The sequence below is a fragment of the Chromobacterium paludis genome, assembly GCF_008275125.1.
Lineage (GTDB): Bacteria > Pseudomonadota > Gammaproteobacteria > Burkholderiales > Chromobacteriaceae > Chromobacterium > Chromobacterium paludis.
The window spans coordinates 515,907-746,592 of record NZ_CP043473.1 but is presented as its reverse complement, the minus strand read 5'-3'; the positions used below and the strand labels follow the sequence as shown (position 1 = coordinate 746,592).

Sequence of the window (230,686 nt, the reverse complement as noted above, 5' to 3'; positions counted from 1 at the left end):
CTGCATATTGTTGAACTGCGAGGTGGCGGAGCCGGGGTTGGGGAAGATGTCGTGCGAATGGCCGATCAGCAGCGCGTCGATGCCGGTCTTGGTCAAATGCCAGCTGCCGTTTTCCATGGTCGGGCTATAGGCGGACGGATCCAGGCCGCCGTGCGACAAGGCCACCACCAGATCGGCGCCTTGCTGGCGCATCTGCGGAATATAGGTTTGCGCCGTTTCCTTCAGGCCGGCGGTGATCACCTGGCCCTGCAAGTTCTTCTTGTCCCAGTCCATGATGGTGGGCGGAGTGAAACCGATCACGCCGATATTGATCGGCACCTGAATGGCGCTGCCATCCGGCGCCACGCCGCTGAAGGTGCGCTTCAGCATCGTGTAGGGCTGGAAGATCGGCTTGCCGTCGGCCAGATTATTGACGTTGGCCAGCACCAGCGGATAAGACGGCGCGCCGCAGCCATTCGGCTTGGCGATATTGGCCAGGCGGAAATCGGTATTGGTGACCTGGGACAGGAAAGGCAGGCCGTAATTGAATTCATGGTTGCCTATGGTGCCGGCGTCGTACTTCAGGTAGTTCATCACCTTATGCACAGCCAGCGTGTCCGAGCATTTCACCGGATTGACCACCGCCTGGTAATCGCCCAGCGCCGTGCCTTGAATCAGATCGCCGTCATCCAGCAGCAGGTTATTCGGATACTGCGCGCGCGCCTGCTGAATCAAGGTGGCCGCACGCTCCAAACCAAACGAAGGATTGGCGGCCAGCTTGTAATAATCATAGCTGAGCACGTTTTGATGGATATCGGTGGTTTCCAGCAGCGTCACGTTTACCGTGCTGCCTTCTACCGGTTGATTGCTCGTCGTGGTGGAGCAGCCCGTCAACGCCGCCAGCACCAGGCTGGGCAGCACGAGAGTCTTCATCGTCATCACAAATGCCTTTCGATTTTTATAATGGGCATGAGGCCCAGCGGCATTCTATTCTTTTCGATCAAAAATTTCCGTCTCAAAACATTATTTTTTTATTGCACATCAAACATTAATCTCGAATATTAGAGAAATTCGCCATCGAAAAATAATAAATGTCAAACAATCCATCAAGCAATCAAACAGGCAACCCTCTGCGCGCCCCGCTACCGCCTAAAATGCTATTGGCCAAATGACACGCGCGCCGATGCTCTCGCTTCCCATCAGCCATGTTCGGCATCGGCAATCAGCAGGCTGGCGGAATCATTAAAGCTTTGCCGAATCCACGCCAAGAATGCTTGCCGACGCGCATCGCCAGAAAAAGGCTCCGCCGACAACAGAATATATTCGCTGCCATCCTCGACAAATCCGAATGGCGCGGCCAGTCGGCCATCCAGCATCTCGCTTTCCACCATATAAACTGAAGCCATGGCGACGCCGAGTCCCGAGGCCGCGGCCTGCAGGCTCAGATAAAAGTGTTCGAAGCATTTGCTCCAGGCAGGGTCCGAACCATCTGACCGTCCTGTGCAGCGGTGCCAATCCTCCCAGGCCGAGGGGCGGGACAAGGTATGCAGGCGACAGCGCGCATTCAGATCGCCCTGACTGGCCACCGCCAGGCCGGGCTGACATACCGGCGCCACCCACTCCCGGCCGACCACCTCCGCGTGGTATTCGGATCGCCAGGCGAAATCATTGCGACGCAAGGCCAAATCGACGCGGCAGGCGGAAAAATCGATTTCACCGCCGGCGGCCAGCAAGTGGATCTGTACCGCTGGATGCGCTTGGTGAAATGAAGCCAGCTTGGGAATCAGCCAGCGCATCGCAATGGTTGGCTCACAGGACACCACCAGAGGCTGCTCGTGCGCGGGCGCCTGGAATTCGCGCATGCCCTGCTCCAATCGACGCAGCACATCCGAGCTGACTTCCTGCAAACGCAGACCGGCCCGCGTCAGGAAAACGGCCCGGTTTCGCCTCTCGAATAGCGGATGGCCCAGCATCTCCTCCAGCTGGCGGATTTGCAGGCTGATGGCGCCTTGAGTCAAACAGAGCTCATCGGCGGCGCGGACGAAGCTCAAGTGGCGCGCAGCGGCATCGAAAGCCCGCAGCGCGTTGAGCGAGGGGAGTCTGATTGGACTCATCCATAAGTCTTTTTAATGAAAAACCATTAGCATAAATATGCAATTAAAAATAGTCAATATGGTAATTTTATATTGCAGCTCTCTGAAACCACGACTTTTTTCACTATCCCCATTGGAACACGTAATGAATACCCTGCAGTTGGAAAAAGAGCCATCCACGATCAAGTTCAATCCGTACTCCCGAATGATCGATGATCTCTGCAATACCATCAGCCGTGACGATTTCCTATTCATTGACGGCTTAGATGTGATGACCCTGTTGAAGCAACAAAATCCCAAGGCGCTGACGGACCAGGATGCATTCATTAAGAGCTGGTCCGAACTGGGTCAAGATCACTATATGGCGGATGGAGGCACCTACCGTTTCAGACGGCACGCAACATTCAGCGCCCAAGCAGGCGCCGACACTTTCCACATAGAACCTCATCAGCCGCATTACCAAACCTTGCATTACAACCCCTTGAATGGCGGCATCGCTAGACATTTTCTTCCCATAGCAGAAGACATCCTGCGCGGCGCGACATTGGGTTCCTTGATTCAACTGGGATGCGACCTCTTCAGCAGCCTAGCGCCCTATAACAACTGGCACATTGAAGTCCACCAATTCCGCATCTCTCCGCAGGAGGACGGCGTGGGCAAACCCACTCCCGAAGGCGTGCATCGGGATGGCGTCAGTTACGTCATGATGCTGATGGTGAATCGCGAGAACATCGTTGATGGCCAAACCACGATTTACGATTTGAACAAGACTCCGGTCTCTGGATTCACCCTCAGCCGTCCCTTTGACCTTGCCATTGTCAATGACGAGCACGTTTTCCATGGCGTAACCCCGATTCAGAAACAAGACGCAGCGCATCCTGCCAACCGCGATGTGCTGGTGGTGACATTCAAACGCCGCACCCACGCCTGATCCAGCCCATCCAGCGGCCCTGACTGGGCCGCCAATCCTTGCCAACCAAAAAAGGCCTGCCATATGAACGAAGTGCTTGCTGTCGCCATCATCACCCTGCTCGCCGTCATCAGCCCCGGCGCCGACTTTGCCATGGTCACCCGCAACAGCATCCTGCAAGGGCGCAAGGCGGGCTTGTTATCGGCGACCGGCATCGCGCTTGGGGTGCAATTGCACGTGATGTACACCATGCTGGGCGTGGGCTTGCTCATAGGCCATACGCCCTGGCTGTTCACCACGATCAAACTCTGCGGCGCGGCCTACCTGGTCTATATCGGCGTGCAGACTTTCCGTCAGGAGCCGCATGTGCGCGTCGACCTGCACGCAGGCCAGCCGGTCTCCGCCTGGGGCGCCTTCAAAACCGGCTTTCTGACCAATGCGCTGAACCCCAAGACCACGCTCTTCGTGGTCAGCACCTACACCCAGGTCGTGCATGCGGACACGCCGCTGAGTCTGCAGTTCGGCTACGGCTTGTTCATGTCCTTCGCCCACTGGGCCTGGTTCAGCCTGGTGTCGCTGTTTTTCTCCCACGACGGCCTGCGCGGCGCGATGCTGAGCATGCAACGCCTGCTGAATCGCCTGATCGGCAGCGTGCTGATCGGCCTGGGCGGCACGCTGGCCCTCTCGCCGATGATGCATTGAGGAGGACGCATGAATCTTGCCTGCATAGACATGGAAGGCGTGCTGATTCCCGAGCTGTGGCCCATCATCGCCCGCGAGACCGGCATTCCCGCCCTGGCTGCCACCACGCGGGAGTGTCCGGACTACGCCACGCTGGTCAACCAGCGCATCGCCCTGCTCAAGTCGCATCACATCGGCCTGGCGCGCGTGGTGGATATCTGCGCCGCGCAAGCCCCTTTGCCAGGCGCCATAGAATTTCTCGCCGCGCTCTCGCCCAGCTGGCGCATCCTCATCGTCTCCGACGCCTTTCAGCAAATGCTCGCGCCGCTGCTGGCCCAGCTGGGGAGACCGGACGCGGCCTGTCATGTTTTCGACTGCGACGGGCAGGGTTATATCAATGCCGCCCGCTATACGCGCAGCCAGGGCAAACAGGAGGCCATCGCCGCGGCTCGTCGCGACTACCGCCGCATAATGGCGGTCGGCGACGCGCTGAACGATCTGGCCATGCTGAGGGCGGCGGATCAGGGCTATCTCTTCCGTCCCTCGGCCACCACGCGGCAAGCCCTCCGTCCTGACGATGCATTAACCGTGGAGATTGTGGACGGCTACCCGGCGATTCTTGAACGATGCGCCAGGATATCGGCATGAAAAAAGCGCGCAGCTGAACGCTGCGCGCTTGGTTTGAGGCCGACAGGCGCCGATCAGGCTGGCTGGGTCGGCGTGGCGCCCTTCACTTCCGTCAGTCGATTGTCGCCGTCGACGAATACCAGCTTGGGCGAATGGTTCTTCAGCTCGGCGTCCTCATACTGCGCGAACGACGCGATGATCAGCAGGTCGCCCGGCGCGGCGCGGCGCGCGGCGGAACCATTCACCGAGATCACCCCGGAACCGCGCTCGGCCTTGATGGCGTACGTGGCGAAACGCTCGCCGTTGGTGACGTTCCAGATCTGCACTTCTTCGTATTCAAGAATATCCGCCGCTTCCAGCAGGTTCTCGTCGATGGCGCAGGAGCCGATGTAATGCAGCTCGGCATGCGTGGTGGTCACGCGATGGAGCTTGGACTTGAGCATATTGCGTTGCATGACAGCTTTCCTTCTCGTCCCGACTTAACGGAACACTTCGATATTGTCGATCAGGCGGGTCTTGCCCAGGCGCGCGGCGGCCAACACCACCAGGCGCTTCTCGCCGGCGTGCGCGATTTCCAGCGTATCGGCCTGGCGCACTTCCACGTAGTCCACCGTCCAGCCTGCGGCGGCCAGGTCGTCGCGCGCGGCGGTTTCCAGCGCCGCGTAATCCTGGCGGCCAGCCAGCAGGCCGTCGCGGATGGCGGTCAGATTGCGGTACAGGCGCGGCGCCTCGGCGCGTTCTTCCGGCGTCAGGTAGCCATTGCGCGAGGACAGCGCCAGGCCGTCGGCGGCGCGGCCGGTATCCACCGGCACGATGGCGATGGGGGAGTTCAAATCATCCACCATGGCCTGGATCACGTGCAGTTGCTGGTAGTCCTTCTTGCCGAAACAGGCCAGGTCCGGCTGCACGATGTTGAACAGCTTGGTGACAACCGTGGCCACGCCGCGAAAATGGCCGGGACGGAAGGCGCCGCACAGCTCGTTCTGGATGTGCGGCGGCTCCACGTTGAAGTCCTGCTTCACGCGCGGGTACAGCTCGCGCTCGGACGGGAAAAACAGCGCGTCCACGCCGGCGGCGCGCAGCTTGTCGCAATCGGCATCGAACGTGCGCGGATAGGCGTCGAAGTCCTCTCCCTGGCCAAACTGCAGCCGGTTGACGAAGATGCTGACGACGACCTTGTCCGCCTGCTCGCGCGCGGCTTTGACCAGCGCCAGATGCCCCTCGTGCAGATTGCCCATGGTGGGGACAAAGGCCAGCTTGCCGGCATGTTTGCGCCAGGCGCGCATCTCGGCCACGGTACGGATGATTTCCATCGCTTGCGTCTCTCCCTGGCTCAGTAAGTGTGTTCCGCGGCCGGGAAGGTCTTGTCCTTCACCGCCTTGACGTAGGCCTGGATAGCGCCCTGGATGCTGCCGGCCTCTTCCATGAAGTTCTTGACGAACTTGGCCTTCTTGCCCGGGTACACGCCCAGCATGTCTTGCAGCACCAAGACTTGGCCGGATGTGTCCACGCCAGCGCCTATGCCTATGGTCGGCGTATCGACGGCTTCCGTGATCGCCTTGGCCAGCTCCGCCGGCACGCACTCCATCACGATCAGGCTGGCGCCGGCTTCGGACAGCGCCTTGGCGTCGTTCATCACGCGCTGCCCGTCATCGCCGCGGCCTTGCACGCGGTAGCCGCCGAAGGCATTGACGAACTGCGGGGTCAGGCCGATGTGGGAACACACCGGGATGCCGCGCTCCACCAGGAAGCGGGTGGTCTCGGCCATATAGGCGCCGCCCTCCAGCTTCACCATGTGCGCGCCGGCCTGCAGCAGGCGGGCGGCGTGGGCGAAGGCTTGCTGCGGGCTTTCCTGGTAAGCGCCGAAAGTCATGTCGCCCAGGATCAGCGCGTTCTTGCTGCCGCGCGCCACGCAGCGGATGTGGTAAAGCATGTCCGCCTCGCTGACCGGCAGCGTGGAATCGATGCCCTGCATCACCGGGCCCAGCGAGTCGCCGACCAGCAGGATTTCCACGCCCGCCTCGTCCAGCAGGCTGGCGAAGCTGGCGTCGTAACAGGTCAGCATGGTGATCTTCTGGCCTTCCGCGGCCAGCTTGTGCAAGGTATTGACGGTTATTTTCATCTCTCGACTTCCTCGTGTTCCATCGGCGGCGCCACGCGGAGAACTCCGTATCAGGCGCTCTTGTTGAAATAACTGCGTTGACCGCGCATGTCGGCAATGCAGCGGATCAATAACTCGAAGTCCTCTTCGCCGTCCACCAGATTCAGGTGATCGGTGTTGACGATCAGCAACGGCGCGGCCTCGTATTGATGGAAAAACTCGCTATATCCGGCGTGAACGCGCTTGAGATAGCCTTCCGGGAAATTCACCTCATAATCGATGGCCCGCGCCGCCACGCGCTGCAGCAGCGTCTCTTCCGATGCCTGCAGATAGATCACCAGGTCCGGCACCGGGTATTCCGGCAGGGCCAGCCGGGCCAGGCGGCGGTACAGCGCCAGCTCGTGCTCATCCAGATTCAGCCGCGCGAACAGCTCGTCTTTCTCGAACAGAAAATCCGACACCAAGGGGGCGGCCATCAACTCGCCATGCAGCATCTCGCGCGCGATGTCCGCGCGCTGCGTCAGAAAACTGAGCTGGGTAGACAGCGCATGCGCCGGCATATTGCGGTAGAAGCGCGGCAAGAACGGATTGGCGGCAGGGTCTTCCGCCTTCAGTTGCACGCCCCAGTAGGCGGACAAGCGCTTGGCCAGCGAGGACTTGCCGGAGCCTATCGGCCCCTCCACCACCACGTATCGCAAATGACTCATGTTCTTCCTGTTCTCGAGCGGATTCAGCCAGCCTCCGGCAGCCGTTCTATGCCGTCCCCCGCCAACGCGGCGGCCAGCGCGGACACGTCGCCCACGCCAGGCAAGTCTTGCCCGGCGGCGATTTCGGCCAGCGGCACCATGACAAAGGCGCGTTCGCGCATGCGCGGGTGCGGCAACACCAGTTCCGCCTCCGACATTATGACGCCATCGTAATGCAAAAGGTCAAGATCCAGAACCCTAGGCGCGTTGCGGAAGCTGCGCTGGCGGCCGAAGCGTTGCTCGATGGCAAACAACTCCGCCAACAATGCCGCAGGCGGCAAGTCCGTTTCCAGGGCCGCCACGGCATTGATGAAATCGGGCTGATCGGCGTAGCCCACCGGCGCCGTGCGGTATAGGGATGAATGGCGCAGCAGCGCGCTGCCGGGCAAATGGCCAAGGGCCGCGAGCGCGGCCCTCACCTGCTGTTCAGGCTGCTCCAGGTTGCTGCCCAGAGCGACATAAGCCAGCGTCACTCGGCGCTCTCCCCGCCGCCCTCGGTTTTGCGGCGGCCGCCGCTGCGGCGGCGACGTCGCTTCTTGGCCGGCTCCTCGGCGCCGCCAGCCTTGGCCTCGGCGATCAGGCGCTCGCACTCGGCGCCGTCGGCGCGCTGGAAGGCCTCCCACCATGCCACCAGCTCGCGCGGCACCTCGCCCGCTTCGCTGCGCAAGGCCAGGAAGTCATAGGCGGCGCGGAAACGCGGCTGTTCCAGGAAGCGATACGGGCGCGCCCCGGTGCGGTTGTCGAAGCGCGCCTGCAGGGTCCAGATTTCGCGCATGGTCACGCTGAAGCGGCGCGGAATGGCCAGATCGTTCTCTTGCTCGGACTCGACTTCGTCGATGGCGGCCATCAGCGCCGGCAGGCTCTTCTCGCCCTCGGCGACGCGCTTTTGCCAGCCCTGGTTCACCTGGCGCCACAGCAAGGTGGCCAGCAGGAAGCCGACGGAGATCGGTTTGTCGGCGCGCAAGCGCGCGTCGGTGCTTTCCAGGCTCAGGCGCAGGAAGGCGTCGTCGCCCTGCTCGTCCATCACCGCGTCCAGCAGCGGGAACACGCCGCGCGCCAGGCCCTCGTCGCGCAGCTTTTTCAGGCAGGCGTAGGCCTGGCCGGACATCAAGAGCTTGAGCATCTCGTCGAACAAACGCGCCGCCGGCTCTTTTTTCAGCAGATGCGCGTGGGCGCGGATAGGCTTCTTGGTGTCTTCGTCGATCTCGAAGCCCAGCTTGGCCGCCAAGCGCACCGCGCGCAGCATGCGCACCGGGTCTTCCTGATAGCGGCGGGCCGGCTGGCCTATCATCACCAGCTTCTTGGCGTGCAGGTCCTTGACGCCGTGGTGGTAGTCGATGACGGTCTCGTCGGACGGATCGTAGAACAACGCGTTGACAGTGAAATCGCGTCGATGCGCGTCCTCTTCCTGGCTGCCGAAGCTGTTGTCGGCCATGATGCGGCCGGTTTCATTGGTGTCGTCGACGCTGCCGCCGCGGAAAGTGGTCACCTCTATGGTTTCCGGGCCCATCATCACATGGACGATGCGGAAACGGCGGCCAATGATGCGGGAGCGGCGGAACAGGTGATGCACCTGCTCCGGCGTGGCGTTGGTCGCCACGTCGAAGTCCTTGGGCGACACGCCCAGCATCAGGTCGCGCACGGCGCCGCCCACCACGTAGGCGGCGTAGCCGGCCTCCTGCAGGCGGCTGGTCACGCGCAGCGCGGCGGAGCTCAGTTGGTCGCGACGGACGCCATGCTGCGGCAGCGGGTAGACGCGGGGCTTGCCGCGGCGCTTGCCCATGGGCAGCTCCAGGACTTTACGGATTAGCTTGCGGATCATGTGGTGGAAGATAGTGGCTTGGAATGCTGGATTCGCAAGGTTAGGGATACAAGCGGGCGATTATAGCCCGAATCTTTACGGAAAATACACATCACGCGCTCCCGCCTCCGCAACTTGTTCCAGACTGAATGGCCTGGCCGGCCTTTTCATTATGGTTCAGCCAGATAGCGGGCCAGGCAAGTTTGCAGATGCTCGCGCAAGGCCGTTACCGCCGGCGACAGCATCAAGCGGTGCGGCGTCACCAGATAGAGCGGCGCCGCCTCCGTCTCATACCCCTCCAGCAGGGGCAGCAGCCGGCCGGCGCGCAAATCGGCCAGCACGTCCAGCCCTGACTTGTACGCTATCCCCCTGCCCTCCCCCGCCCAGCGCCGCACGATTTCGCCGTCGTCGCTCATCCAGCGGCCGCTCACCGCCACCGTCTGCCGCTCGCCGCCGCGTTCAAAGCTCCAGCGCTCGTGCACCGCCTCGCCCAACACCAGCCGCAGGCACTCGCGCTCGCGCAGGGCCGGCGGCGCGTCCGGCGCGCCGTGCCGCGCCAAGTAATCCGGCGAGGCGCACAACACCCGCTTATTGTCCGGCGCCAGCGGCAAGGCCACCAGGCTGGAATCCTCCGGCACGCCGTAACGCAGCGCCACGTCCACCGGCTGGCGGTAGAGATCCGCCACCCGGTCGCTGACGCGCAGCTGCAGGCTCAGCCCCGGGTGGCGCGCCAGGAAATCGTCCACCCAGGGCCTAAGCACGTTACGCCCCAAATCGGACGGCATGGACAGGGATAGGCTGCCGGCCAAGGCCTGGCGATCCTGCGCCAGCGCGCGGCCGCCGGCCGCCAGCGCGTCCAAGGCCGCGCGCGCATGCTCCAGATAGCGCTCGCCGGCCAGCGTCAGCCTCAGGCTGCGCGTGGAGCGGGCCAACAGTTGCGCGCCCACCTCCGCCTCCAGCCGCTTCAGCGCGGCGCTGGCCACCGCCGGGCTCAAATCGAGCAGCCGCGCCGCCGCGGACAGGCTGCCCAGGTCCGCCGCGCGGATGAAGACCTGCAAATCGTCCAATCTGATCATTTTATCAATTTAATTTTGAAATTGATTCCAATAATAGCTGGATTTTCTCTCAATCAAATAGCAATACCATGCAGGCACTGATTCACGCCACAGCCACAAAGGAAATGCCATGAAAGCCATCGCCTATTACCAGAACCTGCCGATCGATCACGCCGAAGCCTTGCTGGATGTCGAACTGCCCGAACCCATCATCGGCGAGCACGACCTGCTGGTCGAAGTCAAAGCCATCTCGGTCAATCCGGTGGATGTGAAAGTGCGCGCCAATATGGCGCCGGAAGCCGGCCAGCCCCGCGTGCTGGGCTGGGATGCCGCCGGCGTGGTGAGGGCCGTGGGCGCCAAGGCCAGCCTGTTCCAGCCGGGCGACCGCGTCTGGTACGCCGGCGCCCTGCAGCGCCCCGGCGCCAACAGCGAGCTGCACGCGGTAGACGAGCGCATCGTCGGCCGCATGCCGGACAGCCTGGATTTCGAAACCGCCGCCGCCCTGCCGCTGACCGCCATCACCGCCTGGGAGCTGTTGTTCGACCGCCTGCAAGTGCTGGCCAATAGCCAACCATCCGGCAAGACGCTGCTGGTGGTAGGCGCCGCTGGCGGCGTCGGCTCCATCCTGGTCCAGCTGGCGCGCCGGCTGACCGGCCTCACCGTGATCGGCACCGCCTCGCGTCCAGAAACCCAGGCCTGGGTGACGGCACTGGGCGCGCATCATGTGATAGACCACCGCCAGCCGCTGAGCCGGGAATTGAAGCGCATCGGCATCGAACACGTGGACTACGTGGCCAGCCTGAACCAGACCGACCAGCACTTCGCCGAGATCGTCGAGGCGCTGGCGCCGCAGGGCAAGCTGGCGCTGATCGACGACCCGGCCGCCCTGGACATTTCCCAGCTCAAGCGCAAGAGCCTGTCGCTGCACTGGGAGTTCATGTACACGCGCTCGATGTACTCGACAGACGACCAAATCGAGCAGCACAAGCTATTGAATGAACTGGCGCGACTGGTGGATGCCGGCATCGTCAAGAGCACGGCGGCCGAGCGCTTCGGCGCCATCAACGCCGCCAACCTCAAGCGCGCCCACGCGCTGCTGGAAAGCAATGCCGCCAAGGGCAAGATCGTGCTGTCGGGCTTCTAAACCGATTTTCGCGGCCGCCTGGCGGCCGCTGCCTCAAGCCTGCCTCCAAGGAGAAGACTCAATGATCGTTGAAATCGTCCGCCTGCGCGTCAAGCCGGGTCAATTGCAAGACTTCGAAACCGCCTGGCGCGCCGCATCCAGCCGTTATCTGCTGGGCAAGCCAGGTTATCAGGGCCACAAGCTGGGCCGCCAGTTGCAGACTGACCGCGATTACCTGCTGGCCGTGGAATGGGACAGCCTGGACGCGCACCGCGCCTTCATGGCTCATGCCGACTTCCAACCGTTTGCCCAGAGCTTCTGGCATCACTTCGACGGCGAGCCGGAACTGATTCACTTCCAGCCCAATTCCGCGCTATGAGCCTGCCGCCCGACCCGCTGATGCAAGCCTTCCTGGCGCGCGCCCGCGCCGCCGGAACGCTGGACATCGAACCGGACTCGCTGGAACGGGCACGGGCGGCGGCCGAGAGCCTGCGCCGCTGGCAAGCGGCGCCGGAAGCCGTGGACGCGGTCGAGACGCTGGCCATCCCGACTGCCGATGGCGCGACATTGACGGCCAGGCTGTATCGCCCGGCGAACAGCGGCGCAGGCCCGCTGCCGCTGGCGGTATTCGCCCACGGCGGCGGCTGGACGCGCGGCACGCTCGACCTGTACGACGCGCCGGCCCGCGCGCTGGCCAATGCCGGCCGCTGCCTGCTATTGGTACCGGCCTACCGGCTGGCGCCGGAGCATCGCTTCCCCACGCCGTTGCTGGATATCGTCGCAGCCGCAGAATGGGCGTCCGCCCATGCCGACGCGCAGGGCGCCGACCCGGCCCGCCTGGCGCTGGCCGGGGACAGCGCCGGCGGCAATCTCGCCGCGGCGGCCTGCCTATGGCTGCGCGACCACAGCGGCCCGGCCATACGCCGCCAGTTGCTGATCTACCCGGCCACCGATTGCCGTTTCGACACCGAATCGTACGCGCGCTACGCCGATGGTTATCTGCTGACCCGCGACGCCATGCGCGCTTGCTGGCGCATGTATCTGCCGGACGATGACTCCGCCGCCTCGCCTTACGCCTCGCCGCTGCGCGGCAAGCTGCGCGGATTGCCGGCCGCCGCCATCATCGTGGCCGGATTGGATCCGCTGCGCGACGATGGCTTGAACTACGCCGCCGCGCTCGCCGCTGCCGGCGTGCCTGCCGAAACCATTCTGCTGCCGAACCTGCCTCACGCCAGCCTGCACCTTGACGGCGCGGTGCCCGCCGCACGCGCGGTAATCGATCACGCCGGCCAGGCGCTGCGGCAGGCTCTGACCCTTTCCGACCAGGAACCATCATGACCGTCCACTTAACCCTGATCACGATAGACCTATCCTTCCACGCCGCCAGCGCCGGCGTGGTGGCCGCCGTCTTGCAAAAACACGGCGTCACCGTCAGCGAATGGCGCGTGCCGCATGAGCGCGCCTTCGAGCTGCTGGCCAGCGGCCAGGGCGACCTGCTGTGCAGCGCCTGGCTGCCCGGCAGCCACGGCGCCTACCTGGCGCCCATCGAGGAGCAAGTGGAAAAACTGACCGTGCTGTATACCCCATACGCCCTATGGGGCGTGCCCGACTACGTGCCGCCAGAGGCCGTCTCCACGCTGGCGGACCTGCGAAAACCCGAAGTCGCGGCGCGCATGGCCAAGACCATCCAGGGCATCAATCCCGGCGCCGGCATCAGCCGCTTCTCGCTGCAGATCATGGCGCGCTACCAGCTGGAACAGGCCGGCTACGCCTTCCGGCATGGCAGCCTGGACGACTGCGTCGCCGCCTTCGAACAGGCGGTCGCCCGCCGCGACTGGGCAGTGGTGCCGCTGTGGCAGCCGCAATACCTGCATTGGTCCCACCGCATCCGCGAACTGGCCGACCCGGAAGGCTTGCTGCGCGGCCGCGATGAAGCCACGCTGTTGATCCGCAAGGACGCGCTGGCCAGGCTGCCGGAAGCCGCCGCGTCTGAGCTGCGCGGCCTGCGGCTGGGCAACCAAGCGCTGACCTACCTGGATCATCTGGTCGCGCGCCAAGGGCTCGATCCTCTCGCGGCGGCCAGCCGGCTGCCGGCCTAACGCCTGCCAGGCTGGCCGCGACAGCGGTATTCAACAAAACGACATTTCGATATCCCTACCCTCAACCCAGTAGACATGCGCCGCGAATCCATAGAGCATAGCAACTTCATCCCCTGACCCGCCTCGTGCATTGCAGCAGGGGAAGACATTCAGGAGAGACGGCGCCGGCCCCGCCCGGTCGTCGGCTCTCCGCATATCCAGGAGCATGCCGTGCATTCCAAACCGCTTCCAAGTCGCGTCCCGCCGCCTTTGCGCCTGGCCGCCGCGGGGCTGGCCGTCGCGCTGGCCCTGGCCGGCTGCGCCGTCGGCCCAGACTTCAAAACACCCGTCCTACCCAAGGCCGCCGACGCGCCGTATACCGGCAGCGCCTTGCCGGAGCGCACCGTCAGCGCGCGCGGCGACCGCGTGGGGCCGTCCGGCGCCAGCCAGCGCCTGATCAACGGCCAGGACCTGCCGGCCGAGTGGTGGAAACTGTTCCGCTCCCCCGCGCTGGATCAGCTGATCCGCGCCGCGCTGGAGCACAATCCGACGCTGGAAGCGGCTCAGGCCGCGCTGCGCCAATCGGAGGAAAGCTACAACGCCGCATCAGGCAGCCTGCTCTTTCCCGCCGTCAACGGCCAGTTGGGCGGCAGCCGCCAGCGCTCGATATCCAGCGGCTCCACGCCCAGCGAGTTCAACCTTTACAACGCCTCAGTCAGCGTGTCCTACACCCTGGACCTGTTCGGCGGCTCCCGCCGCCAGCTTGAGGCCCTGATGGCGACGGTGGACTACCAGCGCTTCCAGACCGAAGGCGCCTACCAGACCCTGATTTCCAATGTGGTGACCGCCGCGGTGCAGGAAGCCGCGCTGCGCGGCCAATTGCAAGCCACGCGCGAGCTGCTGCAGGCACAGGAGGCGCAGCTGGCCATCATCCAGAAACAGGTCGAACTGGGCGCGCATCCGCGCGCCGTGGCGCTGACCCAGGGCACGCTGGTGGCGCAAACCCGCGCCCAGATCCCGCCGCTGGAAAAGGCGCTGGCGCAAACCCGGCATCAGCTGTCGGTGCTGGCCGGCCGCTTCCCCGGCGAGGGCGGTCTGCCGGAATTCCATCTCGACTCGCTCGCGCTGCCCGCCGAGCTGCCGGTATCCCTGCCGTCCGAACTGGCCCGCCAGCGTCCCGACATCCGCGCCAGCGAGGCGCTGCTGCGCCAGGCCAGCGCCAATGTCGGCGTGGCCACGGCCAACCAGTATCCGCAGATCACGCTCAGCGGCAGCTATAGCGACCAGCACAGCGTATTCAAGGACATGGACGTGGGCAACACGCTATGGAATATCGGCGCCGGCCTGACCCAGCCGCTGTTCAACGGCGGCGCGCTCAGCGCCAAGCGCCGCGCCGCAGAGGCCGCATACCAGCAAGCGGAGGCGCAATACCGCGCCACCGTGCTGAAGGCCTTCCAGAACGTGGCCGACAGCCTGCGCGCCATCGAAACCGACGCCGCCGCGCTGAAGGCGCAGGCCGAGGCCGAGACCCAGGCGCGCGAATCGCTGGCGGTCAATACCCGGCAATACAAGCTGGGCGGCATCAGCTACCTGGCCCTGCTGGACGCGCAACGCAGCTATCAGCAATCGCGCATCGGCCTGATCCAGGCGCAGGCGGCGCGCTACGCCGACACCGCCGCGCTGTTCCTGGCCCTGGGCGGCGGCTGGTGGCATCAGCCGGCGGCCCCCCAGGCCGGCGGCTGATGCCCGACACGATCACAAGCCCCGCGCCGCCGGCGCGGGAAAACGAATTACGAATCGCCATTTAGAGAAGACAAATCATGACCAAGCGAATGTTGATCATGCTGGGCTGCGTGCTGGCGCTGATAGTGGCGCTGGGCGTAGGCTTTTTCCTGCACATCCAGAAGCTGATCGCCAGCGCGCCCAAGCCGGGTCCGCAAACCGTCACCACGGCCGTCGCCAAAATGCAGGAATGGCAGCCGCAACTGAGCGCCGTCGGCACGCTGACCGCCGTGCACGGCGTGGACATCAGCAGCGAAGTGGCCGGCCAGGTGCGCAGCCTGCACTTCAAGTCCGGCCAGGACGTCAAGGCCGGCGACGTGCTGGTGCAATTGAACGCCGACGCCGACCAGGCCCAGCTGCGCTCGCTGCAGGCCGCGGCCGAACTGGCCGCCACCACGCTGAAGCGCGACCGCGCCCAGCTGGCGATAGACGGCGTCAGCCAGGCCCAGGTGGACGCCGACACGGCCGACCTGAAGAGCAAGACCGCGCTGGTGGCGCAACAAGCCGCGCAAGTGGCCAAGAAAACCATACGCGCGCCCTTCGCCGGCCGGCTGGGCATCACCGCGGTCAATCCGGGGCAGTACCTGAACCCGGGCGACAAGATCGTCACCCTGCAAACCATTGACCCGGTCTATGTGGACTTCACGCTGCCGCAGCGCCAGATCGGCCAGGTGCGCGTGGGTCAGCCGGTCAGCGTCGCCAGCGATGCCTTCGGCAAGGAAGCCTTCAAGGGCAAGATCAACGCGATCAACCCCAAGGTGGACCCCACCACGCGCAACGTGCAGGTGGAAGCCACCATCGCCAATCCCAAGCGCAAGCTGCTGCCCGGCATGTTCGCCACCGCCGCCATCGACATCGGCGCCAAGCAACGCCATCTGACCCTGCCGCAAACCGCCATCACCTACAACCCCTACGGCTCCACCGTATTCATCGTCAAGCAGGGCAAGAACGGTCCGGAGGCGCAACAGGCCTTCGTCACCACCGGCGACACCCGCGGCGACCAGGTGGCGATCACCGGCGGCCTGAAGGAAGGCCAGGAAGTGGTGACCAGCGGCCAACTGAAGCTGAAGACGGGCACCCCGGTCACCGTCAACAACTCGGTGCGTCCGGCCAACGATCCAAACCCGACGCCGCAAGAACACTGAGGCCCGTCATGAACTTTACCGACATCTTCATCAAGCGGCCGGTGCTGGCCACCACGGTCAGCCTGCTGATCGTGGTGCTGGGCCTGCGCTCGCTGTTCGGCCTGCCCATCAACCAGTATCCGCGCACGCAGAACGCGGTGGTGACCATCTCCACCGCTTACTACGGCGCCGACGCCAAGACCGTGGCCGGCTTCATCACCCAGCCGCTGGAATCGGCCATCGCCCAGGCTCAGGGCATTGATTATCTGTCGTCCTCCAGCGCCAGCGGCGTGTCCACCATCACCGCCACCCTGCGGCTGAACTACGACGCCAACCGCGCGCTGACCGAGATCAACACCCAGGTCAACTCGGTGAAAAACCAGCTGCCGCCGCAGGCGCAGCAGCCGGTGCTGACGGTGCAAACCGGCCAGACCACCGACGCCATGTATATGGGCTTCTACAGCAACGAGCTGCCCACCAACAACGTCACCGACTACCTGGTGCGCGTGGTCAAGCCCAAGCTGGACTCAATACCGGGCGTGCAGACGGCGGAAATCCTGGGCGCGCGCCAGTTCGCGCTGCGCGCCTGGCTGGATTCGGCCAAGATGGCGGCGCACGGCGTCACCGCTTCCGATGTCAGCGCCGCGCTGGCCGGCAACAACACGCTGACCGCGCTGGGCTCCAGCAAGGGCCAGATGGTGACCATCCCGCTGACCGCCGACACGGACCTGCACTCGGTGGACGAGTTCAAGCAGCTGGCGGTCAAGCGCAACGGCGACGCCATCGTGCGGCTGGAAGACGTGGCCACGGTGACGCTGGGCTCGGAAAACTATGACTTCAACGTCGCCTTCAGCGGCGTGCGCTCGGTGTTCATCGGCATCAAGGTGGCGCCGGAGGCCAATATCCTGGACGTGGCCTCGCGCGTGCGCACGGCCTTCCCGGACGTGCAGAAACAGCTGCCCACCGGTCTGACCGGCCAGATCGTCTACGACTCCACCGAGTTCATCAACACCTCCATCCATGAGGTGGTGAAGACGCTGGTGGAAGCGCTGGTGATCGTGACCGTGGTGATCTTCCTGTTCCTGGGCAGCTTCCGCGCCGTGGTGGTGCCGGTGATCGCCATGCCGCTGTCGCTGATCGGCACCTTCTTCATCATGCTGATGCTGGGCTACTCCATCAACCTGCTGACCCTGCTGGCCCTGGTGCTGGCCATCGGCCTGGTGGTGGACGACGCCATCATCGTGGTGGAAAACGTGGACCGCCACATGCGCGAGGGCAAGACGCCGTTCGAGGCGGCCATCATCGCCGCGCGCGAGCTGGGCGGCCCCATCCTGGCGATGACGGTGGTGCTGGTGGCGGTATACGTGCCCATCGGCTTCCAGGGCGGCCTGACCGGCGCGCTGTTCACCGAGTTCGCCTTCACCCTGGCGGCGGCGGTGACGGTGTCCGGCGTGGTGGCGCTGACCTTGTCGCCGATGATGTGCTCGCGCTTCTTCAACGCCGACATGGACAACAGCCCCTTCGTCCACGCCATCGACCGCACGTTCGAGCGCGTGCGCCACGGCTACCAGCGCCTCTTGCACAGCCTGCTGGAAACCTGGCCGGTGCTGATCGTGATGGGCGCCATCCTGATCGCGCTGCTGGCCGTGATGTTCAAGATGTCCAAGTCGGAGCTGGCGCCGGAAGAGGACCAGGGCATCGTGCTGTCCCAGGTGGTGGGCGCGCCCACCGCCACGGCGGACCAGATGCAGACCTACGCCAACCAAGTGTTCCAGGTGGGCAAGAGCATGCCGGAATACAAGCAGATGTTCCAGATCACCGGCGTGCCCACCACCAACGCCGGCATAGGCGGCGTGCTGTTCAAGCCCTGGGACCAGCGCTCGCGCAGCGCGCATGAAATCCAGATGGACCTGCAAGCGCGCTGGAACAAGATCGCCGGCGCGCGCGTGGCGGCCTTCCAGTTCCCGCCGCTGCCGGGCGCTTCCGGCCTGCCGGTGCAGTTCGTCATCACCACTACCGAGCCGTTTGAAAACCTGAACCAGGTGACGCAGCAGGTGCTGGACAAGGCGCGCGCCTCGCACAAGTTCTACTTCCTGGACGCGGACCTGAAGATAGACAAGCCGCAAGCCACCCTGGTGGTGGATCGCGACAAGGTCGCGGCCCTGGGCATGACCCAGCAGGAAGTGGGCAACGCGATGTCGGCGGCGCTGGGGGGCGGCTATGTCAATTACTTCTCCATCGACGGCCGCTCCTACAAGGTGATTCCGCAGGTGCAACAGGTAGACCGCCTCAATCCGTCCCAGCTCTTGGATTACTACATCAAGACACCGGGCGGCAGCATGATCCCGCTGAGCACCGTGGCCACGCTGAAGCACTCGGTGGTGCCGGAATCCATCAGCCGCTTCCAGCAGCTGAACTCCGCCACCATTTCCGGCGTGCCGGCCGTGTCGCAGGGCGAAGTGCTGCAATACCTGCGCGACACCGTGCAGGAAGTGGCGCCCACCGGCTACACCGTGGACTACGCCGGCCAGTCGCGCCAGTACATGCAGGAGTCCGGCGGCTTCCTGATGACCATGCTGTTCGCGGTCATCATCGTGTTCCTGGCGCTGTCGGCGCTGTTCGAGAGCTTCCGCGACCCGGTGGTGATCCTGGTGTCGGTGCCGCTGGCCTTGTTCGGCGCGATGATGTTCATCTTCCTGGGCTTCTCCTCGCTCAACATCTACACCGAGGTGGGCCTGGTGACGCTGATGGGCCTGATCAGCAAGCACGGGATTTTGATCGTGGAGGTGGCCAACGAGCTGCGCAAGACCGGCATAGGCAAGCGCCAGGCCATCGAGGAGGCGGCGTCCATCCGGCTGCGCCCCATCCTGATGACCACCGCGGCCATGGTGTTCGGCGTCATCCCGCTGGTGATCGCCTCCGGCGCCGGCGCGGCGGGCCGTTACGCCATGGGCCTGGTGATCTTCACCGGCCTGTCCATCGGCACGCTGTTCACGCTGTTCGTGGTGCCGGCGATGTATATGTTCATCGCCTCGCGCCGCGAGGAAAAGGCGGCCGAATCCTCAGCCGGGGAAGCGCTGCAGGCGCATTGAGCGCCGGCTTTGCGCTAGAATGCGACGGCGGCCACAGGCCGCCGTTTTTCATTCCCGCCTCCCAAGGCCGTGATCGACCACTATGGGCGTTTCGCCAACCATGAACCAGATGCGGAGCGGATGATCTGTTTCTCCGTCTTGAGCGTTCGAACACGGGAAAAGCCGGCTTCCGCCCCGCCCGTTTCAGGAGCCAACCATGCAGACCAGCCATCTCGCCAGCCCCCTCACCGCCCTGCTGCTGGCCGGCGGCCAGGGCACGCGCATGGGCGGCGCGGACAAGGGCTGGGTGGAGTTGGACGGCATCGCGCTGGCCGAACGGACCGCGGCCAGGCTGCGGCCGCAGGCGGACGCGCTGCTGATCAGCGCCAACCGCAATCTGGAACGCTACGCCGCGCTGGGTCAGGTGGTGACGGACGCGCCGGGCTATGCGGGCTGTGGCCCGCTGGCGGGACTGGAGGCCGGTTTAGCCGCCTGCCCCACCGAGTGGCTGATCACGGCGCCATGCGATCTGCCTTTGCTGCCGGACAACCTGGCCGCGCGGCTGATGGCGCCGCTGCGGCTGGGCGAGGCTCAGATCAGCGTCGCGCATTGCGCCGGCCAGCCGCAGCCCGTCTGCATGGCGTTGTCGCGCGCGCTGCTGCCCTCCTTGCGCGCCTATCTGGCAGGCGGCGGGCGCCGCGTGCGCGAATGGCAGGCCGCCAACAGCGCGCTGGCCGTGGCCTTCGACGACGCGCCGCTCGCTTTCCGCAACCTCAACTCCCCGGAAGACCTGGCCAGGCTGGAGCGCGAGTGGAAAGACCAGGCCAGCCCCCCGCGGGCCGCGCCTGATCAGGCTTGAGCTTGGGCGGTATACTCGACGAAACCGTTCTGCCGACAGAAGCTGGCCAGCGTCACCCCGGCGCGGCGCGCGATATCCACCGCCAGGGCGGTGGGCGCGGAAATGGTGGCCAGCATGGGAATATTGACCCGCGCCGCCTTGCGCACCAGCTCGTAGCTGGCGCGGCTGGACAGGAAAACGAAGCCATCGCCCGGCGCGATCTCCCGCATCGCCAGCCAGCCTATCAGCTTGTCCAGGGCATTATGCCGGCCCACGTCCTCAAACACCTTGCCCACGGTTCCATCCAAAGCGCACCAGGCGGCGGCGTGGGCGCAGCCGGTCAAGCGCGTCAAATGCTGATGCGGCGGCAAGCCAGCCGCCGCGCGAGCGATGGCCTGGCCGTCGGCGGCGACGGGGCGCGGCGGCGGCGCGATGGGCTCAGGCGCCAGATCGAGCAAGCCCAGGCTCTCGATGCCGCACACGCCGCAGCCGGTGCGGCCGGCCAGCGAGCGGCGCCTTTCCTTCATGGCCAGGAAGGCCGGCTGGGCGATTTCCAGCCTCACCTCCGCACCGCCGCAGACGCTTTCCGCCTCGACGTCGAAAATCTCCGCCCGCCGCGCGACAATGCCCTCGCTCAAGGCGAAGCCGACCGCCAGCTCGGCCAGATCGCACGGCGTCGCCATCATCACCGCATGCGAAATGCCGTTGAACACCAGCGCCACCGGCGCCTCCTCCGCCACCCAGTCGGTGGCGTCCGACGCCGCGCCGTCCCGGTGCCGCCGCACCGCCAGCCGGACCGCGCCGACGTCGTCCTTGATCGCATCCATTCTCTTCTTTCCGCGTCGCTCCGCCCGAGTACGCTAGACTAGGCCCGATTCCACTCCTAGCGCGCGCCATGACCGCAGACCTGCCTCTTAAAACCGAACAACTGGACCCTGCCATCGCCGCCCTGCTGTCCCAGCTATGGCGCGCCGAATCCGCCCGCGACGCGCCCTGGTCGCTGCCCAGGCTGTGCAAGCAGGCCGGCCTGCGCATGAGCACCCTGCGGCGCAGCCTGTCGCTGCTGGACGAACTTGGATTGACGACGATGCGCCTGGACGAGACCGGCCAGGGCGATGCCAGGCTGACCGAGCAGGGCAAGGCCCTGTGTCGCCAGCTGTTCTCGCCCGCTGGCTGACATTATCCTCCCGCCGCCTCGGCAAGACCAGCCGCCGGCATGCGCGCGCCGCCGCGGACATGACTCGCAGATAAAGCCTTGACGCGCCCCCGCCGGCCGGATTTATCCTTGGGGCCTATCCGCCCACCGCTACGGCGGCCCAAGCTTTCACCGCCTACCCATCTGGACACCCCGCCATGGACCACAAGCCCAAGGAACGCATCGAAGCCTATCGCCAGCCTGCCGGCGGCCTGGATTCGATCAAGAGCACCACCATCACGCTGTGGAAAGAGGACGTGCCCGGCAGCCGCTACAAGACGCTGCTGAGCCAGAACCAGCCGGACGGCTTCGATTGCCCGGGCTGCGCCTGGCCGGACCGAGAGCACACATCCACGTTTGAGTTCTGCGAGAACGGGGTCAAGGCCGTGGCGGCCGAGGCCACTTCACGCCGCATAGGCGCGGATTTCTTCGCCCGCCGCACCGTGGCGGAGCTGCTGCGACAAAGCGATTACGAGTTGGAGCAGCACGGCCGCCTGACCGAGCCGCTGGCCTACGACGCGGCCAGCGACCGCTACCTGCCCATCAGCTGGGACGACGCCTTCGCCCGGATCGCCGGCCATCTGCAGGCCCTGCCCGATCCGAATCAGGCCGCCTTCTACGTCTCCGGCCGCACCAGCAATGAAACCGCCTATCTGTTCCAGCTATTCGTGCGCCTGTACGGCACCAACAACTTTCCGGACTGCTCCAATCTGTGCCACGAATCGTCCAGCCGCGCGCTGCCGCAGACGGTGGGCGTGGGCAAAGCCACGGTGGTGCTGGACGACTTCGAACACGCCGACACCATCCTGGTATTCGGCCAAAACCCGGCCACCAACCACCCGCGCATGCTGAACGAGCTGCGCGCGGCGGCCAAACGCGGCGCGACCATCGTGTCGATCAACCCGCTGAAGGAAAAAGGCCTGGACCGCTTCGCCAGCCCGCAGCACCCGCTGGACCTGGTGAACGGCGGCGCGCGGATCAGCTCGCTGTTCATCCGCCCCATGCTGGGCGGGGACTTCGCCCTGATCAAGGGCGTGGCCAAGCGCGTGCTGGAGCTGGATGACGAAGCCACAGCCAAGGGCGGCGAACGCGTGCTGGATGTCGACTTCCTGGCCGAACACTGCCACGGCTTCGACGCCTTCGCCTCCGATCTGCGCGCCGAGAGCTGGGCGGAGCTGATCGCCGCCGCCGGCGTGCCGTTCGAGGACATCGCCAAGCTGGCCCAAGTCTACGCGCAAGGCAAGGCGGTAATCTGCACTTGGGGCATGGGCCTGACCCAGCACCGAGACTCCGTGGCCGCCATCCAGATGCTGTCCAACCTGATGATGATGCGCGGCAATATCGGCCGTCGCGGCGCCGGCCTATGCCCGGTGCGCGGCCACTCCAATGTGCAGGGCGACCGCACCATGGGCATAGAGGACAAACCTACGCCGGCCTTCCTGGACCGCCTGGGCCGGGTTTACGGCTTCGAGCCGCCGCGCGCGCACGGCCTGGACGCCGTGGACACCATCCACGCCATGCGCGACGGCAGGGTCAAGGTCTTTGTCGGCCTGGGCGGCAATTTCGCCATGGCCACGCCGGACACGCCGCTCACCTTCGCCGCCTTGCAAAACTGCGCGCTGACGGTGCAGATTTCCACCAAGCTGAACCGCAGCCACCTGATCCACGGCCAGGACGCGCTGATCCTGCCCACCCTGGGCCGCACCGAGATCGACCTGCAAAAAACCGGCCCGCAGGGTGTGACAGTGGAAGACTCCATGTGCATGGTGCACCTGTCCTACGGCATCAATGCGCCGGCATCGGAACAGCTGTTGTCGGAAACCGCCATCACCGCGCGCCTGGCCCACGCCACGCTGGGCAGCGACAAAATAGACTGGCTGGCTTACGTGGACGACTACGCCCGCATCCGCGACGAAATCGCCCAGGCCATTCCGGGCTTCGAGGACTTCAACGCCCGCGTGGCCCAGCCAGGCGGCTTCCACCTGACGCCGGCCTCGCGCGAGCGACGCTGGCTCACGCCCAGCGGCAAGGCGCAGTTCATCGTCCACGCGCTGGAAAAAGACACGCCCATCGCCCGCGCGCGCGCGCTGCATGGCGATAGGCTGATGGTGCTGATGACCGCCCGCTCCCACGACCAGTACAACACCACCATCTACGCCCTGGACGACCGCTACCGCGGCGTCTACGGCCAGCGCCGCATCTTGCTGATCCACCGCGAGGACATCGCCAAGCTGGGCTTCGCCGCCGGCGAGCGCGTGGATATTTTCACGGTATGGCATGACGGCGTGGAACGGCGGGCCGACGGCTTTTTGCTGGTGGAGTACGACATCCCGCGCGGCTGCCTGGGCGCTTACTTCCCGGAAACCAATCCGCTGATCCCGCTGGACAGCGTGGCAACCGTCTCCAATACGCCCACCTCGAAGTCAGTGCCGGTATTGCTCAGCCGGTCCACGCACGCCGCCTGAGCAAGCGGCTCAAGTGGGGGCCTGCAGGCGGCGGACGATCTGGGCGGCTTCGGCGAAGTCCAACTGCGCCACGCACTTTTCCAGCTCATCCAGCGTCGCCGCTGGCGCCCCCCACCCGCGCCGCCTCAGTTCGCCGACGAGATCGACCACTGCCAGATTGCAGTCCTCCAGCATGGCCATGACTTCCCCCAGCATCTGCTCCTGGCTGCCGTCTCCCGCCGCAGGCTCCATCGGAGCCGCGTCCGGCGGAGGCATGGACTGCATCAGCAGGCCGGCGCTGCGCTCCAGGCATGCGGACAGGCCTGGCAGCTCCCGCGTCCAGTCCGCCTCCTCGCCCGCCTTGATCCGTTTTTCCAACGCCGCCGCCTGCTGGCTCAAGGCCGATGCGCCCATGGTGGCGGCCAGCCCCTTCAAGGTATGCAAGGCGATGGCACGGGCTTTGCGCTGCTCGTCTTCCGCACCGCCAGCCAGCCTCGCGGCTTCCAGCAAATCCTGGCACTCCTGCTGGAAAGTATTCAGCGCCACGCGGTAAACCGACAGGCGGTTGCCGAAGCGGCGCAGGCGCGACGACAGCGGCTCCACTTCTTCCTCACCCGCGCCCACTCCCGCCGCGGGCGGGGCGGCAAGCTGGCGCTGGCCGCACAAGCTCAGCAGCTTGGGCACCAGTTCGTCAACGTCGATGGGCTTGCCGACATGGTCGTTCATGCCCGCCCCCAGGCAGGCCTCGCGGTCCGAATGCGAGGCATTAGCCGTCATCGCCAGAATGGGCAGGGACTGGCAGCGCACGTCGGCGCGAATGCGCCGCGTCGCCTCCAGGCCGTCTATGTCCGGCATCTGCACGTCCATGATCACGATATCAAACGGCGGCTCAGCCGCTGTGGCCATGGCTACGCCGGGCAGGCCGCCTTCGGCCACGGCCACTTGCGCGCCTTCCTCCTCCAGCAGCGCCGACGCCACCTGCCGGTTCAGCGCATTGTCCTCCACCAGCAGGATGCGCAAACCGGCCAGGCGGCGCCCCAAGGCCTCGTTGCCGCTGACCGCCTGGCCCTCCGGCCGGCCACGCCAATCCACCGATCGCCCCACCGCGTCCACCAGTTGCTGCGGCGTGATCGGTTTGGTCAGGAAGTCGCTGAACGGCGCATTCTGCTGGTCCACCGCCTCGGCCAGCACCTCTCGGCCAAAAGCCGTCACCATGATGATCACCGGCGGACGCTCGCCGGCCAGTTCGCGCCGCATGCGCTCGGCCACGCCCAGGCCATCCATCCCCGGCATGCGCCAGTCCATCAGCACCACGTCGTAGCGCTGGCCCAATGCCGCCAGCCGGTGCACGCTCTCCAGCGCCTCCTCGCCGCCGTCGGCGTACTCGGCGCGCCAGCCTATCTGGTTGATGGTATTGCCGAGTATCTCGCCAGCCAGCGGATTGTCGTCCACCACCAGGATGCGCATGCGGTCTTTCAGCACGGAGGGCGTCAACACCAACGGCGCATCGTCTGCGATCTCCAGCTCCAGATCGAACCAGAAGCGGCTGCCGCAGCCCAGCTGGCTCTCCACCTGCAGGCGTCCGCCCATCAGCTCCACCAGGCGCTTGCTGATCACCAGCCCCAAGCCGGTTCCGCCAAAGCGGCGGGTGGTGGAGGCCTCGGCCTGGGTGAAGCCATCGAAGATGCGCGCCATCTGCTCCGGCGCAATGCCGATGCCGGTGTCGCTGATCTCGATCCGCAGCCGCACCCGATTATCGCAACGCGCCTGCTCGCCCAGCGCCACCACCACCTGGCCCTGACTGGTGAATTTCAGCGCATTGCCGGCCAGGTTGATCAAAATCTGCAGCAGGCGCAGCCGGTCGCCGCATAGCAGGGAGGGCAGTTCCGGGTCGATGCGGAACAACACCTCGACATTGCGGTCGCCGTTGTTGGCGGACAGCACGACGGACAGGTCTCGCATCAGGCCTTCCAGCTCGAAGGGATGGATGTCCAGCTGCAGCTTGCCTGCGTCTATCTTGGAAAAGTCCAGAATGTCGTTGAGCAAACCCAGCAAGGACTTGGCAGCCGTCTGCGTCTTGCCCACGTAATCGCGCTGCCGCTCATCCAGCCGGGTGTGCAGCAACAATTGCAGCAAGCCCAGTACCGCGTTCATAGGCGTGCGGATCTCGTGGCTCATATTGGCCAGGAACTGGCTTTTCACCACACTAGCCTGCTCCGCTTGCTGCTTGGCTTGCAGCAGGTTTTCCTCAAAGACCCGCTGCGCCGTGATGTCCTGATTGATGCCAGTGACGCGCACCGCGCGCCCCTTATCGTCGCGCTCCACCGTGGCGGCGGCCTGGATGAAGCGGATGCCGCCATCAGGCAGCACCAGGCGGAAGGCCGTATCGAACTCGGCCACGCCCGCCACGGCGTCGCTCAGGCTGGCTTCCACACGCGACAGATCGTCCGGATGCACGCGTTCGCGCCAGTGCCGGTAATCCAACCCCTCTTGCGCTGGCGGCTGAGCATAAATGTCGAACATGCGGCCATTCCAGTTCAGACGGTTATCGTCCGGGGTCCAGCTCCACACGCCCAGATGGGCCACTTCGGCCGCCAGTTGCAGCTGATCCTTGGCCGCCAGCAATTCGCGCTGTTGGCGCAAGCTCTCGGTGGTGTCGATGCGCAGCGAGATATAGCGCTCTATGCTGCCGCTGGCGCCGACATGCGGCACGATGACGGTATCCAGCCAACGCAGCTGTCCATCGCGGGTCTTGTTGCAAACCTCGCCGCGCCATGCGCGTCCCGACTTCACCGCATGCCACATGGACTGCCAGAAGGCTGGCGGATGCGTGCCGGAATTCAACAGCCGGTGGTTGCGGCCCAGCAGCTCTTCGCGCGCGTAGCCATGGGTCTGGCAAAACAGCTCGTTGACCTCGCAGATGATGCCCGCCGCGTCGGACACGGAGTAAAGCAGCTGCTGGTTGATGGTATTCAGCAGCAGCTCCTTGTCCTGCAAGGCTGCGCTCAGTTGCCGGCGCCCCTCTTCCAGCTCGGTGATATCGTGCGATATCGCGTAGAACCCCAGCGTCTCGCCATCGACCCTGTCCGGCACATACTGGACCAGGGCATGGCGGGTCTTGCCGTCCGCGCAAGCCATGCGTCTCTCGAAACATTGCGGCTCGCCGCGCAAAGCCGCCTCGATCAGCGGCAGATTGTCCTGATACTGTTCTTCCCCCAGCAGCTCCCGCAGGGAAAGCCCATAGACCTGCTCGGGAGCACGCCCAAACCAGTGCTGGTAAGCATGGTTGGCCACCCGGTTTCGCTGCTGGCTGTCCCAATAGCCAATCATGGCGGGCACCGCGTCCAGCACCGCGCGCAGGATGCCGCGCGCCTTCTCCAGCTCCGCCGTGCGGCTGGCCACCAGTTCCTCCAGCCTGTCGTTCAGCTCATGCAGGGCGCTTTCCACCTGTTTTTGGACGCTGATGTCGCGCGCCACCTTGGACGCGCCTATCACCTTGCCATCCGCGCTCCGGATTGGAGAAATAGCCACCGACACGAAGATGGGCCGGCCATCCTTGCAGCGGCGAACGGTTTCGAAATGCTCCACCCTTTCGCCGCGGCGGATCCGCTCCAGGATGTCCCTCTCCTCATGCAGCCGGTCTTCCGGCACGATCAATTCGGCCACGGTGCGCCCCAACGCCTCCTCGGCTGAAAAACCGAAGATCTGTTCCGCGCTTTGATTCCAACTGGTCACCACGCCGTCCAGCGTCTTGCTGATCATGGCGTCCACCGAGCTTTCCACGATGCCGGCCAGCCGTGACTGGTCCTGGGCGAACTGCTTGTGCCGCTCATAGCCGCGCATGAACAGGTGGACCAGCAAGGCCAGCAAAAGGCTGAGAACGGCGCCGGCCCCGCCGGCCTTGAGCGGATCGGACAGATGCATGGCGTCGGCAAACGCCAGCCCGCCGCTGATAAGCCAGCCCAGCAACAGGGTCAACAGCGCCCAGCCGGCGGCAAGCCGCTCTCCCTTCTCGCCCCATTTTTTCAAGATATCGTCCTTTCCTCGGACCCCACACGGTTGCGACTGCCAGGGGCGGTTGGCGGTTGGCGTTTGCCTCGCGCTCGCGCCTGAATGCGCTCGCGACGAAGCGCGCATTCAGGCGCCGCATGGCCATGCTCCGCCCGCGCGGAACCCCGAAGCGTCGGCGGGAAAGGCCCCCGGCCCTGCGGATTGGCCGAAGCGCGGACGCGCCCTGCCCTGCAAACGTCAAGCGCCGCTAGACCCGCTCCTTTTCCATTTCCACCGCCGGCATGGGCTTGCCATAGTGATAGCCCTGCATGGTGTGGCATCCGAGTTTGAACAAGGCCACGGCCTGCTCTTCCGACTCCACGCCCTCGGCCACCAGGCTCAAACCCATGCCTTGGGCCATGCTGACGATGGCGGACACGATGGCCGCGCTGTTCTTGTCGGTCAGCATGTCGTGCACAAAGCTTTGGTCGATCTTCAAAACATCTATCGGGAACAGCCTCAAATAGGACAAGCTGGAATAGCCGGTGCCGAAGTCATCGATGGCGATGGATACGCCCAGGCTTTTGAGCGCGCTCAGCGTCTGCATGGTCCGCTCGGCATCCTGCGCCAGCATGCTCTCGGTGATTTCCAGCTGCAGCAGGCTGGCGGGCAGGCCGGTTTCCTGCAGGACGGCGCGAACATCCTCGCAGAAGCAGCCCTCCACCATTTGCAGCGCTGACACATTGACCGCCACATGCAAAGGGGCGCCGGCGTCATGCCAACGCTTGGCGTCCACGCAGGCCTGTCTCAGCACAAATTGGCCCAACTGCAGGATCAAGCCGGTTTTTTCCGCCAGCGGAATGAAATCGGCAGGCTGCTGAATCACGCCATCCTCATTGCGCCAGCGCATCAGCGCCTCCACGCCCACGACGCGCTGGCTGGCCACATCCACCTTGGGCTGGTAGTACACCATGAAGCCGCCTTGCTCGGCCCCCATGCGGATATGCCGCTCCAGGGCGCGCCGCGTCAGCAGCGCTTCCTCAATTTCGCCGGAAAAGAAGCGGCAGAGATTGCGCCCTTCCTGTTTGGCGTGATACAGCGCGGCATCGGCATGCCGATACAGATCCTCGGCGTCCCGGCTATCGTCCGGATACAGGCTGATCCCCATGCACGCCGACAGGTCATAGCGCGATTCGCCCAGCCAGAACGGCTCGGCCACGGCCTTGCGCAGCTTGTCCGCGTTCATGGCGGCTTGCTCGATGGATGTCACGCCGGGCATCAGGATGATGAATTCGTCTCCGCCCTGGCGGCTGATGGTGTCGCTGGTGCGCAGGGCGCCCTGCAGGCGTTTGGCCACCTGCTGCAACAGGAGGTCGCCCACCGAATGCCCCATGGAATCGTTGATCAACTGGAAATGATCGAGGTCCAGCATCAGCATGCAGAGGCGCTCGCCATCCTGTTCCGCTTTTTGCAAAGCCTGCAGCAGCCGGTCTTGCAACAGGATGCGATTGGGCAGATTGGTCAGCGCGTCATGCTGGGCCAGATGGGTCATCTTCACCGCCATCGCCCTGGCTTCGCTGACATCGTGGAACACGATGATGGCGCCGCTTAGCCGCCCCGCATGATCGAGGATGGGCGCGGCCGAGTCTTCCACCTCCATCAATACCCCATCGCGGCGCTGCAGGGTGCAGTTCAAGGCCATGCCCACGGTGCGGCGCTCCGCCAGCGCCAGACGGATGGGATTGCCGATGACGTGGCCGGCGCCGCTCTCTTGCAAGGGCATGATCGTTTCGATCGGCATGCCGATCGCCTCGCGCGACAGCCAGCCCGTCATCATCTCCGCGATCGGGTTGAGAAAGGTGATGCAGCCCTGGGCGTCGGTGGCGATGACCGCGTCGCCGATGGAGTTCAGCGTGATGCGGATGCGCTCCTTCTCGTCATACAGCGCCTGCTCCGCCTGCCTGCGTTCCGTGACATCGGTGATCAGCATCAGCAGGCCCGCTTCCTGGCGATCCACCAGCGCCACCTGCCCATACAGCGTGGCGCCGTTTTGCCGCAGGAAGCTCATGTCGAACGAGGCATTGTCGCCCCGTTGCGCCTGCCGCAGATAACTCTCCATGGCGGCGTAATTCAGCGCGCCCAGCACCTCCCGCGCATGCAGGCCTCGCATGGCGATAGCATTCAGGCCGAACCAACGCCCCGCGTCGTCGTTGCAGAAAACATTGCGCAGTTCCCTATCCCAATGCGCGATGAAGGCCGGCAGATTGCGCAGCACATCGGCCAGTTCCTGTTGCACCTGGACCAGTTGCTTGCTCTTGCGCCGCAAGGCCAAGTGCGTCTGGATGCGCGCGCGCGCCACCGGCACGTTCAGCGGCTTATGCAGGAAATCCACGCCGCCCAGGCTCAGCGCCCGCAACTCGTTCTCGGTCTGATCATGCGCGGTGACGAAAATCACCGGGATGTCCTGCAAACCCGGCGATGCCTTGATCTCGCGACAGACGGCATAGCCGTCCATGCCCGGCATCTCGATGTCGAGCAGGATCACATCGGGCGCGGTTCGCTGGACCATGTCCAGCGCCGCCCGGCCGCTGGTGGCGAAGCGCACTTCGCCCAGCCCGCGCACCGCCTCGCGCACGACATGCACATTGCTGGGCACGTCATCGACAATCAAGATGCGCGCCTGATCCCGCGCCAGGTCGTTGAACATTTGACTTCCTCTTGCGAAGGCCGGGAACCGCGCATGAGCCGCCGCGGATGGCCAAAAGCCAATTCATTAGACTCTATGCAGAGTGATTACACATTTAGGGATAGTTCGCCAGCGCGGCAAGAACAAGTTGCTTTAGATTAGGCATGAATCGCCGCATGGGACGAAAAAGACAGTAATACTGCCCTGTTCTAGGTAGTTTTACTGGTTGAATTTGCCACATACCCTGCCAAAAGTGACAGGGCATTCCGCGTATATGGAAGCGCTCTCGCCCAGACATGCCTGGCCCCACTCCAGACCATGCGCATGCGCCAGGCGAAGTTCGCATTGGCCATCTGCCGGCGGCGCAAATCGTCGCCCGACTTTCCTTGGGAGGAAAGCAGCCATGGACCGGCTACAAATTCCGCTGCTGATCAATTATGCGAGCAACCCCAATTGCCTGGGCGTCGCGCGCCTCGCCGCCGGCGGCATCGTCGGCCATGAGCGGCTGGGCGGTGAAACATTGTGCGCCGCCACGCTGAGCCTGCTGCTGGACATGGCCCGCATCAATGTGGGCGTGATACACGACGTGATAGGCTTGACCGTGGAGCTGAAAAAGCGCGGCTGGAATGTGATCCGAACGCCGGACACGGCGGAAGCCGGCAATGACATGCTCAGCAGCGGCGACATCGGCGTGCTGATAGGCTCCGAGTACAAGCACATCTATCTGGTGGTCAACGCCGGCAACCCGTCCAGGCCGGAGGTGGCCGACAGCCAGTCGCTGTCGCCTCACCCGCAATGGGTCAACGGCGGCAGCTCGGTGCCGCAGACTTCGTTTTTCCTGCGCGCCAGCTAGGCAGCGCCTGTCGCAGCCGCGCTTGAGATGCCGCAATGCAAAAGCCCCGAACGAGTCGGGGCTTTCAATTTGGCGGAGAGGGGGGGATTCGAACCCCCGTTAGGCTATTAACCTAAACACGCTTTCCAGGCGTGCGACTTAAACCACTCATCCACCTCTCCGGAGGTGTCTTGCTGAATTGTCAAAACCGCCAGGCGGTTTCGTGATGCATTCTGGCGGAGAGGGGGGGATTCGAACCCCCGTTAGGCTATTAACCTAAACACGCTTTCCAGGCGTGCGACTTAAACCACTCATCCACCTCTCCAGAACCCTGAATCGAAGCGCCGGGCGTTTCGATCACAGAGGCTGCGCAGTATATAAGCCCTATTCCTCCTGCGCAAGTGTTTTATAAGCGGAATGCGAAAATAAAGCGTCCTGATAATCCGCCACGCCCTCGCTTTCGCGCCGCAGCCAATCGGCAATCGCGGCGCGGAAACGCCCGTCGGCGATGTAGTGGGCGGAAACGGTGCGCACCGGCTCAAAACCGCGCGCCAGTTTGTGCTCGCCCTGCGCCCCGCCCTCGAAGCACTTCAGCCCGTGGCGAATGGCGTAGTCCAGCCCTTGGTAGTAGCACAGCTCGAAGTGCAGGCAAGACACCTCTTCCAGCGCGCCCCAATAACGTCCATACAGCGTGCCGTCCTGGCGTATGCACAGACTGGCGGCGATATCCCGCCCGCCACGGCTGGCGATGAACATCACGCAATGCCTGGCCAGCCGCTCGCCGATCAGGCGGAAAAAGGCCAGATTGAGGTAAGGTGCCGAGTGATGGTCCAGATAGGTCTGGCGATAGCACTGGAAAAACAGCTGCCAGTCGGCCTCGGCTATTTGCTCGCCCTCCAGCGCTCTCACCGCCACGCCGGCCTCCGCCACCCTGCGCCTCTCCTGCCGGATCTTCTTGCGCTTGTCGCGGCTCAGGGCGGCCAGAAACGTCTCGAAATCGACATAGCCCGGATTGGTCCAGTGAAACTGCACGCCGTCGCGCAGCAGCCAGCCGGCATCCGCCAACAGAGCCGCCTCCTCCGGCGTCGGGAACAACACATGCGCCGACGACAGGCCGTTTTCCTCAACCGCCTGACGGAGCCCGGCTATCAACGCCAGCCGGTCATCCGCCACGCCCAGCAAGCGGCTGCCCGTGACCGGCGTGAACGGCGAAGCCACCACCAGCTTGGGATAGTAAGACAGGCCGGCGCGGGCATAGGCCTCGGCCCAAGCCCAATCGAACACATACTCGCCGCGGTTGTGCCGCTTCAGATACGCCGGCGCCAGCGCCTCCGTCCGTCCATCGCGCTCCAGCGCCAGCGGCAAGGGCTGCCAGCCGGTGGCGCCGCCCACGCAGCCGGCCTCCTCCAGCGCCGCCAGCCACTCGCGGCCGACGAACACGCCGCCGCTCTCGCCCGCTGGCCAGGCCGGATGCGGGATGGCGCCCACGGCGTCATACAGTTGCAAACGCAATGCTTTTCCTTTCTGAGAGCCTGTTCAGGTAAAATCGGCCGATCAAGAATCATCGGTGCTCTCTCAAGATGCGTATCGCACTCGCCCAGTTCAACCCCGTGGTCGGCGACATCGCCGGCAATGCCCAGAAAATCGTCGCGCTCGCCAAGCAAGCCCTGGCCCAGGGCGCGGACATTCTCTTGACGCCGGAGCTGGCGCTGACCGGCTACAGCCCGGAAGACCTGCTGCTGCGCGACAGCTTCTACCGCGAAGTGGCCAAGGGCCTGGACATCATCGAGCAGCTGGACGGCATCACCGTCATCGTCGGCCATCCGGCGCGCATCGGCGCCGAACGCTTCAACGCCGCCACCGTGCTGCGCGACGGCCACCGCCTGGGCCAGTATCACAAGATGCTGCTGCCCAATTATGAAGTGTTCGACGAATGCCGCTACTTCACGCCCGGCGCAGCGCCCTTGGTATTCGAACAAAACGGCGTCAAGGTGGGCGTGCTGATCTGCGAGGACGCGTGGCAGCTGGAGCCGGCGTCCGAGGCCGCCGACGCGGGCGCGGCCCTGCTGCTGAGCCTGAACGCCTCGCCCTTCCACCGCGACAAGATCGAAACCCGGCACGCGGTGATGCGTTACCGCGTCGAGGAAACCGGCCTGCCGCTGGCCTATGTCAACCTCGTCGGCTGCCAGGACGAGCTGGTGTTCGACGGCGGCTCTTTCGCCCTGAACAAGACGGGCGAAGTCATCGCCCAGGCCGCGGCTTACGACGACGAACTGCTGCTGGTGGATTACGCCGACGGCGATTTCCAAGCCGGCCGCCAAGCCGCCCTGCCCGGCCCGCTGGAAAGCGTGTACCGCACCCTGGTGGTGGGCGTGCGCGACTACATCGTCAAAAACGGCTTTCCCGGCGCGCTGCTTGGCCTGTCCGGCGGCATAGACTCGGCGCTGACGCTGGCGGTGGCGGTGGACGCGCTGGGCGCGGACAAGGTGCACGCGGTGATGATGCCGTCGCGCTACACCGCCGACATTTCCGTGACCGACAGCCGCGACATGATCGCCCGCCTGGGCGTCAAGTACGACGAAATCGAGATCTGGCCGATGTACGAAAGCTTCATGGCCGCGCTGGCGCCGTCGTTCGATGGCCTGGAGATGGACACCACCGAGGAAAACCTGCAGGCGCGCATCCGCGGCACCCTGCTGATGGCGCTGTCCAACAAGAGCGGCAAGCTGGTGCTGACCACCGGCAACAAGTCAGAAATGACCACCGGCTACTGCACGCTGTACGGCGACATGGCCGGCGGCTTCGCCGTGCTGAAGGACGTGGCCAAGACCCTGGTGTTCGAGCTGTGCCGCTGGCGCAACAGCGTGTCCGACGTGATCCCGGAGCGCATCATCACCCGCCCGCCCTCGGCCGAGCTGCGCCCGGATCAAAAAGACCAGGACAGCCTGCCGCCGTATGAAGTCCTGGACGCCATCATGGCGCGCTACGTGGAAGGCAACCAATCCGCCGAGGACATCATCGCCGCCGGCTACGCCGAAACCGACGTCAAGCGCGTGGTGCGCCTCTTGAAAATCAACGAGTACAAGCGCCGCCAGGCGCCGGTGGGGCCGCGCGTCACCCAGCGCGGCTTCGGCAAGGATTGGCGCTACCCGATCACCAACAAGTTCAGTTAAGCCATCCGCCGCGGGCTTGCAACATTCCGCAACGCTTTTCATCCGCTGCGCGGGGCCGGCGCCGAACCCGCCCGCCTCCCGCGCAGTCACAGCATTTTCACGGCAACTCGCTGCCCCAAGGATAAAGATACGATGAAACCCACTACCACCCTGCTGGGCGCGGCCACGCTGGCCTGCTGCCTGTCCCTGCCCGCCCAGGCCTCCGCCGTGGCGCAGCTGAAAGCCTTCGTCGCCGGCAGCAAGACGCTGAGCGCGGACTTCAGCCAGATCGTCACCAACAAGGGCAAGCGCGAAGAAGCCAGCGGCACGCTGGAAATCGCACGTCCCGGCAAGTTCCGCTGGGAATACAGCAAGCCCTACTCGCAGTTGATCGTCGGCGACGGCAAAACTTTGTGGATCTACGACCCGGATCTGGCCCAGGTCACGCGCAAGGCGCAAGGAGCGGCGCTGGGCTCCAGCCCGGCCGCGCTGTTGGCCGGCAGCAACGAAATCGAACGCAGCTACAAGCTCAACGAAGCCGGCAAGCAAGGCGACGTGGAATGGCTGGCCGCCAGCCCCAAGAAACAGGACAACACCTTCAGCGCCATCCGCATGGGGTTCCGCAACAATATGCTGGTGGAAATGGAGTTGACCGACAGCTTCGGCAACGACACGCGCATCCGCTTCCTGCAGCCGCAGCAAAACGTCAAACTGCCGGCCGCCCGCTTCGCCTTCACCGCGCCCAAGGGCGTGGATGTGGTCAGCGGAGACTGACCCCATCCCGGCCCCGTCGGGCCGGCCGCCCCGCCGCCGTTTCCGCGTTGCAATCCCGCCAGCCCGCCGCTACAAATAGGGAATATCTGGCACGAGACAATCGAAGTCGGGATGCGGAACATGAGAAACGGCAAGACAGGCACCAGGTCCCTGGCCGGCCGCCTGGTCTTGGCCACGCTGCTATTCTGCTTGGCGTTCACACTCGCCACCGTCATCGTCAAAACCTGGCTGACCTGGAACAGCAATCTGCAGGCCATGCAGCAGCAGCTGAACCTGATAGGCGACATCTACCAGCAAACGCTGAAGAAGGCCATCTGGGACCTGGACCGCAGCGCGATTGAAGAACACCTGCACAGCAGCTTCCACGTGCAGTCGGTGGGCCAGGTCAGCATCAAGCTGATCAATCTGAACGCCGAATCGCAAAAGCCCTATGAGTCCGAAGCCTTCAAACTGGCCAAGCCCGGCTGGCACGATACCAGCTGGACGCCTAAGATCTTCTTCCTGCTCAAGCACCACGACACCACCACCAATACCACGGAAACCATAGGCAGCCTGGAAATCGAGGGCGACAGCCGGCTGCTTATCGCCGAACTCAAACGCGAGATCGTCAACATCATTCTCACCCAAACCATCTACTCCCTGATGCTGGCTGGCTTCCTGATGCTGATCTTCAACCGCTACGTCACCTCGCATATCCGCCAGATCGCCCAACACCTGGACCAGTTCTCGCCCGAAAGCTTGCATCGCCTGATCCGCCTGGACCGCAAGCACACCTATCACGACGAACTGGACAAGCTGGCCAGCGGCATCAACACCATGCAGCAGAATCTTTCCGATTATCTGCAGCAGAAAAACAAGTACGAAGAGGAGCTGGCGGCCCACCGCGACCACCTGAGCGAGCTGGTGCACCAACGCACCGCCGACCTGCACCAGGCCAATATCGCGTTGCAGCACTCGGCCGACACCCTGCGCCAGCTGGGCGACATCGGCAAGGCCCTGACGGCCAGCCTGGACAGCAAGGCAATCTGCCTGGCGCTTTACCAGCACCTGCGCGAGCTGATAGCCATCAGCGGTTTTTCCGTCGCCCTGCTCCAGGCCGACGCCCGCCGGTTGGAGTGGATCTATTGCATATACGATGGCCAGGAAGCGGACGCGCCGCCGCTGCCGCTGGACTGCCCCGATGACTTTCTGGCGCAATCCTTCCTCGGCGATTGCGAAATGCGCCTGCTCGATGCGGAAGACCTGGCGCGGCTGCACCTGCCGGGCTGCACCCCTCAGCCCGGCAGCCTGAAGCAGGGCGTGGTGCATCAGTTGATTGCCGGGCGCAAGCGCATCGGCATCGCCATGGGGCTCAGCCATCAGGACCATTCATTCCAGCAACGGGAGCTGGAGATTTTCCGCTCCATCGCGGCCTATGCCGCCATCGCGCTCAGCAATGCGCAGTCCTACGACCTGGTCAAGGCCGCGCGCCAACACGCCGACCAAGCCCTGCAAGATCTGCGGCAGACCCAAGGGCAATTGATACAGTCGGAAAAGATGGCGGTGCTGGGCCAGCTGGTCGCCGGCGTCGCTCATGAAATCAACACCCCCATCGGCGCCATCAAGTCCAGCGGCAACAACATCCTGGAGGCGCTGGAGCACGCCATGGACGAACTGCCGGACCTGCTGCTGCGGCTGGACGAGCCGCATCGGGCGCTGTTCAAGCGCTTGCTGGAAGGGGGCCGCGCGGCCAATACGGCCTTCAACAGCCGGGAAGAGCGCAGCCTGACCCGCCAGCTGGCCGAGCAGCTGGGGGAAATCGGCATCGACGACGCGCGCGGCAAGGCCGCCATGCTGGTCCAGCTGCGCGCGCAGGAGCGCTACCAAGACTTCCTGCCCCTGCTGCGCCATGCCGACAGCAATGCCATTTTGAACGCCGCATACAATATTTACTCGGTCACCATGAATGCCGCCAACATCAATATGGCCGTGGACCGCGTCGGGAAAATCATTTTTGCGCTAAAGAGCTTCTCCCGTTTCGACAATGAAGGGGAAATGGTGGAGGTTCCCCTCGCCGACGGCATTGAAACCGTATTGACTATTTATCAAAATAAAATCAAGCAAAACATCGAGCTGATCCGGGAATATCAGGACATCCCCCACATAAAATGCCAACCCGATCAGCTGAATCAAGTCTGGACCAATCTGATATCCAATGCCTTGCAAGCGATGAATTGCCAGGGAACGCTGCGCCTTGGCATTCAAAGCGATGGAAACTATGCCGTAGTATCGGTTTCAGACTCTGGCTGCGGCATTCCAGAAACCATAAAAGACCGCATATTCGATCCTTTTTTCACAACCAAGCCCAGAGGCGAAGGCACGGGACTGGGACTGGATATTGTCAAAAAAATCATTGAGCGCCACCAGGGGAAAATAGAATTCTCCAGCGACGTGGGGCAAGGCACGACTTTCAGGGTTTTCTTGCCTTATCGGCAGGAGGCAATATGAAAAAAGGCGTTATTTTGTGCGTGGACGACGAACCCAGCGTCCTCATCGCCCTGCGCGACCAGCTAAAAAAGCAATACCCGGCCTATCTGGTGGAAATCGCCGAAAGCGCGGAGGAGGGGCTGGATATTCTGGAGGAGATTTCCTCCGACGGCTGGATTCCACTGGTGATCATTTCCGACTTCATCATGCCCGGCATGAATGGCGATGCCTTCCTGACCCAAGCCAAGAAACTGTTTCCCCACATCATCACCGTCATCTTGTCGGGGCAAGGCAATGAGGCCACCATCCAGTCCGCGCTGGCCTCAGGCTCGGCCAATCACTTTTTCTCCAAGCCCTGGGATGCGGCGGACCTGATACGCTGCATAGACATCGAGCTGGAGACATTTTGGCAAAGGATGGGGAACAACGATGTCGAATGATCGACAAGACACCCGCTCATCCAAGCCGAAGGTCGTGCTCTGCGTCGATGACGACATCGCCGTGCTCAGCGCCCTGCGCAACACCCTGTCCCACCACTTCCACAACGAACTCGTGGTCGAGATCGCCGAAAGCGGCCAAGAAGCACTGGACCTGATCGAGGAGCTGCGCCGGGAAGACCTGCCGCTGACCATCATCCTGGCCGACTACATCATGCCCGGCATGAAAGGCGACGAGCTGCTGGTGCGCGTGCACGCCAACCAGCCTGCCGCCATCAAGATCATGCTGACCGGGCAAAGCGATATGCAGGGCGTCAAGCGCGCCATCAACGACGCCAACCTGTTCCGCTTCATGGAAAAGCCATGGCAGAACGAAGACCTGATCCTGACCCTGCAATCCGCGATCCGCGCCTATGCGCTGGACCAGGAGCTGCGCTCCTATATCGATAAGCTGCAAAAAATGAATGACGAGCTGGAAGAAATCGTCAGGGCGCGCACCCGGGAGCTGGAACAGAAAAATGAAGAGCTGAACCGGCTGGCCACCACGGATCGCCTGACCGGCCTGTACAACCGCCTGTTTCTGGAAAAAATGCTGCCGCACGAGTTTGCGGTGGCCAAGCGCTTCTCCAGCCCCTTCTCCTTCATCTTGCTGGACATCGACCACTTCAAGCAGGTCAATGACCGCCATGGCCACCAAACCGGCGACGAGGTGCTCAAGGCCATGGCCGAGATCATCCGCAACACCATACGCGCCTGCGACATCACCGTGCGCTGGGGCGGAGAAGAATTCCTCATCATTTGCAGCGACACCCATTTGCGCGGCGCGCGCGTGCTGGCGGAAAAACTGCGGCAAGCAGTGGAAAGCTACGACTTTCCCATCGTGGAGCGCTGCACCGCCAGTTTCGGCGTGGCGGCCTACCAGCAGCAGGACGACATCCACAGCATGATGGAGCGCGCCGATCAGGCGCTTTACGCGGCCAAGCATGCCGGTCGGAACCGGGTGGAGGGATGACGGCGCCGCGCGACCGGCAGCCGCGCCTGGCGCCGCCCTGGGCGGGCAATAGCGGAAAGGAGACGAGTCGGCATGGAGAACTGCCAGACAGGCGCCCGGCAAAAAAGCCGGCACGCTGCGCCGGCAATCAGGCGTCCGCGCGCGGTGGCGCCCAGCGCCGCCCCAGGGCAAAGCCCCAGATCGAGAGACGCATGATGAGAAGCTTCGCCCTATTGCTGCTTGTCATGCCGCTGTTTGCCGCGGCGGCCACCAGGGTGGACATCGCGCTGGAGGATGCCGACAACCGCCCGTTTGAATATCGGGACGATCTCGGCCGGCTAACCGGTTTCCACATTGAACTGATCCGGGCCGCCGCGCAGCGGCTGGATTGGGACCTCACATTCCTGGCCGTGCCCTGGGCGCGCGCCGAGGCCATGCTGGCCGACGGCAGGGTCAATGCGGTCAGCTATATGGCCGCGGCGGAAAAGCGCAAGGGCTACGCCATGTTCCTGCCCGGCAATCAGCTGCACTTGCAACAGATCGGCCTGTTCGGCATGGCGGAGCGGATCAAGCGCATGGCCATGCCCTCGGCTTTGCCCGACATCGCCAGGCAGTACCGCGTCGGCGCGGCCAAAAATTATTTCTACGGCGCGGAAATCAATACGCTGATCGACAAGGACAATGTGATCGACCATCACGCGCAGAACATCACGCAACTGATGCAGATGATGGCGGCCGGCCGTTACGACCTGGCGCTGGCCACCGCCGGCGCGCTGCAACAGCTGGAACATGAAAACGCCAAGCTGGCGACGCAAATCCGCAGGCTGCCGGGCATCGCCTTCGAACAGACCCCGATCTACCTCGCCTTCAGCAACAAGGGAAACAGCCCCAAACTGGCCGCCGATTTTGCCCGCGCCTACGCCGAACTGCGGCAGGGCGCGTATTACCGCCAGCTGGTGGCGAAATATCAGGTGGCCGACATGCTGCCCAACTTCCGCTGAACCCGATCAGGAAACGCCGCGGCGCTCATACACCGCCTGCGCCAGCGTGCCCAGGTCCACGTACTCCAGCTCGCCGCCGGCAGGCATGCCGCGCGCGATGCGGGTGAGCGTCAAACCGCGGCCCTTGAACAACTCGCTCAGCATATGGGCGGTGACCTCGCCCTCGGCGGTGAAATTGGTGGCGATCACGATCTCGCTCACTTGGCCATCCAGGGCGCGCGGCAGCAGCTTGTCCAGGTTCAGGTCCTTGGGACCGATATTGTCCAGCGGCGAAACCCGCCCCATCAGCACGAAATACAGGCCCTCGAAACATTTGGCCTGCTCCAGCATCATCAAGTCCGCCGGCATCTCCACGATGCACAGCTGATCCTGGCGGCGGCTGTCGTCGGCGCAGATGGCGCACAGTTCGGCCTCGCTGAAGGTGTTGCAGCGCTGGCAGTGCGTCAGCTGGTTCAGCGCCACGTCCAGCGCGCGCGCCAGTTTGTCGGCGCCCTTCTTGTCCCGCTGCAGCAGGTGGAAGGCCATGCGCTGGGCGGTTTTCGGCCCCACGCCAGGCAAGACTTTCAGGGCGGAGATCAATTGCTCCAGCGCGGGAGGATTTTTCATCCCAAAACCTCATACACCACGAAATCGTACGGATAAGAAATAGCTAGATCTCCGCCACGCCATCCACAAAGCCTCACGCAAAACAACAGGCACCGACCGTCCGATCGACGGCAGCCCACTCCGGCCCGGCCTTCATGTTCGTGTTTTGCGTGGATTTCGTGGCGGAAATGGCTTCAGCTTCTCAAGCGTTCGCGCGTCCCGCCTATTACGGGAGGCGCAGCCAGCGCCTGGATGTCGCGCCGAAGAAAAAGGCCCGTCGCCGGGCCCTGGGATCAGAACGGGAATTTCATCCCGGCCGGCAGATTCAGGCCGTTGGTGAAGCCGGACATGCGCTCCTGCGTGGTGGCCTCCACCTTGCGCACGGCGTCGTTGAAGGCCGCGGCGATCAGGTCTTCCAGCATTTCCTTGTCGTCCTTGGCGTCTTCCAGCACGCTGTCGTCGATGGCGACGCGCTTGACGTCGTGGGAGCAGGTCATCGTCACCTTGACCATGCCGGCGCCGGATTGGCCTTCCACTTCCACCTTGGCCAGTTCGTCCTGGGCCTTCTTCATGTTTTCCTGCATTTGCTGGGCCTGCTTCATCAGGCCGGCAATACCTGCTTTGCCGAACATCGCGGTCACTCCTGTACGGGTTGAATGGTCTCGATGAGCAGCGTGGCGCCGAACTCGCGCACCATCTGCTGCACCACCGGATCGTTTTGCAAACACTCGCGGGCGGCGGCCAACTGCTCCTGGCGCAAGCGGGCGCCGGTCATGGCCGGGGTTTCTATCCCCAGCTCCTCCACCGTCACCGCGAGTTCCACCGCGTGGCCGAAACGGTCGGCCAGCGCGGCTTTGAGTTTTTCCTGGTAGTCGCGTCCGCTCATGTGGCGGAAGCTCTCGGGCACCGCCAGCTCCAGCCGGCTCTGGCTCCAGTTCTTCAATACCGCATTATGCGCCAGCATGCGCGCCGCGCCGAGCTTGGCGCCCAACTCCGCCACCAGCCGCGGCCAGTCGCCGTCAAAGCAGTAGCTGACAGGCTCGTCTTCCAGCGGCGGTTGCATGGCGTAATCGGGCAAGCCATCCTCGTCCTGCTGCCAGGGCGTATCGACGATCTCCTCGTCGTCGCGCTCGTCGGCCTCCTCTACCGGCGAAGGCACGGCTGCGCGGGGCGAGGACGGCGCGGTTCCGGGCTGGGGAGCCGCCGGCGCGGGCGCGGGCTGAACCTGAGCGACGGCTTGCGGCCTAGGGGCGGGCTCGGGCTCGGGCTCTGCCGGGGCCGCGGCCTCATCCGGCTCGGCGCGCGGCGCGGTCTTGGCCTGATTGCCAAGACCGGCGGCCTGCAAGGCGCGCGCTGCCGGAGACAGGCCCCGCTCCGCCGGCAGCGACACGCTGGCCGCGGCCATGGCGGAAGCCGCCGCCGGACGCGGCTGGCTGGGCGCGGCCGGGCGCGTAGGCGCGGCGCTTTCCGCCGGCGCGTTGACCGGATGGAAGGCCAGCATGCGCAGCAAGGTCATATTGAAGCCGGCGTGCTCATCCGGCGCCAGGGCCAAGTCCTTGCGGCCGTGGATGGCGATTTGATAGTAAAGCTGCACGTCCTGCGGCGCGATGGCGTCGGCCAGCGCAAAGATGGCCTCGCGCTCCGGCTCGTCGTCGGCCAGCGCCGCAGGCACGGTCTGCGCCAGCGCCAGTTGCTGCAGCAGCACGGCCAGTTCCGCCAAGGCGGCGTCGAAGCTGATGCCGCGTTCAGCCAGCTTGTCGGCCTCGGCCATCAGCAAGGGGCCGTCGGCCGCGGCCAGGGCCTGCAGCAGAGAAAACAGGTAGCGGCGGTCCACCGCGCCCAGCATGGCGCGCACGCCGTCTTCCTTGACTTCGCCCATGCCGTAGGCGATAGCCTGATCCAGCAAGGACTGCGCGTCCCGCATCGAACCCGAGGCGGCGCGGCCCAGCAGCGCCAGCGCCGGCGCCTCGTAATGGATGCCTTCCACGTCCAGCATGTGGGCCAGATGGCTGGACACCTGCTGCGGCGTCATATTGCGCAGGGAAAACTGCAGGCAGCGGCTCAGCACCGTCACCGGCACTTTCTGCGGATCGGTGGTGGCCAGGATGAACTTGACGTGGCCGGGCGGCTCCTCCAGCGTCTTCAGCATCGCATTGAAGGCGCTCTTGGACAGCATGTGCACTTCGTCGATGATGTAGACCTTGAAGCGGCCCATGGTCGGCGCGTACTGCGCGTTTTCCAGCACTTCGCGGATATTGTCGATGCCGGTGTTGGACGCGGCGTCGATCTCCAGCAGGTCCACATAGCGGCCGGCGTCGATCTGGCGGCAGGCCTGGCATTCGCCGCAAGGCTCCGCCGTGGTGCCGGTTTCGCAGTTCAGGCTCTTGGCCAGAATGCGGGCGATAGTGGTCTTGCCCACCCCCCGGGTGCCGGTCAGCAGGTAGGCGTGATGGAGCCGCTGCTCTTTGAGGGCGTTGGACAGGGCGCGGACCACATGCTCCTGGCCGACCAGGTCGGCGAAGCGCTTGGGACGCCACTTGCGGGCAAGGACTTGATAGCTCATGGGGGCGGATTTTAATGGCAATTGCCGCGCAAGGCGACAGGTTTCGCCGGCGCGGCCACGGAGGCGGCGCCGGCTGGCATCGGAAACGCAGCGGGCTTATCGGGCTGCGGAGGCCGGCCCGGCCTGCTGGGCCAGTTGGGCGTAATAGCGCGAGCGCAGCTGGTCGGCGATTTCCTGCACCGCCTTGGCGTACAAGGCGCTGCGGTTATAGCGGGTGATGGCGTAGAAATTGTTCAGGCCCAGCCAGTACTCAGTGACGCCGGGCGCGCTCTCCAGCGAAAACAGCACCGCCGGCACGTCGTCCGCCAGCGGCGCCTGCGGCGCCACGCCCATCTGGCGCAGCTCGCCCACCGTGTAATGCAGCTTGAATTTATCGGCCAGTAGCTGGTCGATCTGCGGCCCCGCCACCACGCTGGCCGGCACCACCACGTCATCGCCGTGCCGCCAGCCGTGCAGCTGGAAGTAATTGGCCACGCTGCCGATGGCGTCATGCGGATTGTTCCAGATGTCGCGATGGCCGTTGCCGTCGAAATCCACCGCCCACTTGCGGTAGCTGGACGGCATGAACTGCGGCAGCCCCATGGCGCCGGCGTAGGAGCCCTTCAGCGTCAGCGGGTCTTTGCCTTCCTCCTTGGCCAAGAGCAGGAACTGGGTCAGCTCCCCGCGGAAGTACTGGGCGCGGCGCGGGTAGTCGAAGCCTATGGTGGACAGCGAATCCACCAGGCGGAAGCTGCCGGTGTTGCGGCCGTAATGTGTTTCCACGCCCAGGATGGCGACGATCAGCTCAGGCGCCACGCCATACTGGCGCTCAGCGCGCGCCAGCGCGTCGGCATTGGCCTGCCAGAAGGCCACGCCGTCGGCGATCAGCCTGTCGTTGACGGTGGAGGCGCGGAACTGGTACCACGGCCTCGAGGTGGACGGCCGATCCAGGATGCGGATGATATTGGGCTTGATTTCGACATGGGCGAACACCGCCTCCAGCTCCGGCCGGTTGAATTGGCCGCTGGCCACTTGCTCGTCTATGTAGCGCTGCACGTCGGGACGGGCCAGGAAGGCGGAGTCCGCCCAGGCCGGGAGAGAGACGAAGGCGGCGGCGGCCAGGGCGGCCAGTTTGTGCATGGTTTTCATTATTCTGCTCTTTATCGGATTCGAGTCTGTCGTGTTTAGGGCGAAGGCGCGCATCAGTCACGGAAGGACAAGGCATTGCTGACCAGGCGCGCGGTGATGTCGACGATGGAAATCACGCGCTCGTAGGCCATGCGCGTGGGACCGACCACGCCCAGCGTGCCCACTACCTGGCCGTTGATGCAATACGGCGCCGTCACCACCGAGCATTCGTCCAGCGTCACCACGCCAGACTCCTCGCCGATGAAAATGTTCACGCCGCTCGCGTCACGGCCCTGGGCCAGCAGCTTCAACAGTTCGGTCTTGCGCTCGAACACGCCGAACAACTCCCTCAGACGCGACAGGTCGTCCGACAAATCATTCACCTGCAACAGCCGCGAGCGGCCGCTGACCACCACATCCTCGCTGCTTTGGCTCAAGGTCTGCTGCCCCAGCTTCACCGCCGCGGCCATCAGCTCCGCGATATCGCCCTGCAGCTGCGCAAGCTCGCCCTCCACCCGCTGGGCGACGGCGCCGAGGCCCTGCCCGGCGTAGTGCTGATTGATGAAATTGCCGGCTTCGATCAGCTCGCTCTGGGTGTAGTCGCGCTCGGTCAGCAGCAGGTGATTCTGCACATCGCCGTCCAGCGTCACCAGGATCATCAGCACCCGCCGCTCGGACAGGCGCAGGAATTCGATCTGGCGGAAGGCGACGTCGCTGCGCTGCGGCGTCAGCACCACCCCGGCAAAGCTGGTCAACTCCGACAACAGCGACGACGCCGCCTGCACGATGCGCTGCGGGCTATCCGGCTGCAGGCTGTGCTCCAGCTCGTGGAGGGACACGTCATCCAGCGGGCGTATGGTCAGCAGTCGGTCGACGAACAGCCGATAGCCGCGCGCGGTGGGCACGCGGCCGGCCGAGGTGTGCGGCGAGGCGATCAGCCCCATGTCTTCCAGATCGGCAAGCACATTGCGCACGGAGGCCGAAGACAACTCCACGCCCGGCAGCAGCGACAGGGTCTTGGAGGCGACCGGCTGACCATCCGCGATATAGCGCTCGATCAGGATCTTGAGCAGATGTTGGGCGCGTTCGTTCATCATGCCTCCATTGTACACATCCTGCACCGCGCCAAAAGAGGCGCGGCGCGGCTTTGCGCGTCCGGCATGAAAACGGCGGGCAGCAAGCTGCTGTTCGCCCACTGGTTTTCTGCGATAATCGCCCCATTATTGGTCCGACCAACCCCATTTGGAGACAGCATGGCTTCCGAAGACAAGAGCAAGGCCTTGGCCGCCGCCCTCGCCCAGATTGAAAAGCAGTTCGGCAAGGGCTCGATCATGCGCATGAGCGACAACCAGATCACCGAAAACCTGCAAGTGATCTCCACCGGTTCGCTGACCCTGGACCTGGCGCTGGGCGTCGGCGGCCTGCCGCGCGGCCGCGTGGTCGAAATCTACGGCCCGGAATCGTCCGGTAAAACCACCCTGTGTCTGCAGGCCGTGGCTGAAGCGCAAAAACTGGGCGGCACCTGCGCCTACATCGACGCCGAAAACGCGCTGGACCCGGTCTACGCGCAAAAGCTGGGCGTCAACGTCGAAGACTTGCTGATCTCGCAGCCGGACACCGGCGAGCAGGCGCTGGAAATCTGTGACATGCTGGTGCGCTCCAGCGGCGTGGACGTGATCGTGGTGGACTCCGTCGCCGCCCTGGTGCCCAAGGCGGAAATCGAAGGCGAGATGGGCGACAGCCACGTCGGCCTGCAGGCCCGTTTGATGAGCCAGGCGCTGCGCAAGCTGACCGGCAACATCAAGCGCACCAACACCCTGGTGATCTTCATCAACCAGATCCGCATGAAGATCGGCGTGATGTTCGGCAACCCGGAAACCACCACCGGCGGCAATGCGCTGAAGTTCTACGCCTCCGTGCGCCTGGACATCCGCCGCACCGGCGGCATCAAGAAGGGCGAGGAAGTGATCGGCAACGACACCCGCGTCAAAGTGGTGAAGAACAAGGTCTCCCCGCCGTTCCGCCAAGCCGATTTCGAAATCCTGTACGGCGAGGGCATCTCGCGCCAGGGCGAAATCATCGAGCTGGGCGTCAAGCACGGCTTCATCGACAAGTCCGGCGCCTGGTACGCCTACAACGGCCAGAAGATCGGCCAGGGCAAGGACAACACCCGCGAATGGCTGAAGGCCAACCCGGCCATCGCCGACGAAATCGAGCGCAAGATCCGCGAAGCGGTGGGCGTGAAGATCGAAATCAATGAAAACCAGGGCGACGAAGAGTTCGCCGACGACGCCTTCGACGCCTGATGGCGGAACAGGGCAAAAGCCTGAAGGCGCGAGCCGTCGAACTATTGTCCCGCCGGGAATACTCTCGGCGGGAGCTGGTTCGGCGGCTCGCGCCTTTTGCCGACAGCGCCGAGCAGCTGGAAAGCGTGCTGGACGAGCTGGCCGCCGCCAACTGGCAGTCCGACGACCGCTTCGCCCAGCAATACGCGGCGAGCAAGGGCGCCAAATTCGGCAGCCGGCGGCTATCTCAGGAAATGCGCCAACGCGGCGTGGACGATGACACCATACGCCAGGCCCTGGCCGGCCGGGACGATCTGGCCAGCGCGCGCGAACAGTGGCGCAAGAAATTCGGCCGCCCGCCCGCCGACGCGGCGGAGAAGGCCAAGCAATACCGCTTCCTGGCGCAGCGCGGCTTTCCCGCCGACGTGATCCGCCAGGTGATAACCGGCGGCGCCGACGACGACATCTACGAGGACTGAAGCCATGGCCACGCGCAGCATCGCCACCGCGATCGACATCGCCGCCGGACCCGAACAGGTCTGGCAAGTGCTGACCGACTGGCCGCGCTACCCGGAATGGAATCCCTTCATCGTCGGCCTGCATGGCCGCCGCGAGACGGGCGCCAGCCTCGTGGCCACTCTCCATCCGCCCGGCGGGCGACGCCTGACTTTCCGCCCGCGGCTGACTGCGTTCAACACCGGCCAACAGCTGCGCTGGCGAGGCAAGCTATTGCTGCCGGGGCTGTTCGACGGCGAGCACCACTTCCGCTTGGAAGCGCTGGAAAACGGCCATACCCGCCTTCATCACGGCGAGGATTTTTCCGGTCTGCTGTTGCCGCTTTTCGGCCAAAAACTGCAAACAGCCACCCGTCAGGGTTTCCTGGCCATGAATGAGGCGCTGAAACAGCGCTGCGAAGCGCTTGCCAGCCAGGCCCCGGCTTGACACAATCGTCGGATTCGTCCCGGCATGGCGCCCGGACCAGATTTGGAAAATTGACCCAAAATCATGAAAACTTCTGAAATTCGCAAGAAATTCCTGGATTTCTTCGCCTCCAAAGGCCACCAGGTCGTACCCTCCAGCAGCCTGATTCCGGGCAATGACCCGACGCTGATGTTCACCGTCGCCGGCATGGTGCAGTTCAAGGACGTGTTCCTGGGCTTCGAGAAGCGCGACTACACCCGCGCCACCACCAGCCAGAAATGCCTGCGCGCGGGCGGCAAGCACAACGATCTGGAAAACGTCGGCTATACCGCGCGCCACCATACCTTCTTTGAAATGCTGGGCAACTTCAGCTTCGGCGACTACTTCAAGCGCGACGCCATCACCTTCGCCTGGGAATTCCTGACCGGCGAGCAATGGCTGGCCTTGCCCAAAGACAAGCTGATGGTGACGGTGTACGCCTCCGACGACGAAGCCTACGACATCTGGCACAAGACCGTCGGCGTGCCGGCCGACAAGATCGTCCGCATCGGCGACAACAAGGGCGCGCCCTACGCGTCCGACAACTTCTGGACCATGGGCGACACCGGCCCCTGCGGCCCGTGCACCGAGATCTTCTACGACCACGGCCCGTCCGTCGCCGGCGGCCCTCCGGGCAGCCCGGACGAAGACGGCGACCGCTTCATGGAGATCTGGAACAACGTCTTCATGCAGTTCAACCGCGACGAAGCCGGCGTGCTGCACCCGCTGCCCAAGCCCTCGGTCGACACCGGCATGGGCCTGGAGCGCCTGTCCACCGTGCTGCAGCACGTGAAGTCCAACTACGAAACCGACGCGCTGGCCTGCCTGGTGCGCGCCGCCGCCCGCGAAACCGGCGTGGAATACAGCCAGGACGTGCCGTCGCTGAAAGTGATCGCCGACCACATCCGCGCCTGTTCCTTCATGATCGCCGACGGCATCCTGCCGTCCAACGAAGGCCGCGGCTATGTATTGCGCCGCATCGCCCGCCGCGCCATCCGCCACGGCTACAAGCTGGGCCAGAAGGGTCTGTTCTTCCACAAGATCGTGGCCGACCTGGCCGCCGAGATGGGCGAAGCCTATCCGGACCTGCTGGAAAAACAGGCCCAGATCGAAGACGCCATCCGCGCCGAGGAAATCAAGTTCGCCGAAACGCTGGAAAACGGCATGGCCCTGGTGGACGCCGCGCTGGAAGGCGGCAAGACCGCGCTGGACGGCGACACCATCTTCAAGCTGTACGACACCTTCGGCTTCCCGGTGGACCTGACCGCCGACATCTGCCGCGAGCGCGGCATCCACGCCGACCTGGAAGGCTTCGAGCGTGCGATGGAGGCCCAGCGCGAGCGCGGCCGCGCCGGCTCCAACTTCAAGATGAGCGGCAAGCTCAGCTACAGCGGCGACGACACCCGCTTCCACGGCTACGACAAGTCCAGCGTGGAAGCCAAGGTGCTGGCGCTGTACAAGGGTACCGAGCCGGTTGAATCGCTGGCGGCCGGCGACGAAGGCATCGTGGTGCTGGACAACACCGCCTTCTACGCCGAGGGCGGCGGCCAGGTGGGCGACGTGGGCGAAATCTCCGCCACCGGCGGCCTGGACGCGCTGTTCGACGTGGCCGACACCCAGAAAATCCAGGGCGCGGTCTTCGGCCACAAGGGCCGGCTTGCCCGCGGCGCGCTGAAGGTGGGCGACGCGGTCACCGCCACCATCGACCTGCATCAACGCCTGGCCAGCGCCCGCAACCACTCCGCCACCCACCTGCTGCACGCGGCGCTGCGCCATGTGCTGGGCAGCCATGTGGCGCAGAAGGGTTCGCTGGTCAACCCGGAACGCACCCGCTTCGACTTCGCCCACGGCGAAGCCGTGACGGCTGAGCAGATCGCCGAGCTGGAACGCGTGGTCAACCACGTCATCGCCGCCAACTACGAGGTCAAGGCCGAGCTGATGAGCATGGCCGACGCGCAGAAGTCCGGCGCCATGATGCTGTTCGGCGAAAAATACGGCGAAGAAGTGCGCGTGCTGACCATGGGCGACTTCTCCGCCGAGCTGTGCGGCGGCACCCACGTCAAGCGCACCGGCGACATCGGCCTGTTCAAGATCGTGGCCGAAGGCGGCGTGGCCGCCGGCGTGCGCCGCATCGAAGCCGTGACCGGCGAAGGCGCGCTGGCTTATATCCAGGCCCAGGACGCGCTGATCAAGGAAGCCGCCGGCGCGCTGAAGGCGCAGACCAGCGAGGAAGTGCTGGCCAAGATCGCCGCGCTGCAGGACAACGCCAAAGCGCTGGAAAAAGAGCTGGCCAAGCTGAAGGGCCAGCTGGCCGCCTCCGCCGGCGACAGCCTGGCCGACAGCGCCGCCGTCATCAACGGCGTCAAAGTGCTGGCCGCCGAACTGCCGGGCGCCGACAACACCGCGCTGCGCGAAACGCTGGACAAGCTGAAGGACAAACTGGGTTCCGCCGCCATCGTGCTGGCCGCCAAGGGCGACGGCAAGGTGGCGCTGGTGGCCGGCGTCACCGCCGACCTGACCGGCAAGGTCAAGGCCGGCGAGCTGGTCAACTTCGTCGCCCAGCAAGTGGGCGGCAAGGGCGGCGGCCGGCCGGACATGGCCCAGGCCGGCGGCACCCAGCCGGAAAACCTGGACGCCGCGCTCGCGGGCGTGGAAGCCTGGGTAGCCGGCAAGCTGTAAGCCGCGTCGCCCAGTCCTGATCAAAACGGCCGCATGACTATCATGCGGCCGTTTTTCATTCGGTAATAATCGCGGACCAGAATAAGCCGGTCCAAACTTGGGAGCTCGCCATGGATGCCACGGAATTCCGCCTCGCCGACTGGGACGACCTGCCGGCTGTCTGCCAACTGATCCAGCAGGCCTTCGGCCCGCTGGCCGAGTCCCTGCCCAGCCGCCCCACCGCCCTGGACGAAACCGTCGCCAGCCTGACCGGCCACCTGGCCAGCGGCAGCCAGCTCTTCCTGGCCTCACAGGCGCGACGGCTGGATGCCTGCCTGCTGGTCCTGCCGCCCGACGACGGCTGCGCCGAGATCAAGCGGGTCTGCACCCATCCGGACCGCCAGGGCCTGGGCCTGGGCTCTGCCCTGCTCCGCCATGCCGAAGCGCAGCTGCGCGCGCAAGGCGTGATAGATCTGCGCCTGGCCACGCGCCGCCGTCTGCCCGACAACCTGGCCTTCTATCAGCGCCTGGGTTACGTGGAGCTTGAACGCCAGCCCTATGCCGATGCCGTCGACGACGAGCGCGTGCTGATGGGCAAGCGCATCGCCGCCATGTAAGCATTGCGCCTTTTTTGAAACTCACGGCTGTAAGTTTGTTTCACATCAAGCCATAAGAAATCAGGGTTCAGTAATATACCCCTGCTTCTTATGGCTTCTCCTTTGTTGTTTGCTTTGACGTCCCCGGGCTTCTCCCGGGGCTTTTTTTTTGCTTGCGCGCCGGCAGCACGCTTATATTGGAACCATAAATCCATGCCGGGAGACGCCATGCGCCTGCCTCTGCTTGCCATGCTCGCCTGCTGCTGCCAGTTGCTGACAGCCCAGGCCGACCAGCCCATGCCGGAACTCAATGCGCTGACAGAAAACCTCCCGCCCCTCAGCTATGAGCAAAATGGCGACTACAAGGGGTTTTCCAACGAGCTGCTGCAGATGATGCTGCGCGAGAGCGGACTGCGCGCCACCATTCAAATCAAGCCCTGGAGCCGAGCGCTGCACGAGGCGCAGCAGACGCCCAATTCCGTGCTCTACCTGACGGTGCGCACGCCGGAGCGGGAGGGCTTGTTCAAATGGGTGGGACCGGCGCTGCCGCTGCCCATCGAGATGTTCCGGCTCAGCGGCTCGCGCAGCGCGCCCTTCACGTCCATAGATCAGGCCAGGCATGCGCTGATCGCCGTGCCGCGCGATACGCCGGGACAGAAAATGATGGAAAACCGGGGCTTCTCGGACAACCGCAATCTGGTGCTGACCAACGACGAGGCTTTGTCCGTCAAGCTGCTGTACGCGCATCGGGTCCAATACACGGTTGGCGTGGCCATGTTCCAACGCTACGCCGCGCATCTGCAGGGGCTGGACCCAGAGCGGCTGGAGTCGGTGTTGACGCTGGACGACAGCACGCAGTTCTACTTTGCCCTGCAAAAAGACAGCAACCCCGAATACATCGCCCGCCTGCAGGCGGCTTTGGACAAGCTGAAACAGGATGGGCGCTACGCCGCGCTGCTGAAGCGCTACACCCACCCCACCAGCCAGAACTAGAACACCAGCTTGCCGCCCACCAAGGCCAGCATCACGGCCAGCGCCGGGCGCAACCAGTGCTCCGCCAGCTTGCCCGTCAGCTTGCTGCCCAGCCAGATGCCAGGCAGGGAGCCGCTTAGCAGCTTCAGCAGCAGCACCCAGTCCAGATGGCCCATGCTGGCGTGGCCCAAGCCTGCCACCAGCGTCAAGGGCACGGCATGGGCGATCTCGGTGCCCACCAGGCGGGAAGTAGACAAGGCCGGATACAGCATGAACAAGGCCAGCGTGCCCAAGGCGCCGGCGCCGATGGAGCTCAGGGTGACCAGCACGCCAAGGAGCGCGCCCACCAAGATGGTGGGCCAGCTGCGGCCGTCTGCGCCCAGTTTGGCCACATGCCGTCCGCCCACCTTCAGCAGCCAGGGCTTGCACAGGATGGCTGCAGCCGTCAGCAACAAGGCCAGGCCCAGCACGGAACGAAAGACTTCATCCATGACTTTGGGCGGAACCTGCAGCCAGGACAGCAAGCCCAGAGTCAGCAAGGCGGCCGGCACGCTGCCAAACGCCAGGCGCAGCGTGATGCGCCAGTCGATGTGGTTTTGCTTGTGGTGCGCCACCACGCCGCCTGCCTTGGTCAGGGCGGCATACATCAGGTCGGTGCCGACCGCGGTGGCCGGCGAAACGCCAAACCACAGCAGGATGGGCGTCATCAGCGATCCGCCGCCCACGCCGGTCAGCCCGACGATGAAGCCGACCGCCAAGCCAGCCACCGTATATCCCAAATCCATAGCCATCCCCATTTATCCTGCTAGATCACCCAGATGCTACGCGCTTTGCTTATAACAATTTAGATCCTTTTGATACAACAATATATCACTGAAACATAAGCCATTTTTACCGGAGAAGTTTCACCACACCATCACGGCAACGTAACAAGCCTGGCCTATGTTTGAACCGGAACCAACGACAAAGGACGCCACAATCGCCCTCTGATTTACATCCAAGTGCTTTACAAATCGAACAAATCGCGTCAACTTGATACCGTCAGGGCGCAGCCCGACCCGTTAGCGGCCCATCCGCCCGCTGTCGCCAGGATCGCCCTGAGAAGTCCACGTTTCGAGATCGAAAGGTGCAGGATGATTTCTCGTATCCCCCTGAGCGTTCGCAGAAAACAAGCCCGTGACCAACACGAAAGTTTCCTCTACGCGGTTGCCAAACCGCAGCTGAGCGAAGGCGAGAAGTCTCGCCAGCAAAAAGTGCGGCAGCGCGCGCATGACCGTGATGATGCCCGCTTCCTGGCAGATCGCTGCGACGATTTGTTCTGAATCCCGATAGGGGGCTCTGCCCCCTGCTCCTCCCACGCTCGGCATCCCGCCTGAGCGCAGCCCCGCATCGACATTCTCTTTTCCCCGCCAGCGGCGACAGCCAAGCATGGCTCGCTCCGCGCCTATCTTGTAAATAAAAATCCAAAATCGTCTTCCCATGCGTACTTTCCAAAGAAAAAGCGCTACGGCAGATCATTTTTATACCTTCTTTACATCCCTCCCTCCGCTTTTATCAGGTTTTTGACGTCCGATTGCGTACCTTCCACATCGCACATTACGCATGGAGATTTTCACTATGGACTGGCTTTATCTGGGCTTGGTCGCGCTGTTCGGCGCATTGACCTGGCTGTTGATCGCAGCCTGTGACCGACTGGGAGGCAAACAATGAGTGTTTGGTACCTGATCAGCGCCGCGCTGGCGCTCGGACTGTTCGTCTATCTGATCTACGCATTGGTCAAACCGGAGAATTTCTAATCATGTCTACACCCGCCATGCTCCAACTGGGGCTGTTCCTGGTCGTGCTGATCGCGCTGGCCTGGCCTCTAGGCGCGTACATGACGCGCATCATGCAGGGGGACAACGTCGGTCCGGCGCGTTTCTTCGCGCCGCTGGAGCGCGCCTTCTACCGCCTGGCCGGCATCAAGCAAGATGAGGAAATGGGCTGGCGCGGCTATACCGTCGCGCTGATTCTGTTCAACGTGCTCGGCGTCATCGCCGTCTACGCGCTGCAACGCCTGCAAGGGGCGCTGCCGTTCAACCCGCAGGCCATGGCCGCGGTGAGCTCGGACTCCTCATTTAATACCGCCATTTCCTTCGTCACCAACACCAACTGGCAAGGCTACGGCGGCGAAACCACGATGAGCTACCTGACCCAGATGCTGGGTCTGACCGTGCAGAACTTCCTGTCCGCCGCCACCGGCGCCGCCGTGGTCATCGCGCTGATCCGCGGCTTCGCCCGCCACAGCAGCGCCAAGATCGGCAACTTCTGGGTGGACGTCACCCGCTTGACCTTGTACGTGCTGCTGCCGCTGGCCGTGGTGTTCGCGCTGGCATTCACCCAGCAAGGCGCCATCCAGAACCTGTCCTCCTACCAAGACGTGCACACGCTGGAAGCGACCAAGTATCAGCAGCCCAAGGTGGATGCCAAGGGCAATCCGGTGACCGGCAAGGACGGCAAGCCGGTGATGGAAGACAAGACCACCCAGACGCAAACCCTGCCCATGGGCCCGGTGGCCTCGCAGGAAGCCATCAAGATGCTGGGCACCAACGGCGGCGGCTTCTTCAACGCCAACTCCGCCCATCCGTATGAGAACCCGACACCGCTGTCCAACTTCCTGCAGGAGATCGCGATCTTCCTGATCCCGGCCGCGCTGTGCTTCCTGTTTGGCCGCATGGTGGGCGACCGCCGCCAGGGCTGGGCCATTCTCGCCGCGATGACCATCCTGTTCGCCACCGCGGTAACCGTGGTGACCCGCGCCGAGCAAGCCGGCGTGCCGCAATACAAGGCCCTGCACCTGGACCAGAAAGCCAGCAGCCTGCAATCCGGCGGCAATATGGAAGGCAAGGAAGTGCGCTTCGGCATCATCGACACCTCGCTGTTCATCGCCGTGACCACTTCCGCCTCCTGCGGCGCGGTCAACGCCATGCACGACTCGCTGACCCCGATCGGCGGCATGGTGCCGATCTTCCTGATGCAGCTGGGCGAAGTGGTGTTCGGCGGCGTCGGCTCCGGCCTGTACGGCATGCTGATCTTCGCCATCCTGGCGGTGTTCATCGCCGGTCTGATGGTGGGCCGCACCCCGGAATACCTGGGCAAGAAGATTGAAACCTACGAGATGAAGATGACCGCGATCACCATCCTGGTGACCCCGACCCTGGTGCTGGCGCTGACCGCCATCGCCGTGAGCGTAGGCGCGGGCAAGGCCGGCATCCTCAATCCGGGCGCGCACGGCTTCAGCGAAATCCTGTACGCCTTCACCTCGGCCGCCAACAACAACGGCAGCGCCTTCGCCGGCCTGTCCGCCAACACGCCGTTCTACAACATCATGACCGGCCTGGCCATGTTCTTCGGCCGCTTCTTCATGATCGTGCCCATTCTGGCTATCGCCGGTTCGCTGGCCGCCAAGAAACGCCTGGCCGTCACCGGCGGCACCCTGCCCACCCATGGCCCGCTGTTCGTGGTGTTGCTGATCGGCACCGTGCTGCTGGTGGGCGCGCTGAATTATGTTCCGGCCCTGGCACTGGGTCCGGTGGTTGAGCATCTGCAGATGATCGCCGCCCGCTAAGCGCCCGTCAGTCAAGGAAACTCGATATGAACGACAAGAATCATTCCAATATGCTGGCAGCCGACCCGACGGTCGGCGGCCACAAGAGCGCGAGCAAGTCCATGCTGGACCCGACGCTGGTGAAGCCGGCCATCGTCGACTCGTTCAAGAAGCTGTCGCCGCGCACCCAGTGGCGCAACCCGGTGATGTTCGTGGTTTACGTGGGCAGCATCCTGACCACCGGCCTGTGGCTGCAGTCGCTGAGCGGACACGGCGAAGCCTCCTCCGGCTTTATCCTGGCGGTGGCGCTGTGGCTGTGGTTCACCGTGCTGTTCGCCAACTTCGCCGAGGCGCTGGCCGAAGGCCGCAGCAAGGCCCAGGCCGCCAGCCTGCGCTCCGCCAAGAAGAACGTGGTGGCCAAGAAACTGGCCGGCGGCAATCACGGCGCGGCCAAGAGCATCGTCGACGGCACCAGCCTGCGCAAGGGCGACTTCGTGCTGGTGGAAGCCGGCGACGTGATCCCGGTGGACGGCGAAGTGGTGGAAGGCGTGGCCTCGGTCGACGAATCCGCCATCACTGGCGAATCCGCGCCGGTGATACGCGAGTCCGGCGGCGACTTCTCCTCCGTCACCGGCGGCACCCGCGTGCTGTCCGACTGGATCGTGGTGAAAATCACCGTCAATCCGGGCGAAACCTTCCTCGACCGCATGATCGCGATGGTGGAAGGCGCCAAGCGCCAGAAGACGCCGAACGAGATCGCGTTGACCATCTTGCTGGTGGCGCTGACCATCGTGTTCCTGATTGTGACCGTCACCCTGCTGCCCTTCTCCTTGTTCAGTGTGGAAGCGGCCAAGGCCGGCAGCCCGATCAGCATCACCACCCTAGTGGCCCTGCTGGTCTGCCTGATCCCCACCACCATCGGCGGCCTGTTGTCCGCCATCGGCGTGGCCGGCATGAGCCGCATGATGGGCGCCAATGTGATCGCCACCTCTGGCCGCGCGGTGGAAGCCGCCGGCGACGTGGACGTGCTGTTGCTGGACAAGACCGGCACCATCACCCTGGGCAACCGCCAAGCGTCGGCCTTCATTCCGGCGCCGGGCGTGTCGGAGAAAGACCTGGCCGACGCCGCCCAGCTCGCCTCCCTGGCCGATGAAACGCCGGAAGGCCGCAGCGTGGTGGTGCTGGCCAAGCAGAAATTCAATCTGCGCGAGCGCCAACTGGCCAGCCATGAAGCCGCGTTCATCCCGTTCACCGCGCAAACGCGCATGTCCGGCATAGACTACGACGGCCGCCAGATCCGCAAGGGCGCCATCGACGCCATCCGCCGCCACATCGCCGAACAGGGCGGCCAGTTCCCGGACGCGCTGGCGAAAAGCGCCGAGGAAGTGGCCCGTCGCGGCTCCACCCCGCTGCTGGTGGCCGAAGGCAAGCGCGCCCTGGGCGTGATCGAGCTGAAGGACATCGTCAAGGGCGGCATCAAGGAACGCTTCGCCGAGCTGCGCCAAATGGGCATCAAGACAGTGATGATCACCGGCGACAACCCGCTGACTGCGGCCGCCATCGCCGCGGAAGCCGGCGTGGACGACTTCCTGGCCGAAGCGACGCCGGAAGCCAAGCTCAAGCTGATCCGCAGCCATCAGGCGGAAGGCAAGCTGGTGGCGATGACCGGCGACGGCACCAACGACGCCCCCGCGCTGGCCCAAGCCGACGTGGCGGTGGCGATGAACACCGGCACCCAGGCGGCCAAGGAAGCCGGCAATATGGTGGACTTGGACTCCAACCCCACCAAGCTGATCGAAATCGTGGAGATCGGCAAGCAGATGCTGATGACGCGCGGCTCGCTGACCACCTTCTCCATCGCCAACGACGTGGCCAAGTACTTCGCCATCATCCCGGCGGCGTTCGCCAGCACTTACCCGCAGCTGAACGCGCTGAACGTGATGGGCCTGAACAGCCCGGCCTCCGCCATCCTGTCCGCTGTGATCTTCAACGCCGTCATCATCGTGTTCCTGATCCCGCTGGCGCTGAAGGGCGTGAAGTACCACGCCAAGAGCGCGGCCGAACTGCTGCGCGGCAATCTGCTGGTCTACGGCCTGGGCGGCCTCTTGGTTCCGTTCGCCGGCATCAAGGTAATTGACCTGACGCTGGGCGCGCTGGGTCTGGTGTAACAGGCTAACCAGGTTCCCGGACCGGTTCCGGGGCATCCCCCCGGCATGCCGGGAACCGGGCGAAGGCGGGCCCGCCGCGCAAGCAAGCGGCGCGGGCCCCTCGCCAAGAGAATGGAAAGGATTATCGTGAAAGTCATACGTCCCCTGCTGGTGATCTTCGGCGGCCTGTCGCTGCTCACCGGCCTGGCCTACCCGCTGGCCACCACCGGCATCGCCCAGGCGGTGTTCCCAGCGCAAGCCAACGGCAGCCTGATCACCCAAGACGGCAAAGTGGTGGGTTCGCGCCTGATCGGCCAGAACTTCAGCGGCGAACGGTACTTCTGGGGCCGTCCGTCGGCCACCAGCCCGATGCCGTACAATGCCGGCAGCTCCGGCGGCTCCAATCTGGGTCCGACCAACAAGGCCCAGCTGGACGCAGTCAAGGGCAATGTCGACAATCTGCGCAAGGCGCACCCGACCCAGACCGGCCTGGTGCCGGTGGATCTGGCCACCGCCTCCGCCAGCGGCCTGGACCCCGACATTTCCGTGGCCGCCGCCTACTACCAAGTTGACCGCGTGGCCGCCGCGCGTAAACTGCCGGCAAGCACGGTGCGCCAGCTGGTGGACAGCCATATCACAGGCGAAACCTTCGGCCTGCTCGGCGAGCCGCGCATCAATGTGCTGGAACTGAATCTGGCGCTGGACCAACTCTCCAAGAAGGCCTAAGCCCCCATGACCGATCAGCGCCCCGACCCGGATGCCCTGCTTGACGAGCTGAAACGCGAAGCGCTGGAAGCGCAGCGCGGCAGGCTGAAGATTTTCTTCGGCGCCTGCGCCGGCGTGGGCAAGACCTTCGCCATGCTGGCCGCCGCGCGCGTCAAGCAGCAAGAAGGCGTCAGGGTGCTGATCGGCGTGGTGGAGACCCACGGCCGCAAGGAAACCGAGGCGCAGCTGGAAGGCCTGGAAGTGCTGCCGCCCAGCCGCATCGAATACAAGGGCCACGCCTTGTCGGAATTCGACATCGACCAGGCGCTGGCGCGGAAGCCGCAGTTGATCCTGATGGACGAGTTCGCCCACTCCAACGTGCCCGGCTCGCGCCATCCCAAGCGCTGGCAGGATGTGGAGGAGTTGCTCGCCGCGGGCATCGACGTCTACACCACTCTCAACGTGCAGCACCTTGAGAGCCTTAACGATGTTGTCGGCCAGATCACCGGCATCATCGTCAGGGAAACGCTGCCCGATCATGTGTTCGACATGGCCGATGAAGTCTCTCTGGTGGATTTGCCGCCGGACGAGCTGCAGTCCCGCCTCGCCGCCGGCAAGGTCTACGTGCCGCACCAGGCGGAACGCGCGGTCAAGAACTTCTTCCGCAAGGGCAATCTCTTGGCCTTGCGCGAGTTGGCGCTGCGCCGCACCGCAGACCGGGTGGACGCGCAGATGCGCGCCTACCGCGCCGACCAGTCCATCACCCCGGTCTGGCACGCCCGCGAGCGGCTGCTGGTCTGCGTCGGACCGGGGCCAGGCACGGAAAAGCTGGTCCGCAGCACCAAGCGGCTGGCCGCCAATCTGGACGCGGACTGGATCGCCGTTTACGTGGAAACGCCGCATCTGCAAAGACTGCCCGAAGAACAACGCGCGCGCATTCTGAAAGGCCTGAAACTGGCGCAGGAGCTGGGCGCCGAAACCACGGTGCTGGGCGGCAGCGAGCTGGCCGCCACCCTGCTGGCCTACGCCCGCACCCGCAACGTGTCCAAGCTGGTAGTGGGAAAATCCGCGCGCAGCGCGCTGGCGCGGCTATGGCAGGGCTCGCTGGTCAATGAGCTGACCCGGCAGTCCGGCGATGTCGACGTTTACGTGGTGGCGCATGATCTGGAGGACGAAACCGAGCGCCGCGGCAAGCGCGTGCGCAGCCTGCTGTTCGGCGAGGACGAGGACGGCAAGGCGCGGCGCGGCTATCTGGCCGCCACCGCCATCTGCTTCGCCACCACCGAGCTCAACCACCTGCTGGTGCCCTACTTCGCGTTGTCCAACGTCATCATGGTGCATCTGCTGGCGGTGGTGCTGATCGCCACCCGCTACGGCCGCGGCCCCGGCGTGCTGGCGTCCTTCCTGTCCGTCGCCGCCTTCGATTTTTTCTTCGTGCCGCCCCAGCTGTCGTTTGCGGTATCGGACACCCAGTATCTGCTAACCTTCATCGTCATGCTCGTGGTGGCGCTGGTCATCAGCCAGCTGACCGCCCGCTTCCGCTTCGAAGCCACCATCGCCACCTATCGCGAACGGCGCACCCGCGCGCTGTACGACCTGGGCCGCGAGCTGGCCAGCGCGCTGACGGCCTCGCAAATCATAGAAACCGCCATCGGCCAGCTGGAACCGCTGTTCCGCGCCAAGGTGATGCTGTTCATCCCCAATAGCGAAGACCAGCTGCGCGCGGCCACCGAAAACGGCAATGATGCCGATACCGGCGTGGCGCAATGGGTCTTCGACAATCTGCAGCCCGCCGGGCTCGGCACCAACACGCTGCCCTCCAACGCCGCGCTCTACGTGCCGCTGAAGGCGCCAATGCGCGTGCGCGGCGTCATCGCCCTGCTGCCCGAGGAAACCATCCACGCCTTCCTGCCGGAACAGCAGCGCTTGCTGGAAACCTGCGCCGCCCAGATCGCGCTGGCGTTGGAGCGCGTGCATTACGTGGAGGTGGCGCAGGACGCCATCGTGGCGATGGAGTCGGAACGACTGCGCAACAGCGTATTGTCCGTCGTATCCCACGATCTGCGCACGCCGCTGACCACCATGCTGGGCCTGGCCAATATGCTGAATTCGCCGCATCTGCCGCCGGAGCAGCAGGCCGACATCGCGCAGTCCATCCAGGACGAGGCGCTGCGCATGAACAAGTTGGTGACCAATCTATTGGACATGGCCAGGCTGCAATCCGGCGTCAAGCTGAACAAGGAGTGGCAGTTGCTGGACGAGGTGGTGGGCAGCGCCGTGCGCGCCTGCGAGCGCAGCCTGCGCCATCACCGGCTGGAGCTGAGGCTGAGCCATGACCTGCCGGTGCTGGAGTACGACGCGGTGCTGATAGAACGCGTGCTGGTCAATCTGCTGGAAAACGCCGGCAAGTACACGCCGGCCGGCTCGCGCATCGAGCTGGCCGCCAGCCACGACGGCGACAAGGTCCGCATCACCGTGAGCGACGACGGCCCCGGCCTGCCGGCCAATATGGAGCAGCGGGCCTTCGACAAATTCACGCGCGGCGCGCCCGAATCCACCACCCCCGGCGTGGGGCTGGGGCTGGCCATCTGCCGCGCCATCATAGAAAACCACGGCGGAACGATAGAGGCCGGCAACGCGCAGCCGCACGGCGCCCGCTTCTCCTTCACGCTGCCGGCCGGCGCGCCGCCCGAGCTGCCGCCGGAAGACGCCTGAAACCACAAGAGCGATACGCCATGAACGACGCACCGATTTCCGTAGTGATCATCGAGGACGAGAAGCCTATCCGCCGCTTCCTGTCCGCCGCGCTGGAAGAAGAAAACCTCACGGTTTACGAGGCCGAAACCGGCAAGCAAGGCCAGATAGAAGTCGCCACCCGCAAGCCGGACCTGGCCATCCTGGACTTGGGCCTGCCGGACATGAACGGCATAGACGTGATCCAGAGCCTGCGCGAATGGACCGACATTCCCATTCTGGTGCTGTCGGCGCGCACCCAGGAAACCGAGAAAGTGGCGGCGCTGGACGCCGGCGCCGACGACTACCTGACCAAGCCCTTCGGCGTGGCCGAATGCCTGGCGCGCATCCGCGTCTTGCTGCGCCGCCGCATCCACGGCAGCTCCGCGCCGCAGCAAACCTTCCAGTTCGGCGACATCAAGATCGACCTGGTCAACCGCCTGGTGAGCAAGGGCGAGGCGCCGGTGCATCTGACGCCCATCGAATACCGGCTGCTCTCCACGCTGATCCGCAACGCCGGCAAGGTCATCACCCACCGCGAGCTGCTGCTGGCGGTGTGGGGGCCATCCTTCTCCGAGCACAACCAGTACCTGCGCGTGTACATGGGCCACTTGCGGCAAAAGCTGGAAGAGCACCCCGCCATGCCGCGCCACATCGTCACCGAAACCGGCGTCGGCTACCGCCTGGTGGAAAACGCCCCGCCCCTGGCCGAGGAATGACCGGCGGGCTTGACAGCCCTCTGCCAGCGGCATATTCTGGCCCACATGCGCCGATTTGACACAGCTTGCGGGCGCTTGATAAATGCCAGCTAAAGCGTATACGGATCAACCCGCTTGCGCTTTTAACGGCCAGCGGGTTTTTTCATGGCTGGCCGGCATCGCTCTCCCGCATGCCGCTTCAAATTGGTTCGCCCCGTCGGGGCAGGCGCCGAGTTAATGACAACTTGCAGGGCGCCGAAAAATCCTGCTAAAGCGTCGCCGGCCGCCAGGCTCGGCACGCGCAGCGCGACCGAACCTGGAGAGCCAAAATGTACGACTGCCTGCAAGACAGCTATACCGATTTCTCTTTTGCGATTTTTGATGCCGTGGGAAGACCTCGCCCCCTCTGTGGCAGCCTGAGCGCCACCCCCCTGCCCGCCGGCGACGAGCATGCCCTGCATGCGCTCGCCGACTTCGCCCGTGACCAAGGTTATGACGTGGAGCAAGCCGACCAGCACGTGACCGTGCAGGACATCAGCCTGGCCGACGCGCTGGCGATCAACGCCCGCTATGGCGACGCGCTGATCATCAGCTGCGATCTGCGCCGCGACCCGCCGGTCAGGATCTGACCCGGCGCGACAGCATGGCGGCGCGGCGGCTATAATCAAGCTTTTCCGCCGCACGCTCCGCAACAACATGCTGTTCGAACTCAATCGCGCCCCGCGCCATGAAATCCTGGCCGAGGCGCGCCAGATCGCGCGCCTCGCGCTGCCGATGATGGTGGCCCAGATCGCCCAGGTGGCCACCGGCTTCGTCGATACCGTCATGGCCGGCCGCGTCGGCACCGACGACCTGGCCGCCGTGTCCTTGGGCGCCAGCGTGTTCATCACCGTCTATGTCACGCTGATGGGCGTGGTGACGGCGCTCAATCCCATCCTGTCCCACCACCTTGGCGCCGGCGAAACGCGCGAATTCGGCCGCGATGCCGCGCAGGGCATGTGGTTCGGCCTGCTGCTGGGCGCGCTGGGCGCGCTGCTGATGCTGCTGCTGGAGGCGCCGCTGCGCCATGTGCTGAGCCTGCCGCCGCCCGTGGTGGACAAGGTGATGCTGTTTGTCACCGGCGCCGCCATCGGCATGCCGGCGGCCATGGTCCACCGCGCGCTGCACGCCTACGCCTCCAGCCTGGGCCATCCCAAGCCCATCATGGTAGTCAGCCTGTTGGCGCTGGCCTTGAACATTCCGCTCAACTACATCCTGATCCACGGCCTGTTCGGCCTGCCCAAGATGGGCGGCGCCGGCTGCGGCTGGGCCACCGGCATCGTGTTCTGGTTCAATTGCCTGGCCCTGCTGGCCTATGTCAGCTGGCACCGCCATTTCCGCGACAGCCGCATCCTGGCTGGCCTCGCCGCGCCGGACTGGGGCCGCTTCGCCGCCTTCTTCAAGCTGGGCGCGCCGATAGGCCTGTCCTTCTTCGTCGAAGTGAGCCTGTTTTCCTTCATCGCGCTGCTGATCGCCGAATTGGGCACCGTGGTGGTGGCCACCCACCAGTCGGTGCTGAACTTCTCCAGCCTGATCTACATGCTGCCGCAGAGCGTGGCCACCGCGCTGTCGGTGCGCGTGGGCCACCACGCCGGCGCCGGCGACTACAAGTCCGCGCGCTTCATTTCCGGCGTCGGCCTGGCCATCGGCCTGGCCATGGCGGGCAGCGCCATGATCCTGGTGCTACTGCTGCGCGAGCCCATCATGCGCATGTATAGCCAAGACCCGCGCGTGATCGCCATGGGCATGACGCTGCTGCTGTTCGCCGCCGTCTACCAGTTGACCGACGCCGCCCAGACCATCGCCTCCGGCGCCTTGCGCGGCTACAAGCTCACCGCCATTCCGATGGCCATTCACATCGTCTCGTTCTGGGTGGCCGGGCTGGGCCTGGGCATCGTGCTGGGCCTGACCGACTGGATCGTGCCGCGCATGGGCATCTACGGCTTCTGGACCGCGCTGGTGATCAGCCTCAGCCTGGCCGGCCTGCTGCTGACTTATTATCTGGCCCGCGCCAGCAGAAAACGGCTGCGCCGCGACCAAGGAATCCTGCTATGACTCTGCAGTTTCAAGAAAACGTCGACCTGCGTCCCTTCAATACTTTTGGACTGGCGGCCCGCGCCGCCCACTTCTGCCGCCTGAGCGACCTGTCCGACCTTCCCGCCCTGCTGGCCCATCCGCGCTATCGACTAGGGCCCGTGCTATGGCTGGGCGGCGGCAGCAATCTGCTGTTGACGCAAGACTATCCGGGCCTGGTGATCAAAATGGAACTGTCCGGCATCCGGCTGCTGGCGGAGGATGGCGACGCCGTCATCGTCGAGGCCGCCGCCGGCGAAAACTGGCACGGCTTCGTTCAATATGCGCTGGCGCAAGGCTGGTACGGCCTGGAAAACCTGAGCCTGATCCCCGGCACGGTGGGCGCCAGCCCGGTGCAAAACATCGGCGCTTACGGCGTGGAGGTGAAGGACCATCTGCATGAGGTAGTCTGCGCGCGGCTGGACCGGCAGGGCGAAGCGCTGGTCCTGTCCAACGCGGACTGCCGCTTCGGCTACCGCGACAGCGTGTTCAAGCATGAGGCGGCCGGCACGCTGCTGGTGACGGCGGTGCGCTTCCGCCTGTCCCGCCGCCCAGACCTACGCACCGGCTACGGCGACATCGCCAAGCAGCTGGCCGCCGACGGCATAACGGAGCCGACGCCGCTGGATGTCAGCCGCGCCGTGATCGCCATCCGCCAAAGCAAGCTGCCGGACCCGGCCGTGCTGGGCAATGCGGGCAGCTTCTTCAAGAACCCGGTCATTCCCGCCGCGCAAGCCCAGGCTCTGCTGGCCGCTCATCCCAATCTGCCGCACTACCCGGCCGCCGGCGGCCAGGTCAAGCTGGCGGCCGGCTGGCTGATAGACCAATGCGGCCTGAAGGGCTACCGCGACGGCGACGCCGGCGTGCACGACAGGCAGGCGCTGGTGCTGGTCAACCACGGCCAGGCCAGCGGCCGGCAACTGCGCGCCCTGGCGCAAAAGGTGCAGGATGCGGTGCGGGAGCGCTTCGGCGTGGCGCTGGAGCCGGAGCCGCTGATTTTGTAACCCCGGCCGGGAACTGACGCCGCGCGCGCGGATCCAGTCATAGAACCTGGCGCAAATTCTTGGAACCGATGCATCAGAAGAAGGAAACGCAATGAGCAGCAAACCGGAAGTCTTGGTGTTCGACCTGGGCGGCGTCTTGATCAATTGGAATGGCATCGATCCGCTGATCCGCCTGTCCGCCGGCCGGCTGGACCGCGAAGCAGCCCGCCAGTTCTGGATGCACACGCCGTGGGCGGCCAGGCTGGATCTGGGCGAATGCACGCCGCTTGAATTCGCCGCCGCCATGGCGGACGAGCTGCAGCTGCAGATAGCGCCGGAAGCCATGCTGGCCCAGTTGCGCAGCTGGAACGCCGGCGCCTTTCGCGGCGCCCGCCCGCTGCTGCAAGCGCTGTCCGCAAATTGGCAACTGGCCGCGCTCAGCAACATCAACAGCTGCCACTGGCAGCAGGTCAGCGAGGAATTCCATCTGGTCGATCTGTTCGACCAGGTCTTCGCCTCTTACCAAATCCGCCTGCGCAAACCGGACCCGGCCATTTATCGCCACGTCGAGCAGGCCTTGGGCCTGCAAGGCGCGCAAATCGCCTTCTTCGACGACAATATCGAATGCGTGGAAACCGCCCGCGCCGCCGGCTGGCAGGCCTTCCACACCGTAGGATTCGAACCGTTGCAGGCTACGCTGCGCGCGCAGGGCTGGCTGTAAATACCCGCCTCAGCCCTGCACCCCGCCCGCCTGGAGGAAGAGATAGATCACAGCCAGCAGGCCGATCAGCCAGGACAGCGAGCGCAGCGCCGCCTGATCCGCCATGTAAAGCAGGCCGTGGGCGAGGCGGGCTGCGATGAACACGCCGGCGGCGGTGTTCATGTCGGCGGCCGGCACCTTCATCAGCCAGGCCGCCATGACGGCGGCCACCCAGGTAGGCAAGGCCTCCCAGGCGTTCTGCTGGGCCCAGCCGGCGCGCTGCCGATAGCCTTCGGCCCTCGCCGCAAACTCGCGCGGCCGGTGGTTATCCACCCGGGCACCGGCCTTGGCCACGCCGGCCCAGATCAACGGCAGCAAGGCCGCCAGCAGCAAGCTCCACAACACGAATGGCATCGAGACTCCTCCTCAAGATTTGCCCGGCCTGTCGCCGAGATAACGCGCGTCGTCGAAGGTGGCCACCCAGCCAGGGCGATACACCACCAGCACCGCCAGCAAGAGACCGGTGGTAAAGGCCTCGGACCACGACAACAAAAAGTAATATGGCAAGGCTTCCGTCAATAAATCATCCCAGGCATACGCCCCGGCCAGCCCCAAAGCCAGCAAGCCGCACAGGGCGGCGCCAATCAGGCTGGCGCCGCCGGCCAGGAAGCCGTTGACGAAGATATAGACGAAGAAATGCGCCGGCAAGAAACGCCGCGCCAGCGCCAGCGCGCCGCCGGTCACCGCCACCGCCGGCAGCGCCGTCAGCAGCCAGTTCAAGCCCAAGCCCTGCCAATCCGCATGGCCGCCTGCGGCCAGGCCCAGTTGCACCGCGGCCAGCGCCAGCAAGGCCAGCCACGGCCCCATCAGCAGGGTGAACAGCGCGGCGCCCAGCAAATGGAAAGACAAGCCCGCGTGCAAGCCCGCTCGCAGCAGCCAGAGCATGACATCCAGCACGCAGGCGCCCATCCAGGCATTCAGCGCGGCGGCGTCCAGCCGGCGCCAAGGCACGCGCCAGCCCGCCAAGCCCAGGCCGGCCAGCGCCAGTCCATTGGCCAGCCAGGGAAACCATGAACCAAACAGGGAAGCCGGCAAATCCATGACATAAAGTTTAAGGTGCTGAGGCTGACAGCATACCAGAGCCGGCGCGCCATTTTCAGCGCGCAGCCGCTACAATACGCTTTTTACGGAGACCTGCATGACCGCCCTACCCGCCCCGCACCTGATTGCCCAGCAAGTCAGCCTGGCCCTGGCCGAAGACATCGGCCAATGCGACTGGACTGCCCGCCTGATTCCGGCCGACAAGTCCGGCACCGCCCGCGTCATCGCGCGCGAAGACGCCGTGATCTGCGGCCAGGCCTGGTTCGACGAGTGCCTCCGCCAGGTGGACGCGCGCTGCGCGGTGGAATGGCGGGTCGCCGAAGGCGAGTGCGCGGCCGCCGGCGGCGAGCTGTGCCGCATCACCGGCCCGGCGCGCGCGCTGCTCACCGCGGAGCGCAGCGCGCTGAACTTCCTGCAGCTCTTGTCCGGCGTGGCCAGCGAGACCCGCCGCTACGTCGACGCCGCCGCCGGCCATCGCGCCCGCATTCTGGACACCCGCAAGACCGTGCCCGGCCTGCGCCTGGCGCAGAAATACGCCGTCACCGTGGGCGGCGGCGCCAATCAGCGCATCGGCCTGTTCGACGGCATCCTGATCAAGGAAAACCACATCATGGCCGCTGGCGGCATTGCCCAAGCGATGGCGCAAGCGCAGGCCGACCTGCCGCCCGGCGTCACGCTGCAGATCGAAGTGGAAACGCTGGCGCAGCTGGAAGAAGCGCTGCGCCACGGCGCCAAGCTCGTCCTGCTGGACAATATGAGCCTCGAACACATGCGCCAAGCCGTGACGATGACGGCCGGCCGCGCCGAGCTGGAAGCCTCCGGCGGCGTCGATCTGGACCGCGTGCGCGCCATCGCCGCCACCGGCGTGGATCGCATCTCGGTGGGCAAGCTGACCAAGGACGTGCGCGCCATCGATCTATCCATGCGCTTTGCCCTGTGAGCGACTACGCAGCAAGGGCCTAAGCTGTCATACTGAAGGCTTTCGAACAATAAGCAGCATTGCATAAGCTGGCCTCGAACATGGATCTGACCCACCGCAAGCAGGTATTACGCTCCGCGCGCCACGCCAAGTGGGGGGCGGCGCTATTGCTGCTGGTCACGCTGGGACTGGTGGCGCTGGATCTGGGCATCAGCTACCGCCAGGTGGAACACGAGGCCAGCCACCAGGCCAATGGCTTGAGCCAGCTGCTGTCAGAACGACTGAGCTCAGGCATCCATGAGGCCGGCCTGATCCTGCAAAGCAGCAACCAGATTCCCGAGGTGCAGAAGCTGCTGCGCAGCGGCAACCTGCCGCCCGACGCCCAGCAAAGCCTGAAGCAGAAGCTGCAGCAGCAGTTGCAGCTGGCGCCGTATCTGAGCCAGATCGAAATCGTCGACACCGCCTGCCAGACCATATTCAGCACGGGCCGCGGCGCGAACGCCCATGCCCATCACAATGAATTCTGCCGCTGGCTGCATCGGGTGGACCCGCAGGAAAGCAAATACACGGCGGTCATGCACAGCCCTACCGCCGGCGGCATCCTGCTGGCCAACAAGCTGCACGACGCGGACGGCAACCTGATTGGCATGGCCACCGGCCTGATCAACCATGATTTCTTTCAGGACGAGGTCAGCCGCCTGACCGTGGGCGAACATGGCGAGATCCTGGTGCTGGACCAGCGCCAGTTGCCGGTGGCGCGCTGGCCCAAGGTAAAAGACGCGGACGCGCAAAGCTATCGGCCGCTGCAAGCCCACGTCATGCTGTCGCGCGACGCCAACCAGATGCTGTTCAGCGCGCCGTCCAGTTTCGACGGCTCCATGCGGCTGTATAGCGTGCGTCAAACCGGCAGCTACCCGTTCCAGGTGGCGGTGGGCATTTCACGCCAGGATTTCACTCGCTATGTCTGGGACAAGGCCTGGCTGGCGCTGCCCGGCTGGCTGTTCGTGGCGGCGCTGACGCTACTGGCGCTGCGCAAGCACCTGTCCAATCTGAAGCAGCATCAGCAATTGCTGCGCGGCAATGAAAGAATCCGCGAGAGCGAGGAGCAGGCGCGCCGCATTCTCGACATCGCCCCGCTGGGCCTGCTGCTGGTCAATCCGCAAACGCTGCGCATCCGCCATGCCAACGCGCCGGCGCGCGAAATGCTGCACCTGCCGCCGCCGCAGCCGGAAAAGGCCGGCCAAGAGCTGAACCTGCCGCTGAAACTGCAACCGGTGGAGCAATGGCTGCTGGATGGGGAGGACGCGCTGCAGCGCGAGATCGAACTGGAACTGGAAGACAAGAGCAAGCTGTGGGCCATCGTCTCGCTGCAAAGCCTCAGCCGGGAGAGCGAACCGTCGTCGCTGATCGCGCTGTACGATATTTCGGGACGCAAGCAGCTGGAGCAACAGCTGCACCAAAGCAATCTGCAGCTGGCGGAAATGGCGATCACCGACCCGCTGACCCGGCTCTACAACCGCCGCCATGCCGACATGGTGCTAAGGGATGAAATCAGCCGCTGCGAACGCTACGGCCAGACCATGGCGATATCGGTATTCGATATCGACTACTTCAAGAAATTCAACGATCTGTACGGCCACCAGGCCGGCGACGACGTGCTGGTGGCCGTGGGCAACGCGCTGCGCGACACCACGCGCAACACCGACATCAATGCCCGCATCGGCGGGGAAGAGTTCATGGTGATCTTCCCCTACACGCGGCTGCGCGACGCGCACAAGGTGATGCTGCGCATGCAGACGGCGCTGACCCATACTTCCTTCCCTTACGTGGAGCAGCGCATCACCTTCAGCGGCGGCATCACCGACTGGCGGCCGGGCGACACGCCGGCCACCATGGTCTCGCGCGCGGACAAGCTGCTGTACGAGGCCAAGCTGGCCGGCCGCAACATCATACTGTGCGATCAGGACACGCCGTAAGCGCCGGCTAAGCCAGCGCGTCCGCCAACATCCACATCATCGCCGCCGTGGCGCCCCAGATGGTATGGCGCTGCCATTCAAAAGCCAGGTAGCGGCCGACCACGCCGTCGCGCACATAGTCATGCCGGCTGTAAGCCGTCTTGTCCAGCAAACGCCGCAGCGGCACCTCAAACACCTCCGCCACCTCGCCCGGGGCCGGCGCCAGCGCCAACGGCGGCCGCAACAAGCCCACCACCGGCGTCACCACGAAATCCGTTATCGTGACGTAATCCGGCAGACGGCCCAGCACATGCACGCCGGACTCCGCCAAACCGGTCTCCTCGCGCGCCTCGCGCAGCGCCGCGGCCTCCGCGGAACCATCGCCCGCCTCCAGCTTGCCGCCCGGAAAACTGACCTGGCCGGGATGACTGGGCAAGTGGTCGGCGCGGCGGGTAAACAGCACCGTAGGCTCACCCGCATGCCAGATCAACGGCACCAACACCGCCGCTGGACGCAGCCCCTCGCGCGCCGCCCGCCACGGCAGGTCGCCCGACTTGCCGGTAAAATCATAGGCGCGCAACCGCTGTGCTATCCATTGCGCGGCGCCGCCAGCCTCCATCGCCTCCATAACCCTCATCCTTATTGTGCGCGCCTGCCTATCTTGGGCAGATTGATCTCGCGCGCGTGCGCCAGCAGGCGCAGGGCCAAGCCCAGCCAGAACAGCAACTGCAAGGACCAGGTGCCCACCCAGCCCAGCCAGTCGAACAGCCATAGCCCGCCCGCCACTACGATGGCCACCGTGCCGTAGAAATCCTTATGCAAAATGAATGGCACATCATTGACCATCATGTCGCGCACCACGCCGCCGCCCACTGCGGTAATGAAGCCCAGCGCCACCACGCCGAAGGCATTCAGATCAAACATCAGGCCCACCTGGGCGCCGGTCAGGCTGAACGCGACCAGGCCCAGCGAATCCGCCAGCACGAACAGGCCCTCCAGCGCGCGGCTGCGCCGCCGGTGCAAGCCCGCCAGCCAGGCCAGCAGCACCGTGCCGGCAATAATGACCAGATTGGTGTAATCGAAGAACACCAGCGGCACCCGATTGACCAGCACGTCACGGATGATGCCGCCGCCAATCGCGGTCAGCAGCGCGACGATGGCGATGCCCAACAGGTCCAGCCGCTTGCGCACGCCCACCAGGTAGCCGGAAAAGGCAAAGGCGGCAGTGCCGATGGCGGAGAACCACTCCATTTGAAAAATGCGGTTTGGCAAATCCATGTTCCAATGTACCAAAAAAAATGCCAGACCGGCATGGTCTGGCATGGTTGGCGACGTCGTCCGCTTAGCGGCGCATCGAGTCGAAGAAAGCCTGATTCGACTTGGTCGCCTTGATCTTGTCCTGCAGGAACTCCATCGCCTCCAGATCATCCATCGGATACAGCAGCTTGCGCAGCACCCAGATGCGCTGCAGCTGGTCCTGCGGCACCAAGAGCTCTTCGCGGCGCGTGCCGGAGCGGTTGATGTTCAGCGCCGGGAAAATGCGCTTTTCCGCCATTTTGCGGTCCAGATGGATTTCGCAATTGCCGGTGCCCTTGAATTCCTCGTAGATCACGTCATCCATGCGGCTGCCGGTATCAATCAGCGCGGTGGCGATGATGGTCAGGCTGCCGCCCTCTTCCACATTGCGCGCGGCGCCGAAGAAGCGCTTCGGGCGTTGCAGCGCGTTGGCGTCCACGCCGCCGGTCAGCACCTTGCCGGATGCCGGCACCACGGTGTTGTAGGCGCGGGCCAGACGGGTGATGGAGTCCAGCAGGATCACCACGTCCTTCTTGTGCTCGACCAGGCGCTTGGCCTTCTCGATCACCATCTCGGCGACCTGCACGTGGCGGGTGGCCGGCTCGTCGAAGGTGGACGACACCACTTCGCCGCGCACCGAGCGCTGCATTTCGGTCACTTCTTCCGGGCGCTCGTCGATCAAGAGCACAATCAGCGTCGCATCGGGATGGTTGGCGGTGATGGCGTGCGCGATATGCTGCAGCATCACGGTCTTGCCCGACTTCGGCGGCGCCACCAGCAGAGCGCGCTGGCCGCGACCGATCGGCGAGATCAGGTCGATGATGCGGCCGGTGATGTTCTCTTCGGCGCGGATGTCGCGCTCCAGCTTGAACTGCTCGGTCGGGAACAGCGGCGTCAGGTTCTCAAACAGAATCTTGTGCTTGGAATTCTCCGGCGCCTCGCCGTTGACCTTGTCCACCTTCACCAGCGCAAAATAGCGCTCGCCGTCCTTAGGCGTGCGGATCTCGCCCTCGATCGAATCGCCGGTATGCAGGTTGAAGCGGCGGATCTGCGAGGGGCTGACGTAGATGTCGTCCGGGCCGGCCAGATACGAGGTATCCGGGCTGCGCAGAAAGCCGAAGCCGTCCGGCAGCACTTCCAGCGTGCCCTCGCCGAAGATGCTCTCGCCTTTTTTGGCCTGGTTTTTCAGAAGCGCGAAGATCAGATCCTGCTTGCGCAGCCGGTTGGCGCCTTCGATCTCGTTGGAAATCGCCATTTCCACGAGTTCGGAAACATGAAGATGTTTGAGGTCAGATAAGTGCATAGCGGTCGTGAGGTCGACTCGGTAGTATCAGGCGGAACGCCGTCGGGGGTGTGGAAGCGTAAACGGAGCGGGCGGCATTTATGCCACCCGCTTTGAAGATTGTGCGTGGAGAATAGACGCTTTACAGATAGCTGTCAATGAAGGCGGTCAGCTGGCTCTTGGACAGCGCGCCCACCTTGGTGCCGGCCACTTGGCCGTCCTTGAACAGCATCAGCGTCGGGATGCCGCGGATGCCGAACTTGGGCGGCGTCTGCTCATTTTGGTCGATGTTCAGCTTCATCACCTGCAGGCGGCCGTCGTATTCCTTGGCGATTTCGTCCAGGATGGGGGCAATCATCTTGCACGGACCGCACCATTCAGCCCAGTAGTCTACCAGCACCGGGAGGCCGGCCTTCAGCACGTCTTGCTCGAAAGAATCATCGGTAATGTGGCGGATCTCGCTCATGGCTTCCTCGTCATTAAATTGCTTGCCTAATCTGAGATGGTAGCAAGCGGCGGCGCGAGGGGCAACCGCCCGCCGCATGCCCAACGCCCCGTTTTGCTCAACGCACGCCTATCCAGCCAAGGCGAGGCCTGCTGCAAATGGCCGGCATTCGGTATAATGACGCGCTGTTTACACGAGAAGGACACCCAATGGGCTTTCTGCAAGGCAAGAAAATCCTGATCACCGGCATGATCTCCAACCGCTCCATCGCCTATGGCATCGCGCAAGCCTGTCACCGCGAGGGCGCCGAATTGGCCTTCACCTACGTGGTGGACAAGCTGGAAAACCGCGTCCGCGAGATGGCGGCCGACTTCGGCTCCCAGCGGGTCTTCCGCTGCGACGTGCAGAGCGACGACGAGATCAACCAGCTGTTCGTCGAGCTGGGCAAGGAATGGGACGGTCTGGACGGCCTGGTGCACTCGATAGGCTTCGCCCCGCGCGAAGCGCTGGAAGGAGACTTCCTGGACTCCCTGAGCCGCGAAGCGTTCCAGATCGCCCACGATGTGTCGTCCTACAGTTTCCCGGCGCTGGCCAAAGCCGCGCGCCCGATGATGCAGGGCCGCAAGGCCTCGCTGCTGACCCTGTCCTACCTGGGCGCGGTGCGCGCGATCCCGAACTACAACGTGATGGGCCTGGCCAAGGCCAGCCTGGAGGCCTCGGTGCGCTTCATGGCCGCCAGCCTGGGCAAGGAAGGCATACGCGTCAACGGCATTTCCGCCGGCCCGATCAAGACCCTGGCCGCCTCCGGCATCTCCGGCTTCTCCAAGCTGCTGAACATGGCGTCCAGCCAAGCCTGCCTGCGCCGCAACGTGACGACCGAAGAGGTGGGCAACGCCGCCGCCTTCATGCTGTCCGACCTGTCCTCCGGCATTACCGGCGAGATCACCTATGTCGACGCCGGCTACAGCATCAATGCGCTGAACGTGCCGGAGTAAGCCCGGCGCAACGGATGGAAGCCAAGACGGCGCGGCATGCGCGCCGTCTTGCCTTTTCCGCCCGCGATCACGGATGCCGCTCGACGGCGCGCGCGCCCTGGCCATCATCCAGCCACACCCGCTCCCCGCCGCGCAACTTGGCGTGATACATCGCCTGATCCGCCCGCGCCAGCAATTCCTCTCCGGCAGCGCTTCCGCAAGCCGCCCCGACGCTGGCGCTGACCCGCAACGTCGTCCCGGCCAGAAAACGCTCCACCTTGACGGCCTCACGCAAGCGCTCCAGCCGCCCATCCAGCCGCGGCCCATCGTCGGCGCCGGGCAGCAGCACGGCGAACTCGTCTCCGCCCCAGCGCGCCGCCAATTCACCCGGCGCGCAGTCTGCCTGCAAACGCTGGCCGATCTCGCACAACACTTGGTCGCCGGCATCATGCCCCAGCTCATCGTTGATGCGTTTGAAGCCGTTCAGATCCAGAAAAGCCACCGCCAGGCCGCCCCCGGCGCGCTCGGCTTGCTGCAGCCGCTCGTTGAACAAGGTGCGGTTGGCCAGGCCAGTGAGACCATCGAACAAAGCCAGCGCGCGCAATCTGTGCTCCGTCTCCTTCATGCGGCTGATATTGGTGAGCACCCATACCGAAACCGGGCCACCATCCTCATCGCGCGCCTTGGTCGCCGACACCAGCACCGGCAAGGCGCCCCCGCCGCGCGCCAGCCGCAGCTCGCCCTGCCAGACCGCGCGCCCGTCCAGCAAGGCGGACAGCTCGGCCGCTGTCAGACAGGCGTCTCGGTCCGGCTGCAGGAAAACAGGCGCGGCTCCGCCGCACATCTCGCCCAGCGCGGGATTGACGCTCAGCCAGGCCATGTCCGCATCGGCGATGCCTATGCCCTCCGAGCAATGCCGCACCGCCAGTTGCGACAGCTGCAGCTGATTCTTCAGCCGCTTGTGCTCGGTCATGTCGATGACCGTGCCCCATAAGTGGTCGATGCGGCCAGACGGCAGCCGGTGGATGTGATTACGCTCGAGCAAGTGCCTGACTTCGCCGCCGGGCCTCACGATGCGGTATTCGACATCGAAAGGCCGCGCGCCCCGCATCGACTGATCCAGCTCGCGCCTCACCCGCTCGCGGTCATCCGGATGCACGCAAGCGAAATAGGCGTCCTCGGTGGCGCCGAAGCTATCCGGCCGCGTGCCGAAGATATCATGCACCGCCTGGCTCCATTCCAGCTTGCCGCTGCCCATGTGCAGCACCCAGGAGCCAATGCCCGCGTCGCTCTCTGCCGTCTGCAACAGCTTCTGCGCCAGGTATTGGCTGGGTTGATCCGGCAGCGGCTCCTCCAGCGGGCGCAACACCAACAGCACCACATCATCGCCCGGCATGGCTTGCGCCAACAGCAGCAGCGTCCGGACCTGCCCGCCGCCGGCGCGCCACACGTGCCGTCCCAGGCTGCCGCCTGCCAGCGTCCGCCCGGAGGCGAACAAGGCCATCCAGGCCGGCGAGCCCTCCAGCCCGCCGCCGTCCAGCCAGTTTGCCAGGCGGCTGCCGCGCAGGCGGCCCGCAGGCCGCTCAGCCAAGGCCGCGGCTTGCGCATTGGCATAGCGGATGCGGCCGGCACGGTCCACCAGCAAAATGGGTTCTGGATGCCAATGCAGCCAGCGACGGCTGCGGCGCGCATGCCAGGCCGCCATCAGCGCGCACAGCGCCATCAAGCCGGCCAGCCCCCACCCCATAAAGCCAAACAATTCCGCTTACTCCGCCCAAAAAGGCCAGTTTAACCAAACATGATGAATTTCCCTATGCCAAAGAAATTACATAAGCATTCCATTGGCAATAGGCAAAACATTGAGAAGCGAAGGGCTGATTCATGCAGGTTTGCCCTGGCGTGGCACACGGCCGCCGCGCCGGGCGCGCGGGGAAAATCGGCAAAAAGGGCTAGACTGGAGCAAGCGTGGCATGGCCTTCGGAGGGCCTGCATGGAAGATTCCGGCGACATTTTGGTGGCAGATGCCGGCGATAGCGCCTTGACGCTGCTTGCCCTGCTGTCTACCCAAGGTTATCAGGTCGGCTCCGCCGCAAGCGGAGCCGAGGCGCTGCTGTCCATCACCCGGCATCCGCCCGATCTCATCCTGCTGGACTATGCCCTGCCCGACATGGATGGCGCGACGATGTGCCGCGAACTGAAGCTCAACCCGCGCACGCGCGATATCCCCATCCTCCTGCTAAGCGCCGACGCCGATCCCCAGCAGAGGGTGGACGGCTTCGCGGCCGGGGCGGTGGACTTCATCGCCAAACCGTTCGAGCGCGGCGAGCTGCTGGCGCGCATCCATACCCACCTGGAACTGTTCCGCCAGAGAAAGCGGCTCAGCCGGCTGGTGGAGGAAAAAACCGAGTCCCTGCGGCTGAGCGAACAGCGCTTTCACGCCCTGATCGAACAGGCGCCCGAAGCGATCATGGTATACAACCTGGACAGCGGCCTGTTCGTCGACGCCAATCGCCAAGCCGAAATCCTGACCGGCTATCCGCAAGACAGCCTGACCGGCATGCGCCCCGCCGCGCTTTACGCGGAAGAGCAGCCGGACGGCCTGCCCATCACCGAAACCGTGCGCATGCATGCCAACCGCGCGCAACGCGGCGAAGTCCAGGTCTTTCAGCGCATCATTCTACGCGCCGACGGTGTGCGGGTGCCCTGCGAAGTCAGGCTGAGCCGCCTGCCCAGTGAAACCGGCCATCTGCTGCGCGTCAGTTATATCGACATCTCGCAAGGCATCGCCGCCCAGGAGAGGATCCACCGCCTCGCCTACTTCGACCCCTTGACCGGGCTATTCAATCAAAGCGGGCTGGAGGAAAGATTGGATGCCTTGCTGCGACACAGCGGCGCGACGCCAGACATCGCGCTGCTGCTGCTAGACCTGGGCGACTTCAAAACCATCAATGACGTCTACGGCAGCCGCATCGGCGACTTGCTGCTCAAGAGCGTAGCCGAGCGGCTGCGCCAGCTGATCGAGCCGCGCGGCCTGGCCGCCAGGCTGGGCGGAGTGGAGTTTGCCCTGCTGCTGGATGTGGGCGCCGACGCGCAAGCGGCGCGCGCAGTGGCCGCCAAGACAAAAGCGGCTTTGCTGGCGCCGTTCTGCATCGAGGAGATGACGCTGCACCTGTCGATCAGCATAGGCGTGAGCTTGCTTGCGCCAGGCGACGCCGATGGCCAGGCCCTGCTGCGCAGCGCAGACATGGCGCTATACGAGGCCAAGCGCACAGGCGGCGGCATCCAGCTCTACGACGCGACCCTGGGACAACAGCTGCGGGAGCGGGTGGAGCTGGAAAAAGCCTTGCGCCACGCCATAGACCAAGGGCAACTGGTGCTGCACTACCAGCCGCAGATCGAGCTGGCAAGCGGTCAGGTAGCCGGCGTGGAAGCGCTGGTGCGCTGGCGCCACCCGCAAAAAGGCCTCATCCCGCCAGCCCTGTTCATTCCGCTGGCGGAGCAATGCGGGCTGATTCTGCCCCTGGGGCGCTGGGTGCTGAAGGAAGCCTGTCGTCAATTGCGGGAATGGCTGGATAAGAGAATCATGCTGCGCATGGCGATCAACCTGAGCATGGCCCAGTTTACCGATCAGGAGCTGCCGGACTTCATCGCCGGCCTGTTGCAGGAAACCGGCGTGCCCGCGCGCTGCCTGGAGCTGGAAATCACCGAATCCTGCACCATGCTGTCGCCGCAGCAATCCATCTCCATGCTGCGGCAATTCCGCGACATGGGCATCCACACCTCCATCGACGATTTCGGCACCGGCCACTCCGCCCTGGCCTACCTGACCCGCCTGCCGCTGGACACGCTGAAAATCGACCAGTCCTTCATCCGCAACATCTCCGGCGACGACCGCGACACGGTGTTGTGCGACACCATCGCCTATCTGGCTCACCGCATGGGCCTGCGGGTCGTAGCCGAAGGCGTCGAAACCCAGCAGCAGCTGACCTTCCTGACCAGCATCAACGTGGACATGGTGCAAGGCTACCTGCTGTGCCGTCCGGTCCCCGCCGACGAGGCGGAGGCCTTCATCCGCCAGCGCGCCGGCCCGCCCGCGCCGCCGGACATCGAATATTTCTAAGCGATATTGTCAGCCCCAGGCCCTGGTGGCACACTTTGCCATCCCCGGGAGCGACACCAGCCATGCCAGACGATCACCGGCTATCCGCCATCACCGCCAGCCATGCCGCCGAACTGCTGATCCAGCTGCGCCGCGGCCATCATGGCAGCGGCAGCCAATTGGGCAAAATTGGCGACGCCCATGCCAATGAGCTGATCCTGGACCTATTGCGGGCGGCGCGCCCGGAAGACGGCTTTCTGTCGGAAGAGTCGGCGCCGGACCCGTCCCGCCTGAGCAAGCGCCGCGTCTGGATCATCGACCCGCTGGATGGCACGCGCGAATACGCCGAGCGCGAGCGCGATGACTGGGCCGTGCACATCGCGCTGACCGAGTGCGGCCTTCCCAGCGCATGCGCGGTCGCCCTGCCGGCTCTGGGCCTGGTCTACAGCACGGCCAGCCCTGTCGCGCTGCCGCCGCTGCCGGCCGGCCCGCTGAAAATCCTGGTCAGCCGCAGCCGTCCGCCGGCGCTGGCCGAGCGTGTGGCGGCCAAGCTGGGCGCCGAGCTGGTGCCGATGGGATCGGCCGGCGCCAAGGCCATGGCCGTGCTGCGCGGCGAGGCCCATGCCTACCTGCACGCTGGGGGCTTGAGCGAATGGGACAGCTGCGCGCCGGTGGGCGTGGCGCTGGCCTCAGGCCTGCACGCCTCCCGCATAGATGGCAGCCCCTGCCTCTACAATCAACCCGATATCAGCATGCCGGACCTGCTGATCTGCCGCCCCGAGTGCGCGCCCGCGCTGCTGGCGGCGATCGCGGCGGCAATCGAGCCGGGCAATTAAGGCAGCCAGCGCCGGATAGGCGTCAGGTTCAAATACGCTTCCAACATGTCCGCCAATTTGTCGATATTGGCCTCGCGCAGCGCCGGGTAGTCCAGCGCCGCCGGCTCCGCCAATCCCGCCCAGCGCAGGATGGCCTGGCAGGCGGCCGGTTCGTCGAACACGCCGTGCAGGTAGGTGGCGAAGATCTGGTCGTCTGCCGAGCGCGCGCCGTCGGCCGAGCCATCGTCGAATCTCACCGCAGGCTTATCCAACGCTGGCCCGGCGCTGACCCCCATGTGGATTTCGTAGCCGGCGGCCTCGGCGTCGCCCAATGTCAGCCGGCCGCGCCTCCGCGTCAGCCGCTTCTCCGGCGCCAGCGTGGTTTCCATGTCCAGCCATCCCAGGCCGTCGCCGCTGCCCGGCTCGCCTTCCAACCCATCCGGATCATGCAGCTTTCTGCCCAGCATTTGCAGGCCGCCGCAAATGCCCAGCACCTTGCCGCCGTAGCGCAGATGGCGGCGTATCGCCTCCTCCCAGCCTTGGGCGCGCAGCCAGGCCAGGTCCGCCAGCACGTTCTTGCTGCCCGGCAGCACGATCAGGTCGGCCGGCGGAATGGTTTCGCCTGCGCGCACCAGGGTGAACTCCACCTGCGGGTGCAGGCGCAACGGGTCGAAATCGGTGTGGTTGCTGACGCGCGGCGCGGCCGGCGCGGCCACGCGCAGCTTGTCGCCGCCACCCGATGCGCCGCCCGATTCGCCGCCCGGCTTGTCCAGGCCCATGCTGTCCTCGGCCTCCAGGTGCAGGTCGTGCAGATAGGGCAGTACGCCCAGCACCGGCTTGCCGGTGTGTTGCTCCAGCCAGTCGACGCCGGTCTTGAGCAGGCTCGGATCGCCGCGGAAGCGGTTGATCACCAGGCCGACGACGCGGGCGCGCTCGGATTCTGACAATAGCGCCAGCGTGCCGGCCAGATGGGCGAACACGCCGCCGCGCTCGATGTCGGCCACCAGGATCACCGGGCAGTCCACCGCCTCGGCGAAGCCCATATTGGCGATGTCGCCGTCGCGCAGATTGATCTCGGCCGGGCTGCCCGCGCCCTCGGCGACGATGCATTGATACTGTTCCGCCAGCCTGGCGTGCGACGCCAGCACCGCCTGCATCGCGACCGGCTTGTAGCCGTGATAGCCGCGCGCCTCCATATTGCCGATGGCGCGGCCCTGGATGATCACCTGCGAGCCGGTGTGGCTGTTGGGCTTGAGCAGCACCGGGTTCATGTCGGTGTGCGGCTCCACGCGGCAGGCCAGCGCCTGCACCGCCTGCGAGCGGCCGATCTCGCCGCCGTCCGCCGTCACCGCGCTGTTCAGCGCCATATTCTGCGGCTTGAACGGCGCCACCCGCACGCCGCGCCGGACCAGCAGCCGGCACAGGCCGGTGGCCAGCGCGCTCTTGCCGGCGTCGGACGTGGCGCCCTGGATCATGATGGTTTTGGCGGTCATGGCGATCTCCCTGCGCATGGATGGCTGACAACGCTTAGAATGGCGGCTTGATTCATTCCGGCCGCCCAAAGCGCGACAGAATTGCGCATTGGATAATTTCTAGCGGCGGCCGGCCATTATATAGGGCCGCTTGTTGAATTCCGCACTGTTTCTGCCGATCGCGCTGCTGCTGGACCGTCTGCTGGGCGAGCCGCCGCGTTGGCACCCCTTGGTCGGCTTCGGCCGGCGGGTCAAGGCCATGGAGCGGCTGGCCTACCCGGCCGCGCCGGAGACCGAGCCGGTCTGGCGTATGCGGCTGCGCGGCGCGGCCGCCATCGCGCTGCTGATCCTGCCTTTCACCCTGCTGGCCTGGGCGCTGGCGAAACTGCCGTGGCTGGGCGCCATCGTTCCCATCGTCCTGCTGTATCTGGCCGTCGGCGCTCGGAGCCTGGCCCAGCACGCCGAGGTGGTGCGAAAAGCCCTGGCCGACGGCGACTTGGCCCTGGCCCGCGAACGGGTGGGTTGGATCGTCAGCCGCGACACCAGCGAGCTGGATGAAGCCGGCGTGGCCCGCGCGACGATCGAGTCGGTGCTGGAAAACGGCAGCGACGCCGTCTTCGCCGCGCTGTTCTGGTTTCTGGTTCTGGGCGCGCCGGGCGCGGTGCTGTACCGGCTGTCCAACACGCTGGACGCGATGTGGGGCTACAAGAATGAACGCTATCTGCACTTTGGCTGGGCCGCCGCCCGCTTCGACGACGTGCTGAACTATCTCCCGGCGCGGCTAACCGCCCTCACCTACCTGCTGCTGGGCCATACCGCCAAGGGCTGGCGCTGCTGGCGCGCCCAGGCCCCCACCTGGTACAGCCCCAACGCCGGCCCGGTGATGGCGGCCGGCGCCGGCGCGCTGGGCGTCCGCCTGGGCGGCGGCGCGCGCTATCACGGCCAGTGGAAGGAGCGTCCGCCGCTCGGTTGCGGTCCCACGCCCACGCATGAAGACATAGCCCGCGCGGTGCGGCTGGTCAACCGGGGCATGTGGCTGTGGGCGGCGTTGTCGCTGGCGGCCGCCATCTTGATCGGAGCGATCCATGCTTGAACACGGAGGCGGCCTGCTGCGCGCCGCGGCCGAATACGGCATTCCGGCCGGAGACTGGCTGGACCTGTCCACCGGCGTCAATCCCCATAGCTGGCCGGTGCCGCCGCTGTCTGCCGACAGCTGGCTGCGGCTGCCGCAAAACCATGACGGGCTGGAGGCGGCGGCGGCGGACTATTATGGCAGCGACCAACTGCTGGCCGTCGCCGGCTCGCAACCGGCCATCCAGATGTTGCCCAGGCTGCGCGCGCCCTGCCGCGTCGGCATGCTGGCGCTGTGCTACGCCGAGCACCCGCACCACTGGCAGAAGCGCGGACACCAGCTGTTCCGCCTGTCGCCGGATGAGCTGGCCGCCGGCATCGACCAGTTGGACGTGGTATTGCTGTGCAACCCCAACAACCCCACCGGCGACCGCTTCGACCCGGCCCTGCTGGAAAGCTGGCGGCAGCGGCTGGCCGCGCGCGGCGGCTGGCTGGTGGTGGACGAGGCGTTTCTGGACGCCGCGCCGCAAGACAGCATGCTGCCGCGCATCGGCAAGCCGGGACTGATCGTGCTGCGCTCCATCGGTAAGTTCTTCGGCCTGGCCGGCGCGCGCGCCGGCTTCGTCTTCGGCTGGCCGGAACTGCTGAGGGCGCTGGCCGAAGAGCTGGGGCCGTGGGCGGTGGCTGGTCCGGCGCGCGAGGCGGTAAAGCTGGCGCTGCGCGACACGGCCTGGCAACAGGCGATGCGAACCAGGCTGCGGCGCGACAGCTCCAGGCTGCAACGCTGCCTGGAGCGGCACGGCCTGCCGCCTACCGGCGGCTGCGAGCTGTTCCAGTGGAGCCCCCATGAAAATAGCCTGTCGACGCATCGCTACCTGGCCGGCCGCGGCATCCTGACCCGCTACTTCGAGGCCATCCCCAGCCTGCGCTTCGGCCTGCCCAAAACCGATCAGGACTGGGTGCGGCTGGAACAGGCGCTGACCGACTGGCGACGCTTGTAATCAAAACCATTACTGTTCACAGCCCACCGCTAGTCGCGTATCATCCGCTCCATCATGACGGTGCCCCTCGAGGGTGAAACGGGAACGCGGTGAAACACCGCGGCTGCCCCCGCAACTGTAAGCGCAGAGCCCACGCCAGACGCCACTGATCCATAGCGGTCGGGAAGGCGGCGCCCGGGCGATGACGCGCGAGCCAGGAGACCGGCCGTCATACGTGTCGACGCAAGCAGAAGCCGGACGGGGTGTGCCGGGGGATACGCACAAGCTCCGTCCATGGATACAAGACGGAAGGAAGTGCCCTCGCCTGCGCGACGAGTATCGTCTCCGAGGGCACCATGCAACCATCCACCACTTTGTCTGCGGGCCGCCGCTTGGCGCGCCACGCGCCCATACTCGCCGGACTGATCCTGGCCAATCTTCTGGCCTGGGCCTGGGCGTTCGCCGCTTTCACCGATCACCCGGCCCAGCTCGCCACCGCCCTGCTCGCCTATCTGTTCGGCCTGCGCCACGCGGTGGACGCCGATCACATCGCCGCCATCGACAACACCGTGCGCAAGCTGATGCAGGAAGGCCGCCGACCGTCGGCGGTGGGCCTGTTCTTCTCCGTCGGCCACTCCGCGGTGGTGGTCATCGCCGTCGCCCTGATCGTGTTCGCCGCCACCGCGCTGCAAAGCCGCGTCGCCGGATTCAAGGAGATAGGCGGCGTCATCGGCACCAGCGTGTCGGCTTTCTTTTTGCTGGCCTTGGCGCTGATCAATCTGTCTTCCTTGCGCGCGGTATGGGGCGCTTTCCGCCGCGCCCGCGCCGGCGAAGCCATCTGCGACGAGCAACTGGACCTGCTGCTGAACAACCAGGGCCTGCTCGCTCGCCTGCTGCGCCCCTTGTTCAAGATGGTGACCAAGAGCTGGCATATGTTACCCATCGGTTTCCTGTTCGGCCTGGGCTTCGACACCGCCACCGAGATCGGCCTGTTCGCCATCGCCACCACCCAAAGCGCGCATGGCGTGGCGCTGTGGCACATCATGGTGTTCCCGGTGCTGTTCGCCGCCGGCATGGCGCTGGTGGACACGCTGGACAGCATGATGATGGTGGAAGTGTACGGCTGGGCCTTCATCAAGCCGGTGCGCAAGCTCTGGTACAACCTGACCATCACCTTCGTCTCCGTGGTCGTCGCCGTCGGCATCGGCGGGCTGGAAGCGCTGGGCCTGCTGGTCAACAAGATGCAGCTGTCCGGCGGCGCATGGGACGTGGTGGCGGAGATGAACGAGAACCTGGCCCACTTCGGCTACTTCGTGGTCGGCGTATTCCTGTTCACCTGGCTCGCTTCCGCCGCCATCTACAAATGGAAGCGCTTCGACCAACTGGCCCCGGAGATTCAATGAGAACGCACGACAAACACGTGCTGATGTGCACCGGCCCGCGCTGCACCCCTGACGGCGAGGGCTCGGAGGCGATGTTCCTGCACCTGGGCCGCACCATAGACGCCTGCGAGGGCCTGCGCGCCAAGCGCACCCGCAGCCACTGCTTCGCCGTGTGCAAGGAAGGCCCCGTGATGGTGGTGTACCCGGACGGCGTCTGGTACCGCAAGGTCAACGAAGCCGATGTCGAACGCATCGTCTGTCAGCATCTGCGCGATGGCTCGCCCGTTGAAGAGCTGGTGTTCCATAAAACCGGCATCGGCGACATCGACCCGGAGACCCAGGCATGAGCGCCGAAATCGCGCTATTGAGCCACGCCGGCACCGACCTCGCCGCGCTGTCGCGCGCGCGCTGGCCGGAAGATTTTCCCATTGTCGCCGGCATTTCGCTGCAAGGCATCGCCGACGAAGCCGCGATGCGGGCGCTGCTGGACGGCCAGCTGGCCGATGTCCGCGCCATCGTGCTGCGCGTGCTGGGCCGCGCCGACGCGATACCGGGACTGGAGCAGCTGCTGGCCCACGCCCGCCGGCTGCAGGCTGCGGTCATCGTGGTCAGCGGCACCGGCGAGCCGGACCCGGAGCTGCAGGCCCTGTGCAGCGCGCCGGTGTCGCTGCAGCAGGATGTCCACGCTTACCTGCAGGCCGGCGGCAGCGCCAACCTGGGCGAGATGATGCGCTGCCTGGCGGATAGACTGCTGCTGACCGGCTTCGGCTACCAAAGCCCGCAGCCGCTGCCCGAGCACGGCATCTACCACCCGGAGCTGGCCGCGCCCTGCTCGCTGGACGACTGGCTGGGCATCCGCCATCCGGATTGGCCCACCGTCGGCCTGTGCCTCTACCGCGCCCACTGGCTGTCCGGCAACACCCGCTTCATCGACCTGCTGGTGGATTGCCTGGCCGAGCGCGGCGTCAACGCGCTGCCGGTGTTCACCTCGTCCTTGCGGACCATCGCTCAAGATGGCCTGCCGGCGGCATTGGCGCTGCTGGCCGACCCGCGCGCCCAGGTGTCCCTGCTGATCAACACCACCTCGTTCGCGATGGGCGACATCAACAACGACGGCCCCACCCAGCCCGGCTGGGCGGTGGAGGCGTCGGACCGGCTGGACCTGCCGGTGCTGCAGGCGATCACCAGCAGCATGACCCGCGAGCAATGGGAAGCGTCCGACCGCGGCTTCAACCCGCTGGACACCGCGATGAACGTGGCGCTGCCTGAGTTCGACGGCCGCATCATCGGCGTGCCGCTGAGCTTCAAGCAGCCTGCCGAGGCCGGCCAAACCGAACAATACGCGCCGCTGCCGGACCGCGCCCGCCGCGTGGCCGGCATCGCCGCCCGGCTGGCGCGGCTGCGCCATGTGGAGAATGCCGACAAGCGCATCGCCTTCATTTTCACCAACTCCAACAGCAAGGCCTCGCAGATAGGCAACGCGGTGGGGCTGGACTCTCCCGCCTCGCTATACGCGATGCTGCGCGGCATGCAAGGTCGCGGTTACCGGATGGATACACTGCCGCCGGACAGCGACGCGCTGATGCACGAGCTGATAGACCGCGGCGCTTACGACCAGGACTACCTGAGCGCCGAGCAAATGAAAAACGCCGCCGCCCGCGTGCCGGCCAAGCGCTACCAGGCCTGGTTCGACGAGCTGCCTGACGCGCTGCGCGACAAGATGCTGCAGCGCTGGGGCCAGCCGCCGGGCGGCGCCTACGTCGACGGCGACGAGCTGGTGTTTTCCGGCCTCGATTACGGCAATGTCTTCGTCGCGCTGCAGCCGCCGCGCGGCTACGGCATGGACCCGGACGCCATCTACCACACGCCGGACCTGCCGCCCACCCACCACTACTACGCGCTGTACCGCTGGCTGCGCGACGACTGGCGGGCCGACGCCATCGTCCACGTCGGCAAGCACGGCACGCTGGAATGGCTGCCGGGCAAGGGCGTGGGCCTGTCGCAGAACTGCTTCCCGGACGCGCTCTTGGGCGACATGCCGCTGTTCTACCCCTTCATCGTCAACGATCCGGGCGAAGGCTCGCAGGCCAAGCGCCGCGGCCACGCGGTGATCATCGACCACCTGACGCCGACGATGACCACCGCCGACAGCTACGGCCCGCTGGCGCAACTGACCCAACTGGTGGACGAGTACTACCAGGTGGAACTGCTGGACCCGAACAAGCTGCCGCTGCTGCAGCAGCAGATCTGGGACCTGATCAAGGAGGCCAAGCTCGACACCGACCTGGCGGCGATGCTGAAGCACGACCATGACCACGATCACGACCATGGCCATGATCACCACGGCCACGACCATCACGACCATGATCACCCGCATGGCGGACACCGGCACGCGCCCGCCGCCGTCCACGGCAAGTACCGGACTCAAGCGGCCAAGCCGGCGGCGATGATGAAGCCGGCGACGGCTGCGGCGGCGAAATACCGCCCGGCCAAGGCCGCGCACAGCCACGATCATGGACACCATCACCACCACGACCATGGCCACCATCATCATCACGGCCACGACCACCACGACCATGACCACGACTGGGACGACACGCTGAACGAAGACGGCGTGCCCTTGAGCCTGGCCAAGATGGACGGCGTCGACGTCGCCCACCTGATCGAGGACATAGACGGCTATCTGTGCGAGCTGGGCGCGGCGCAAATCCGCGACGGCCTGCACGTGCTCGGCAACGCGCCGCAGGGCGAGGCGCTGGTCGACATGCTGCTGGCGCTGACCCGGCTGCCCAACCTCGGCATCCCCGGCCTGCCCGCCAGCGTGGCGGCGGCCTGCGGCGGCGACTGGCCGCTGTGGCAGCAGGACCAGGGCAAGCGGCTGAGCGACACGCCGATTGAATTGGCCCGTCTGACTGGCCAGGCGCTGGTCACCCGCGCCGACGCGCACGACGCGGTGATGAAGCTGTCGCGCGCGCTGATCGCCGATCTGGCCGCGCGCGGCTACGCCGCCGCCGCCATTCCGGCCGCGACGGCTGCCATCCTGCCCGGCATCGAACCGAACGCCGATCTGGAGCGGGTGCTGAACTTCGTCTGCGCCGAACTGTGCCTGAAGCTCGCCCGCACCGCCGAGGAGATAGACAATCTGCTGCGCGGCCTGGAAGGCGGCTACGTGCCGGCAGGCCCCAGCGGCGCGCCGACGCGCGGCATGGCCCACATCCTGCCCACCGGCCGCAATTTCTACTCAGTGGACCCGCGCAGCCTGCCCTCGCAAGCCGCCTGGCGCATCGGCGACGGCCTGGCGCGCGAGATGCTGGCCCGCCATCTGAAGGAAACCGGCCAATATCCGGAATCAGTGGCCATCAGCGTGTGGGGCACCAGCGCGATGCGCACCCACGGCGACGACATCGCCGAAATCCTGTCGCTGCTCGGCGTCAAGCCGCGCTGGCAGCAGGAAAGCCGCCGCGTGCAGGGCCTGGAAGTCATTCCCCTGGCCGAGCTGGGCCGGCCGCGCATCGACGTCACCGTGCGTATCAGTGGCTTTTTCCGCGATGCCTTCCCCCACCTGATTGCGCTGGTGGACGAGGCGGTGCACGCCGTGGCGCGGCTGGACGAGCCGGCGGAGCAGAACTTCCTGCGCAAGCACTACCTGGCAGACCTGAAGAACGAACTGCTGGGTGCTCTGCCCGACGCCGACGCGCAATCGCTGTACCGCGTGTTCGGCGCCAAGCCTGGCAGCTACGGCGCCGGCATCCTGCCGCTGATCAACGAGCAGAACTGGCAGAACGACGCCGACTTCGCCACCGCCTACGTCAACTGGGGCGGCTACGCCTACGGCCGCGAGGCTAACGGCGCCGACGCCCGCGACGCGCTGCGCCACCGGCTGGCGGGCGTGGAAGTGGCGCTGCACAACCAGGACAACCGCGAGCACGACATCTTCGACAGCGACGACTACCTGCAATACCACGGCGGGATGATCGCGACGATACGCAGCCTCAGCGGCCGCCAGCCGCGCGCCTTCTTCGGCGACAGCCACAATCCGGAAGCGCCCGCCGTGCGCGGGCTGAAGGAGGAAGTGCTGCGGGTGTTCCGCTCGCGGGTGGCCAACCCCAAGTGGATAGCCGGCATCCAGAAGCACGGCTACAAGGGCGCGCTGGAGCTGACCGCCACCGTCGATTACCTGTTCGGCTACGACGCCACCGCCCAGGTGGTGGACGACTGGGTCTATGAACAACTGGCGCAAAGCTACGCGCTGGACCCGTCTATGCAGCAGTTCTTCGCCGACAGCAACCCGTGGGCGCTGAACGCCATCACCGACCGCCTGCTGGAAGCCGCGCAGCGCCAGCTGTGGGCGGAGCCGGACCCGGACACGCTGGCCGCCTTGCGCCAGCTGCATCTGGATAGCGAAGCGCTGCTGGAAGCGCGCGGAGAAAACCAAGCATGACGCCGATCTACCCGTTCGCCGCCATCGTCGGCCAGGAACAACTGAAACAGGCATTGCTGATCTGCGCGGTGGACCCGACGGTCGGCGGCGTGCTGGTGCGCGGCGACAAAGGCAGCGCCAAGAGCACCGCCGCGCGCGGCCTGGCCGCCGTGCTGCCGCCCATCCGCCGGGCGGCCGGCTGCGGCTACAACTGCGAGCCGGACCATCCGCTGCCGCTGTGCCCGGTGTGTTCCGGCGGCGCGCGCGCGCTGCATGACGGCCCGGTGCCCTTCATCAACCTGCCTCTGGGCGCCACCGAGGACCGCGTGCTGGGCAGCCTGGACTTCGAAAAGGCGCTGCAGGGCGGCAAGCAGGCGTTCAAGCCCGGCCTCTTGGCCGCCGCCCACCGCGGCATGCTCTACATCGACGAAGTGAACCTGCTGGCCGACCATCTGGTGGACGTGCTGCTGGACGCCGCCGCGATGGGCGTCAACACCGTCGAGCGCGAGGGTCTGGCGGTCAGCCACCCGGCGCGGGTGACGCTGCTGGGTACCATGAACCAGGAGGAAGGCGATTTGCGGCCGCAGCTGCTAGACCGCTTCGGCCTGATGGTGGACGTGGCCGCGCCGCGCGAGCCTGCCCTGCGCGCCGAGGTGGTGCGCCGGCGCCTGGCCTTCGAGGCCGACCCGGCCGGCTTCGCCGCGCAATGGCAGACCGACAGCGAGGCGCTGCGCGAAAACATCGCCGCCGCGCGCGCGCTGCTGCCGCAAACCCGGCTCAGCGACAGCCTGTTCCACTTCGTCAGCGAGCTGTGCTGCGAATTCGACGTCAGCAGCCTGCGCGCCGACATCGTGCTGAACAAGGCCGCGCGCGCGCTGGCCGCGCTGGATGGCCGCGCCGACGCCACCGCCGAAGACATCCGCGACGCCGCCCGGCTGGTGCTGCCGCACCGCCGCCGCCGCAAACCGTTCGAGCAAAGCGGGCTGGACCAGGACAAGCTGGAGCAGATGACGCAGCAGGCGTCCAACCCGCCGCCGCCTCCTTCTCCGCAGGAACAGGATCACAACCAGCCGCCGCCGGACGCCGACGGCGAGCAGGAGCCGAATCCTGCCAGCCATGGTTCGGAACAAATCTTCGCCGCCGCGCCGGCCGGCGACATCGCCCGTATCCGCGTCCAGGCGCCCTCGTCCGGCGACGCGGCCGGCCGCCGCAGCGACGGCGCCAGCCGCCAGCGAGGCCATTACGTGCGCGCCGAGGCCAATCCGCAGCCGGCCCAGCTGGCGGTGGACGCCACGCTGCGCCACGCGATCTTGCGCGATCCGGATCACTTCGCCGTCACCCGCGCCGACCTGCACGACAAGGTGCGCGTCGCCAAACAGGGCAATCTGATCCTGCTGGTCGTCGACGCCTCCGGATCGATGGCCGCCCGCCAGCGGATGGAGCAGGTCAAGGGCACGGTGCTGAGCCTGCTGGAAGACGCCTACCGCCGCCGCGACCAGGTGGCGCTGATCGCCTTCCGCGGCCAGCAGGCCGAACTGCTGCTGCCGCCGTGCAACCGCGTCGAACAGGCCGAGCTGGCATTGCGCGAGCTGCCCACCGGAGGCCGCACGCCGCTGGCCCACGCGCTGGCGCTGGCCGCCGACACCCTGTCCCGCCAACTGGACGGCCCGGCGCCGCTGCTGGTCATCCTCAGCGACGGCCGCGCCAATGTGGCGCTGGATGGCGACGGCGACCCGTGGCGGCAGGCGCTGGACCTGGCCGGCCAGCTGGCCGGCGCGCCGGCGCTGGTGCTGGACACCGAGCAGGACTTCGTCCGCCTGGGCCGCGCCCGCGAACTGGCCGAGGCGCTGGGCGCCGAATACCTGGCTTGCGACGCCCTCACCGGCGAGCAGCTGACATTGACGATACAACAAAGATTGGGCCGCCACTGAACCGGCGCGCCAACGCAATCGTAGGGTGGGCAAATCTTGCCCACGCACATCAAGCTTCCCGCGCGGGCAAGCCCTGAAGCTTGCCCGCCCTACACGTGGCCTCCCTGCCAGACAGGGGTCTCGCAACCTTTAATTGCCAAGTGAATGAAGATGACGGGCAAGGTTTACCTGATAGGCGCCGGCCCCGGCGACCTGGAATTATTGACGCTTAAGGCCGCGCGCTGCCTAAAGCTGGCCGACGTGGCCTTGGTGGACGATCTGGTGCATCCGGACATCCACACCCTGCTGCGGCCGGGCGCCGAAATCGTGCCGGTCGGCAAGCGCGGCGGCTGCCCGTCTACGCCGCAGGCGGCCATCGAGCAGCGGATGATAGACGAGGCCCGCGCCGGCAAGACGGTGGCGCGCCTCAAGGGCGGCGACCCCTTCGTCTTCGGCCGCGGCGGCGAGGAAATGCTGACGCTGCAAGCGGCCGGCGTCGAGGTGGAAATCGTCAACGGCCTCAGCGCCGGCCTGGCGGTGCCGGCCACGCTGGGCATCCCGCTGACCCACCGCCATTTCGTCCACGGCGTGACCTTCGTCTCCGGCCACCCGCACCAGGACGGCGACGAGCCCAACTGGCAGGCGCTGGCGCAAAGCGGCATGACGCTGGTGATCTATATGGGCGTCAAGCGGCTGCCCTTGATCCGCGCCGAACTGCTGCGCCACGGCCTGAAACCCGACACCCCGGCGGCGGCGATAGAAAACGGCACGCTGCCGCAGCAGCGCCAGGTGCTGAGCACGCTGGGCGCGCTGGAACAAGACATGCGCGCGGCCGGCATCCACAGCCCGGCGCTGATCGTCATCGGACCGACGGTGGCGCTGGCGTCCTGTAGACCCTCAGCGCTCGAGCGCAGCGAGGCTCCCTTGCAGGGCAAGGGCGGCATGCGTGCGAGCCTTGAAGCTCGCTCAGCGGAAGGATGGGAGCGGATCAAGATGGCTGCCGACTGAACTCGCACAGTGAAGAGGCCCGGCTTTGCCGGGTCCTGTAGAACAGAATCGAATGACTACATTGCAGCCAAAGGAATACGCATGATCATCTGCATAGGCGCCGGCCCCGGCGACATCGGCTACCTGCCGCAGCGCTCGGCCCAACTGCTACGCGAGGCAGACGTGGTGGCCGGCTTCAACGCGGTGGTGGATGTGGTCCGCCCGCTGATCCCGGACAGCGCCGAAGTGATCCAGATGGGCTACCGCGACCAGGTGGCCCAGCTGGACATCGTCGCCGAGCGCCACCGCGCCGGCAAGAAATGCGTGGTGGTGTTCATGGGCGACATCCACTTCAGCGGCTTCCAGTACCTGGAACGGGTGGAGCGCGCCTGCGGCCACCCGGTGGAAACGATACCCGGCATCTCGTCGGCGCAGATCCTGGCCTCGCGCGGCAAGGTGTGCTTCGACGAGACCAGCTTCATCACCTTCCACCGCCGCGGCGACCTGACCCCGTTCAAGCGCCACCTGGTGCACGTGCTGCAGGACGGCCGCAACGCCATCGTGATCCCCTGCCCGTGGGACGAGGCGCGCTCCTTCATGCCCTGGCACATCGCCGCCTACCTGCTGGAAAACGGCATCCCGGCCGGCCAGCCGGTGGAGGTGTGGGAAAACCTGACCCGCAACGAGGCGGAATGGCGCGGCACGCTGGCCGAGTGCGCCGAGCAGCGCTTTTCCGACATGAGCATCATGCTGATCCGCACGCTCGCGCCTATGGACAGCCAGATCGAGCCGACCCACAAATGAGCCAGCAAGATTACGCCATCGTGCTCGCCGGCCACGGCAGCCGTGACCCGGACGGGGTCAACGAGTTCATGCAGCTGGTGGACGCGCTGAAGGCGCGCGCCGGCGAGCGCCGCATCGCCCACGGCTTTCTGGAATTCGCCCGCCCGACCATAGACGAGGCGGTGGACCAGGTGCTGGCCGCCGGCGCCAAAACCGTGGTGATGGTGCCCGGCGTGCTGTTGGCCGCCACCCACGCCAAGAACGACATGCCCAGCGAGCTGTTGGCGCTGCAGCAGGCGCATCCGGGCGTAGCCTTTCACTTCGGCGCGGCGCTGGACCTGCATCCGCGGCTGTTGGCGCTGTGCCGCCAGCGCATCGTCGAGGCCGAGGCCGCGTCGCCGCACACAGTGTCGCGCAACGACGCCTGTCTGGTCGTCGTCGGCCGCGGCACCTCGGATCCGGACGCCAATTCCGAAATCTCCAAGCTCGCGCGCATGCTGGAGGAAGGCCTGGGCTTCGCCGCGTCCTTCGTCTGCTACTCCGGCACCGCCAAGCCGCTGGTGGCCGACGGCCTGCGCGCCGCCGCGCTGCTGGGCTACCGCCGCATCGTGGTGCTGCCCTACTTCCTGTTCGACGGCGTGCTGGTCAAGCGCATCTACGGCGCGGCGGCGGACTTGGCGGCGCGCCATCCGGAAATCGAGGTGCTGAGCGCCGGCTATCTGGGTCCAGACCCGCAAGTGGCCGAGGTGTTTCTGGAGCGGGCGCAGGAAGGCGTGGAAGGCCGCGCCGCGATGAACTGCGCGTTGTGCAAGTACCGGGTGCAGATCGTCGGCTTCGAGCAGCAGGTGGGCGAGCCGCAGCGCGGCCACCACGGCAAGGTGCGCGGCCTGCTGGAGCGCGAGCCTGCCGCCAATCAGCCGCCGGCCTGGAAACGCTACGCGCCGCATCCGATAGAAGCGGAAAGCATGCGCATCATAGACGAGGGCCGCGACTGGTCGGCCTTCCCGGCCGAGCAGCGCACCGCGCTGATGCGGCTGGTGCACACCACCGGCGACTTCAACAGCGTGGACGACCTGTTCTTCTCGGCCGGTGCTTGCGAAACCGGCATGCGCGCGCTGCTGCGCTGCCGCCGCGTGGTCACCGACGTCACCATGGTGGAAACCGGCCTCAAACGCGAAGTGCTGCGCCAGCTGGAAGTGGAAACCTGGTGCGGCGTGCACGACGAGGAAACCCGGCTGCTGGCCGAAGCCAGCGGCCTCACCCGCTCCGCGGCCGGCATCCGCCGTGCCTGGCAGAAGTTCGGCAACGACTGCGTGGTGGCGATAGGCGACGCGCCGACCGCCATCCGCGAAGTGGTGCGGCTGGTGCGCGACCACGGCTGGCGGCCGCAGCTGGTGGTGGGCCTGCCGGTGGGCTTCGTCGGCACCCGCGAATGCAAGGAAGAGCTGCGCGCGCTGCTGCAAGTGCCGCGCATCACCAACCGCGGCACCCGCGGCGGCTCGCCGTGGGCGGCCACCGTGGTCAACGCGCTGATGATAGACGCGATCGAACACGTCCATCAGCAGCAGCAACGGGAAGAATGAGCCCGGTGCGCCAGCCCTACGACCTCGCCGCCCCCGCGCCCAACGGCATGCGCCGCGGCCGCACCACCGGCAGCTGCGCCACCGCCGCCGTCAAGGCGGCGCTGATGCTGTTGCTGGACGGCGTCGACGCCGACGAGGTCTTCATCAGCCTGCCGGACCCGGATTTCTACCTGGCGGTGCCGGTAGAGCGCGTGGTCTGGCTGGACCAAGACACCGTGCGCGCCGAAGTGCTGAAGTACGCCGGCGACGACCCGGACAACACCGACGGCGCGACGATCTTCGCCGAGGTGAGGATAAACGGCAGCGGCGCGCTGCGCTTCCTGGCCGCGCCCGGCGTCGGCATGGTCACCCAGCCCGGCCTGCGCATCCCGCCCGGCGAGCCGGCGATCAACCCGGTGCCGCGGCAGATGATGCGGATGGCGGTGGATGAAGTACTGGCCGGCCGGCCCGACCCCGGCATCGACCTGGCGATAGGCTGCGTCGACGGCGACAAGATCGCCAAGCGCACCTTCAACCCTATGCTGGGCATCGTCGGCGGCATCTCGATCCTGGGCACCAGCGGCATCGTCGAGCCGATGTCGCAGGCGGCGTGGACCGCATCGATCGAGGTCTATGTGCGGGTGGCGCTGGGCGAGCTGCCGACTGCCATCGCCTTCACCCCCGGCAAGATAGGCCGCGGCTACGCCGCCGACACGCTGGGGTTGGAAAAAAAGCAGGTGGTGCAGATCGCCAACTTCGTCGGCGACTCGCTGGACTTCGCCGAATCGGTGCTGATCGAACAGGGCCGCATCCTCGACACGCTGTGGGTGCTGGGCCACCCCGGCAAGATCGCCAAGCTGCTGGACGGAGTGTGGGACACCCACTCCGGCAAGAGCGGCATGGCGATGGACGCTGTCGCCGGCGTCGCCGCCGACCTGGGCCATGCGCCCGAGCTGGTGGCGCAAATCAAACAAGCGAATACCGTGGAGAACGTAGTGCAGATCATGAGCAGCCAGCCGGACGCGCGCGGCTACTGGATGGAGATAGAACGCCGCACCGCCGCGCGGATGGCGAGCAAGGTGCCCAGCGTGCGGCAAGTGGCGGTGCGGCTGTTCAGCATGGACGGCACACCGCTGGGAGAAGCCGCATGAAGCTGGGCACGCTCATAGGCATAGGCGTGGGCCCCGGCCCGGCCGGGCTGATTCCGGTGGCGGCGCTGGCCGCGCTGCGCGAGGCCGACATCGTCTATCTGCCGCGCGCCACCTCCAGCGAAGTATCCGTCGCCCGGCAATGCCTGGCCGGGCTGGCGCTGGACGAAAGCCGCTTTCGCGAAATCGAGTTCGAGATGAATCCGGACCGCGGCGCGCTGTCGCGCCATTACGGCGCGCTGGCCGAGCGGCTGGTCGCCGAATTGAAAACCGGCCGCAACATCGCCTACCTGACCATAGGCGATTCGATGACCTACTCCACCTACGGCTACCTGCTGGCGGCGCTACGCGAAATGCTGCCGACGCTGGAGACGCAAACCTTCCCCGGCGTCACCAGCTTCGCCGCCACCGCGTCGGCCTTGTCCTGGCCGCTGGGCGAAGGCAAGGAACGCATCCTGATCCTGCCCTGCCCCGACGACATGGCCGAGCTGCGAGCCGATATCGACAGCCACGACGTCGTGGTGCTGATGAAGATAGGCAAGCGGCTGCCGGACGTGCTGGCGCTATTGAGCGAGATGGGCATCGCCCAGCTGTGCGCCTTCGCCCGCCGCATCGGCCTGCCCGGCGAGGTGCTGTGCGCCGACGCCTCGCAATTGACGGCCGAGGCCAGCGGCTACCTCGCCACCATGCTGATCCGCAAGACAGCCAGAGAAAGACGCCACTCATGAACGCGCCGTCTTGCACCGTAGGGCGGAAGCCCGATGACATCGGGCGTTCCGCCGCGCTGGCAGTAGCGAGTCGGCAAGCGGGTCGCCGGGAAGGCGGATCGCCCCGCTGGGGCATCCGCCCTACGCTATCCACTGCCGGCCTCATATGCGATCAAAGCCAACGCCGCGCCCCCCCTCTCCCCTCGCGGGAGAGGGCCGGGAAGAGGGGGCGATGCCAATTTTCCACCGAGGTTTCGAAATGAAAGTGTATTTCATCGGCGCCGGCCCCGGTGCCGCCGACCTGATCACCTTGCGCGGCAGCCGCCTGTTGGGCGCGGCGCCCATGGTGCTGTACGCCGGCTCGCTGGTGCCGGCCGAGATGCTGAGCCACTGCCGCCCGGACGCGGAGATCCACGACACCGCCGAACTGAACCTGGACCAGCAGGAAGCGCTGTACCGCCGCGCCCAGGCCGAAGACAAGGACGTGGCGCGGCTGCACTCCGGCGACCCGGCGATCTACGGCGCCACCAACGAGCAGATGCGCCGGCTGGAAGCGCTTGGTATCAAATATGAGGTCGTCCCCGGCGTGTCCTCGTTCACCGCCGCTGCCGCCGCATTGTCTAGCGAACTGACCCGGCCCGAGGTGTCGCAGTCCATCATCCTCACCCGCACCAGCGGCCGCGCCAGCGCGGTGCCGGAAACGGAATCCATCGCCAGTTTCGCCGCCCACCGCGCGACGATGTGCATCTTCCTGTCCGGCCAGCGTCTGAAGCAGACCGTCGCCGACCTGGCGCTGCACTACCCGCCCACCACCCCGGTGGCGCTGGTGCGCCGCGCCAGCTGGCCGGACCAATCCGTCCACCGCAGCACGCTGGGCAAGATGCTGTCCGAGGTGAAGCAGAAGGACTGGCTGCTGACCACGCTGCTGTTGGTGGGCGAGGCGCTGTCGCGCGAAGGCGGCGTCGAATCCAGCCTGTACGCGGCCGGTTTCACCCACATCTTCCGCGACGGCGACGAGCGCAAGACCAAGCGGGCCAGCCTGCAGAAAGAAAACCAGGCATGAGTCGCGCCGTGTGGCTGGTGCGTGCCGAAGCGCTGCCCTTGGGACAGAGGCTGGCATCGGCGCTGGACGCCCGGCTGTACCAGCCGTGGCTGGAACCCAGCATCAGCGGCCGCGAGCAATTCCGCGCCGCCTTCCACGCGCACAGCCACTGGGTGCTGGTGATGGCCAGCGGCATCGCCGTCCGCTATCTGGACGGCCTGCTGCAAAGCAAGTACAGCGACCCGGCGGTGGTGGTGATGGACGAAGCCGCCCGCTTCGCCATCCCGCTATTGTCTGGCCACGAAGGCGGAGCGAATGACCTTGCCTATGAAGCGGCGCGGCTAACCGGCGCCATCCCGGCCATCACCACCGCGACAGAAGCGATCAAGCCGCTGACGCTAGGCATCGGCTGCCGCCGCGGCAAAAGCGCCGAGGCCATAGCACAAGCAGTGCTGCAAGCCTTGGCCGGCCGGCCGCTATCCGACGTGCGCGAAGCGGCGACGATAGACCTGAAGGCCGACGAAGAAGGCCTATTGGCCTTCTGCGCCCGCCACGCGCTGCCGTTGCGCGTCATCGCCCGCGAAGACGTCGCTGCCCGCGGCTGGACCGGCGCGCCGTCGGACTGGGTGCGGCGGAACGTCGGCGTCGACGGCGTGTGCGAGCCATGCGCGCTGATCGCCAGCCCGCGGGGGAGGTTGATCGTGCCCAAGACCGCGGTGGATGGGGTGACGGTGGCGGTGGTAGAGGACAAAGCAGCATGGCTTGCGTAAACGCAACGCTGGCCACCAATGCCATCACAGCCGCCATTGCGAAAGATAAAACGCTGGCGACGCGCCCCTACTCCCCTTTGTCGCGCGCCGGTAAAAATCAGGCTGGCAAGGTTTTAAGCCGTCGCCTGTTTGAGTCCCGCGACGCTAGCGCGGGACGAGTTCGACGGCGCCTTGCCAGCCTGATTTTTACCGGGAATTCGCGCGGCGTAGGGGCGGCCTGGGGTTGTAAGGGGGCTGGCCGCGCAGCCCCCTTACCCGCCCGCTGGGCGGAACCCCACGTAAGCAACGCAAAATACGGTCACAGTTATAGCGTCAGCAAGCGACGAGCTTGCTCTGAATTCAAAAAACAAGATGAGCCTGCTACGCAGGCAATGTTTAGGAGCGGTGCCACCGCCAGGGGCACGGGGAGCTGCGCGGCCAGCCCCTATGCTGAGCGAATCAAAGATTCGCACGCTCGCATCCCCCAGGCCGCCCCTACGTGCCGCGAAACCCCGGACAAAACACAGTCGGCAAGGCGCTGCCGAACTCGCCGCGCGCTAACGTCGCGCGACTCAAACAGACGGCAGCTTAAAACCTTGCCGACCGCATTTTGTCCGGCGCGTCCCGAAGGGGACTATTCGGTACGTCGCCAACATTTTGGCAAACAGTTATTAGTGGGCGCAGCCCAAAGCAAGAACGGAAAAAAATGACCGGCAAACTCTACCTCGTCTCGGTCGGCCCCGGCCGCGCCGAACTGATCCCCGACCTCGCCCGCCAGGCGCTGGCCGCGAGCGACGTGATCGTGTCCTACGATCTCTACCTGACCTGGGTGCAACCGTGGATAGCCGGCAAGGACATCCGCACGCTGCCGCTGACCCAGGAACGCGAGCGCGCCCAGCTGGCGCTGGAGGAGGCCCGCGCCGGCAAGACCGTGGCCCTGCTGTCCAGCGGCGACATCGGCGTTTACGCGATGGCTACGCTGGCTTACGAGGACATGCGCGAGGACGATGGCTTCGACGTGCAGCTGATCCCCGGCATCACTTCGGCCAACTCCTGCGCGTCGCTGCTCGGCGCGCCGCTGTCGCACGATTTCGCCACGCTGAGCCTGTCGGACCTGCTGTGCCCGTGGGAATGGATCGAAACCCGCGCCCGCCACATCGCCCAGGCAGACCTGGCGGTGGTGTTCTACAACGTGCAAAGCCGCCAGCGCCAGGAAGGCGTCTACCGCATCCTGGACATCATGCTGGAGCACAAGAAGCCAGAAACGCTGTGCGGCATCGTCCGCAACGCCTACCGCGAAGACCAAGCGGTGGAGATCGTCACGCTGGCCGAGCTGCGCACGCGCCGCTTCGACATGCTGACCAGCATCGTCATCGGCAACCGCTTCACCCGCCGCAAGCGCGAGTGGATGTTCACCCCGCGCGGCTACTTCAACTGGGACAACACCAGCGACACGGTGAAGGCCGACGCGCTGCCCGCCGGCGCGGCCTGGGTGTTTTCCGGCACCAGCGACGGCAACGCGCTGTCGCGCGCCATCGCCGACGCCGGCCGCGCGGTGGTGATCAGCAGCGCCAGCGATTACGGCAACGAGCAGGCGCAGCAAGCCGTGCCCGGCGTCGCCACCGTCAGCGGCCGGCTGGGCGTGGAACGCCGCCGCGAGCTGCTGTCCGGCAGCCGGGCCAGCGCCATCGTCGACGCCACCCACCCTTACGCCAGCGAGATGTCGCAGCAGCTGATGGCGCTGGCCGAGGAGCTGGCCCTGCCCTATCTGCGCTACGAACGGCCGGCCAGCGGCAGCGAGCATCCGGTGATCCGTTGCGCCGACAGCGACGCGGCCGCCAAGCTGGCGATGACGAAAGGAAAACGCGTTTTCCTCGCCACCGGCAGCAAGGAGCTGCACCGCTTCCTCGCCGCCGACTCGGAGCAAAAGCATCAATGGTTCGTCCGTCTGGCGCCGGACCCGCAGCATTTGCAGCGGGCGTTGGACTTAGGTCTCCCGCGTTCGCGCATCTGCGCGATGCAAGGCCCGTTTTCGCAGGCCGCCAACGAGGCGCTGTGGCGCGATTGGGGAGTCGACTGCGTGATCAGCAAGGACGGCGGCGAGGCCGGCGGCTTCGACGCCAAGGCGGCTGCCGCGGCGGCGCTGGGCATCCCGTTCATCGTCATCGACCGGCCGCGACTGGACTATCCGCAAACATTCAGCGACTTTGACGCCGTGCTGGCAGCCCTGCCGCAGGGAGGCCAGGCATGAGCGCGCCACGCCTTCCCGTCACCGTGCTGACCGGCTTCCTCGGCGCCGGCAAGACCACGCTGCTGTCCAAGCTGCTGGAGAACAACAAGCAGCGCCGGCTGGCCATCCTGGTCAACGAGTTCGGCGAGGTGCCGATAGACGGCGGCCTGCTGCGCGACGCCGACGCCGGCGGCGTGGAAATCCACGACCTGGCCAACGGCCTGGTCGCCTATGACGACGACGCCGACTTCCTGCCCACCATGCTGGCGCTGTGGCAACGCCGCCAGCAGATCGACCACGTGCTGATCGAAACCTCGGGCCTGGCGCTGCCCAGCGCGGTGATGGCGCAGCTGCAAAGCGAGGCGCTGGCGCCGTACTTCGTGCTGGACGCGACGCTGGCGGTGGTCGACACCCCGCTGCTGCTGGCCGGCCATTTCGCGCCGGCCGGAGACGGCGGCAAGACCGACGCGGTGGCGGAGCTGTTCGACCAGCAGCTGGGCCACGCCGACATCGTGGTGCTGAACAAGATTGACGCGCTGTCGGCAGATGAACTGCTGGCGGCGGAAGAAGCCGTGCGCCGGCAGGCGCCGTCGATACGCTTCATCGAACTGGCCTATCAAGCCAAGCTGGACACCCGGCTGACGCTGGGCCTGCATCTGCACGAGGCCTCGCCGGCCGCGCACCGCCACTACGGCCCGGTGGCCAGCATGCCGGGGCTCGCGATGCGGCCGCTGGCCAACCAGGCCTTGCTGGACGGCCACAGCCACGGCGGCCAGGCCGCTCACAGCCACGGCCTGTCCACCCACAAGCATTTCCACGATCAGGACCCAGGCTGGCAATCGTTCATGATCCGCAGCAAGGAAGCCCAGCATGCCGACAAGCTGGCGGCGGCGCTGGAGGCCATCGCCCGCGAGGAGCCGCTGCTGCGCATCAAGGGCTTCGCCGCCTGCGCCGAAGGCCCCGGCCGGCTGCTGGCCCAGGGCGTGCGCAACCGCATCGAGTTGAGCCGCGACCAGGCGCTGGCCGCGCCGCGCCAGGCGCAGCTGGTGTTCATCGGCTACCACCCCAGCCGCCCGCGCGTGGTGGCCTTGCTGCGCGACATCACCGGCGCGCACTGGAGCTAGGCGGTGAGCGCATTGGAGCTATGCGGCCTGGACTGGTCGCCCGACGCCGCGACCGCGCCTGAAGAAAGATTGCTGCGCGACATCGCGCTGACCGTGCGGCCCGGCGAGTTCGTCGGCGTCATCGGCCCCAACGGCAGCGGCAAGACCAGCACGCTGCGTTGCGCCTTCCGCTTCAACAGGCCGCTGGCCGGCGAAGCCAGACTCGACGGCGCCGACATCTGGGGCCAATCCGCCGCCGCCTTCGCCCGCCGCGTGGCGGTGGTACTGCAGGAATTCCCCGAGGACTTCGGCCTGACCGTGCGCGAGGTGGCCGACATGGGCCGCATCCCGCACCAGTCGCTGCTGCGCGGCGGCAGCGCCGCCGACCACGCCATCGTCGACGAGGCGCTGGCCCTGGTGGGCCTGGCGTCGCAGCAACACCAGCCTTTCGCCACCCTGTCCGGCGGCGAGAAGCAGCGCGCGCTGCTGGCGCGGGCGCTGGCCCAGAAGCCGGAGCTGCTGATCCTGGACGAGCCAACCAACCACCTGGACCTGCGCCACCAATTGTCGCTGCTGCGCCTGGTGCGCCGGCTGGGCATCGCCGCCGTTGCCACGCTGCACGACCTGAACCTGGCCGCCGCCTTCTGCCACCGGCTGTACGCGCTGAAGGCCGGCCGCGTCGTCGCCAGCGGCGCGCCGGAAGCGGTGCTGACGCCGTCCTTGCTGGCCGAGGTGTTCGGCGTGCGCGCGCTGGTGGATCGCCACCCGCAGGCTGGCCACCCCCGCATCACCCTATTAGAAGAAGAAATCCAATGAAACGCATCCGCCCCTCGCTCATCGCCTGCGGCCTGGCCGCGCTGCTGTCCGCCCAAGTCCACGCCACCCGCTACCCGCTCACCGTGGACAGCTGCAACCGCAAGGTCACCTTCCAGCGCGCCCCGCAGCGCGCCGTCAGCCACGACATCAACCTGACCGAGATGATGGTGGCGCTGGGCCTGCAGAACCGCATGGTCGGCTACACCGGCATCAGCGCCTGGAACAAGCTGAACGCGCCGCTGAAGCAGGCGCTGGGCCCGCTGCCGGAACTGGCCGGCGACTATCCGTCGTCGGAAGCGCTGCTGGCCCGCAACGCCGACTTCTTCTTCGCCGGCTGGAACTACGGCCTGCGCGTCGGCGGTCCGGTGACGCCGGCCTCGCTGGCGCCATTGGGCATCCATGTCTACGAGCTCAGCGAATCCTGCGCCCACGTGATGAAGCGCCCGGCGGCGAGCCTGGACGACGTCTACCGCGACATCGGCAACCTCGGCCGCATCTTCGACGTGGAGCCGCGCGCGCAGAAAGTGGTAGCCGAGATGCGCGCCAAGGTGGACGGCGTCGCCGCCCGCGTCGCCAAGCGCAAGGCCACGCCGTCGGTCTTCGTCTACGACAGCGGCGAGGACCGCCCCTTCAGCGCCGGCCGGCTGGCGATGCCCGACGCGCTGATCCGCGCCGCCGGCGGCCGCAATATCCTCTCCGACGTCAACGCCAGCTGGACCCGCGTCGACTGGGAAACCGTGCTGGCGCGCAATCCGCAGGCCATCGTGATCATCGATTACGGCAAGGTCACCGCGCAGCAGAAGATCGCCTTCCTGCAAAACCATCCGGCGCTGAACAAGATCGCGGCGGTGCGCGACAAGCGCTTCATCGTGCTGCCCTATGACAGCGCGACGCCGGGCATCGCCAATGCCGACGCGATCAGCGCGCTGGCGCGCGGCCTGCACCCGGAAGTCTTCGCCAAGTGATCCGCGCCGCCGCCAACCGTCCGCCGGCCTGGCCGCTGCTTGGCCTCTTGCTGGCCCTGCTCGCGCTGTCGCTGCCGCTGGCTTCCGGCCTGGGCGCCGCGCCGGTCGAGTTCGCCGTCAGCTCCAATGTGCTGCTGCACCAGCTGGGCCTGCCGGTGGCGCCAGCCTGGCAGCCGGGCCAGGACCTGATCATCTGGCAGCTGCGGCTGCCGCGCGTGCTGCTGGGCGGCATGGTCGGCGCCGGCCTGGCGCTGGTGGGCGCGGCGCTGCAAGCCGCCACCCGCAACCAGCTGGCAGACCCGCACCTCTTGGGCGTCAGCTCCGGCGCCACGCTGGGCGCGGTGACGGTGCTGCTGTTCAGCGGCAATGTGCTGGGCGGCGCCACCCTGCCGCTGGCCGCCTTCACCGGCGCCTTGCTGGCCACCCTGCTGGTCACCGGCATCGCCGTGCGCCAGCGCCGGCTGCAAGCCGAGCGGTTGCTGCTGGCCGGCGTGGCCGTGTCCTTCCTGCTGATGGCTTTGGCCAATCTGATGCTGTATCTGGGCGACCACCGCTCGGCCTCGGCGGTGCTGTTCTGGATGCTGGGCGGCCTGGGCCAGGCGCGCTGGGAGCTGCTGCCGGCGCCGCTGGCCGCGCTGTGCCTGGGCCTGATCGCGCTGCTGGCGGTGGCGCGGCCGCTGAACGCGCTGATGGCCGGCGAGCAGACCGCGGTCACGCTGGGCATCCGCGTGACCCGGCTGCGGCTGGCGGTGTTCGCCGCGTCGTCGCTGCTGACCGGCACCATGGTGGCAGTCAGCGGCGCGATAGGCTTCGTCGGCCTGATGATTCCGCACATCGCCCGCCGCTGCGTCGGCGCCGACCACCGCCGCTTGCTACCGGCCTGCGCGCTGTTGGGCGCGCTGTTCCTGATCTGGGTGGACGCCGCCGCGCGCACGCTGATCGCGCCGGAAGACATCCCGGTGGGCGTCGGCACCGCCGCCGTCGGCGGCGCCTTCTTCATCTGGCTGCTGCGCCGCTGACGGCGCCGGCCTCACACAAGGACGACATAATGAAAACCGATCCGGCCTCCCACCAGCGCATGACCGAGAAGCGCAAGGCGGGCTTCGAGAAGAAAAAGGCCGCCGCCACCGGCGAAAAAGGCCTGCTCATCGTCAACACCGGCACCGGCAAGGGCAAGAGCAGCGCCGCCTTCGGCATGGGCTTGCGCGCCGTCGGCCACGGCATGCGCCTGGGCGTGGTGCAATTCATCAAGGGCGCGCTGCACACCGCCGAGCGCGACCTGCTGGGCGGCTTCGACAACTGCGACTTCCACACCATGGGCGAAGGCTATACCTGGAACACCCAGGACCGCGAGGCCGACATCGCCACCGCGCGCAAGGGCTGGGAGCAGGCGCTGGCGATGCTGGCAAGCGACGATTACGAGATGGTGATCCTGGACGAATTGAACGTGGTGCTGAAGTACGAATACCTGCCGCTGGACGAGGTGCTGGCCGCCTTCGCCGCCCGGCCGTCGATGCAGCATGTGGTGGTCACCGGCCGCCACGCGCCGGAGGCTTTGCTGGAAGCCGCCGATCTGGTCACCGAGATGCGGCTGGTCAAACACCCCTACCGCGAGCAGGGCATCAAGGCGCAACGCGGGGTGGAGTTTTAATGAATGCGCCGCTTTGTCCGGCGCTGTTCCTGACCGCGCCCGCCTCGCACCAGGGCAAGACCACGGTCACGGCGGCGCTGGCCCGCCATCACCGCAATCAAGGCCGCAAAGTGCGGGTGTTCAAGACCGGGCCGGACTTCCTCGATCCTTATATCCTGGAGCGGGCCAGCGGCCACACCGTCTACGGCCTGGATTTGTGGATGAACGGTGAGGCCGATTGCCGCGCGCGCTTGCATCAGGCCGCCGCCGACGCCGACCTGATCCTGATCGAGGGCAGCATGGGCCTGTTCGACGGCACGCCGAGCAGCGCCGATCTGGCCGAGCGGCTGAACGTGCCGCTGGCCGCGGTGATAGACGCCACCGGCATGGCGCAGACTTTCGCCGCCGTCGCCCACGGCCTGGCCAGTTTCCGCCCCGGCCTAGCCTTTCACGGCTTCATCGCCAACCATGTCGCCAGCGAGCGCCACGCCGAGATGCTGGCCCAGCAACTGCCTGAGCGCCTGCCGCTGCTCGCCGCGCTGCGCAGGGACGATGCCGTTCGGCTGCCGGAACGCCATCTGGGCCTGGTGCAGGCGCAGGAAATCGCCGATCTGGACGAACGCCTCGACCGCGCGGCGGCGCAGATCGCCGCCACCGCACTGGCTAAACTGCCGCCGGCTGTCGAGTTTCCCGGCCTTGATCTGCCTGAGATGCCGCGACTGCTGGCCGGCAAGCGCATCGCCATCGCCCGCGACGCGGCCTTCGCCTTCGTCTACCCGGCTAACCTTGAGATGCTGACCCAGTTGGGCGCGGAACTGGCCTTCTTCTCGCCGCTGGCCGACGCCGCGCTGCCCGACTGCGATGCGGTCTACCTGCCCGGCGGCTACCCGGAGCTGCATCTTGAAACGCTTTCCGCCAACACGGCGCTGAAAGCGGATCTACATTGGCACGCGCAAGCTGGCAAGCCGCTGTACGCCGAGTGCGGCGGCATGCTCTATCTGTTGGACAAGCTGACCAACCGCCAGGGCGACAGCGCGGCCATGCTGGAACTGCTGCCCGGCCAGGCGGTCCTGCAAGACAGGCTGTGCGGGTTGGGCCTGCAGCAAATGGACTTTCCCGGCGGCGCGCTGCGCGGTCATACTTTCCACTACACCCGGCTGGAAACGCCGCTATCGCCCATGTCGCACGCCCGCAGGGCCAGCGGCGCAGGCCGGGGGGAAGCGCTATACCGACAGGGCAGCCTGTCGGCCAGCTATTTCCACGCCTACTTCCCCTCCAACCCCTTAGCCACAGCGAGCCTGTTCCTGCCATGAACCGCTATCCGCAATCCGACATCGACGCCGTCTACCGCGCCATCCGCGAACGCCGCGACATGCGCCACTTCAAACCGGACCCGGTGGACCCGGCCCTTTTGCAGCGGCTGCTGGAAGCCGCGCATTGCGCGCCCAGCGTCGGCTTCATGCAACCCTGGCGCTTCATCCGCATCCGCAACGCCGAGCTGCGCCAACAACTGCACGCGCTGGTGGAGGAAGAACGCGTGCAGACCGCCCGCGCTCTGGGCGAACGCGAGGACGCGTTCATGAAGCTCAAAGTGGAAGGCGTGCTCGATTGCGGCGAGGTGCTGGTGGCCGCGCTGATGGATGGCCGCGAGCGCCACGTGTTTGGCCGCCGCACGCTGCCGGAGATGGACCTGGCTTCGGTGGCCTGCGCCATCCAGAACATGTGGCTGGCGGCGCGCGCCGAAGGGCTGGGCCTGGGCTGGGTCTCCATCTTCGACCCGGGCAAGCTCGCCGCCCTGCTGGCCATGCCGGAAGGCGCGCGGCCGGTGGCCATACTGTGCCTGGGCCATGTCGAAGCGTTCTACCCCAAGCCTATGCTGGAACTGGAGCATTGGGCCAGCCGGCGCCAGTTGAACGATCTGGTTTCCGATGATCGCTGGCCTGAAGGCAGCTGAGTCCGAGCGGCTCCATCGCCCAGACGCCGTTTTGCCAACCGGCAGAAAACGGCCGCGGCACCAACCCAGAGCCAATGCTTAGCCGCGCCGCGTGAATACAATCGCTCCTTCCTTCATGAAAATGTCAATTGAATTTATTTAAGCCAATACGATAATTCAATGACATTTCACAGGAGAGGCCGTAATGATAAATGCCAATCAATGCCTGGTTTTGCTATTGGCACTGAGCGCCGCGCCGGCGATCGCAACGGAAACCCCGGCGCCGCGCTGGGCGGTGCAAACTGGAGGCCGGCAGGTTTTGGGGACGGACGGCTGGCAGGCCACCTGGCCCGGCGTCAACTGGAGCTTGCGCTTCGCCGGCAAGGGGGTGGGCGTCCGCCTCAACGACGCGGTCAATTACTACAGCCTGGAGCTGGACGGCAAGGCCGCGCAAAAAATCGCGCCGGCAACCGGCGAGCGCACCATCTGGCTGGACGCGCCGGACGGCAAGCCGCATACCGCGCGCCTGTTCAAGCTGACTCAGTCCCCTGACCAATCCGGCCTGTTCCGCGGTTTTCTGTTGCGCGATGCTCATCCGCTGGCGCCGCCGTCCAAGCCCCGCCGGCAAATCGAATTCATAGGAGATTCCTGGACCGTGGCCTACGGCAATCTGTCCGCCACGCGCGATTGCACCGATCAGCAAATCGTCGAGCGCAGCGATGCCAGCCAGAGCTTCGCGGCCTACCTGGGCAAGCGATACGGCGCGCAAATCCAAAACAACGGCATGTCGGGCATGGGCATGGTGCGCAACTGGGGCGGCAATATGCCGCAGGTGGATTACCGCAGCTATCACCCGCGCCTGCTGCAGAATCAGCCGGAAACCGCGCCGGGCAACAACGCCTATCGCCGCTACGACTGGCGCCCGCAGCTGGTGGTGATCGCGCTGGGCATCAATGACTTCGGCACCGCGGTCGGTCCTAACGAACCGCGCAGCCAACAACAGTTGGCCGACGACTATGTCAAGGCATACCACGGCTTGATCGCACGCTTGAAACAGCGCTATGACCAGCCTGCCTTCCTGCTGGCCGCCACCTATCTCTGGCCGGACGACAGGATGCGCCCGCTGGTCAGCCGGATCGCGGAGGAGGAACGAAACCTAGGCACCACGGTGGCGTATGTGGATTGGCAGAATATCGAGCTGACCGGCTGCAACTGGCACCCCAATCTGTCCGATCACGCCAAGATGGCCGCGCAAATGGAGGCTGCCATCGGCACCCTGGGCAATATCTGGGACAAATAAATAAACAAAAGCCGCGCCTCACGGCGCGGCTTTCTCTCAACGACAACGGGCGTATTCCGGATTGTCTGGTCCGCGCAGCGCTCAGTCCACGCGTTCAAAACGGGAGCGATCAGGCTTAAACCGTGCCATGGGAGAGCCAGGCCCCGCCGACACAGACTGTACAAATACGGCAAAGAGACGCGACACAGGACCAGGGCTTTCGCGCCCAGCAAAATTCAAACGGCCAGGCCAAGCTTAGGCGCGTGCAGGACTGAGCGCTTTTAATGGCCGCGAAGCAAACCACGCAGAGAAACTGGGCCAAGGCGCGCCGACTGAGGCAGTACACGCCCTAGCACAAGGAGACACAACGCTGGATCTGGGCTTGGGTCAGCGGGTCTAAATGCCAAGCCCGTCTCGTCGCCGCGCCGCCGCCCGCAAGGCCTGGCGGCTGGATGCGATCAATTCCTCGTCTCCGGCCGCCTCGCGTAAAAGCAGGGCCTCGCGCAACGCGCTTTCGGCCTCAGCCAAATACCCCGCGCCGAGTCTGGCCTTGCCCAGGTGTTGCAGCGCAAACCCCAATAAGGCAAGAGGAGCGGCATGCTGGCGAATGCGAGCTTCTTGCTCCTCCAAGGCGTTTATCGATGCCTGCCACAAGCCGCGCGCCTCCAGCGCCTGGGTCCAGCGAATCACCGCCGCGCAATGGCCGCCCGCATCCGCCAGCCGCGCCAAATCCTCCATGGCGCGGCGCAGCCATGCCTCGGCGCGATCGATATCGCCGGCATACAGCAGCATCAAGCCTGCCTGGCTTTGCGCGCGGGCCTGAGCGGCAGCGTCTTTCCCTTCCCGCGCCAATAGCGCTTCAGCCTGTTTGCGCATGGCTGCTGGATTGAGCGCGCGGCGAGCCAGGGTATCGTCGTCGATCACATGCTCGGTACCCGGCAAGCCATTGAAGTCCATCACTCGCGGCGCCTTGCCCGTCATTTAATTTCCAGTCCGGTCCATGCTTTTTTTCTGCAGGCAACTGGGGCAAAGGCAATCCCCAGCCGCCCCCCGCACTGGCAGCGCATGCGGCAAGTCCATGCACCAGCAAGCCCCCTCTTCGCCGCCCGCGCCGCAGGTAAAGCCGCTGCCGCAGCTTGCGCAGGTCTTGCGCTGAACGGGCAGCGGCAAGGCCAATAACCGCTGCCAGACCTGCTCCTTGCGTTCCCCGCTATAGCGGGACCAGCCGGCGATCTCGTCCAGCGTGCGCCGGCAGCCCACGCAGACCTGCCCGCCCTCGTCCAGCCGGCACACGCCTATGCAAGGCGATGGCGGCGTCTTGACCGATGTTTCCAAACCACACCTCTAAGTTCAATCGCTATCGGCGGGATGGTAACGCGATGGCGGCGCTCAAGCTAGCTGCCGCCAGCGCTGCCCCAGCCCCACGGCATGAAACAGGCCGTAGCCCAGACAGATCAAGGAACTCCAGAGCGCGAATGCATTGAGCGCCTCCGGCCGCCACAGCCAGATGGGGAACAAAACCAGGCCGCGCAGCAAGTAGATGGCCGTGATGATCAACAGAGCGGGCTTCAGCAAGGGCAGACGGCGCAGCCAGCCCGCGGCGGAGAACGCGTAGAGCGCCCAGAGCGCCAAAACGGCGGCGATGCCCAGCGTCACCAGCGCCGGCCACCATTCGCCTCTTCCGGCCGCAGCGGCCAAATCCGGCGGCGCGCCGAAAAAGCGATACCAAGCCGGTCCGCCGACAATGCAGGCGAGATGCAACAGGCTGGCCAGCAGGCTCAAACCGCCGGCGATCAATAGATTGCGATTCATGGCGCGCCTCTGTCTTGAATTTGAAGATCAAAACAATAACATTGTCATTTATTGGGCGCATGAAAAACGGCGCGATGATTCGCGCCGTTGCGTTCCGCTCGCCCGCTGCTTACTTTGCTGCGGAAGCGTCCTTGGCAGCCGCGCCACCGCCTATGGTTTCCATCACCTTCCACTGGCCGTTTTCGACCTTGTACACGGTGATGCCGCCATCCTTCAGGTCGCCCTTGTCGTCATAGGTCCAGTTGCTGGAGGTCACGCCCTGGTGGGTGATCTTGGCCAGCACTGGCAGGTAGACCTTGGGATCGGCCGAGTTGGCCTGTTCCATCGCCTGGATCAGCGTGCGCGTGGCGTCGTAGCCGTACGGCGAGTAAGTGGCCACGTCGGCCTTGAAGCGCGCCTTGTAGCGGGTTTCGTAGTCCTTGCCGCCCGGCATCTGCTCCAGCGGCAGGCCAGCCAGCGAGGCGATGGTGCCTTCGGCTTCCTTGCCCGCCAGTTGCAGGAAGGTGGGGGTGCGCGTCATTTCGCCCGAAATCAGCGGAGCCTTGATGCCCAGGCGCTTCATCTGCTTGACCATGGGCGCGGACTGCGCGTCGGCGCCGCCGTAGAACACCACATCCGGATTCACGCCCTTGATGCTGGTCAGGATGGCGGTGAAGTCGGTGGCCTTGTCATTGGTGAACTCGCGCTTCACCACGTCGCCGCCGGCGGCGCGGGCGGACTTCTCGAACTCGTCGGCCAGGCCCTGGCCGTAGGCGGTGCGGTCGTCGACGATCACGATGCGCTTGGCATGCAGCTTGTCAACCGCGAACTTGCCCATCACGCCGCCCTGCTGGGTGTCGGAGGTCATGGAACGGAAAGTGTTCTTGAAGCCCTGGGCGGTGAACACCGGCGAGGTGGCCATGGCGATCATCGGAATGCCGGCGTCGGAATAGATCTTGGAGGCCGGGATGGCGGTGCCGGAGTTGAAGTGGCCGATGATGCCGGCGACTTTCTCGTCCACGAACTTCTGCGCCAATTGGGTGGCGGTCTTCGGGTCGGCCTGGTCGTCCTGCGCGTCCAGCACGAAGGTCACCGGCTTGCCGCCCAGGGTCGGCTTCTCGGCGTTGGCGTCTTCGATGGCCAGGGTCACGCCGTTTTTGTACTCTTCGCCGTAGTGCGATTGCGGGCCAGTCAGCGGCGCGGCAAAACCGATCTTGACCTCGGTGGCGCCAGCGGCTTGGGCAGGCGCGGACGCCGCGCCGGATTGGGCGGTGTCGTCCTTCTTGCCGCAAGCGGACAGGGCGACGGCGGCGGCGACCGCCAGAGTCAGGGTGGACAGTTTGGATACTTGCATCTCTTCGTTCCTCTTCTCTTGCTTCAACTTCTAACGTCGATGTAATCGGCCGGAGCCGGGTCCAGACTTGCTCTTAAAGTAAAAACTCTGGCCGCATTATTTCAATGCGGCCAGAAGCTGGCAAGTTCTTATTCTGTCATGCTCATCAGGCTGGCATTTCCACCCGCCGCCGTAGTGTTGACGCTGAGCGCGCGCTCCACCACCAGCCGGTGGATATTGTAGCCGTGCTCGCCGCGCAGGATCAGCGGCACCAGGGCGCCGTCGCGCGCCGCCAGCTTGCGGCGGGCCTCCTCCGCGCCGGCGCCGGCGAACAACACCGCCGACACATCCGCCGCCAACACATCGGCCGAGACCTCGGCGTGGCCGCCCAGCGCGGCGGCGAGCTTGCGCCCGGCCTCGCTGTCCGGCAGCACGGCGCGGTTGCCGGCGGCGAAAGCGGCGGCCAATTGTTCGGCCAGCGCTTGCGCGTCGCCCGCCACGCAGCCGACTCGGCCGCGGCCAGCGAAGGACAAGACGTTATTTTCGCCGGTAGGGCCGGGCAGGGCCACGCTATGCGACAGCGGGCTTTCCTGGCGCGCGGCGGCGATGACGCCGTCCAGCGCCAGGCCCTGCGCCTTGGCGGCTGCGGCCAGCGCGTCCAAGGCGGACAGGTCAGCCGGCTGCGGCGAGGCGGCCAGCTTGGGTTGCCACGCGGCGCGGCTCAGACGGTACAGATAGTACGGCCCGCCGGCCTTGGGGCCGGTGCCGGACTTGCCTTCGCCGCCGAAGGGCTGCACGCCCACCACCGCGCCGACGATGTTGCGGTTGACATAGATATTGCCCACCTTGATCTTGCCGCAGATGTCGGCGATGGTCTCGTCGATGCGGCTGTGGATGCCGTGGGTCAGGCCATAGCCGGTGGCGTTGATCTCGGCCACCACCTTGTCCAGATCGGACGCGGCGAAGCGCAGCACGTGCAGCACCGGACCGAACACCTCGCGCTTCAGCTCGGACAGATTGTCGATCTCGAACAGCGTCGGCGCCACATAAGTGCCATGCTCGCAATCGGCGCTCAACTTGGTTTGATGCATGGCGCGCGCCGAATGCTTCAGCTTGTCGATATGAGCCAGCAGGCCGGCTTGCGCCTCGGCGTCTATCACCGGGCCAACATCGGTGGTGAGCTTGGCCGGGTTGCCCACCGTCAGCTCGTCCATCGCGCCCTTGATCATCTTGATGACCTTATCGGCGATATCGTTCTGCAGATACAACACGCGCAGCGCCGAGCAGCGCTGGCCGGCGGAGTCAAAGGCTGAGCTCAGCACGTCGGTCACCACCTGCTCCGGCAGCGCCGAGCTGTCGACTATCATCGCGTTCATGCCGCCGGTTTCCGCCACCAGCACCGGGTCGTCGCCGCGCTTGGCCAGCGTGCGGTTGATGATTTGCGCCACTTCGGTGGAGCCGGTGAAGATCACGCCCTGGATGCGCGCGTCGCCGGTCAGCGCCGCGCCCACCACCTCGCCGCGCCCCGGCAGGAACTGCAGCGCCGCGCGCGGCACGCCGGCCTCATGCAGCAGGCGCACGGCGTAAGCGGCGATCAGGCTGGTCTGCTCGGCCGGTTTGGCCAGCACGGTGTTGCCGGCGGCCAGCGAGGCGACCACTTCGCCGATGAAGATGGCCAGCGGGAAATTCCACGGGCTGATGCACACCACCGGACCCAGCGGCTTGTGCGTGGCATTGTCGAATTCGGACGCGATCTGCGCCGCGTAATAGCGGCAGAAGTCCACCGCCTCGCGCACTTCGGCGATGGCGTTGTTCAGGGTCTTGCCCGCCTCGCGCACTGCCAAGCCCATCAAGGCCGGCATATTGTCTTCCATCAGGTCGGCCATGCGGTTCAGGCAGGCGGCGCGCTCAGCCACCGGCGTGGCGGCCCACTCGGCTGCGAAGGCGGTGGACAGGCCCAGCGCCCGCTCGACATCGTCCGCCGTCGCTTCCCGCACCTTGCCGACCACGTCGTCGCGCAGCGCCGGATTTCGCACCTCCAGCCATTCGCCTTCGCGCACATCGCCGTCGCCCAGCAGCGGCGCGGCAGTCCAGCTTTGTTGCTCCGACGCCTGCAGGCCCAGTTGCAGCGTGGCCAGCACATGCTCGTTGGACAGATCGAGGCCGGCGGAATTGCGGCGGCCGTTGCCGTACACGTCGGCCGGCAGCGGAATCTTGCCGTGCGGCTGGCCGGCGTGGGCGGCGGCCTCGGCCACCGGATCGGTCACCAGTTCGTCTATGGATACGGCCTCGTCGACGATGCGGTTGACGAAGGAGGAGTTGGCGCCGTTTTCCAGCAGGCGGCGCACCAGATAGGCCAGCAGCGTCTCGTGCGAGCCCACCGGCGCGTAGATGCGGCAGGCCTTGCCCAGCTTGTCCTTGCCGACGACCTGGTCGTACAAGGTCTCGCCCATGCCGTGCAGGCATTGGAATTCATAATCCAGGCCGGTGGCCAGGTTATAGATGGCGGACAGGCTGTAGGCGTTATGGGTGGCGAACTGCGGGTAGATGGCGTCCTGCGCGGCCAGCAGCTTCTTGGCGCAAGCCAGGTAGGACACGTCGGTATACACCTTGCGGGTGTAAACCGGGTAGCCCGGCAAGCCGTCCACCTGGGCGCGCTTGATCTCGGCATCCCAATAGGCGCCCTTGACCAGACGCACCATGAAACGGTGGCCGGTGCGGCGTGCCAGGTCGATCAGGAAGTCGATCACGAAGGGGCAGCGCTTCTGGTAGGCCTGCACCACGATGCCTATGCCTTCGAAACCTTTCAGGTCCGCGTCGTGGGCCAGCGCCTCCACCAGGTCCATGGAGATTTCCAGGCGGTCGGCTTCTTCGGCGTCGATGTTCAGGCCGATATTGTACTGTTTGGCCAGCAGGAACAGTTCCTTCAGCCGCGGCAGCAGTTCAGCCATCATGCGCTCATGCTTCAGGCGGGCGTAACGCGGGTGGATGGCGGACAGCTTGACCGAGATGCCGGGGCCGTCGTAAATGCCGCGGCCGTTCGATTCCTTGCCTATGGCATGGATGGCGGTGACGTAGTCTTTCAGATAACGCTGCGCGTCGGCCTCGGTCATCGCCGCCTCGCCCAGCATGTCGTAGCTGAAACGGTAGCCGCGCGCTTCGCGCTCGCGGCCGTTGGCCAGCGCTTCTTCAATCGTTTCGCCAGTGACAAACTGCTTGCCCAGCATGCGCATGGCCATGTCCACGCCCTTGCGGATCAGCGGTTCGCCGCCCTTGGCGATCAGACGCGTCATCGCGGCCGACAGGCCGGAGGCGCTATGCGAGGCGACCAGCTTGCCGGTGACCAGCAGGCCCCAGGCGGCGGCGTTGACGAACAGCGAGGCGCTGTTGCCCAAGTGGGCCTTCCAATCGCCGCGGGAAATCTTGTCGCGGATCAGCTTGTCGGCCGTCTCGCGGTCGGGGATGCGCAGCAGCGCCTCCGCCAGGCACATCAGGGCGATGCCTTCGCTGCTGTCCAGCGAGAACTCGTGCATCAGCGCGTCCACGCCGCTGGCACGGGTGCGCTCGCGGCGCACCTCGGTCACCAAACGGCGCGCCAATTGCTGCACCGAGGCGACCTGCTCGGGACTCATCGCCGCTTGCGCGAGCAAGGCTTGCACGCACTCGCGTTCGTCACGCCGATAAGCGGCCGTGATCGCGTCGCGCAGAGCGGACTGCTGATGAGCAAAGGATTCGAATTGCATGGGGTTTCTCCGATATTGTTTGCAGCCCCGGCCTCGCGTCCGGGTAAGCCGTCTATTGTATACAAGAGACGTTGGAACTGTTGGACAATATATAATATTCTTTAGCGCCTAAGCGCTATCAAACTCATACAGAGCAAGGCTCTGCATCGAATTAACCTCCTCGCCAAACCAATACAAAGTCATGGCAATACCACCCGATAGCCGCAAATCGACGTTTCCACAGCATTGCCTCAGTGTGAATGCTTCGTTTCAAAACACATCGATAGTAAACAAATGCTGTCTTGAACAGACAAATCAGCCTAGTACAAGCGCAATCCCCACAGCAAACCCAGCTGCCAGATATTCATCAAAATGACACACTTCAGCATGTCGGAAATGCAAAAAGCCCCAGGCAGGGCCTGGGGCTTTTATTGGGAATCTGGCGATGTCCTACTTTCACATGGCGAATGCCACACTATCATCGGCGCTAAGATGTTTCACGGTCCTGTTCGGGATGGGAAGGCGTGGGACCATCTCGCTATGGTCGCCAGAAAAAACGTGAACGCTGTCGCGTAATTCTGGATTTCGCTTGCTTTGAAGCGAAACACCGAGCCATCGGCTCGGTGTCATCGTATAGGGCGTCTGGCGGTGTCCTACTTTCACATGGCGAATGCCACACTATCATCGGCGCTAAGATGTTTCACGGTCCTGTTCGGGATGGGAAGGCGTGGGACCATCTCGCTAAGGCCACCAGACATAAACTTGTACAAACTCAAGAAGCCTGAGTTAGAGAGATTCTCTAACTCTGAATATTCGGTATCTGATCGTGTCGCACACACTCTATCTCGCGTCTTGGTCTCCCAAGCCACTCAAATGATAGGATCAAGCCTCACGAGCAATTAGTATCGGTTAGCTTCACGCCTCACAGCGCTTCCACACCCGACCTATCAACGTCCTGGTCTCGAACGACTCTTCAGGGAGGTCAAGCCTCCAGGGAAGTCTCATCTTCAGGCAAGTTTCCCGCTTAGATGCTTTCAGCGGTTATCTCTTCCGAACTTAGCTACCCGGCAATGCCACTGGCGTGACAACCGGTACACCAGAGGTTCGTCCACTCCGGTCCTCTCGTACTAGGAGCAGCCCCCGTCAAACTTCCAACGCCCACTGCAGATAGGGACCAAACTGTCTCACGACGTTTTGAACCCAGCTCACGTACCACTTTAAATGGCGAACAGCCATACCCTTGGGACCGGCTACAGCCCCAGGATGTGATGAGCCGACATCGAGGTGCCAAACACCGCCGTCGATGTGAACTCTTGGGCGGTATCAGCCTGTTATCCCCGGAGTACCTTTTATCCGTTGAGCGATGGCCCTTCCATTCAGAACCACCGGATCACTATGTCCTGCTTTCGCACCTGCTCGACTTGTCGGTCTCGCAGTTAAGCTACCTTTTGCCATTGCACTATCAGCACGATTTCCGACCGTACCTAGGTAACCTTCGAACTCCTCCGTTACACTTTGGGAGGAGACCGCCCCAGTCAAACTGCCTACCATGCACTGTCCCCAATCCGGATCACGGACCAAGGTTAGAACCTCAAACACACCAGGGTGGTATTTCAAGGACGGCTCCATCAGAACTAGCGTCCTGACTTCAAAGCCTCCCACCTATCCTACACAAGTCTGTTCAAAGTCCAATGCAAAGCTACAGTAAAGGTTCACGGGGTCTTTCCGTCTAGCAGCGGGGAGATTGCATCTTCACAAACACTTCAACTTCGCTGAGTCTCAGGAGGAGACAGTGTGGCCATCGTTACGCCATTCGTGCGGGTCGGAACTTACCCGACAAGGAATTTCGCTACCTTAGGACCGTTATAGTTACGGCCGCCGTTTACCGGGGCTTCGATCAAGAGCTTGCACCCCATCACTTAACCTTCCGGCACCGGGCAGGCGTCACACCGTATACGTCCACTTTCGTGTTGGCACAGTGCTGTGTTTTTGTTAAACAGTCGCAGCCACCGATTCTCTGCGACCTGTCAAAGCTTCGTGAGCAAGTCACTACACCTCAACAGGCATACCTTCTCCCGAAGTTACGGTATCAATTTGCCGAGTTCCTTCTCCTGAGTTCTCTCAAGCGCCTTAGAATTCTCATCCTGCCCACCTGTGTCGGTTTGCGGTACGGTTCTTATGTAGCTGAAGCTTAGTGGCTTTTCCTGGAAGCGTGGTATCAGTCACTTCAGGTCCGTAGACCCTCGTTATCACTTCTCGGCCTTAAGGGGCGGCGGATTTGCCTACCACCCCAGCCTACCGGCTTGAACAGACTATTCCAACAGTCTGCTGACCTAACCTTCTCCGTCCCCACATCGCACTACATAAAAGTACGGGAATTTTAACCCGTTTCCCATCGACTACGCTTTTCAGCCTCGCCTTAGGGGCCGACTCACCCTACGCCGATGAACGTTGCGTAGGAAACCTTGGGCTTTCGGCGAGCGGGCTTTTCACCCGCTTTATCGCTACTCATGTCAGCATTCGCACTTCTGATATCTCCAGCATCCCTTACGAGACACCTTCACAGACCTACAGAACGCTCCCCTACCACGCACAGTAAACTGTGCATCCGCAGCTTCGGTTATCAGTTTGAGCCCCGTTACATCTTCCGCGCAGGACGACTCGACCAGTGAGCTATTACGCTTTCTTTAAATGATGGCTGCTTCTAAGCCAACATCCTGGCTGTCTAGGCCTTCCCACTTCGTTTACCACTTAACTGATCATTTGGGACCTTAGCTGGCGGTCTGGGTTGTTTCCCTCTTGACGATGGACGTTAGCACCCACCGTCTGTCTCCCATGCTTGCACTTTCCGGTATTCAGAGTTTGCCATGGTTTGGTAAATCGCAATGACCCCCTAGCCATAACAGTGCTTTACCCCCGGAAGTGATACATGAGGCACTACCTAAATAGTTTTCGGGGAGAACCAGCTATCTCCGAGTTTGTTTAGCCTTTCACCCCTATCCACAGCTCATCCCCTAGTTTTGCAACACTAGTGGGTTCGGACCTCCAGTGCGTGTTACCGCACCTTCATCCTGGCCATGGATAGATCACTCGGTTTCGGGTCTACGCCCAGCAACTCAATCGCCCTATTCGGACTCGGTTTCCCTACGCCTCCCCTATTCGGTTAAGCTTGCTACTGAACGTAAGTCGCTGACCCATTATACAAAAGGTACGCAGTCACGGAACAAGTCCGCTCCCACTGTTTGTATGCATCCGGTTTCAGGTTCTATTTCACTCCCCTCCCGGGGTTCTTTTCGCCTTTCCCTCACGGTACTGGTTCACTATCGGTCGATCATGAGTATTTAGCCTTGGAGGATGGTCCCCCCATCTTCAGACAGGATTTCTCGTGTCCCGCCCTACTTCTCGACTGCTTAGTTCTTGCGATGCGTTTTCGTGTACGGGGCTATCACCCACTACGGCTGGACTTTCCATTCCATTCCACTAACGCAACTCATAACACAGTCAGGCTGTTCCGCGTTCGCTCGCCACTACTTACGGAATCTCGGTTGATTTCTTTTCCTCGAGTTACTTAGATGTTTCAGTTCACTCGGTTCGCCTCCTCTGACCTATGGATTCAGTCAGGGATCTCCTTGCGGAGGGGTTTCCCCATTCGGACATCGCGGGATCAAAGCTCTATTGCCAGCTCCCCCGCGCTTTTCGCAGGCTTACACGTCCTTCATCGCCTATGATCGCCAAGGCATCCACCAGATGCACTTAGTCGCTTGACCCTATCATTTCAGTAACCTAAATTACCGCAACAACAGAGAGTGTTTGTGCGACGACTGCACCGCCCCTTTTGATATCGCGACGCAGCCTTAGATACAATCAAATACCCAAGATGACGATTTGTTGATGCACAGAATTAACTCTGCATCTTCATCTCGCCGTCTTTATATATTCGGCTTCTTCAGTTTGTTAAAGATCGGGCGTTTATACAACGCAAACAGAATCCAACTCTTCCGAATTCGATTTTGTTTGCGATGGTGGAGGATGACGGGATCGAACCGACGACCCCCTGCTTGCAAAGCAGGTGCTCTCCCAACTGAGCTAATCCCCCTCTTTTTGGGTGATGCTGCGTTGCTCAGTCGCTCATGTGCATAAGCACATGTCGCTCCTTCGCGCCTTGCCTGACCCAAAAAATACTGGTGGGTCTGGTAGGACTCGAACCTACGACCCCTGCGTTATCAACACAGTGCTCTAACCAGCTGAGCTACAAACCCAGTAGTCGTTTGATACCACATCCTTTTCGATCAAAATCAAGCAGATCCAGGCGAAAGCTGACGACGTGTACATCGAGTACACGAGGAAGCTTTCAACGCAGAGCTGCGCCGATTTTCATCGAAAATGCCCTTAACTTGAATAACCGATAGGCTGTAAGTACTTGGCGATCGCCTTCTCTAGAAAGGAGGTGATCCAGCCGCAGGTTCCCCTACGGCTACCTTGTTACGACTTCACCCCAGTCATGAATCCCACCGTGGTAAGCGGCCTCCTTGCGGTTAGCCTACCCACTTCTGGTGAAACTCACTCCCATGGTGTGACGGGCGGTGTGTACAAGACCCGGGAACGTATTCACCGCAGCATGCTGATCTGCGATTACTAGCGATTCCGACTTCACGCACTCGAGTTGCAGAGTGCGATCCGGACTACGATCGGTTTTCTGAGATTAGCTCCACCTCGCGGCTTGGCAACCCTCTGTACCGACCATTGTATGACGTGTGAAGCCCTGCCCATAAGGGCCATGAGGACTTGACGTCATCCCCACCTTCCTCCGGTTTGTCACCGGCAGTCTCATTAGAGTGCCCAACTGAATGATGGCAACTAATGACAAGGGTTGCGCTCGTTGCGGGACTTAACCCAACATCTCACGACACGAGCTGACGACAGCCATGCAGCACCTGTGTTACGGCTCCCTTTCGGGCACCAAGATATCTCTACCAAGTTCCGTACATGTCAAGAGCAGGTAAGGTTTTTCGCGTTGCATCGAATTAATCCACATCATCCACCGCTTGTGCGGGTCCCCGTCAATTCCTTTGAGTTTTAACCTTGCGGCCGTACTCCCCAGGCGGTCAACTTCACGCGTTAGCTACGCTACCAAGGATTCAAACCCCCAACAGCTAGTTGACATCGTTTAGGGCGTGGACTACCAGGGTATCTAATCCTGTTTGCTCCCCACGCTTTCGTGCATGAGCGTCAGTGTCATCCCAGGGGGCTGCCTTCGCCATCGGTATTCCTCCACATCTCTACGCATTTCACTGCTACACGTGGAATTCTACCCCCCTCTGACGCACTCTAGTCGTGCAGTCTCCAATGCCGTTCCCAGGTTAAGCCCGGGGCTTTCACATCAGACTTGCACAACCGCCTGCGCACGCTTTACGCCCAGTAATTCCGATTAACGCTTGCACCCTACGTATTACCGCGGCTGCTGGCACGTAGTTAGCCGGTGCTTATTCTTCAGGTACTGTCATCCCCCAGCGGTATTAGCGCTAGGGATTTCCTCCCTGACAAAAGTCCTTTACAACCCGAAGGCCTTCTTCAGACACGCGGCATGGCTGGATCAGGCTTGCGCCCATTGTCCAAAATTCCCCACTGCTGCCTCCCGTAGGAGTCTGGGCCGTGTCTCAGTCCCAGTGTGGCGGATCATCCTCTCAGACCCGCTACTGATCGTCGCCTTGGTGAGCTCTTACCTCACCAACTAGCTAATCAGACATCGGCTGCTCGTATAACGCGAGGTCTTTCGATCCCCCGCTTTCCCCCTCAGGGCGTATGCGGTATTAATCCGGCTTTCGCCGAGCTATCCCCCATTACACGGTACATTCCGATGCATTACTCACCCGTTCGCCACTCGCCACCAGGAGCAAGCTCCCGTGCTGCCGTTCGACTTGCATGTGTAAAGCATGCCGCCAGCGTTCAATCTGAGCCAGGATCAAACTCTTCAGTTCAATCTCATAGCAATTTTCTGGCACGCAAGTTCAAAGAAATAAACAAGTATCTCTTGTCTCTTGCAGTGCAAGTATTTGGCTTTCACCAAGCACTTACACCTATCGGTTATTCGTTCTGTTAAAGAGCAGTGCCGGACGCTGTTTTCGTCACACCGGAAACCGTTTCGTTTCCACCGTTTCGTTCGCTGCGTCAGCTGAGGAGGCGAACTATACGCCCGGGCCTAAACCTCGTCAACACCTTTTGCGAGAAAAATTGAACTTTTCACCCATCGCCCACGCAAGATGATGATTTTTAAAGAAATAGCAATCCAAGAAATTTCAAGCTCCTGCGCCGCAACGCTCACCACCCTCGCAGAATACCCAAAAACAAGCAGGCCGGCGTTGCCGCCGGCCTGTTTCAGACACTTCTATATAGACAAATCAGCCCTTGCGCAGCTTGGCGAAGGCGGCCGCCATCGCGGTATCGCCCTGCGGCGCCGATTGCTGGCCGCGAGACTGGCGCGGACGATTGTCGGAACGGCTGTCGCTGCGGCTGCCACGGCTACTGCCGGAGCCGACCTCGTCATCCAGCCGCATCGTCAGCGCGATGCGCTTGCGCGCCACGTCCACTTCCAGCACCTTGACCTTGACTACGTCGCCGGCTTTGACCACCTTGCGCGGATCGTCGATGAACTTGTTGGACAGCGCCGAGATATGGACCAGGCCATCCTGGTGCACGCCGATGTCGACGAAGGCGCCGAAGTTGGCCACATTGGTCACTACGCCCTCCAGCACCATGCCCGGCTGCAAATGCTTGATGTCCTCTATTCCATCCTGGAAGGTGGCAGTCTTGAATTCCGGACGCGGATCGCGGCCCGGCTTGTCCAGTTCCTTCAGGATATCCATCACCGTCGGCAGGCCGAAACGCTCGTCGGTGTAATCAGTGGCGCGCACCGACTTAAGGAAAGAAGAATCGCCGATCAGGGTCTTCACGTCGCGGCCGGCCTTGGCCACGATCTTCTCCACCACCGGATAAGCCTCCGGGTGCACCGATGACGCGTCCAGCGGGTTGTCGCCGCCGGCGATGCGCAGGAAGCCGGCTGCCTGCTCGAAGGTCTTGTCGCCCAGGCGCGGCACTTTCAGCAGTTCCTTGCGGGTGCGGAAGGCGCCGTTCTGGTCGCGGTAGGAGACGATATTGGATGCCAAAGTCGCGTTGAGGCCGGAGATGCGGGTCAGCAGCGGCACCGATGCGGTGTTGACGTCCACGCCCACCGCGTTCACGCAGTCCTCCACCACGCCGTCCAGCGCGCGCGCCAGTTGGCTCTGATTGACGTCATGCTGGTACTGGCCGACGCCGATGGACTTGGGGTCGATCTTCACCAGCTCGGCCAGCGGGTCTTGCAGGCGGCGGGCAATGGACACCGCGCCGCGCAGGCTGACGTCCATGTCCGGGAATTCCTTGGCCGCCAGCTCGGAGGCGGAATAGACCGACGCGCCGGCTTCCGACACCACAATCTTGGTCATGCCCAATTGCGGGAAGGCCTTGATCAGGTCCTGGGCCAGCTTGTCGGTCTCGCGGCTGGCGGTACCGTTGCCGATGGCGATCAGGTCCACCTTGTGGCGCGTGCACAACGCGCCAAGGATGGCGATGGACTTGTCCCATTCGCGGCGCGGCTCGTGCGGATAGATGGCGGTGGTGTCCAGCACCTTGCCGGTATCGTCGACTACCGCCACCTTGCAGCCGGTGCGCAGGCCCGGGTCCAGGCCCAGCGTCGCGCGGCGGCCGGCCGGCGCGGCCAGCAGCAGATCATGCAGGTTGGCGGCGAAGACTTTGATCGCTTCGGCGTCGGCGGCGTCCTTCAAGCGCGACACCAGCTCCAGTTCCAACGACAGGAAAATCTTGGCGCGCCAGCACAGGCGCACGCCGTCCAGCAGCCATTTATCGGCCGCGCGGCCGGCATCCTGGATGCCGAAGCGAGCGGCGATCAACCTTTCATAGGCCGAACGCTCGGTGATCGGCGTTTCGTCCGGCTGGTATTTCAGCGCGACGCTCAGCACGCCCTCGTTGCGGCCGCGCAAGAGCGCCAGCGCGCGGTGCGACGGAATGGCCTTGATAGGTTCGCGGTGGTCGAAATAATCGGAGAACTTGGCGCCTTCGGTTTCCTTGCCCGCCACCACAGCGGCGGCCAATTCGCCTTCGCTCCACAGTTTTTCGCGCAATTGGCCCAGCAACTCCGCGTCTTCGGCGAAGCGCTCGATCAGGATGGCGCGCGCGCCATCCAATGCCGCCTTGGCATCGGCGATGCCGGCTTCTGCATTCAGGAAGGTTTCGGCCAGCGCGTTCGGATCTTGCGACGGATCGGCCAGCAGGCTATCGGCCAGCGGCTCCAGGCCGGCTTCGCGGGCGATCTGCGCCTTGGTCCGGCGCTTGGGCTTGTAAGGGAGGTAAAGGTCTTCCAGCGTGGTCTTGTTGTCGCTGGCGTAAATGGCGGCTTCCAGCTCGGGGGTGAGCTTGCCTTGCTCGGCGATGCTCTTGAGGATGCTGTCGCGGCGGTCGTCCATCTCGCGCAGATACACCAGGCGCTCGGCCAGCGTGCGCAACTGGGTGTCGTCCAGACCGCCGGTGACTTCCTTGCGGTAACGGGCGATGAAGGGAACGGTGGCGCCGCCGTCGATCAGCTCGATGGTGGCCGCCACTTGGGATTCGCGGACGGCAAGCTCAGCCGCCAGGCGGCTGGAAAGGCTTTTCAGCATCGGTTTTTATTCTTTCGCGTCGAACAAAAACCGCTACTGTACCGCCATCCGCCGCAAAATCAAGCCGCGACCGGGCGCACCAGCCAAGCCTGAGCTTCTTCCACCAGATCGAAATACTGCACATGGCTATGCGACAACAAGCCCGCGATATGGGTAGCCAGCTTGATCCAGACGTCGCCGACGACGATGGCGACGCGCCCCATTTTTTCCTCGTGCGCGCGCATGAACTTGACCTCTTCCAGCGCCATGTCCAGCGTGAAGTCCTTCAGCTCGGACAGGTCCAGCAGCATGTCCGGTTTCTCGCGTTCGTCCAGGCGCTTGAGCACCGCCTGCTCCAGCAGCTGGAAATCGGCCAGCGTGAATTCATTGAACAAGGCCACATCCAGGCCGTAATCCTGCTCTCGAATCGAAATCATGTGCTTCTCCCTCTCTGTGATTGTTGTAAAAACCTTGACTGTATTCTAGCGCCGACCTGCCAACATGCCGCTGATCACAATCAACACCATCGCCAGCAGCGAATCCGCCGTCAGCGCATCGCCCCATACCAGCGCGCCCAGCAGGCAGGAAAACACCACCGTCAAATAGGACAAGTTGGCCGCGGTCAGCTTGCGCCCCACTTTATAGGCCCGAGTCATCGCCAACTGCGCCACCGTGGCCGCGCCGCCAACGCCCAGCAGCAACCAGGCGTTTTCCAGGGTCACCGGATGCCAAGGCTCCAGACTCATCAACAACAGGCCGCCGATGGTTGAGATCAGCGCGAAATAAAACACCACCCGCCACTCGGCTTCGCCCCGCTTGCCCAGCTCCCGCACATGCAGATAGGACCAGCCGGCCAGAAAGCCGGAGACCAGCCCCAACAGACCAGCAAACCAGACATCGCCGGACAGCGTGGGCTTGAGCAGCAGCACCACGCCGACGAAGCCCAAGCCCAGACCGGCCAGCGCCTGACGCGGCAGTTTCTCCTTCAGCAATACCACCGACAGCACGGCCAGGAACATCGGCGAGGTGTAAGTCAGCGTGGAGGCCGTCGCCAAGGGGAGGTGGGCGATGGCGTAGAAAGACATCAATAGCGAGACATAGCCGATCACGCCGCGTTGCAAGTGATAGCGCAGCCAGGGCGTGGCGAAGCGCTCCCGCCGCCACAAGGCCGCGCCGCCCAGTGTCAGCACGCCGATCAGCGTGCGCCAGAACACCAGCTCGGTGGAGGAGAAATGCTTGGCCCCCAGCTTGACGAACAAACCCATCAGCGCGAAAAACGCCGCCGCCACCACCATCCAGCCCGAACCGAGCCGCCACTGCCTGTCCTGCATCCTGCCACCTTCTGTTGAATCACCGATTGCGCGCCGCCAGCACCCCGGCAAACACGATCAAAACCATCGCCAGCACGCCGGCAAGACTCAAGGCCTCACCCCAGACCGCCATGCCCAGCAAGGCGGAAAACACCACGGTCAAATAGGCGAAGCTGGCCACCAGATAGCGCCGCCCTTCTTTATAAGCTCGCGTCATCGCCAGCTGTCCCAGCATGCCGAACACGCCCACGCCCAGCAACGGCCAGACATTGGACGGCGTGATGGAGGAAAAGCCCGGCCCCAGACATAAGTAAACCAGACCCATCACGCTGGCCAGGCTAAAAAACCAGAATACGACCCGCCAAGGCGGCTCTCCCATCTGCCCCAGCTCTCTCACCTGAAATACGGCGAAGCCGGCGCTAACCCCTGACAACAGGCCGATCAAGCCTGGCAGCCATTGCTGAGACGTCAAGGTAGGCCGCAGCAACAGCATCACGCCGCAAAAGCCCATGAGCAGGGCCAGCCCCACAGGCCAGCCCGGGCGGTCCCTCAGCTTGACGATGCATAGCACGGAGAAAAACAGCGAGGAGGTGTAATTCAGGGTCACCGCCGTAGACAAGGGCAAGCGGGTCAGGGCATAAAACAAGGCCGCCATCGACGCATAGCCGACGAAGCCGCGATGGATATGGGCCCGCCAATGCGGAGTGGCGGGAGAATGGCCGCGCAGCATCATGGGCGTGCCCAGCAAGACCGCCCCGATGGCAGTACGCCAGAACAACAACTCCACCGACTGGAAATCGGCCGCGCCCAATTTGGCGCAGGCGCTCATCAGGGCGAAACACGCCGCCGCCAGCACCATCCAGCCGGCGCCCAGCCGGTTCAGCGCCGCGGCCATTGCGCAGACAGGCAGATGGACTCCATCTGTCGCCTATAGGTGCGGAATTCCGAGGCGTTGGCGGTACAACGCGCCTCCAGCACATGACTGCGATCCAGCAGCTGGATCACATGCAGATTATGCCGCACGATCCACAGCCGGTTGGACACAAAGCGGCCATCGCGATACTCCGTCACCAGCCGCCCGGCTTTCGAATTGATGCGCACGAAGTTAGCCGCCTCGCGGTCGCCGCTCTCCTGGCGGAAAGCCGCCGCCATGCGGGGCAAGGTCTCGCCGCGCTTGGGCTTGCGCAGCCCTATCCTGACCAAGATCGCCGCCCTCTCGCGCTGATCCGGCTTGGGCGGGATTACCCGCAGCACGCGCCCGCCCTCCTCTATCGCCGGGCGCACCTTCCATCCCGGCGGCAGATTGAAGCGTATCTTGCTCACCGGATCGGTGTAGTTGGCAGCCAGGGCCAGCGGACTGAGCAGCAATAGCGCGCCAAGCGCCGCCATGCGAAGGATGGGAGACATGATCTAGCCCGGAATCTCAATAAAAAAAGGCGCGGACCTCCGCGCCTTCGCATTATGGCATTGCACTTGCCTTTTTAACCAGCCAAGGCCGCGCCCATCTTGCGGCGGTAATACTCATGGAAGTGCTGCATGCCTTCCTCGGTCGGAGACTGATACGGGCCCACCTCGCTGACGCAGGCCAGCCACAGCGCCTTGCGGCCTTCGTGCATGCGGATGCAGATCTCGTCGTCTTCTTTGGCGGTTTCAAAGTACGCAGCCTGTTCGGCCTCGATGAATTCCGGCTCGAACCACACCACGTCTTCCGGGTAGTAGAACTCGGTGATCACCGTGCACTTCTCCGGACCGCGCGGCATCACCACGCTGACCACCAGCACATGCGGATACCACTCCACCATGATGTTGGGGTAGTAGGTCAGCCAGATGGCGCCGAATTCCGGCTGCTGCTCGGCGTAACGGCGGCGCACTTCCTCGTGCCATTTGCCGTACACCTTGGAGCCGGCGCGCGCCAGGCGGTTCTTCACGCCCACGGTCTGCACGTGGTAGCTGTCGCCCCACTCCCATTTCAGATCATCGCAGTTGACGAAATTGCCCAAACCGGGGTGGAAGGGATCGACGTGGTAGTCTTCCGAATAGACTTCGATGAAGGTCTTCCAGTTGAAGTCGTATTCGGTGGTATGCGTGGAGTGGAAGGCATAACCATCGAAAGTCATGTGCTTGGCGACGCCCAAACGGGCCAGGTCGGCCGCCACATTGCGGCGGGCGTCGAACAACAGGCCGTTCCAGCGCGTCAGCTCGGTCTGCCCCAGGTTCAGGCACGGCGTTTCCGGAAAATGCGGCGCGCCCACCAGTTTGCCTGCGGCGTCATAAGTCCAGCCGTGCAGATTGCATACGATGTGGTTGCCGTTGCCGCGGCCCTTGTAGATCACGGCTTGGCGATGGCGGCAGACGTTGGAGATCAGCTTGACCTCGCCGTCCACGTTCTTGAGCATCTTGCCGTGCCCCAACCACTCCAGCGTGTGATAGTCGCCGGAATTGGGCGTCATCAGCTCATGGCCATAGTACTGAGGGGCGTCTGCGAACAGCAGCTCCTGTTCCCTGGCGTAGAACGCGGGATCGAAATAGGTATAAACGGGTAGCTGGGCTGCGGATGCTTGAAGCAGTTGAGCAGAAGCCAGATCAGACATTATTCCCACACCTCCGTGGTAGAAGATATAAGACCAGCCGAATCTCGCTCGGGACGAGTTTGCGGGACTATCAAAAAGAATCAATCAAAACAAGGATCAACCTTGCGACACAAGGGCGGAATTATGCCCTCGCCCCACCCCCGGGGCAAGCGTTAATTCTTTGTGACAATCCGTCGCCAAGCCCCAGCCATGGCAAGATATGCGCGGCTCCCCCTTCCGCGGCAAACAATGTGCGTGTCGATTAATTAAAATCAAAGACTTGTTAACTTTCGTGCAGCGCAACATTAGAAGTTGATGATCTATAGTGTTATACTACGGTCAACTTTGTTGCTACATCGTCTGTCCTGATTCACGCGCCACGCACGCCAGCCATCGCAGCGAGCGGACGAAAATGGGCCTAAGCCTTGATGGGACTTGGCCAGCCACGCTTGGCGCGGACGGCAGGCGATCGCAACAGCAGGTGGCCAAACCGGCCGCCATGCGCTACCACACGGTTAGCATCATGCCGCTGTCTGCGCCCGCCTGGCGCGACGGCGACGAGACGGCAAATCCGTAAATAGCGCATCGCAATGGATTTTTTCACCGATTTATTCATTTTTTTCAAATTTACATGCTCAAGCCTATGAATTCCACCATCCTCGTCATCAATTGCGGCAGCTCTTCCCTGAAATTCGCGCTGATCGACAGCCTCAGCCACGACGCCATCATGACCGGCCTGGCGGAGAAGCTGGGCCTGGCCGACGCCTGCATCACCTTCAAGCACGACGGCGGCAAAGAAACCGCCCTGCTGTCCGCGCCGGACCACGCCGCGGCCATGCACGCCATCATCGAAAAACTGCAGCAAGTGTCGCTGCTGGACAGCGTGAAGGCCATCGGCCACCGCGTGGTGCACGGCGGCGAGCACTTCAAGCAATCCGCGCTGCTGGACGAAGCCGCCATCAACGAAATCGAGCGCTGCATCAAGCTGGCGCCGTTGCACAACCCGGCTCACATCCTGGGCATCCGCACCGCGATCCAGGAATTCCCCAGCCTGCCGCAAGTGGCCGTGTTCGACACCTCCTTCCATCAGACCATGCCGGAAAAGGCCTATCTGTACGCCGTGCCGATGAAGCTGTACCGCGAGAACAGCCTGCGCCGCTACGGCATGCACGGCACCAGCTACCGCTTCGTGGCCGAAGAAGCCGCCAAGATGCTGGGCAAGCCGGCTGAAGAGACCAGCCTGGTGATCGCCCACTTGGGCAACGGCGCCTCCATCGCCGCCATCCGCGACGGCAAGGGCGTGGACACCTCCATGGGCCTGACCCCGCTGGAAGGCCTGGTCATGGGCACCCGCTCCGGCGACATCGACCCCAGCGTGTTCGGCTACCTGGCCACCGAGCGCGGCATGGACATCGCGTCCATCACCAATATGTTGAACAAGGAATCCGGCCTCTTGGGCCTGTCCGAGCTGTCCAACGACTGCCGCGAGCTGGAAGAAGCCGCCGCCAAGGGCCATGAAGGCGCCAAGCGCGCGCTGGAAGTGTTCGCCTACCGCCTGGCCAAATACGTGGCCTCCATGACCGTGGCCGCCGGCCGCCTGGACGCCGTGGTGTTCACCGGCGGCATCGGCGAGAACTCGTCCTTCCTGCGCGGCGAAGTCATCAAGCAGCTGGGCTTCCTGGGCCTGACCCTGGACGAAGCCGCCAACCATGACTGCATCCGCGGCAAGGCCGGCCGCATCACCGCCGCCGGCTCCGTGCCGGCCCTGGTGATCAACACCAACGAAGAACTGATGATCGCCATGGACACCGCCGAACTGGCGGGCCTGGCCCACTAAGCCGGACGGGGACAGCATCATGCAAACGTTTTTCCTTGCCCCCACCGGCTTCAACGCCGGCCTGACCTCGGTATCGCTGGGCGCGGTGCGCTCGCTGGAACAGGCCGGCCTGCGCGTCGGCTTCCTGAAACCCATCGCCCAAGGCGTGGACGACAACGGCGTGGAGCGCTCCATGCACTTCGCCCAGGCCATCTGCCGCCTGGACGCGCCGCAACCCATCAGCATGGAGCGCGTCGAGCACCTGCTGTCGCAAGGTCAGATCGACCAGCTGATGGAAGAAGTGGTCAGCCTCTACCAGCAAGTGGCCCAGAATGTGGACGCCGTGATCGTGGAAGGCCTGGTGCCGGACCAGAAGCAGGTGTTCTCCACCTTCCTCAACACCAAGATCGCGCGCAACCTGCAGGCGCAGACCGTGCTGGTCTGCTCCGCCAAAGGGCTGGGCGTGGACGAAATCGCCGAACAGCTGGAAATGAACATCCAGGCCTTCGGTGGCCAGCATATCGCCGGTTATATCCTGAACCACGTTCTGCCGGACGTGGACTGCGCCAAGCTGGCCGATGAAGTCCAGGATGCGCGCACGCTGAAGAAAGCCGGCCTGCCGCTCTTGGGCGTGATTCCGTATCAGCCGGAACTGCTGGCGCCGCGCACCCAGGACGTGGCGCGCCACCTGAACGCCAGCGTGGTGCACGCGGGCCAGCAGGCCAGCCGCCGCGTGCGCAGCATGGTGGTGGCCGCCCGCACCGCCCCCAATATCGTCAACCTGCTGAAGCCGGGCGCGCTGATCGTGACGCCGGGCGAGCGCGAGGACGTGGTGATGGCCGCTTCCATGGCCGCCATGAACGGCGTGCCGTTGGCCGGCCTGCTGTTGACCTGCGACTCCGAGCCCGATCCGCGCATCCAGCAACTGTGCCAGCAAGCCTTCACCGGCGGCCTGCCGGTGCTGGCCACCACCTTGAACTCCATGGAAACCGCCAGCGCGCTGAACGCGATGAGCCGCCAGGTGCCGGCCGACGACCTGGAGCGCATGGAAAAGGTGATCGACTTCATCGCCGAACACCTGGACGCCAGCCCGCTGAAGCAGCGCGTGGGCGAGCCGCGCGAACTGCGCCTGCCGCCGCCGGCCTTCCGCTTCCAGCTGATGGAAAAAGCGCGCAAGGCCAACAAGCGCATCGTGCTGCCGGAAGGCAACGAGCCGCGCACCATCCAGGCCGCCGCCATCTGCCAGGAAAAAGGCATCGCCCGCTGCGTGCTGCTGGGCAACCGCGCCGAAATCCTGCAAGTGGCCGAGACCCAGGGCGTGACCCTGCCGGCCTCGGTGGAAATCCTGGACCCGAATGAGATCCGCGGCCAGTACGTGGCGCCGATGGTGGAGCTGCGCAAGGGCAAGGGTTTGAACGAGCCGATGGCGCTGGCCCAGCTGGAAGACACCGTGGTGCTGGGCACCATGATGCTGGCGATGAACGAAGTGGACGGCCTGGTATCCGGCGCCGTGCACACCACCGCCAACACCATCCGTCCGGCGCTGCAGCTGATCAAGACCGCGCCGGGCTCCAGCATCGTGTCCTCGGTGTTCTTCATGCTGATGCCGGAGCAGGTCTATGTCTACGGCGACTGCGCGGTGAACCCGGACCCGAGCGCCGAGCAGCTGGCCGACATCGCCATCCAGTCCGCCGACTCCGCCGTCGCCTTCGGCATCACGCCGCGCGTGGCCATGATCTCCTACTCCACCGGCTCCTCCGGCAGCGGCAGCGACGTGGAGAAAGTGCGCGAAGCCACCCGCATCGCGCGTGAAAAGCGCCCGGATCTGCTGATCGACGGCCCGATGCAGTACGACGCCGCCTCGGTGGAGTCCGTCGGCCGCCAGAAGGCCCCGGACAGCCAGGTCGCCGGCCGCGCCACCGTGTTCGTGTTCCCGGACCTGAACACCGGCAACACCACCTACAAGGCGGTGCAGCGCTCCGCCAACGTGGTGTCGGTGGGCCCGATGCTGCAAGGCCTGCGCAAGCCGGTCAACGACCTGTCGCGCGGCGCGCTGGTGGACGACATCGTCTACACCATCGCCCTGACCGCGCTGCAGGCGGAGCAGACCCAGGCCAAATAAGCCAAGTCTGAGCAAGCAAATGGAAACGGCCCTTCACGGGCCGTTTTTCTTTACCTCATTGCCGCCATCGCGGCTCAAGCCAGCATCTCCAGCAGCCGCTTGGCCACGCCGCCAGCGGCGTGATGGCCGATCACCGGCACGTCCGGCAGCCGCCGCTTCAGCTCGGGATGGGCATTGGCCATCACATGCGGCAGGCCCGCCAGCTGCAGCATCTCCGCGTCGTTGAGGTTGTCGCCGAAGGCGGCGCAATCGTCGGCCTTTACGCCCAGATGCTTCAGCAGCAAGGCCAGCGCGCTGCCTTTGTTGACACCCGGCGCCATCACTTCCAGGTAGCAGACGTGGGAATAAGTCATGGACACTTCGTCGCCGAAATCGCGCGCGATGTCGAGCTCCACTGGCTTGAGCTGCTCGGGCGTGCCGCAGTAAATCACCTTGGAGACATCGTCGGCGGCGAAACCGGCCAGATCGGCGATTTCCGCCACCTGTCCGGTGTAATGGCTATATTCGCGCTTGCTGTGGTAGGCCATGATGCAATCGTCGCGGTAGACGCCCAGCTCGGTGTCCCGCACCAGCTCCGGCCGCAGCAAACGGCTGATCAAATCCTGGGACAAACGCGATTGAAACAACAGGCTGCCGTCGGCCAGATGCACGCGCGCGCCGTTGGCGCTGATCACCGGCACTGCCGGCAAATCATCCGGCCACAACAGCCGCGCCTGACGCTCATGCCGACCGGTTGCCACCGCCATGGCGATCCCCCTGGCCGCCACTTGCCGCAAGGCGGCGTGCGTTTCCGGCGCCAATTGCGAGTTCTCGTTCAACAGCGTGCCATCCAGATCGGAAACCATCAGTTTCATTGCGTCTACTCCCATTGCGGAACAAGCATCATTATGCACAATCGTGCAGAATCAAGCAATAAATCGCGCACAACCATGCAATGAGTCTTTGACCAAACCGGCATAATCATGCAACATCCGCGCATTTCCGCAGAGAGTCCACAGCATGCGCAAAGAACGCCCACTCGCCTCCGGCCTGCCCTCGGACCGGCATCAATACATCCGCCAGCAACTGCAGCAGCATGGCCGAGTGCTGGCCGGCGAACTGGCCGCCACGCTAGGCGTATCCGAAGACTCGATCCGCCGCGACCTGCGCGAGCTGGCGGCCAACGGCGTATGCCAGCGGGTATACGGCGGCGCCATCGCGCTGCGCCCCAGCGACACCAGCTTTGAGCAGCGCCGCCGCGAACATCCCGGCCGCAAGGCCCGCCTGGCCGCCACCGCGGTGCGCCAGTTGCGTCCCGGCCAATTCGTATTCCTGGATGGCGGCACCACCAATCTGGAAATCGCCCGCGCCCTGCCGCCCGACTTGCCACTCACCATAGCCACCAACGCCATTCCCATCGCGGCGGAGCTGTTCGGCAAAAAACAACTGGAAGTGCTGGTGCTGGGCGGCAGCCTTAACCACAAAAGCGGCGACACCGCCGGCACCATCGCCACCCGCATGCTGCAAGCCATGCATCCGGACATCTGCTTTCTAGGCACTTGCTCAGTGGATCGCGAACTGGGCGTCGGCACGGTGATGGCTGAAGAAGCGGCCTTCAAGCGCATGCTGGTGGAGCAGTGCGGCCAGACCATCCTGGCCGTCACCAATGAAAAGCTGGATACCGCCTCGCCCTTCGCGGTGGCGCCGCTGGCCGACATCGGCCTGCTGATTCTGGAGCCGGACGCCGACCCGTCGCGCCTGGCGCATCTGCAGGCCAGCGGCGTGCCGCTGCGCATGGCCGATTGAGACCAAGCATGCCGGGCAAAGCGATCGGTATATTGCAGGGAGTCAAACATTTGTTTTAAAGTCGCAGTCCGGGCGTGAGAAGAAATCCTTAAAAATCAGCGCGCTTACACCTGGAACATCCTTGGAGGGGAGACCTATGTCGATACAAGCCATCACCGAATGGTTTATCCCGGACAGCATACGCCAGTCTCCGGAGCAGGCCATCCGCGCCCGCACCGTGGTCGGCGTCGGCCTGCTGGCCGGCCTGATGGCGCCGTTATTCGCCATCGAATACCTGAACCTGGGGCACTACCCCATGGCCGAGGGCATCGCCCTGGGCGGCCTGGGACTGCTGTGCGGCCCCTTATTGCTGCGCCTCAGCGGCGCGGTGCGCTTCACCGCGGAATTCATCACCAGCTGCATGTACGCCATGGTGTGCTGGATGGTCTACGTCAACGGGGGCATCCTGTCCACCAGCCTGATGTGGTTCGCCGCCATCCCCTTCACCGCCGTGTTCATCGGCACCCGCCGCTCCGGGATGTTCTGGCTGGCCATGTCGCTGGCCGCGGTGGGGGTCATCATGTGGCTGTCCAGCGTGGACGCCATCCCGGCCAATCCCTTGCCGCACGAAGTGCTGCCCAAGCTGCAGGCCAAATCGCTGGCCGGCCTGTCGCTGGTGGTGCTGGTGCTGGCGCTGGCCTTCGACAAGGCCAAGAGCAAGAGCTTCGAGAAACTGGAAACGGCGCGCAAGGAAGCCGAACAGGCCAGCCAGGCCTTGGCCCTGATGATGGAGCAGATCAGCCACTCCATCCGCGACGCCTCCGGCGCCAGCCGGCAAATCGCCGCCAGCACCGGCAGCATGGCCAAGACCATGGCCGACCAGCGCGAACGCTCGGAAGACATGGTGGTGGTGGCGCAACAGATGGCGGTAGTGACCAGCCAGAACGCCGAGCAATCGACCACCGCCACCCAATTGGCCCGCACCGCGGGCGATGCCGCGCTGCAAGGCGGCTCCGCCATGGACCAGGCCGTATCGCAACTGGGCCGCGCCGGCGAAGTCATCAGCCACGCCGCCGGCAAGCTGGAGGAGCTGGGCCAGCGCAGCGCCGAAGTCAGCGGCATCGTGCAGTTGATCCGCGACATCGCGGACCAGACCAATCTATTGGCGCTGAACGCCGCCATCGAAGCGGCGCGCGCCGGGGAAATGGGCCGCGGCTTCGCCGTGGTGGCGGACGAGGTGCGCAAGCTGGCCGAACGCACCCAGAACGCCACCCAGGACATCGAGAGCAAGATCCAGCTGATCGTGGACGGCACCAATCTGGCCATCGTGGCCATGCGCGACGGCAGCCAGCAGATGCAGGCCGGCCGCGACCACGCGCAGAACGCGCAGCAAAGACTGTCCGGCATCATCCGCGAAACCGGCGAGCTGGCCGGCTTGCTGGGCCAGGTGTCGCAGGCCGAGGCTAGCCAGAACCAGGGCTTCGCCCAGTTCGCCGGCGACATCGTCGCCGTCGGCGAAGCCACCCGCAGCCTGTCCGGCGAAACCAAGAACATCGCCGAGGCCATCCGCCAGCTGGACGAGCAAATGGAGAAACTGCACCAGGCGGTGAGCCAGCAACAGCCCATGGACAAGCCGTCCCACCGCCGCCGCGAGCCGCAGCTGGCCTGAGCCAGGCGGGCCGGCGCTCAGATATAGCCGAGCTCCAGCCCGCGCAACACCGCGCGCACCCGGTCGCGCACGCCGAGCTTGGACAGGATGCTGGACACGTGATTCTTGATCGTGCCCTCGCTCGGCCCCAGGGCCTCCGCGATCTCGCGGTTATTGAAGCCGCCTGCCATCAAGGCCAGCACCTCCACCTCACGGCTTGTCAGGCGCTCCGGCAGGTCCAGCGCCGGAAAGCCGGCTCCGCCGCGCAAGCCGTCCAGCACCCGCTCGGTCAGCCCAGGCCGGAACAAGGTCTCGCCCGCCGCCACGCGGCGTATCGCGTCAGCCAGCCGCTCCAGCGAGATGTCCTTCAACAAAAAACCGCGCGCGCCCAGCCCCATGCCGGCCAACAGCGCCTCGTCGTCGTCGAAGGTGGTCAACAACAAGGTCGGCGGCAAAATGCCGCCCTCCCTCAGCGCGCGCAACACATCCATGCCGCTCATGCCCGGCATGCGCACATCCAGCAGCAGCACATCGGGCCGCGCCTCCCGCAGCAGGGCCAGCGCCTCTGCGCCGTCGGCCGCCTCCAGCGCCACCCGGATGTCGCCGGTCAACTCCAGCAAACCGCGGATGCCGCTGCGCACCAGGGTCTGATCGTCCACCAGGCCAACCCGTATCATCACGCCGCCTCCCGCCATATCGTCACCCACGTCTCCGCCCCCGCCTGGGACAGCCGCAATTCCGCGCCGCCGTCGTCCGCCTGCGCCAGCCACAGCCGGCAGGGCTGGCCGCCCCTGTCCGCCAAGGCTTCTCGCGCCGCGCGTAAGGCGCGCCATGCGGCCGCGTCGGACAGGCCGGGCAGCGGCTCCAGTTGCAGCCCGACAGCAGGCACCATGCCCTCGCACAGCAAGCGCAGCGCCTGGTTCAACGGCGCCTCGCACGCCTGCCTTTCCTTGCCCACCAAGGCGCGCACCTCGGCCAACATGCTGCGCGCCGACTGCTGCGCCGCGCGCAAGGGCGGGTCCGCTCCGCCCGCGCCCCGCCGCAACAGCAGCTCCAGTTGCAGGTTCAGCGCCGACAAATGGTGACCGATGCCGTCATGCAACTCGCGCGCCAGCCGCAGCCGTTCGCCATTGCCGGCCGCGCCGGCCAGCAACTGCCCGGCCGCCAACAGACTGGCGCGCGTCGCCTCCAGTTCGGCGCGGCGGCGGCGTTCGGCCCCGCCCAGGCAACCAATGCCGAAGGTCAGCAACTGAAAGCCGCCGCCCAGGGCGGCATCCAGCCCCAGTTGCCAACGGCGCTGCGCTAAGTCCGGCAAGGCGACCTGGGAACCGCTGACATTGCAGATCAATTCATTCGCCGGCAAATATTGCGCCTGCCAAGCATTGGCCAGCAGCGTCAGCAGCAATTGCGCGCCCAGACAGCAGGCGGCAAGCCGCCAGCCCAGCAACAGCGCCGCCTCAGCCGCGGTCAGCAATAGCAATTTATCGTGGAGCAGCAAGGCCAGCGCGATTTGTACCGCCAGCAGGACCAATTTCGCCGCATGATCCGGCGCGCGCGGGCCGTTGGCCGTGGCCCGCCACAAGGCCCAGGCGAACAAGGCGAAGCCCAGGGCATAGGCCGTCAGCAGGCCGTCGCGGCCCAGCGCCGCGCCAGCCAGCAAGGCCAGCCTGTCGCGCAGATGCGCCGGACCGGCCTCGCCAGCCGGCCATAGCAAGATCCATCGCTGCGCCGCCAGGACCAGGCAAGCCAGCAGGGAAACGCAGCGGAAGCCGGCCAGCGGCGATGGCGTCGATGGGATGCTCATGTGCGCTCTCCTGCCAGCGGCAGCCAGATGCGCAGGCAGCAGCCGCCGCCGGCCGGCGACAGGATGTCCAGCGAGCCGCCCTGCGCCGCCACTCGTTCGCGCATGCCGGTCAAACCATGGCCCTCGCGCCGCTCGCCGGATGCATCCAGCCCCTTGCCGTTATCGCTGATGGTCAACGTCAGCCCGCCGCCGGCCCGCTCCAGCCTCACCACCGCGCGCGCGGCGCCGGAATGACGCAAGGCATTGCTCAAGGCTTCCTGCGCGCTGCGAAAAAGGACGTGCGCCAGCGCCGGCTGCGCCACGATCAGGCCTGGCGCCATGTCCAGCCGGGTCCGCGGCTGGGGAAGCCCGCGGCACAAGGTTTCCAGCGCCTGACGCAAATCCATGGGCAGCGCGGACTCGCCAGCCACTCCATGCAGCTCCTCGCCAAGCAAGCGCGCGGCTTCGCGCGCGGCGGCCATGTCCGGCGCCGGGGCGCCTTGCGCCTCTGCCAGGCGCAGCTGCAGTTGCAGCCCGGCCATTCGCTCTGCCGCCAGCCGTCCCACGCCGTCGGCAATGCGCGCGCGCTCGGCATTGCGCACGGCTTCGGTCAGCAGCAACTGGGTTGCCTGCAACGCCGCATTGGCCTGCGCCTGGCATAGCCGGCCGCGCAGCGCTTCGGCCCAGCCATAGCCCACGCTGAAGGCAAAGGCTTGAAAAACCAAACCCTGCAGCCAGTCCACGGCAGCCACCATCCAGAACGCGGGCGGCGAAGCGCCGGCGATATTGCAAGCCGGATGGCCATCGCCCACCGCGACCAGATAAGGCAGCAAAGCCAGATCGATCAGAACCGCCTGGAACAGCGCGCCGGCCAGGGCCGCCCGCCACGGCAGCAGAAACGCCAGCTCCGCCGCCACCAGATACCCCAGTCCCGGCTCGGTCCAAGGCTCCAGCGCGGCCGCGATCAGCATCTGGGCAGCCAGCCAGGGCCAACGCGCGCGCGCGTCAACCAGCAGGCACATCCGCAACGCCAGCATGAACAGCAGCATCAGCGCGGCGTACACCGCCATGGCCGCCTTGTCCAAATTCAGCCAACCACCCAAGCCATGCGCCAGCCAGGCCGGCCACAGCCAGTCCTGCGCCTGCTCGCGCAAGACTGGCGCGGGAATGTCCGCCAAGTCCGCCAGACCCAGCGCCAGCATCAGCGCGCAGGCCAGCAGCAGGGCGCGGCGGAACAAGGCCGGTCCGGAGCCTAGAGCCTTCAGATATGTCTTCATCGTGCGCGGAGTCAATCGTCCCATCAAAAACGGCGCGGCCAAGGCCGCGCACAGCAGGCAAGCGTAACACAACGCATATGTCATGCCGCCGCGCCATTGATCGAGCCAGCTGAAATCAAACTGGCCGTGCGCCCTCGCGGCGGTTCTCAAACTTTGCAGCATCGTCCCCTCCCTCCCCGATAAGCGCGCCAGTCTGCCGCCGCGGCCTCCGCGCCGGCAGTGCCGTTAGTCATGCGCGCCGTCTCTATCTTCCGGCACATGCGCGCGCCCTCCCCAAGCGGAACAATGCGCTCACCGGCCGAACAGCGGCCTTCACTCACCGAAGGGAAATACGCATGCAATGGAAAATTTCGATGGCGGCCTGCGCCATGCTGGCCGCGCTGAGCCTCAACGCCGCGCGGGCCGAAGACGGTTTCGGCTACGCCAAGCTGGGCACCGGCACGGAACTGGGCGTCGGCAAAACGTTGGACAACGGCCTGGCGCTGCGGCTGGGCGTGCAGAACACCTTCCGCTACAAACAGGACAGGACGCAGGAAGGCACGCCCTATCAGCAAAAATCCAAGTCCAACGCCGGCCTGGCCGCCAGCCTGGACTGGCATCCCATCCCCGACAGCGGTTTCCGCCTGAGCGGCGGCCTGACGCTGTCCGGCAAGCCGCGCGACGACCTGGCTTTCTCCGCCGACAGCGCGGGCAATTACACGCTGAACGGCAACCGCTACGCCGCCTCCGCCGTCGGCCCGCTGAACGGCAAGGTGGAATACAGCCCGTTGGGGTCTTATCTTGGCGTGGGCTGGGACTTCGCCTTGCCGAATGCGTCCGCCTGGCGCGTCACCACCGATCTGGGCGCGCAGCTGCAGTTTGGCGGCAAGGCCACGCTGAGCCCGGCCAATGGCGTCAGCGCCCAGGACCTGGCCGCCGCGCAGCAGAAGCTGAACCATGACCTGGGCGGCGCGCGCTTCCGGCTCAGCGCCGGGGTGGGCCTGTCTTACTCGTTCTGAGTCCAAGGGGCGCGCCGCCGCGGCCGCGGCGCGCTCTGCTATAATCGGCGCTTTGCGCAATCCTCCGATCTTTAAGCCGATGACTCCTGCCGCCCGCCTCGCCGACCTGAAATCCGCCCTGTCCTCCTGCCTGATCCGCGACCGCCACCTCCTGCGCCGCAAACTGGCCGACGCCGCCGACCGGCTGAAGAAGAACCAGCCGGCCGACAAGCTCTTGGCGGACATCGCCGGCCAGGTGGAACGCTCGCGCAGCCGCGCCGACGCGCGCCGCGCGCATCTGCCCAAGCCCAGCTTCGACGACGCGCTGCCGGTCAACCAGAAGCTGGCCGACATCAAGACGGCGATAGACAAGCACCAGGTGGTGATCATCTGCGGCGAGACCGGCTCCGGCAAAACCACCCAGCTTCCCAAGATCTGCCTGGAGCTGGGCCGCGGCGTATTCGGCCTGATCGGCCACACCCAGCCGCGCCGGCTGGCCGCGCGCTCGGTGGCGACGCGCATCGCGCAGGAGCTGGGTTCGCAATTGGGCGAGCATGTCGGCTTCAAAGTGCGCTTTACCGATAAATTGTCGGAAAAATCGGTGATCAAGCTGATGACGGACGGCATCATGCTGGCGGAAACGCAGACCGACCGCCACCTAGAAGCGTACGACACCATCATCATCGACGAGGCGCACGAGCGCAGCCTGAACATCGACTTCCTGCTCGGTTACCTGAAGCAGTTGCTGCCGCGCCGGCCGGACCTGAAAGTCATCATCACCTCCGCCACCATCGACGCCGACCGCTTCTCCAGGCACTTCGACGGCGCGCCGGTGATCGAGGTGTCCGGCCGCACCTACCCGGTGGAAGTGCGTTACCGGCCGCTGAAGCAGCGCGACGAAGACGAGCGCGAGATGGAGATGGAAGACGCCATCGTCGACGCGGCCGACGAGTTGTCGCGCCAGGGCCCTGGCGACATGCTGGTCTTCCTGCCCGGCGAGCGCGAAATCCGCGAAACCGCGGAGAAGCTGCGCAAGTCCGGCATCCGCGGCTACGAGATCCTGCCGCTGTTCGCGCGCTTGTCCAACGAGGACCAGCAGAAAATCTTCAAACCGTCCGGCGGCCGCCGCATCGTGCTGGCCACCAATGTGGCGGAAACCTCGCTGACGGTGCCCGGCATCAAATACGTGATCGACACCGGCCTGGCCCGCATCAACCGCTACAGCCCGCGCGCCAAAGTGGAGCAATTGCAGGTGGAGAAGGTGTCGCAGGCGGCCGCCCGCCAGCGCGCCGGCCGTTGCGGCCGCGTCGAGTCCGGCATCTGCGTGCGCCTATACGCCGAGGACGACTTCAACGCGCGCCCGGCCTTCACCGATCCGGAAATCGTCCGCTCCAACCTGGCGGCGGTGATCCTGCGCATGGCCGCGCTGCGCCTGGGCAAGGTGGACGCCTTCCCCTTCCTGGAAGCACCGTCCAGCCGTCTGATCGCCGACGGCTACCAGGTGCTGACCGAGCTGGGCGCGGTGAACGAGCAGGGCGAGCTGACCCCGGTCGGCAAGGAACTGGCGCGCATCCCGGTGGACCCGAAAGTGGGCCGCCTGCTGCTGGCCGGCCGCGACTACCACTGCGCGCGCGAAGTGCTGATCATCGCGGCGGCCTTGAGCATACAAGACCCGCGCGAGCGGCCGTTCGAGGCGCGCGACGCAGCGGAAAAGGCCCAGGCCCGTTTCAACGACGAGAAGTCGGACTTCCTGTCCTTCCTGCATCTGTGGGACTTCTTCGCCGACGCGCTGAAGCACAAGAAATCCAACCGCCAGCTGGTCAACGCCTGCCACGACCACTTCCTGTCCTATATGCGCATGCGCGAGTGGCGCGAGCTGCACGCGCAACTGGCCGAAATCGCCAGCGAACTGGGCCTGATCACCCGCGACCAAGCCCATGCCGACGCCGAGCAGCCGGACGCGCAGATGACGCAGAAAAAGCGCCAGCAAGTGGACGCGGTGGCCTATGAAAACCTGCACAAAGCGCTGGTGACCGGCCTGATCGGCAATATCGGCATGAAGAACCAGGAAGGAGACGACTACCAAGGCGCGCGCGGCGTCAACTTCCACGTCTTTCCTGGCTCCGGCTTGAAGAAAGCCAAGCCGAAATGGCTGGTGGCGGCCGAGCTGGTGGAAACCACCCGCCTCTACGCGCGCTGCGTGGCCAAGATCGAGCCGGAGTGGGTGGAGAAGCTGGCGCCGCACCTGGTGAAGTACCACTACTTCGAGCCGCACTGGGAAAAGAGCCGCGGCGAAGTCGTCGCCAGCGAACGCGTCACGCTGTACGGCCTGACGCTGATCCCGCGCCGCGCCGTCAGCTACGGCCGCATCGCGCCGGAAGAGGCGCGCGAGCTGTTCATCCGCGGCGCGCTGGTGAATATGGAATACGTCAGCAACGCGCCCTTCTTCCAACGCAACCAGCAACTGATCCGCGAGGTGGAGCAGCTGGAGCACAAGGCGCGCCGCCAGGACGTGCTGGTGGACGAAGAGGCGCTGTACGCCTTCTATAGCGAACGCATCCCGGCGGAAGTGGTGGACGCCGCCAGCTTCGAAGCCTGGCGCAAGGAGGCGGAAAAAACCGAACCCAAGCTGCTGCACCTGACCCGCGAAGAGCTGATGCGCCACGCCGCCCAGCATGTGACCGAAAACCAGTTCCCGGAATGGCTGGAGCTGGAGGACGGCAAGCTGAAGCTGCGCTACCGCTTTGAACCCAAACACCCGCTGGACGGCGTCACCATCGACGTGCCGCTGGCCATCCTGAACCGCCTGACGCCGGCCCCGTTCGAATGGCTGGTGCCGGGCATGATCCGCGACAAGCTGCAGCAGCTGATCAAGGGCCTGCCCAAGCAAATCCGCCGCTGCTGCGTGCCGGTGCCGGACTTCATCACCCGCTTCCTGCTGACCGTCCCGGACCTGCAGCAGCCCATCGCGCCGCAACTGGCGCGCTTCATCCTGCGCGAGACCGGCGGCGTGAAGGTGGACATCGACGCGTTCAACACGCAGGAATTGCCGGAACACATGCTGTTCAACTTCCGCGTGATAGACGACGGCAAGCAGGAAATCGGCATGGGCCGCGATCTGGCCGCGCTGCAGAAGCAGTTCGGCCAGGCGGCGCAGCTGACCTTCCGCGACACCAGCGCCGAATTCGAGCGCGACGACGTCAAGGCCTGGGACTTCGGCGAGCTGCCGGAAAGCATACAGTTCGCCCGCGGCCGCCAGCAGCTCACCGGCTATCCGGCGCTGACGCTGGAGGAAGACCGCGTCGCCATCCGCCTGTTCGACACCCAGGCCGTGGCGGAAAAGCATCACCGCCAGGGCGTGATCCGCTTGCTGCAATTACAACTGAAAGAACAGATGAAGCAGCTGGGCAAGGGCCTGCCCGGCATGACGCAAATCGCGCTGCAGCTGCGCGCGGTGGCCAATGCCGACGACCTGCTGGCCGATGCCATCGCCGCCATCTGCGACCGCGCCTTCATCGGCGAGGACGCGCTGCCGCGCAACGAAAAAGCCTTCAACGAGCAGAAAACCCGCGCCCGCACCCGCCTGCCGGCGGTGATCCAGGCCGTGGCGCAGTACCTGCAGCAAATCGCCGCCGAATACACGCCGCTGGTCACCAAGATGCAGAAGCACAAGCTGGGGCATGAGCTGAAGGGCCAGCTGGAGCGGCTGGTATACAAGGGTTTTCTCAGCGACACGCCCTGGAGCCACCTGCCGCAATTGCCGCGCTACATGAAGGCGATGAGCCTGCGCATGGACAAACAGCCGGCCAATCCGCAGCGCGACGGCCAGCGCGCCGCCGAAATCCGCGATTTGTGGCAGCAATGGGAGCAACGCGTGGCGGCGCAAAAAGAACAAGGCGAACCGGCGCCGGCGGTGCTGGATTTCCGCTGGATGCTGGAGGAACTGCGCGTCAGCCTGTTTGCCCAGGAATTAAAAACACCTTACCCAGTCTCTGTTAAGCGCCTATTGAAAGTATGGAGCGAACTGCCGCGTTGAACGTGAAAATTACCAGCTTGCGATGGCATTGGATTATCATTCCATAGACATTAAACATCGCAAGCGGTGACACGGGCAATGACTGTGGAATCCACCAAGAAACCGGCCAAAGTCTTCTCCTCCATGGTGGAGATTGGCAAGGAGCTGCCGGTCAACGTCTACTCAAGCAACGGATTTCTGCTGTTAAAGCGCGGACATTACGTGCTGACGCCGGAATTGAAGGAAAAGCTCGTTCACATGGGCTTTGCCGAGGCCAAGGGGGACGCGCGCGCGCTGGACAAGCCCAACCTCAACGACCATAAAAAGCACTCCTTGTTCGAGGACATCGCCTTTCTGCAAGTACGGGTGCGCAATGTGCTGTACCGGGCGCTGGCCACCCCGGACTTGCAGGGCAAGGTGATGCAGCTGGCCAAGACGCTGATCCGTCTGGCGGAAACCCATCATGACGCCTTGATCGCCTCCATCTTCCTGGTGCCGTTCACCGAATACAGCGTCGCCCATCCCTTGCATACCGCCTCGCTGCTGGCCATCCTGACCCGCAGCGTCAAACTGCCGCCCAGCCACCGCGAAATCCTGATCTGCGCCGCGCTGACCATGAACATCTCCCAGGTGGAGCTGCAGAACGAGCTGTATAGCCAGCAGGGCCAGCTCAGCGAGCAGCAGCGCCAAGCCATACTCGACCATCCGCTGATGAGCTCCGCCATCCTGCGCGAGGCCGGCGTCGAGGACCAGCTGTGGCACACCCTGGTGCAGACCCATCACGAGTCCTGGTCCGGCCAGGGCTACCCGCAAGGCCTGGGCAAGGAGCAGATCCTGCCGCCGGCCCATATGCTGCATCTGGCCGACATCACCTGCGCCAAACTGCTGCCGCGCCGCTACCGCTCCGCCCTGCTGCCCGCCACCGCCCTGGGCCAGATATTCCAGCGCAAGGACAGCGAATTCGACCAAGGCTTCATCACTCTGCTGATCCGCGAGCTGGGCATCTACCCCCCCGGCAGCTTCGTGCGCATCGCCAGCGAGGAGATTTGCGTGGTCACCGCCGCCGGCGCCAAGCCCAGCGAACCCATGGTCGCCGCCATCCGGCGCGGCGACGGGCCGCCTTACGGCGAACCGCTGCCGCGCGACACCAGCAAGCCTGGCTTGAGAATTCTCGCACCCTGTCACGCGGCAGAAGCCAAGGTGCGCGTCTCCTTCCTCGCCCGGCTGTGGAAATGTTAAAAATTTGCAACATGTCTACATAATTGCTAACAATTTATTTGGGTGAAACATTCCAAACATAATCTTTGTGCGCGTTTTTTTCATAACAAAGGTAGATTGAATGCGCACTCTCACCCTCAGCGCCAGCGTCCTGCTGGCCCTCACGCTTGCCGCCTGCAATAGCGACGGCGGCGCCACCAGCAGCCGCACCCAGGACAATGCCCAGACCACGCCCTCCGCCAGCGCCAAGAACGTGATCTTCTTCCTTGGCGACGGCATGGGCATCACCACGACGACGGCTGCCCGCATTTACGCCGTGGGCGAAGACGGCCAGCTGACCATGGACACGCTGCCGGAATCCGGCTTCGTCAAAACCTTCTCCCAAGACGCCCAGGTCACCGACAGCGCGCCATCCATGGCCGCCTACATGACCGGCGTGAAGATGAACAACGAAGTCATCTCCATGTCGTCCGATACCCGCGCCATCGAACCGACCAAGGACGCCACCGGCAATTGCGGCGCCGCCAACGGCAAGCCGGTCACCACCTTGCTGGAGCTGGCCAAGGCCAAAAACTGGGCCACCGGCGTGGTCACCACCACCCGCGTCACCCATGCCACCCCGGCCGCCACTTATGCCCACGTCTGCCACCGCGACGCCGAAGCCGACATCGCCGCCCAGCTGGTGCCGGGCGGCGCGCTGTACAACGCGGCGCTGAAAGACGGCGTGGACGTGGTGTTCGGCGGCGGCCGCCAGTTCTTCCTGCCCAAAACCGCCGGCGGCAAGCGCGCCGACGGCCGCGACCTGGTGGCGGAGCTGAAGGCCAAAGGCTATGGCTACGCCGCGGACAAGGCCGCGTTCAGCGCCATCGATCCGGCCAAGACCTCGCGCGCCGTCGGCCTGTTCACCTCCAGCCACATGAGCTACGACCTGGACCGTGATGCCAGCAAGGAACCCAGCCTGGCCGAGATGACATCCAAGGCCATCGCCATGCTGGCCGGCCGCAGCGGCAAACAGGGCATGTTCCTGATGGTGGAAGGCGGCCGCATCGACCACGCCCTGCACGAAACCACCGCCAAGAAAGCGCTGCAAGACACCGTCGCCTTCGACCAGGCCATCAAGGCCGCCATCGATGCGATGCAGCAAAAAGACCCGGGCCTGAAGAACACGCTGATCGTCGTCACCGCCGACCATGACCACACCCTGGTGCTGAACGGCTACGCCAAGCGCACCGGCAAGACCGCGCCGGGCAATCCGGGCGTGCTGGGCCTGGCCAAGGACTACGTCAGCGGCGCGCCCCTGAAGGACAAGGACGGCATGCCCTACTCCATCATCGGCTTCGGCAACGGCGAAAACCGCGTCGCCGGCGACCGCAACGCGGCCGCCGCGCTGACCGACGACACCGTGTCCGCCGACAGCTACCACCAGGAAGCGGCCGTGCGCATGCCGGCCGGCGGCGAAACCCACGGCGGCACCGACGTTTATATCGCCGCCACCGGCCAGGGCGCGGACAGCATCCATGGCTTCCTGGAAAACATCGAAGTATTCGGCTTGGTCAAGAAGGCCGCCGGCCTGTAAGGCATAGGAGAACAAAAACATGCAAACCGTGATGAAAACCGTGCTGGCCGCCGCCGTGCTGGCCGCCCTGCCCGCTTCCCAGGCCTTGGCCGCTGGCGAAGCCAAAAACGTGATCTTCTTCCTGGGCGATGGCATGGGCCCCGCCACCGTCACTGCCGCCCGCATCTACCAGTACGGCGAGAGCGGCAAGCTGAATATGGAAAAACTGGATCGCACCGCGCGGATCAAGACTTATTCCAACGATGCCCAAACCACCGACAGCGCGCCGTCGATGGCGGCTTACATGACCGGCGTGAAGATGAACAACGAAGTCATCTCCATGACGTCCGACACCCGCGCCATCGAGCCCAATAGCGATGGCACCGGCAACTGCGGCGCCAACAACGGCAAGCCGGCGGACACGCTGCTGGAGCTGGCCAAGGCCAAGGGCAAGGCCATAGGCGCGGTCACCACCACCCGCGTCACCCACGCCACGCCGGCCGCCACCTATGCCCACGTCTGCCACCGCGACGCCGAATCCGACATCATCGCCCAGGCCGTGCCGGGCGGCGCCGGCTACAACGCCAAGCTGGGAGGCGGCCTCGACGTGCTGATGGGCGGCGGCAGCAAATTCCTGCTGCCCAAGGCCAACGGCGGCAAGCGCAGCGACGGCCGCGATCTGCTGAAGGAATTCGCCGCCAAGGGCTATCCGGTGCTGCAGACCGGCGCCCAGCTAGCCGCCTTCGACGCCAAGTCGGCCACCAAACTGGTGGGCATCTTCGGCAAGGACCACCTGGAGTACGAGCTGGACCGCGTCAAGAACAAGGTAGACCAGCCCAGCCTGGCGCAGATGACCGCGGCGGCGATAGACGTGCTGTCCAAGAACGGCAACGGCTACGTGCTGATGGTGGAGGGCGGCCGCATCGACCACGCGCTGCACGGCACCAACGCCAAGCGCGCCCTGGTGGACGCCATCGCCTTCGACGACGCGATCAAGACCGCCCTGGCCAAGGTCGATCTGAAAAACACCCTGATCGTCGTCACCGCCGACCATGACCACACCATGACCATCAACGGGTATTCCAAGCGCGGCAACCCCATCCACGATATCTCGCGCCATTACTCCGACGGTCAACCGGCCAAGGACGCCGATGGCGCGGTCTACACCACGCTGGTGTTCGGCAACGGCCCGAATCGCAAGCCCACCCGCGTATCAGTGGATTCGGCCACCGCCACCGGTGACGACTACCAGCAGGAAACCGGCATCCGCCTGTCCAGCGAAACCCACGGCGGCGGCGACGTGATGCTGATGTCCGGCGGCGCCGGCAGCCCGGGTTTCAAAGGCGTGATGGACAACACCAAGGTGTTCGGCCTGGTGAAATCCGCCCTCGGCCTGTAATCTCCTCCCGCGCGCGGCCGCATGGCCGCGCGCTTCGCTTTGGAAGGCATGCATGAAAGTCTTGTCTCTCGCCGCGCTGGCGCTGCTCGCCCAGCCGGCCGCCGCCGCCCTGCCCGATCTGCAGGCCGTCGTCCATTACGAAACCGTCAGCCTGGGCGCGGACGGTGTCGAGAAAACCCTTCGCTACCGCGAGCGCTGGGTGCGTCAAAACGACCACATCTGGCGCGAACGGCTGAACGCGGCCGCGCCCCACCGCCACGACGACGACGGCCACCAGCATTTGGACTTCGCCGCCGCGCCGCGCCATGTCTGGCAAGACGGCAAAGGCCAGTTGAAAGTGGAATTCATCCACGCCGCCAAGCGGGAAAGAATCGTCGTGGAAAAGCGGGAGTGGAGCGACGCCGGCTTCGACGGCTCCTGGGCGCGCGCCAGCCAGCTGGTGGATCTCTCGCAGATGCGCGGCTTCGCCCAAAAGCGGGAGAGCGAAGATGTCGCCGTCTACAGCAAGGCCGGCAAGACGCTGCGCTGGAGCGCACGCTGGCAGATGCCGCTGCGGGTGTCGCTACGTTCGGCCGATGGCCGCCAGCGCGAAACCATCACTGTGGCGCCGCAGCCGCTGCCCGCCGGCTTCATCCCGCCCTGGAAAAATAGCGCGGCGTGGCCGGCGCGCGACTACCTGGACACGCTGGACTGATCCCGGTCCCTGGCGTAGCGCGCCGGCGTTTCGCCGGTGTGCTGGCGGAAAATTGCGATGAAGGCGCTGTCGCTGGCGAAGGCCGGCCGCTGCGCCGCCGCCAACCGCTCAACCCTCGCCGCGGGCGCGATAGAATAATTGGCCCAGGTATTCGCGCAGCAGGCTATGGCACTCTTGCATGGAACGGCCGCTTGGTATCCACCAGAACACGCCGCCGCCTGCATAGCGGGTAAACGCCGTTGGCGCTGGCGCCACGGCTAGGCCCTGCCGCACGAAGAAGGGCACGGCCCGGGCCAAATGCCAGCCCTGGCTGACCAGCGCGATGCGCGTGACGCCGTCCCGCTTCAGGATTTCAGCGGAAAACTGGGCGTTTTCCAACGTGGTATTGGACCGACTCTCCACCCAGCGCGGCGTCAGGCCGTAGTCATCGCGCAAGGTGCGCGCCATCACCTCCGCCTCCGGCTCCCCGCCCAGCGGCGCGCCGCCGCTCACCAGCAAAGGCTTGCCTGACTGCCGGGCCAGGTAGGCGCCATAACGCAGCCTGGCAAGGGTATCGCCGTTAGGCTCGTCGCGGCCGTACTCCGGCGCGGGTTTCTTGCCGCCGCCCAGCACCACGATGGCCTGGGCCTGGCGCACCTGATCCATCGCAATGACCGGATAACGCTCCAGCCTGTTCGCCAACCAGATCGCGGTTTGCGGTATGGACAATAGATAACCCAGCGCCAAGCCGGCCAGCAGCAGCGCCCCGCTCAAACGCGGCCGCCGTTTGCCCAATAGCGCGCCCAGCGCGATCGGCAACAGGTAGATCAGCGGCGGCAACATCAGGGCGCCCAACAACTGGTGCCACAACACGGTCAGACTGTACATACTCTCGCCTCCTGTGACGGATCTTGTCTATTTTCCGCCTCTCTGCGGCGACAGCAGCTTACGTCATGGTCACCATTCCGGCAATCCGGCCATGCCATGCGGCTGCCTCGACAGTTCGCCACCCTGCGGAAACCGCTTAATCCAAATATTTCCAGCCACGCAATTGCAAGCCACTAAAAATTGTCAGACAATCCGATCGAGTTTCATTGAGAAGTCCGCATGAGAATTATTTATCTTGCCGCCCTGTTCGTCTTGTGCGGCCACTGGGCACAGGCCGACACGGTCTCCATGTCCTTCGGCGAAAAAATTCCCCCCTTCGTCTTTCCGGAAACCAATAGCGGCATCGAACTCGAAGTCATCGGGGAGGCGCTCGCCTTCCGCGGCCATCACTTGCAGCCCCACTATTATGCTTTCGCCCGCGTGCCGCTCGCCTTCAAAGCGCACCAAGTGGATGCCAGCATGACGGACCTGGGTGAAGACCTGACGCCCTATGGCGGATACTATGGGGACCCAGCCGTGATTTACGACAATGTGCTGATCACGCTGAAAGAAAGACATCTTGTCATCCATCGCCCCGAGGATTTGCACGGTCTGTCAGTCATTGCCTTCCAGGGCGCGGCCAAGCGCTATCCCGAGTGGCTGACCGCCGCGCGCGACGAGGGCATGTATTTCGAGCAGAACAATCAAGCGCTGCAGGTGCTGACGCTGGATGCGGGCCACTACGATGTCGTTTTATGTGATCGCAACATCTACCGTTATTTCGCGCTGCAAGCGCAAAAAGAGCTGCATCGCCCGCTCAAGCCGGTGGAGTTTCACAGCTTCATCAAGCTGAACCCGCTCAATTACCGCCCGGTGTTCCGCAGCGAAAAAATCCGCGACGACTTCAACGCCGGCCTGCGGCATCTCAAAGACACCGGGCGCTACCAGGCCATCTACGATCATTACCTGAAAGAGTAAGCGCGGCCGTGCCCTATGGGCGGTTTTTTAAAAATCAGCAAGCATTCATGTTGACTCAAAAGCATGCCAACCTCGCGCGCCAGAGCCCGGAGGCCGCCGGATCCGTGACGCGCAAGCGTTGACAATGCCGACAGACAGACCAAGAGCTTACGCTTGGAAGCGGCAAGCAGGGTCAATACCCAGGAATTGACAAACAAAAACCCCCTGCCGGATCGAATCCGACAGGGGGTCGCACGCGATAGGCTCGGCGCTTATTCGCCCAGATAGGCGTTGCGCACGCGCGGATCGTCCAGCAATTCCTTGGCGTTGCCGCTCATGGTGATGCGGCCGCTTTCCATCACGTAGCCGCGCTGCGACACTTCCAGCGCCAGCTTGGCGTTCTGCTCCACCAGCAGCATGGTCACGCCCTGCTTGGAAATCATCTGGATGATCTCGAAGATCTTCTCCACGATGATGGGCGCGAGGCCCATGGACGGTTCGTCCAGCAACAGCAGCTTGGGCTTGGACAGCATGGCGCGGCCCATGGCCACCATCTGCTGCTCGCCGCCGGACAGGGTGCCGGCCAATTGCAGGCGGCGCTCCTTCAGGCGCGGAAACAGCTCGTAGACATGCTCGATCTCGCTCTGGATGGCCGCTTTGTCATTGCGATAGTAGGCCCCCATCTGCAGGTTCTCTTCCACCGTCAGCTTGGCGAACACGCCGCGGCCTTCCGGCACCATGGCCAGGCCATGGCGGACAAAGTCATGCGAAGGGATGGTCGCCGCGTTCTTTCCGTCGAACACGATGTCGCCGCCGGACTTCTTGACCATGCCCACCAAGGTCTTCAGCGTGGTGGTCTTGCCGGCGCCGTTGGCGCCGATCAGCGTCACCAGCTCGCCCTGGTTGATGTGGAAATCCACGCCCCTGACCGCCTGAATGCCGCCATAGGCCACTTGCAGGTTTTTAACTTCCAGAATGCTCATGCGTGGGCCGCTCCCAAATACGCTTCGATGACCTTAGGATTGCGGCGCACTTCTTCCGGCACGCCTTCCGCGATCTTCTTGCCATAGTCCAACACCGCGATGCGGTCGCACAGACCCATCATCAGCTTGACGTCGTGCTCGATCAGCAGCACGGTGACACCGCCATCGCGCACCTTGCTCATCAAGGCCTTCAGTTCCTCGGTTTCCTTCGGATTCATGCCGGCCGCCGGCTCGTCCAGCGCCAGCAGCTTGGGCTCGGTGGCCAGGGCGCGGGCGATTTCCAGGCGGCGCTGGTGGCCGTAGGACAGGTTGCGCGCGCGCTCATGGGCCACATTGGCGATGCCGACGTATTCCAGCAGCTCCCAGGCCTTGGCCTCGATGGCGCGCTCCTCGGCCATGGTGCCCTTGTCGCGCAGCACAGCGCCCAGCGCGCCGGCCTTGGAGCGGATGTGACGGCCCACCATCACGTTTTCCAGCGCCGTCATTTCGGCAAACAGGCGAATATTCTGGAAAGTCCGGGCAATGCCGGCCTCCACCACCACGTGCGGTTTCTTCTGGAACAGGTCGTGGCCGTTAAACGAGAACTTGCCCTCGTCCGGCACATAGAGACCGGTCAACACATTGAACAGCGTGGTCTTGCCGGCGCCGTTGGGACCGATCAGACCATAGATTTCGCCTTTGTTGATGGTCAGGGCCACATCGTTGAGCGCGTGCAGACCGCCAAATCGTTTATGAATGCCTTCGATTTTCAGCAAAACTTCAGCCATGATTAACCTTTCTGCACTGCAGCGTCTTCACGGTCGTCGCGGAACTCCGCCTTGCGACGCTTGGACGGCCACATCCCTTCCGGACGGACCAGCATCATCACCACCATCGCCAGGCCGAACAGCAGCATGCGCGCGTTCTCCGGATCGATGAGCATGCGGCCGAAGACGCTCATCTGCAGCGGGCCGATGGTGGAGCGCAGGATTTCCGGCGCGATGGTCAGCACGACGGCGCCCAGAATCACGCCCGGGATATGGCCCATGCCCCCCAGCACGATCATGGCCAGGATCATGATGGATTCGATCAGGCTGAACGATTCCGGCGATACAAAACCCTGGAACGACGCGAACAGGCCGCCAGCCACGCCGCCGGACAAGGCGCCCAGCGCAAAAGCCAACAGCTTGATGTTGCGGATATTGATGCCCATGGCCGCGGCGGCGATGTCGTCCTCGCGCAGCGCCACCCAGGCGCGGCCGATGCGGGAGTGCTGCAGGCGCCAAGCCATGATCACCACCAGCACCGTCAGCACCAAGAACAGGTAGTAATACAGATAGACGTTGTGGAAGCTCAGGCCGAACAGCTCGATGCTCTCGCCCAGGGACACGTTGCCGATGTGGATGGGGTCGATCAGGTTCACGCCTTGCGGGCCGTTGGTGATGTTGATCGGCGCATTCAGGTTGTTCATGAAAATGCGCACGATCTCGCCGAAACCCAGGGTCACGATGGCCAAGTAGTCGCCCTTCAGCTTCAGCACCGGCGTGCCCAGCATCACCCCGCCCAGCGAGGCCAGCGCCGCGCCAAGCGGAATGGTGATGAGGAACAGCCAGTGGATGTCGAAGTGCGGCGAGCTCAGCAGCGCGTAGGTATAGGCGCCGATGGCGTAAAAGGCGATGAAGCCCAAGTCCAGCAGGCCGGCGAAGCCCACCACGATGTTCAGGCCCAGGGCCAGCATTACGTACAACAGGGCGAAGTCGATGATGCGCACCCAGGAATTGCCCAGCACGCCGCCCACCAGGAAGGGCAGCGCGGCCAGCAGGGCGGCGCAGACGGCGAACAGCGCCACTTTCTTGCCGGTGCTCAGATGATTCAGATCCATATGTCTCTCCTTCCGATCAGGCGCGGTCGGCCATTTTTTCGCCCAGCAAGCCGGACGGACGGAAGATCAGCACCGCGATCAGCACCATGAAGGCGATGATGTCCTGGTAGTTGGAACCCAGGAAACCGCCGGTCAGCGTGCCGATATAACCGGCGCCCAGGCTCTCGATGATGCCGAGCAGAATGCCGCCGGCCACCGCGCCGCCCAGGTTGCCGATGCCGCCCAGCACCGCGGCGGTGAAGGCTTTCAGACCAATCATGAAGCCCATGTAGTAGTGGGCCTGCTCATAGTTGGTGGCCACCATCACGCCGGCGATGGCGCCCAGGCCGGAACCGATGACGAAGGTGGCGGAGATGATGGTATTGACGTTGACGCCCATCAGGCCGGCCACGGCCGGGTTCTGGCTGGTGGCGCGCATCGCGCGGCCCAGCTTGGTCCGTTCCACCATCAACAACAGGCCGGCCATGATGACCAGGCACAATACGATGATGACGATCTGCAGCTTGGTGATGCTGGCGCCGAAGATGGTCACCACGTCATGGTTCAGGATTTCCGGGAAGGGGATGTAGTTGCGGCCCCAGATCAGGATGGCAAGCTGCTGCAGCACGATGGACACGCCGATGGCGGTGATCAGCGGCGCCAGGCGCTGCTTGCCGCGCAAGGGCCGGTAAGCCACGCGTTCGATGACGAAGCCGAGCAGCATGCAGGCCGGCACAGCCACCAAGAGGCCGATCAGCACCAGCAAGGGGCCAGGCAGATTGATGCCGGAATTCATCAGGGTGGTAATGACGGTGATGGTGACCATGGCGCCGAACATCACCACTTCGCCGTGGGCGAAGTTGATCAGTCCCATGATCCCGTACACCATGGTGTAGCCCAGCGCGATCAGCGCGTAGATGCTACCCAGAACGAGGCCGTTCAGGATTTGTTGCAGAAAAATGTCCACGTTTGGAGATCTCCTCTGTTTGTCTGCCGACAGCTTGCGGGGGATTTCCCTCTTCTTGACTGCTGCCTGTTTTGTCCACCTGCCGCGGGCCTAGACTTTGGCTTCTGTCCGACAGGCGAACCGATTATCACCATGTATCCAATCGACTGTCAATTGCGAACATCCGCAAAATCCACACTCTCCAAAATTCAAAAAAAATCAAACAAGTCATTGTTTTTATTAAATTTATAGAAGAATCCTTCAAATGGAAATTTTACAAGCAGCCACATTGTCGAATTCTTTGCTCTCACCCGCCGCTTTTACATTTCGGTCATAATTAGCATTCTATTTATTCACATCCGAACACGTGTCAGGCAGCATATAAGCGGTTTATGAACATAGAAGCATGAGCATTGTTCACTTGCATACAATCTACAATAGCAAACACTTTCCACAAATCTCGCGCCAATCCATGCAAAAAAATCTGTTGTGAGATGTTTTTGCCGCATGTGACATCGCTTCCACAGCAAGCAAGCCGCATGCCTATTCTCAACCTAGCCCATCGCTGCCGCTCCAGCCCAAGCGAATGCATGCATCACCGCCGCGCCCAGCAAAAAGCCCGCCCCGGCCTAGGCCGGAGCGGGCTTGGCGGACGCGCCGCGCATCATCAGCCCAGCTGGAAGGGGTAGACGCTGCCCAGGCCCAGAATCCGGGTCAATTCATCCAACGCCGATCGGCACTCCATCAACAGCTGAGGATCGGCCAGATCGGCCGGCGCCAGCCGGTCGCGATAATGGCGATCCACCCAGGCGTTCAGCTCGCCGAACAAACCATCGCTCATCAGCACGCGTGGATTCACCGCCGCCAGTTCCGCCTCGTTCAGCGCCACCCGCAGGCGCAGGCAGGCGGGGCCGCCGCCGTTCTGCATGCTTTGCTTGAGGTCGAATACCTTGATTTCGTCTATCGGTCCGCCGCTGGCGACCAGCTTTTGCAGATAGCCCCAAACCCTTTCGTTGTTGCGGCACTCTTCCGGCACCACGATCAGCATCTTGCCGCCCGGCTTGGACAGCAGCTGGCTGTTGAACAGATAGCTCTTTACCGCCTCTTCCACCGTCACCTCGGCGCGCGGCACCTCGATGGCGGTGAAGCGTCCGCCGCGAGCCGCCAGTTTGCGCGCCAGCTCGTCCAGCACCTCAGCCTGGTTGAGGAAGGCCTGCTGATGATGGAACAGCACCTCGCCGTTGCCGACCGAGATCACGTCGTTGTGGAACACGCCGGCGTCTATGGTGTCCGGGTCTTGCTGGGCGTAGACCACGCCGGCTTCCGACAAACCGTGCAGCCGCGCCACCGCCTGGCTGGCTTCCAGCGTCTGCCGCGCCGGGAACTTGGCCGGTTTGGGGTAGCGGCTGTCGAAAGCCGCCGCGCCAAACACGAAGAACTCCACGCCGGGCTGGCCGTAGCCGGCGCAGAAGCGGGTATGGTTGGCCGCGCCCTCGTCGCCGAAGTGCATCTGCGCCGGCAGCGCCTCGTGCACGGCGAAGCGGGCTTCGTCGGCGAACATGGCCTGCAACACGCGGCGCGTGGTGGGATGCTCGATCGAGCGGTGGAACTTGTTGTTCAGATTGGCCGGCGTGAAATGCACGCGGCCATCGGCGGTGTCGGCCGACGGGCTGACCGTGGCCGCGTTGGCGGTCCACATGCTGGACGCCGACGTGGCCGCCGCCAGGATGGTGGGCGCCTCCTTGGCGGCGCGCGCGATCACATCGGCGTCGCTGCCGCTGAAGCCCAGCTTGCGCAAGGACGCCACGTCGGGTCGTTCCTGCGGCGCCAGGACGCCCTGCTGGAAGCCCAGGTCATGCAGGGCCTTCATCTTCTGCAGGCCCTGCTTGGCCGCCAGCTTGGGATTGGAGGCCGCGCTGACATTGCTGGTGGACGCGACGTTGCCGAAGGACAGGCCGCTGTAATTGTGGGTGGGGCCCACCAGGCCGTCGAAATTCACTTCATAGGCGTTCATCGTCTTCCCCTCACAGCACAATGCCCGGCGACAGCTGCGCCGGCAGCGCCAAGCTGTCGCACTCCAGCGAGGCCACCGGATAGGCGCAATAATCGGCCGCGTAATAGGCGCTGGGGCGATGGTTGCCGGACGCGCCGATGCCGCCGAACGGCGCGGCGCTGGACGCGCCGGTCAAGGGCTTGTTCCAGTTGACCACGCCGGCGCGGGACTCCAGCCAATAGCGGTCGTACAGTTCGCGGCTGTCGGACAGCACGCCGCCGGCCAGGCCGAAGCGGGTGTCGTTGGCGATGGCGATGGCCTGGTCGAAGTCGGCGTAGCGAATCACCTGCAGCAGCGGGCCGAAGAATTCCTCGTCCGGGCGGACAACGGCCGTGGTGTCGATGATGCCCGGCGTCAGCATCGCCGCGCCCGCCTCCACGCGGCGCATCGTCAGCAGCGGCTTGCCGCCGGCGGCGACCAGCGCGTCTTGCGCCTTGAGCAGCGCGTCTGCGGCGGCGTTGGAAATCACCGCGCCCAGGAACGGCGCCGGTTCGGCATCGTATTTGCCTACGCGCAGCTTGCCGGCCACCTCCACCAGGCGGGCGACGAAGGCATCCCCCCACTCGCCTTGCGGCGCCAGCAGGCGGCGCGCGCAGGTGCAGCGCTGGCCGGCGGAGACGAAAGCGGACTGGATCACGTGATGCACGGCGCCGTCCACATCGGCCACCGGCCCGACGATCAGCGGGTTATTGCCGCCCATTTCCAACGCCAGAATCTTGTCCGGTCGGCCGGAAAACTGCTTGTGCAGCAGCGCGCCGGTGGCGGAGCTGCCGGTGAAGAACAGGCCGTCTATGCCGTCATGGCCGGCCAGGGCCACGCCGGTGTCCTTGGCCCCTTGCAGCAGGCCGATCACGCCGGCCGGCAAGCCGGCTTCGCTCCACAGCTTGACGGTCTCTTCGGCGGTCCAAGGCGTCAGCTCGGACGGCTTGAACACCACCGCGTTGCCGGCCAGCAACGCCGGTACGATATGGCCGTTGGGCAGATGGCCGGGAAAGTTATAGGGGCCGAACACCGCCACCACGCCGTGCGGCTTGTGGCGCAGCACTGCCTGGGCGTCGCCCATCGCCGCGGCGCGCTCGCCGGTGCGCTCGGCCAGCGCCTTCAGCGAAATGTCGATCTTGCCGACCATTGTGGTCACTTCCGTCGTCGCTTCCCACAGCGGCTTGCCGGTTTCCTGAGCGATGACGCGGGCCAGCTCGGCCTTGCGCTCGGTCAGCAACTCGCCGAAACGGCGCACCACGGCGGCGCGGGCGTCCACCCCCATCCTGGCCCAGGCCGGAAAGGCCGCGCGCGCGGCGCGCACCGCGTCGTCCACCTGGTCGGCGCTGGCGGCGCGGCCTTGCCACAGCGGCGCGTTGTCGGCCGGATTGGTCTTGGCCATGGCTTCGCCCTCGCCGGCCAGCCACTTGCCATCCATGAACAAGCTCGTCATTACGCAGCCTCCTTCGGCGTCAGCGTCACACAGCGGACGTGATCGCCATCCTGAACATTGAGCGCCTGCGCCAACTCCGGCGTCAGACAGAATTCGCCGCGCGGGGCCGCGCACTCCACCAGTACCGCGCGGTAGCCCTCCAGCGCGTCGTTGCATACCAGATAGCATTCCTTGTCGCCATCCGGCAGCGGATCGACGATGCGCGCCGGCAGGCGCTGGCTTTCCTTCACCGCTCGGATATCGCTGGTATAGGCCTGCACGGTGGGACCAGCGTCGAAAATATCAACATAGCCCTCGTAGCGGAAGCCTTCCGACTCCAGCATCGCCACCGCCGGCCGCGTGGCCTCGTGGGTCAGGCCGATCACCGCCTGCGCCTCCGGCGGCAGGAAGTCCACGTATACCGGGTGCTTGGGCATCAGCTCCGCGACAAAAGCCTTTTGGCCGATGCCTGTCAGGTAGTCGGCCTCGGCGAAATCTATGGAGAAGAAGTGGCGGCCCAGCGCCTCCCAGAACGGCGAGCGGCCATTCTCGTCGGATACGCCGCGCATTTCCGCCACCACCATCTTGCCGAACAGCTGCGGGAACTGCGCCAGGAACAGGAAGCGGCTCTTGGACAGCAGGCCGCCGTTGCGCTTGACGCGGTAATCCGGGTGCAGATACAGCGTGCACAGCTCGGAGTAACCGGTATGGTCGTTGGAGAGGAACAGCGTCTCATGGCGCGAATACACGCCCAGCTCTTCCGAGGCGTGGACGATGGTGCCGATGCGGTAGTTGTACCAGGGCTCCTTCAGGCCGACGGCGGCCTCCACGGCGCAGATGCCGGCCACGCGGCCGGTTTCGCCATCTTCCAGCACAAAGACGTAGCCATGATCGGCGCGATCCAGCTCGCCGCCGAAGGACAGCACCGAACGGGCGATGCGCTTCTGCAGCCGGTCTTCGTTGATGGGCAGGGAAGTGAGGCCTACGCCGCCGCTGGCGGCGCTCTTGGCCAGATCCATCAGGCCCGGCAAATCCTTGTGCGCTACGGGACGGATAAACATCATGGTCCGCTCTCCTTATGCTTGCTGCAAACCGGCCACGCGCACCGCGTCGCCGCTGGCGACGTTCAGCGCTTTGGCCGCGTCCGGATTGATGAAGGCCACGCCGTCGATGACGGCGACGCGGGCGGCAGTGGCGGCAAAACCAAGCAGGCGGTCATTGCTGACCAGCTGCAGGCTGGCCTGGGCCGGCAGCGAAGCCTGGATTTCCACCGGATAGGCGCGGCTGTGCTCCACCGTCCTCAGGCGGTCGATCTCCGCGGTCAGCACCGCGCCGCCGTCGAAGATGTCGAGGTAGTTGTCGGCCTCAAAACCCTCGTTGCACAACAGACGGCACACGCGCTCGAAATTGGGATGGATCTGGCTGATGGCCTGCTGCGCCTCATCCGGCAGCAAGGGCACGTAGATCGGGTAGCTAGGCATCAGCTCCGCGATAAAGGTCTTGCTGTGGCTGACGAAAGCCTGCTCCACCTGCACGAAGTCCAGATTGAAGAAGCGGCGGCCGATGGCGTTCCAGAACGGCGACTGGCCGGCGTCGTCATGGATGCCCTGCATCTCGGCGATGATGCGGCGGCCGAAGCGCTCGCGCTCGCCGGCGACGAACAGCAGCCGCGCGCGCGACATCAGTTCGGCGGCGATGGCTTCCAGGCCGCTGTCCACATAGAAGCCGCACAGCTGGGCCGTGCCGGTCAGGTCATGACAGATGTTCAGCACGTGGATGCGGTTGTGCACGTCCAGCGCGCGCGAAGCATGCACCGCGGTCTCGCTGCGGTAGCTGTAAAAAGGCTCGTCGAAACCGGCCGAGGCGCAGATGGACGCGGTGCCCACCACCGCGCCGCCATGCTCCAGCGCGAACATATAATATTCGCAGCCGGCGTCGCCGGTGGCTTCGTGCTCGAAAGCGTTGACCGACTGCTGAATGCGCTCGAACAGCTTCTCGCGGTTATTGGGCAGGCTGGTGACGCCGATGCCGCTGGCCAAGGCCAGCCGCTCTATCGCCGGCAGGTCCGAGGTGCGGACGGGACGCACAGTAAACATGGGAAATCCTCCCTGGTTGAGGCGGCCTTGCCGTATTTGGGGCGCAGCCGCGACCCGGCCAGATGCGGGGTCGTGGCTATGAAATCGTGGTCTGTGACAAACCGCGCGCCGACGGCGCGCGCTGGCCTTACTGGGCGGACAGCAGGTCGGCGATGGCGGCGTCGAGGCGCTGGAGGCCCTCGTCGATGTCCGCTTCGCTGATCACCAGCGACGGCGCCAGGCGCAGCACGCTGAGGCCGGCCACCAGAATCATCAATTGCCGCTTTTCGGCGGCCTTCAGGAAGTCGCGGGCGCGGCCGTTGTATTCATCCGTCAGCACGCAGCCGATCAACAGGCCCTTGCCGCGCACCAGCTTGAACACTTTGTGCTTGGCGTTGATCGCCTCCAGACCGGCCACCAGGCGGTGATGGCGCGCCTCCACGCCGGCCAGCAAGGCCGGATCGCTGACCAAGGACACCACCTTGTGCGCCACCGCGCAGGCCAGCGGGTTGCCGCCGTAAGTGGAGCCGTGGGTGCCGATGCCGAAGCTCTTGGCCACCTTGTCGGTGGTCAGCATCGCGCCGATGGGGAAACCGCCGCCTATGCCCTTGGCCGAGGTCAGGATGTCCGGGGTCACGCCGTATTGCTGATAGGCGTACAGTGCGCCGGTGCGGCCCATGCCGCTTTGTACTTCGTCAAAGATCAGCAGCGCGTTGTGCGCGTCGCACAGTTCGCGCGCGGCCTTGAGGAACTCCGGATCGGCCGGCAGCACGCCGCTCTCGCCCTGGATGGGCTCGATCACCACCGCGCAGGTCTTGTCGGAAATGGCCGCCTTCAGCGATTCGATATCGTTGAACTCGAAATGGCCGATGCCGGCCGGCACCGGGCCGAAGCCTTCGGTGTACTTGGGCTGGCCGCCCACGCTGACGGTGAACAGGGTGCGGCCGTGGAAGGAATTGACGCAGGACAGAATCTGATGCTTGTGCACGCCGTAGTTGTCGTGCGCGTATTTGCGCGCCAGCTTGAACGCGGCCTCATTGGCCTCGGCGCCGGAGTTGCAGAAGAACACGCGCTCGGCGAAGGTCTTTTCCACCAAAAGGCTGGCCAGCTTCAGCGCCGGCTCGTTGGTGAACACATTGGACACGTGCCACAGCTTGTTGGCTTGCTCGGTCAACGCGGCCACCAGCTCCGGATGGCAATGGCCCAGCGAGTTGACGGCGATGCCGCCGGCCAGGTCCAGAAATTCGCGGCCATCCTGATCCCATACGCGGGAGCCTTCGCCGCGCACCGGGATGAAACCGGCGGGGCCGTAGTTCTGCACCATGACTTGGTCGAAATCAGCGCGGGTTACCGAATTGCTCATTGATGGTTTTCCTTCCTTGTTCTGTCGTGTGCCGACGCCTGCTTGGGGCCGGTTTTTATAGATGCTCGGTCGATTCTATAGGATGGCGGCGCCAAATCACTATCCTGTTTGCGACACCGCTGTATAGAAAGCGCCCGAAAAATCGCAAACAGTGTTCGACAATCAGCAATAAACACACCATCAAGCAAGCCGCCATCGGAGCTTTCCGAAAGACCCGCCAGCCAAGACGACTCCCCGCAAGCCGACGGCATCCCAAAATCTCCCCGCCACGACAAGACCATACTCATGACGGACATCGCAGGCCGCGGCAAGATGAAAACGGCGGGCCTGCCGGCCCGCCATTTCCCTTCAAACACGCATTCATGCATGCCTCATGCTTTCAAAACGCAGGCAAGCGTCTTGCCCGCGCCGATGCCGCTCACTGCCCGGACACCATTTCCACCCGGCCCACGCGGCGTCCATCCTGGGTCACGCCGCGCCAGAACTTGGCCTGCGCCTGCTGGCCGGGCTGCAAGGTATGCCAGCCATGGCCGTCGGTGGAGTACTGCAGCCTGGCGCCCGGCCATTCCGTGGCGACGGCGTAGGCGCCGCTGCCCGGCTGCACCGCCGGCATGGGCAGACGGTAGGCGATGCCGGCACGCTCCAGCTTGGGCGCTTCGCGCCAGCCCAGCACGGCGGCGAACTGCTGCCAGTCCGCATTCAGCGCGGCCTTGTCCACCAGATGGGTCACGCCCAGCTGGTAGGTTTCGCCGGCCTTGTACGGCCGCTCCCACGACGCCTGATGCCAGGCGCGCTCGGCCAGGGCCAGCATGCGCGGGTAGACTCGCTGCTCGAATTCGGCGTCGGTACGGACGATTTCGCTCCAGGCCTGGCCCTGAATGCCGGCGAAGCGCGCCGGCGCGGCCGGGCTGGTGACGGAGAAGGGCTTGCCCTGGCGGTCCGGCATCACTTCGGCGTTTTGCGCCAGATTGTCCGGCGCGAAGCTGAACACCTTGTAGCTGTCGGTATCGCGCGAGGCCCAGTAGTAGCCGTGCTCGTGCGGGTTCAGCTCATACGGAAAGTCGAAGTACAGGTAATCCGGCGAGGCCAGCACCGTCTTGAAGCCCTTGTTGGCGAAGTCATTGGCCGCCTGCGCGGCGCCCCAGTACAAGGTGTCCCATTCGGTGACCAGGGTGTTGCGGGTGGCGAAATCGCCCGCGCCGGCCGCGCCGTGCACGCCGTCCTGCCAGGCGGCCATGGTCGAGATGTCCAGGGCGGCGACGATGCGGCTGGCCATCTGCGCGAACTTCAGCGGCAGCTCGTCCACGCTCTTGATCCGGCCCTGGGCGATCTGCGCCTGGCAGGCCGGCGATCGGCCCCAGGGCTTGTCCTGCTTGGCCAGGTCCACCTTGCCCTTGCCCGGGTCCGTGCCCTTGAGGTCCTGGAAGCCGCCGCCCAGCAGGATGTTCTTGGCCTCGTCGCCGCCGAAATGCCAGGTTTGCAAAGGCTGGCCGGCCTCGCGGTGCATCTGCGCCACTTCCGACACCAGCTTGGAGACGAAGCGCTGGCTGCCCGGCACGCAGGGGTTCAAATAGGTGTGGCGGTCATAAAACTGCACCGACAAGGTATGGGACTGGTCCTGCGGGTCCAGCAGACGGTATTCATTGGCCGCCTGCGGCTGGCCCGCCGCCATCAGCCTGCGGTAGCGCGCCTCCATGGACACCACCGCGGCGCGCGCGTGGGCCGGCATGTCGAACTCGGGAATCACCTCGATGAAGCGGGACTTGGCGTAACGCACCAGGTCTATGTATTGCTCGCGGCTCAAATAGCCGCCGCCGGACTGGTTGGCCGGGCCGGAGCCCAGCTGCGGCAGCAGGCAGCGGGTTTCCGTCAAGTCATGGCAGCGGCGCGCGCCGACATCGGTCAGCTCCGGCAGGCCCGGAATTTGCAAGCGCCAGCCCTCGTCGTCGGACAGGTGCAGGTGCAGCTTGTTGAGCTTGTAGGCCGCCATCTGGTCTATCAGGCGGCGCACGGTGTCGGGCTGCTTGAAATTGCGCGCCAGGTCCACCATCATGCCGCGGTATTCATAGCGCGGCGCGTCTTCCACCGTCATGGCGGGGATGGTGCCGCCGTTTTGCGGCGTCAGGCCCAGCAGCGTTTGCACGCCGTAGAACACGCCGGCCGCGTCAAAGCCCTCCACCGTCGCGCCCCTCGCGTCTATGCGCAGGCGGTAGCCGCCCGGCACCGCGATATCGGCCGGCAATTTGGCGCCCGCCACCTTGCCCGTCACCCGCGCGCCGCCGCTCTTCAGGCCCAGCTCTCTGACCCGCTCTGCCAAGGCTCGTTCGCCGTCCGCCCCCACGCCCGCCAAGCGCAGGCTCAGTCCGTCGACTCGCAATTGCCCGCTCGCCAGCTGCTGGCGCTTGACCGCCGGGATGACGCGGCCCGCCACCTGGGCGGCGCTCAGTTGCGGTCCGCGCTGGCTAAACGTTTGATAGCGCTGCTGCGACGTGGCCAGCGGCCGCAGCTCGCCGGCCGGGTTCTTCCAGTTGTCCCCGGTCAAAGGCAGCAGATAGCTGGCCTCATCGCTGCTGTCATGCCGCAGCAGGGCCGGCGCCTGGCCGTCCACCACCACATAGGGGCGCGGCAGCACGTCGCTTTCCTGCAGCATCCAGTATTCGTCTATCAGCGGCAGCTCCAGCTTCTGCCCCGGCGCCAGCCCCGCGAAGGCGGCGGTGGGCGTGATCTGGTACAGGTCGCCGGTAATGTGGCGGATGGCGAACTGCGGCGTATCCAATTTCAGAATGCGGCGGATGCTGTGCAGATAGAGGTTCCAGCCGCCGGCCGGCACCGCTTGCTCGCCGCGGTTTTCCAGTATCAGCCGGCCCTTCAGGCACAAGGCCCAGTCCGCGCCCAGGTCGGCGCAAGGCGCGCCGGATGCCGCGCCCTGGTTGCTGTCCACCGCCACCTTCAGCGCCAGGCTATGCCCCAGCGCCGCCGCGTCCGGCGCGGCCCAGGCTCCTGCCGAAAAAGCGGCCAGCACGGCCGCGCCCAGCAAATGTTTCATCCTCATTTTCTACTCCTTGCTCGTCCATCACGATGAAGCCGGCTTACCGCCCGGCACGTGGATCTCTGGTCGCAAAGAATCGCTCCTTCGCACCATTGGTATTTAATTGGTATTGACACTGGTATGCAATAGGTATTAACCGTGGCGCTTGATGCAAAGCAAATGACGCGCGCAACCATGCGGCAAGACCGCCACAAGAATGAAATTAACGATATTGATTCTCATTATCTATCAGTGCTAGCATGCGCCCCATTCCGCATGCGGCTGCGCGCCCATGCTTTCCCATCCGCAAGCCGCATCAAGCCACTCATGAAAAAAAACGCATTCCTCGTCGATTTCAGCCTGCTCCAACACAATCCGCATTTCCGCTGCATCTTCATCGCCCGCCTGATCTCGGTGTTCGCCTTCGGCCTGCTGATGGTGGCGGTGCCGGTGCAAATCCATCAACTGACCGGCTCGCCCCTGCAAGTGGGCGCGGCCATGGCGCTGGACGGCCTGGGCATGTTCGCCGGCTTGATGTGCGGCGGCGTGCTGGCGGACCGGCTGGACAGGCGCAAGCTGATCCTGCTGGGGCGCGCGTCCTGCGGCCTGGGTTTCCTCGCGCTGGCCGCCAATGGCTTTCTGACGCAGCCTTCGCTGCTGGCCTTGTACGCGGTTTCCGCCTGGGACGGCTTCTTCAGCGGCATCGGCATCACCTCCTTGATGGCCGCGATTCCGGCCATCGTCGGGCGTGAAAACCTGCCGGCCGCCGGCGCGCTGGCCATGCTGACCATGCGTCTGGGGGCCGTGCTGTCGCCGCTGCTGGGCGGCGCGGTGATCGCCGCCGCCAGCGTCAACTGCAACTACCTGCTGGCCGGCCTGGGCACATTGCTGACGCTGATTCCGCTGACGCGGCTGCCCGCCCTGCCGCCGCAAGGCGGCGAGCCTTCCCATCCCCTGCGCGCGCTGGGCGAGGGCTTTGCTTTCCTGTGGACCGACAAGGTGGTGGGCGCGGCCGTGGCCGCGGGCACCTTGCAAGCGCTGCTCGCTTCGGTGCGCGTGCTGTATCCGGCGCTGGCCGAGAACGGCTTTGGCGGCGGCGGCTTCGCCGTCGGGCTGATGTATTCCGCCGCGCCGCTGGGCGCCATGCTGGGCGCCTTCGCCAGCGGCTGGGTGGGTGGGCTGCGCCGCCCCGGCCTGGTCATGCTGACCGCCTTGCTGGCCTCTTCGCTCGCGCTCGCGTGGCTGGGCGTCGCCCGCCATCTGGCCTTTGCGCTGCTGGCCTTGGCGCTGCTTGGCTATTTCGGATCCATCGTTTCCTTGCTGCAATTCACCCTGGTGCAGGGCCGCACGCCAGACCGGCTGCTGGGCCGCGTCAACGGCCTGTGGAGCGCGCAAGACGTGGTGGGCGACAGCCTGGGCGCCTTGACCATGGGCATGTTGGCGCGCCTGCTGGCGCCGCTGCTAGCTGGCGCCGCGCTGGGCTTGGCCGTCGGCACCGCCGCGCTGGCCATGCTGGCCGGCTGCCGCCAGCTGCGCGGCTTGGACAATGGCCGACAGCAGGCCTCCCCCCAAAGCGCGGCGCAGCAAGATTAATCCTTGCGCATCAAGGCCCTGCCTTGTCGATGCCCCGGCGGCGCTGCGCAATAAACGATAATGAAAATAATTCCTATTTACAAAGCGCAATCTTGGTGCGACAATAAGTCAACCATTTGACATTAATTGCGCAGATATACCAAAAGCAGCAAGTCGTTGCCGAGCGCCTGCCAAGTGGACATTCGTTCCGTGATGAACTCTGGGTTTAGACCATGAAAAACAAACGCCTTCCTCGCCAGGGCTTCCGCTTGGCGCTGCTCTCGGCTGCCGTCTGCAGCCTGCACCTTCCCTCCGCCCATGCCGACGAAGCCGCGGCCGAGCTGCCGTCCGTCGTCGTCACCGCCTCCGGCTATGAGCAAAAGATCAAGCAGGCCCCGGCCAGCATCTCCGTCATCACCCGCGCCGAGCTGGAAAAAATGCCGGTCAACAATCTGGCTGACGCGGTGCGCAAACTGGAAGGCGTCAGCATCATAGGCGGCGACCCCAGCGACACCGACATCGCCGTGCGCGGCCTGCCGGGCGAATACACGCTGATCCTGGTGGACGGCAAGCGCCAGAACACCCGCGAAACCATGAACCGCGGCACCGGCGGCGTGCAGCCCTACCAGATGCCGCCGCTGGAAGCGATTGAGCGCATCGAAGTGGTGCGCGGCCCGATGTCCTCGCTGTACGGCGCGGACGCCATGGGCGGCGTGGTCAACATCATCACCCGCAAATCGCCCAAGGAATGGCACGGCTCGATGACGCTGGGCGGCTCCATCCCGTCCGACGCCAAATACGGCAATGCCGGCGAGACCAGCTTCTGGGCCGGCGGCCCGCTGAAGGAAGGCCTGCTGGCGCTGCAGGTATACGGCAGCAGCTATCACCGTTCCGAAAGCAGCGTGAGCTACCCTAACGTCGGCGCCGTCGGCGTGCCCGACACCCAGAACGGCAATTTCAACGCCAAGCTGTCCATCACTCCCACCGCCAATCAAGACATCGTGCTGGAAGCCGGCCACAATTCGCTCAGCTACACCAACACCCCGGGCAAGAGCGCGGCCGCCGATGACGACAAGAGCAAGGTCAGCTATCCGCGCGACAACTGGGGCATCAGCCACAACGGCCGTTGGGGCTGGGGCAAGAGCAGCCTGTCGCTGTACCAGGAATCTTCCAAGGAAGTCCGCTCCACCAACAACGTGGAAAGCCCGGTCCAGCCCAAGATCGTCAACACCACGCTGGATGGCCAGCTGACCCTGCCGTTTGAACGCAACACCCTCAAGCTGGGCATGCAGTGGCAACAGCAAAAGCTGAGCGGCGTGTCGCTGAACAATAATGTGCCGAACCAGAACTTCGCGCCCAACCCGGACCGCATCCGCGCCGACAGCTCCGCGCTGTACGCCGAGAACGAGTTCGCCGCCACCGAAAACCTGACGCTAACCGGCGGCCTGCGCCTGGATCACCAAAGCCAGTACGGCAGCCACGTCAGCCCGCGCCTGTACGCCGTCTACAACCTGACGCCCGCCGTCACCCTGCGCGGCGGCGTGGCCCAGGGCTTCAAGGCGCCCAAGCTGCGCCAGACCGCGCCTGGCTATTGCATGACTTCCGGCGGCCCGCGCGAAGTGGGTGGCGTGCTGTGCGGCAATCCCGATCTGAAGCCGGAGGAGAGCACCAGCGGCGAAATCGGCATCCGCTACGACGGCGCCGACGGCCTCAGCGGCAGCTTCACCGTGTTCCACAGCCAGTTCAAGAACAAGGTGGTCAGCTTCGATACCGGCGTCGTCTCGCCGCAAGCCGCGCCGCGCACCATCTACGTCTACGACAACGTAGACAAGGTGGACATCCAAGGCGTGGAAATGTCCGGTGCCTGGGAAGTCAACAAGCAATGGAAGCTGTCCGGCAACTACACCTACACCGACTCCCGCCGTCAGGGCGGCAAGGAAACCAGCCTGGACAAAACCTCGCTGGACGGCAAGCCGCTGGACAAGACACCGGAGCATGTGGCCAACCTGAAGCTGGACTGGACGCCGTTTGAAAAGCTGAACGCCTACGCCAACGCCACCTACACCGGCAAGTCCTACTGGGCGGCGTTCCGCAATTACGCCATGAGCGTGCGCGAGCGTCCGGCCGCCACCACCGTGGACCTGGGCCTGAGCTACCAGATCAACAAGACCTTCAGCGTCAACGCCGCCGTGCTGAACGTCAGCGACAAGATCGTGGCGGTAGACCAGTCCGCCAGCCCGGCCACGCGCAGCGGCAACTGGATGGTCGACGAAGGCCGCCGCTATTGGCTGACCCTGACCGGCAAGTTCTAAACCCCGCGCTCCCCGTCCACTCCACAACAGCGGACGGGAAGCTACGCACGGCAGTTGCCGGACCCGCCAGGTCCGCCAACTGCCTGCTCCCGTTTTAAAAGAATGGAGAAATCATCATGCTGAGCAGCCACGCCACCCTCACCACCGCCCACGCCGACAAGGTGCTGTACAAGCTGTGCAAGCACTACGCGCTGAAAGTGCCGGTGGATTTCGACGCCCATCGCGCCCATGTGCGGTTCCCCATCGGCACCTGCGACATCCAGCGCCAAGGCGACACCCTGGACATGGTGTGCCAGTCCGACGCCGCCGACAAACTGGCCAAGATCGAATTCATCATGGACGAGCACCTGGGCCTGATGGCCAAGCAGCCGGAACTTAAGCTCGATTGGAAAAAGTAAGGGACGCGCGATGAAAACCGTACTCTCCCGCCTGCTGGCCGCCGCGCTGCTGGCCGCCTCGTTCTGCGCCCAGGCCGCCGTGGTCACCGACATCGCCGGCCGCAAGGTGGACACGCCGGCCAAGGTCAACCGCATCCTATTGGGCGAAGGCCGCCTGTTCTACGCGCTGGCCTTGCTGGAAGGCAAACAGCCGCTGGCGCGCGTCGCCGGCTGGCAGGGCGATTTCCACCAGCTGGACCCGCAGACCTATGCCCAATACCAGAAACGCTTCCCCCAGATAGACCGCATCCCGCTGATAGGCAACACCAGCGAGAACTCGGTCAGCGCCGAAAAAGTGCTGGCGCTGAAGCCCGACATCGCCATCTTCAGCGTCTCCGGCCACGGCCCCGGCCTGAACAACCCCATCGTCAAGCAACTGCAGGCGGCCAAGGTGCCGGTGGTGTTCGTCGATTTCCGCAACGCGCCGCTGGAGCACACCGTGCCCAGCCTGCGCATCATGGGCCAGGCGCTGCAGCGCGAGGCGGAGGCGGAACGCTTCATCCGCTTCTACCAGGGCAAGCTGGACGCCATCCGCAAAACCGTCGCCGCCATCCCGGCGCAGCAGAAGCCCAAGGTGTTCCTGGACCTGCGCGCCGGCGCCTTCGCCAACGTCACCAGCGCCGGCAAGGGCAGCTTGGGCGAGCTGGTGGACGCGGCCGGCGGCGTCAATATCGGCGACAAGCTCATCCCCGGTGCCACCGGCGAAATCAATATGGAGCATGTGATCGCCGCCAAGCCCGACTGGTACATCGGCACCGGCAGCGCCGCGCCGGCCGACAAGACCGGCATCCAGTTCGGCGCCAACGTGACGCCCGCCCAGGCCCGGGCCTCGCTGGCGCGCGCCGCAAGCCGCAAGCCAGTGGGCGCGCTGGCCGCCGTGCGCGAGGGCCGCGTCTTCGGCGCCTGGCACCACTTCTACAACACGCCCTACCACATCGTCTTGCTGGAAGCCTTCGCCAAGACGCTGCAGCCGCAGCGCTTCGCCAAGCTGGACCCGGACGCCAGCTGGCAGCAGCTGCACCGCGATTTCCTGGCGATAGAACCGCAAGGCGTGTACTGGACCGGAGGCGGCAAATGACGGAGCACGCCCTGGCCGCGCCCGCCGCGGCCGTTTCCGCCGACTACCGGCGCAGCCTGCTGCGCCGCTCGCTGCTGATCGTCGTCCTGACCGCGCTGATCCTCGCCTCCCTGGCGCTGGACGTCACCACCGGCGCCAGCGGCCTGTCGCTGGCCGAGTTCTGGCAAACCCTGCTGCATCCGGCCGCCGCCGATCCGTCCACCGCCGTCATCGTCTGGGACATCCGCCTGCCCTACGCGCTGATCGCCGTGGCCGCCGGCCTGGCGCTGGGCCTGGCCGGCGCGGAGATGCAGACCGTGCTGCACAATCCGCTGGCCGATCCGTTCACCCTGGGTCTGCAGCCGGCCGCCGCCTTCGGCGCGGCGCTGGCCATCCTGCTCAACCTCAGCCTGCCCGGCGTGCCGGCCGCCTGGATGCTGCCGGCCAACGCCTTCGTCTTCGCCCTGGGCGCAGCCTTGCTGCTGGACGGCGTGGCGCGGCTCACCCGCATGGCGGCCAGCGGCGTGCTGCTGTTTGGCATCGCGCTGTTTTTCAGCTTCAACGCGCTGGTCTCCCTGCTGCAGTTCGTCTCCACCGCCGACGCGCTGCAAGACCTGGTGTTCTGGCTGATGGGCAGCCTGTCCCGCGCCGACTGGCCCAAGCTGGGCCTATTGTTCGCCGCCTTCGCGCTGATTCTGCCGTGGTCGCTGGCCAATGCCTGGCGGCTCACCGCGCTGCGCCTGGGCGAGGACCGCGCCGCCAGCTTCGGCATAGACGTGCGCCGGCTGCGCCTGGCGTCCCTGCTGCGCGCCAGCCTGCTCACCGCGTTGGCCGTGGCCTTCGTCGGCACCGTGGGCTTCATCGGCCTGATCGCGCCGCATATCGCGCGCCGCCTGACGGGCGAGGACCATCGCTTCTACCTGCCGGTCAGCGCGCTGACCGGCGCGGCCATCCTGTCCCTGGCCTCGGTGGCCACCAAGAACCTGATCCCCGGCGTCATCGTACCGGTGGGCATCGTCACCTCGCTGGTGGGCATTCCCTTCTTCATCGCCATCGTCTTGCGCAACGGAGGCCGGACATGACGCATCTATCGATAGCCAAGCTGTCCGTGCGCTACGGCAAGCGCCAAGTCATACACAACCTGGACGCGCCCTGTCTGGCGGCCGGGGAGGTCACCGCCCTGCTCGGCCCCAACGGCAGCGGCAAGTCCACCTTGCTGCGCGCGCTGGCAGGGCTGCAGCCCTGCGAAGGCCAAATCGCCCTGGCCGGCCGGCCGCTGGACCGCCGCCGCGGCGAGGCCGCCTATCTGCCGCAAACGCTGCCGCCATGCGTGCACCTGACGGTGTTCGAATCCTTGATGGTGGCCGGCCAGGCCACCGCCTCCGGCCTGTTCCGCCGCCATGGCGACGGCGAGGTGGTGGCGCTGCTGGAGTCGCTGGGCATAGGCCACCTGGCGCGCAGCCATCTGGACCAGCTGTCCGGCGGCCAGCGCCAATTGGTGGGCATCGCCCAGGCGCTGATCCGCGAACCGGTCCTGCTCTTGCTGGACGAGCCGCTATCCGCGCTGGACCTGAACCACCAGTTCCACGTCATGGACCTGCTGCGCCGCGAAACCCGCCGCCGCCAGATGGTAACGCTGATCGTGCTGCACGACCTGAACGCCGCGCTGCGCCATACCGACCGGGTACTCATGCTGAAGCAGGGACGCCTGGCGGCCAACGGGCGACCGGAGCAGGTGATAGACGCCGCCGCCCTGCAGGCGGTTTACGGGGTGCGCGGCCGGGTGGAGCGCTGCCCGCAAGGCGTGCCGCATATTCTGGTGGATGGCTTGGCGGCAGGCTGAGCCTTCGCCTCTAGACTGGCAAGGCCCGAGCCAAGCGCGCTTGGCTCGGGCAGAAGTCCCATCGATGCGATTTTTATTGCAATCAATACTCATTCGCATTTATGATGCGCATCATCTTCATCTACGCGGCATCAGGCCGCTCCGCAGCGCCGCCATATGACATCCTCTCCCGCCCGCTTTCGCGTCAGCGCCGCCCAGCACGGCATCTGGATGGGCCAGCAACTGGTGCCCGACCTTCCCTGCTACTGGACGGCTGAAGCCATAGAACTGGACGGCCCGCTCGACGCGACGGCCTTGCTCGCCGCCGCCCAGGAAACGCTGGCCCATTGCCCGGCGCTCAACATGCTGTTCGAATTCGACGGCGAAACGCTGTGGCAGCGCCGCGCGCCCTCATGCGTCGCGCCTCTCCAGCTGGACCTCAGCGCCGAGCCCGATCCGCGCGCGGCGGCCGAGGCCTGGATGCGGCAATCGCTGGCCCTGCCCTGGTCCGCCGGCGAGCTGCCCTGCCGCGCCGCCCTGTTGCGGCTGGACGAGGCTCGCCACCTGTGGTTCCTGCAAGTCCACCACATCGCCTTGGATGGCTACGGCTACGGCCTGCTGGCCAAAACCGTGGCCGCGCGCTATAACGCCCGCGCGGCCGGCCTGCCGCCGCCCGCCCTGCCCGACTGGTCTCTGGACGCCGTATTGGCGGAAGACGCCGCCTATGCCGACGCCGAGGCGCGCGCCATCGACCAGGCTTTCTGGCAGGCGCGCCAGCAGGGCTTCCGCCCCGCCGTCGCGCTAGAGCCGACGCAAGCGCTGGCCGCGCATGTCGCCAAGGCCGGCGGCATGCTGGAAACCGGGCGCGTCGCCGCCTGGCAGGACGCGGCGCGCGCCTGCCGCGTCAGCTGGGCCGCCTGGCTGCTGGCGGCGGTCTCCGCTTGGCTGGCCGGCCACACCGGCCGCCGCGACATCACCCTGGGCCTGCCGGTGATGAACCGGATTGGCTCCGCCGCGCTGGACGTCCCGTGCATGGCGATGAACATCGTTCCATTCAGCCTGCGCCTGGCGCCGGACGACAGCTTAGGCCAACTGGCGCGCCAGGCGGCAGACGGCCTGCGCGCCATCCGTCCCCATCAGCGCTACCGCTACGAGTGGCTGCGCGGCGACCTGGGCCGCCTGGGCGGCGCGGACAAGCTGTTCGGCCCGGTGCTCAACCTGATGCCGTTCGACCGCCGCGCGCCGTTTGCCGGACTGCAAAGCCGCATCCTGCCGCTCAGCGCCGGCCCGGTGGAAGACCTGTCCATCAATCTGAGCCTGCTCGACACGGAATGGCGCTTCAGCCTGGAGGCCAACCCGCATGCCTATCCGGCCGAGCGGCTTGGCGCCTTGCGCCAATCGCTGCTGGCGTGGCTGGACCAACTGGCCCGCGCGCCGGCGGACGAAGCGCTGCAGGCGCGGCTGCCCGGACTGCCGCCGCTGTCGCTGCTGAACGGCCCTGCCCTGCGCCACCCCGCGCGCGGCGTCATGGCGATGCTGGCCGAACAAACCGCCCGCCAACCGGATGCGCCGGCGCTGCAATGCGGCGAGCAGACATTCAGCTACAGCCATCTGCTGGCCCGGGTGCAGGCGCTGGCCGGCCTGCTGCGCGCCGCAGGCCTGCAGGACGGAGAGCGCGTGGCCATCCTGCTGCCGCGCGGCGCGGACGCCATCGTCGCCATTCTGGCCACGCTGTGGGCGGGCGGCTGCTATGTGCCGCTGGACCCGGAAGGCCCGCCAGCCAGGCTGCGCCTGGTGCTGGACGATGCCGCGCCGCGCATCGCGCTGACCCGGCAGCCCTGGACCGGCCTGAGCCACGCCGCCGTCACGCTATGCCTGGACGCGGCGCAGCCGTTTGCCCCGTCGCAAACCGCGCCGGCCGAATGCGCGCCGCGGCTGCCGGCCTACCTGCTCTACACCTCCGGTTCCACCGGCCAGCCCAACGGCGTGGAAGTGGGCCGCGGCGCGCTGGCCCATTTCGTCGCCAGCGCCGGCCAGTTCTACCGATTTGCCCAAGGCGAGCGCATGCTGCAGTTCGCGCCGCTGCATTTTGACGCCAGCGTGGAAGAAATCTTCCTGGCGCTGTGCCACGGCGGCACGCTCGTGCTGCGCGACGACGCCATGCTGGAGTCAATGGGCGGCTTCTGCCGCGCGGTGGCGCGGCTGAAAATCGACGTGCTGGATCTGCCTACCGCCTTCTGGCACGAGCTGGCCTTCGCGCTGACGCCTCAGTTGGCCGAACAGCTGTCCGGCGTGCGCCTAGCCATCATCGGCGGCGAGGCCGCCCTGCCGGAACGGGCGCGCCGCTGGGGCGAGAGGATGCCTCACTGCGCGCTGCTGAACAGCTACGGCCCAACCGAGGCGTCCATCATCGCCGCCGGCGCCGTGCTGTTCGGCCCCGGCGCGGTCTGGAACGGCACCGGGGCGCCGCCCATCGGCCTGCCGCGCCCCGGCGTGACGGCCGTCATCGTCGATGCCGCGCTGCAGCCGGTGATGCAGGGCGAGGAAGGCGAGCTGTGCCTGCTGGGCGACGCGCTGGCGCTGGGCTACCTGCATCGGCCGGAGCTGACCGCGCGCCGCTTCGTGGCCCTGGAGGCGCTGCCGGACGCGCCGCGCGCCTACCGCACCGGCGACCGCGCGGTATGGCGCGATGGCCAATTGCATTTCCTGGGGCGGCTGGACCAGGAGCTGAAAATCAGCGGCCTGCGCGTCGACCCGGCCGAAATCGAAAACGCCTTGCTGGCCATTCCCGGCGTGCGCGAAGCCGCCGTGATTGGCCAGCCGCTGGCCGGCGGCGGCTACGCGCTGGCCGCGTTCCTGAGCGGCGACGCCGCGCTGGAACCCGCCGCGCTGCGCCGCGCGCTGAGCCATGCGCTGCCCGCCGCCGCCGTGCCGGACCGCTGGCACTGGCTGCCGCAGCTGCCGCGCAACGTCAACGGCAAAGTAGACCGCAAACGCCTGGCCGCGCAGGCCCAGGCCGCGCCGGCGCCCTCCGCTGCGGTCCAGGCCACGCCGCTGGAAACGCGCATCATGGCGGTATGGCAGGCGGTGCTGGGCAGCGCGCCGGACAGCCCGCGCGCCAACTTTTTCGACATGGGCGGCAAGTCGCTGCAGGCCATCCAGGCCGCCAACCGTCTAAGCCGCGAACTCAGCCGCGAGGTGCCGGTGTCGGCGCTGTTCAGCCACCGTACCGTCGCCGCCCTGGCCCAGGCCCTGTCCGCGCCGGCCGCGCACCGGCCGCCCGTCCAGGAAAGCGATCCCTTCGGCCCGGTGCTGCCCATCCAGTCCGGCGCGCAGCCCGCCCTGTTCTGCCTGCATCCGGCCGAAGGCTTGTCCTGGTGCTATCTGGGCCTGGCGCGCCATCTGCCCGGCGTCGCCATCTACGGCTTGCAGGCAGAGGGCATGCGCGGCGACGCGCCGGCCAGTTTCGACGCCATGGTGGACGGCCATCTGGCGCGCATCCGCGCCATCCAGCCGCGCGGCCCCTACCGGCTGTTGGGCTGGTCGCTGGGTGGCGCGCTGGCCCAGGCCATGGCCGCCAAACTCAGGCAGGCCGGCGAGACCGTCTCGCTGCTGGCGCTGATGGACAGCTATCCGGCCGCATGCTGGACCCATCGTCCGCGCCCGACGCTGCACGACGCGCTGGTGACGGCGCTCAGCGTCAACGGCGAAGTGGATGCCGACGCGGACGGACGGCCGCTGGACAACGACACCATCTACCAGCGTCTCTTGCGCGCCGGCAGCCCGCTGGCGCCCTTGGGCCGCGCCGGGCTGGAAAAGCTGGCGCACGCCGCCTGGCAGGGCATGAGCCTGTTCCGCGACAGCGCCACGCCTGCCTACGCCGGCGACGCGCTGCTGTTCCGCGCGGGCCGCCATCCGGCCGACGCGCCCTCGCCGGAAGCCTGGGCGCCGTACCTGCGCGGCCGGCTGGAGGTGATCGCGCTCGATTGCGACCACTTCGGCATGAGCGACCCGGAACCCTTGCGGCGCATCGGCGAGACGCTGGCGCAGCGGCTGCTGCCGGCGCGCTAGGCGCCATTCCTCCCGGCGCGGCGCCCGCAACAGGCGGCTTGCGCGATGCGGGCCGACGAGCTGGGCCAGGGCGCGCAACATAGTTTTTCGGTTCACGAGAAACACGCACCGATCAAGCCCACAGACGCATCACGCGGCACTTTTATGGTTGACGCCGCGCGATTTTGAATATAATTTGTAACGATAACTATTATCATTATCATTTGGAGCCTGCCATGCGCACGCCATCTGCGATGAACGCCCCGCAAGACGAGGTGTATTACTTCCTCTCTGCCCACCGCAGCCTGAAAGCGGCCGGCATCCATGCCCGCCTGGCGCTGCCCGCGAACCACGCCGGCTTCCATTCCGCGTTGCGCCGCGCGTTCGCCGATGCGCGCGCCAGCGGCATAGACCAGCCGCTGGTGATGGGCGCCATCCCCTTCGACATGGACCAGCCCTCCGAGCTGTTCATCCCGTCCTGCCACGGCTTCTTCGACCGCGATGAGCGGCTGGCGAGCGCGGCAAAACGCGCCGCGCCGCTGGGTCCGGCCATCGCCGCGCGCAGCCTGCCCGACGCCAGCGGCTTCCAGGCCGCAGTCAGCCAGGCCGTTTCCCGCTTCCAGGCGGGCGCGCTGCGCAAGGCGGTGCTGTCGCGCATCTGCGAGCTGGACTTTGCCGACACGCTGGCGCCGGATCGCGTGTTCGATGCGCTGTGCGCGCAAAACCCGCAGGGCTACCAGTTCCAGCTGCCCTTGTCCGGCGGCGGCCATTTGGTCGGCGTCAGCCCGGAGCTGCTGCTGCAAAAGCGCGGCGCGTGCGTGCGCACTTTTCCGCTGGCCGGTTCGGCCAAGCGCCGGCCCGACGCGGCCGCGGACGAGGCCGCCGCGGCCGGCCTGCTGGCTTCGGCCAAGGACCACTATGAGCACAGCCTGGTGGTGGAGGACATCCGCGATGCGCTGGCGCCGCACTGCGCCGAGCTCGCCATCCCCGAGACGCCGTCCCTGCTGGGCACGCGCGCCATGTGGCATTTGGGCACGCCGATCGAGGGCCGGCTTAAGGATCCGGCGATGACCGCGCTGCGTCTCGCCTGCCTGTTGCACCCGACGCCTGCGATCTGCGGCTTCCCCACCGCGGCGGCGCGCGAACTGATCCGCGAGATCGAACCGTTCCCGCGCGGCGTATTCAGCGGCATGGTGGGCTGGTGCGACGAGGAAGGCAATGGGGAATGGGCGGTCACCATACGCTGCGCCACGCTGTTTGGCCGCCAGGCGCGGCTGTTTGCCGGCGCCGGCATCGTCGCCGCGTCCACGCCGGAAGCAGAATGGGCGGAAACCGAAGCCAAGCTCGGCACCATGCTGGCCGCCTTCGGCCTTGGCGCAAGGGAGGCGGCATGAGCATCGCCTTTACCCGCTGGCCCGCCGAGCTGGCCGCGCGCTACCGCGCCGCCGGCTACTGGAACGACCAGCCGATGACCGAAATGCTGGCCCGGCAGTGCCGCGAGCGCCCCCACGCGCCGGCCATCCTGTGCGGCGAGCGCGAGATCAGCTACGCCGAGCTGGACCGCCGCTCAAGCAATCTGGCCGCCTGGCTGCTGGCGCGCGGCGTGGCCCGGCACGACACCGCGCTGGTGCAGTTGCCCAATGTCGCCGAGTTCTACATCGCGCTGTTCGCGCTGTTCAAGATCGGCGCCGCGCCGGTCAATGCGCTGTTCAGCCACCAGAAGCTGGAACTGTCGGCCTACGCACGGCAGATCCAGCCCAGGCTGCTGATCGCCGACCGCCGCCACCCGCTGTTCTGCGACGACGCGATGGCGGACGAGCTGGCCGCCATCTCCCCGGCGCTGAGCGTGCGCCTGTTCGCCCACGATGGCCTGGAAACCGTGCTGGAACAGGACTGCGGCGGCCTGCCGGAGCAAGCCGGCCCCAGCGCCGCCGACGAAGTGGCGTTCTTCCAGCTGTCCGGCGGCAGCACCGGCACGCCCAAGCTGATTCCGCGCACCCACAACGATTACTTCTACAGCGTGCGCCGCAGCGCCGAGATCTGCGCGCTCGGCCCGCACACCCGCTTCTTGTGCGCGCTGCCGGCGCCGCACAACTTCCCGCTCAGTTCGCCGGGCGCGCTGGGCGTGTTCCACGCCGGCGGCGCGGTAGTGCTGGCGCCCAATCCGGAAGCGCTGGCCTGCTTCGCGCTGGTGGAGCGCCACCAGGTGGACATCGCCGCGCTGGTGCCGCCGGCCGTCGCACTGTGGCTGCAAGCCGCCCCCGGCCGGGAATCCCAGCTGAAAAGCCTGAAGCTGCTGCAAGTCGGCGGCGCCAGCTTCGCCGAAGCCACCGCCCGCCAGGTGCCGGAAGTGCTGGGCTGCCAGCTGCAACAGGTGTTCGGCATGGCCGAGGGCCTGGTCAACTACACCCGCCTGGACGACGGCGACGACATCGTCTACGGCTGCCAGGGCCGGCCGATGAGCGACGGCGACGAGGTGAAGGTGGTGGGCGAAGCCGGCCACCCCGTGCCGACGGGCGCGCCGGGCATGCTGGCCACCCGCGGCCCCTACACCTTCCGCGGCTACTACCTGGCGCCGGAGCACAACGCCCGCGTATTCGACAACGAAGGCTTCTATTACTCGGGCGACGTGGTGGTGGCCGACGAGCGCGGCTACCTGCGCGTGGTCGGCCGGGTGAAAGACCAGATCAACCGCGGCGGCGAGAAGATCGCCGCCGAGGAAATCGAACACCTGCTGCTGCAACACCCGCAAGTGGCCCAGGCCGCGCTGGTGGCGATGCCCGACGCGATGCTGGGCGAGAAGAGCTGCGCCTTCATCGTGCCGCGTGGCGATGGCCTGAAGTCGGTGGCGCTGCGACGCTTCCTGCGCGAGCAAGGCGTGGCCGACTACAAACTGCCCGACCGTTTCGAACTGGCAAGCGCCCTGCCGCTGACCCACGTCGGCAAAATAGACAAACAAGCGCTGCGCGGCATGCTGGCCGCCGCGGCCGGAGCCTGAACGCCATGAGCATTCCCAAACTGAACGCCTACCCGCTGCCGCAGGCGGCCGACTTCCCCGCCAACAAGACCGCCTGGCGCGTGGAGCCGCAGCGCGCCGCGCTGCTGATCCACGACATGCAGCGCTATTTCCTGGCCTTCTACGGCGAGGACAGCGCGCTGGTGAACGAACTGGTTTCCAAGGTGGAGGCGCTGCGCCGCTGGGCCGACAGCCACGGCGTGCCGGTGATCTACACCGCGCAGCCGACCGAACAGAAGCCGGAAGACCGCGCGCTGCTAAACGATATGTGGGGCCCGGGCCTGACCACCGCCGATCCGGCTGTGCAAGTGGTGACCCCGCGGCTGGCCCCACGCGAGCAGGACACCGTGCTGGTCAAATGGCGCTACAGCGCCTTCCAGCGCAGCGACCTGCAGGAAAAAATGCAAGCCTGGGGCCGCGACCAGCTGGTGATCTGCGGCGTCTACGCCCACATCGGCTGCCTGATGACCGCCTGCGACGCCTTCATGCGCGACATCCAGGCCTTCATGGTCGGCGACGCGGTGGCGGACTTCAGCGAGGAAGAGCACAAGATGGCGCTGCGCTACGTGGCCATCCGCTGCGGCACGGTGATCGCGCAGTCCGACCTGGCGGTTGCCGGCGGCGACGCCGCGCTGACCCGCGAATGGCTGAAGGCCCAGGTGCTGACCGTGCTGGAAGACGGCGACGACAGCCTGGCCGGCGGCGACAACCTGCTGGACTACGGCCTGGACTCCATCCGCGTGATGGAGCTGGTGGCGCAATGGCAGAAGCTGGGCCTGGAAATCGGCTTCGAAGACCTGGCGCGCGACACCACGCTGAACGGCTGGTGGGCCGCCATCCAGGCCAAGCTGTCGCAGGAGGCCTGATCATGATCGGACTGGATTTCACCGGCCAATGCGTGTGGGTGACCGGCGCGGCCCAGGGCATAGGCCAGGAAGTGGCTCAGCGCTTCGTCGAAGCCGGCGCGCGCGTCGTGGCGCTGGACCTGCAGTTCGAACAAGCGGCCGCGCATTGCGGCGTGCTGCGCGAGCTGCCGCTGGACATCCGCGACGCCGAGGCCGTGGCCGCGCTATGCCGCCGCCTGGCCGAAGAGGACACGCTGCCCGATGTGCTGGTCAACGCCGCCGGCGTGCTGCGCCTGGGCGCGTTCGACGCGCTGTCGATTGACGACTGGCAACAATGCCTGGCCGTCAACGTCAGCGGCCCGTTCTACCTGCTGCGCGCGCTGCTGCCGCACTTCAAGGCGCGCCGCGCCGGGGCCATTGTCAACGTCGCCTCCAACGCCGCCCACGTGCCGCGCATAGCCATGGCCGCCTACGGCGCGTCCAAGGCGGCGATGGCCAGCCTCAGCCACAACGCCGCGCTGGAGCTGGCGCCGTACGGCGTGCGCTGCAACGTGGTGTCGCCCGGCTCCACCGACACGCCGATGCTGCGCGCCATGTGGCAGGACGAGCACGGCGCCGCCCGCACCATCGCCGGCAAGCCGGAAGCGTTCCGCCTGGGCATTCCGCTGGGCAAGCTGGCCACCCCGGCCGACGTCGCCGGCGCGGTGCTGTACCTGGCTTCCGACCTGGCCGGCCACGTCACGATGCAGGACATCGTGGTGGACGGCGGCGCCACCCTGGCTGCCTGAACATGCGGACCGCGCGGCCGGGGGAGGCTGGACGCGCCGTCGGCGCGCGGCCGCCCTGTCGCCGACACCGGGGCCGCGCGCCGGCCCTGCCGCAAACGACGGGCTGAATCCGCGGCTCGCTTGCGGATCATCCTGTGGAGAACATCATGACAACGCTTGCCAGGCCACAACCCGGCCTACTCGCGCTCGAACACGGCCACGCGCCGCCATCCAGCCAGGCCGACTACCGCGCCATGGCCAGCCCGGCGGAACTGCTGCGCAGCCTGCCGGCCAGCGCGCGCGCCAGCGCCTCGGTCCACGCCGGCCGCGACGCGGTGAAAAAAGTGCTGAGCGGGAACGATCCGCGCTGGCTGGTGGTGGTGGGCCCCTGCTCCATCCACGACCCTCGCGCCGGACTCGATTACGCCGCCCGGCTGGCTGATCTGGCCGCCGAACTGGACGACACGCTGCTGATCGTGATGCGCGCCTACTTCGAAAAGCCGCGCACCAGCGTGGGCTGGAAGGGCCTGATCAATGACCCCTACATGGACGACAGCTACTGCGTGGACGAGGGCATGCACATCGCCCGCCGCTTCCTCTTGGCCGCCGCCGAGCTGGGCCTGCCGCTGGCCGGAGAGGCGCTGGACCCGATGTCGCCGCACTATCTGGCCGACCTCTATAGCTGGATGGCGATAGGCGCGCGCACCACCGAATCGCAAATCCACCGCGAGCTGGCATCAGCGCTGGACAGCGCAGTGGGCTTCAAAAACAGCACCGATGGCACCCTGGACGCGGCGCTCAACGCCATCGTCTCCGCCAGCGCGCCGCACGCCTACCTGGGCATGGGCAAGGATGGCCGGGTGGCGGTGGTGAACAGCCGTGGCAACCCGCACTGCCACCTGGTGCTGCGCGGCGGCGGCGGCCGGCCCAACTATGATTCGGTGAGCATTGCGCTGGCCGAACAGGCGATGAAGAAGCACGACATCCCGCCGGCCATCATGGTGGACTGCGCGCACGCCAACTCGTGGAAGCAGCACACGCTGCAGCCGCGCGTGCTGGTCGATACGGTGTCCCAGATACACCACGGCAACCGCAGCATCCGCGCCTTCATGCTGGAAAGTTTCCTCGAAGCCGGCAACCAGCCGATACCGGCCGATCTTGCCCAGTTGCGCTATGGCTGCTCGGTGACCGACCCCTGCGTGGACTGGCGCACCACCGCCGACATCCTGCGCGACGCCCGCGCCAAGTTGCGGCCGCTGTTGGAACATTGAAGTCACCCGTAGCGCGGGTTGGCCAATTAGGCCATACCCGCGATCCATCAGCCAAGCTCGCTTCCCAATACCCGTTCCATCCGCGCTCGTCCAACAGCGCGCCATCGCCGGCATGCATCTTGCGCGCGGGCAAGGCCAAAGGCCTGCCCGCCCAACAGGGCTGATGGGTTTGCGGCAGCTGGGAATCAAGATCCTGCAAGTGGAGGCATAGCCGCGACAATCAGGCGCGATTGCTCCTGGAGCCTGCGGCAAGCCGTGAGGGCTTGCCGGCTTTGCCTGACTACCGGCGTGGGCGGTCGACCTCCTCAAGCTGCACCTTCTCCTTATCCGGCCCCGCTGGCAAATAAGAGTTAATCCGTTGCAGGCTGTAAGTTCCTACTACCAGTAACAGTAGCGCGGTCAAACTCCACTTCAACCACTTGAAGCGCCACGTGATCAACCAAGCCATAAAGCTGGCTGCACTGATCAAAAAAGGCAGAAACTGCATAGGCAAGGAGATCGCTCCATAGTATTGAGGCAACCTCGGGTTCATGAACCCAATGCCGATCACGAAAAAACAAAACCGCAAAAACAGCAAGCAAGAGCCAGACCCGGCAAGAAAATGATGATGCGAAAAGCCAAGGATCGCCCTTCGACGCAGGCCCTTTCCAGATACTCTGCTGACACACATCCTCCATGACATCCATGACGCACGGATCGCCACATCATTAACATTTCCACATCCCACGGAAATGCCATTAAAATTCATAGTGACAGCTAGTCAAAACAATTCGAAAAATCTCTGACTCAGCAAAAAACAAATCTGCCACAACTCACAAATCATCACCAAACAGGTAGTCAGTTCAAACTTGAAGTTGCCATACGTTTTTCATAAGCTGCTCTCTCCTCATCAATCTTATTGATAACCTGCTGCATGAGACTATCTCGGCTAAGTTCTCCACTCAAATCATCTCGAAAGGGCATTCCTGCATGCTTTCTCAACCTATTGGCAACTGCTGAAACATGAAGTCCTAATTCCGCATAATCACGCTGTCTTGCCCAAAAAAACTCACCATAACCCGGTGGATCATCAAACTCCCATATTCCGGCAAGCCTATTTTCGATACTTGCATGTTTATCTGGGATTTGAAGGATATCGAACATCAAACTTTCCGGCAGAACTTTCCATTCAACCTCTATTTCGAGAGGAAGAAAAGTTGGCGCCCTCACAGTGACTTCATGGAAACCATCAGCACCTGCAGGTCGACCATATTCAGTGCCATCATCCAAAGCCACGCTCAAACATCCATTCGCAAAACGATCCAAATGTGAAACCACTAATATCGACAAATATGATCTCTCTCGTTTTTCCTTCCTGCGATTGCTCCACCCCTCCTTAACTGCGATACAGATATTATTAAGCAACACGCCTAAAATACCCGTCCCTCCACCAATAAGGGCTGCAATATGCGCATCGTTCACCAGAATGCCTCCTTTGGAAAAACTTTCACCCGCCCATAGCGTAGTCTGTCTCAATCAGCATAAGCAAGCTTCGCACGTGAGTTGACCAAGAAAATCATACTTGGCCATATAGCCAAGCTAATGGCGCAAAAAAACCCCGCTGAAGCGGGGTTGTTTTCTTGCATGTCACCCCGCGAACGAGATGGCGGCAAGCGGATTACTGCGCCTTCAAGCCGAAGGATTCAGCGGTCGCCTGGGCGGTTTTCGCTTCTTCTTCCAGCAGGGCCTTGATGGACAGGCGGATGCGGCCGCGGTCGTCCATTTCGATGGCCTTGACCTTCACCACTTGGCCTTCCTTCAGGTGGTCGGACACATTCTTGATGCGCTCGTTGGCGATCTGCGAGATGTGAACCAGACCATCCTTGCCCGGCAGGATGGAGACGATAGCGCCGACGTTGTTGTCGAGGATCTTGACCACGGTGCCTTCGTACACCTTGCCCACTTCCACTTCAACCGTGATCTCTTCGATGCGCTTCTTGGCCGCTTCCGCGCCCTCGCTGCTCACCGAAGCGATGGTGATGGTGCCGTCTTCTTCGATGTTGATCTCGCAGCCGGTGTCTTTGGTGATGGCGCGGATGGTTTCGCCGCCCTTGCCGATCACGTCGCGGATCTTCTCCGGGTTGATCTTCATCACGTGCAGACGCGGCGCATGGGCGGACAGCTCTTGCGGGCCGTCCACGGCTTCCTTCATCAGGCCCAGGATGTGCAGACGGCCTTCCTTGGCCTGCTCCAGCGCAACCTGCATGATCTCCTTGGTGATGCCCTGGATCTTGATGTCCATCTGCAGGGCGGTCACGCCGGCGGCGGTGCCGGCCACCTTGAAGTCCATGTCGCCCAGGTGATCTTCATCGCCCAGGATGTCGGTCAGCACGGCGAAGCGGTTGCCTTCCAGGATCAGACCCATGGCGATGCCGGCCACGTGGGCCTTCAGCGGCACGCCGGCCGACAGCAGCGACAGGCAGCCGCCGCACACGGAAGCCATCGACGAGGAGCCGTTGGATTCGGTGATCTCGGACACCACGCGCATGGAGTAGCCGAACTCGTCTTCCGGCGGCAGCACGGCTACCAGCGCGCGCTTGGCCAGGCGGCCGTGGCCGATTTCGCGGCGCTTCGGCGGGCCCATGCGGCCGGCTTCGCCGGTGGAGTACGGCGGGAAGTTGTAGTGCAGCATGAAGCGCTCGGTGTATTCGCCGGCCAGCGCGTCGATGATCTGCTCGTCTTGCTTGGTGCCCAGCGTGGCCACCACCAGCGCCTGGGTTTCGCCGCGGGTGAACAGGGCGGAACCGTGGGTGCGCGGCAGCACGTTGCTGCGGATGCTGATCGGACGCACGGTGCGGGTGTCGCGGCCGTCGATGCGCGCTTCGCCGGCCAGGATTTGGCCGCGCACGATTTCAGCTTCCAGACCCTTGAAGATGCCCTTGATCTCGTTGGCCTTCAGGGTGTCGGTGTCTTCGTTGATCAGGCCGGCCTTGACCGCGTCCCAAGCTTCGTTGATGGCGACGGTGCGGGCTTGCTTCTGGCGCAGGCGGAAGGCTTCGGCCAGCTTCTCGCCGGCGATGCCGCGGATTTGAGCGATCAGCGCTTCGTCCTTGGCCGGAGCGGCCCAGTCGAACATCACCGGGTTCACTTCGTCGGCCAGTTCGTTGATGGCCTGGATAGCGGCTTGCATCTGCTCGTGGCCGAATACCACGGCGCCCAGCATCACGGCTTCCGACAGTTCCTTGGCTTCCGATTCCACCATCAGCACGGCGCGCGAGGTGCCGGCGACAACCAAGTCCATCTGCGAGGTTTGCAGTTCGGTCTTGGTCGGGTTCAGGATGTATTCGCCGTTGGCGTAGCCGACGCGCGCGGCGCCGATCGGGCCGGCGAACGGCAGACCGGAGATGGCCAGGGCGGCGGAGGCGCCGATCATCGCCGGGATGTCCGAATCCACTTCCGGATTCAGCGACAGCACGGTGGCGACGATTTGCACGTCATGGTAGAAGCCTTCCGGGAACAGCGGGCGGATCGGGCGGTCGATCAGGCGGCTGGTCAGCACTTCCTTCTCGGACTGCTTGCCTTCGCGCTTGAAGAAGCCGCCCGGGATCTTGCCGGCGGCGTAGGTGCGCTCCAGATAGTCCACGGTCAGCGGGAAGAAGTCTTGGCCCGGCTTGACGGACTTGCCGCCCACCACGCTAACCATGACGACGGTGTCGTCCACGGACACGACTACGGAACCGGACGCCTGGCGGGCGATCTCACCGGTTTCGATGGTGACGGTTTGACGGCCGAACTGGAAGGTTTTGGTGATCTTGTTGAACACTTGGGTTTTCCTATTCTTGGTTCGATTGCTAAAAATGCGAGTCGAAAAAACAACGGGAACCCCTATAAATTCTGACCTGGAATGTTAGATCGGAATTTGTAGAGGCTCCCCCCGTTGTGACAATAAAAACTCGCAAACTGCCGGTGTGAAAAAGTCGCAGCAAGCTGCGACTTTTTCAGAACCGTATACCGATTACTTGCGCAGGCCCAGACGGGTGATCAGCGCGCGGTAGCTATCAGCGTCGGTGCGCTTCAGGTAGTCCAGCAGACGGCGGCGACGGCTAACCAGCTTCAGCAGACCACGACGGCTGTGGTGGTCCTTGGTGTTGGCCTTGAAGTGGGGGGTCAGGTCGTTGATGCGTGCGGTCAGCAGGGCCACTTGAACTTCGGACGAGCCAGTGTCGCCTTCAGCGCGTTGGAAGCCTTTAACGATTTCTGCTTTTTGAGCGGCGGTCATTGCCATTTGGATTACTCCATTTCAGTAGGGGGTTTGAAAACCCGACAAGTGCGGCGAGCCGGAAAGCCCAACCCATTCCACACTCCGGTAGTTCGCGAATCAGGCCGAGGCCTGGTTCGCCAGGAGCCGGATCGGATGCAGGCGGCCATCGCCGCGCGCCTCTCCCAGCCCCAGAAATTTCCGGGACGATTGCTCGTAAACCCGGAAACGCTGCATTTTCTCACACTTTTGTTCAAAACGCACGGGTTGGCCGTGCAGAAACTTGCCCGCTTCCCCATCCGCCAGTTCCTGCTGCGGGAATTGCGCCACCAATACATCAGCCGGCAGCAGCAGCGCCTCGCGCGCGGGCATCTCCAACTGCTCCAGCTCGGCCAGGCCATGCGCTTGCTCCAGGCTGAAGCCGCCGGTGGCGGTGCGGCGCAGCGCGGTCAGGTGCGCGCCGCAGCCCAAGGCTTCGCCGATGTCGCAGCCCAAGGTGCGGATATAAGTACCCTTGGTGCACAACACGTCGATCTCGGCCGACACGCCATCAAAGGACAACAGCTCCAGCTGGCGGATGGTGACCTGGCGCGCCTCGCGCGGCACCTCGATGCCGGCGCGCGCGTATTCGTACAACGGCTTGCCCTGATGCTTCAGCGCCGAATACATCGGCGGCACCTGGCTGATCTCGCCGCGGAAACGCTCCAGCACCGCTTCCAGCTGTTCGCGGTTGAAGCTGACGGGCCGCTCGGATACCACCTCGCCCTCCACATCGCCCGTCGTCGTCACCACGCCGAACTTCACCGTGGCGCGGTAGCCCTTGTCCGCGTCCAGGAGATAGGACGAAAACTTGGTGGCTTCGCCCAGACACACCGGCAGCAAGCCGGTGGCCAGCGGGTCCAGCACGCCGGTATGGCCGGCCTTGGCGGCATTCAGCAACCAGCGGGCTTTCTGCAGCGCGTTGTTGCTGGAGATGTCGTAGGGTTTGTCGATCAGCAGCACGCCATCAATGGGGCGGCGGTTGCTGCGCGGCTTGCTCATTCGGCCTTGCCCTCGTCCTCGGCGGGCTCGCCCTCGGCCTGGGAGCCGAACTTCTCGGCATCCTCGCGCGCCACCTGGTTGATCAGGCTGGTCAGATGCATGCCGCGCTCGACCGAGTCGTCATAGACGAAGTGCAGCTGCGGCATGCTGAACATCTTGATGGCGCGGCCCAGTTCGTTGCGCAGATAGCCGGCGGAGCTGTCCAGCGCCTCCTGGGTGGCTTCGCGAGTGGAGTCCACCATCACCGTGTAGTACACCTTGGCGTGCGAGTAATCGCGCGTCACTTCCACCGAGGTGATGGTGATCCAACCCGCACGCGGGTCTTTCAGGCCCTTGCGGGTCAGTTCGGCCAGCTCGCGCTGGATCTGCTCGGACACGCGGTCCGAGCGGGAAAAACCTTTTTTGGCTTTAGCCATGATCATTCCAATCGTTACCTTGCGATTCACAAAACCGCTTTAGCCACGAAAACCACGGAAAACACGAAACACAATCACAAGACCGATACTCAGAACGATGCGCAAGCGCGCTCGCTTCAAGCCAGTCTAGTCACCGCAGCCTCCCGGGCGGTCTGGTTCGTGTTTTTCGTGGGTTTCGTGGCACAAACATAAAAAAAGCGAGCGCCCGCCGACCTTTCGGTCAGACCGGCACCCGCCCTTGGCGTCTCAATTACAGAGAGCGCGCAACTTCGACGATTTCGAACGCTTCCAGTTGGTCGCCTTCCTGGATGTCGTTGAAGTTCTTCAGCATCAGGCCGCATTCGTAGCCTTGCTTCACTTCCTTCACGTCGTCCTTGAAGCGCTTCAGCGATTCCAGTTCGCCGGTGTGGATCACCACGTGGTTGCGGATCAGACGGACCGAAGCGCTGCGCTTGATCATGCCGTCGGTCACCATGCAACCCGCGATATTGCCCACCTTGGAAACCGTGATCACCTGACGGATCTCGACGGTGCCCAGCACCTGTTCCTTCTTCTCCGGCGCCAGCATGCCGGACAGCGCGGCCTTCACCTCGTCCACCGCATCGTAAATGATGTTGTAGTAACGGATGTCGACACCTTCGTTTTCCGCCAGCTTGCGCGCCGCCGCGTCGGCTCGGGTGTTGAAGCCGATCACGATGGCCTTGGAGGCGATCGCCAGGTTGACGTCGGATTCGCTGATGCCGCCCACGCCGGAGTGCAGGATGGCCACGCGAACTTCTTCGGTGGACAGCTTCTGCAGGCTGCCGGCCAGCGCCTCGTACGAACCTTGCACGTCGGCCTTGATGATGATGGACAGGGTTTGCACCTCGCCTTCGGACATCTGGGCGAACATGTTCTCCAGCTTGGCGGCCTGCTGCTTGGCCAGACGCACGTCGCGGAACTTGCCGGCGCGGAACAAGGCGATTTCGCGCGCCTTCTTCTCGTCGGCCAGCGCCATCGCGTCTTCACCGGCTTGCGGCACGTCGGACAGACCCAGGATTTCCACCGGGATGGCCGGACCGGCCGACTCGATGGCCTTGCCGTTCTCGTCCATCATGGCGCGGACGCGGCCGAAGGCGGTGCCTGCCAATACCACGTCGCCCTTCTTCAGCGTGCCGGATTGAACCAGCAGCGTGGCGACCGGACCGCGGCCCTTGTCGAGGCGGGCCTCGACGATGATGCCCTTGGCCAGGCTGTCCACCGGAGCCTTCAGCTCCAGCACTTCGGCTTGCAGCAGGATGGCTTCCAGCAGCGCGTCGATGTTCAGGCCCATCTTGGCCGACACTTCGACGAACTGGGTGTCGCCGCCCCAATCTTCCGGCACCACTTCATGCGCCACCAGTTCCTGGCGGATGCGCTCGACGTTGGCGCCCTGCTTGTCGATCTTGTTGACCGCCACCACCATCGGCACCTTGGCCGCCTTGGCGTGGTGGATCGCTTCGATCGTCTGCGGCATCACGCCGTCGTCGGCCGCCACCACCAGCACCACGATGTCGGTAGCCTTGGCGCCGCGGGCACGCATCGCGGTAAACGCTTCGTGACCCGGGGTATCCAGGAAGGTGATCATGCCGCGCGGGGTTTCCACGTGGTAGGCGCCGATGTGCTGGGTAATGCCGCCGGCTTCGCCCGCCGCCACCTTGGCGCGACGGATGTAGTCCAGCAGCGAGGTCTTGCCATGGTCGACGTGGCCCATCACGGTCACCACCGGGGAACGCGGACGCTCGACCACTTCCACGGTCTCGCCGCCGGTCACTTCCAGGTAGGCTTCCGGATCGTCCGCCTGAGCGGCCTTGCCGACGTGGCCCATTTCTTCCACCACGATCAACGCGGTTTCCTGGTCCAGCACCTGGTTGATGGTGACCATCATGCCCATCTTCATCAGGGTCTTGATCACTTCAACCGCCTTAACCGCCATCTTGTGGGCCAGTTCGGCCACGGTGATGGTTTCCGGCACCAGAACCTCATGCACGATGGGTTCGGTCGGCGCCTGGAAGGCATGCTGGTTATTGCCTTGCTTGTTCTTGCCCTTGCCGCCTCGCGACTTCCAGTCGCCGCCGGCGTCGCCGCCGCGGGTCTTCAGACCACGGCCGCCCTTCTTGTTGTCGTCCCAGCGGTCGCCGCCCTTCTTATTGCCGCCGCCTTTCTTGGCATCCGGACGACCGGCCACGGTAGCCGGAATCACCGGCGCGCCGGGCACGGCTGCAGGAGCCGGACGCGGACCGCGGTCGCCGGCGCCTGCCGGGCGCGGGCCACGGTTGTCTCCGCCCGGACGCGGGCCACGATCGCCAGCCGGACGCGGACCACGGTCGCCGGCGCCTGCCGGACGCGGACCGCGGTTGTCGCCAGCCGGACGCGGGCCGCGATCGCCCGCCGGACGCGGACCACGATCGCCGGCGCCTGCCGGACGCGGGCCACGGTCATCGCGACGGTCGTCACGGCGTTCCTCGCGACGCTCTTCGCGCTGCGGTTCGGCAACCGGGGCCGGCGCGGGAGCCGGCTGCGAGGCGGCCAGCTTGGCGGCCTGGCGGCGCTCTTCGCGCTCGATCTTTTCGCGCATCAGCGCTTCCTGACGGGCGCGGAAGGCGGCCTGGCGCTTTTCCTCGGCCTCGCGCGCGGCGATTTCTTCCGGCGACAGGATGGAGGCGACGGTGCGCGGCGCCGGCGCGGCGGCCGGCTTAGGCTCGGGCTTGGCCTCAACCTTGGGTTGGGGCTTGGCCTCGACCTTAGGCTCCGGCTTAGGCTCGGGCTTCGGCTCCGCCTTGACCTCAACCTTAGGCTCCGGCTTGGGCTCGGGCTTGGCTTCCACCGGTTTGGGCGCTGCCGGGGCCGGCTCAGCCGCCTTCGGCGCCTGCGCCTCTTCCGGACGCGCCACCACGCGCTTCTTGCGCGTTTCCACGGTCACGGTGCTGCCGTCAGCCTTCCTCACCTCGGAGGTGGACTTGCGAGTCAGCGTGATGCCGCTGTCCTCGCGCGCGCCATGCGAGCGCTTCAGGTAGTCCAGGAGCTGGGACTTGTCTTGCGCCGACAGGGTGTCTTCCGGCGAGCGCTTGCTCACACCCGCGGCGCGCAGCTGTTCCAGCAGGCGTTCCGGCGTGAGATTCATCTCGCTGGCAAATTGTTTTACATTCGTCAAAACCATTCGTCTTCCCAAATTCCGTAAATACTTCCCGAGAAAGCCTTACTGGTTGAACCAGTGTTCGCGCGCCTTCATGATGATGGCGCGTGCAGCTTCCGCTTCCATGCCGGTCATGTCCACCAGGTCGTCCACGGCCAGGTCGGCCAGGTCGTCGCGGGTGGTCACGCCGCCTGCGGCCAGCTTGCGAACCAGCTCGGCGTCCAGGCCTTCCATGTCCTTCAGGTCTTCCGATACGTTTTCGACCTGCTCTTCGGACGCGATGGCCTGAGTCAGGAGCGCATCACGGGCGCGGCTGCGCAGCTCGCCCACCAGCTCCTCGTTGAAGCCTTCGATTTCCAGCATTTCTTCCAGCGGCACATAGGCCACTTCTTCCAGCGCGGCAAAGCCTTCATTCACCAGCTTGGCTGCGATGTCTTCTTCCACGCCCAGCGCGCTGACAAACAGCTGGCGCAGCGCGGCGTCCTCGGCCTGGTGCTTCTCTTCGGCCTCGGTCACGGTCATGATGTTGAGGTACCAGCCGGTCAGCTCGGCAGCAAGCTTGACGTTCTGCCCGCTGCGACCGATGGCCAGCGCCAGCTGTTCTTCCTCGACGATCACGTCCATGCTGTGATTGTCTTCGTCCACCATGATGCGGCTCACTTCGGCCGGCGACAGGGCGTTGATGACGAACTGGGCCGGTTCCGGCGCCCACAGCACGATGTCGACGCGCTCGCCCGCCAGTTCCTGGGTCACGGCCTGGACGCGGGAGCCGCGCATGCCGATGCAGGTGCCTTGCGGGTCGATGCGGGCGTCGTTGGCCTTGACCGCGATCTTGGCGCGCATGCCCGGGTCGCGCACGGCGGCGCGGATTTCCAGCATGCCTTCTTCGATTTCCGGCACTTCCAGCTCGAACAGCTTGGTCAGAAACTCCGGCGCGGTGCGCGACAGAATCAGCTGCGGGCCGCGGCCCTGGCGATCAATGCGCAACAGGTAGGACTTCACGCGGTCGCCCACGCGCAGGTTTTCCTTCGGGATCATCTGGTCGCGCGGCAGCACGGCTTCCAGCTTGCCGCACTCCACGATCGCGTTGCCGCGCTCGATGCGCTTGATGGTGCCGATCACCAGATGCTCGCGGCGCTGCAAAAACTCGTTCAGCAGCTGTTCGCGCTCGGCGTCGCGGATGCGTTGCAGGATCACCTGCTTGGCGGTCTGCGCGCCGATGCGGCCGAACTCGACGGCTTCCATCGGCTCTTCGATGACTGCGCCCACCTCGATGCGGGGATCGCGGTCGCGCGCGTCGATCAGGCCAATTTCCTTGCTATCGCTCTCTACAAGCTCGTCCTCCACCACCGTCCAGCGGCGGAAGGTCTGGTACTGACCGGTATGGCGGTCGATCTCGACGCGCACATCCATCTCATCATCGGTAAACTTCTTTTTGGTTGCCGAGGCAAGCGCCATCTCAAGGGCGGAGAACACCACATCCTTGCTGACATTCTTCTCGCTCGCCAGGGCATCCACCAGCAACAAAATCTCGCGACTCATGCATTCCTCTCCGAATTTTGTCCTTTAGCGCGGGCTATCGTCGTTCAGGCATCAGAACTCAGGCTCGAGGCGAGCCTTGTCGATGTTGGCGAACGGAATCACCACGATGCGGCCATCCACATCCAGCTTCACGGAGCCGTCCTCGACCCCGGCAAGACGACCGGTAAATTTCTTCTGCTGCTCGATCGGCATGCGCGTCTTGATCTTGGCGAGCTGACCGGCGAAACGGACGAAATCGGCTTCCTTCTTCAAAGGACGATCCAGGCCCGGCGAAGACACCTCCAACCGCTCGTAGTCCACGTTTTCCACCATGAACAGCCGGGTCAGGTGATTGCTCACCAGCACGCAGTCTTCCACGGTAATGCCACCGGGCTTGTCGAGAAACACGCGAAAACCGCCACCCGGGGTCATTTCAAAGTCGACCAACTCGTAGCCAAGACCCTGCAGGGTGTTTTCCAGCAGCAAACGAACATCCATTGCTTTTTCCACAAATAAAAAATGGGCGAAACGCCCATCCCTAACCGCTGCGATTGTAACCTATTTCCCAAAAAAAGGAAACCTGCCCGAGACTTGCGCAACCAGTGCCCTCCCCCGGCCATGCCAGACAATTTTTGCGAGAGTTTTTCAGTTACGGTACATTACCGCGATCAAACCATAGTTTGACCGCAGCGGCCGTTCGCAGGCCGCCAAGACAACGATAGAAAAAAACAGCGACTCGACACATGAAATCGCCTCCGGCGCGCGCCGGGACGAAGCTCGCTATATACGCACGACGGAGAAACGCGGATTTATGGATAAGGTGTGGCTTAAAAACTACCAGGCGGGCGTCGCCCACGAGATCGACATCAACCAGTTCCAATCGGTCATCGAGGTGTTCGACCGCAGCGTCAAGAAGTTCGGCGACCGTCCGGCCATGGCCTGCATGGACAAGGTGCTGAGCTATGCGGAGCTGGACGCATTGTGCGGCCGCTTCGCCTCCTTCCTGCAACACAAGCTGGGCCTCAAGAAAGGCGACCGCGTCGCCATCATGATGCCCAACCTGCTGCAGTATCCCATTTCGGTATTCGGCACGCTGCGCGCCGGCGGCGTGGTGGTCAACGTCAATCCGCTGTATACCCCGCGCGAGCTGGAACACCAGCTGAAGGACGCCGGCGCCGAGACCATCGTCATCCTGGAAAACTTCGCCGGCGTGCTGGAGCAGGTGCTACCCCGCACCCAGGTCAAGAACGTGGTGATCGCCTCCATCGGTGACATGTTCGGCTTCCCCAAGCGCCAGCTGGCCAATTTCGTGGTGCGCAAGGTCAAGAAGATGGTGCCGCCGTGGCATATTCCCGGCCACATCCGCTTCAACGACGCGCTGGCCGCCGGCGCGGCCAAACCGTATGACAAGGTGGCGCTGGGCCACGACGACATCGCCTTCCTGCAGTACACCGGCGGCACCACCGGCGTGGCCAAGGGCGCCGAACTGCTGCATCGCAATATCGTCGCCAACATGCTGCAGGCCGGCAGCTGGGTGAATACGCTGGTGCGCGAAGGCCAGGAGGTCATCGTCACCGCCCTGCCGCTCTATCACATCTTCTCGCTGACCGCGAACCTGATGGTGTTCACCGAGCTGGGCGCGCTGAACGTGCTGATCCCGAATCCGCGCGACATTCCCGGCTTCATCAAGGAAATGCGCAAGTACCCGATCACCTGCATCACCGGCGTCAACACCCTGTTCAACGCGCTGCTGAACAACCCCGAGTTCTCCAAACTGGACTTCTCCACCTGGCGGCTGACGCTGGGCGGCGGCATGGCGGTGCAGAAGGCCGTGGCCGATAAATGGAAGGCCGTTACCGGCGTGACGCTGGCCGAAGCCTACGGCCTGACCGAAACCAGTCCGGCCGCCTGCATCAATCCCATGGATCTGAAGGAATACAACGGCACCATCGGCCTGCCGATTCCCTCCACCGAAATCGAGATCCGCGACGCCGAAGGCAAGCCGGTCGCCCAGGGCGAACAAGGCGAGCTGTGCATCCGCGGCCCGCAGGTGATGCGCGGCTACTGGAAGCGCCCGGACGAAACCGCCAAGGTGTTGGGCGCCGACGGCTTCCTCGCCACCGGCGACATGGCCATGATCACGCCGGAAGGCTTCGTCAAGCTGGTGGACCGCAAGAAGGACATGATTCTGGTGTCCGGCTTCAATGTGTATCCGAACGAGATCGAAGACGTCGTCGCCAGTCATCCGGGCGTGCTGGAAGTGGCCTGCATCGGCGTGCCGGACGACAAGTCAGGCGAAGTGGTGAAGGTGTTCGTGGTCAAGAAGGATCCGGCGCTGACCGATAAGGACATCATCCGCCATTGCCGCGAAAATCTGACCGGCTACAAGGTGCCCAAACTGGTGGAATTCCGCAGCGAACTGCCCAAGACCAACGTGGGCAAAATCCTGCGCCGCGCCCTGCGCGATCAGGAAACCGCCAAGCAGGCCTGACGCGGCGCTGCCTGCCCACGCCAACCGCCCTTCACGGGCGGTTTTTGTTTTGTCACGAACAAACACAAGACCAGGGACGGCGGCTAGACTATAGTGGCCTACCCGAAAACGCCGTACAGGACCCGATGCATGTTGATGTTGCCGTTTTTCAAGGTGATGGCCGAAAAAAAGGCCAGCGACCTGTTCATGACCAGTTCGGCCCCGCCCATGCTGAAGCTGTCCGGCGAGCTGCACCCCATCAATGACAAGCCGTTGACGGCGGAGATGGTCAAGCAGCTGGCGTACAGCCTGATGAACGAGGCGGAGATCGCCGAATTCGAACAAGAACGCGAGATGAATCTGGGCCATCCCATTCCCGGCCTGGGCAGCTTCCGCATCAATATCTTCTGGCAGCGCGGCTCGGTCAGCATGGTGGTGCGCTACATCGTGCCCAACATCCCCTCGCTGGAAAACCTGCAGCTGCCGGCCACGCTGGGCGGGCAGATCATGCAGAAGCGCGGGCTGATCCTGGTGGTGGGTTCCACCGGCTCAGGCAAGAGTTCCACCGTGGCCGCCATGCTGCAGATGCGCAACCAGAAAATGCGCGGCCACATCCTCACCGTCGAGGACCCGATCGAGTTCCTGCATCGCCACGACCAATCCATCGTCAACCAGCGCGAAGTGGGCTTCGACACCCTGTCCTACTCCCGCGCGCTGAAAAACGCCATGCGAGAGGCACCGGACGTGCTGATGATAGGCGAAATCCGCGACGCGGAAACGCTGATCCACGCCGTCAACTATGCCCAGTCCGGCCATCTGTGCATCTCCACCCTGCATGCCAACAACAGCTATCACATGCTGAACCGCGTGATCAACTTCTTCCCCCCGGAAAGCCGCAACTCGCTGCTGCTGGACCTGTCGGCCTCGCTGCGCGCCGTGGTGTCGCAACGGCTGGTGCCCACCGTGGACGGCGGGCGCGTGCCGGCAGTGGAACTGCTGATCAATACCCCACACATCGCAGAGTTGATTCGCAGCGGCGAGATAGACAAAATCAAGGACGCCATCGAGGGCAGCATGAGCGATGGCGCGCAAACCTTCGAGCAGGCGCTGTTCCAGCTCTATCGCGATGGACGCATCTCGCTGGAAGAGGCGCTCAGAAACGCCGATTCGCCGACCAACCTGTACTGGCTGGTCAATCAATCGAAAGAAAGCGGCAAAGACCCGTCTGGCCCGGACAACGCGGCCAGCTTCGACAGCATACAACTGGACTTGTAAAACCCACCCCATGATTACCCTGTACGGCATACCCAACTGCAACACCGTGAAGAAGGCCCGCCAATGGCTGGCCGACAATGGCATCGACTACCACTTCCACGACTTCAAAAAACAGGGCATAGACGCCGAACGCCTGCAGGCCTGGGCCGCTCAGGTGCCGCTGGCCAAGCTGGTGAACCGCCAGGGCACCACCTGGCGCGCGCTGCCGGACGAGGTCAAAACCGCCGCCGACAGCCTGGAAGGCGCCGTCGCGCTGATGCTGGACAAGCCGTCCGTGATCAAGCGCCCGGTGTTGGAATGGGACGGCAAGGTGGGCGTCGGCTTTGCCGAAGCCGACTGGGCGGAGCGATTCGGCAAATGAGCGCGACGCTGGATCTGACCCGCGAGCTGATCCGCCGCGATTCCGTCACCCCGCGCGACGAAGGCTGCCAGGCCCTGATGATCTCCCGGCTGGAAGCCATAGGCTTCAAGGTGGAGAGGATGCGCCACGGCGAGGTGGACAATTTCTGGGCGCGCAAGGGCGACGCCGGCCCGCTGTTCTGCTTCGCCGGCCACACCGACGTGGTGCCCACCGGTCCGCTGGACAAATGGGACAGCCCGCCGTTCGAGCCCACCGTGCGCAACGGCCTGCTCTACGGCCGCGGCGCGGCGGACATGAAGGCGTCCCTGGCCGCCTTCGTCACCGCCTGCGAACGCTTCGTCGCCGAGCATCCAGACCACCAAGGCTCGCTGGCGCTGCTGATTACTTCCGATGAGGAAGGCGTGGCCGTGGACGGCACCGTCAAGGTGGTGGATGCGCTGGAGGCGCGCGGCGAGAGCATAGATTACTGCATCGTCGGCGAGCCGACCTCGGAGCAGCGCCTGGGCGACACCATCAAGAACGGCCGCCGCGGCTCGCTGTCCGGCCGGCTGATCATCCACGGCATCCAAGGCCACATCGCCTACCCGCAACTGGCGAAGAACCCCATCCACCTGATGGCGCCGGCGCTGGCCGAGCTGGCCGCGACGCGTTGGGACGAGGGCAACGCCTTCTTCCCGCCCACCAGCTGGCAGGTGTCCAACATCCAGGCCGGCACCGGCGCCACCAATATCATCCCTGGCCATTGCGAAATCCTGTTCAACTTCCGCTTCTCGCCGGAAAGCACGGCGGAAAGTCTGAAAGAGCGCGTCTATCAGATACTGGACCAGCACGGCCTGGGCTATGAGTTGCACTGGCAGCTGTCCGGCCAGCCCTTCATCACGCCGCCGGGCGCCCTGACCGAGGCCCTGGGCCGCGCCATCGCCGACGTGGCGGGCGCCCAGGCCGAGCTGTCCACCACCGGCGGCACCTCGGACGGACGCTTCATCAAGCGCATCGCGCGCGAACTGGTGGAGTTCGGCCCCATCAACGCCACCATACACAAGCTCAACGAGTGCGTGGCGGTGGACGACGTGGAGCCGCTGGCCGACATCTACCGCCGCACGCTGGAAGGCCTGCTGCTGGATTGACGCGCCCTTGCGCCGGCCGCGCCGCCGGCGTCGCGGGATGCCTTGCCAAGCCAAGTTCAGTATGATGATGTCAGGGGACGCCCCCTGCACCTTGAACAACAGGCTGCCCGCCATGCTTATGACGGCAAGACAAATCATCATGACCCGCCATTTCGCGCCGCTTCGTCATCCCGTTTTCGCCGCCCGTCCAAGCAGGCCGCGAGCATGAATCCGCCCGCGCCCGCCGCGCCGCCGACGGTCCCCGATCCGCGGGAACGCCAGTTCCGCGCCCACGCCTGCCTGGCCGCGCTGGCAGCCCTCTTCTGCCTGCTCGCCGGCTGGCTGCCCGAACCCACGCTCGCCTCGACCATCTGACTGAGCCATGCCGCCGCGCTCACGCTGCTGGCCGCCGCCCTGCACGCCTCGGCGGCGCTGGCGCGTTGGCGCCGCCGCCGCCAAGCCATGGCGGCCCAACCCTTGTTTAGCGAAGCGCAGCGCCGGCTGGGCCAAGCGCTGGCCCAAGCCTTGCTCAAGCCGCCATCGGCCAAGCGCTCGCGCGGAAACCTGCCATGGCTGCGGGCTCGGCGCTGGGTCGGCCGGCATCTGGGCTGGAGCCTGGTCCGGCTAGCGGCCGGCAGCGCGCTGGCCGGCTTTCCAGCCTGGCTCAGCCTGAGCCAGGCCTTGTCGACGCCTCCCGCTGCCAACCATCCCTGGCAAGCCCTGGCTGCCACCTGCGGCCTGCTTGCCGTCTTCTGCTGCCTGCTGCTGGAACGCAAGCTGAGCCAAACCGCCCGGGACGAATGGCCGGAGGCGCGCCCCCTCGCCGACTTGCTGCGCGGCATCCTGCCCGCGCTGCTATTGCCCTCCTTGATCGCGCTGGCCGCGCTGGCCGGCTACGGCTGGACAGCCGCCGCGCTGCCGCTGGCCGGCGCCTGGATCGCGCTGCTGTGCGCCGAACAACTGCTGCGCAGTCTGCTCCGCGCCTTCCAGCCCCACCAACGCGAACTGCCGCAACGCCCCGTCTTCGGCTGCCTGGCCGCCGCGGTTCTGCGCGGCGGATGGCGCGCGGCGCCGTCCCTGCCCGACGTCCAGCTGCGGCAAAGCTGGGCCTTGCGCTATATGGCCGGGACCGCGCCCCAGCTGCTCGCCGCGCTGGCCGGCCTCGCGTGGCTGCTGAGCAGCCTCAATGTGATAGCCGTGGACCAACGCGGCATTTACGAGCGCTTCGGCCAGGCGGCCGCCGTCTGGCAACCCGGCTTGCACCTGGGCCTGCCCTGGCCTCTGGGCGCGGTCAGGCTGATAGAAAACGGCGCCGTCCACCAGATGGGCGTAGGCCTGTCGACCCCGGCCACAGCCGACCAGGACCGGCTATGGGACGGCAGCCACGGCGCGGAAACCATGCAATTGATCGCCAGCGGCCAGGGCGAGCGCCAAACCACGCAGTTGATGGCGCTGGACGTCAGGCTGGTCTACCGGCTAGGCCTAAGCGACCGCGCCGCGCTGGACAGCTACCGCCAGGCCGACGCGCCCGGCCTGCTGCGCGACATCGCCGGCCAGGCCATTCTGCACGCCTTCGCTTCGCAACAGCTGGACGCGCTGCTGGGCGCCGAGCTGGCCGGCGTGTCCCGACAATTGCGCCTGCAAATCCAGTCCCGTTTGGACGCGGCCGACAGCGGGCTGGAGCTGCTGGCGGTGGTGATTCAGTCCATCCATCCGCCGGCTGCGGCCGCCAACGCCTACCACAATGTGCAGGCGGCGCAGATCCAGGCGCAAGCCAATGTGGCGCGCGAGCGCGGCCAGGCCGTGCGCGCCCTCAGCGCGGCCCGGCAGCAAGCACGCCTGGCGCGCGACGAAGCCAGCGCCGCCGCGGCCGAGAAACTGGCCGCCGGCCAAGCCGCGTCCATCGCCTTTTCCGCAGACCGCCAGGCCGCGCAGGCGGGCGGACAGGCCTTCCTGCTGGAGCGCTATCTGCACCGGCTGCGCCAGGGCCTGGCCGGCGCCAGCCCCATCATCATCGACCATCGCATAGACCCGTCCGGCATGCCCATGCTGGACCTGCGTTCCAACGCCAATCCCGCCGGCCCGCCCCTGGCCGCGCCTGACGGCCGCCATTGAGGAGAGCGTCTTGACACCTCACGCCCACGAACATCATGAAGCGCGCGACGCCCGGCCGCCGCGCCGTTGGCCGCGCCTGGCCGGCGCCCTGGCCCTGATCCTCGCCCTGCTGTCCTGCTGCATGCTGCAGGTGCGCTCCGGCGAGGCGGTGGTGATCACCCGCTTCGGCGATCCCGCGCGCGTTCTGCTGCGGCCCGGCCTGGCCTGGCGCCTGCCCCAGCCCTTCGAGAGCGCGGTGCCGGTGGACCTGCGGCTGCGCGCCACCTCCAGCGGCCTGCAGGACGTGGGCACCCGCGACGGCCTGCGCGTAATCATGCAGGCCTATGTCGCCTGGCAGGTGCCGGCCGACCCCGCGCACATCGCCCGCTTTCTGCGCGCGGCGCGCAACCAGCCGGACGAAGCGGCGCGGCAGATACGCACCTTCGTCGGCTCCGCCCTGGAAACCAGCAGCAGCGGCTTCGCGCTGGGCAGCCTGGTCAATACCGACCCCTCGCAACTGCGCCTGGCCCAGTTCGAACAACAGCTGCGGCGCCAATTGTCCCAGCAACTGCTGGACAGCTACGGCGTGCGCGTGGTCGATGTGGGCCTGGAGCGGCTGACCCTGCCGGCCGTCACGCTGGACGCCACCGTGGCGCGCATGCGCGCCGAGCGCGACACCTTGGCCGCCGAACGCACCGCGGCCGGCAACGAACAGGCCGCGGCCATCCGCGCCGACGCCGCGCGCGACGCGCGCGTGCTGCGCGCTAACGCCAGCGTGGAGGCCGCGCGCATCGAGGCCCAGGCGCAAGCGGAGGCCGCCCGCGTCTACGGCGCGGCCTATCAGAGCGACCCTGCCCTCTATCGCACGCTGCGCTCGCTGGACACCCTGGACCACATCGTCAACGCCAATACCCGGCTGATCCTGCGCACCGACGCCGCGCCCTTCCGCGCCTTGGTGGAAGGCCCTCCAGGACTGGAGGCCAAGCCGGCCAAGGCGGGCAAACGATGAAACCCTCCCCCGCCGACGCGCCGCTGGCCCAATCGCTGCGCCTGGCCTACCTCCTGCTGATGGCCGCGGCCGCCTTGAGCGGCCTGGCCTGGCTGCTGGCCCACGTCCGCTCCATCCCGGCCGACAGCCAGGCCGTGGTTTGGCGCTTCGGCGCCATAGACCGCGTGCGGCATGCCGGACTGCTGCTGGCCTGGCCCAGCCCGCTGGAGGAAGTGACGATGCTGCCCTCGCCGGAAACGGTGCTGCAGCGCCGGGTCGCCCTGCTCGCGCGCGACGGCGACGCCGCCCAACTGGACGACGAGGACATGCCGCTGGCCCAGATGGGCGACCGCCTGGCCGGCTCCGGCTATCTGCTGACCGGCGACCTGGCCGTGGTCCAGCTCAGCGCCACCGTCTATTACCGCATCGTCGATCCGTCCGCCTACGTCCTGCAGGGCGGGCAGGCGTTGCCGCTGCTGGACCGGGTGGTCGCCGCCAGCGCCCTGAAGCTGTGCGCCGGACGCGGCCTGGAATCCATCCTGGCCACGCGCGAGGCCAGGCTATCCTCCGCCAACGCGGCAGAGCGTGAACGGCTGCGCGCCGAACTGGCCCAGGCCAGCAACCAGGCGCTGGATGCCCTGCAAAGCCGCGGCGCCGGCTTGGGCCTGCAGGTGGCGCGCATAGACTTGCAGTCCGCGCTGCCGCGGTCCGCGCAAGCCGCCTTCGACGACGTGCTCACCGCCGACCAGACCGTGCAGCGCCAGCTGGCCCAGGCCAGCACCGCCGCCGCGCTGGGGAAACAGCAAGCCCGCGCGGCCGTTGACAGCCAGTTGGCCAATGCCCGCGCCCAGGCCGGCGAGCGGCTGTCGCTCGCCCGCGCCGAAACCAGCGAAATCGCCGCGCTGGCTCCCGGCATGCGCGCGCCGGCGGGCGCGGAACGGCTGCGCCAGCTCTACCTGGAGCGTATGCAGGCCGTGCTGGCAAAGGCCGGCAAGGTCACCACGGTGGACCCGGCCGGCAGCGGCCGGCTCATCCTGCCCGGGGAGAAGCCATGAGCGGCTGCGCCCATCACGCCTCCCCCTTGCTGGACGCGGCCGAGCAGCGCCGGACTGGCCGCCGCCTGCTGCTGACCATGCTGGCCGGCGGCCTGCTGCTGCTGGCCGGCTGCTGGCATTTGTTCGTCGCCAATGGCGACGCGCTGGCCCGCTTGTTGGCCGGCGCGGCCTCCCTGCTGCTGGCCGCGCCCACGCTGCGCGCCGCCTGGCATGGCCTGCGCCAGCCCGATCTGCACGGCCTGGCCGACCTGCTGGTGGCCCTGGCCATCGTCGGCGCCTGGGCGGCCGGCGACCTCGCCAGCGCCGCCCTGCTGCCCATTCTGATGGAACTGGGCCATGTATTGGAAGAACGCAGCCTGCTGGGCTCGCGCGAGGCGATACGCGCGCTGGCGGAACTGGGCCGGGGCCGCTGCCGCCGCCTGCTGCCGGACGGCGTCGTCGAAGACGCGGACAACGACAGCCTGGCGCCGGGCGACCGGCTGGACATCCGCGCCGGCGACCGCATCCCGGCCGACGGCCTGGTGCTGGAAGGCCATGCCAGCCTGGACGCCTCCCCCGTCACCGGCGAGGCCTTGCCGCAGGACGTCGCGCCCGGCAGCCTGGTCTACGCCGGCGCGCTCAGCCTGGACGGCGCGCTGCGCATCGAGGTCAGCCGCGTCGGCTCCCAGTCGGCGCTGGGACGGGTCATCGCGCTGATGCAGGCGGCCGAATCGTCCAAACCGGCCATCACCCGCTTCATCGAACGCCACGCCTCGGCCTATCTGACGGTGGCGCTGGCCGTGGCGGCGATCGCCTGGTTCGCCGGCGGCGGCAGTCAGGCCGCGTTGGCCGCGCTGGTGGCCGCCTGCCCCTGCGCGCTGGTGATCGCCGCGCCGTCTACGGCGGTGGCCGGCGTGGCGGCGGCGGCGCGCCACGGCATCCTGATCCGCGGCCCGGCGTTTCTGGAAGAGCTGGCCGACGTCGACACCCTGGTGATAGACAAGACCGGCACGCTGACCGATGGCCGGCTGGCCGTGCAGCGGACGGACATCGCGGCGGATGCCGGCGAGCCGGCGCCGGAACGGCTGGCCGCCAGTTTGGCCGCCGCCAGCAGCCACCCGGTCAGCCGCGCGCTGGCCGCGCTGGGCGGCGACGCTCCGCCGCTGCCGCTAAGCGGCATCCGCGAGACGCCGGGCATGGGCCTGCAAGCCGACAGCGCCTGGGGACAGCTGGTGCTGGGTCGGCCGGAATGGCTGAGCCGCCGCGGCTGCCCGGCGGAGCCGCCGCAGGCCGCCGGCAGCCTGGCCGGACTGGCGCGGGACGGCCGCTTGCTGGCCTGGTTCCACCTGGCGGATAGCCCGCGGCCGGAGGCGGCCCAAGCCCTGGGCCAATTGCGCGCGCTGGGCCTGGAGCATCAGTTGCTGCTCAGCGGCGACCGCGCCGACGCCGCCCTGCCCCTGGCGCGGCAACTGGGCATGGACCAGGCCGAGGCGCAGGCGCTGCCCGAGGACAAACTGGCCCGCGTGCGGGCAGAAATCGCCGCCGGCCGCCGCCCCTTGGTGGTGGGCGACGGCATCAACGACACGCTGGCGCTGAAGGCCGGCGCGGTGGGCGTGGCCCTGGGCGCGCGCGGCGCCGACGTCGCCGTGGCGGCAGCCGACGTGGTGTTGACCGGCAACAACCTGCTGCGGCTGGCCACCGCGATCCGCCTGAGCCGGCGCTGCCGCGCCATCCTCCAAGCCAATGTGCTGTTCGGCCTGGGCTGGTCCGCCGGACTGACCGCGCTGGCCGCCGCGGGCTGGCTGGGGCCGGCCGGCGCGCTGAGCGCGGCTCTGCTGCATAATGTCGGCACCGTGCTGGTGATGGCCAACTCGGGACGCATCCTGCGCTACCGCGAGGACTGAGCGACGCCCCCGCCGCCGGACTATGCTGAAAGCCTGCGCGCGGACCGCGGCGCATGCGCGCAGCTTCATGTCCCGGCCGTGAACGCCAACTCCGTCAAGACACGCTAGCATAGCCCGACCATGGAAATCGAAATCGCAAAAATCTTTGTCGCCCTGCTGGTTCTGGTGAATCCGCTAGGCGCCATCCCCATCTTCATCAGCCTGACGCCCAACGCCAGCCAGGAAGAAAGGCAGAAAGTCGCCAAGACCACCGCCATCGCGGTAGCCGTGGTGATGTGTTTGTTCGCCGTCGTCGGCCAGACGCTGCTGCGCTTTCTCGGCATCAGCATAGGCTCGTTCCAGGTGGGCGGCGGCATCTTGCTGATGCTGATCGCCATCGCGCTGATGAACGCCAAGCCCGGCCCCACCAAAACCACCAAGCAGGAGCGCGAGGAAGCCGGCCACAAGACCAATATCGCCGTGGTGCCGATGGCCATCCCGCTGATGACCGGCCCCGGCACCATCTCCACCGTCATCATCTACGCCACCACCGCCGCTTCCTGGGTGCAAGTGGTCTATCTCTTGGTCAGCAGCCTCCTGGTGGCGCTGACCTGCTACGGCGCGCTGACCCTGGCCACGCCGTTGACCCGCCTGCTGGGCCAGACCGGCATCAATATCGTCAACCGCGTGATGGGCATGCTGCTGGCCGCGGTATCGGTGGAAATCATCGTGGACGGCCTGTACCGGCTGTTCCCGCAGCTGACCCGCTAAGCCCTTACTCCCGGCCTGCCTTGCGCAGGCCGTATGATTACGTCGACTGCGACGAAGTCATCAGCATCCGGACCCCGGCCCAGCCAAACGCCGCCGCCAGCATGGCTTGGAAAGGGCGGCGCAGCTTGAGATAGCCTTGGCGCGCGGCCTCGGTGGAAAACACCAGCGCATAGCCGCAGAACACCAGCACCGCCACCGCGCCGCAGGCCCAGACCACATGAAAAGCCTGCTGCGCGCCGCCATCCTTAGGCAATGCCAGCGTGACAATGGACAGCCACACCAAAATGGCCTTGGGATTGGCGATGTGCATGGCGGCGCCTTGCGCCAGCCAACGCCAGATGCCATCCTGAGCGGGCGGCACCGCGGCGGCAGGCGCCCACTCGATGGCAGCCGCCTGCCTGGCGGACGATAGTGCCAGATAGAGCAGATAGAACCCACCAGCCAGCTTCATCGCCGTCATCAGCCACAACGCCTCCCGCATCACGCCAGCCAGCCCGCAGGCGGCCAGCCAGCCCCAACATTGCGAACCCAGCGCCACGCCCGCCGCCATCGCCAGCGCGCGCAGCCGTCCATGGCACATCGCCGCGTCCATGATGGCTAGGTTGCTTGGCCCGGGAGTGGCCGCGCCTATCGCATACAAGGACACCGCGGCAATCAAGCCGCCATGCGTCAGATAGTTTTCCATATACAGTCCAAACCATGAAATGCCAAAAGCATCGCCTGCTTGGCGCCTCTAGGCAAGAGCGCAAACCACATATAACGCGGCGGCCGCCCAGACAGCCGGCATCTGTATACATTTTCCCGATGGATTCTGTTCATTGTTTGTACTGATCCCCAGCAGTACAACATGGCCATTCTTCCTAGCCTGGTGGCAGCCATGTCCAAGTCCCTCATCCCGCCCGTTCCGATCAAGATTCACCCGCGCCTGACCCGCGGCCGCTTCAACAACGCGCGCGTCGGCATGGTGCTGTTGACGCAGCTGGTCTTCCTTGGCCTGCCCTGGCTGCAATGGAATGGCCGCCAGGCCGTGCATTTCAATCTGGCCGAACATCACTTCCTGATCTTCGGCCTCAGCCTGTGGCCGCAGGATTTCATCTATCTGGCGGCGCTGCTGGTGGTGTCGGCGCTGGGCCTGTTCCTGTGGACCGCGCTGGCCGGCCGCCTATGGTGCGGCTACAGCTGTCCGCAAACTGTGTACACCCAGATCATGATCTGGATAGAGCGGCTGACCCAGGGTGATCACCTGGCGCGCCGCAAGCTGGACGCCGCGCCGTGGAGCGTGGACAAGCTGGCCAAAAAAGGCGCCGCCCAGCTGCTGATGGGCGCGTTCTCCTTGTGGACCGGCCTGACCTTTGTCGGCTACTTCACCCCCATGCGCGAATTGGCAGTGCTTAACATGGGACCTTGGGACGCGTTCTGGACGTTGTTCTACGCCGGCTTCACCTGGCTGCTGGCTGGCGCGCTGCGCGAAAAAGTCTGCCTGCACATGTGCCCTTACGCGCGCTTCCAGGGCGCGATGTTCGACGATCACACCCTGATCATTTCCTATGACGAAAAACGCGGCGAGCCGCGCGGCAAGGCCCAGGCCAAGAGCGCGAATCCGGCCAAGGGCTGCGTGGACTGCGGCATCTGCGTGCAAGTCTGTCCCACTGGCATCGACATCCGCGCCGGCCTGCAATACGAATGCATAGGCTGCGCCGCCTGCATAGACGCCTGCGACCAGGTGATGGACAAGCTGCAGTCGCCGCGCGGGCTGATCCGCTATACCAGCGCCCACGCGCTGCAGGGCAAGCCGGCAGCCGCGCGCTCGCTGCACCGGCCGCGCGTGGCGGTGTATTCCTGTCTGCTGGCCGGCATCGTCGCCTTGTCGGCCACCGGCATGGCCTTGAAAAAACCATTCAAGGTGGATGTATTGCGCGACCGCGCCAGCCTGGTGGAGCAAGGCGAGGACGGCCTGCTGCAAAACCGCTACAACCTCCGGCTGATCAACACCACGGAGCAGCCGCAGCGCTACGCTTTGGCGGTGGAGGGCCTGCCCGGCATCCGGCTGGAACACGCCGGCCAGGTGGTGACGGTGCGCCCGGCGCAGACGGAAACCGTGCCGGTGCGCGTGCTGGCCGCGCCCGAACACGCCCCGCGCGGCGCGCATCCGATACGCTTCGTGGTACGCTCCCTATCCGACGACGCCATCGTCCGCGAAAAATCCAGCTTCATCGGCGAATGAGCCGGCAAGGACCGCGCATGAACAAAACCGGCCAACTCAGCCAACGCTTCCGCCACGCCATCGAACAGGGCCAGCTGCGCGCCGGCGACCGCATGCCTTCGCTGCGCAAGGTATGCCAGGACCACAAGATCAGCATCACCACCGCCCAGCGCGCCTATGCCGAGCTGGAGCGGCTGGGGCTGATCGAGTCCCTGCCGCGCTCAGGTTTCCGCGTGCTGGCGCGCGCCGCCGCCCTGCCCGCCTTGCCGCCGGCCGCAGACGGCGCCGCCATCCGCATCGAGCACCTGACGGCCGCCCTGGCCATGCCCTGGGGCTGCCCCTACATCAATCCGGCGCTGATCAACACCACGCCGCTGAACCGCGCCCTCACCCGTGCCTTGCGCGACTACCGCTACGCGCTGGCCGGCAACTCCAGCATCGGCTACGAAGGCCTGCGCCGCGAACTGGCCTTGCGCTATCTGGCCCAGGGCGTGGAGCTGGACGGCGAGGAACTGGTAATCACCTGCGGCGCGATGGAGGCGCTGAACCTGGCGATACGCGCCGTGGCCAAGCTGGCCGGCAACGCCGCCATGCTGGCGCTGACGCCGGCCTTCCCCGCCCTGTTCGACCAATTGGACCAGCTAGGCATTGCCGTCCATACCCTGGCTACGCCGCCCGGCCAGCCGCTGGACCTGGAGCGGCTGGAGCGGCTCATCGTCCAGCACCGGCCGGCCGCCATCCTGGCCATGGCCAATTTCCAGCACGGCACCGGCCTCTGCCTCAGCGAGACCGACAAGCAGGCGCTGCTGCAACTGGCCGAGCACCACCGCATCCCCATCATCGAGGACGACACCTACCGCGAGCTGTACTTCGGCGAAAGCGCGCCCCTGCCGCTGAAGGCCTATGACCGCAGCGGCAGCGTGCTGTACTGCGCCTCGTTCAGCAAATCGCTGGCGCCGGGCTACCGCGTGGGCTGGATCGCCGCCGGCCGCTACCGCGACAGCATCGTCGGCCTCAAGCTTTACAGCTCGCTGTCCACCCCCCTGCCCAGCCAGCTGGCCCTGGCCCGCCTGCTGGCCGGCGGCCAGCACGAGGATATGCTGAGCCTGCTGCGCGGCCGCCTCCAGGCCAACTGGCTGGCCATGAGCCAACAGCTGGCCGCCCATCTGCCCGCCGCCCGCCAAATCCTGCCGCAAGGCGGCTATTTCCTGTGGCTGGAATTGCCGGACGGCGTCGACTGCCGCAGCCGTCTGCCGCAGGCCATGCAGATGGGGATGCACTATGCGCCGGCCGGGCTATTCTTCCGCGACGACGCGCCCGGCCCCAACGCGCTGCGGCTCAATTTCAGCTATTACGATCCCTTGCATCACCGCGACGGCGCGGCCGCGCTGGCGGCGCTGCTGAGCGCCTGAGCCGGCTCAGGCCTCTTCCGCCTGCCGCGCCAGCCAGGCGTATACCTCAGCGACAATGGCGGCGCGCGGCTGGCCCTGGATGCGCGCCAGCCAATACTGCGCGCCGTCCACGGCCGGATAACCCGCCACCGCCTGCAGGCGGCCATCGGACAAGGCCTCCGCCGCCAGCAGCTTGGGCAGGCAGGCCAGGCCTTCGCCGCGCAGCGCGGCGTCCAACAACAGCCTGGCATCGTCATACATGCCCACGCGGCGAAAACCGGCCAGATGCGCGCGGAACAGTTCGCCGGCGCGCGGATCGGTAAAGCCATCCTCCAGACACAACAGTCCCGCCTCGCTCGGCTGCCGCTCCAGCGGCAGCGCGGCCAGCCGATGCGCCAAATCCGGCGCGGCGGCCATCAGCCAACCGTCGCGCAGCCAACGCCGCTCCATCACATCCGGCTGCTGCAAGGGCCGGTCCGCGATCACGATGTCCACGTCTATTTCATCGACAAAACGCGCGCTCTCGTCGGTGGACAGCAGCAGGCTCAGCTGCGGCAATGCGCGCCTCAGCTCGGCCAACCTAGGCTGCAGCCAGCCCTGGGCCAACGCGGCCGGACACACCAGCACCACCAGCCCCGGGTCCATATAGCCGGCGATGCGCCCCAGCCCGCCCTGTAAATTGTCCAGCGCCCGCCGCACGCTCTGCTGCAGCACCTCGCCCGCCACCGTCAGCTCCACTCCGCGGCCCACGCGGCGGAACAGCGGCTGGCCCAATTGCTGCTCCAACTGCTGCACCTGATGGCTGATAGCCGATTGCGACAGGCACAGCTCGTCCGCCGCGCGGGAGAAATTGCCGTGGCGGGCGGCGGCCTCAAAGCCCAGCAATAGTTTCAGGGAAGGAATGCGCATGTCTAACCATGATGAAAGTTGATTAATTGAGCCAATTATTATCAATTTTCAAAACAGCGGCCACACCGCACAATGCCGCCGACTATGCCTAAACCAAGCAAGCATGAGGAGCCGATGATGAACCGACGCCATTTCCTGCGAAACGCCACCCTGCTGTCCGGCAGCGCCCTGCTGGGCGGCTGCCTGGCCGGCGGCTCCAGCCAGGCTGAAGCCCAAAACGCCGCCGCGCCGAAAGACCGGCTGCAGACCTCCGGCTGGCGCATGCCGGACGAAGCCGAGCCGCACGCCGCCACCTGGATGGCTTTCGGCCCGCGCGCGGAAATCTGGGGCGACAAGTTGCTGGGGCCGGCCCGCAGCCATCTGGCCGGCATCGCCCGCGCCATCTCCCAGTTCGAGCCGGTGCGCATGCTGGCGCCGCAAGAAAACCTGGAACTGGCGCGCCGCCTATGCGGCGACAGCGTGCAATTGATCGCCCAGCCGCTAGACGACTTGTGGATACGCGACACCGGGCCGGTGTTCGTGCGCGACGCGCAAGGCCAATGGGCCGGCGCCGGCTTCAACTTCAACGGCTGGGGCGGCAAGCAATCCCATGCGAAGGACGCCAAGGTGGCGGCGGCGGTCTGCGGCCAAGCCGGCGTCAAGCGGCTGGCCAGCTCGCTCACCTTGGAAGGCGGCGGCCTGGAAGTGGATGGCGACGGCACCGCCATCATCACGGAAAGCTGCGTGCTGAACCGCAACCGCAACCCCGGCGTCAGCAAGGCGGCCTGCGAGGCCGAATTGAAACGTCTGCTGGGCGTGGACAAGGTGATCTGGCTGCCCGGCATCGCCGGCCGCGACATCACCGACGGCCACACGGACTTCTACGCGCGCTTCGTCCGCCCCGGCGTGGTGATCGCCGGCTTGGACAGCGATACCTCATCCTTCGACTACGCCGTGACGCAAAAGCATCTGCAAATCCTGCGCCAGGCCAGCGACGCCAAGGGACGCCGGCTGCAGGTCATCACCCTGCGCGGACCGGACAAGATCCGCCCCGCGTTCGAGAACCGGGAATTCGCCGCCGGCTACGTCAATTTCTACGTCTGCAACGGCGCGGTGATCGCGCCGCAATTCGGCGACGCCGACGCCGACGCCAACTGCCGCGACATCCTGCGCGAGCAATTCCCAAACCGCGAGATCGTGCAGCTGAACATAGACGCGATAGCGGCCGGCGGCGGCGGCATCCACTGCGCGACGCAGCAGCAGCCGGCGTGAAGCAGGCCAATCCGCATTGTTATGGATAGGTTGCTGCGCGCTCATATGGGACGAAGCTGTTCATCCAGAGAGCGCGTTTTCTCAATGACTACATCGCCGGTATGCAGCATCACTTTGCGCTCGACCAGCATCAGCAAGCATTCTTGCTCGGCTAGGCATCCGCAGGAATGGGACTGTAGGGCTGAATAAAATGAAGCCCAACGTTTACCTAAAGAATAGAGCCATGAAATATGATTTCACCCTTCGCGGTAAACGTTGGGCTTCGCAAGCCTATCCCAACCTACGGCTCTGAATTAGCTTGAATGTATTGTTATGCAGCAAGTTCAAGAGACCAGCTTGTCAATCTCAGGGCGAGCTTTGATGTTGAGGGATACAGGGCCAGCAGCAGACTCTCGGAGAACAAGTCCCTGTTGAACCAATTTATCCAAAGCTGCATCAAGATTTTTAACGTCTTTGCAAAAGTGATTTCGCAATGTATCTTGAGCTACTGTCTTTTGCCCCCAAAAGTGTTTGGTATAGAGTTTGAGCAGAATTTGGCGACCAGAAACGTCTATTGCGCCAATTTTTTCAAAGCCCTGAATTGATTCATCTAGGCTTTCTAATATCTTGTCGTAGTCTTCGATACCGAAGTAGTGGCTGTGAGTTCGCCTAACTGTTGCAACGCGCGAAGAACCGATGAGTACAACCTCAAAATTTCTTTCAACAGGAAATTGGTTCTCATAGCGGACATATGCTTCGATTGCTTCATCTGGTGTCTTGCCAACAATGTCCCAACTCACAAACTGTCCAGTATTCCAGTCAAATACAATAATCCAATTATTTATTGGACTGGCACTTCGTCTTTCTTTCTCCGATAGAGTAAGGATGATATCATCATTAACATGGCTATCTATTGCATTAGATGAATCTACATTTCGAATTATTCTTTCCGCATCCTTCTTTGCTACGTCAATTTCGAGTCTTAAACGAGCTGATGGTGTTCTACCCGATTCAATCTCAAAGAAAGCATCAGATAGTTTTTGAAAGTACGAAATTACGATTGAATCACCCTCTCCTTCTTTAAGATGATGCCCATAGATGACGGATGTGCGTTCAATACTCTCAGCCCAATAATGCTGAATCCGACTGCGAATTTGCAACTCTAGCTTTCTGTCGTTGCGTTCAAGAAGAAAATGGACAGAACGATACCCTGTTATATCGCGGCCTTTCTCTCTATAATCCGTTACTCTTTTAAGTTTCAAGTCAACGGTTTTTGAAATTTTATCTTTTAAGAACTGAACAAGTTGGTCCACAAGTTCGTTCTTTTCTACAATTATTCTGCAACCTCCAATATCTTGGAGCTGAGTAAGGCGTACGCTGAGGCGGTTAAGCTTACGGACTATTTGAGGTTTGCGCTTTAGGCGCTGCGCAATGTAATAGTCGTGTCCGTATTCATTGAGCCAGGCTTGAAGTTCCAGAGTGGTCTCTGAAAGCGGTTCCAAATGTGATTTTCTATACTCATCGAAGGCCTCCTCGAGGTCGATCATGTCCTCCACATCGTGAAAGCTGTCCTTCGCAAGCGCATCCCCCGCCTTGTCAATTTTGCTTTTCGTGAGTACCAATGCAATATCCTCCTAGTAGCTAACTTATAATTAGCCACCCGACATGACGGGTGAAAACTCCCATATTTTGGTTTGCAAAAAATATGCCGTCAAGATTTCTCATTAAAATCATCACGACACCAATCGTCTTGCTTCTTGCAGAGACCTAAACTAAACGAAACACGCCACTCACCAGAGGCTGCTGGAAAGCTGTGTTTGCAGGAACAGATTCATGTCCATACTGGGTAAAACACTACCGTTTGCGCGCCGAGCATGGAGATGTGGACAGGATTCGCCGCTTCATTCTATTTCATGGCAAGCGTCCCCCGCGCGGCAGAACAAGTGCTTGCCAATGGCACGAACCGCGGAGGTGCCACGCGCTTGCACCTCCCGCCCCCATTCCAACGTCTAGCACAAAAACGCCCTCCAACCCACAGGGCGGGAAGGCGTGGGCGCCAGGTCGGTACGGCTAGACGTGCAATAGCAGGAAGCGCCGCTCCCAGGGGCTGATCACGTCGAAGTACTCTCGGTACTCCGCCTCCTTGATCGCCGCGTAAGTCTCGACGAAGTGCTCGCCGAACAGCTCCGCCAGCGGCTGGCAACGCAGCAGCATGTCGATGGCGTCGTCCAGGTGGCGCGGCAGCTGGTGCGGCTGTTCGTAGGCGCTGCCGGTCAGCGGCTCAGACGGCTCCAGCTGCTCGCGCATGCCCAGATAGCCGCAGGCCAGGCTGGCGGCCATCGCCAGATAGGGATTGACGTCCACGCCGGCCAGGCGGTTTTCCACCCGCCGCGCTTCCGGCCCGGAGTGCGGCACGCGCAGGCCGCAGGTGCGGTTGTCGTAGCCCCAGCTCAGGTTGATGGGCGCCGAGGTGTAGCGGCTGAGCCGGCGGTAGGAGTTCACGTACGGCGCGAAGAAGGGCATGGCTGCCGGCAGGTACTTTTGCAGGCCGCCGATGAAATGCAGGAAGGCCGGCGACGGTTCGCCATTGTCCTGGCTGAAGATGTTGCTCCCGCTGGCGATGTCCACCACGCTCTGGTGCATGTGCATGGCGCTGCCGGGCTGCCCCTGCATGGGCTTGGCCATGAAGGTGGCGTACATATTGTTGCGGATGGCCACCTCGCGCACCGTGCGCTTGAACAGGAAAACCTGGTCGGCCAGCTGCAGCGGGTCGCCGTGGTCCAGGTTGATCTCCATCTGCGCCGTGCCCATTTCATGGATCAGCGTGTCCAGCGCCAGGCCTTGGGCCTCGCACCAGTCGTACATCACGTCGAAGATGTCGTCGTATTCGTTGACCGCGTCGATGGAAAAGCTCTGCATGCCGGCTTCGGTGCGGCGGGTGCGGCCCACTGGCGGCCGCAGCGGCAAGTCCTCGTCCGGCTGGATTTCCACCAGGTAGAACTCCATCTCTGGCGCGATCACGGCTTTCCAGCCTTTTTCCTCGTACAGTTTCAAGATGCGCTTGAGCACATTGCGCGGCGCCAGGTCCACCGCCTGGCCGTCAAAGCTGTAGCAATCATGGATGATCTGCGCCGTCGGCTCCTTGTTCCACGGCACCGGCCGCAGGGTGCTGGCGTCCGGGATCAGCTTCATGTCCGGGTCCGCCACCGAGGTGAAGTCGCGCTCCGGATAGTCGCCGGTCACTGTCATGGACAGCACGGCCTCCGGCAGGCGCAGGCCTTCGGCGGGGTTATACTTGTGGCGCGGCACGATCTTGCCGCGGGCGAGGCCGGTCATGTCCGGGATCAGACACTCCACCTCGGTGATATGGTTCTGGTCTAGCCATTGATTGATGGTATGGGCACTGTCCATAAAGCCTCTGTTACGTGTGGGCGCCGGAGCTGCCTAGCAGCCGGGCGGGGTTGGCCAGCGTGTTGCGCCGACTGGCCTGGAGCAGGAACAGGCAGCGGTCCGCCAGCAGCGGCAAGCTGGCCGCCGTTGAAAATATGGTGAATGACCGGCGCGGCCGGTGGCGATGCTGCAAAATTTTCGTCCTTTCGTGATCAAGATTGGATTCATTCGGCGTTCAAGATTTTGAACACCATTCCATCCTAGCCAGCTCTCGCGCCGCCAGGCAACGGTCGATGCGGTTTCGATGGTCACACCCGGTCAACATTAGGACAAACAACGCAACAGGACGGCGGCCTGAAACTGCATTAGAATTAAACGATATGAATACCCACGCCCAGGCCGAACCGGCCGCTCCCTCCCCCGCTCCTCGAAAACCGCGCCGCTGGCTACGCTGGCTGGCCCTCGCGCTCGCTTTGCTGCTGGCGTTCTGGGCCTTTCTTGGCCTGGCCGCGCCCAAGCTGCTGCAACAAGGCGCCGTCGACTGGGCGCGCAAGCATGGTCGGCAGCTGAGCATAGACAAGGCAAGCATCGTGCCCTGGAGCATGGAGCTGACGCTGAGCGGCGTGGCGCTGCGCGAAGGCGACGGCCGCCCGCTGTTCCAGGCTCGGCGGCTGTATCTGAACGCGGATCTGTATGCCCTGTTGTTTGGCCGCTGGCAGGCCAGCGAGTTCTCGCTGGACAGCCCGCAGCTGTGGCTGGAGCGCGATGCCGCCGGCCGCTGGAACTGGGAAAAGTTCGCGTCGGACATTTCCGGTCCGGCCCGCCTGGACGCCGGCTCCACGCCGGAAAAACTACCGCGGCTCAAGATAGACGCCATCTATCTGCGCAACGGCCAAATCCGCCTCAGCGACCATGAAGTGGGCCAAGCCGAGCATTTCCGGCTGATGCCGATCAACCTGAGCCTGAGCAATCTGTCCACGCTGGCAGAAAATGGCCGCTACGCGCTGCACGCCGAGCTGGAAGGCGGCGGCCGCTTCGACTGGCGCGGCAGCATGCAGCTGCAGCCCTTGCAGTCCAGCGGCGAGGCCCATGTGCAAAACCTGCCGCTGGCCACCGCCTGGGATTATGTGAAACCCTTCCTCGCCGTGGACAAGCCGCAAGGCGCGCTGAGCGCGGACGCCCGCTACCAACTGGACCTCAGCGGCAAAAAGCCGGAGCTGACCATCTCCTCGCTGCGCGCCGGGCTGAGCCAGCTGAAGCTGAAGGGGCCGGACGGCGCCGAGCTGGAGTTGCCGGAAATGAAACTAGAAGGCGGCGCGCTGGACCTGTCGCACGCCTTGCTGACCATCTCCAGCGTAGAGCTGAACGGCGGCCGCCTCAGCGCCGGCCGCGACGCGCAAGGCCGGCTGAACTGGCTGCGCGCCCTGCCGCCCACGCCGCCCGCCCCAGCCGGCGCGCCCGCCGCCGGCAAACCGTCGCCCTGGATCGTCAAGATAGACAATCTGCGCTTTCAGGACTGGCGCGCCGCTTGGCGCGATCAAACCTTCCAGCGCCCGCTGCTGCTGGAAACCCAGCTGCCCTTGCTGCAGGCCAAGCTGACGCAAGACCCGGAGCGCGGCCTGCGGCTGGAGGGCGCCGGACTCAAACTGGCCGGATTCAGTCTGGCCAGCGGGGGCGGCGCGCCCTGGCTGAGCCTGGCCGGCGCGGAGCTGGCGCCCACGCGGATAGACCTGAGGCAACGCCGCATCCAGCCCGGCGATATTTCCGCCTCCGGCCTGAAGCTCTCGCTGCAGCGCGAACGCAACGGCCAGTTGCAGCTGCAAAAACTGCTGGCGCAACGCAAGCTGCCCGCCGCCGCGCGCGAGTCCGGCCCCGGCTGGCGGCTGTCCTACCCTACGATGCAGTTGCGGGACGGCGCCGTGCATTGGCGCGATCTGGCCCTGCCCCACCCCCTGGACTATCGGCTGGACAATATCGACGCGCGCCTGCAAGCCAGCGGCGACGCCGGACTGGCGCTGGCGCTTTCCGCCCGCGCTGGCAGCGGCGGATTCAACGCCAAGCTCGACATCGACCCCGCCGCGCCGTCCGCGCGCGGCGACATCCAGCTGCGCGCGCTGCCGCTGGCGCCGTTGGCGCCGTACGCCTTGTCCGGCACGCCGCTGAAGCTCACGGGCGGCGCGGCCAGCGCGGACCTGAAGCTGGATGCGGCCTCCGCCGGCAAATGGCGGCTGGACGGCCAGCTCAAACTGGCCAAAATGGCGCTGCAAGAGCCGGGCGAAGCCCTGCCCCTGCTGGGCTGGCACGCGCTGAGCCTGAGCCAGCTGCAGGCCCAGGGCATGCCGCTGAAGGTGAGCATCAACGACGTGCGGCTGGATCAGCCGCGCGCCCGGCTGATCCTGGACCCGCAGCGCCGGCTGAACTGGCAGCGCATTTTCTCCGCCCAGTCCGGCAAGCCCGCCTCCGGCAAATCCTCGCCCTTGCCGCAGGTGGACGTGCGCAGCATCCATGTGCGCAACGGCGCGGTGGAGTTCGCCGATCACGGCATGAATCCGGACTTCGCCACCCGCATGCATCACCTGCGCGGCAGCATTCAGAACCTGTCCACTCACGCCGGCAGCCGCGGCCGCATCACGCTGGACGGCGCGGTGGACCAGTACGGCGAGGTCAAGGTGCGCGGCGCGCTGGCGCCCCTGTCGCCCACCGACAGCACCGACATCTCGCTCAACTTCCATAATCTGGCGTTGAACAGCCTCAATCCGTACTCGATGAACTTCGCCGGCTGGCAGGTCAAGGACGGACGGTTGTCGCTGGAGCTGCGCTACCTGCTGGACAAGCGCCAGCTCAAGGGCGAAAACCGCATCGTGATCGACTCCATCCAGCTGGGCGATGAGCTGAAGGGCGACAAAGGCCCCCACCTGCCGTTGCGCCTGGCCGTGGCCTTGCTGGAAGACAGCAACGGCCGCATCGACCTGGACCTGCCGGTGGCCGGCAGCCTGGATGATCCGCAATTCAGCTACGGCCAGATCGTGTGGAAGGCCATCGTCAACGTCGTCACCAAGGTGGTCACCGCGCCCTTCCGCGCGCTGAGCGCCCTGCTGGGCGGCGAAGGCTTCGACGACATCCGCTTCGTCGCCGGCGAGGCCCACGTCAGCCCACCCGAGCGCGAGAAGCTGGACAAGGTGGCGGAACTGATGGCCAAACGGCCCGGCATGCAGATCGCCATCTCCGGCGGCTACGCGCCGGACGCGGACAGCGCGCAGCTGGCGCGCGCGCGCATAGACGCGGCCGTGCTGGCCGCCGCCGGCCATGCGCCGCAAAACGACGAGCCGCTGCCGGCGCTGGATTTGAAAGACCAGCAGACCCAGGCAGCGATCAAGACCGTCTACGCGCGCAAGATAGGCCGGCTGAAGCTGATCGGCCACCTGTTGAAGCCGGGCGGCCCGTCCGGCGAGGCGCTGGCCACGCTGTTGCGCGACGAAATGCTGGCCGACGAAAAAGTCAGCCAGACCGACCTGCTCAAACTGGCACAGTTGCGTGGAGACAACGCCCGCAAGGTGATGCTGAAACGCCAGCCAGAACTGGCCGATCGCCTCACGCTGGCCGCGCCGCAGAAGACTTCGGCCAACCGCGACGGGGTGGAGCTGGCGGTGAAGATCACTGCGAAATGAGCCCGGAATAGGCTGGCTGCGCTACAATCTCAGCCCGCACCCGACACAACAGCTTGCGTTTCAAACCCGGACGGCGTAACAACATATAGTGTGCTACGCCGTTTTCTCATGCCACGCAACCATGCCGTCGTCGTTGATCACCGATACAGAAGGATGAGCGTTCCATGCAGCAGGAAAACATCGCCGCCATGGCGGAACAGGACATCTCGCGCGAGGTATTGCTGGAAAAATACGCCAAGAACGGCGAACAAAGCGTCAGCGAAGTGCGCCGCCGCGTCGCCCGCGCGCTGGCGGCGCTGGAAACCGACCCGGCCCGCTTCGAGCCGCTGTTTTTCGAGGCGCTGGATCATGGCTTCATCCCTGGCGGCCGCATCAATTCCGCCGCCGGCACCGAACTGTCCGCCACCCTGATCAACTGCTTCGTGCAGCCGGTGGGCGACTCCGTTTCCGAAACTGAACACGGCAAGGTAGGCATCTACCAAGCGCTGCTGCAAGCGGCGGAAACCATGCGCCGCGGCGGCGGCGTGGGCTACAACTTTTCGCGCATCCGCCCCAAGGGCGCGCATGTCAAAGGCACCAATAGCCGCGCTTCCGGCCCCGTTTCCTACATGCGCGTGTTCGACCGCAGCTGCGAGACGGTGGAATCGGCCGGCGCGCGCCGCGGCGCGCAGATGGGCGTGCTGGACATCAGCCACCCGGACGTGGAGGACTTCATCCACGCCAAGGACCAGGGCGACCTGCGCAACTTCAATATCTCCGTGGGCGTGTCCGACGACTTCATGCGCGCGGTGGAAGCCGACGGCGACTGGCAGCTGACCCACGCAGTGCCCCCCAACTCCAGCGCCTTCCCGGACAGCTTCCAGCGCGAGGACGGCCTGTGGGTGTACCGCACCGTGCGCGCCCGCGAGCTGTGGAAGCAGATCATGGCGTCGACTTACGACCACGCCGAGCCGGGCGTGCTGTTCATGACCCGCATCAACCAGGACAACAACCTGTCCTATTGCGAGGTCATCGAATCCACCAACCCGTGCGGCGAGCAGCCGCTGCCGGACTACGGCTGCTGCGACCTGGGCTCGATCAACCTCACCCGCCACGTGCGCGCGCCATTTGGCGACAAGGCCAGCTTCGATTTCAAATCGTTTGAAAAAGTGGTGCGCATGGCCATCCGCATGCTGGACAACGTGCTGGACCTGACCGTGTGGCCGCTGCAGGAACAGGCGCGCGAGGCGCAGAACAAGCGCCGCGTCGGCCTGGGCTTCACCGGCCTGGGCGACGCGCTGATCATGCTGAAGATACGCTACGACAGCGAGGAAGGCCGCCGCTTCGCCGCCCGCATCGCCGAAAGCATGCGCGACGCCGCCTATGACGCGTCGGTGGACCTGGCCGTCGAAAAAGGCGCCTTCCCGCTGTTCGACGCCGATCAGTACCTGGCCGCGCCGCACTGCGCCAGCCGCCTGCCGGAGAAGATCCAGGCGCGCATCCGCAAGCACGGCATCCGCAACTCCCACCTGTTGTCCATCGCCCCTACCGGCACCATCTCGCTGGCCTTCGCCGACAACGCGTCCAACGGCATCGAGCCGCCGTTCTCCTGGTTCTACACCCGCAAGAAGCGGATGGCGGACAACAGCCAGCAAGAATACCTGGTGGAAGACCACGCCTACCGCGTGTGGCGCATGCAGGGCGGCGACACCGCCCGCTTGCCGGATTACTTCGTCTCCGCGCTGGAAATGAGCGCGCTGGACCATATGCGCATGGTGGCCGCCGTCGCGCCCTATGTCGACACCGCCATCTCCAAGACCGTCAACGTGCCGGCCGATTACCCGTTCGCGGATTTCGAAAGCCTGTACCTGGAAGCCTGGCGCAACGGCCTGAAGGGCATCACCACCTACCGTCCCAACAATGTGCTGGGCTCGGTCTTGTCCGTGGAGCCGACGCCCAGCGCCGCCGCCGCGCCGCAAGACCTGTCCGGCGCCGCCAGCGACCCGGACCGCCGCGTCACGCTGAATACCGCGCCCACGCCAGCCCTGTCCAGCCTGAAGTGGCCCAACAGACCCAAGCTGAAGGAAGGCAACCCGTCCTGGACCTTCATGGTGGAAGGCGACGCCGGGGACTTCGCCGTGGTGGTGGGCCATATGGAAAACGGCCGCGCCCAGCCGTTTGAATGCTGGGTCAACGCCACGGACGAGCAACGCGGCCTGTCCGCCATCGCCAAGACGCTGTCCATGGACATGCGCTGCCGCGACCGCGCCTGGCTGGCCGCCAAGCTGGACGCGCTGTCGCGCGCCAACGGCGATAAGCGTTACCGCTTCACGCTGGGCGACAAGACCATCCACGCCACGTCCGCCGCCGCCGCGCTGGGCCAGGTGGTGCGCCACCGCGTGGAACAACTGGGCGCATTGCAACTGGAAGCAGGCGAAGCCACCCCGGTGATGGACGCGCTGTTCGCGCGCAAGGAGCCTAAGTCCGGCAGCGACGGCACCATGAGCTGGTCCGTCGACGTGGTGAACCCGCAAACCGGCGACGACTTCGTGCTGTTCGTCAAGGAACTGGTGCTGCCCAACGGCCAACGCCGGCCGTACTCAGCCTGGCTGGCCGGCGCCTACCCGCGCGAGCTGGACGGCCTGTGCAAGATGCTGTCGCTCGACATGCGCGTCATCGACCCGGCCTGGATAGGCCTGAAGCTGCGCAAACTCTTAAACTACGCCGAGCCGCAAGGCGACTTCTTCGCCCGCATCCCCGGCATGGACAAGTCGCAAAGCTGGCCGTCCACCGTAGCCTACTTGGCGCGGCTGATCATCCACCGCTACGCCATGCTGGGCGTGCTGACCGAGGAAGGCGTGCCAGTGGAGGAAATGGGCGTGATGGCGCCGGAGCAAAGCGACTTGTTCGCCCTGGAAGCCCCTACCCTGCTCAAACCGCTGGCCGGCAAGCCCTGCCCGGAATGCGGCAACCACGCGCTGATCAAGAAGGACGGCTGCGAATTCTGCACCGCCTGCGGCCATGTGGGGGCATGCGGCTAAAACCGCCTTGTGGCGGTCCGGCCCATGCTGAAACTTATGGCGGATCGCCCCGACGGGGCATCCGCCCTACGCGCTAAAGCAAATGCCCAATCGTAGCGAGGGTTGGCCAACGGCCAACCCTCGCCACATGGCTCCCTATCACCATTAAGCCGGCGCGCTATGCGCGGCGCTCTCCACCACGCCGCGCAGCCACTCCAGCGCCGGATCCCTGTCCTTGACCGCATGCCAGAACATCGATAGCTCGATTTCAGGCGACGGCAGCGGCAAGGGATGGGCGCGCAGATTCTGGCAATAGGACCAATGCCGGGCCAGGGCGGAAGGCACGCTGGCCAGCGCCGCCACCTCGCGCAGCAAGCTGGGCAGCGCGCTGAATTGCTGTGTGGTGTACTGCACCTGCCGCCGTAAACCACGCTCCTCCAGCAACCGGTCTATGCCGCTCTGGAAAGCGCCGCGATACGTCACCAGCACATGGGGATGGGCGATGTAATCCTGCAGGGTGAGCGGGCCGGCCAGCTTCAGCCCCGCCTCGTGCGAGATGCAGCTGAAGCCCATCCTGGCCAGCGGCATGCTGCGCATCCAGCCCGGCCGCTCCGGCAGCGTCGCCACGCCCAGCTCCATCTCGTGCCTCTCCAGCATGGCCGCGCCTTGGAAGGGATCGGTCGCCTTGACCGCGACGCGGATGCGCGGCGCTAGGCGGCGCAGTTCGGCGAACACCCGCGGCATCAGCCACACCTCCACCCAATCCGGCATGGCCAAGGTGAATGTGCGCTCGGCGTTGGCGGCGTCGAAACGCTCTGGCTGGAACAGCGCAGCCTGCACGTTCTGCAACGCCGGCAGCAGCTCCGCCTCCAGCGTCAAGGCACGCGATGTCGGCTCCATGCCTGCCGCTGTGCGCACCAGCAGTTCATCGTCGAACAAGGCGCGCAGCCTCCCCAGCGCGCCGCTCACCGCCGGCTGGCCAATGAACAGCCGCTCCGCCGCGCGCGATACGCTGCGCTCGCGCATCAGCACCAAAAAGGTCACCAGCAGATTCAGATCCACCGCACGAAAATCTCTTTCGCTGATAGTCATTATCTTTTTAATCGATTTGAATGATGTGACTGCGTATTGGAACATGGCTGCATTCCCGCAAGCAAACTGCTGCGGCACATCATCAGGAGCCAGCATGACTTTCCAACGCCTTCGCGCCCTCTCCGCCCTCGTCGCCAGCCTGGGCATGGCCCTCCCCGCCGCCGCGCTGTTGCCGGCCAGTCCCGCCTACGCCGCCGCGCCGCAGTTGCGCGTCCAGGCGCCCGGTTATTACCGGATGATGCTGGGCCAGTTCGAAATCACCGCCCTGTCCGACGGCACGGTGAAGGTCCCGCTGGACAAGCTGCTGACCAGCGAGCATCCGGAACAGGTGCAGCGCTTGCTGACCGAAGACTTCCAGAAACCCTCGCAGGCGGAAACCTCGATCAATGCTTTCCTGATCAATACCGGCTCCAAGCTGCTGCTGGTGGACACCGGCGCCGGTCATCTATTCGGGCCTAAGGTAGCGGGACAGTTGCCGGCCAATATCCGCGCCGCCGGTTACAAGCCGGAAGACATAGACGCGGTATTGCTGACCCATGTGCATCTAGATCATTCCGGCGGCCTCACCGAGGCCGGCAAGGCGGTCTTCCCCAACGCAGACGTCTATCTCAGCGAGAAAGAGGCGGATTTCTGGCTGCATCCGGCCAATAAGGCCGGGATGAAAGCCGATGGCCAATCGGGCTTCGACCAGCGCAAGGGCTTCGACCAGGCTCAGGCCTCGCTTGCCCCTTACCTGGCGGCCGGCCGAGTCAAAACCTTCGCTTACGGCGCCGAGCTCTTCCCCGGCATCCGCGCCATCGCCGCGCCGGGCCATACGCCAGGCCACGCCTTTTATGAGGCGCAAAGCGAAGGCCAGCGCATGCAGTTTTGGGGAGACGTGATCCACGCCCAGGCCGCGCAGTTTGCCCACCCCGAAGTGGCCATCCGCTTCGACGTGGACTCGCCGGCCGCCATCCAGCTGCGGCGCAAGGCGCTGGCCGATGCCGCCCGGCAAGGCTATTGGGTCGCCCCCGCCCACGTCTCCTTCCCCGGCTTCGGCCATGTCCGCCGCGCCGGCAAGGCATACACCTGGGTCCCCGCCAATTACAGCCTGGACGGACTGAACTAAAACATTATCGAAAACCGCGGCGGCTTGCCTGCAGGACTGGCTATCGTGTAGATATCCCAGGTACGCGATACAGCAGCATCCAAACCACTCAGCAAGCGCCGCCACACCGCCATCATAGACATGACCCGCAGGGAGGAATCCCGGCAAAGCCGGGAGTTCCGCCACGATGCAGCCAACTCGTCACAAATAAAACATCAATCAGTTATCCGGGGTACGCGGTAAAAAACTCTAAAACCCACAGACCATATGATTCTTGATAAATTTTCCCCACACTCCCAAACACCATAGCATCTATTTTAAAAATTCATTCCATTATTACAATTTTTCAGCCCAAAATAAATCATGTAAAACACCACAACTTCTTATGACAAACATTGGACTAAGAAAATCAGAATAGGCCATACTTTATAAGCCATGCCCAAGTTAAAATTCCTTATGGAATGGCTACCATTCTCTCACCACACACATACACATCCAGCTGTCTCACCTCAACCAACGCACTAGAGAACGCATCATTAGCCTTGGCAATCAATACCCCTTCAATCACAGCTTCATTACAATAGCTATACAGACCACCACCAAATGCAGGAACTTTAGCTAAAAGTATTTTCTTTAACTCCGGCACATCCAGATAGATTGCCTTACCCCTTGTTTCAATATCATCTTTACTAGAAACCACGTATCCAACATCTCCTTTCATTACAAAGATGGCTTCAATTGTCACCAACTTTCCAGAAAGGTCTGACATTGCATTAAGTGCTTCATAAACGTTCATACCAAACTCCTATCATGGCTTCTTCCCAGTAAACACAACCTGCCCTGAAAATAAGGGACAGACCACAATTTCCATCAACTCCACCAGATGAAATTATACGAGGTCCGCCCCCCTATTTCTCGGCACGCAGGCGAGTGAGCCCCATCTGTTCGTGCGTGATCGGCTTACCCGTGCCGCCGGTCAACTTGCCGGCCTTGTGGGCTCTGCGCCAGTTGGCGAGCGTCTACTTGGAAATACCCGGGCCATGCGTGAGCTGGACCAGTGGCTTGCTCTCGGACTTAATTTGTCTGGAAACTTCTTGTTGGAATTCTGGCAATGTAACTCTGCCGTGGAATCTTCGCATGCCAGCTTACCGGGCAACGCTTGGCATTCGAAATCTGCGCCCGACCTCAATGCGCCGTTGAGTCCGACTCGCCGCGAGTCAACCATGCGTGGCAATGCAATGGATGTAAGAGCCGCCTTGCAGCATATTGATCAAGCCCACGCTGTATTGCGGGTCTATCGCCAGGCTGCCGTCTGAACACCCCAAGACGCCGTTCTGACGAAGATAATCTTGCGACGCGTAATCCGCGCCATGCATGGACAGGTTGCGCGCCCGCATGCCGGCGTTGTCCTTGCCCATGCCGTCCAGCCGCAAGGACAGGCCATGCGGGCCGAAAAAGGTATCCGAAGCGCGGCATACGCCCAGGCAGGATGCGAGCGAGCCCGCCTCATCGGAAAAACGCCGGCTCCAACGCAGTTCATCGTCCACGACGGATCCGCGGCCATGCGCTACCAGAAAACGCTGGACCGAGCCCTCCAGCGTGTCGAACACGAACAGCCTGGGTTCGGTGGACGGCAGGCTGAAATCCGCTACCGCCCAATACATCAGGCTGGCGCGGGGATGACGTTGCCTTTGAACTTGCAGCATGTCCAACACGGCGATATCAGGCAGATCCTCCTGCCGGCACAGCCGCAACAGCGTTTCTTCCAATGCGCTCATTCGGTCCCCCAGCCTGTCCACCCGGCCTCCTCAAGCCGGCTTTTCATTCTAGTCGCTCCGTCTCATTCCACCGTCCATCTCCACGCAACCATGCCGCAAGTTGCCGGTCCAAGCTCGACGCGGCCAGCGCGCTTATTTACAGTGTTCGACATCAGCCGCCCGGCGGCGATATCCATGAAAAGGAAAGCGATGAAGGCACTTGGCAAGAAAGCGGCCGGCGCGCGGCTGGACAGGATGCGCGCCTCCCCGATGTGGGCGGGCGACGGTTTCCGCAATGTTTATCCCATCGCGCCCGGCCTGCGCGACCCCAATGTGAAAATGCCGTCGCTGAAGGATTTTTTGTGCGGCGGCGAGCGGCGCGTGCCCAGCGGCCATTTGCCGGCGCTGGACCCGCGCCATGCCTGGCGCAAACCGGCAGAATCCGGCCTGCGCGCCACCTGGCTGGGCCACTCCAGCGTCTTGATAGAAATCAACGGCCTCAGGCTGCTGACCGACCCGGTATGGGGGCCGCGCGCCTCGCCGACGCGGCTGGCCGGCCCCAAGCGTTTCCAGCCGGCGCCGGTGAAGCTGAAAGAGCTGCCGCCGCTGGACCTGGTGCTGGTCTCGCATGACCACTACGACCACCTGGACTATCCCACGATACGCGAGCTGGCCAAGACAACCGTGCCCTTCGTCACCTCGCTGGGCGTGGGCGCGCATTTGGAAGCCTTCGGCGTGGCGCCGGAGCGCATCGTCGAGCTGGACTGGTGGGAAAGCTACCAGCATCCCGGCTCCGAACTCACCGTCACCGCCACGCCGTCGCAGCATTTCTCCGGCCGCGGCCTGAAAGACCGCAACGCCACGCTGTGGTCCTCGTTGTCCATCCGCACGCCCAAGCATTCCGTGTTTTTCAGCGGAGATACCGGCCTGACCGGCCAGTTTGCGGAAATCCGCGAGCGCATGGGCGCGTTCGATCTGGTGATGCTGGAAGTGGGCGCCCACCATCCGGCCTGGGGCGACATCCACCTGGGGCCGGACAATGCGCTGAAGGCGCTGGAGCTGCTGGGCGGCGGCGCCTTCCTGCCGGTGCACTGGGGCACCTTCAACCTGGCCATGCACGCCTGGGACGCGCCGGCGGAAGCGCTGCTGGCCCACGCCGAGCGCCACGACACCCGCCTGTTGATGCCGCGGCTGGGCGAGGCCATGGAGCCGGCCCATGCCGAACGCGCCCATGCCTGGTGGCGGACGGTGGATACCGAAGCCGCGCCGGCGCCCGCGCCGCAAACGGAAGAGGCCTTGCCCAAATCCATGCCCTGGCCTTTGGACTAGCCCGCCGCATTCCTCGCCCCAAACGCGCCTCGCATGAGGCGCGTTTTGTCATTAAAGCCGTTGAGGTTTCACCACAAACGAGTACATTAAGCAAAGCTGAAAAATATCAGCGTTTTTTATAAATCAAATAAACATAACGCTGCCGCGGCGGCGCATTGCTTAAGGTATCGACCCAATGAAACCCTCCATCGCCCTCCCCGCGCTGGCCGCCGCCCTGGCCGGCCTCGCCAGCCCCATGGTCCAAGCCGGCGTGTTCGCTCCCTATGTGGATGTCACGCTGTGGCCGACGCCGCAAATCGACAAAATCGGCGTCACCCAGGGCATCCAGCAATTCACGCTCGCCTTCGTCACCGCCCAGAATGGCTGCAACCCGTCCTGGGGCGGCGTGATGCCGATTCCCGGCAACGCCGCCGACACGCAAATGGCGGCCATCGCCTCCGGCATCGCCAACTTCCGCGCCAAGGGCGGCGAGGTGATGCTGTCCTTTGGCGGCGCCAACGGCTTGCCGCTGCAGCAAGCCTGCGCCACGCCCGCCGCGCTGCAAGCCGCTTATCAAAAGGCGCTGGACGCTTACCAGCTCAACCGCATCGATTTCGACATTGAAGGCACCGCCCAGACCGACGCCGCGGCCAACCAGCGCAATTTCGCCGCCGTGGCCGCGCTGCAGAAAAGCTACCAAGCCAAGGGCAAGACGCTGCATGTGTCGCTGACCCTGCCGGTGATGCCCTATGGCCTGACCCAGGACGGGCTCAATGTGCTGAACGCGGCGCTGAAGAGCGGAACCGCGCTCGACACCGTCAATGTGATGGCGATGGACTATGGCCAGCGCAACAGCGATATGGGCGCGGCGGCCAAACAGGCGGCCCAGGCTCTGTACGGCCAGCTGGACGCGGCATACCAGGCCCGCGGCCAGACGCTCTCCGCCCCCCAGCTGTGGGCCAAGATAGGCGTCACGCCCATGGTCGGCCTCAACGACACCCGGCCGGAAACCTTCACCCTGGCCAATGCCGCCAGTCTGGCGGCTTTTGCCTCCGGCAACGGCATCGGCACGCTGGCCATGTGGTCCGTCAGCCGCGATCAGGCCTGCCCCGGCAACGCCGCCAACGTCGGCCCCGCGTGCTCTGGCATCAGCCAAACCGCCTACGCCTTCAGCAATGTGTTCAAAACCGCCGCCCAAAACCACTGGGGCAGCGGCGTGACGCAAGACCCGAGCTACGGCGGCGGCAGTTCCGGCAACGGCGGCCCGGTCAACGGCCAGGCATGGTCGGCCACCCAGATCTACCAGTCCGGCAACCTGGTCAGCTACGCCGGCGCCACCTGGAAGGCGCAATGGTGGACCCAGGGCGACACGCCGGGCCAGGCCGCCGTCTGGCAGCAGCAAGGCGGCAATCTGCAGAACTGGTCTGCCGGAGCCATCTATAACGGCGGCGCCTGCGCGCTGTATCAGGGCAAGAAATACTGCGCCAAGTGGTGGACACAGGGCAGCGTGCCCACCGCCGGCGATCCGTGGGTGCCAGCCAACTAAAACGATGCTTGTAAAAAAAGGCCGGCGTTTCCCGGCCTTTTGCTTTGCATCACACCTTAGCGTCGCTAACAAAAATCCTGACGCGGCGTTGCGCCGACTTGCCACAGACGCAAAACTGATTTTTGTTGGCCACGCTTAGACGATGCCTCCTTTTTGGCTGACGCTTGCAAACAACCGCTCAAGCGCCGGTATCGGTCTCCACCAGCTGGGCCAATTGATTCAACGACTGCTGCCAGCCCAGGTAGCAGTTTTCCGGCGGAATCGCGTCGGGAATGCCCTCCTGGACGATAGACAGGTCGGCGCCGCAGTCCAACGCCTGCAAGACGATGGTGGTAACCATCTCGCCCGGCAAGCCGGCGTCGTCGAAGCGGTCGCTGTAACGGATGCGCTCGCCCTCGGCCAGCTCCAGATAACGGCCGCCGAAGGCATGCTTCCGCCCGCTGGAGAAGGCGGTGAACTCCATCTTGTAAGCGCCGCCGACGCGGGCATCGTGCTCCAACACCTGGCAGACGAATCCCTCCGGCGGCAGCCACTTGGCCAGGGCCAGCGGATCGAGGAAGGCGCGGTAGACGCGCGCCGGCGGCGCGCTCAGCACGCGGTGCAGACGTATCGTGTTCGGCATGGCGGCTCCTGGCTCATGACATTGGGAATGTCAGCATAGCGCATGCGCGGTAAACCGCCCCTCTCCCCCGGCCCCGCTCCCGCAAGGAGAGAGGGCGGAATGCCGGCAGGGTTGCCCTCCGGTCCGGAACCGACTCATCGCCCCAGCCATATCCCAGCACACGCTAGGCCATGACCCGGATTACGCCAACCGCCTGTGAGCCCCTCTCCCCCCGTGGGAGAGGGGTTGGGGAGAGGGGGAAAGCCTACGCCAGGCTACAAGCTGGGAAACGCGAACTGCGAGGCCTCGTGGCTGGCGCGCTGCGGCCAACGCTGGGTGATTGCCTTGCGCCGGGTGTAAAAGCGCACGCCGTCCGGGCCATAAGCGTGCAAGTCGCCGAACAGCGACCGCTTCCAGCCGCCGAAGCTGTGGTAAGCCACCGGCACCGGCAACGGCACGTTGATGCCCACCATGCCCACTTCCACCGTATCGGCGAACAAGCGCGCCGCCTCGCCGTCGCGGGTGAAGATGCAGGTGCCATTGCCGTATTCGTGGGCGTTGATCAGCGCGATGGCCTCTTCCAAGCTGTTCACGCGCACCACGCACAGCACCGGGCCGAAGATTTCTTCCCGATAGATGCGCATGTCCGGCGTCACGCGGTCAAACAGGCAGCCGCCAAGGAAGAAGCCGCCCTCATGTCCCGGCACCGCGATGCCCCGCCCGTCCACCACCAGCTCCGCTCCGGCCGCCACGCCGTCGGCGATGTAGCCGCTGACCTTGTCCAGATGGGCGCGCGTCACCAGCGGGCCCATGTCCAGGCCCGGCGAGGTGCCCGGCCCCACTTTCAAGGCCTGGATCTGCGGCGTCAGCTTGGCGATCAGCGCGTCGGCCGCCTGATCGCCGACGCAGACGGCCACGGAGATGGCCATGCAGCGCTCGCCGCAGGAGCCATAGGCCGCGCCCATCAAGGCGCTGGCGGCGTTGTCGAGATCTGCGTCCGGCAACACCACCGCGTGGTTCTTGGCGCCGCCCAAGGCCTGCACCCGCTTCCCGCGGCGGCTGCCCTCGGCGTAGATGTATTCGGCGATGGGCGTGGAGCCGACGAAGCTGACGGCCTTGACCTCCGGCGCGGCCAGCAGCGCGTCCACCGCCTCCTTGTCGCCGTGCACCACGTTGAGCACGCCAGGGGGCAGGCCGGCTTCATGCAGCAAACGGGCGATCAGCAGCGTGGAGCTGGGGTCGCGCTCAGATGGCTTCAGCACAAAGGTATTGCCGCAGGCGATGGCCAGCGGATACATCCACAGCGGCACCATGGCCGGGAAGTTGAACGGGGTGATGCCGGCCACCACGCCCAGCGGCTGGAAATCGCTCCAGGCGTCGATGCCGGGGCCGGCGTTGCGGCTGTATTCGCCCTTCAGCAGCTCCGGGGCGGCGCAGGCGTATTCCACATTCTCGATGCCGCGCTTCAGCTCGCCGGCGGCGTCTTCCAGGGTCTTGCCGTGCTCGCGGCTGATCAACGGCACGATGTCGGCCTCATGCCGCTCCAGCAGCTGCTTGAAGCGAAACAGCACTTGCGCGCGCTTGGCCGGCGGGGTGTCGCGCCAGGCCGGGAACGCCGCCTGCGCGGCCGCCACCGCCTGCGCCACGGCGGCGGCGTCGGCCAATGGCACGTCGGCGACGGCTTCGCCGGTGGACGGGTTGAAGACCGGCGCGCGGCGGCTGCCGCCGTCGCAGGCCTCGCCGTGGATCAGGTGTTGCACAGTCGTCATGTCAGCTTCTCTTTTATTGAATGGGACATCGGTTCAGGCCAGCTTGGCCAGCGTCTCGCCGACGGCGTCGAACAGGCTGTCCAGCTCTTGCGGCGTGGTGGTGAACGGCGGGCCGAACTGCAGCGCGTCGCCGCCGTAACGGACGTAGAAACCCTTGCGCCACAGCGCCATCGCCGCCTCGTACGGCCGCACGATGGCGTCGCCGCCACGCGGCGCCAGCTGCACCGCGCCGGCCAGGCCGCAGTTGCGGATATCCGCCACGTGCGGCAGGCCTTTCAGGCCGTGGATGCCACGCTCGAAGTGCGGCGCCAGCTCAGCCACCCTCGCCACCAGGTTTTCGTTCTCCAGCACGTCCAGCGCCGCCAGCGCCGCCGCGCAGGCCACCGGATGCGCGGAATAGGTGTAGCCATGAGCAAACTCCACCGCGTATTCCGGCGTGCCCTGCGCCATGAAGGCCTCGTAGATTTCGCTGCTGGCGATGACCGCGCCCATAGGCACCGCGCCGTTGGTCAGCTGCTTGGCCACATTCATGATGTCCGGCGTCACGCCGAAATAGTCCGCGCCGAACAGCTTGCCGGTGCGGCCAAAACCGGTGATCACCTCGTCGAAAATCAGCAGGATGCCGTGCTGGGTGCAAATCTCCCGCAGGCGTTGCAGATAGCCCAGCGGCGGCACGATGACGCCGGCGGAACCGGCCATCGGCTCCACGATCACCGCGGCGATATTGGACGCGTCGTGCAGCTCGATCAGCCGCAGCAAGTCATCGGCCAGCTCCGCGCCCTGCGCCGGCAGGCCGAGGCTGAAGGCGTTGGCCGGCAGCAAGGTATGCGGCAGGTGGTCCGCGTCCATCAAGGGGCCGAACAGCTTGCGGTTGCCGTTGATGCCGCCCAGGCTGGTGCCGGCGATATTGACGCCGTGGTAGCCGCGGGCGCGGCCGATCAGCTTGGTCTTGGAGGCCTGGCCCTTCAGCCGCCAGTAGGCGCGCGCCATCTTCACCGTGGTGTCGGCGCATTCGGAGCCGGAGTTGGTGAAGAACACGTGGTTCAGATCGCCCGGCGCCATCGCCGCCATGCGCTCGGCCAGCTTGAACGACAGCGGGTGGCCAAACTGGAAGCCGGGCGAATAGTCCAGCGTGGACAGCTGGCGATACACTGCCTCGGCGATCTCCTTGCGGCTGTGCCCGGCGCCGCAGCACCACAGGCCGGACAGGCTGTCGAAGATGCGGCGGCCGTCGGCGTCGGTCAGATAGTTGCCCTCGCCGGCCACGATCAGCCGCGGATCACGCTGGAAGTTGCGGTTGGCGCTGAACGGCATCCAGTGCGCGCGCAGGTCGAGAGAGGGGAATTCGGAACGGGTGGTGAGCGGGGTCATGTCGGGCACCTTTGGCATCGATATCCCACAGCATGCCGCGGACATTGCGTGAGTTAAATGCTATCTTTCTTACGTTCAGATAAATATAAACTCAACTTATGAAACGCACGCTCGGGCAAGTCAGCGACTTTGAAATCCGTCTGCTGCGGCTGTTCCGCACCGTGGCCGAGTGCGGCGGCTTTTCCGCCGCCGAAGGCGTGTTGGGCATCAGCCGCTCCGCCATCAGCCTGCAAATGGGAGACCTGGAAAAACGTCTCGGCATCCGGCTGTGCCAGCGCGGACGCGCCGGCTTCGCGCTGACAGACGAGGGCCGCGAGGTGCTGCGCGCCAGCCAGACCCTGCTGGCGGCGCTGGAGGACTTTCGCAGCGAGGTCAACCTGCTGCACCGCCAGCTGCGCGGCGAGCTGAACATCGGCATCGTCAACAATCTGGTGACGATGCCCAAGATGCGCGTCACGGGCGCGCTGAAAGCGCTGAGCGAACAGGGTCCGGAAGTGAAAATCTCCATCGGCATGATGACGCCCAACGACATCGAAACCGGGCTGCTGGACGGCCAGCTGCACGCCGGCGTGGTGCCGCTGATTCAGCCGCTGTCAGGCCTGGACTACCTGCCGCTGTACGAGGAGCGCTCGCAGCTGTACTGCAGCCGCGAGCATCCGCTGTTCAGCCGGCCGGACCACGCCTTGACCGAGGCGGCTCTCGCCGCCGCCGACGCCGTCGCGCCGGCCTACCGGCTGCCGCCGCAGGGCCAAACGCTGCAACAGCGGCTCAGCCCGGCCGCCACCGCGTCCGACCGCGAAGGCATCGCGTTTTTGATCCTCAGCGGCCGCTACATCGGCTACCTGCCGGACCATTTCGCCGCCGGCTGGGTGGCCCAGGGCATGATGCGGCCGCTGCTGCCGGACATCTGCCATTACGACGCGCCGCTGGCGCTGGCAGTGCGCAGGGGGCGGCGCGCCAATCTGGTGCTGGAGAGGTTTTTGCAAGAACTGGAGAAACATCCGGCATAAACGGTATGACGGCTTGACCTTGACAGCGCGTCAGGGCACATCATTCCATAATCATAAATCTTCGCCCGCACTCGATATGCGCTTCCACGCCCCAGCCCTGCCAGAAACTGTCTCAACCAAACTGCGTCCAGAACTCGACGCCGTCATCGACCAGGCCGTCGCCAGCGGCCGCATCGTCGGCGCCAACGTGGCCATCGCCCTGGATGGCAAGCTGATTTATGAGCGCCACGCCGGCATGGCGGATCGCGAGCGGGGCGTCGCCGTAAGCCCGGACACGCTGTTCCGCCTGGCCAGCATGACCAAGCCCTTGGTATCGGCCGCCGCGCTGGCCTTGATCGAGCAAGGCGCGCTGGCGCTAGACTTGCCGGTGCGCGAGCTGCTGCCCTATTTCCGGCCGCGCCAGCCGGACGGCGCCGAGGCCGATATCCGCATCCGCCACCTGCTGAGCCACACGGCCGGCCTGCGCTATGGCTTCGGCCTGCCGGACAACCAGCCTTATCGCGCCGCCGGCGTGTCTGACGGCTTGGATCTGTCCGTGCTCAGCCTGGAGGAGAATCTGTGCCGACTGTCGTCGCAGGCGCTGCTATTCGAACCCGGCGCGTCCTGGGCCTACTCCTTGGCCGCAGACGTATTGGGCGGCGCGCTGGAAGCCTTGTGCGGAGAAAACTTGGAATGCATCGTCTCGCGCCACGTCACCGGCCCGCTGGGCATGCTCGACACCCGCTTCCGGATCGACGAGCCGGCCCGGCTGGCCAAACCCTATGCCGACAACGAACAAACGGGAGAGCCGGCGCGACCGATGCGCGACAGCGAATGGCTGTCCCTGCCCGGCGCCGGCGCCGGCGCCATCCATTACCAGCCGGCGCGGGCTTTCCATCCCGACGCCTACCTGTCCGGCGGTTGCGGCATGTTGGGCAACGCCCGCGATTACCTGCGTTTTCTGGAAGCGGTGCGCCAGGGCGGCGCGCCCATCTTGTCAGCCGAGTCCGCCGGCCTGATGACGCGCGACGCCGTCGCCCATCTGGCGGAAACCGATGTCGGACCGGGCATGGGATTCGGCCTGGGCTTCAGCGTGCTGCGCGATCCCGAGGCCGCCAGCGCGCCGCAAGCGGTGGGCACCTTCGGCTGGGGCGGCGTCTACGGCAACAGTTTCTTCGTCGATCCCGCCGCCCGGCTCTCCGTGGTCATGCTCAGCAATACCGCGCTGGAAGGCCTGTTCGGCGACTATCCGCGCCAATTGGCCGCAGCCATCTATCGCCAACTGGCCTGAGCCTGGCTTATCGCCCCAGCAGCAGCAAAACCAGCCCCGCCGCCGCCGGCAGCCCCTGCACGAACAAGATGCGCCGGTTGACGGTGGCGGCGCCGAACACGCCGGCCGCCAGCACGCAGGCCAGGAAGAACAGTTTGATCTGGAAGCCGGCCGCGCCCAGCGACAAGCCCCACAGCAGGCCGGCGGCCAGGAAACCGTTGTACAGACCCTGGTTGGCGGCCAGAACCTTGGTGTCGCGCGCCCGTTCCGGCGTCAGCCGGAAAGTCTTCATGCCCAGCGGCTTGTCCCACAGAAACATTTCCAGCACCAGGAAATAAACGTGCAACAGCGCCACCAGCGCGACGATGCCATCCGCGATTACATGCATTGTGTCCCCTTGCCGCGGCTGGCGCGGCCGTCAATCGGCCAGCCCATGCCGAGCGGCATGGGCGTCCTGCCAGGAAATGCTAGGCGGAAGCGGCCGCGCCGGCAAGACAAGCGTCTAGCGCGCGCCTCCTTGCGCGCGGCGTCCCGCGGCGGCGTTCGTCGGGGCCCGCCAAGCGCTCAGCGCAATAGCCAAGGCCAAGGCGATCAAGCCTGCCGCGACGGCGAAGGCCGCGTGCATGCCATGGGCGACGGCGTCCGGCGCGGCCGTCGCCAGCTTGTCCGTTCCGGCCGCGGCGGCGAATACCGCGCCCATCGCCCCGGCCCCGCTCAGCAGGCCCAGATTGCGCGCGAGATTGAGCAGGCCGGAAACCAGGCCGCGCTTGTCCGCTCCGCTGCCGGCCATCACCTGGGTATTATTGGCCGCCTGGAACTGGGCGTAGCCGACAGTCAGCAACAACAGCGCGGCGATATAACCGGGCACGCCCCTGGCCGCCGGCGTCAGACTCAAGGCCACAGCGCCGCCCAACATTGCCAGCAAACCTGTCAAAGCCATCCCGCGCGCGCCGAAACGGTCCACCGCCGCGCCGGCCGGCAACCCAGACAGCGCGGAC

General features: G+C 65.0%; 182 protein-coding genes, 4 tRNA genes, 4 rRNA genes and 1 riboswitch (2 of these 191 only partly in view). Of the genes, 106 read left to right on the top strand and 84 right to left on the bottom strand.

The window, feature by feature from the left end; all coding sequences use genetic code 11:
- A protein-coding gene (locus tag FYK34_RS03370; RefSeq protein WP_149295052.1) for a bifunctional 2',3'-cyclic-nucleotide 2'-phosphodiesterase/3'-nucleotidase crosses the window boundary here: on the bottom strand, positions 1–918 show its 5' portion. Its footprint begins 1,077 nt before the window's first position; only the first 918 of its 1,995 coding nucleotides appear in the window; it begins with the start codon at positions 916–918; its stop codon lies off the left edge, out of view.
- Between the two features lie 260 nt (positions 919–1,178).
- Positions 1,179–2,093: a LysR substrate-binding domain-containing protein gene (locus FYK34_RS03365; RefSeq protein WP_149295051.1), complete on the bottom strand. Its 915-nt coding sequence runs from the start codon at positions 2,091–2,093 to the stop codon at positions 1,179–1,181.
- A gap of 124 nt (positions 2,094–2,217) precedes the next feature.
- Here FYK34_RS03365 and FYK34_RS03360 point away from each other — a divergent pair, with 124 nt between their 5' ends.
- From FYK34_RS03360 to thrH, 3 genes are all read left to right on the top strand, one after another.
- Positions 2,218–3,003, top strand: a complete 786-nt coding sequence (locus tag FYK34_RS03360) for a 2OG-Fe dioxygenase family protein (protein WP_196782600.1) — start codon at positions 2,218–2,220, stop codon at positions 3,001–3,003.
- Between the two features lie 63 nt (positions 3,004–3,066).
- Positions 3,067–3,684 (top strand): LysE family translocator, encoded by a 618-nt coding sequence (locus FYK34_RS03355; RefSeq protein ID WP_149295050.1) that lies wholly within the window; start codon positions 3,067–3,069, stop codon positions 3,682–3,684.
- A 9-nt stretch (positions 3,685–3,693) separates the two neighbouring features.
- The gene (gene thrH / locus FYK34_RS03350; RefSeq protein ID WP_149295049.1) at positions 3,694–4,311 is read left to right on the top strand and encodes a bifunctional phosphoserine phosphatase/homoserine phosphotransferase ThrH; all 618 of its coding nucleotides are present in this window, start codon (positions 3,694–3,696) and stop codon (positions 4,309–4,311) included.
- A 53-nt stretch (positions 4,312–4,364) separates the two neighbouring features.
- Here thrH and panD read toward each other — a convergent pair whose 3' ends face one another.
- From panD to FYK34_RS03315, 7 genes are all read right to left on the bottom strand, one after another.
- Positions 4,365–4,745, bottom strand: coding sequence for an aspartate 1-decarboxylase (panD, locus tag FYK34_RS03345; protein ID WP_043573938.1), 381 nt, complete (start codon positions 4,743–4,745; stop codon positions 4,365–4,367).
- 24 nt (positions 4,746–4,769) lie between these two features.
- On the bottom strand, positions 4,770–5,603 hold the full coding sequence (gene panC / locus FYK34_RS03340) for a pantoate--beta-alanine ligase (RefSeq protein WP_149295048.1): 834 nt from the start codon (positions 5,601–5,603) through the stop codon (positions 4,770–4,772).
- 20 nt (positions 5,604–5,623) lie between these two features.
- Complete coding sequence (gene panB / locus FYK34_RS03335) at positions 5,624–6,412, bottom strand: 3-methyl-2-oxobutanoate hydroxymethyltransferase (protein ID WP_149295047.1); 789 nt, start codon at positions 6,410–6,412, stop codon at positions 5,624–5,626.
- A 50-nt stretch (positions 6,413–6,462) separates the two neighbouring features.
- A complete protein-coding gene (locus FYK34_RS03330; protein WP_149295046.1) occupies positions 6,463–7,098 on the bottom strand; it encodes a deoxynucleoside kinase in 636 nt (211 codons plus the stop codon).
- 23 nt (positions 7,099–7,121) lie between these two features.
- On the bottom strand, positions 7,122–7,610 hold the full coding sequence (gene folK / locus FYK34_RS03325; protein WP_149295045.1) for a 2-amino-4-hydroxy-6-hydroxymethyldihydropteridine diphosphokinase: 489 nt from the start codon (positions 7,608–7,610) through the stop codon (positions 7,122–7,124).
- Positions 7,607–8,959: a polynucleotide adenylyltransferase PcnB gene (gene pcnB, locus FYK34_RS03320; protein WP_149295044.1), complete on the bottom strand. Its 1,353-nt coding sequence runs from the start codon at positions 8,957–8,959 to the stop codon at positions 7,607–7,609. The genes folK and pcnB overlap by 4 nt, the downstream gene beginning before the upstream one ends.
- A gap of 149 nt (positions 8,960–9,108) precedes the next feature.
- Entirely contained in the window at positions 9,109–10,014 is a 906-nt protein-coding gene (locus FYK34_RS03315) for a LysR family transcriptional regulator (RefSeq protein WP_149295043.1), read from the bottom strand.
- Positions 10,015–10,123: 109 nt separating this feature from the next.
- Here FYK34_RS03315 and FYK34_RS03310 point away from each other — a divergent pair, with 109 nt between their 5' ends.
- The 8 genes from FYK34_RS03310 (at position 10,124) to mobA (ending at position 20,030) form a co-directional block, all read left to right on the top strand.
- A complete protein-coding gene (locus FYK34_RS03310; RefSeq protein ID WP_149295042.1) occupies positions 10,124–11,137 on the top strand; it encodes a zinc-binding alcohol dehydrogenase family protein in 1,014 nt (337 codons plus the stop codon).
- A gap of 61 nt (positions 11,138–11,198) precedes the next feature.
- A complete protein-coding gene (locus FYK34_RS03305; protein WP_168209634.1) occupies positions 11,199–11,495 on the top strand; it encodes an antibiotic biosynthesis monooxygenase family protein in 297 nt (98 codons plus the stop codon).
- Positions 11,492–12,454 carry an alpha/beta hydrolase gene (locus FYK34_RS03300; RefSeq protein WP_149295040.1) on the top strand — a complete coding sequence of 321 codons (963 nt, stop codon included), beginning with the start codon at positions 11,492–11,494 and terminating at the stop codon, positions 12,452–12,454. Before FYK34_RS03305 ends, FYK34_RS03300 begins: the two co-directional genes overlap by 4 nt.
- Positions 12,451–13,215: a glycine betaine ABC transporter substrate-binding protein gene (locus FYK34_RS03295; RefSeq protein WP_149295039.1), complete on the top strand. Its 765-nt coding sequence runs from the start codon at positions 12,451–12,453 to the stop codon at positions 13,213–13,215. The genes FYK34_RS03300 and FYK34_RS03295 overlap by 4 nt, the downstream gene beginning before the upstream one ends.
- Before the next feature lie 249 nt (positions 13,216–13,464).
- Positions 13,465–14,937: an efflux transporter outer membrane subunit gene (locus FYK34_RS03290; RefSeq protein WP_231137361.1), complete on the top strand. Its 1,473-nt coding sequence runs from the start codon at positions 13,465–13,467 to the stop codon at positions 14,935–14,937.
- Positions 14,938–15,014: 77 nt separating this feature from the next.
- Complete coding sequence (locus tag FYK34_RS03285) at positions 15,015–16,121, top strand: efflux RND transporter periplasmic adaptor subunit (protein ID WP_149295037.1); 1,107 nt, start codon at positions 15,015–15,017, stop codon at positions 16,119–16,121.
- A gap of 8 nt (positions 16,122–16,129) precedes the next feature.
- Entirely contained in the window at positions 16,130–19,192 is a 3,063-nt protein-coding gene (locus tag FYK34_RS03280; RefSeq protein ID WP_149295036.1) for an efflux RND transporter permease subunit, read from the top strand.
- 196 nt (positions 19,193–19,388) lie between these two features.
- Positions 19,389–20,030 (top strand): molybdenum cofactor guanylyltransferase MobA, encoded by a 642-nt coding sequence (gene mobA, locus FYK34_RS03275; RefSeq protein ID WP_149295035.1) that lies wholly within the window; start codon positions 19,389–19,391, stop codon positions 20,028–20,030.
- On the opposite strand, the gene fdhD is transcribed toward mobA, so the two are convergent.
- The gene (gene fdhD, locus FYK34_RS03270) at positions 20,021–20,836 is read right to left on the bottom strand and encodes a formate dehydrogenase accessory sulfurtransferase FdhD (protein WP_149295034.1); all 816 of its coding nucleotides are present in this window, start codon (positions 20,834–20,836) and stop codon (positions 20,021–20,023) included. The genes mobA and fdhD overlap by 10 nt on opposite strands.
- 68 nt (positions 20,837–20,904) lie before the next feature.
- On the opposite strand from fdhD, the gene FYK34_RS03265 reads away from it, so the two are divergent.
- Both FYK34_RS03265 and FYK34_RS03260 read left to right on the top strand, forming a co-directional pair.
- Positions 20,905–21,186 carry an ArsR family transcriptional regulator gene (locus FYK34_RS03265; protein ID WP_149295033.1) on the top strand — a complete coding sequence of 94 codons (282 nt, stop codon included), beginning with the start codon at positions 20,905–20,907 and terminating at the stop codon, positions 21,184–21,186.
- A gap of 176 nt (positions 21,187–21,362) precedes the next feature.
- Complete coding sequence (locus tag FYK34_RS03260) at positions 21,363–23,669, top strand: FdhF/YdeP family oxidoreductase (protein WP_149295032.1); 2,307 nt, start codon at positions 21,363–21,365, stop codon at positions 23,667–23,669.
- A 9-nt stretch (positions 23,670–23,678) separates the two neighbouring features.
- Here the strand turns inward: FYK34_RS03260 and FYK34_RS03255 are convergent, their stop codons facing one another.
- Positions 23,679–27,677: a PAS domain S-box protein gene (locus FYK34_RS03255; protein ID WP_168209633.1), complete on the bottom strand. Its 3,999-nt coding sequence runs from the start codon at positions 27,675–27,677 to the stop codon at positions 23,679–23,681.
- A gap of 229 nt (positions 27,678–27,906) precedes the next feature.
- Positions 27,907–30,345, bottom strand: a complete 2,439-nt coding sequence (locus FYK34_RS03250; protein ID WP_149295030.1) for a GGDEF/EAL domain-containing response regulator — start codon at positions 30,343–30,345, stop codon at positions 27,907–27,909.
- Positions 30,346–30,727: 382 nt separating this feature from the next.
- Between FYK34_RS03250 and FYK34_RS03245 the strand changes: the two genes are divergently transcribed.
- Positions 30,728–31,177, top strand: coding sequence for a hypothetical protein (locus FYK34_RS03245; protein WP_149295029.1), 450 nt, complete (start codon positions 30,728–30,730; stop codon positions 31,175–31,177).
- Between the two features lie 70 nt (positions 31,178–31,247).
- Here FYK34_RS03245 and FYK34_RS03240 read toward each other — a convergent pair.
- The 3 genes from FYK34_RS03240 to FYK34_RS03230 all read right to left on the bottom strand — a co-directional run bounded on the left by FYK34_RS03240 (position 31,248) and on the right by FYK34_RS03230 (position 32,668).
- Positions 31,248–31,338, bottom strand: a tRNA-Ser gene (locus FYK34_RS03240).
- A 52-nt stretch (positions 31,339–31,390) separates the two neighbouring features.
- Positions 31,391–31,481, bottom strand: a tRNA-Ser gene (locus FYK34_RS03235).
- 59 nt (positions 31,482–31,540) lie between these two features.
- A complete protein-coding gene (locus tag FYK34_RS03230) occupies positions 31,541–32,668 on the bottom strand; it encodes a GNAT family N-acetyltransferase (protein WP_149295028.1) in 1,128 nt (375 codons plus the stop codon).
- 68 nt (positions 32,669–32,736) lie between these two features.
- Here FYK34_RS03230 and FYK34_RS03225 point away from each other — a divergent pair, with 68 nt between their 5' ends.
- The 6 genes from FYK34_RS03225 (at position 32,737) to FYK34_RS03200 (ending at position 39,977) form a co-directional block, all read left to right on the top strand.
- Positions 32,737–34,329, top strand: a complete 1,593-nt coding sequence (locus FYK34_RS03225; RefSeq protein WP_149295027.1) for an NAD+ synthase — start codon at positions 32,737–32,739, stop codon at positions 34,327–34,329.
- Between the two features lie 132 nt (positions 34,330–34,461).
- Positions 34,462–35,082 (top strand): outer membrane lipoprotein chaperone LolA, encoded by a 621-nt coding sequence (lolA, locus tag FYK34_RS03220; protein ID WP_149295026.1) that lies wholly within the window; start codon positions 34,462–34,464, stop codon positions 35,080–35,082.
- Between the two features lie 120 nt (positions 35,083–35,202).
- On the top strand, positions 35,203–37,569 hold the full coding sequence (locus FYK34_RS03215) for a GAF domain-containing sensor histidine kinase (RefSeq protein WP_168209632.1): 2,367 nt from the start codon (positions 35,203–35,205) through the stop codon (positions 37,567–37,569).
- A complete protein-coding gene (locus FYK34_RS03210) occupies positions 37,566–37,988 on the top strand; it encodes a response regulator (protein ID WP_149295024.1) in 423 nt (140 codons plus the stop codon). The genes FYK34_RS03215 and FYK34_RS03210 overlap by 4 nt, the downstream gene beginning before the upstream one ends.
- Positions 37,978–38,997 carry a GGDEF domain-containing response regulator gene (locus FYK34_RS03205; RefSeq protein WP_149295023.1) on the top strand — a complete coding sequence of 340 codons (1,020 nt, stop codon included), beginning with the start codon at positions 37,978–37,980 and terminating at the stop codon, positions 38,995–38,997. Before FYK34_RS03210 ends, FYK34_RS03205 begins: the two co-directional genes overlap by 11 nt.
- Before the next feature lie 191 nt (positions 38,998–39,188).
- On the top strand, positions 39,189–39,977 hold the full coding sequence (locus FYK34_RS03200; protein WP_168209631.1) for a substrate-binding periplasmic protein: 789 nt from the start codon (positions 39,189–39,191) through the stop codon (positions 39,975–39,977).
- 6 nt (positions 39,978–39,983) lie between these two features.
- Here the strand turns inward: FYK34_RS03200 and recR are convergent, their stop codons facing one another.
- The 5 genes from recR to hrcA form a co-directional block, all read right to left on the bottom strand.
- On the bottom strand, positions 39,984–40,583 hold the full coding sequence (gene recR / locus FYK34_RS03195) for a recombination mediator RecR (RefSeq protein ID WP_149295021.1): 600 nt from the start codon (positions 40,581–40,583) through the stop codon (positions 39,984–39,986).
- A gap of 272 nt (positions 40,584–40,855) precedes the next feature.
- Positions 40,856–41,194: a YbaB/EbfC family nucleoid-associated protein gene (locus FYK34_RS03190; RefSeq protein ID WP_231137360.1), complete on the bottom strand. Its 339-nt coding sequence runs from the start codon at positions 41,192–41,194 to the stop codon at positions 40,856–40,858.
- 5 nt (positions 41,195–41,199) lie between these two features.
- A complete protein-coding gene (gene dnaX / locus FYK34_RS03185) occupies positions 41,200–43,125 on the bottom strand; it encodes a DNA polymerase III subunit gamma/tau (RefSeq protein ID WP_149295019.1) in 1,926 nt (641 codons plus the stop codon).
- A 96-nt stretch (positions 43,126–43,221) separates the two neighbouring features.
- Entirely contained in the window at positions 43,222–44,253 is a 1,032-nt protein-coding gene (gene mltB / locus FYK34_RS03180; protein ID WP_174774495.1) for a lytic murein transglycosylase B, read from the bottom strand.
- A gap of 53 nt (positions 44,254–44,306) precedes the next feature.
- A complete protein-coding gene (hrcA, locus tag FYK34_RS03175) occupies positions 44,307–45,329 on the bottom strand; it encodes a heat-inducible transcriptional repressor HrcA (protein ID WP_149295018.1) in 1,023 nt (340 codons plus the stop codon).
- 156 nt (positions 45,330–45,485) lie between these two features.
- On the opposite strand from hrcA, the gene recA reads away from it, so the two are divergent.
- From recA to FYK34_RS03145, 6 genes are all read left to right on the top strand, one after another.
- A complete protein-coding gene (recA, locus tag FYK34_RS03170) occupies positions 45,486–46,538 on the top strand; it encodes a recombinase RecA (protein WP_043611947.1) in 1,053 nt (350 codons plus the stop codon).
- Entirely contained in the window at positions 46,538–46,996 is a 459-nt protein-coding gene (gene recX / locus FYK34_RS03165) for a recombination regulator RecX (RefSeq protein WP_149295017.1), read from the top strand. Before recA ends, recX begins: the two co-directional genes overlap by 1 nt.
- A 4-nt stretch (positions 46,997–47,000) precedes the next feature.
- Positions 47,001–47,459 carry an SRPBCC domain-containing protein gene (locus FYK34_RS03160; protein ID WP_149295016.1) on the top strand — a complete coding sequence of 153 codons (459 nt, stop codon included), beginning with the start codon at positions 47,001–47,003 and terminating at the stop codon, positions 47,457–47,459.
- Between the two features lie 63 nt (positions 47,460–47,522).
- On the top strand, positions 47,523–50,156 hold the full coding sequence (gene alaS, locus FYK34_RS03155) for an alanine--tRNA ligase (RefSeq protein WP_149295015.1): 2,634 nt from the start codon (positions 47,523–47,525) through the stop codon (positions 50,154–50,156).
- 110 nt (positions 50,157–50,266) lie between these two features.
- Positions 50,267–50,752: a GNAT family N-acetyltransferase gene (locus FYK34_RS03150; RefSeq protein WP_149295014.1), complete on the top strand. Its 486-nt coding sequence runs from the start codon at positions 50,267–50,269 to the stop codon at positions 50,750–50,752.
- Positions 50,753–50,959: 207 nt separating this feature from the next.
- Positions 50,960–51,724, top strand: a complete 765-nt coding sequence (locus FYK34_RS03145; protein WP_168209630.1) for a substrate-binding periplasmic protein — start codon at positions 50,960–50,962, stop codon at positions 51,722–51,724.
- On the opposite strand, the gene FYK34_RS03140 is transcribed toward FYK34_RS03145, so the two are convergent.
- Complete coding sequence (locus tag FYK34_RS03140; protein WP_231137359.1) at positions 51,721–52,494, bottom strand: sulfite exporter TauE/SafE family protein; 774 nt, start codon at positions 52,492–52,494, stop codon at positions 51,721–51,723. The genes FYK34_RS03145 and FYK34_RS03140 overlap by 4 nt on opposite strands.
- A 270-nt stretch (positions 52,495–52,764) precedes the next feature.
- Complete coding sequence (locus FYK34_RS03135; RefSeq protein ID WP_149295012.1) at positions 52,765–53,184, bottom strand: hypothetical protein; 420 nt, start codon at positions 53,182–53,184, stop codon at positions 52,765–52,767.
- Positions 53,185–53,409: 225 nt separating this feature from the next.
- Here FYK34_RS03135 and kdpF point away from each other — a divergent pair, with 225 nt between their 5' ends.
- From kdpF to FYK34_RS03080, 10 genes are all read left to right on the top strand, one after another.
- Complete coding sequence (gene kdpF, locus FYK34_RS03125; protein WP_103903184.1) at positions 53,410–53,499, top strand: K(+)-transporting ATPase subunit F; 90 nt, start codon at positions 53,410–53,412, stop codon at positions 53,497–53,499.
- A gap of 2 nt (positions 53,500–53,501) precedes the next feature.
- The gene (gene kdpA / locus FYK34_RS03120) at positions 53,502–55,310 is read left to right on the top strand and encodes a potassium-transporting ATPase subunit KdpA (RefSeq protein WP_149295011.1); all 1,809 of its coding nucleotides are present in this window, start codon (positions 53,502–53,504) and stop codon (positions 55,308–55,310) included.
- Positions 55,311–55,336: 26 nt separating this feature from the next.
- Positions 55,337–57,457: a potassium-transporting ATPase subunit KdpB gene (kdpB, locus tag FYK34_RS03115; RefSeq protein WP_331252019.1), complete on the top strand. Its 2,121-nt coding sequence runs from the start codon at positions 55,337–55,339 to the stop codon at positions 57,455–57,457.
- 126 nt (positions 57,458–57,583) lie between these two features.
- Complete coding sequence (kdpC, locus tag FYK34_RS03110) at positions 57,584–58,162, top strand: potassium-transporting ATPase subunit KdpC (protein WP_269203860.1); 579 nt, start codon at positions 57,584–57,586, stop codon at positions 58,160–58,162.
- Between the two features lie 6 nt (positions 58,163–58,168).
- Complete coding sequence (locus FYK34_RS03105) at positions 58,169–60,856, top strand: DUF4118 domain-containing protein (RefSeq protein ID WP_149295009.1); 2,688 nt, start codon at positions 58,169–58,171, stop codon at positions 60,854–60,856.
- A 20-nt stretch (positions 60,857–60,876) separates the two neighbouring features.
- Positions 60,877–61,593, top strand: a complete 717-nt coding sequence (gene kdpE, locus FYK34_RS03100) for a two-component system response regulator KdpE (protein ID WP_149295008.1) — start codon at positions 60,877–60,879, stop codon at positions 61,591–61,593.
- 308 nt (positions 61,594–61,901) lie between these two features.
- A complete protein-coding gene (locus tag FYK34_RS03095; protein ID WP_149295007.1) occupies positions 61,902–62,201 on the top strand; it encodes a hypothetical protein in 300 nt (99 codons plus the stop codon).
- 67 nt (positions 62,202–62,268) lie between these two features.
- On the top strand, positions 62,269–63,666 hold the full coding sequence (locus FYK34_RS03090) for an MATE family efflux transporter (RefSeq protein ID WP_149295006.1): 1,398 nt from the start codon (positions 62,269–62,271) through the stop codon (positions 63,664–63,666).
- Positions 63,663–64,688, top strand: coding sequence for a UDP-N-acetylmuramate dehydrogenase (gene murB, locus FYK34_RS03085; protein WP_149295005.1), 1,026 nt, complete (start codon positions 63,663–63,665; stop codon positions 64,686–64,688). The genes FYK34_RS03090 and murB overlap by 4 nt, the downstream gene beginning before the upstream one ends.
- A 91-nt stretch (positions 64,689–64,779) precedes the next feature.
- Positions 64,780–65,388 (top strand): HAD family hydrolase, encoded by a 609-nt coding sequence (locus tag FYK34_RS03080; protein WP_149295004.1) that lies wholly within the window; start codon positions 64,780–64,782, stop codon positions 65,386–65,388.
- A gap of 9 nt (positions 65,389–65,397) precedes the next feature.
- Here FYK34_RS03080 and FYK34_RS03075 read toward each other — a convergent pair whose 3' ends face one another.
- Positions 65,398–65,781 (bottom strand): MAPEG family protein, encoded by a 384-nt coding sequence (locus FYK34_RS03075; RefSeq protein WP_149295003.1) that lies wholly within the window; start codon positions 65,779–65,781, stop codon positions 65,398–65,400.
- Positions 65,782–65,793: 12 nt separating this feature from the next.
- Positions 65,794–66,468 (bottom strand): energy-coupling factor ABC transporter permease, encoded by a 675-nt coding sequence (locus FYK34_RS03070; RefSeq protein WP_149295002.1) that lies wholly within the window; start codon positions 66,466–66,468, stop codon positions 65,794–65,796.
- A 97-nt stretch (positions 66,469–66,565) separates the two neighbouring features.
- On the opposite strand from FYK34_RS03070, the gene nadC reads away from it, so the two are divergent.
- Both nadC and FYK34_RS03060 read left to right on the top strand, forming a co-directional pair.
- A complete protein-coding gene (gene nadC, locus FYK34_RS03065; protein ID WP_149295001.1) occupies positions 66,566–67,408 on the top strand; it encodes a carboxylating nicotinate-nucleotide diphosphorylase in 843 nt (280 codons plus the stop codon).
- Positions 67,409–67,488: 80 nt separating this feature from the next.
- Positions 67,489–69,363: a diguanylate cyclase gene (locus tag FYK34_RS03060; protein ID WP_149295000.1), complete on the top strand. Its 1,875-nt coding sequence runs from the start codon at positions 67,489–67,491 to the stop codon at positions 69,361–69,363.
- Positions 69,364–69,370: 7 nt separating this feature from the next.
- Here FYK34_RS03060 and FYK34_RS03055 read toward each other — a convergent pair whose 3' ends face one another.
- From FYK34_RS03055 to trxA, 4 genes are all read right to left on the bottom strand, one after another.
- Positions 69,371–69,970, bottom strand: coding sequence for a CoA pyrophosphatase (locus tag FYK34_RS03055; protein WP_149294999.1), 600 nt, complete (start codon positions 69,968–69,970; stop codon positions 69,371–69,373).
- Between the two features lie 11 nt (positions 69,971–69,981).
- Complete coding sequence (locus FYK34_RS03050) at positions 69,982–70,593, bottom strand: trimeric intracellular cation channel family protein (protein WP_407923592.1); 612 nt, start codon at positions 70,591–70,593, stop codon at positions 69,982–69,984.
- A 91-nt stretch (positions 70,594–70,684) separates the two neighbouring features.
- Positions 70,685–71,941 carry a transcription termination factor Rho gene (gene rho, locus FYK34_RS03045; RefSeq protein ID WP_149294997.1) on the bottom strand — a complete coding sequence of 419 codons (1,257 nt, stop codon included), beginning with the start codon at positions 71,939–71,941 and terminating at the stop codon, positions 70,685–70,687.
- A gap of 121 nt (positions 71,942–72,062) precedes the next feature.
- A complete protein-coding gene (trxA, locus tag FYK34_RS03040) occupies positions 72,063–72,386 on the bottom strand; it encodes a thioredoxin TrxA (RefSeq protein WP_149294996.1) in 324 nt (107 codons plus the stop codon).
- 188 nt (positions 72,387–72,574) lie between these two features.
- On the opposite strand from trxA, the gene fabI reads away from it, so the two are divergent.
- A complete protein-coding gene (gene fabI / locus FYK34_RS03035) occupies positions 72,575–73,360 on the top strand; it encodes an enoyl-ACP reductase FabI (RefSeq protein WP_149294995.1) in 786 nt (261 codons plus the stop codon).
- 67 nt (positions 73,361–73,427) lie between these two features.
- Here the strand turns inward: fabI and FYK34_RS03030 are convergent, their stop codons facing one another.
- Positions 73,428–75,098 (bottom strand): diguanylate cyclase domain-containing protein, encoded by a 1,671-nt coding sequence (locus FYK34_RS03030; protein ID WP_149294994.1) that lies wholly within the window; start codon positions 75,096–75,098, stop codon positions 73,428–73,430.
- 231 nt (positions 75,099–75,329) lie between these two features.
- On the opposite strand from FYK34_RS03030, the gene FYK34_RS03025 reads away from it, so the two are divergent.
- A complete protein-coding gene (locus FYK34_RS03025) occupies positions 75,330–77,459 on the top strand; it encodes a putative bifunctional diguanylate cyclase/phosphodiesterase (RefSeq protein ID WP_168209629.1) in 2,130 nt (709 codons plus the stop codon).
- Between the two features lie 62 nt (positions 77,460–77,521).
- The gene (locus FYK34_RS03020; protein WP_149294992.1) at positions 77,522–78,274 is read left to right on the top strand and encodes a 3'(2'),5'-bisphosphate nucleotidase CysQ; all 753 of its coding nucleotides are present in this window, start codon (positions 77,522–77,524) and stop codon (positions 78,272–78,274) included.
- Here the strand turns inward: FYK34_RS03020 and FYK34_RS03015 are convergent.
- A complete protein-coding gene (locus FYK34_RS03015; protein ID WP_149294991.1) occupies positions 78,271–79,746 on the bottom strand; it encodes a cobyric acid synthase in 1,476 nt (491 codons plus the stop codon). The two genes, FYK34_RS03020 and FYK34_RS03015, sit on opposite strands and share 4 nt — an antisense overlap.
- Positions 79,747–79,879: 133 nt before the next feature.
- Between FYK34_RS03015 and cbiB the strand changes: the two genes are divergently transcribed.
- The 22 genes from cbiB (at position 79,880) to FYK34_RS02905 (ending at position 106,443) form a co-directional block, all read left to right on the top strand.
- On the top strand, positions 79,880–80,818 hold the full coding sequence (gene cbiB, locus FYK34_RS03010) for an adenosylcobinamide-phosphate synthase CbiB (RefSeq protein WP_149294990.1): 939 nt from the start codon (positions 79,880–79,882) through the stop codon (positions 80,816–80,818).
- Entirely contained in the window at positions 80,811–81,797 is a 987-nt protein-coding gene (gene cobD, locus FYK34_RS03005; RefSeq protein ID WP_149294989.1) for a threonine-phosphate decarboxylase CobD, read from the top strand. Before cbiB ends, cobD begins: the two co-directional genes overlap by 8 nt.
- 41 nt (positions 81,798–81,838) lie before the next feature.
- Positions 81,839–82,021, top strand: a riboswitch (cobalamin riboswitch).
- Positions 82,022–82,132: 111 nt separating this feature from the next.
- Positions 82,133–83,179, top strand: a complete 1,047-nt coding sequence (locus FYK34_RS03000) for a HoxN/HupN/NixA family nickel/cobalt transporter (RefSeq protein WP_168209628.1) — start codon at positions 82,133–82,135, stop codon at positions 83,177–83,179.
- Positions 83,176–83,505, top strand: coding sequence for a (2Fe-2S) ferredoxin domain-containing protein (locus FYK34_RS02995; RefSeq protein ID WP_149294987.1), 330 nt, complete (start codon positions 83,176–83,178; stop codon positions 83,503–83,505). Before FYK34_RS03000 ends, FYK34_RS02995 begins: the two co-directional genes overlap by 4 nt.
- Entirely contained in the window at positions 83,502–87,599 is a 4,098-nt protein-coding gene (locus FYK34_RS02990) for a cobaltochelatase subunit CobN (RefSeq protein ID WP_149294986.1), read from the top strand. The genes FYK34_RS02995 and FYK34_RS02990 overlap by 4 nt, the downstream gene beginning before the upstream one ends.
- Positions 87,596–89,509 (top strand): putative cobaltochelatase, encoded by a 1,914-nt coding sequence (locus tag FYK34_RS02985; RefSeq protein WP_149294985.1) that lies wholly within the window; start codon positions 87,596–87,598, stop codon positions 89,507–89,509. The genes FYK34_RS02990 and FYK34_RS02985 overlap by 4 nt, the downstream gene beginning before the upstream one ends.
- Positions 89,510–89,659: 150 nt before the next feature.
- Positions 89,660–90,496 carry a uroporphyrinogen-III C-methyltransferase gene (cobA, locus tag FYK34_RS02980; RefSeq protein WP_149294984.1) on the top strand — a complete coding sequence of 279 codons (837 nt, stop codon included), beginning with the start codon at positions 89,660–89,662 and terminating at the stop codon, positions 90,494–90,496.
- A gap of 81 nt (positions 90,497–90,577) precedes the next feature.
- Entirely contained in the window at positions 90,578–91,279 is a 702-nt protein-coding gene (locus tag FYK34_RS02975; RefSeq protein ID WP_149294983.1) for a cobalt-precorrin-7 (C(5))-methyltransferase, read from the top strand.
- Positions 91,276–92,841: a precorrin-8X methylmutase gene (locus FYK34_RS02970; RefSeq protein ID WP_149294982.1), complete on the top strand. Its 1,566-nt coding sequence runs from the start codon at positions 91,276–91,278 to the stop codon at positions 92,839–92,841. The genes FYK34_RS02975 and FYK34_RS02970 overlap by 4 nt, the downstream gene beginning before the upstream one ends.
- Complete coding sequence (cbiD, locus tag FYK34_RS02965) at positions 92,838–93,971, top strand: cobalt-precorrin-5B (C(1))-methyltransferase CbiD (protein WP_149294981.1); 1,134 nt, start codon at positions 92,838–92,840, stop codon at positions 93,969–93,971. The genes FYK34_RS02970 and cbiD overlap by 4 nt, the downstream gene beginning before the upstream one ends.
- Positions 93,968–94,696: a precorrin-2 C(20)-methyltransferase gene (cobI, locus tag FYK34_RS02960; RefSeq protein WP_149294980.1), complete on the top strand. Its 729-nt coding sequence runs from the start codon at positions 93,968–93,970 to the stop codon at positions 94,694–94,696. Before cbiD ends, cobI begins: the two co-directional genes overlap by 4 nt.
- Positions 94,697–94,907: 211 nt before the next feature.
- On the top strand, positions 94,908–95,738 hold the full coding sequence (gene cobM, locus FYK34_RS02955; protein WP_231137358.1) for a precorrin-4 C(11)-methyltransferase: 831 nt from the start codon (positions 94,908–94,910) through the stop codon (positions 95,736–95,738).
- Entirely contained in the window at positions 95,735–96,487 is a 753-nt protein-coding gene (locus FYK34_RS02950; protein WP_149294979.1) for a cobalamin biosynthesis protein, read from the top strand. The genes cobM and FYK34_RS02950 overlap by 4 nt, the downstream gene beginning before the upstream one ends.
- Before the next feature lie 685 nt (positions 96,488–97,172).
- Complete coding sequence (gene cobJ / locus FYK34_RS02945) at positions 97,173–98,717, top strand: precorrin-3B C(17)-methyltransferase (protein ID WP_149294978.1); 1,545 nt, start codon at positions 97,173–97,175, stop codon at positions 98,715–98,717.
- Positions 98,714–99,820: a CobW family GTP-binding protein gene (locus FYK34_RS02940; RefSeq protein ID WP_149294977.1), complete on the top strand. Its 1,107-nt coding sequence runs from the start codon at positions 98,714–98,716 to the stop codon at positions 99,818–99,820. Before cobJ ends, FYK34_RS02940 begins: the two co-directional genes overlap by 4 nt.
- A 3-nt stretch (positions 99,821–99,823) precedes the next feature.
- Positions 99,824–100,615, top strand: coding sequence for an ABC transporter ATP-binding protein (locus FYK34_RS02935; protein ID WP_168209627.1), 792 nt, complete (start codon positions 99,824–99,826; stop codon positions 100,613–100,615).
- On the top strand, positions 100,612–101,580 hold the full coding sequence (locus FYK34_RS02930; RefSeq protein ID WP_149294976.1) for an ABC transporter substrate-binding protein: 969 nt from the start codon (positions 100,612–100,614) through the stop codon (positions 101,578–101,580). The genes FYK34_RS02935 and FYK34_RS02930 overlap by 4 nt, the downstream gene beginning before the upstream one ends.
- Positions 101,577–102,599: a FecCD family ABC transporter permease gene (locus tag FYK34_RS02925; protein WP_231137357.1), complete on the top strand. Its 1,023-nt coding sequence runs from the start codon at positions 101,577–101,579 to the stop codon at positions 102,597–102,599. Before FYK34_RS02930 ends, FYK34_RS02925 begins: the two co-directional genes overlap by 4 nt.
- Before the next feature lie 29 nt (positions 102,600–102,628).
- Positions 102,629–103,231 carry a cob(I)yrinic acid a,c-diamide adenosyltransferase gene (cobO, locus tag FYK34_RS02920; RefSeq protein ID WP_149294975.1) on the top strand — a complete coding sequence of 201 codons (603 nt, stop codon included), beginning with the start codon at positions 102,629–102,631 and terminating at the stop codon, positions 103,229–103,231.
- Positions 103,231–104,523, top strand: a complete 1,293-nt coding sequence (locus FYK34_RS02915) for a cobyrinate a,c-diamide synthase (protein WP_149294974.1) — start codon at positions 103,231–103,233, stop codon at positions 104,521–104,523. Before cobO ends, FYK34_RS02915 begins: the two co-directional genes overlap by 1 nt.
- On the top strand, positions 104,520–105,164 hold the full coding sequence (bluB, locus tag FYK34_RS02910; protein WP_149294973.1) for a 5,6-dimethylbenzimidazole synthase: 645 nt from the start codon (positions 104,520–104,522) through the stop codon (positions 105,162–105,164). Before FYK34_RS02915 ends, bluB begins: the two co-directional genes overlap by 4 nt.
- A 184-nt stretch (positions 105,165–105,348) precedes the next feature.
- Complete coding sequence (locus FYK34_RS02905; RefSeq protein WP_149294972.1) at positions 105,349–106,443, top strand: SGNH/GDSL hydrolase family protein; 1,095 nt, start codon at positions 105,349–105,351, stop codon at positions 106,441–106,443.
- Between the two features lie 375 nt (positions 106,444–106,818).
- Here FYK34_RS02905 and FYK34_RS02900 read toward each other — a convergent pair whose 3' ends face one another.
- The 17 genes from FYK34_RS02900 to FYK34_RS02820 form a co-directional block, all read right to left on the bottom strand.
- Positions 106,819–107,403, bottom strand: a complete 585-nt coding sequence (locus FYK34_RS02900) for a hypothetical protein (protein WP_149294971.1) — start codon at positions 107,401–107,403, stop codon at positions 106,819–106,821.
- Entirely contained in the window at positions 107,404–107,757 is a 354-nt protein-coding gene (locus tag FYK34_RS02895) for a cysteine-rich CWC family protein (protein ID WP_149294970.1), read from the bottom strand. It lies immediately after the preceding gene.
- 54 nt (positions 107,758–107,811) lie between these two features.
- Positions 107,812–108,234 carry a hypothetical protein gene (locus FYK34_RS02890; protein ID WP_149294969.1) on the bottom strand — a complete coding sequence of 141 codons (423 nt, stop codon included), beginning with the start codon at positions 108,232–108,234 and terminating at the stop codon, positions 107,812–107,814.
- A 109-nt stretch (positions 108,235–108,343) separates the two neighbouring features.
- Positions 108,344–109,567 (bottom strand): branched-chain amino acid ABC transporter substrate-binding protein, encoded by a 1,224-nt coding sequence (locus tag FYK34_RS02885; RefSeq protein ID WP_149294968.1) that lies wholly within the window; start codon positions 109,565–109,567, stop codon positions 108,344–108,346.
- 128 nt (positions 109,568–109,695) lie between these two features.
- Entirely contained in the window at positions 109,696–113,289 is a 3,594-nt protein-coding gene (gene putA, locus FYK34_RS02880) for a trifunctional transcriptional regulator/proline dehydrogenase/L-glutamate gamma-semialdehyde dehydrogenase (RefSeq protein ID WP_149294967.1), read from the bottom strand.
- Positions 113,290–113,705: 416 nt separating this feature from the next.
- Positions 113,706–113,820 (bottom strand): 5S ribosomal RNA (gene rrf, locus FYK34_RS02875).
- A gap of 88 nt (positions 113,821–113,908) precedes the next feature.
- A 5S ribosomal RNA gene (gene rrf, locus FYK34_RS02870) occupies positions 113,909–114,023 on the bottom strand.
- A gap of 123 nt (positions 114,024–114,146) precedes the next feature.
- Positions 114,147–117,035: ribosomal RNA gene (locus FYK34_RS02865) — 23S ribosomal RNA — on the bottom strand.
- 253 nt (positions 117,036–117,288) lie between these two features.
- Positions 117,289–117,364: transfer RNA gene (locus FYK34_RS02860), tRNA-Ala, on the bottom strand.
- Between the two features lie 86 nt (positions 117,365–117,450).
- A tRNA-Ile gene (locus FYK34_RS02855) sits at positions 117,451–117,527 on the bottom strand.
- Positions 117,528–117,708: 181 nt separating this feature from the next.
- Positions 117,709–119,246 (bottom strand): 16S ribosomal RNA (locus FYK34_RS02850).
- The 16S, 23S and 5S rRNA genes sit together here with 2 tRNA genes alongside, the layout of an rRNA operon.
- A gap of 420 nt (positions 119,247–119,666) precedes the next feature.
- Complete coding sequence (locus FYK34_RS02845) at positions 119,667–121,979, bottom strand: Tex family protein (RefSeq protein WP_149294966.1); 2,313 nt, start codon at positions 121,977–121,979, stop codon at positions 119,667–119,669.
- A gap of 59 nt (positions 121,980–122,038) precedes the next feature.
- Positions 122,039–122,395, bottom strand: a complete 357-nt coding sequence (locus tag FYK34_RS02840; protein ID WP_149294965.1) for a SpoIIAA family protein — start codon at positions 122,393–122,395, stop codon at positions 122,039–122,041.
- A 45-nt stretch (positions 122,396–122,440) separates the two neighbouring features.
- On the bottom strand, positions 122,441–123,289 hold the full coding sequence (locus FYK34_RS02835; protein WP_149294964.1) for a DMT family transporter: 849 nt from the start codon (positions 123,287–123,289) through the stop codon (positions 122,441–122,443).
- Between the two features lie 19 nt (positions 123,290–123,308).
- Positions 123,309–124,163 carry a DMT family transporter gene (locus tag FYK34_RS02830; RefSeq protein ID WP_231137356.1) on the bottom strand — a complete coding sequence of 285 codons (855 nt, stop codon included), beginning with the start codon at positions 124,161–124,163 and terminating at the stop codon, positions 123,309–123,311.
- Positions 124,148–124,675, bottom strand: a complete 528-nt coding sequence (locus tag FYK34_RS02825) for a hypothetical protein (RefSeq protein ID WP_149294963.1) — start codon at positions 124,673–124,675, stop codon at positions 124,148–124,150. The genes FYK34_RS02830 and FYK34_RS02825 overlap by 16 nt, the downstream gene beginning before the upstream one ends.
- A 74-nt stretch (positions 124,676–124,749) precedes the next feature.
- Entirely contained in the window at positions 124,750–125,859 is a 1,110-nt protein-coding gene (locus FYK34_RS02820) for an aromatic ring-hydroxylating oxygenase subunit alpha (protein WP_149294962.1), read from the bottom strand.
- A gap of 622 nt (positions 125,860–126,481) precedes the next feature.
- Between FYK34_RS02820 and FYK34_RS02815 the strand changes: the two genes are divergently transcribed.
- Together FYK34_RS02815 and pta are read left to right on the top strand one after the other, a co-directional pair.
- The gene (locus tag FYK34_RS02815; protein WP_149299724.1) at positions 126,482–127,675 is read left to right on the top strand and encodes an acetate kinase; all 1,194 of its coding nucleotides are present in this window, start codon (positions 126,482–126,484) and stop codon (positions 127,673–127,675) included.
- A 19-nt stretch (positions 127,676–127,694) separates the two neighbouring features.
- Positions 127,695–129,776: a phosphate acetyltransferase gene (gene pta, locus FYK34_RS02810; RefSeq protein WP_149294961.1), complete on the top strand. Its 2,082-nt coding sequence runs from the start codon at positions 127,695–127,697 to the stop codon at positions 129,774–129,776.
- 74 nt (positions 129,777–129,850) lie between these two features.
- On the opposite strand, the gene FYK34_RS02805 is transcribed toward pta, so the two are convergent.
- Positions 129,851–130,630 (bottom strand): Cof-type HAD-IIB family hydrolase, encoded by a 780-nt coding sequence (locus FYK34_RS02805; RefSeq protein WP_168209626.1) that lies wholly within the window; start codon positions 130,628–130,630, stop codon positions 129,851–129,853.
- Positions 130,631–130,775: 145 nt separating this feature from the next.
- Here FYK34_RS02805 and FYK34_RS02800 point away from each other — a divergent pair, with 145 nt between their 5' ends.
- Both FYK34_RS02800 and FYK34_RS02795 read left to right on the top strand, forming a co-directional pair.
- Positions 130,776–131,561, top strand: coding sequence for a DeoR/GlpR family DNA-binding transcription regulator (locus tag FYK34_RS02800; protein WP_149294959.1), 786 nt, complete (start codon positions 130,776–130,778; stop codon positions 131,559–131,561).
- A gap of 136 nt (positions 131,562–131,697) precedes the next feature.
- A complete protein-coding gene (locus FYK34_RS02795) occupies positions 131,698–133,209 on the top strand; it encodes a methyl-accepting chemotaxis protein (protein WP_168209625.1) in 1,512 nt (503 codons plus the stop codon).
- 17 nt (positions 133,210–133,226) lie between these two features.
- Here FYK34_RS02795 and FYK34_RS02790 read toward each other — a convergent pair whose 3' ends face one another.
- Genes FYK34_RS02790 through FYK34_RS02780 form a run of 3 tightly spaced genes read right to left on the bottom strand, consistent with a single transcriptional unit; the run spans position 133,227 to position 136,410 of the window.
- On the bottom strand, positions 133,227–133,895 hold the full coding sequence (locus FYK34_RS02790; protein ID WP_231137355.1) for a response regulator: 669 nt from the start codon (positions 133,893–133,895) through the stop codon (positions 133,227–133,229).
- Positions 133,865–134,992, bottom strand: a complete 1,128-nt coding sequence (locus FYK34_RS02785; protein WP_149294957.1) for a histidine kinase — start codon at positions 134,990–134,992, stop codon at positions 133,865–133,867. The genes FYK34_RS02790 and FYK34_RS02785 overlap by 31 nt, the downstream gene beginning before the upstream one ends.
- Positions 134,989–136,410, bottom strand: coding sequence for a sensor histidine kinase (locus tag FYK34_RS02780; protein ID WP_149294956.1), 1,422 nt, complete (start codon positions 136,408–136,410; stop codon positions 134,989–134,991). The genes FYK34_RS02785 and FYK34_RS02780 overlap by 4 nt, the downstream gene beginning before the upstream one ends.
- Before the next feature lie 173 nt (positions 136,411–136,583).
- On the opposite strand from FYK34_RS02780, the gene FYK34_RS02775 reads away from it, so the two are divergent.
- The 6 genes from FYK34_RS02775 (at position 136,584) to FYK34_RS02750 (ending at position 146,106) form a co-directional block, all read left to right on the top strand.
- Positions 136,584–137,246 carry a hypothetical protein gene (locus FYK34_RS02775; RefSeq protein ID WP_149294955.1) on the top strand — a complete coding sequence of 221 codons (663 nt, stop codon included), beginning with the start codon at positions 136,584–136,586 and terminating at the stop codon, positions 137,244–137,246.
- 79 nt (positions 137,247–137,325) lie between these two features.
- Positions 137,326–141,261, top strand: a complete 3,936-nt coding sequence (hrpA, locus tag FYK34_RS02770) for an ATP-dependent RNA helicase HrpA (RefSeq protein ID WP_149294954.1) — start codon at positions 137,326–137,328, stop codon at positions 141,259–141,261.
- 78 nt (positions 141,262–141,339) lie between these two features.
- A complete protein-coding gene (locus FYK34_RS02765; protein ID WP_149294953.1) occupies positions 141,340–142,479 on the top strand; it encodes an HD-GYP domain-containing protein in 1,140 nt (379 codons plus the stop codon).
- 100 nt (positions 142,480–142,579) lie between these two features.
- Positions 142,580–144,034, top strand: coding sequence for an alkaline phosphatase (locus FYK34_RS02760; protein ID WP_149294952.1), 1,455 nt, complete (start codon positions 142,580–142,582; stop codon positions 144,032–144,034).
- Between the two features lie 19 nt (positions 144,035–144,053).
- The gene (locus tag FYK34_RS02755) at positions 144,054–145,412 is read left to right on the top strand and encodes an alkaline phosphatase (RefSeq protein WP_149294951.1); all 1,359 of its coding nucleotides are present in this window, start codon (positions 144,054–144,056) and stop codon (positions 145,410–145,412) included.
- Between the two features lie 52 nt (positions 145,413–145,464).
- The gene (locus FYK34_RS02750) at positions 145,465–146,106 is read left to right on the top strand and encodes a hypothetical protein (protein ID WP_149294950.1); all 642 of its coding nucleotides are present in this window, start codon (positions 145,465–145,467) and stop codon (positions 146,104–146,106) included.
- Between the two features lie 108 nt (positions 146,107–146,214).
- On the opposite strand, the gene FYK34_RS02745 is transcribed toward FYK34_RS02750, so the two are convergent.
- Positions 146,215–146,973 carry a YdcF family protein gene (locus tag FYK34_RS02745; protein ID WP_149294949.1) on the bottom strand — a complete coding sequence of 253 codons (759 nt, stop codon included), beginning with the start codon at positions 146,971–146,973 and terminating at the stop codon, positions 146,215–146,217.
- Between the two features lie 288 nt (positions 146,974–147,261).
- On the opposite strand from FYK34_RS02745, the gene FYK34_RS02740 reads away from it, so the two are divergent.
- Positions 147,262–147,930, top strand: coding sequence for a substrate-binding periplasmic protein (locus FYK34_RS02740; RefSeq protein ID WP_196782598.1), 669 nt, complete (start codon positions 147,262–147,264; stop codon positions 147,928–147,930).
- A 251-nt stretch (positions 147,931–148,181) separates the two neighbouring features.
- On the opposite strand, the gene FYK34_RS02735 is transcribed toward FYK34_RS02740, so the two are convergent.
- From FYK34_RS02735 to FYK34_RS02690, 10 genes are all read right to left on the bottom strand, one after another.
- Complete coding sequence (locus FYK34_RS02735; RefSeq protein ID WP_149294947.1) at positions 148,182–148,892, bottom strand: ABC transporter ATP-binding protein; 711 nt, start codon at positions 148,890–148,892, stop codon at positions 148,182–148,184.
- Positions 148,889–149,659: an ABC transporter ATP-binding protein gene (locus tag FYK34_RS02730; RefSeq protein ID WP_149294946.1), complete on the bottom strand. Its 771-nt coding sequence runs from the start codon at positions 149,657–149,659 to the stop codon at positions 148,889–148,891. The genes FYK34_RS02735 and FYK34_RS02730 overlap by 4 nt, the downstream gene beginning before the upstream one ends.
- A 2-nt stretch (positions 149,660–149,661) precedes the next feature.
- Positions 149,662–150,753 carry an ABC transporter permease subunit gene (locus tag FYK34_RS02725; protein ID WP_149294945.1) on the bottom strand — a complete coding sequence of 364 codons (1,092 nt, stop codon included), beginning with the start codon at positions 150,751–150,753 and terminating at the stop codon, positions 149,662–149,664.
- Between the two features lie 16 nt (positions 150,754–150,769).
- Complete coding sequence (locus FYK34_RS02720; RefSeq protein ID WP_149294944.1) at positions 150,770–151,699, bottom strand: branched-chain amino acid ABC transporter permease; 930 nt, start codon at positions 151,697–151,699, stop codon at positions 150,770–150,772.
- Positions 151,700–152,345: 646 nt separating this feature from the next.
- Entirely contained in the window at positions 152,346–153,692 is a 1,347-nt protein-coding gene (gene astB / locus FYK34_RS02715; protein WP_149294943.1) for an N-succinylarginine dihydrolase, read from the bottom strand.
- A 10-nt stretch (positions 153,693–153,702) separates the two neighbouring features.
- Positions 153,703–155,163 carry a succinylglutamate-semialdehyde dehydrogenase gene (gene astD / locus FYK34_RS02710; RefSeq protein ID WP_149294942.1) on the bottom strand — a complete coding sequence of 487 codons (1,461 nt, stop codon included), beginning with the start codon at positions 155,161–155,163 and terminating at the stop codon, positions 153,703–153,705.
- Complete coding sequence (gene astA, locus FYK34_RS02705) at positions 155,163–156,206, bottom strand: arginine N-succinyltransferase (RefSeq protein ID WP_149294941.1); 1,044 nt, start codon at positions 156,204–156,206, stop codon at positions 155,163–155,165. Before astA ends, astD begins: the two co-directional genes overlap by 1 nt.
- A 12-nt stretch (positions 156,207–156,218) precedes the next feature.
- Entirely contained in the window at positions 156,219–157,238 is a 1,020-nt protein-coding gene (aruF, locus tag FYK34_RS02700; RefSeq protein WP_149294940.1) for an arginine/ornithine succinyltransferase subunit alpha, read from the bottom strand.
- Positions 157,239–157,365: 127 nt separating this feature from the next.
- Positions 157,366–158,580, bottom strand: coding sequence for an aspartate aminotransferase family protein (locus FYK34_RS02695; RefSeq protein ID WP_149294939.1), 1,215 nt, complete (start codon positions 158,578–158,580; stop codon positions 157,366–157,368).
- A gap of 418 nt (positions 158,581–158,998) precedes the next feature.
- Positions 158,999–161,632 carry a family 20 glycosylhydrolase gene (locus FYK34_RS02690; RefSeq protein ID WP_149294938.1) on the bottom strand — a complete coding sequence of 878 codons (2,634 nt, stop codon included), beginning with the start codon at positions 161,630–161,632 and terminating at the stop codon, positions 158,999–159,001.
- 303 nt (positions 161,633–161,935) lie between these two features.
- Between FYK34_RS02690 and entS the strand changes: the two genes are divergently transcribed.
- From entS to FYK34_RS02630, 12 genes are all read left to right on the top strand, one after another.
- A complete protein-coding gene (gene entS, locus FYK34_RS02685; protein ID WP_149294937.1) occupies positions 161,936–163,201 on the top strand; it encodes an enterobactin transporter EntS in 1,266 nt (421 codons plus the stop codon).
- Positions 163,202–163,413: 212 nt separating this feature from the next.
- Positions 163,414–165,492, top strand: a complete 2,079-nt coding sequence (locus FYK34_RS02680) for a TonB-dependent receptor domain-containing protein (protein ID WP_149294936.1) — start codon at positions 163,414–163,416, stop codon at positions 165,490–165,492.
- A 116-nt stretch (positions 165,493–165,608) separates the two neighbouring features.
- Positions 165,609–165,890 (top strand): DUF2218 domain-containing protein, encoded by a 282-nt coding sequence (locus FYK34_RS02675; protein WP_149294935.1) that lies wholly within the window; start codon positions 165,609–165,611, stop codon positions 165,888–165,890.
- Positions 165,891–165,900: 10 nt separating this feature from the next.
- Positions 165,901–167,007, top strand: a complete 1,107-nt coding sequence (locus FYK34_RS02670) for an ABC transporter substrate-binding protein (protein WP_149294934.1) — start codon at positions 165,901–165,903, stop codon at positions 167,005–167,007.
- Positions 167,004–168,068: a FecCD family ABC transporter permease gene (locus tag FYK34_RS02665; protein ID WP_149294933.1), complete on the top strand. Its 1,065-nt coding sequence runs from the start codon at positions 167,004–167,006 to the stop codon at positions 168,066–168,068. The genes FYK34_RS02670 and FYK34_RS02665 overlap by 4 nt, the downstream gene beginning before the upstream one ends.
- Positions 168,065–168,829 carry an ABC transporter ATP-binding protein gene (locus FYK34_RS02660; RefSeq protein WP_149294932.1) on the top strand — a complete coding sequence of 255 codons (765 nt, stop codon included), beginning with the start codon at positions 168,065–168,067 and terminating at the stop codon, positions 168,827–168,829. Before FYK34_RS02665 ends, FYK34_RS02660 begins: the two co-directional genes overlap by 4 nt.
- Before the next feature lie 156 nt (positions 168,830–168,985).
- Positions 168,986–172,879, top strand: coding sequence for a non-ribosomal peptide synthetase (locus FYK34_RS02655; protein ID WP_149294931.1), 3,894 nt, complete (start codon positions 168,986–168,988; stop codon positions 172,877–172,879).
- Positions 172,880–173,094: 215 nt separating this feature from the next.
- Positions 173,095–174,252 carry an isochorismate synthase gene (locus tag FYK34_RS02650; RefSeq protein ID WP_149294930.1) on the top strand — a complete coding sequence of 386 codons (1,158 nt, stop codon included), beginning with the start codon at positions 173,095–173,097 and terminating at the stop codon, positions 174,250–174,252.
- Positions 174,249–175,856, top strand: coding sequence for a (2,3-dihydroxybenzoyl)adenylate synthase (locus FYK34_RS02645; protein ID WP_149294929.1), 1,608 nt, complete (start codon positions 174,249–174,251; stop codon positions 175,854–175,856). Before FYK34_RS02650 ends, FYK34_RS02645 begins: the two co-directional genes overlap by 4 nt.
- A 5-nt stretch (positions 175,857–175,861) precedes the next feature.
- A complete protein-coding gene (locus FYK34_RS02640) occupies positions 175,862–176,740 on the top strand; it encodes an isochorismatase family protein (RefSeq protein ID WP_149294928.1) in 879 nt (292 codons plus the stop codon).
- Between the two features lie 2 nt (positions 176,741–176,742).
- Positions 176,743–177,507, top strand: coding sequence for a 2,3-dihydro-2,3-dihydroxybenzoate dehydrogenase (gene dhbA / locus FYK34_RS02635; protein ID WP_149294927.1), 765 nt, complete (start codon positions 176,743–176,745; stop codon positions 177,505–177,507).
- Between the two features lie 146 nt (positions 177,508–177,653).
- Entirely contained in the window at positions 177,654–178,757 is a 1,104-nt protein-coding gene (locus tag FYK34_RS02630) for a 3-deoxy-7-phosphoheptulonate synthase (protein ID WP_196782596.1), read from the top strand.
- A gap of 350 nt (positions 178,758–179,107) precedes the next feature.
- Here the strand turns inward: FYK34_RS02630 and FYK34_RS02625 are convergent, their stop codons facing one another.
- From FYK34_RS02625 to rimP, 9 genes are all read right to left on the bottom strand, one after another.
- The gene (locus FYK34_RS02625) at positions 179,108–179,443 is read right to left on the bottom strand and encodes a hypothetical protein (RefSeq protein WP_149294926.1); all 336 of its coding nucleotides are present in this window, start codon (positions 179,441–179,443) and stop codon (positions 179,108–179,110) included.
- 151 nt (positions 179,444–179,594) lie between these two features.
- Positions 179,595–180,218 carry a hypothetical protein gene (locus FYK34_RS02620; RefSeq protein ID WP_196782594.1) on the bottom strand — a complete coding sequence of 208 codons (624 nt, stop codon included), beginning with the start codon at positions 180,216–180,218 and terminating at the stop codon, positions 179,595–179,597.
- Between the two features lie 196 nt (positions 180,219–180,414).
- On the bottom strand, positions 180,415–182,559 hold the full coding sequence (pnp, locus tag FYK34_RS02615) for a polyribonucleotide nucleotidyltransferase (RefSeq protein WP_149294925.1): 2,145 nt from the start codon (positions 182,557–182,559) through the stop codon (positions 180,415–180,417).
- 192 nt (positions 182,560–182,751) lie between these two features.
- Positions 182,752–183,021, bottom strand: coding sequence for a 30S ribosomal protein S15 (gene rpsO / locus FYK34_RS02610; RefSeq protein WP_114062157.1), 270 nt, complete (start codon positions 183,019–183,021; stop codon positions 182,752–182,754).
- Between the two features lie 93 nt (positions 183,022–183,114).
- Positions 183,115–184,035: a tRNA pseudouridine(55) synthase TruB gene (gene truB, locus FYK34_RS02605; protein ID WP_149294924.1), complete on the bottom strand. Its 921-nt coding sequence runs from the start codon at positions 184,033–184,035 to the stop codon at positions 183,115–183,117.
- The gene (gene rbfA, locus FYK34_RS02600) at positions 184,032–184,451 is read right to left on the bottom strand and encodes a 30S ribosome-binding factor RbfA (protein WP_149294923.1); all 420 of its coding nucleotides are present in this window, start codon (positions 184,449–184,451) and stop codon (positions 184,032–184,034) included. The genes truB and rbfA overlap by 4 nt, the downstream gene beginning before the upstream one ends.
- 250 nt (positions 184,452–184,701) lie before the next feature.
- Positions 184,702–187,629, bottom strand: a complete 2,928-nt coding sequence (gene infB, locus FYK34_RS02595) for a translation initiation factor IF-2 (RefSeq protein WP_149294922.1) — start codon at positions 187,627–187,629, stop codon at positions 184,702–184,704.
- 39 nt (positions 187,630–187,668) lie between these two features.
- Positions 187,669–189,147 (bottom strand): transcription termination factor NusA, encoded by a 1,479-nt coding sequence (nusA, locus tag FYK34_RS02590; RefSeq protein ID WP_149294921.1) that lies wholly within the window; start codon positions 189,145–189,147, stop codon positions 187,669–187,671.
- Positions 189,148–189,198: 51 nt separating this feature from the next.
- Positions 189,199–189,624, bottom strand: coding sequence for a ribosome maturation factor RimP (gene rimP, locus FYK34_RS02585; RefSeq protein ID WP_149294920.1), 426 nt, complete (start codon positions 189,622–189,624; stop codon positions 189,199–189,201).
- A 313-nt stretch (positions 189,625–189,937) separates the two neighbouring features.
- Here rimP and FYK34_RS02580 point away from each other — a divergent pair, with 313 nt between their 5' ends.
- From FYK34_RS02580 to FYK34_RS02540, 10 genes are all read left to right on the top strand, one after another.
- Positions 189,938–191,617 (top strand): long-chain-fatty-acid--CoA ligase, encoded by a 1,680-nt coding sequence (locus tag FYK34_RS02580; RefSeq protein WP_149294919.1) that lies wholly within the window; start codon positions 189,938–189,940, stop codon positions 191,615–191,617.
- 129 nt (positions 191,618–191,746) lie between these two features.
- Positions 191,747–192,871: a PilT/PilU family type 4a pilus ATPase gene (locus tag FYK34_RS02575; protein ID WP_149294918.1), complete on the top strand. Its 1,125-nt coding sequence runs from the start codon at positions 191,747–191,749 to the stop codon at positions 192,869–192,871.
- Positions 192,872–192,881: 10 nt separating this feature from the next.
- Entirely contained in the window at positions 192,882–193,232 is a 351-nt protein-coding gene (locus FYK34_RS02570; protein WP_149294917.1) for an arsenate reductase, read from the top strand.
- A complete protein-coding gene (dapE, locus tag FYK34_RS02565) occupies positions 193,229–194,359 on the top strand; it encodes a succinyl-diaminopimelate desuccinylase (protein WP_149294916.1) in 1,131 nt (376 codons plus the stop codon). The genes FYK34_RS02570 and dapE overlap by 4 nt, the downstream gene beginning before the upstream one ends.
- 204 nt (positions 194,360–194,563) lie before the next feature.
- Complete coding sequence (locus tag FYK34_RS20390) at positions 194,564–194,713, top strand: hypothetical protein (protein ID WP_168209624.1); 150 nt, start codon at positions 194,564–194,566, stop codon at positions 194,711–194,713.
- 87 nt (positions 194,714–194,800) lie between these two features.
- Positions 194,801–196,453: an SPFH domain-containing protein gene (locus tag FYK34_RS02560; protein WP_149294915.1), complete on the top strand. Its 1,653-nt coding sequence runs from the start codon at positions 194,801–194,803 to the stop codon at positions 196,451–196,453.
- Positions 196,454–196,463: 10 nt separating this feature from the next.
- Positions 196,464–197,441: an SPFH domain-containing protein gene (locus FYK34_RS02555; RefSeq protein WP_196782592.1), complete on the top strand. Its 978-nt coding sequence runs from the start codon at positions 196,464–196,466 to the stop codon at positions 197,439–197,441.
- Positions 197,438–198,475 carry an SPFH domain-containing protein gene (locus FYK34_RS02550; RefSeq protein WP_149294914.1) on the top strand — a complete coding sequence of 346 codons (1,038 nt, stop codon included), beginning with the start codon at positions 197,438–197,440 and terminating at the stop codon, positions 198,473–198,475. The genes FYK34_RS02555 and FYK34_RS02550 overlap by 4 nt, the downstream gene beginning before the upstream one ends.
- The gene (locus tag FYK34_RS02545) at positions 198,472–200,358 is read left to right on the top strand and encodes a heavy metal translocating P-type ATPase (RefSeq protein WP_149294913.1); all 1,887 of its coding nucleotides are present in this window, start codon (positions 198,472–198,474) and stop codon (positions 200,356–200,358) included. Before FYK34_RS02550 ends, FYK34_RS02545 begins: the two co-directional genes overlap by 4 nt.
- A 120-nt stretch (positions 200,359–200,478) precedes the next feature.
- Positions 200,479–201,108, top strand: coding sequence for a MarC family protein (locus FYK34_RS02540; RefSeq protein WP_149294912.1), 630 nt, complete (start codon positions 200,479–200,481; stop codon positions 201,106–201,108).
- 37 nt (positions 201,109–201,145) lie between these two features.
- Here FYK34_RS02540 and FYK34_RS02535 read toward each other — a convergent pair whose 3' ends face one another.
- The gene (locus tag FYK34_RS02535) at positions 201,146–201,793 is read right to left on the bottom strand and encodes a LysE family translocator (RefSeq protein ID WP_149294911.1); all 648 of its coding nucleotides are present in this window, start codon (positions 201,791–201,793) and stop codon (positions 201,146–201,148) included.
- 192 nt (positions 201,794–201,985) lie between these two features.
- Here FYK34_RS02535 and ccoG point away from each other — a divergent pair, with 192 nt between their 5' ends.
- The gene (gene ccoG, locus FYK34_RS02530) at positions 201,986–203,332 is read left to right on the top strand and encodes a cytochrome c oxidase accessory protein CcoG (RefSeq protein WP_149294910.1); all 1,347 of its coding nucleotides are present in this window, start codon (positions 201,986–201,988) and stop codon (positions 203,330–203,332) included.
- Positions 203,333–203,349: 17 nt separating this feature from the next.
- The gene (locus FYK34_RS02525) at positions 203,350–204,723 is read left to right on the top strand and encodes an aminotransferase-like domain-containing protein (RefSeq protein WP_149294909.1); all 1,374 of its coding nucleotides are present in this window, start codon (positions 203,350–203,352) and stop codon (positions 204,721–204,723) included.
- Positions 204,724–204,729: 6 nt separating this feature from the next.
- Here FYK34_RS02525 and FYK34_RS02520 read toward each other — a convergent pair whose 3' ends face one another.
- Positions 204,730–205,611 (bottom strand): LysR family transcriptional regulator, encoded by an 882-nt coding sequence (locus FYK34_RS02520; RefSeq protein WP_149294908.1) that lies wholly within the window; start codon positions 205,609–205,611, stop codon positions 204,730–204,732.
- 117 nt (positions 205,612–205,728) lie between these two features.
- Between FYK34_RS02520 and FYK34_RS02515 the strand changes: the two genes are divergently transcribed.
- Positions 205,729–206,862 (top strand): agmatine deiminase family protein, encoded by a 1,134-nt coding sequence (locus tag FYK34_RS02515; protein ID WP_231137354.1) that lies wholly within the window; start codon positions 205,729–205,731, stop codon positions 206,860–206,862.
- Positions 206,863–207,185: 323 nt separating this feature from the next.
- Here FYK34_RS02515 and FYK34_RS02505 read toward each other — a convergent pair whose 3' ends face one another.
- The 3 genes from FYK34_RS02505 to FYK34_RS20385 form a co-directional block, all read right to left on the bottom strand.
- The gene (locus FYK34_RS02505) at positions 207,186–208,463 is read right to left on the bottom strand and encodes a RelA/SpoT domain-containing protein (protein ID WP_196782590.1); all 1,278 of its coding nucleotides are present in this window, start codon (positions 208,461–208,463) and stop codon (positions 207,186–207,188) included.
- A 448-nt stretch (positions 208,464–208,911) separates the two neighbouring features.
- Positions 208,912–210,252 (bottom strand): glutamine synthetase family protein, encoded by a 1,341-nt coding sequence (locus FYK34_RS02500; RefSeq protein ID WP_149294906.1) that lies wholly within the window; start codon positions 210,250–210,252, stop codon positions 208,912–208,914.
- A gap of 10 nt (positions 210,253–210,262) precedes the next feature.
- Positions 210,263–210,424 carry a hypothetical protein gene (locus FYK34_RS20385; protein ID WP_168209623.1) on the bottom strand — a complete coding sequence of 54 codons (162 nt, stop codon included), beginning with the start codon at positions 210,422–210,424 and terminating at the stop codon, positions 210,263–210,265.
- Between the two features lie 187 nt (positions 210,425–210,611).
- Between FYK34_RS20385 and FYK34_RS02495 the strand changes: the two genes are divergently transcribed.
- Both FYK34_RS02495 and FYK34_RS02490 read left to right on the top strand, forming a co-directional pair.
- Positions 210,612–213,899 (top strand): DUF748 domain-containing protein, encoded by a 3,288-nt coding sequence (locus FYK34_RS02495; RefSeq protein ID WP_149294905.1) that lies wholly within the window; start codon positions 210,612–210,614, stop codon positions 213,897–213,899.
- A gap of 164 nt (positions 213,900–214,063) precedes the next feature.
- Positions 214,064–216,919 carry an adenosylcobalamin-dependent ribonucleoside-diphosphate reductase gene (locus tag FYK34_RS02490; RefSeq protein ID WP_149294904.1) on the top strand — a complete coding sequence of 952 codons (2,856 nt, stop codon included), beginning with the start codon at positions 214,064–214,066 and terminating at the stop codon, positions 216,917–216,919.
- 144 nt (positions 216,920–217,063) lie between these two features.
- Here FYK34_RS02490 and FYK34_RS02485 read toward each other — a convergent pair whose 3' ends face one another.
- Positions 217,064–217,960: a LysR family transcriptional regulator gene (locus FYK34_RS02485; RefSeq protein WP_196782588.1), complete on the bottom strand. Its 897-nt coding sequence runs from the start codon at positions 217,958–217,960 to the stop codon at positions 217,064–217,066.
- 124 nt (positions 217,961–218,084) lie between these two features.
- Here FYK34_RS02485 and FYK34_RS02480 point away from each other — a divergent pair, with 124 nt between their 5' ends.
- Entirely contained in the window at positions 218,085–219,098 is a 1,014-nt protein-coding gene (locus FYK34_RS02480; protein ID WP_231137353.1) for an MBL fold metallo-hydrolase, read from the top strand.
- Between the two features lie 433 nt (positions 219,099–219,531).
- Here the strand turns inward: FYK34_RS02480 and FYK34_RS02475 are convergent, their stop codons facing one another.
- Positions 219,532–219,873 (bottom strand): hypothetical protein, encoded by a 342-nt coding sequence (locus FYK34_RS02475; RefSeq protein WP_149294902.1) that lies wholly within the window; start codon positions 219,871–219,873, stop codon positions 219,532–219,534.
- Between the two features lie 421 nt (positions 219,874–220,294).
- Positions 220,295–220,855, bottom strand: coding sequence for a murein L,D-transpeptidase catalytic domain-containing protein (locus tag FYK34_RS02470; protein ID WP_149294901.1), 561 nt, complete (start codon positions 220,853–220,855; stop codon positions 220,295–220,297).
- 189 nt (positions 220,856–221,044) lie between these two features.
- Between FYK34_RS02470 and FYK34_RS02465 the strand changes: the two genes are divergently transcribed.
- Entirely contained in the window at positions 221,045–222,163 is a 1,119-nt protein-coding gene (locus FYK34_RS02465) for an MBL fold metallo-hydrolase (RefSeq protein WP_149294900.1), read from the top strand.
- 175 nt (positions 222,164–222,338) lie between these two features.
- Positions 222,339–223,688, top strand: coding sequence for a chitinase (locus tag FYK34_RS02460; RefSeq protein WP_149294899.1), 1,350 nt, complete (start codon positions 222,339–222,341; stop codon positions 223,686–223,688).
- A 178-nt stretch (positions 223,689–223,866) separates the two neighbouring features.
- Here the strand turns inward: FYK34_RS02460 and FYK34_RS02455 are convergent, their stop codons facing one another.
- The 3 genes from FYK34_RS02455 to FYK34_RS02445 all read right to left on the bottom strand — a co-directional run bounded on the left by FYK34_RS02455 (position 223,867) and on the right by FYK34_RS02445 (position 227,429).
- The gene (locus FYK34_RS02455) at positions 223,867–224,310 is read right to left on the bottom strand and encodes an SRPBCC family protein (protein ID WP_149294898.1); all 444 of its coding nucleotides are present in this window, start codon (positions 224,308–224,310) and stop codon (positions 223,867–223,869) included.
- Between the two features lie 254 nt (positions 224,311–224,564).
- The gene (locus tag FYK34_RS02450; protein ID WP_149294897.1) at positions 224,565–226,058 is read right to left on the bottom strand and encodes a CoA-acylating methylmalonate-semialdehyde dehydrogenase; all 1,494 of its coding nucleotides are present in this window, start codon (positions 226,056–226,058) and stop codon (positions 224,565–224,567) included.
- Positions 226,059–226,091: 33 nt separating this feature from the next.
- Positions 226,092–227,429 (bottom strand): aspartate aminotransferase family protein, encoded by a 1,338-nt coding sequence (locus FYK34_RS02445; RefSeq protein WP_149294896.1) that lies wholly within the window; start codon positions 227,427–227,429, stop codon positions 226,092–226,094.
- 98 nt (positions 227,430–227,527) lie between these two features.
- On the opposite strand from FYK34_RS02445, the gene FYK34_RS02440 reads away from it, so the two are divergent.
- Both FYK34_RS02440 and FYK34_RS02435 read left to right on the top strand, forming a co-directional pair.
- Positions 227,528–228,439 carry a LysR family transcriptional regulator gene (locus tag FYK34_RS02440; protein WP_149294895.1) on the top strand — a complete coding sequence of 304 codons (912 nt, stop codon included), beginning with the start codon at positions 227,528–227,530 and terminating at the stop codon, positions 228,437–228,439.
- A 76-nt stretch (positions 228,440–228,515) separates the two neighbouring features.
- The gene (locus FYK34_RS02435; RefSeq protein WP_149294894.1) at positions 228,516–229,709 is read left to right on the top strand and encodes a serine hydrolase domain-containing protein; all 1,194 of its coding nucleotides are present in this window, start codon (positions 228,516–228,518) and stop codon (positions 229,707–229,709) included.
- 7 nt (positions 229,710–229,716) lie between these two features.
- On the opposite strand, the gene FYK34_RS02430 is transcribed toward FYK34_RS02435, so the two are convergent.
- The gene (locus FYK34_RS02430; RefSeq protein ID WP_149294893.1) at positions 229,717–230,076 is read right to left on the bottom strand and encodes a DUF1304 domain-containing protein; all 360 of its coding nucleotides are present in this window, start codon (positions 230,074–230,076) and stop codon (positions 229,717–229,719) included.
- 114 nt (positions 230,077–230,190) lie between these two features.
- Positions 230,191–230,686 carry the 3' portion of an MFS transporter gene (locus FYK34_RS02425; protein WP_149294892.1) on the bottom strand. Its footprint extends 941 nt past the window's final position, so only the last 496 of its 1,437 coding nucleotides appear in the window; its start codon lies off the right edge, out of view; its stop codon occupies positions 230,191–230,193.

Bases quoted from the DNA above. Each gene is read 5' to 3' on its own strand.
- FYK34_RS02775 (WP_149294955.1), top strand. From the start codon at position 136,584: ATGCAATGGAAAATTTCGATGGCGGCCTGCGCCATGCTGGCCGCGCTG.
- FYK34_RS02835 (WP_149294964.1), bottom strand. From the start codon at position 123,289: ATGCAGGACAGGCAGTGGCGGCTCGGTTCGGGCTGGATGGTGGTGGCG.
- murB (WP_149295005.1), top strand. From the start codon at position 63,663: ATGACTCTGCAGTTTCAAGAAAACGTCGACCTGCGTCCCTTCAATACT.
- FYK34_RS02805 (WP_168209626.1), bottom strand. From the start codon at position 130,630: ATGAAACTGATGGTTTCCGATCTGGATGGCACGCTGTTGAACGAGAAC.
- FYK34_RS02570 (WP_149294917.1), top strand. From the start codon at position 192,882: ATGATTACCCTGTACGGCATACCCAACTGCAACACCGTGAAGAAGGCC.
- FYK34_RS02795 (WP_168209625.1), top strand. From the start codon at position 131,698: ATGTCGATACAAGCCATCACCGAATGGTTTATCCCGGACAGCATACGC.
- cobD (WP_149294989.1), top strand. From the start codon at position 80,811: ATGCTTGAACACGGAGGCGGCCTGCTGCGCGCCGCGGCCGAATACGGC.
- FYK34_RS02545 (WP_149294913.1), top strand. From the start codon at position 198,472: ATGAGCGGCTGCGCCCATCACGCCTCCCCCTTGCTGGACGCGGCCGAG.
- ccoG (WP_149294910.1), top strand. From the start codon at position 201,986: ATGTCCAAGTCCCTCATCCCGCCCGTTCCGATCAAGATTCACCCGCGC.
- FYK34_RS02845 (WP_149294966.1), bottom strand. From the start codon at position 121,979: ATGCTGAAAAGCCTTTCCAGCCGCCTGGCGGCTGAGCTTGCCGTCCGC.
- cobO (WP_149294975.1), top strand. From the start codon at position 102,629: ATGAAAACCGATCCGGCCTCCCACCAGCGCATGACCGAGAAGCGCAAG.
- FYK34_RS02450 (WP_149294897.1), bottom strand. From the start codon at position 226,058: ATGACGACTGTGCAACACCTGATCCACGGCGAGGCCTGCGACGGCGGC.
- alaS (WP_149295015.1), top strand. From the start codon at position 47,523: ATGAAAACTTCTGAAATTCGCAAGAAATTCCTGGATTTCTTCGCCTCC.
- aruF (WP_149294940.1), bottom strand. From the start codon at position 157,238: ATGTTTACTGTGCGTCCCGTCCGCACCTCGGACCTGCCGGCGATAGAG.
- FYK34_RS03025 (WP_168209629.1), top strand. From the start codon at position 75,330: ATGGAAGATTCCGGCGACATTTTGGTGGCAGATGCCGGCGATAGCGCC.
- nusA (WP_149294921.1), bottom strand. From the start codon at position 189,147: ATGAGTCGCGAGATTTTGTTGCTGGTGGATGCCCTGGCGAGCGAGAAG.
- FYK34_RS03160 (WP_149295016.1), top strand. From the start codon at position 47,001: ATGGCCACGCGCAGCATCGCCACCGCGATCGACATCGCCGCCGGACCC.
- FYK34_RS03315 (WP_149295043.1), bottom strand. From the start codon at position 10,014: ATGATCAGATTGGACGATTTGCAGGTCTTCATCCGCGCGGCGGACCTG.
- FYK34_RS03000 (WP_168209628.1), top strand. From the start codon at position 82,133: ATGCAACCATCCACCACTTTGTCTGCGGGCCGCCGCTTGGCGCGCCAC.
- FYK34_RS02625 (WP_149294926.1), bottom strand. From the start codon at position 179,443: ATGGATGTCATGGAGGATGTGTGTCAGCAGAGTATCTGGAAAGGGCCT.
- panC (WP_149295048.1), bottom strand. From the start codon at position 5,603: ATGGAAATCATCCGTACCGTGGCCGAGATGCGCGCCTGGCGCAAACAT.
- thrH (WP_149295049.1), top strand. From the start codon at position 3,694: ATGAATCTTGCCTGCATAGACATGGAAGGCGTGCTGATTCCCGAGCTG.
- FYK34_RS02465 (WP_149294900.1), top strand. From the start codon at position 221,045: ATGAAGGCACTTGGCAAGAAAGCGGCCGGCGCGCGGCTGGACAGGATG.
- FYK34_RS02750 (WP_149294950.1), top strand. From the start codon at position 145,465: ATGAAAGTCTTGTCTCTCGCCGCGCTGGCGCTGCTCGCCCAGCCGGCC.
- FYK34_RS02695 (WP_149294939.1), bottom strand. From the start codon at position 158,580: ATGAGCAATTCGGTAACCCGCGCTGATTTCGACCAAGTCATGGTGCAG.
- FYK34_RS02440 (WP_149294895.1), top strand. From the start codon at position 227,528: ATGAAACGCACGCTCGGGCAAGTCAGCGACTTTGAAATCCGTCTGCTG.
- FYK34_RS03300 (WP_149295040.1), top strand. From the start codon at position 11,492: ATGAGCCTGCCGCCCGACCCGCTGATGCAAGCCTTCCTGGCGCGCGCC.
- FYK34_RS02690 (WP_149294938.1), bottom strand. From the start codon at position 161,632: ATGAGGATGAAACATTTGCTGGGCGCGGCCGTGCTGGCCGCTTTTTCG.
- FYK34_RS02575 (WP_149294918.1), top strand. From the start codon at position 191,747: ATGTTGATGTTGCCGTTTTTCAAGGTGATGGCCGAAAAAAAGGCCAGC.
- FYK34_RS03105 (WP_149295009.1), top strand. From the start codon at position 58,169: ATGACCGATCAGCGCCCCGACCCGGATGCCCTGCTTGACGAGCTGAAA.
- FYK34_RS02475 (WP_149294902.1), bottom strand. From the start codon at position 219,873: ATGAACGTTTATGAAGCACTTAATGCAATGTCAGACCTTTCTGGAAAG.
- FYK34_RS02900 (WP_149294971.1), bottom strand. From the start codon at position 107,403: ATGACGGGCAAGGCGCCGCGAGTGATGGACTTCAATGGCTTGCCGGGT.
- lolA (WP_149295026.1), top strand. From the start codon at position 34,462: ATGAAACCCACTACCACCCTGCTGGGCGCGGCCACGCTGGCCTGCTGC.
- FYK34_RS03050 (WP_407923592.1), bottom strand. From the start codon at position 70,593: ATGGAGTGGTTCTCCGCCATCGGCACTGCCGCCTTTGCCTTTTCCGGC.
- FYK34_RS03305 (WP_168209634.1), top strand. From the start codon at position 11,199: ATGATCGTTGAAATCGTCCGCCTGCGCGTCAAGCCGGGTCAATTGCAA.
- cobI (WP_149294980.1), top strand. From the start codon at position 93,968: ATGAAGCTGGGCACGCTCATAGGCATAGGCGTGGGCCCCGGCCCGGCC.
- kdpA (WP_149295011.1), top strand. From the start codon at position 53,502: ATGTCTACACCCGCCATGCTCCAACTGGGGCTGTTCCTGGTCGTGCTG.
- astB (WP_149294943.1), bottom strand. From the start codon at position 153,692: ATGAACGCCTATGAAGTGAATTTCGACGGCCTGGTGGGCCCCACCCAC.
- FYK34_RS02525 (WP_149294909.1), top strand. From the start codon at position 203,350: ATGAACAAAACCGGCCAACTCAGCCAACGCTTCCGCCACGCCATCGAA.
- FYK34_RS03295 (WP_149295039.1), top strand. From the start codon at position 12,451: ATGACCGTCCACTTAACCCTGATCACGATAGACCTATCCTTCCACGCC.
- bluB (WP_149294973.1), top strand. From the start codon at position 104,520: ATGAACCGCTATCCGCAATCCGACATCGACGCCGTCTACCGCGCCATC.
- FYK34_RS02660 (WP_149294932.1), top strand. From the start codon at position 168,065: ATGACGCATCTATCGATAGCCAAGCTGTCCGTGCGCTACGGCAAGCGC.
- FYK34_RS02780 (WP_149294956.1), bottom strand. From the start codon at position 136,410: ATGCTGCAAAGTTTGAGAACCGCCGCGAGGGCGCACGGCCAGTTTGAT.
- cobJ (WP_149294978.1), top strand. From the start codon at position 97,173: ATGACCGGCAAACTCTACCTCGTCTCGGTCGGCCCCGGCCGCGCCGAA.
- trxA (WP_149294996.1), bottom strand. From the start codon at position 72,386: ATGAGCGAGATCCGCCACATTACCGATGATTCTTTCGAGCAAGACGTG.
- FYK34_RS03205 (WP_149295023.1), top strand. From the start codon at position 37,978: ATGTCGAATGATCGACAAGACACCCGCTCATCCAAGCCGAAGGTCGTG.
- FYK34_RS02445 (WP_149294896.1), bottom strand. From the start codon at position 227,429: ATGACCCCGCTCACCACCCGTTCCGAATTCCCCTCTCTCGACCTGCGC.
- recR (WP_149295021.1), bottom strand. From the start codon at position 40,583: ATGAAAAATCCTCCCGCGCTGGAGCAATTGATCTCCGCCCTGAAAGTC.
- FYK34_RS02890 (WP_149294969.1), bottom strand. From the start codon at position 108,234: ATGAATCGCAATCTATTGATCGCCGGCGGTTTGAGCCTGCTGGCCAGC.
- FYK34_RS02765 (WP_149294953.1), top strand. From the start codon at position 141,340: ATGACTGTGGAATCCACCAAGAAACCGGCCAAAGTCTTCTCCTCCATG.
- dnaX (WP_149295019.1), bottom strand. From the start codon at position 43,125: ATGAGCTATCAAGTCCTTGCCCGCAAGTGGCGTCCCAAGCGCTTCGCC.
- astD (WP_149294942.1), bottom strand. From the start codon at position 155,163: ATGACGAGCTTGTTCATGGATGGCAAGTGGCTGGCCGGCGAGGGCGAA.
- FYK34_RS02540 (WP_149294912.1), top strand. From the start codon at position 200,479: ATGGAAATCGAAATCGCAAAAATCTTTGTCGCCCTGCTGGTTCTGGTG.
- FYK34_RS02645 (WP_149294929.1), top strand. From the start codon at position 174,249: ATGAGCATCGCCTTTACCCGCTGGCCCGCCGAGCTGGCCGCGCGCTAC.
- FYK34_RS02460 (WP_149294899.1), top strand. From the start codon at position 222,339: ATGAAACCCTCCATCGCCCTCCCCGCGCTGGCCGCCGCCCTGGCCGGC.
- putA (WP_149294967.1), bottom strand. From the start codon at position 113,289: ATGCAATTCGAATCCTTTGCTCATCAGCAGTCCGCTCTGCGCGACGCG.
- FYK34_RS02930 (WP_149294976.1), top strand. From the start codon at position 100,612: ATGAAACGCATCCGCCCCTCGCTCATCGCCTGCGGCCTGGCCGCGCTG.
- panB (WP_149295047.1), bottom strand. From the start codon at position 6,412: ATGAAAATAACCGTCAATACCTTGCACAAGCTGGCCGCGGAAGGCCAG.
- FYK34_RS03055 (WP_149294999.1), bottom strand. From the start codon at position 69,970: ATGGAGGCGATGGAGGCTGGCGGCGCCGCGCAATGGATAGCACAGCGG.
- pcnB (WP_149295044.1), bottom strand. From the start codon at position 8,959: ATGATCCGCAAGCTAATCCGTAAAGTCCTGGAGCTGCCCATGGGCAAG.
- FYK34_RS02940 (WP_149294977.1), top strand. From the start codon at position 98,714: ATGAGCGCGCCACGCCTTCCCGTCACCGTGCTGACCGGCTTCCTCGGC.
- FYK34_RS03090 (WP_149295006.1), top strand. From the start codon at position 62,269: ATGCTGTTCGAACTCAATCGCGCCCCGCGCCATGAAATCCTGGCCGAG.
- kdpE (WP_149295008.1), top strand. From the start codon at position 60,877: ATGAACGACGCACCGATTTCCGTAGTGATCATCGAGGACGAGAAGCCT.
- FYK34_RS02905 (WP_149294972.1), top strand. From the start codon at position 105,349: ATGATAAATGCCAATCAATGCCTGGTTTTGCTATTGGCACTGAGCGCC.
- mobA (WP_149295035.1), top strand. From the start codon at position 19,389: ATGCAGACCAGCCATCTCGCCAGCCCCCTCACCGCCCTGCTGCTGGCC.
- FYK34_RS03080 (WP_149295004.1), top strand. From the start codon at position 64,780: ATGAGCAGCAAACCGGAAGTCTTGGTGTTCGACCTGGGCGGCGTCTTG.
- FYK34_RS02760 (WP_149294952.1), top strand. From the start codon at position 142,580: ATGCGCACTCTCACCCTCAGCGCCAGCGTCCTGCTGGCCCTCACGCTT.
- truB (WP_149294924.1), bottom strand. From the start codon at position 184,035: ATGAGCAAGCCGCGCAGCAACCGCCGCCCCATTGATGGCGTGCTGCTG.
- FYK34_RS03265 (WP_149295033.1), top strand. From the start codon at position 20,905: ATGACCGCAGACCTGCCTCTTAAAACCGAACAACTGGACCCTGCCATC.
- FYK34_RS02455 (WP_149294898.1), bottom strand. From the start codon at position 224,310: ATGCCGAACACGATACGTCTGCACCGCGTGCTGAGCGCGCCGCCGGCG.
- FYK34_RS03360 (WP_196782600.1), top strand. From the start codon at position 2,218: ATGAATACCCTGCAGTTGGAAAAAGAGCCATCCACGATCAAGTTCAAT.
- dhbA (WP_149294927.1), top strand. From the start codon at position 176,743: ATGATCGGACTGGATTTCACCGGCCAATGCGTGTGGGTGACCGGCGCG.
- FYK34_RS02495 (WP_149294905.1), top strand. From the start codon at position 210,612: ATGAATACCCACGCCCAGGCCGAACCGGCCGCTCCCTCCCCCGCTCCT.
- dapE (WP_149294916.1), top strand. From the start codon at position 193,229: ATGAGCGCGACGCTGGATCTGACCCGCGAGCTGATCCGCCGCGATTCC.
- FYK34_RS02970 (WP_149294982.1), top strand. From the start codon at position 91,276: ATGAGCCAGCAAGATTACGCCATCGTGCTCGCCGGCCACGGCAGCCGT.
- rimP (WP_149294920.1), bottom strand. From the start codon at position 189,624: ATGGATGTTCGTTTGCTGCTGGAAAACACCCTGCAGGGTCTTGGCTAC.
- fabI (WP_149294995.1), top strand. From the start codon at position 72,575: ATGGGCTTTCTGCAAGGCAAGAAAATCCTGATCACCGGCATGATCTCC.
- mltB (WP_174774495.1), bottom strand. From the start codon at position 44,253: ATGAAAACCATGCACAAACTGGCCGCCCTGGCCGCCGCCGCCTTCGTC.
- recA (WP_043611947.1), top strand. From the start codon at position 45,486: ATGGCTTCCGAAGACAAGAGCAAGGCCTTGGCCGCCGCCCTCGCCCAG.
- kdpF (WP_103903184.1), top strand. From the start codon at position 53,410: ATGAGTGTTTGGTACCTGATCAGCGCCGCGCTGGCGCTCGGACTGTTC.
- FYK34_RS02840 (WP_149294965.1), bottom strand. From the start codon at position 122,395: ATGATTTCGATTCGAGAGCAGGATTACGGCCTGGATGTGGCCTTGTTC.
- FYK34_RS02730 (WP_149294946.1), bottom strand. From the start codon at position 149,659: ATGGCTGAAGTTTTGCTGAAAATCGAAGGCATTCATAAACGATTTGGC.
- FYK34_RS03285 (WP_149295037.1), top strand. From the start codon at position 15,015: ATGACCAAGCGAATGTTGATCATGCTGGGCTGCGTGCTGGCGCTGATA.
- hrpA (WP_149294954.1), top strand. From the start codon at position 137,326: ATGACTCCTGCCGCCCGCCTCGCCGACCTGAAATCCGCCCTGTCCTCC.
- FYK34_RS03260 (WP_149295032.1), top strand. From the start codon at position 21,363: ATGGACCACAAGCCCAAGGAACGCATCGAAGCCTATCGCCAGCCTGCC.
- infB (WP_149294922.1), bottom strand. From the start codon at position 187,629: ATGGTTTTGACGAATGTAAAACAATTTGCCAGCGAGATGAATCTCACG.
- FYK34_RS02670 (WP_149294934.1), top strand. From the start codon at position 165,901: ATGAAAACCGTACTCTCCCGCCTGCTGGCCGCCGCGCTGCTGGCCGCC.
- FYK34_RS03330 (WP_149295046.1), bottom strand. From the start codon at position 7,098: ATGAGTCATTTGCGATACGTGGTGGTGGAGGGGCCGATAGGCTCCGGC.
- fdhD (WP_149295034.1), bottom strand. From the start codon at position 20,836: ATGGATGCGATCAAGGACGACGTCGGCGCGGTCCGGCTGGCGGTGCGG.
- FYK34_RS02470 (WP_149294901.1), bottom strand. From the start codon at position 220,855: ATGAGCGCATTGGAAGAAACGCTGTTGCGGCTGTGCCGGCAGGAGGAT.
- FYK34_RS03135 (WP_149295012.1), bottom strand. From the start codon at position 53,184: ATGGGAAGACGATTTTGGATTTTTATTTACAAGATAGGCGCGGAGCGA.
- FYK34_RS03015 (WP_149294991.1), bottom strand. From the start codon at position 79,746: ATGACCGCCAAAACCATCATGATCCAGGGCGCCACGTCCGACGCCGGC.
- FYK34_RS02435 (WP_149294894.1), top strand. From the start codon at position 228,516: ATGCGCTTCCACGCCCCAGCCCTGCCAGAAACTGTCTCAACCAAACTG.
- pta (WP_149294961.1), top strand. From the start codon at position 127,695: ATGCAAACGTTTTTCCTTGCCCCCACCGGCTTCAACGCCGGCCTGACC.
- FYK34_RS02990 (WP_149294986.1), top strand. From the start codon at position 83,502: ATGAGCGCCGAAATCGCGCTATTGAGCCACGCCGGCACCGACCTCGCC.
- FYK34_RS02735 (WP_149294947.1), bottom strand. From the start codon at position 148,892: ATGAGCATTCTGGAAGTTAAAAACCTGCAAGTGGCCTATGGCGGCATT.
- rbfA (WP_149294923.1), bottom strand. From the start codon at position 184,451: ATGGCTAAAGCCAAAAAAGGTTTTTCCCGCTCGGACCGCGTGTCCGAG.
- FYK34_RS03280 (WP_149295036.1), top strand. From the start codon at position 16,130: ATGAACTTTACCGACATCTTCATCAAGCGGCCGGTGCTGGCCACCACG.
- FYK34_RS03210 (WP_149295024.1), top strand. From the start codon at position 37,566: ATGAAAAAAGGCGTTATTTTGTGCGTGGACGACGAACCCAGCGTCCTC.
- FYK34_RS03070 (WP_149295002.1), bottom strand. From the start codon at position 66,468: ATGGATTTGCCGGCTTCCCTGTTTGGTTCATGGTTTCCCTGGCTGGCC.
- FYK34_RS03075 (WP_149295003.1), bottom strand. From the start codon at position 65,781: ATGCCATTCGTGTTGTGGAGCTTGCTGCTGGCGGCCTTGCTGCCGTTG.
- FYK34_RS02630 (WP_196782596.1), top strand. From the start codon at position 177,654: ATGACAACGCTTGCCAGGCCACAACCCGGCCTACTCGCGCTCGAACAC.
- FYK34_RS03020 (WP_149294992.1), top strand. From the start codon at position 77,522: ATGCCAGACGATCACCGGCTATCCGCCATCACCGCCAGCCATGCCGCC.
- FYK34_RS02500 (WP_149294906.1), bottom strand. From the start codon at position 210,252: ATGGACAGTGCCCATACCATCAATCAATGGCTAGACCAGAACCATATC.
- kdpB (WP_331252019.1), top strand. From the start codon at position 55,337: ATGAACGACAAGAATCATTCCAATATGCTGGCAGCCGACCCGACGGTC.
- cobA (WP_149294984.1), top strand. From the start codon at position 89,660: ATGACGGGCAAGGTTTACCTGATAGGCGCCGGCCCCGGCGACCTGGAA.
- FYK34_RS02490 (WP_149294904.1), top strand. From the start codon at position 214,064: ATGCAGCAGGAAAACATCGCCGCCATGGCGGAACAGGACATCTCGCGC.
- FYK34_RS03150 (WP_149295014.1), top strand. From the start codon at position 50,267: ATGGATGCCACGGAATTCCGCCTCGCCGACTGGGACGACCTGCCGGCT.
- rpsO (WP_114062157.1), bottom strand. From the start codon at position 183,021: ATGGCAATGACCGCCGCTCAAAAAGCAGAAATCGTTAAAGGCTTCCAA.
- FYK34_RS02515 (WP_231137354.1), top strand. From the start codon at position 205,729: ATGAACCGACGCCATTTCCTGCGAAACGCCACCCTGCTGTCCGGCAGC.
- FYK34_RS02580 (WP_149294919.1), top strand. From the start codon at position 189,938: ATGGATAAGGTGTGGCTTAAAAACTACCAGGCGGGCGTCGCCCACGAG.
- hrcA (WP_149295018.1), bottom strand. From the start codon at position 45,329: ATGATGAACGAACGCGCCCAACATCTGCTCAAGATCCTGATCGAGCGC.
- FYK34_RS02740 (WP_196782598.1), top strand. From the start codon at position 147,262: ATGTCCTTCGGCGAAAAAATTCCCCCCTTCGTCTTTCCGGAAACCAAT.
- FYK34_RS02830 (WP_231137356.1), bottom strand. From the start codon at position 124,163: ATGGCCGCGGCGCTGAACCGGCTGGGCGCCGGCTGGATGGTGCTGGCG.
- FYK34_RS02785 (WP_149294957.1), bottom strand. From the start codon at position 134,992: ATGAGCATCCCATCGACGCCATCGCCGCTGGCCGGCTTCCGCTGCGTT.
- FYK34_RS02560 (WP_149294915.1), top strand. From the start codon at position 194,801: ATGGCGGCCCAACCCTTGTTTAGCGAAGCGCAGCGCCGGCTGGGCCAA.
- FYK34_RS02950 (WP_149294979.1), top strand. From the start codon at position 95,735: ATGAGTCGCGCCGTGTGGCTGGTGCGTGCCGAAGCGCTGCCCTTGGGA.
- entS (WP_149294937.1), top strand. From the start codon at position 161,936: ATGAAAAAAAACGCATTCCTCGTCGATTTCAGCCTGCTCCAACACAAT.
- FYK34_RS02550 (WP_149294914.1), top strand. From the start codon at position 197,438: ATGAAACCCTCCCCCGCCGACGCGCCGCTGGCCCAATCGCTGCGCCTG.
- astA (WP_149294941.1), bottom strand. From the start codon at position 156,206: ATGATGTTTATCCGTCCCGTAGCGCACAAGGATTTGCCGGGCCTGATG.
- FYK34_RS02725 (WP_149294945.1), bottom strand. From the start codon at position 150,753: ATGGATCTGAATCATCTGAGCACCGGCAAGAAAGTGGCGCTGTTCGCC.
- FYK34_RS03095 (WP_149295007.1), top strand. From the start codon at position 61,902: ATGTACGACTGCCTGCAAGACAGCTATACCGATTTCTCTTTTGCGATT.
- recX (WP_149295017.1), top strand. From the start codon at position 46,538: ATGGCGGAACAGGGCAAAAGCCTGAAGGCGCGAGCCGTCGAACTATTG.
- FYK34_RS02535 (WP_149294911.1), bottom strand. From the start codon at position 201,793: ATGGAAAACTATCTGACGCATGGCGGCTTGATTGCCGCGGTGTCCTTG.
- panD (WP_043573938.1), bottom strand. From the start codon at position 4,745: ATGCAACGCAATATGCTCAAGTCCAAGCTCCATCGCGTGACCACCACG.
- FYK34_RS03355 (WP_149295050.1), top strand. From the start codon at position 3,067: ATGAACGAAGTGCTTGCTGTCGCCATCATCACCCTGCTCGCCGTCATC.
- FYK34_RS02520 (WP_149294908.1), bottom strand. From the start codon at position 205,611: ATGCGCATTCCTTCCCTGAAACTATTGCTGGGCTTTGAGGCCGCCGCC.
- FYK34_RS02825 (WP_149294963.1), bottom strand. From the start codon at position 124,675: ATGTCTCCCATCCTTCGCATGGCGGCGCTTGGCGCGCTATTGCTGCTC.
- FYK34_RS03190 (WP_231137360.1), bottom strand. From the start codon at position 41,194: ATGTTCGGCAAAGCAGGTATTGCCGGCCTGATGAAGCAGGCCCAGCAA.
- FYK34_RS02650 (WP_149294930.1), top strand. From the start codon at position 173,095: ATGCGCACGCCATCTGCGATGAACGCCCCGCAAGACGAGGTGTATTAC.
- nadC (WP_149295001.1), top strand. From the start codon at position 66,566: ATGACCGCCCTACCCGCCCCGCACCTGATTGCCCAGCAAGTCAGCCTG.
- FYK34_RS02755 (WP_149294951.1), top strand. From the start codon at position 144,054: ATGCAAACCGTGATGAAAACCGTGCTGGCCGCCGCCGTGCTGGCCGCC.
- FYK34_RS20390 (WP_168209624.1), top strand. From the start codon at position 194,564: ATGAATCCGCCCGCGCCCGCCGCGCCGCCGACGGTCCCCGATCCGCGG.
- FYK34_RS02820 (WP_149294962.1), bottom strand. From the start codon at position 125,859: ATGTCTGATCTGGCTTCTGCTCAACTGCTTCAAGCATCCGCAGCCCAG.
- FYK34_RS03215 (WP_168209632.1), top strand. From the start codon at position 35,203: ATGAGAAACGGCAAGACAGGCACCAGGTCCCTGGCCGGCCGCCTGGTC.
- FYK34_RS03225 (WP_149295027.1), top strand. From the start codon at position 32,737: ATGCGTATCGCACTCGCCCAGTTCAACCCCGTGGTCGGCGACATCGCC.
- FYK34_RS03245 (WP_149295029.1), top strand. From the start codon at position 30,728: ATGGACCGGCTACAAATTCCGCTGCTGATCAATTATGCGAGCAACCCC.
- FYK34_RS02800 (WP_149294959.1), top strand. From the start codon at position 130,776: ATGCGCAAAGAACGCCCACTCGCCTCCGGCCTGCCCTCGGACCGGCAT.
- FYK34_RS02975 (WP_149294983.1), top strand. From the start codon at position 90,578: ATGATCATCTGCATAGGCGCCGGCCCCGGCGACATCGGCTACCTGCCG.
- FYK34_RS02985 (WP_149294985.1), top strand. From the start codon at position 87,596: ATGACGCCGATCTACCCGTTCGCCGCCATCGTCGGCCAGGAACAACTG.
- FYK34_RS02885 (WP_149294968.1), bottom strand. From the start codon at position 109,567: ATGCAAGTATCCAAACTGTCCACCCTGACTCTGGCGGTCGCCGCCGCC.
- FYK34_RS03250 (WP_149295030.1), bottom strand. From the start codon at position 30,345: ATGTTCAACGACCTGGCGCGGGATCAGGCGCGCATCTTGATTGTCGAT.
- FYK34_RS02430 (WP_149294893.1), bottom strand. From the start codon at position 230,076: ATGCATGTAATCGCGGATGGCATCGTCGCGCTGGTGGCGCTGTTGCAC.
- FYK34_RS02480 (WP_231137353.1), top strand. From the start codon at position 218,085: ATGACTTTCCAACGCCTTCGCGCCCTCTCCGCCCTCGTCGCCAGCCTG.
- rho (WP_149294997.1), bottom strand. From the start codon at position 71,941: ATGCACTTATCTGACCTCAAACATCTTCATGTTTCCGAACTCGTGGAA.
- FYK34_RS02915 (WP_149294974.1), top strand. From the start codon at position 103,231: ATGAATGCGCCGCTTTGTCCGGCGCTGTTCCTGACCGCGCCCGCCTCG.
- FYK34_RS02745 (WP_149294949.1), bottom strand. From the start codon at position 146,973: ATGTACAGTCTGACCGTGTTGTGGCACCAGTTGTTGGGCGCCCTGATG.
- FYK34_RS02680 (WP_149294936.1), top strand. From the start codon at position 163,414: ATGAAAAACAAACGCCTTCCTCGCCAGGGCTTCCGCTTGGCGCTGCTC.
- FYK34_RS03145 (WP_168209630.1), top strand. From the start codon at position 50,960: ATGCGCCTGCCTCTGCTTGCCATGCTCGCCTGCTGCTGCCAGTTGCTG.
- FYK34_RS03060 (WP_149295000.1), top strand. From the start codon at position 67,489: ATGGATCTGACCCACCGCAAGCAGGTATTACGCTCCGCGCGCCACGCC.
- cbiD (WP_149294981.1), top strand. From the start codon at position 92,838: ATGAGCCCGGTGCGCCAGCCCTACGACCTCGCCGCCCCCGCGCCCAAC.
- FYK34_RS02995 (WP_149294987.1), top strand. From the start codon at position 83,176: ATGAGAACGCACGACAAACACGTGCTGATGTGCACCGGCCCGCGCTGC.
- FYK34_RS02655 (WP_149294931.1), top strand. From the start codon at position 168,986: ATGACATCCTCTCCCGCCCGCTTTCGCGTCAGCGCCGCCCAGCACGGC.
- FYK34_RS03365 (WP_149295051.1), bottom strand. From the start codon at position 2,093: ATGAGTCCAATCAGACTCCCCTCGCTCAACGCGCTGCGGGCTTTCGAT.
- FYK34_RS02665 (WP_149294933.1), top strand. From the start codon at position 167,004: ATGACGGAGCACGCCCTGGCCGCGCCCGCCGCGGCCGTTTCCGCCGAC.
- FYK34_RS03310 (WP_149295042.1), top strand. From the start codon at position 10,124: ATGAAAGCCATCGCCTATTACCAGAACCTGCCGATCGATCACGCCGAA.
- cobM (WP_231137358.1), top strand. From the start codon at position 94,908: ATGCCAATTTTCCACCGAGGTTTCGAAATGAAAGTGTATTTCATCGGC.
- FYK34_RS03140 (WP_231137359.1), bottom strand. From the start codon at position 52,494: ATGGCTATGGATTTGGGATATACGGTGGCTGGCTTGGCGGTCGGCTTC.
- FYK34_RS02640 (WP_149294928.1), top strand. From the start codon at position 175,862: ATGAGCATTCCCAAACTGAACGCCTACCCGCTGCCGCAGGCGGCCGAC.
- FYK34_RS03200 (WP_168209631.1), top strand. From the start codon at position 39,189: ATGATGAGAAGCTTCGCCCTATTGCTGCTTGTCATGCCGCTGTTTGCC.
- FYK34_RS02675 (WP_149294935.1), top strand. From the start codon at position 165,609: ATGCTGAGCAGCCACGCCACCCTCACCACCGCCCACGCCGACAAGGTG.
- FYK34_RS02815 (WP_149299724.1), top strand. From the start codon at position 126,482: ATGAATTCCACCATCCTCGTCATCAATTGCGGCAGCTCTTCCCTGAAA.